The organism is Neisseria subflava, assembly GCF_003044645.1.
GTDB classification, from domain to species: Bacteria; Pseudomonadota; Gammaproteobacteria; order Burkholderiales; family Neisseriaceae; genus Neisseria; species Neisseria subflava_B.
On record NZ_POXL01000004.1, the window covers coordinates 56,083 to 217,621 of the forward strand.

The following is a 161,539-nucleotide window of genomic DNA, read 5'->3' on the forward strand; positions in this document are numbered from 1 at the left end:
GCCTTCAGAGATGGTTCCGATGTTGGTCCAACTACCGCTGCCGCTTGAAGTGGTGGTTGTTTCACAGGCACTCAACATCAAAGCCGCAAATACGGTTGCAGCTAGGGAAAAACGTTTGATATTCATAAAACCTCATTATTTACAGAAAGTCAGCCGATATTATCCGTGAAGATGGCATATATCGTAAATCGATTTTGCAAAGTTGAACCTCTGAAAAGAATTTTATGAAAAATACGCTGAAAAGGCCGTCTGAAACCTGTCTTTCAGGCGGCCTCGAAGTGTAAAATCATGTATAATTGCAAACAATTTGGTTTTCATCCCATAGGAAGATCCGACATGATTAACCCTATCGCTGCACTTTCCCCATTAGATGGCCGCTACGCCAAATCCGTTGAAGCATTGCGTCCGATTTTCTCCGAATACGGCCTGATGCGTGCGCGTGTCAAAGTTGAATTAAACTGGCTCAAAGCCCTTGCCGCCGAACCTAAGATTGTAGAAGTTCCTGCTTTCAGCGATTTTACGCTTGCCGAAATCGACAAAGTGATCGAAAACTTCTCGCTTGAAGATGCTGCCGCCGTCAAAGCTATTGAGGCGACCACCAATCATGATGTCAAAGCCATCGAATATTGGCTTAAAGAACGCTTCTCCGGCGTGCCTGAAGTGGCTGCTGCCAGCGAGTTCATCCACTTTGCCTGCACCAGCGAAGACATCAATAACCTGTCCCACGCTTTAATGCTGCAAGAAGCGCGTGAGACTGTTTTGCTGCCGAAACTGGCCGAAATCATCGAAAAACTGACCGGCATGGCGCATGAGTTGGCTGCCGTCCCTATGATGAGCCGCACGCATGGCCAGCCTGCGACACCAAGCACATTGGGTAAAGAAATCGCCAATGTCGTGTACCGCCTGCAACGCCAGTTCAAAAACCTGCAAGCGCAAGAGTTCCTCGGCAAAATCAACGGCGCAGTCGGCAACTACAATGCCCATATGGTCGCTTATCCCGATGTGGATTGGGAAACCCATTGCCGCAACTTCGTTGAAATCAGCCTCGGCCTGACCTTCAACCCCTACACCATTCAAATCGAGCCGCATGACTATATGGCGGAATTCTTCCAAGCCATCAGCCGTGTCAACACGATTCTGATCGACTTCAACCGCGATGTTTGGGGCTATATTTCTTTGGGTTACTTCAAACAAAAAGTTAAAGCAGGCGAAGTCGGTTCTTCCACCATGCCGCACAAAGTCAATCCGATTGACTTTGAAAACTCCGAAGGCAACCTCGGTATGGCCAATGCCGTATTGGGCTTTTTGTCTGAAAAACTGCCGATTTCCCGTTGGCAGCGCGACCTGACCGACAGCACCGTATTGCGCAATATGGGCGTAGGCGTGGGCTATACCGTATTGGGCTTTGCCGCCCATCTGCGGGGTCTGAACAAGCTTGAGCCGAATCCTGCCGCCCTTGCTGCCGATTTGGACGCTACTTGGGAGCTGCTGGCCGAGCCGATCCAAACCGTAATGCGGCGTTACGGCGTGGCCAATCCTTATGAGAAGCTAAAAGATCTGACACGCGGTAAAGACGGTATTACGCCTGAAGTGTTGAAACTCTTTATCGAGTCGTTGGAAATTCCGGCAGAAGCCAAAGCCAAATTGCTTGAGTTGACCCCTGCATTGTATGTGGGCAAAGCCGAAGAGTTGGCAAAACGAATTTAAAAGGATTTTGTAGGGCGCACCTTCTTAGTTATTGAGATTTTTTGATAGATAAGAACCAACTCTCTACATCCGACAAATTAAAAAGGCCGTCTGAAATCTTTTTCAGACGGCCTTTTTTCGATTCAAACCGTTATTTCACTTTGTCTTTCAATGCACCATAGCCGGCTGCATCCATTTCTTCCAAAGGAATGAATTTCAAACTTGCGCCGTTGATGCAATAGCGCAGGCCGCCTTTGTTTTTCGGACCGTCGGCGAAGACGTGTCCCAAGTGTGAGTCGGCGGCATGGCTGCGTACTTCGGTGCGGCGCATGTTGTAGCTGAAATCGTCGTGTTCGGTAACGGCGGCGGCATTAATCGGGTGGGTAAAGCTTGGCCAGCCACAGCCGGAATCGAATTTGTCGGCAGAGCTGAACAGGGGTTCGCCGCTGACAACGTCCACGTAAATGCCGGGTTTGAACAAGTGGTCGTATTCGTGGCTGAAGGCGTATTCGGTCGCGCTTTTTTGGGTAACTTGGTATTGCTCTTCGGTCAGGATGCGTTTGAGTTCGGCATCGCTAGGTTTTTTATACGTTGCCGCGTCAAAGCCTTTGCCTTGCGGGGCGGCTTTGGTTTTGCCCGGCAGCGGTTCGTCGGCTTTGCGGATGTCGATGTGGCAATAGCCGTTGGGGTTTTTAATCAGGTAGTCCTGATGGTATTCCTCGGCGTCGTAGAAGTTTTTCAGCGGCTCGTTTTCGACGACGAGGGGAAGTTTGTATTTTTGCTGCTCGCGTTTGAGGGCGGCGGCAATGACGGCTTTTTCGGCGGGGTCGGTGTAGTACACGCCGCTGCGGTATTGCGTGCCGGTGTCGTTGCCTTGTTTGTTGAGGCTGGTCGGGTCAACGACGCGGAAATAGTATTGCAGGATATCATCGAGGCTGAGTTTGTCGGCATCGTAGGTGACTTTGACGGTCTCGGCATGGCCCGTGTTGCGGTAGGACACGTCTTCGTAGCTCGGGTTTTCCGTTTTGCCGTTGGCGTAGCCGGATACTGCGTCAACCACGCCGTCTATGCGTTGGAAATAGGCTTCCAGGCCCCAGAAGCAGCCGCCGGCGAGGTAGATGGTGCGCGTATTCATGATTGCTGAATCCTTTTTCTGTGTGTCGGGTTTGTAGAACGAATTTTTCAGACGGCCTATATTGGCATTCGGGTCGCGGATTAACGCTAATGCCTGCGCTTCATTGATACTGCCTTTGACGATGCGCTGCACGTCGCCGTCTTTGCCGATTAATGCCCACGAAGGGTAAACGCCGATATTCAGGCTTTGGGCGATGGTGCCACCGTTGTCGGTAACGACGGGTAGCTTGGGATAGTTCAAACCGGCATACCATTTTTGAAAATCGCCGTCTTTTTTCTCGTGTAGAAAACCGGGCGACGCGACGGTAATCAGGTTGGCGGAGCTGAACCGCTTATCTTGCGCCCATTTTTCGGTCTGCCCCAATTCGGACAAACACAAAGGACACCAACTTGCCCAAAATTTAATCAGGGTCGGTTTGTCTTTTTTCAAGAAAACACCGGCAGGGCGGTTGTCAGGGGTTTTCAATGAGGACAATGTCTGCGGTACGGTTGCGGCTTCGGTATCCATTATTTTGGATGAGCAAGCGCCAAGCGCAAGCAGGCAGCTGAACTTGGTGCAAAGTGAAAATAATGTGCGGGGATTCATCTCTATGTTTCCTGTATGGATGGTTTGTTTCATTAGACGTTGGAAATGCCAAAACCTGACAACCTTGATTTTCAGACGACCTTGCCACGTAAAATACGCTACAATACTCCCTATTTCAAGTTTCTAAAATTAAAAGGAAAATTTAATGTTCAGCTTCTTCCGTCGCAAGAAAAAACAGGAAACTCCGGCTTCTGAGGAGGCTCAAGTTCAGGAAACCGCAGCAAAAGTAGAATCTGAAGTTGCTCAAGTAGTTGAAAATATTAAAGAAGATGCCGAATCTTTAGCAGAAAGCGTCAAAGGGCAGGTCGAATCGGTTGTCGAATCGGCTGTTGAAACTGTCAGCGAAACCGTCGAGCAGGTTCGGGAAGCTTTGACCGAAACGCCGTCTGAAACAGTTGAAAAAGTAGAAGAACACCTTGAAGCGGCAAAAGAAGCAGCCGTTGAAACCGTCAGCGAGACTGTTGAACAGGTAAAGGAAACCGTTGCCGAGATGCCGTCTGAAGTGGCCGAGGCTGCTGAAGAAGCAGCAGAACAGGCTGAAGCGGTAAAAGAAACGGCCGTTGAAACCGTCAGCGAGGCTGTTGAGCAGGTAAAGGAAACTGTTGCCGAAATGCCGTCTGAAGTGGCCGAGGTTGCTGAGGAAGCAGCAGAACAAGCCGAAGCGGTTAAAGAAGAAGCTGTTGAGGCAGTTAGCGAAGTTGTCGAGCAAGCTCAAGAAGCCGTTGCGGAAAGGCCGTCTGAAGCCCCTGCTCCGGCAGAAGAACACAGGCTTAGTTGGGCTGCGCGTTTGAAACAAGGCTTGACCAAATCACGCGACAAAATGGCAAAATCGTTGGCTGGCGTGTTCGGCGGCGGACAAATCGACGAGGATTTGTACGAAGAGCTGGAAACCGTGCTGATTACCAGCGATATGGGCATGGAAGCCACCGAATACTTGATGAAAGACGTGCGCGACCGTGTCAGCCTCAAAGGCCTCAAAGACGGCAACGAATTGCGCGGCGCGCTGAAAGATGCGCTGTACGATTTGATTAAGCCTTTGGAGAAACCTTTGGTCTTGCCGGAAACCAAGGAGCCTTTCGTGATTATGCTTGCCGGTATCAACGGCGCAGGCAAAACCACATCTATCGGCAAACTGGCCAAATACTTCCAATCTCAGGGTAAATCTGTATTGCTGGCGGCAGGCGATACTTTCCGTGCCGCCGCGCGTGAGCAGCTTCAAGCTTGGGGCGAGCGCAACAATGTAACCGTGATTTCGCAAACCACAGGCGATTCCGCAGCCGTTTGCTTCGATGCCGTCCAAGCCGCCAAAGCACGTGGCATAGACATTGTGCTTGCCGACACCGCCGGACGCCTGCCGACGCAGCTTCATTTGATGGAAGAAATCAAAAAAGTGAAACGCGTGTTGCAAAAAGCCATGCCTGATGCGCCACATGAAATCATCGTCGTGCTTGATGCCAATATCGGCCAAAACGCCGTCAACCAAGTGAAAGCCTTTGACGAAGCGCTGGGTCTGACCGGCCTGATCGTCACCAAGCTCGACGGTACGGCCAAAGGCGGTATCCTTGCCGCCCTTGCCTCTGACCGCCCTGTTCCCGTCCGCTATATCGGCGTGGGCGAAGGCATCGATGATTTGCGTCCGTTTAATGCCAAAGCGTTTGTAGACGCCCTATTGGATTAAACAGACAGGCTGAGGCTTGCAAACGCAGTTTGCGGGGGATTTCTGAGCCGTATTTTGAAAGACTCCGTATTCGGGTGATACCAGCCAAACAGGCTGTTAAAAAGGCCGTCTGAAACCCAAAATCAGGTTTCAGACGGCCTTTATTTATTTACAGATTTAGTTTTTCCTTGCGGTAACAAACTCGGCCAGTTGGCGCAGGCGCAGGGCTTTGTCGCCGAATGGCTCGATCAGGGAAACGGCTTCTGCAATCAGCGTTTCTGCGTAAGTACGCGCGGCCTGCAGGCCCATCAGTTTGACGTAGGTCGGTTTGTCGTTGTCCGAGTCTTTGCCGGCGGTTTTACCCAAGGTGGCGGTATCGGCTTCGCAGTCCAATACATCGTCGATCACTTGGAAAGCCAGGCCCAATTTGGCGGCGTAGTGGTCTAAGGTTTGGATTTGCTCCGGTGTTAAGTCTGGGCAGGAAAGTGCGCCTAAGGCCACGGCAGCGCGGATGAGTGCGCCGGTTTTAAGGCTGTGCATCTGTTCCAATTCGGCCTGATTCATGGCTTTGCCGACATTGGCAAGGTCGATGGCTTGTCCGCCCGCCATGCCGAGGCTGCCGGATGCTTGAGCCAGTGTGGACAACATGGTAAGCTGGCGTTCGGCAGGCAGGTCTGTCGGACGGCTCAGTACATCAAAGGCTTGGGTTTGCAGCGCATCGCCGACCAAAAGGGCGGTTGCTTCATCGTATTGCACATGGCAGGTCGGTTTGCCGCGCCGCAGGCTGTCATTGTCCATCGCCGGCATATCGTCGTGAACTAGAGAATAGACGTGCACCATTTCGATGGCCACCATCGCCTGCTCGACGGCATTTTGGTTTGCTTCGCCCAATTCGGACGCGGCAAGCACCAAGAGCGGGCGCAGCCGTTTGCCGCCGCCGAGGGTAACGTAACGCATGGCTGCATGCAGCGTGTGCGGCACTTGGCTTTCAGACGGCAAGAAATGCGCCAGCAGCAATTCGGTTTGCGCTTGGGCTTTTTGCTGCCATGTTTTGAGTTCATTCGCCGGGTTCAAGGTTCAACTCCTTCAGTTCGCCGGCATCCAAGACTTGCAGTTTCTGCTCGACTTCCGCCAATTTGGTTTGGCAGTATCGGACCAATTCGTTGCCTTCCTGATAGGCGGCTAAAGCATCTTCCAGCGGCATTTCGCTGCTTTGCATGGCTTGGGTCAGGGTTTCGAGGCGGGATAAGGCTTCTTCAAAGGATTGGGGGGCGTTTTTTTTCATGGTTTGAAATGATGGGCAGAAAAGGGGAATTGTAGCATTTTTAGATGATTAAGGCCGTCTGAACGGGGATGAAAACGAAATCAAAGATTTCTGTTTCTTTGTTCAGACGGCCTTTTTTCAAACGAAATAACGTTATCAACTCGGTAAAACGGCTTTTTGATAGTTGAGCGCGATAAACTGCTTCTCGGCATCTAATTCGGTGATTTTGAACAATGCCTGCGATTTGGGCAGCGCATCAAACGGAATACCGGTCGCGCGCGTTACCAGCGGCAGGCCTTCAATGCGGACGAGGTCTTCTTTGAGGATGGTGGCCGTCAGCTCGCTCGTGCCTTGCTGTTGCAGGTACACGAGGCTCCAGTAGGCTTCCATTTGGCGTTGGAAGTCGGCGTAGGCTGTATAGGCGGCATCAAAGTCGCGCAGCGCGGCGAAAAGCTCGGCATCGCTGTTTTGATACAGCGGCTCGGCAGTATCATCTATCAGGCTGATCAGCTGCTTTTGGTTGATGTAGTCGGCAGCGCGGCGCAGCGGCGAGGTAAACCAGCCATAATGCTGCACGCCCATGCCGATGTGCGGCTCGGATTTGGTGCTCATGCGCACTTTGCCTGCCGGTTGGACGCGGAAAAGGCCGGGCAGCTCGTTTTCGTCCAGCATTTGCGCCCAAGTGCTGTTGGCAAGAATCATCATCTCGCTGACCAGCGTATCGATGGGTGAACCGCGTTCGCGGCGGACGACGGATACGTTACCTTCCTCATCCAATTCGATGCTGTAATCGTATTGCGGCGCACGGTCTGGCTCGTATTTGCCGCGCGCTTTTTGTAAGGCGATGGCAAATTGATAGAACCAAATCAGGTCTTGATGGTGGGCGAACATCATTTCGCCTGCTTCGCCCAAGCCGGTTTCGGCGTTGAAATGCGGCTCGATGGCTTGGATGCGCAGGTTTTCGGCGATATTGACGGCTTCGATTTTGCAGGTTGGCGCGCCGACGTTGAATTCGCTGTCCACATCGAAATAAATGCTGATGGAAGGGCGGTATGCACCTGCATCAAGGCTGAACGCGGTAATCCAGTTTTCGGGCAACATGGTGATTTTGCCGCCGGGGAAATAAACCGTGCTCAAGCGTTCCATGATGTTTTTTTCCATTTTATCGCCTTGTTTGATGGCAAGCGACGGCGCGGCGATGTGGATACCGACGCGTTTCATGCCATTGCCCAAGTCAGTCAGGCTCAAGGCATCATCGACTTCGGTGGTCGATTCGTCGTCAATGGAAAAAGCGGTAACGTCGGCTTTGGGCAAGTCGGGCATTTCAGGAAGCGGAAGGTCGGGGAAGCCTGTTCCTTTGGGGAAGTATTTGATTTCAAACCCGTCTTGCAGGTATTGGGGAATGGACGTAATGCCGCCCGTTTTTTTCGCCAGTTCGTAGGCCGAGGTTTTCAGCGCGTCGGCGGCTTTGGTAAAGGCTTTGTAGGTCAGCGACTGTTTGTCGGGCGCGTGCAGGATGGTTTTCAAATCCGCTGCAATTTCAGACGGCATCTCGCCGCGTTTCAAGGCTTCTGCCCAAGCATCGATTTGCGCGTCTTGCTGTTTTTTGCGTTCGATGGCGGCAAGCGCTTGTTTCAAAGTTTCTTCGGGCGCGGCTTTGAACACGCCTTTGGCTTTTTTGTAGAAATACATCGGCGCGGCGTAAAGCGCAATCAAAGTCGCTGCCAGCTCGGTCTTGGTCGGCGCATGGCCGTAATATTCTTCGGCGATGGCTTCGGCGGTAAACTCCTCTTCGCCGCATACTTCCCACAATAAATCGGTGTCGATGTCCGCCGCCTGTGCCTGCGCGTTCTCCAAAAACGCCGCCATATCGCCGTCAAACTCGGCAAAGACATTGTTTGCCTTCACTTTGGTGCGCTTGCCGTGTTGGGTATCGACTTGGTAGGTGGCGTCGTTTTTTTGGACGATGGAGGCAACTTTGAATTGGCCGGACTCTTCGTAAAAGATATTCATTTTTTTAGGATTTTATGATTTGTAGGAAACGCGTGATTTTAGCAGATTTGCACAAGAAAGGCCGTCTGAAAAATATACTTTCAGACGGCCTGTTCAAACGGCGGATGATTAATACTGATATGCCGCCAGTTTGCGTTTGATTTCAGGCAGGGCAGCGCGTGCGGCCTGTTCGCCCAATTGGATGGCACGTTGTTTTTGGTCGAAACCGCCAACCGAACCCAGCTCTAAAACCTGCGGTTTGATGACCACATTGGCTTGTCCCAATTCTTGGCGCAACGCGGTTTGACTCATTACGTTGAAGGTTTGGTCAAGATAGGAGAACATGCCTTGGCTGACATTTTTGGCCGGACGGGCGGAAATATCGACGGCAATGATGAAGTTTGCGCCCATTTTTTTCGCCGCGCTGACCGGTATGGGCTGTGACAGGCCGCCGTCTACATATTTGCGGCTGCCGATAACGACAGGCTGGAACACGTTCGGAATCGAAGCAGAAGCGCGGACGGCTTGTCCGGCATTGCCTACGTTGAACACCACCGGTTTGCCGCTTTCAAAATCGGTCGCGACGGCGGCAAATTTGATGGGGAACTGCTGCATCGGGCGGTTGCCGACTTTGCGGTTGATGTAGTTTTGCAGTTTTTCGCCTTTGATGAAGCCGCTGGTGGACAAGGTCAAATCCACCAAATCGGTTTTACCCAAAATTTCCGCTTCCAATTCGAGGCGGTCGGGCGACATTCCCGAAGCGTACATACTGCCGACAATCGAGCCGGCGGATGTGCCGGTAACAATTTTGACCGGAATATTGTTTTCTTTCAAAACCTTAATAATTCCGATATGGGCAAAGCCTTTGGACGCGCCGCCGCCCAAAGCCAGCGCAACCGTGGCTTTCGGTTTGGGTGCAGGACGCGAAACCGTATTTTGACCCTGCGTAGAAGGTTTGGATTGCGGCGCGTTGCTGCTCGGACAGGCGGCAAATACCAAGACGGACGAAGCGGCTAAAAACGTTTTGAATGTGGAAAAAAGTTTATTCATGTTCAGACAGCCTTTAATATGTCGAAAGGGTTATTTTACTCTGAAATTAAGTCGAAAGGCCGTCTGAAATCAGGTTTCAGACGGCCTTTTAAATCAAGCTCAAGCCAATTCGAGCTGTTTTTCCAAGTTTTCGACCAGTTGGTCGTCCAAATTCAAAGCTTGGGACAAACGGCTCAGGAACACGATTTCCTTGCGTGACAAGTCCGCGCAGACCAATCTGGCCGCCAGATACGTTTCAGCTGCCAAAGCCTTGTCGCTGCCGACAGAAGCGGCAATTTGCTCGATAGAGGCCGGTTGCGCATATTCCGCCTGCAGCCATGCCGCCGTTTCCGCATCGCTGCCGCTTTCACGCTCAATCGCCGCGCGTTCCGCATCGTCAATCAGGCCGTCTGAAGCCGCCGCCGCAATCATCGTTTGCAAAATCACACGGCTGTGGTTTTCACCAATCAGGCCGGCAGGTTGGAACGCACTTTGCGGCAATTCTTCCTGCTGGCGGTTTTGTTTCCAGTTTTGATAGCCTTTATAAGCCAGAAAACCCAAAGCAGCGACCGAGCCGGCCTTGACCAGCTTCTTCGTGTTTTTCTTTTTCAACAGCATCGATGCCAAAGCACCCGTCAACGCGCCGCCGCCGAAAGAATTGAGCGGGCTGTCCGCCACCGCTTTGCCGCCTTTTTGAGCTGCACCCAAAACCTGATTGAGCAACTGACTGAAATCCATAAAAAATCTCCTGAAAACAAATACATTGCAAATATAGGGCAGAAATACTAAAAAACCAAGCCAAAGAAAGTTAAAAGGTGCAAACAAGTTTTCAGACGGCCATAGCCGACTTTCGGTACAATCACACCATTCCAAACAATAAACCCCATCATGACCGATACTGCCCAAATCATTACCAGCTATGGCCGCCGCTATATTGTCCGCACCCTCGACGGCCAAACATATGACGCCACCACCCGTAAAAAACGCGTCGATTTCGCCTGCGGCGACCAAGTCCGCATCAGCCCCATCAACGGCGAACAAGTCGTGATTGAAGACTACCTCCCGCGCGAAAGCCTGCTCTACCGCCAAGACGCGTGGAAAACCAAACTGATTGCCGCCAACGTTACCCAACTCCTCATCGTAACCGCCGCCAGCCCCTCACCCAGCGAAGCCCTGTTGCAACGCGCCCTCCTCGCGGCCGAAGCGGCCGGCATTAACGCCGTTATCGTCCTCAATAAAGCCGACCTCCCCGAAACCGCCCAATGGCGCGAGAAACTCAAATTCTACGAAACCCTCGGCTATTTAGTGGTCGAAACCAATGCATTGGAAAACGCCGACATCCTGCGTCCTATTTTAGAAGGGCAAACCAACATCCTGCTCGGACAAAGTGGCATGGGCAAGTCCACCCTGACCAACGTCCTACTCGGCAACCAAGCCGCCCGAACCGGCGACATTTCCACCGCACTCGACTCCGGCAAACACACCACCACCCACGCCCAACTATACGATTTAAACGCAGAAACCCGACTCATCGATTCCCCCGGCCTGCAAGAATTCGGCCTGCACCATCTCCAAGCCGCCGATTTATTACAATACTTCCCCGACCTGCGCCACCTTATCGGCCAGTGCCGTTTCCATAACTGCACCCACCGCGCCGAACCCGGCTGCGCCGTCAAAGCCGCTGCCGAATTAGGCGAAGCCAAACCCGAGCGCATCGAATTTCTGCAACGTGTTACCGATGAATTGTTGAGATAAAGTTTTAACGGAAATAAGTGTTTGGATAAATAAAAAGGCCGTCTGAAAGTTTCAGACGGCCTTTGCTTGGGCTATCACTTGTTTTGAATATCGATAGAAGATGGCTCTAGAGGCAAATAATACAGCTTATTACGTTTTCCCTCCGCATGGATGGTAAATTGTTTGCCGTATTCCCCCATAACCTTGCGGAATTTCTTCGCAATGTTTGAGCGGTCTTCCCCGAATCGAGCCCAAAAGAACGAGCCTGATTTCACACCATCGTCTTCCAACCATTTTTCCAATGTAATCTCATCAGATTTTTTGCGACGATTTTTATAGTTTGCCCAAACCAAGCGTGCCAATTCCTCCTCTTCTTCCTGCTTGATTTTCCGGCCGTCTATACACAGTTGCGCCATTGTCAGATAGATGGAAAATTCTCGAGGAGTCAGATTGTCCACGCAAACCGTACCAAAGTGGATGTGCCCTTTTTCCACATCAATAACAACCTGCGTATCATCCAACATTTCTTGTATACACATCACAGCTTGAGAAAAAGTTTGTCCTTCCGTCAGCGTCCAATCCACTTTTCCGCCACCCATGCGGACAAACGGAATTTCTGCCAACATGACTTGTGCCTTAGAGGCATCCATCATCCCATGCTTGCTAGTATTCAAAAACAGCTCATTTTTAGGCGGATAGAAAAATTCCGGATGCGTTTCAAAAGCCTCTTCTACCAAAACATGGGACATCTTGTCCTGTTTTCTGCCAAAAAGCGACAAAGCATAGCCGATATAAAAACCCATAGATTTTCGTCCGCCTGCAATCGAAATATGCAACTCCGTATTCTTATCGGCACACAAATCCCGAATCCATCGCACAATCATATCTGCTGCCGCATTATTTTGTTCCGGCGTACGAATATCTTCCAAAGAGCCATTCTCATCGTGGATAATCTCAATTGAATGCTCATCAAAGTGAATATCCGGCAAATCATATTCCTGACGCAGCCGTCTGAAATATCCGTTTTCGCCCAGCAGCCGGCTTTTGATTTTTTCCGCACCGGCCAAAGTCGTCAGCGCCACAATACGGTTAGGAATCCATTGCTTTTGAGCAAGGGCAAACACAGTTTCCGTAATAATTTGCGGCGTCATTCCCGACACCACGACCAAAATCTTTTCTTTCATTTTCATTTTCCCTGTCAATATGCCGCCTTAATCCTCGCAGCTCGATACATCAAACCGGCGTAAACGCGCACCCATACACACCATCTCATCGGCCGTATATTCAGACCCACGTCCCGACAGCTCCTGCGGCAGCTGTAAAAAATAAAATACCGCACCTTTGGCACATACATCCGCGGCCAAATGCAGCGGCAACGTACCCAATACCACATCGCCATCAGCGACTTCATCCGTATTCAAATGCGGCTCAAAACGATCAATCGCAAAGCCTGATTCACGCACCGCCCAATCAATGGCACCTTGGTAGCGGGAAACAAACCAAACAGTCATCCGAACCTTACCCCGTTAATTTAAAAACCGCATCATATCTGCTATTTCAGACCCCATCATCAAACACAAATTTGTCATCAATGCATACAACATACAACCTGCCGATATTCTCTAAAACATAAGCATACACCGCTTTTACCAAGCCTATGAACAACAAGCAAAAGAATGGCGCAAAGACATCCGTCAAAGCTGCATCCGCCTGCTCAAGTATCTGGCGGCAGTCAGCCGTCAGCCCGATATCGCCCTTGACGGTGGCTGGATGGTGATAGAAAACGAAACCGATGAAGAAAGCGAGGCATCATGAAACAAAACTGGCTGATAGCCTACGATATTACCGACCGTAAACGATTGGGCAGGGCTTACCGTTTTTTAAGCGGACAAGCGCTACATTTGCAAAACAGCGTCTTCATTTTTAAAGGTACACAAGAAGAAGCGCAACATTTGTTTCAAAAACTGACCGGAATGTTGGATAAGGCAGACGATTTGCGTATCTATCCGCTCAGCCCGCACAGCCCCATCTACGAACTCAAAGGCAGCCTCTTGGCAGAAGGTATCGTACTGTGCGGCCATATTCCGGTCATTTCAGGCTGATAGACCGACCGTCTTATAGATGGCTGTTCCTTATAAAAATGCCGTCTGAAACCCTAAATTACAGGTTTCAGACGGCATTTGTTTACCGTTGAATTATCCCCATGTGGTGGGGAGGTTTTTCAGAGAGCGGAGGGGAGTTTTTTCTATTAAATTCAGCAGGTTAAAATGGTCAATATCTAAATTACAAATATTCACAAAGATAAACGGGGACTAACATAAAAAACAAGGCTTCCGCCTGAAAAATAAGGGCAATCCAAGTCTGACTTACCCTGAAAAACCTATTGTTCCCTATTGGGAACAATATTGTCATTTTAACATTCAAGCTATTGCTTGAGAAGCATATTTTAGTAAAAGGCCGTCTGAAAGTTTCAGACGGCCTTTGTGCTATGGTAAAAGATATCAGCCCACTTTATCCCCGGGCTGTGCACCCGCGTCAACGTCAAGGAGCTTCAGTTTGCCCTCTGCCGTGGCGGCGGAGAGGATCATGCCTTCGGATACGCCGAATTTTGCCATTTTGCGCGGGGCGAAGTTGGCGACGGCGATGACCATGCGGCCGTTCAACTCAGCGGGGTTGGGATAAGACGCGGCGATGCCGGAGAAGATGATGCGTTTTTCAAAACCGAAATCGAGGTCGAATTTCAAAAGTTTGGTGCTGCCTTCGACGGCTTCGCAGTTCAATACTTTGGCGACGCGCATATCGATTTTCATGAAGTCGTCAAAGCTGGCCTGTTCGGCGACTTTTTCGTATTTGCTCTCTTCGGCGGCAGGCGCAGCTGCTGCGGCGATGCTTTGTTTGTTGGCTTCGATTAAATCGTCCACTTGTTTTTGCTCCACTCGTTGCATTAAATGTTCGTATTTGTTGATGGCATGTTCGCCCAAGGTTTCGCATGTATTTGCCCAAGTGATGGCTTCCAAATTCAGGAATTTGGCGGCGTTTTCGGCCACTTTCGGCAATACGGGGGCGAGGTAGGCGGTCAACATGGTAAAGGCGTTGATGAGCTCGCTGCATACTTCGTGCAGGCGTGCGTCTTGGCCTTCTTGTTTGGCGAGTTCCCAAGGTTTGTTGGCATCAACGTATTCGTTGACAATGTCTGCCAAGGCCATGATGTCGCGCAGGGCTTTGGCGTATTCGCGGCTTTCGTAGCATTCGGCAATGGCTTCGCTTTGTGCGGTCAGTTTTACCAGCAATTCGCTGTCGGCAACATCTTTCAGACGGCCTTCAAAGCGTTTGGCGATGAAACCTGAGGCGCGGGCGGCGATGTTGACGTATTTGCCGACGAGGTCGCTGTTGACGCGGCTGATAAAGTCTTGCAGGTTCAAATCGATGTCTTCGATTTTGCTGTTGAGTTTGGCGGCGATGTAGTAGCGCATCCACTCGGGGTTCAGGCCTTGTTCCAGATAGGATTTGGCGGTGATGAAGGTGCCGCGCGATTTGGACATTTTTTGTCCGTCTACAGTTAAAAAGCCGTGTGCGTACACGCCGGTCGGGGCGCGGTGGCCGGAGAAATGCAGCATGGCGGGCCAGAACAGGGCGTGGAAATAGAGGATGTCTTTGCCGATGAAGTGGTACATCTCGGTTTGGCTGTCGGCTTTGAAGTATTCGTCAAAATCGATGCCGATGCGGTCGCACAGGTTTTTAAACGACGCCATGTAACCGACGGGCGCGTCCAGCCAGACGTAGAAGTATTTGCCCGGCGCGTCGGGGATTTCGAAACCGAAATACGGCGCGTCGCGGGAAATGTCCCAGTCGGACAGCGTGGTTTCTTCGCCTTCGCCCAGCCATTCTTTCATTTTGTTGAGGGCTTCGGGTTGCAGATGGGGCTTGCCGTCGTGCGGATTGTTGCCGGAAGTCCATGCTTTGAGGAAGTCGGCGCATTCGCCCAGTTTGAAGAAGAAGTGTTCGGATTCGCGCAATTCGGGTTTGGCACCGGAAACGGCGGAATACGGGTTGATCAGTTCGGTCGGGGAATAGGTCGTGCCGCAAACTTCGCAGTTGTCGCCGTATTGGTCTTGGGCGTGGCATTTGGGGCATTCGCCTTTGACGAAGCGGTCGGGCAGGAACATTTGTTTTTCAGGGTCGAAAAGCTGCTCGATGACGCGGCTCTCAATCTTGCCGTTGGCTTTCAGTGCACGGTAAATGTCTTGGGAAAACTGTTTGTTTTCAGGGGAATGGGTGCTGTAATAATTGTCGTAGCCGATGCCGAAACCGGTAAAGTCGGCGAGGTGCTCTTCGCGCACTTTGGCAATCATGTCTTCGGGCGCAATGCCTTGTTTTTGTGCGGCAAGCATCACGGGCGTGCCGTGGGTGTCGTCGGCGCAGCAGTAGTAGCATTCGTGGCCGCGCAGTTTTTGGAAACGTACCCAAACGTCGGTTTGGATGTGTTCGACCATGTGGCCGAGGTGGATGCTGCCGTTGGCATACGGCAGCGCGGAAGTGACAAGGATTTTGCGTGTCATGGTTTGTGCTTTTAAAAACAATGGATAAAGATGTCGGGAATTATACCGCAAAACAATACGCAAAGGCCGTCTGAAACCCGATTGCCGGTGTTTCAGACGGCCTTTTATTTATCGGCTGCGTATGGGATTAACCGCGTACGCGTTCGATTTTTGCGCCTACGCCGCCGAGTTTTTTCTCGATGTATTCATAGCCGCGGTCGAGGTGGTAGATGCGTTCGACGATGGTTTCGCCATCAGCGACCAAACCGGCCATGACGAGGCTGGCGGAGGCGCGCAGGTCGGTTGCCATCACGACGGCGCCGGAGAGTTTTTCTACGCCTTTAATGTAGGCGGTGTTGCCTTCGGTGGTGATGTCTGCGCCCATGCGGTTGAGTTCGGGAACGTGCATGAAGCGGTTTTCAAAAATGGTTTCCACCACGCGACTGCTGCCTTCGGCAATGGCGTTCATGGCCATAAACTGCGCCTGCATGTCGGTTGGGAAGCCTGGATGGACGACGGTGCGGATATCCACGGCTTTGGGACGTTGTTGCATGTCGATGGAAATCCAGTTGTCGCCGGCTTCGATGATGGCACCGGCTTCGGTCAGTTTGTCCAATACGACTTCCATGGTTTTGGGGGCGGCATTGCGCAGGACGACTTTGCCGCCGGTCATGGCGACGGCGCAGAGGAAGGTACCGGCTTCGATACGGTCGGGAACGACGCTGTGTTCGCAGCCGTGCAGCTCTTTTACGCCTTCGATGGTCATGGTTGCTGTACCGATGCCGCTGATTTTTGCGCCCATTTTGACGAGGCATTCGGCCAAATCGACGACTTCGGGTTCAATGGCGCAGTTTTCGAGGATGGTGGTGCCTTCTGCAAGCGTGGCCGCCATCAGCAGGTTTTCAGTGCCGCCTACGGTTACGACATCCATGGTGACGCGCGTGCCTTTCAGACGGCCTTTGGCTTTGACGTAACCGTGTTCGATGGTGATTTCTGCCCCCATGGTTTCGAGGCCTTTGAGGTGTTGGTCAACCGGGCGCGAACCGATGGCGCAACCGCCGGGCAGGCTGACTTGGGCTTCGCCGAAGCGGGCGAGGGTCGGGCCCAAAACCAAGATGGATGCGCGCATGGTTTTTACCAGCTCGTAAGGTGCGCAGGTGTTGTTGACAGTGCCACCGTTGATTTCAAATTCGGAGATGTTGTCGGTCAAAACGCGTGCGCCCATACCTTGCAGCAGTTTTTGGGTGGTTTTGACATCGGCGAGCATGGGTACGTTTTTCAAGCGTAAAGTGCCGGAAGTTAGCAGACCGGCACACATCAGCGGCAGGGCGGCGTTTTTCGCGCCGGATACGATGATTTCGCCGTTGAGGGGGCCGTTGGCAGAGATTTTGAGTTTGTCCACAGGATGTCTTTCGTTATTTGTCTGCACGGCTTATGCCGCACAAATGAAATGAGATGATAATAAACCATCAATTATAAGGGATTATGCCCTTGCTGTTAGATTTGGCAGTATTAAATTTTCACAAGGTTTGTTTAAGTTGCGAAAGGATAAGATTTCAGGCCGTCTGAATGGTTCAGACGGCCTGTTTGCCAGGGCTTATTTTTTGGCTTTGAAGCCCAAAAGGTGTTGCGTGGTGGCCAGCCATGCGCCGAATACGCCCAGCGTGATGACGAAGCCGAATACCAGCGACACTTCGCTAAATTTGAAGAAACGCCAGCCGATGTTCAGGCCGTAGGGTTTGAAAATCGCGTCCACCAGCGGCCGTACTTCGGCCAGCAGCCAGGCCGACAAGCCCAGGCTGACGGCGGCGGAGAAAATACTCTGCCACATTGCCTGATAAAGGAAAGGGCGGCGGATGAAGGAAGCGGGTGCCCCCAACAGCTTGGTGATTTCCAACTCTTCCTTGCGGCTGAGGATTTGCAGGCGGATGGTGTTGTGTGCCACCAAGACAAAGGCCATGCCCAAAGTCAGCGAGAGGAACCACAAAATCTTACGGATAAATTCGTTAATACGATAAAGGGTTTGTACCCATTCCGTATCCATGGTTGCAGATTCGACGCGTGGCAGTTTGGTAATGTCTTTATAGATGGCCTGCATCTGATCCGGAGAAGTGGCAGGGTCGGGCGTAACGATAAAGACATCGGGCAACGGGTTGCCATCGAGCATGGAAACGAGGTTTTGGTCGAGATTGGTTTGCAATTCTTCCAAACCTTCCTGCTTGCTGATAAAGCGGACTTTATCGATACGGCTGTCGCGTTGGAGAAGGTTTTTTACCGTATCGGCATCAGAACTTGCCGCATCGGTATCCATATAAACCGTAATTTGCGGCGACTCGTTGAGTTTGCCCAACACGCTTTGTCCGCTTTGGATGCCCAAATACATAAACAGCGGCAAGGTCATGGCAACGGCAAGCATGAGCAGGGTCAGCAGCGTGCCGATGGGTTGGCGCAGAAGCTCTTTGAGCGCGGCGCGCGCCGATTCGACGTGTAACGAGATGTAGTGAATCATACTCATGCGAGGCGTCCTTTCTGCAGGCGCAAGACGCGGTGGCCGTAATCCGCCATCAGCGTTTCATCGTGCGCCGCAACAATCACAGTCGTGCCTGCTTCATGAAAGGTTTTGAACAATTCCATAATATCCAGCGCATAGGCGCGGTCGAGGCTGGCGGACGGCTCGTCGGCAATCAGCAGGCTGGGTTGGTGAACCACTGCACGCGCGATGCACAAACGCTGTTGTTCGCCGCCGGACAAAGTGATGGGCATATCGTTTTCGCGGCCTTTCAAGCCGACTTTCTCAATCGCAATACGTGCGCGCTCTTCCGCTTTGCGCGGCTGGTAGCCGCTAATCCGCAAAGGCAGGATAACGTTTTGCAAGACATTGCGGTCGTAGAGGATTTTGTGGTCTTGGAAGACAATGCCGATATGTTGGCGCATAAAGCCGATCTGATTGTCGCTCAAGGTGCCGAGGTCTTGATTGTTGAACCAAACCTTGCCTTTGGTAGGCTTGGTAATGCCTGAAATCAGCTTCAAAATGGTGGATTTGCCTGAGCCCGAATGGCCGGCGATAAAAATCATCTCACCTTTGTTAATCTGGAAACTGACATTTTTCAGGGCTTCGAAACCGCCGGGATAGGTTTTGGAAACTTGTTCGAAACGGATCATGGGTTTTCCTGAAAATAGGGATTCAGACGGCCGGCGTCATCGATAGGGCAACATGCCGTCTGAAAAAATGGGGATATTCACAGATTATAAATATTTCGGCTGCTTTTTGATAGTGAAACCCCGGTTCTGCCGGCGGAGACACTGCCGGTTTGCAACACAAAACAACATGGTTTGAAAAAGGCCGTCTGAACGATTGGGTTTCAGACGGCCTCGGTATCAGCAGCGTAGGTTAAGCACCCTATCCGCTGTTTTATTTACATTTGGTTTTGGCCAAATTCACGGCGGCGGTCAGGCTTTTTTCGTTGATTTCGCCGGTGATGGTTTGTTTGTAGCCGCATTTCGGCGCTTCGACGACTGTGAAGGGCAATACGCCGACGTTGTTGCCGTGGGCTTTCATGAAGTTGCGGCTGTTGGCGCCGGTATAACGCCAAATCGGGTAGCTGACCGGCGTTTGTTTTAGGAATTTGCCGATGTTGTCGGTCGTATCCAGCGCGATGCCGACCATATCGACGCTGCCTTTTTTCTGCGCTTTGTACCATGCGGACATGGCGGGCATTTCTTTACGGCAGGGGCCGCACCAGGTTGCCCAAAGGTTGACCACGCGCACGGGGGCTTTGAGCGATTCCAGACTTTGCGGTTTGTTGTCCTGCCAACCTGCCGTTTCGTCGGCGGCAAAGGCCGGTGCAGCGGTAAAAACGGTGGCGGACAAGAGAAGGGCGGTTAAGGCTTTCATGGTTGTATCCTTGAGGTTGCCAATCGAAATTGTGTTTATTGTAAAACGGTTTGGTGGGCATGCCTACCGATTCGTATCAAGATATCAAGTAAAAAGTTTGAGTAAAAATCAGTTGCAGACGATAATAACCGCCATCATTGAATGATTTTGCAATAATACGGAGACTTTCATGCCGTCTGAATTCATACTTTATCACAACCCGCGTTGCAGCAAATCGCGTGCCGCGCTGGCTTTGCTCGAAGAAAAAGGCGTTGCCGCCGACGTAGTCAAATATCTGGATACCGCGCCCGATTTGGCGACTTTGCAGGATATGTTTGCCAAACTCGGCATCGAATCGGTGCGCGGCATGATGCGCACGAAAGACGATTTGTACAAAGAATTGGGTTTGGACAATCCCGATTTGGACAATGCCGCCCTGCTTCAGGCAATCGCCGAACACCCCGCCCTGCTTGAGCGTCCCGTTTTGGTAACGCCTACGCGCGCAGCCATCGGCCGTCCGTTGGAAAACATAGCCGCCCTACTCGGCTGATGGGGTTGGATAAGGCCGTCTGAAGATGATTTCCCTGCTTAAAAGCCGCACTGGCCTGCGATATTACCTGTTTCGCGGCCTTGCTTTGAGCGTTTTGCTGGTGTGCGGTATTTTTTTGAGCGGCACATGGCAGATTTACCGGACAGGTTTGCAAACCTTGCCGAAGGACGCTCATGCCGATGCGGCGGTGGTGTTGGGTGCGGCGGCGTGGGACAAACGCCCGTCGCCGGTATTCCGTGAGCGCATCAACCATGCCATCACGCTCTACCAAAGCCATCGGGTCGGCAAAATCATTTTCACCGGCGGTACGCCCAAAAAAGGATTTATGACCGAAGCCGAAGTGGGGCGCCGATACGCACTCAAGCAGGGCATACCGGCGCACAATATCCTGTTTGAAAACACGTCGCGCAACACTTACGAAAACCTGCGCAATGTCGTCCCCATCATGCACGCCAACGGAGTCGGCAGCATTATCGTTGTCAGCGACCCGTATCATTTGGCTCGCGCCGAAGAAATGGCCGCCGATTTGGGCTTGTCAGACGCGCAGTTCTCTGCCACACCGACCACGCGCTTTGACGAGCGCAGCAAGAAAGCCAAGTTTCTGATGCAGGAGAGCTATTCTTTGTTTCTCTACCGTATCGGCAAATGGAGCGATGCGGTTTGGAATTGGATAGGTGGTTGAGCCTTCGGTAATCCATGTAAAAGGCCATCTGAATCCTTTTAGGTTTCAGACGGCCTAAATGTATGCTTACTTATTGATATTGATTTGCAGCTGCACTGCCAAAAATGACTACAGCTACAGCCAGTACCAGATAGATGACAAACAGAATCAAGGCAGCCTTGAAATAATTGGCTTTATTCGGATTGGTGTTTGAGCCGAATGCCCATACAAGCGTCATAACTATATTGACTAGCGGAATCATCAAAATCAAGTTTGTTAGCAACCATTCTTTGATGCTGACGACCGGAGCCTGAGGCTGGTCGATTTGGTTTTGTCCGTTCATACGTACCCAGTAATTTTGTTGAAAGAACAGTAATTATACTCATTAAATCTTTATCGGCATAGCATGTTCAGGCCGTCTGAATCTTCAGGCGGCCTGAGCCTATGATTTTTGCAGCCACTATTTCAATCGGATGTAAAACGTACCGTCCGGCACGACGGGCAGGTATTTGCGGTAGAAGTCCAGATAGGTCTTGTTTGGGTCTATGTCGGCAAACTGCTGCGGATACAGGGTTTTGGCGATAAATTGCGCGCTGGCCAAATCGGTGAGCGAGCGGGAGGCGGTGTGGTAGATGCCGTAAACGCGTTTGTTTTTGACGGCAGGAATGTCTGCCCAGCCTTTGCGTTTGACAAATCCGGCCAGGCGGCGTTGCGCATCGGCCTGGCTGATGCCTATGCCCATCGCCATAATGCCAGGCTTGTCTTTATGGCCGTTTTCCGTCCCCGAAATGACGATGACGTCGGGTTTGGACGTCAGGAATTTTTCAGGGTTTATCGGTCCCCAGTTTTTAACGTAAGGCGCGGCGATATTGTTGCCGCCTGCTGTGTCGGCAATCGCGCCCCACATATCTTTGCCGAAGGTGTAGCTGTATTCGGACGGGCCTTTGTCGCCGAACTCGATATAGATTTTCGGTTTGGACTGCTTGGCGCGCGCGACGCGTTTTTGGATGTCGGCAATGCCTCGGGCGTATTCGGCGGCAATTTTTTGGGCGCGCGCCTGCGTACCGTTGAGTTCGCCGAAAATTTCCGCACTGCGCGTGTGCCGCGCGACGGTTTCGGCGTTGAAATCGACCACGACGACGGGTATGCCTGCCGCTTTAATGCGCGGCAGGTGGGTGGCGACGGCCTTATACTGCCAGTCGGCCAGAATCAATACGTCCGGCTTGAGCGCGAGCGTTTTCTCCAGTGAAAACGTGCCAGTGCTGATGTTGCCGATGTCCGCAATGTTTTGCAGCGTAGGCAGCTTCTGTTTGAACATCGCCCAGCTGCCGGGATTGAATTTCTCCCAAAACTCACGCGAAATGCCGATGACGTTTTTAAATTTGTCCGCACCCGTTACCGCGATATAGTCGGGATAGTAAAACGCCAAAACCGCGCGTTTGACAGGGACATCGACTTTGACTTCGCGTCCCAATACGTCTTTGATAGTTTTGATTTCAGCTTGGGCAAAAAGGGGCAGGAGGGCGAGGGCGGTAAATAAAGCGCGTTTGTTCATGAGCGGATACTTTCAAAGAAATAATTATCATTTGTCTTGTTTTCAGGAGAAAAGTTCCCAGACGGTCCTTCTGCGCCGACATTATTTTCAGACGGCCTTACATTGTTTAAACCACGCCGAAAAAGTAAAATAACTGTTTTAAAAGATTTTGGAGCCATCATGACCGTCAAAACCCGTTTCGCCCCCAGCCCAACCGGCTACCTGCACATCGGCGGCGTACGCACCGCCCTGTTCTCATGGGCGTTTGCCCGCCATCATAAAGGCGAGTTCCTATTGCGTATCGAAGACACCGACTTGGCGCGCTCTACTGCCGAATCCGTCAACATCATCCTCGACGGCATGAAATGGGTCGGCCTGAACTACGACAACGCCGACAACGTCGTGTACCAAACCCGCCGTTTCGACCGCTATAAAGAAGTCATCGCCGAACTTTTAGAAAAAGGCCATGCCTACTACTGCTATTGCAGCAAAGAAGAGCTGGAAGCCATGCGCGAGAAAGCAGAAAAAGAAGGCACGGCGACGTACGATCGCCGTTGGCGTCCGGAAGAAGGCAAAACTCTGTCCGAAATCCCTGCCGACGTGCAACCTGTTGTCCGTTTCAAAACGCCTTTGGACGGCGTGACCAAATGGACAGACTTGGTCAAAGGCGAAATCTCCATCCCCAACGAAGCGCTCGACGACCTGATTATCGCCCGCGCCGACGGCACACCGACCTACAACTTCTGCGTCGTGGTGGACGACTACGACATGGGCATTACCCACGTTATCCGCGGCGACGACCATGTGAACAACACGCCGAAACAAATCAACATCTTAAAAGCCATTGGCGCCACCCTACCCGAATACGGCCACCTGCCCATGATTCTCAACGAACAAGGCAAAAAAATCTCCAAACGCAGCGGCGATACCGTTGCCATCACCGATTTTGGCGCAATGGGCATCCTGCCCGAAGCCATGCTCAACTATCTGGCACGCTTGGGCTGGGCACACGGTGACGACGAATTCTTCACAATGGAACAATTCATCGAATGGTTTGATTTGAAAGATGTTTCCCCGTCTCCAAGCCGCATGGACTTGAAGAAACTCTACTGGATTAACGGCGAACACATCAAAATCACCGCCAACGAGAAACTGGTCGAAATGGTGAAACCGCGCCTCGCCCTGCGCGATATCCACGAAACAAGCAAGCCTGCTTTGGAAGACGTGTTGGCATTGGTCAAAGACCGCGCCCAAGACCTGAACACGCTTGCCGACGAGTGCCTCTACTTCTACGTCAAACAAACCCCTGCCGAAGCTGACGTGCAGAAACACTGGGACGACGAAGCCGCCGCCCGTATGCTGCGCTTTGCCGAACGCCTCGAAGGGCTGGAAGACTGGAACGCCGAAGCCATCCACGACCTCTTCAAACCTTTCTGCGACGAAGAAGGCATTAAAATGGGCAAACTCGGTATGCCTTTGCGCCTCGCTGTCTGCGGTACGGCGAAAACCCCAAGCGTCGATGCCGTATTGGCATTAATCGGCAAAGAAGAAGTATTGAAACGGATACGTTCGTAAGGCATGAATGATAAAAGGCCGTCTGAAATGTTTCAGACGGCCTTTTTATTTTGAACAGGATTTATTTATTCTTCTTCGTTCGGTTTATTTTTATCTTTTTTGCGCCACAGGCCTTTAAACAATGCGCCTGCTGCAACAGCACCGAAAATAATCAGTTTGCCGAATTTAGCCAGTAATGCGCCGGCCAAAGCTAATAATCCCAGTTTTTTTGCAGCGATACCGCCAACCAAGGCAGCCAGTCCGTATTCGGCTACTTTGTCGGTTGCCGCATTGAAATCGCTATAACGCTTGCCTTCGTTGAATTCGATATTGCCCAACAATTCTTGCACAATAGGTTTGTATTGATCTATGCTTTTCAAATCGGCGATCATAGTCAATTCAATATAGCCTTCGCGTCCAAGCTGGAAAGTATTGTAGTTGATGGTAGGATTGGGGTCGGGTTCGTTTTTATTCAGAATGTCAATCGACCAAATCAGACGATGGGTCTTTGCATCATATTGAGGTTTTTCTACCCAGCCGCGTGTTTCTATTTCCGGTATGTTGCGGGAGGCTCGTTCTTTGTTTTGTTCCTCGGTGCCTTCTTTCAGCTGCTCGAGCATGGCTTCAACATCCCATTCTTTGGCATCATCGTCTTTGATGTAGCCGGAATCGGTAAAGGTCAGGTCTACTATCCAATTAGTGTCACTGTCCTCGTTCTCCGATTCGGGGAGAATCAGGCCGTAGCGGTTGGGATCTGTGGCATTACCTGCTTCCCTCATCATGGCGTTGGCGCGATTTTTTTTCACAAAGACCATTTTTGCAGGCAGTTTCAGTTTGGCCTGATTGCCCAAATCAACGGTTGCTGGGCCTTGGACGATCTGGTCGTCAACGTAGTTCGCGATAGAGTCTGAGGCTTGTTGCGCTTCTTGCCCGGATGCTTCGACGGCAGAAGCGGTATCAGCGTTGGCTGCAGAAGCTGGCAGGGTTTGGATAGATAGTAGGGCTGCCAAAACGGCATAGGCGAGACGGTTGCTTTTCATCATAGGGTTCTCATGAAAGAAGAATTAAAAAGATGCAGACAGCCGCAACACCATATGCTCCGGCATGACTAAAGGGTAAATTTTACAATAAATAAATCATATTTACATATTTAAATATGACTGTAATTTAAAAAATACAGGAAAGCTTTTTGACGAGAGGCAGAGCCATCATTGTGAAACTCAAAAAGGCCGTCTGAAAATTTTTCAGACGGCCTTTTCTAATAAAACCAGAAAATAATGGAATAAGGCGGAGAATATGAGAAAATAATAGCCACCTGCCTGTTACAACTGCCGATTGAATTAACTTTTATTGGTAGCCTGAATGTCCGAATTGGATAAAATAAGCCATTAAGAACAAAGACCAACAAGCCTATTATGTATAAACTTGGCGGCTGAAAAATCAGCTCTGCGCTTTACTTTACAAATCAAACAACTTTAAAGGAAAACCCATGAAAAAAACCTTACTTGCCCTGATGATGTTATCCGCCGCCGCGGCGTATGCCGGTGAGGCGGAAGACCGTTTGCTGTCTGTCCAATCGGTTTACCGTGCCGCTTTGCATGAGCAAAACAGTAACGACAGCAAAATCATTTCCCTGCAAAGCGATTTGGAAAGTGCGCAGCGCCGTTTGCAGGCTGCGCAATCCGATATTGACCGTTTGAAAGGCGAAATTCAGACGGCCTTGGCTCAGAAAGAGCAGCAAAATGCCAAGCTGCAACAAGCCGGTCAGATGTTGGACGCGGCTTGGAATGCTGTTTACGGTGTAGGCGGCAGCAAGGCGAATCAATAATTTAGACATTGTATTATTTGCGTTTTACGCTTCTTTTATCATATTTATAAGGAAACCCCCATGTCCCTACCTCCCTGCCCGAAATGCCACTCCGAATATACTTATGAAGACGGCGCTCAATACGTTTGCCCTGAGTGCGCCTACGAGTGGAACGAGGTCGATGCTGCGGCTGCAAGCGATGATGCCTTGGAAGTCAAAGATGCCAACGGCGCGGTCTTGCAAGATGGCGATACGGTTGTCTTGATTAAAGATCTGAAAGTCAAAGGCAGCTCTATGGTCATCAAACAAGGCACCAAAGTCAAAGGCATCCGCCTGCAAGATGGCGACCACAATATCGGTTGTAAAATCGATGGCAGCGCGATGAACTTGAAATCTGAGTTCGTCAAAAAAGCCTAAAGATTTTATTTTTGAAAGGCCGTCTGAAATCCGAAGATTAGGATTCAGACGGCCTTTGTGCATTTCACTCAAAATAAAATAAATCTTTATTTAAAATTAAATAACTTTAATAGAGTTGAGTTTCAGGCCGTCTGAAAAAGCGGCGGCAAAATGTTCCGCACATACGCGGGTGTAAAACCGTTAAAATAACGCTTTCCCCTATTCTACGGAACCATTATGCCTCAGCCGACCGCCAAACAGATTTTGCACGAAGTATTCGGTTATCCCGAATTTCGTGGCAAGCAGGAGGCTATCGTCAATGCTTTGGCCGGCGGCGAGAGTTTGATGGTGCTGATGCCGACGGGCGGGGGCAAGTCTTTGTGTTACCAGATTCCGGCGCTGATGCGCGAAGGCGTAGCGGTTGTCGTATCGCCGCTGATTGCGCTGATGAACGACCAAGTAGCCAGCCTGCATGTGGCCGGGATTGAAGCGGCGGCAGTCAACAGCGGCACATCGGCAGATGAGGCGCGCGAGATTGCCGACAAGCTTGCCCAAGGCCGTCTGAAACTGCTTTATGTCGCGCCGGAACGCTTGGTTACCGACCGTTTTTTGCGTTTTCTCGACCAACAAACCGTCAGTCTGTTTGCCATTGATGAGGCGCATTGCGTCAGCCAATGGGGACACGATTTCCGCCCCGAATATCAACAGCTCGGCATGCTTGCCGAACGCTATCCGAACGTCCCGCGCATCGCCCTGACCGCTACTGCCGATGCGGCCACGCGCGCCGACATCAAGCATTATCTGCACTTGGACAATGCGCCCGAATTTATCTCCAGCTTTGACCGCCCGAATATTTATTATCAGGTTATCGAAAAAAATAATGGCAAAAAACAATTGCTGGATTTTATCCGCAAGCAGATGCATGGGCAAAGCGGCATTGTGTATTGCTTAAGCCGTAAAAAAGTCGAGGATGTGGCGCAGTTTTTGTGTGAAAACGGCTTGGAGGCGATTCCGTATCATGCCGGTTTGAGCATGGACGTGCGCGAGGAAAACCAACGCCGTTTTACGCATGAAGACAATATTATTGTGGTGGCGACCGTGGCGTTCGGCATGGGCATAGACAAACCCGACGTGCGCTTTGTCGCCCATCTCGATATGCCCCAGAGTGTCGAACATTTCTATCAGGAATCTGGGCGCGCCGGCCGGGACGGGCTGCCTGCCGTGAGCTGGCTGTGTTACGGCTTGAACGATTGGGTGTTGCTGCGCGAACGGATTGCCGAAGGCAACAGCGACGAGGTGCAAAAGCAAATCGAAATGCAAAAACTCGATGCCATGCTTTCCGTCTGCGAAACCGCCGCCTGCCGCCGCGTACTGTTGCTCAAACATTTCGGCGAAGAATCCGAACCCTGCGGCCATTGCGACAACTGCCTGCATCCGCCCGTGCGGTTTGACGGCACGGTGTTGGTGCAAAAATTACTCAGCTGCGTGTACCGCGCCGGACAACGTTTTGCCGCCGGTTACATCACCAACCTTTTGCGCGGCAAAAGCGACGATTGGATACTGCGCAACGGCCATGACAAGTTATCCACATTCGGCATCGGCAGCGAACAGACCGATAAGGAATGGCGCAGCGTCATCCGCCAGTGCATCAGTCTGGGCTATCTCACCGTCAATGTCGAGCAACATCAAGCCCTGCAGCTGACCGAAGCGGCAAAAAAAGTCCTCAAGGGCGAAACCGAAGTCATGCTGCGTCCCCTGCGCCGCGAAAAAACGGCCACTCAAAAGCCAAAAGACGATTGGTTGCGTACGGAACGCGAAGAGCGTTTGTGGCAGGCATTGCGCCAATGGCGGCAACAACGCGCCCGGGCGGAGGAAGTACCGGCCTATGTGGTTTGCGGCGACAAAACCCTGCGCGATATTGTCGAAAAAATGCCCCGAAGTTTGGAAGATTTACATCAAATCTACGGCTTGGGCGAGGCGAAAATCAATAAATTCGGTTTGGAGATACTCGACGTTTGCGAAATGGCTGAAGCCGGTACGGTTTCCACAGAAAATATACAAGTTATCCACAGCCTAGACGAGCGCGAACAAGCCTTAAAACAGGCTTTGGAAACTTGGCGCGAGCAGCAGGCAAGTGCCGATCAAGTAACGCTGGGAACGGTGTTCTCCAACGAAAGCATGGACGATTTGCTGACCAATACGCCTGCAGAACCCATCGACCTTTTAGGCGTGTATAAACTCGGAGAAAAACGCATCGAACAATACGGCGAGGGTATTTTAAACATCTGCCGCCCATTTTCAGACGGCCTGAGCGAAGAGGACAAACGCAAACGCCGATTGATGCGCCGCCTGCTTCAGTGGAACATCGATACTGCCCGCCATGAAGGCCTCGAAGCCTATCAGATATGCAGCAAAGTTACCCTGCGCGCGATTGCCGCCCGACGGCCGCAAGATTTGGTGGAGTTGGCGGAAATCCACGGCATGAATGAGGAGAAGACCGACAAATACGGTGCGGAAATTGTCGAATTGTGCAAACAAGCGGATTAATTGACCGCGTTTTATCGTTAAAGGCCGTCTGAAACCCAATCAAGTATGGTGTTTCAGACGGCCTTTTTGAATTTTTAATCTTTATAAAACAATGAATAAGAAAATATATTCATTTATTTTGTCAGCTTTTTAAAGCTGCCGCGTCTAAACAGGCATGAAAGATGGGATGGTGCCGATTGATTTTTCGTCCCAGCCCATTTGACACACATCGATAAGGAAAACCAATGAACACCTCATCCAACCCTTCTTGGCAGGCTGCTTTCGGTTTGTTGACGCTCAGGCTTTTTGCCGCGTATGAATTTCTTGAATCCGGCCTGGAAAAATGGAACGGGGAAAACTGGTTTGCAGAAATAAACAGTCAATTTCCCTTTCCGTTCAATTTGTTTCCGGATACGGTCAACTGGAATTTGGCCATGTGGGCGGAACTGGTTTTGCCTGCGCTGCTCATCGTCGGCTTGGCAACGCGGCTGTCTGCGTTGGGATTGATGGTTGTGACGGCTGTCGCATGGTCTGCGGTACATGCCGGCTTGGGTTACAATGTGTGCGACAACGGTTATAAAATGGCACTGATTTATTTGGTGGTTTTATTTCCTGTCCTATTGCAGGGCGCAGGCCGTCTGTCTTTGGATGCACTGCTGAAGAAACGCTGTTGCCGCATCAAGTATTTTCTTTAAGGATTATCTTTAAGGATTAATGGTCGCGGGCCGACTTTAAATGCCCGATATTATCCCTTGATTTGTTTTAAAACCCATATTTTAAAAAGGAAGTTGAAATGAAAAAAAATGTAGCTGCTGCTCTGGCCGGTGCACTGTCTCTGTCTTTGGCTGCCGGTGTTGTTGCCGCTGATAAAGCTGCCAGCGACGTGGCCGTTGAGAAAACTGTTAAAGCTGCCGAAGGTACTTGCGGCGCGGCTGCCAAAGCCGGTGAAGGTTCTTGCGGCGCAGCCATGAAAAAAGCACACGCCAAAAAAGGCAAAGCATCTAAAGCCAAAGCGGCCAAAGTAGTAGAAGGCAAATGCGGCGAAGGTAAATGCGGTTCTAAATAATCCTGCAATATACCTTTAACAAAGTCGCATTTTATAAACGAAAATGCGACTTTGTCGTTCATACGGCACCATAACAGGACATCACCATGATTCAACACGCAGGCTTGGGCTACCGCCGTGACTTGGCGGAAGACTTCCTCTCGCTTTCAGACGACAGCCCGATACGCTTTATCGAAGCCGCCCCCGAAAACTGGCTGAAAATGGGCGGCAGGGCGCGCAAACAGTTTGACCGCGTGGCGGAACGGCTGCCGCTGGCGTTGCACGGATTATCCATGTCGTTGGGCGGACAAGCCCCGCTGGATACCGCCTTGATAGACGGCATCAAAGAAATGATGCGCCGTTATGACTGCACGTTTTTCTCCGACCATTTGAGCTACTGCCACGACGGCGGTCATCTCTACGATTTGTTGCCGCTGCCTTTCACTGAAGAAATGGTGCAACATACCGCGCGCCGTATCCGCGAAGTGCAAGATCGGTTGGGCTGCCGCATTGCCGTAGAAAACACGTCCTACTACCTGCATTCTCCGCTTGCCGAGATGAACGAGGTTGAGTTCCTCAACGCCGTTGCCCGTGAAGCCGACTGTGGCATTCATTTGGACGTGAACAATATTTACGTCAACGCCGTCAACCACGGACTGTTGTCGCCTGAAGCCTTTTTAGAAAATGTGGATGCAGAGCGCGTGTGCTATATCCATATTGCCGGACATGATGTGGAAACGCCCGAGCTTTTGATTGATACGCATGGCGCGGCGGTTTTGCCGACCGTTTGGGATTTACTCGAACTCGCCTATGCCAAACTGCCGACGATTCCGCCCACCCTGTTGGAACGCGATTTCAATTTCCCGCCTTTTGCCGAACTCGAAGCCGAAGTCGCCCAAATCGCCGACTATCAAACGCGTGCCGGAAAGGAATACCGCCGTGCAGCCTGAAACCTCCGCCCAATACCAACACCGCTTTGCCCAAGCCATACGCGAAGGCAAAGCCGCAGACGGATTGCCGCAAGAGCGCCTGAATGTCTATATCCGCCTGATACGCAACAATATTCACAGCTTTATCGACCGCTGCTATACCGAAACGCTGCAATACTTTGACAGCGAAGAATGGGGCCGTCTGAAAGAAGGTTTCGTCCGCGACGCGCACGCCCAAACGCCCTATTTTCAAGAAATCCCCGGCGAGTTCCTCCGATATTGCCAAAGCCTGCCGCTTTCAGACGACCTCTTGGCATTGATGGACTTTGAACACACCCAGCTGCTTGCCGAAACCGCTCAAACCGACAGCGAAGCCTCGCCTGCCGATTCAGACGATTTGGCTTACACCCTTTCTCCCGCCGCCTTTGTGCGCCGTTATCAGTATGACGTGACCGACGAATTGCAGGAGGCGGAAACTGCCGTTTTGGTGTGGCGCGATAAGGAAGACGACGTGATGTATCAAACGCTCGACGATTTCGACGCCTTATTGCTGGAAACGCTGGCAGAAACGCCCACTTCCCTAAACGGCCTGCAAACCATGCTGGTAGAGTTCATGCCGTCTGAAAACGTTTGGCAGGACGCATTAAGGCAGAAATGGGCGGAATGGCTGGAACAGGGCATTTTGGTTGCGGCATAAACCAAGGCCGTCTGAAACGGGCGCAGTCGGTTTCGGCGAAACAAAAATACTACTGAAATCGTTTATAGATTCAATCGCATGCTCTTTCCGTATCAGCGTAAAATCAGAAGCATATTGATCATTCCTTTCATACTGATACATTATGGCCCTACCCGAACTGACCGATGCCGAGCTTGCCGAATCCCGTAAACTGCTGCTGCGCTTTGCCCATATCCAGCTGCCCGACCGCCCCGATTTGGCGGAGGACCTCGTACAGGAAACCATGCTTTCCGCCTACCGCGCGGCCGAGGGTTTCAAAGGCGGCGCCCAAGTGAGCAGCTGGCTGTTTGCCATTTTAAAAAACAAAATTACCGACTGCCTGCGCCAAATCGGGCGGCAACGCCAAGTTTTCGTCACGCGCGACGAAGAAGCTTTGGATGAAGCTTTTGAAGGACATTTTGCCGCCGACGGGCATTGGACAGACGAAGGACAACCTCAGGGTTGGGACTCGCCCGAAGCCAGTTTGAACAATAAAGAGTTCTACCAAGTTTTACAGACCTGCCTCTACCATCTGCCGGAAAACACCGCCCGCGTGTTTACCATGAAAGAGATTCTCGGTTTTTCAAGCGATGAAATCCGCGAACAATGCGGCATCAGCCATGCCAACTATCACACCATCATGCACCGCGCGCGCGAAACCTTGCGCCAGTGCCTGCAAATCAAATGGTTCTCCCATGCCTGACAGGAAAATGCCATGAAAAAATGCCGCAAAATAACCGATCTGATTTCCAAACAGCAAGACCAAGTGCACCTCGGTCTTTTTAACCGCATTGCCCTCGCTGTGCACTTGTCTCTCTGCCCCTGTTGCCGCGAATATAAGAAACAGCTCGAATTAATCAGCCATGCCATGCACAAGATGTTTCGATGATTCAAAAAAAGCCGTCTGAAACCTACCCCTGTCAGTTTCAGACGGCCTTTTTGTATCTGCTTTATTTATCGCTAACCTTGAATAAGCCATGGTTTGCCACTCACTTTTTTAGCAGTATCTGTTTTCAAACTTGCGCCGTTTGCCTTTGCCTTTTGAGGCATGGCTGAAGATTCTGATACGGTAGAATAAGATAAAGGCCGTCTGAAAGATAGATTTCAGACGGCCTTTTTAACGGCTTTTAGTGTTGTTCTTCCGGCTCGGGTTCGTCTTTGCCGAACCAGTTGTCAAAGCGGATGGTATATTTCAACTCGCCGCCGGAGGAGCGCGTGCCGATGCGGGCAACGGCTTGGATGGCGCGGGTCAGTTGGTACACGAGTTTGACGGATTGTTCGGCGCTGGAGATGCCGTATTCGTAACCTGCGTAGAGGTTGTTGGTGAGCTGTTTGCCGACGGTCAGGACTTGTTCGGCAGGGTTGAGCTCGCCTGTTTGGGCGTTGCGGCTGCGTTTGCTGGTAAAGCCTAAATCATCGACAAGACCGATGCGGTCGTTGACTTGGCCGGCAAGCAGTGCGCTGGCGGCAGCGGAGAGTGTGGCGTTGTCGCCGTCGCTGCCGCTGCTGGCACGGTTGAGGATGAGCCAGGAGAGTTTGTCTTTTTCACTCATGGCTTCTTTGGCAACCAGGGTTACGCGCGGATTGTTGAGGCTGCCGAGGACTTCGACGCCAGCGCCGACCGGGGAGAGGCGGCGTTCGGCACGGATGTTGAGGTTTGGATTGGTCAGCGGGCCGACAAAGGAAACCGATCCTTTGGTGATGTCGAGGTCTTGGCCGTAGGCTTTGTAGCGGCCTTTGACAACACGCACGGTACCAACGCCTTGGACGGCTTCGCCCGGACGGGACGTGATGGCCAGTTTGCCGCCGATGGTAACGTCTGCGCCGTAGCCGACAAAACGGACATTGTCGTTGATATTCAAGACAAGGTTCATATTAATCGGCGTGGTGGCCGTTGCTTCTTTTGGGGTTTCGCCCAGTACAACCACATCATCGTCGAGGGTCGGCATGGAGGATTTTTGCGAACCGAACATACCGTAGTCGGTATTGAGCGTGCCGTTGAGCGATACGCCTTTTCCCGGATTGTAGAGGACTTTGGCCGCGCCGGAGAGCTGCAGTCGGCGGTTTGGACGCGAGAGGGTGCGGTATTTGTCGAAGACGATGTCCACGTCAACATCGGGGTTGGCATTGGCAAGGTTAACCGCGCCTTTGAGCTCAATCGTGCCGCCACGGTGGAATTTGAGGCTGTCGATGACCCATTTTTGACCTTGCAGGCGTGAACGCAATACGCCGTTATCGAGAATCAGGCCTTGGGTTTGATGGCGGTAATAGAGGTTGTCGCCATTAATCAGGCCGCTCAGTTGCGGATCGTTCAGACGGCCTGCCAAGTTGACGGCGGCGTTCAGACGGCCTTTGAGGGTTTGGCCGACGGGCAGGAAGTTGCGGAAGACTTCGAGGTTGGCAACGTTCAGGTTAAGCTTGCCGCTCAGAGGGGCGGTATCGAAGCTGGTGCCCTGACCGATGTTGACGGTACCGTCGGCCCGGCCGTAATTGGTTTGGAGGTCGAGGTTGCTGTTGACGGTGGGCGAACCGAGTCGGCCGCCGATGGTGGCGGTCGCGTTCAGACGGCCTGTAATGCCTTGGGCTGTGGCCGGCATAAAGGATTTGAGCGAGCCCAAATCGGGAACGCTGATATTGACTTTGCCACTGACGGGGGCGTTGTTGATGTTGTTGCCGAACTGTTGGGCGATGCCGAGCATGCCGTCAACTTTGCCGAAGCGGGTGTTGCCTTCCAGCGTGCTGTCGATGCGGCCGTTTTGGAAACGGGTGCGCAGGGCGAGCGCAGAAAGTCCCAAAGGTTGTTTGTTTTTCGGGTCTTTGCCCGGCAGAATGATGTCGCCGCTTTGACGGTTGATGTTGAGGAAGCCGCGCGCGTTTTGACTGTACGCCAAATCCCAGTCGCCACCCAAGACGAGGTTGTGTTCGATAGGTGGAGTGTAGAAGTTGTGCAATTCGGTAATGTGCAGATTTTGTGCACTGCCTTTACTGGTAATGCCGGCTTTCTTGTCCCAAACGAAATTTTGCAGATTGAGGCTGCCGCCCATAGCCGCCCATCGTGCGCTGCTGAGGGAAACGCGTTCGCTGCCGGCTTCGAGGTTGAGGCGGTTTTGCAGTTTGAGGTTGAACGCGCCGTTGATGTCGAGCGTGTCGACCGTGCCTTTCCATTGGGTTTGGTCTTTGTTGAGGCCGCCGGTGGCGTCGAGGTCGAGCTTGTAGCGTTTTCTGTCCACAGCCATGTTGCTGTTGCCGCGGATGTGGTGGTGCGAACCTGTGCCGCTGATGAGCAGGTTGACGTTGTCGATCATGGCTGCGCCGCCGGAGACGGCGATGTGTTCGCCTTTAATATCGGCACTCAACGGACGGTTGGTGTCGGGCGAACCTTTAAGCTTGAAGTCAAGGGTGCGGATATTGACGGTATCGGCGACTTTGAAGTTGCGCGCTTCGCCGTTCAAATCGGCTTCAAGGGTTTTGAGGCCGTCTGAAAAGCTGCCGGAGATGTAGCCGCGCGCATTGAGCAGGCCGCCCAAGCCGAAGCCGAAACGCGACAAATCGGGGGCGGTAATGTTGAGGTTGAGGCGGTCGCCTTTTTTGCCGAAGCTGCCGTTGGTTTTGACGATGTTGCTGCCGAGGGTCAGGTCGGTCAGGGCGCGAGAGAGGTGTTTGTTTTCATAGGCGACGTCGGCTTTGCCGCTGAGCGGAACGCCGTTGAGCGTACTCGGTGCAAACTGCATGTTGCCGGCGAATTTTTCTTGCGCCAGTATGCCGGTTAAGTTGATGTTGCCGTTGACGCTGCCTTGCGGAAGCTGCGGATCGATGCGCGCAGGGTTGAAGGCTTTGCTGACGATGTCCAATTGCAGTTTGCGGTCTTTGAAGAGTTCGAGCGAGCCTTTGGCGTTGAGCTCGCCGCCGTTTTGCGGAACCAGGCGGACTTTGTCGAGCTTGAGTGTACGCTGGCCGAGCTGTTTGTCGGTTTGGAAAAACAGCATGCCGTCTGTACGCGCAAATCCGCTGTCGAGATTCCAGTTGACGACGGGGGAGGAGGTTTCACCTTTGACGTCGATACTGCCGTTCAGACGGCCTGCGATGTTTTGACGGACGAAGTCGTCTGCGCCGGTATTGTTGATGCCCAGTGCGAGTTTGAGCTGGTCTTGGGCGGTGTCGATAGTGCCGGATACGTCGATGCTGCCGTCTTTGAGCAGGCCGACGCCGATGTCTTCGATTTTGACCGTGCCTTTGTCATCGACAATGAATTCGCCGAGGATGCGTTTGACGGGGATATAGTTTTCATCGGCAAAACCGGCTTGGTCGTTTTCCAAGTCTATCGAGCCTTCCAGCGCAACGCCGTCTGTAAAGGACGGAATGGTGGTGGCGTCGAAATTCAGACGTGCTTTGGGCAGGCTGGGCAGGAAGGCCTGCGGATTGATGTTGGAACCTTTAACCAGGATTTCGCCGACGGTTTCGTTGAGGCTGTCGGCGAATGGGTGGATGGTGGATTTGGCAGACAAATGAACGTTGTCGCCGTCGAGCAGCAGGTCGGTGTACACGTCTTGCAGGCTGCCCCACAGGCGCACCGTGCCGTGTATGGTTTCGCCCTCAAGCTGGCCTTTGGTGTAGATGGCGGTATTGAGGACGTAAGGTTTGTTCAAACCGAGCACCACCGCGCCTGTCGAGCTGCTCCAGGGCGTGTCGGCGGTTTTGATGTGGAGGCGATGTTCTTTTTTGTCGTAATGATAGGCTGCGTGTAGGTGGTCGAGATAGACGGTTTGCTTGTCAAAACGCTTGCCTACGCTGATTTTGCCGGTTTCCAAACGGTCGAGATAGGCGGTAACGGGCAGGTCTATGCTGTCGGGCAGGCCTTTTGATGGCTCTTCTTCTTTAGGCGGCGTGCGTTTGGTCATGATGGCAATGTCGCCGGCCACGACTTCGGTAATGTGCAAGGACGGACGGGTCAGCTCGGACGGTTTCCAATCAAAGCGGAAGCTGCTGATTTTGACATCCGCACCTTCTGTTTCAATCAACCATTTGTCGCCTTCAAAACCTTCAATCAGCGTGCCTTTCAGTGTGTCCGAGGAGATTTTGACGTCGAACCATGACGGGATTTTGTACAAACCGAAACGCAACCCCGATTCCGTACCGACCAGCCAGCCGATTGCGCCGGCGGAAACGGTCAATACGCCCAAGGCGGACAGGACAAAGCCGCGCAACAGGCGTTTTTTGCGCTTTGGCGGGGCAGGCTGTTGTTCAGGCGGCGTGGAAGTGTTTGCAGTATCGGTCATGATATTTTTCTGTTTGTCTGTTTTTCAGACGGCCTGGAATGGCTGAGGCCGTCTAAAGGAATGGATGGTGAGTATGTTTTTTAAAACCTTGTGCCCAAGCTGATGTGCCAGCGGATTTTCTTGTCGTGATGGCCGTAGGCAATATCGAAGGAGAACGGCGCAACCGGGCTGAACCAGCGCACACCCAAGCCGGTACCGTGTTTTAAGGTCATGTGTTTGAAGTTGCTTGCCGCATCGCCGACATCGTGGAAGATGGCGCCGGAGAAGCTTTTGGTGACCGGGAATTGATATTCGAGGCTGCCGACCACCAAGGCGCGTTGCGGCAGGACGGATCCGTTGGGGCCTGCCAAGCCGATGCTGTCGAGTTCGTAACCGCGTACGGAAGTCGCGCCGCCGGTGCGGAACATCAGGCTGGAAGGCACTTCTTCGCCTTCGCGGGCGTAAACGTAGCCGGCCTGTCCGCGTACGATGAATGTACCGATTTTTTTGTTTTCAGGCGTGAAGAAATAGCCTGCGCGTGCCGTAGCGCGCGCCATTTGGGTGGAGGAGAGGAATTTGCCCAAGGTCGAGCCGATTTTGCCGTCGAGGTAGTAGCCGTTTTGAGGATGCAGCTCGGTTTCGATGCTTTGCCGTTTCCATGAGGCGGTCAGCATGGTGGCATGGCTTCGGCCCAAATCGTAGCTGGTGTCGGGGACTTTGCGGTCTTCGGTAATGAATTCAAGGCCGAAGCGGGCATCGATATTGTTGCGGTCGCGGACATACCAAATGCCGCTGGACAGGGCGCGTTTTTCAAGGTTTTGCGTGGTCGAGCGGTTGTAGGAAACGTTGCTTGTCCAGTAGTTGCCGCGGTTGTTGCGCGGCTGGCTGATACCGGCGGCCAGCGTGGTTTCGTATTTGTCCATGTCCCAAACGACCGAACCGATGTAACCTTTGTTGAAGAGGTTGTAATAGTCGTAGGCGATGCGGCCGCCGATTCCGTATTCGGAGTCGTAGCGGATACCGGTTTCCAGTTTGTGGCGTTTGACTTCGGTTACGTTGATTTTGACGGGAACGCGGTCGCCTTGCAGTTGGTCGAAGTCGGCCTGTACGGACGCGCCGGAATAGTGGCCGTTTTGTTCGAGTGCCTGTTGCAGGTCGAGGATTTTGTCTAAGTCGTAAGGCGAACCGGGTTGGAAGCGCGCCATGCCGGAAACCACGCTTTCAGGGTAGCGGCGCGTACCGGTGATTTGGAAATCGCCAAAGTAAATCGGGCGATTGCTTTCCACGATGACGTTTAAGTCGGCTTTTTGGGTATTGGGATTGATGGTGGCTTGGGTGGTGGTGAGTTTCGCCAAAGGATATTTTTTGCGTGTTACCGCGCTGAGGACGGAGGTTTTACTCGCACTCCAGCCGTCTTGGTCGAAGTTTTCGCCAACGGGCTGTTGCCAGTTTTCCATTGCATTTTGGTAGTATTCGGCCAAGTTGTCGTCATTCAATACGTCGCCGAGGATGGCCACGCTGACGTTGTCGACTTTGGTGCGCGGGCCGGGGGTGACGTTGACGGTGTAGCTCTCGCCGTGGTCTTGAATATTGACGTTGCTGTTAAAGTAGCCTTTGGTCTGGAGCATGGTTTTGACGTTGTCGGGCGCCTCTTCGGCGAGGAAGCCGACCTGCTCTTTGTCCAGCTCTTCGTCCTGCTGCTGGGTAATCAGCGGCAGGTATTCCTCAAGCATTTCTTTGACTTCGCTGTCTTGGGTGTCGATTTTGACGGGGAATTTGGGCTTGAGTTTGCCTGTTTGGTCGTCTTTGGGCTGCTTGGGCATTTCGGATTCGGGAACAGCCTCGTAGTCTTCCGCTTTGGGAACGGAAGTATCTACTGCCAACGCGTGTCCGTAGGCGAGCGCCAATGATGCAAATAAAACAGGGTAGGTCAGTTTGGTCATGATGTGTGTTCGACAGCGACAATTCTTCAGTTTGGGGATTTTAACATTATTTCTGCAAGGTTTCAGGCTGGTTATAAACGGAAATTTAGCGTAATAACATTGCAAAATGCGACTTAAGGGCGGATTTTGGTTTGTTTCTATCTGATTGTAATATTTATGTTTTGTGTTTTGACTGATGAAGTTGCCTTTAATATTCGGCTCTATGGCGTAGATTTCAGGCCGTCTGAAATCAAGATATAGAGGGATAAGGCAACGGTATGGGCATACTTTAAAGTAGGGTTTGAGCGGTTTTGACCGTATTTTTGGCATAAAGTGCCAACTGTGTCATAAATGCTAAACTTTAATGCTGTTTTTGTGAGGTGTGCATGAAAACCTCGCCGACAAATGATTTTTTATTTTAGAATGTAAGACTTTTTTAACATATCTTTAAATTGAAGGAACGGATATGGCAAGTGGCAATCCGCTTTTGAACGCGATCAACAGCGTCAGCCTGGTGGTGCAAATCGCCATCGGCTTGGTTTTAGGTATTCTTGTGGGTGCAGTTGCGCCGCAAGTCGGTACCAGCGCAGGACTGCTGGGCAGCCTGTTTGTCGGTGCGCTTAAGGCTATCGCGCCGATTTTGGTATTTGTTTTGGTGACTGCCGCCATTGCGCAACACCAAAAAGGCAATCAGGCCCACATCAAACCGATTTTGATTTTGTATATTTTCGGTACGTTTGCCGCGGCTGTGGTGGCGGTTGTCGCCAGCATGGCATTCCCGACCACGCTGATTCTGCGTGCGGCCGGCGATGTATCCGTTGCGCCGCCTTCCGGCATTATCGAAGTGTTGAAAACGCTGCTGATGAATTTGGTGGCCAACCCGATTAACGCGCTGGCTAATGCCAACTATATCGGTATTTTGGCTTGGGCTTTGGTATTGGGCGCGGCTTTGCGCCATCACGGTTCGGATACGACCCGTCAAGTGGCGGCCGACTTGGCCGATACCGTTTCGACCGTCGTGAAATGGATTATCCGTTTTGCGCCGTTGGGTATTTTCGGCTTGGTGTCTTCTACTATTGCGGAAACCGGTTTTGAAGCGCTTGCCGGCTATATGCAGCTGTTGGCCGTATTGCTCGGCTGTATGCTGTTTATTGCGTTGGTGGTCAACCCGATTATTGTGTGGACGCAAATCCGCAGCAACCCTTTCCCGCTGGTGTTTACCTGCCTGCGCGAAAGCGGCGTGTATGCCTTCTTCACCCGTTCTTCCGCCGCCAATATCCCTGTGAACATGGCATTGGCGAAAAAACTGGGCCTGCACGAAGACACTTACTCTATCTCCATTCCATTGGGTGCAACCATCAATATGGCCGGTGCGGCAATCACCATTACCGTTTTGGCGATGGCTGCGGCGCACACGCAAGGCATTACGGTTGACTTCGCCACTGCCCTGCTGTTGAGCCTGGTGGCCACCGTCAGCGCGTGCGGTGCATCCGGTGTGGCCGGTGGTTCGTTGCTGCTGATTCCTTTGGCGTGCAGCCTGTTCGGTATCGATAACGATGTAGCCATGCAGGTTGTTGCCGTCGGCTTCATTATCGGTGTGATTCAAGACTCTGCAGAAACTGCGTTGAACTCTTCCACCGACGTTTTGTTCACTGCCGCTGCCGATTTGGGTCGTCAACGTAAAGAGTGATTTTTAGGATTAACCTAAATCCAGCAAAGGCCGTCTGAACAGTTTCAGATGGCCTTTGTTTTGGGCAAAGCAAAGGGATTCTTAGATGGCCAAGCCGATAGGTTGGTTTGGTCGGACTGACGGTATCCGCTGTCATCAGTCGGATTTTTCCCGTAAAATACAGTCTTGAATGTATTTGAGTTATCCTTTTCAGACGGCCTGACCGTCTTATCACATTTGCAAAAAAAAAACAATGATTAAAAAAATATTCTCATGGTTCGAGTCACGCATCGACCCTTATCCAGAAGCTGCTCCGAAAACGCCAGAAAAAGGGTTGTGGCGGTTTATTTGGAGTAATATTGAAGGCGTGCGTAAATGGATTGCCGTGTTGGCCGTGTTTACAGTCGGCGTCGGCATCATGGAAGCCTTGATGTTCCAATTTATGGGCAAAGTGGTCGACTGGCTTGGCGCTTATACGCCGCAAACGCTTTTTGCTGAAAAAGGCCATGCATTAATCGGCATGATGGCCATGGTGGCATTTTTTGCCGTTTGGACCTTTTTCGCGTCCAGTGTACGCCTGCAAACCCTGCAAGGCGTGTTCCCCATGCGCCTGCGCTGGAATTTCCACCGCCTGATGCTGGGTCAAAGCCTGGGCTTTTATCAGGACGAATTTGCAGGACGCGTGTCCGCCAAAGTCATGCAAACCGCGCTGGCGCTGCGCGATGTCGTGATGACCGTCGCCGATATGGTTGTGTATGTGCTGGTGTACTTCATCACTTCCGGCGTGATTCTGTCCTCATTCGATGCCTGGCTTATCGTGCCGTTTATCTGCTGGATGATTGGATTCGCGATGATTATGCGCTTCCTGATTCCCAAACTCGGCAAAACCGCTGCACGCCAAGCTGATGCGCGCTCGCTGATGACCGGCCGCATTACCGACGCCTATTCCAATATCGCCACCGTCAAACTCTTCTCCCACGGCGCACGCGAGGCCGCTTATGCCAAGCAGTCGATGGAAGAGTTTATGGTAACCGTCCATGCCCAAATGCGTTTGGCAACGCTGCTGCACACCTGCAGCTTTATCGTCAACAGCTCGCTGACCGTCGGCACGACCGCCTTGGGTATTTGGCTTTGGTATCACGGCCAAGTCGGCGTAGGCGCGGTAGCTACGGCCACGGCCATGGCATTGCGTGTGAACGGTTTGTCGCAATACATCATGTGGGAGTCTGCCCGATTGTTTGAAAACATCGGTACCGTCAATGACGGCATGGCCACTCTGTCCAAACCCCACACCATCCTCGACAAACCGCAAGCCCTGCCGCTGAAAGTCACCCGAGGCGAAATCAAGTTTGATCACGTCGATTTTTCTTATGAAACAGGCAAACCGCTCCTTAACGGCTTTAATCTGAACATCAAGCCCGGCGAAAAAGTCGGCTTGATCGGCCGCAGCGGCGCGGGCAAATCCACCATCGTCAACCTGCTCCTGCGTTTTTACGAACCGCAAAGCGGCACGATTTCGATCGACGGCCAAAACGTGGACAGCGTTACCCAAGAAAGTCTGCGCGCCCAAATCGGTTTGGTGACGCAAGATACCTCCCTGCTGCACCGCTCCGTCCGCGACAACATTATCTACGGCCGTCCCGATGCGACCGAAGCCGAAATGATTTCTGCCGCCGAACGCGCCGAGGCCGCCGGTTTTATTCCTAACTTGAGCGATGCCAAAGGCCGACGCGGCTATGATGCACACGTTGGCGAACGCGGCGTGAAACTTTCCGGCGGCCAGCGCCAACGCATCGCCATCGCCCGCGTCATGCTCAAAGACGCGCCGATTCTGTTGCTTGACGAAGCCACCAGCGCGCTCGACTCCGAAGTCGAAGCCGCCATCCAAGAAAGCCTCGACAAAATGATGGAAGGCAAAACCGTGATTGCCATCGCCCACCGCCTCTCCACCATCGCCGCAATGGACCGCCTTATCGTCTTGGACAAAGGCCGCATCATCGAAGAAGGCAGCCACACCGAGTTGCTCGAGAAACAAGGCCTGTACGCCAAACTTTGGGCGCATCAAAGCGGCGGCTTCTTGAGTGAGCATGTCGAGTGGGAAAACAATTAAGCGCTTTGAAAGAAGATAAGAGGCCGTCTGAAAAAACAATAATTTAGATCGTGCTTAATTTGATGTCATGAATTAAAATGGTTGGGTAGTTCAACGATAATCTACGCTAACTTTAGAAAGACAATATGAAACGATCTATCAAATATTTGAGTATGGCTGTACTTGCACTTACAACCAATGCATGGGCAGGAAGTGCAGAAGAAGAGTTGCTGAACGCATTTGTAAAATGTGATGCATCTATGTTTGATATCTTGAAAAACAAGCAGGAACCATTGAGTAAATATGCTCCAATTGAGAAAGTAGGAAAGACTGCACGTTTTCAGTTAGGTAGTGCCGATGAAGATGGGAAAAGACAGGTCATCTTCAATAAACCGATAATATTAAACGGCATACATTTTAGTAGTTTTTCGGCAGAATATTCGGAACTGCCAGTTAATGAGACTGGTAAAAATCCTGTCTTTTATTTCTGGGGGTTCGAGCTTAAAAAAGCTCGGGCTGCCGATGTGGTAGCAAAGTTCCCGCAATGGGGATTGAAACCGATGGGAGAGGATTTTGTGGCTTCTCCGCAAATTATTATTAATAGTCATAAGTCTTTGCGTTGGCTGCCAAATATGCAAGCAACGTCTGGTTCGATGCCTGCAAAAAATACAGTAGAAAAATCGCTAATATTGGAAGAGAGTGACGGTAAAACTTCTCTCATCTGTACTATTCAGGGTTATCCGAATGATAAACTGGTTCGTCGTGAACGACTTGATCTGATCGGAGGAAAGTAAAATGAAAAAGTTAGCTGTTTTTTTGATGACGATTTGTTTGCCAATCTCAGTATTTGCCGATAAGCCAAGATTTTTGCCAATGCTGGATGGTGCTCAGAGTCGTGTTTATGCAGATATGGAAAGTATCAAGAATCATCCTCACAACCCAAATTTGTTAGTATATGATGTGATAACTAATTTTGATGATACGAATAAAAATTTGGCAGGTACTTCCATGATAGAGAAGCACTATCTGGATTGTCTGAACAGGATTGATATTATGAATCCGGAGCCGGTAAAACTATACAGTCGTCATTTCGGGAAAGGGAAATTATTGCATGAGATCCCAAGGGAATCTGAACGGTTTGAAATGAAAGAGATTTCGACGATGAGTATGCTATCTGCTACTGTGTGTAGTGTCGGCGGCCATAACTTTGGTGGTAATCCGAATGCTTTAGAAGATATGGGAAAAGCGTTGGATAAAATGGATAAGAAGAAAGGTCGAAAAAGATAAATCTCAAGGCCGTCTGAAAACATTTTCAGACGGCCTTTATTAATGAAGCAAAGGGCAGGTGGGATAACCGCCCTTTTTCAGTTGAAACCTTAGTTTTTTACAGCCCCAGCGACCAAGCATTTTGGTGTTCGGACAAGTCTTCCAAGCGGTTTTCGTAATGGGCGAAGATTTCTTCGATGATTTCGTCTTCGTCGTCGATGACGCGGATCAGGTTTAAATCCTCTTCCAAAATCAGGTTTCTGCCCAATAACTGCTCGCGTATCCAGTCCAACAGTCCCGCCCAAAATGCTTTGCCCACTAAGATAATCGGGCGGTCGGGCGTTTTGCCGGTTTGCACCAAAGTCAGGCTTTCAAACAATTCGTCCAATGTGCCGAAACCGCCGGGCATGACGACATAGGCCACGGCGTGTTTGACGAACATGACTTTGCGCGGGAAGAAGTGTTGGAATTTAATTGACAAATCCTGATACGGATTGGCTTTTTGCTCGTGCGGCAACACGATATTCAACCCCACCGCCGGACTTGCGCCTGCAAACGCGCCTTTGTTGGCTGCTTCCATAATGCCCGGCCCACCGCCGGAAATGACGGAAAATCCGACATCCGACAGTTTGCGCGCCAAGCGTAATGTGAACGCGTAGTCGGGATGGTTTTCAGGCGTGCGCGCGCTGCCGTAAATGCTGACGGCCGGCTGAATGGCGCGCAATTCTTCGCCGGCTTCGACAAATTCGGAAATAATCTTCAATACATGATACGACTCGCGCGCCTGAATATCGCGGCGTGTTTCGTCGGGAAGCATGGGTTTGGGCAGTTTTTTGAGCAGGCTCACGGCTTTTCCTTCGTGTTTTTATGTGCCGTATTGTAACCTGAAAGGGGCAGGCCGTCTGAAAGTTGGGTTTCGGCGGCAAGTGTACCTGCCACATTTTCAAAAGCCCGTTACAATATCTGCTTTTATTCAACTGCTCCGCCATGCTCGATATTATCCACCGCGACAGCTGCACCATTGCCGTCAACAAACCTGCCGGAATGCTGGTGCACCGAAGCTGGTTAGACAAACACGAAACCCGTTTTGCCGTGCAGACCCTGCGCGACCAAATCGGGCAGCACGTCTATCCCGTCCACCGCCTCGACCGCCCGACTTCCGGCGTCTTGCTGTTTGCCCTCGATACGGAAGCCGCACGGTTATTGACGCAGCAGTTTGAAAACAAGACCATCGAAAAAACGTATTGGGCGATTGTTCGCGGTCATCTGCCTTCAGACGGCCTGATTGATTACGCCCTCAAATATATGCCCGACAAAATCGCCGAAGCGCAGACCGAAGCCACATTGCAGGAAGCGCAAACCGCCTACCGTTGTCTGGCGCAAACCGAGTTGCCGTTCCAATCCGCCCTGCGTTATCCGACCTCGCGTTATTCGTGGGCCGAACTTATGCCGCACACCGGACGCAAACACCAACTCCGCCGCCATATGAAACACATTTTCCACCCCATCGTCGGCGACACCAACTACGGTGATTTGCGCCAAAACCATGCCGTTGCCGAACATATCGGCACGCAACGCTTAATGTTGCACGCGCGAAGCCTCAGTTTTCAAAGTATAGAAGATGGCAGCCGGATGACCGTACAAGCGCCGATAGACAATGACTGGCGGCTTTGGTTGGAAAAATTTAAAACCGAGGCCGTCTGAAAAGCCAAGCCGCACATTTTCAGACGGCCCGGTCATGGAAAAAAACAGGCAAATCCCTTACAATACGCCCCTAAAATTTTGAAAGAACACAAGAATCATGGAAGCCGAAGTAATCAACCAGCTTAACAACACCCTAAACGACTTGGAGAAGCGCAGCGAAGACATCCGCGTCTATATGGACTATCAAGGCAAAAAAGACCGCCTTGAAGAAGTCGTCGGCCTCTCCGAAGACCCGGAACTCTGGAACGACCCCAAACGCGCCCAAGAAATCGGCAAAGAGCGCAAAATCCTCGAGGGCATCGTGGTGACCCTCGACAACATCGCCACAGGTATCGAAGACAACCGCATGCTGATTGAAATGGCCGTCGAAGAAAACGACGAAGAAGGTTTCGCCGCCGTGCAGGAAGATGTGGCCGGTTTGGAAAAACAAATGGCCGACCTCGAATTCAAACGAATGTTCAACCAGCCTGCCGACCCGAACAACTGCTTTATCGACATCACCGCAGGCGCGGGCGGTACAGAAGCCGAAGACTGGGCAGGTATGCTGTTCCGTATGTACAGCCGCTACGCCGAGCGCAAAGGCTTCAAAATCGAAATCCTTGAAGAAGACGACGGCGAAATCGCAGGCATCAACCGCGCCACCATCCGCGTGGAAGGCGAATACGCTTACGGCCTGCTGCGTACCGAAACCGGCGTTCACCGCCTGGTGCGCTACTCGCCGTTTGACTCAAACAACAAACGCCATACGTCTTTTTCGTCCGTGTTTGTTTACCCCGAAATCGACGATTCCATCGAAATCGAAATCAACCCGGCCGATTTGCGTATCGACACTTACCGCGCATCCGGTGCCGGCGGTCAGCACATTAACAAAACCGACTCCGCCGTGCGTATTACCCACGAGCCGACGGGAATTGTGGTGCAGTGTCAAAACGACCGCTCGCAACACGCCAACAAAGCTGCCGCGATGGAAATGTTGAAATCCAAACTGTACGAATTGGAAATGCGCAAACGCAACGAAGAGAAACAGGCATTGGAAGACGGCAAGTCCGATGTGGGTTGGGGCAGCCAAATCCGTTCGTACGTTTTGGACTCCTCGCGCATTAAAGACTTGCGCACAGGCTACGAAGTTGGCAACACCAAAGCCATTTTGGACGGCGACTTGGACGGCTTCATCGAAGCCAGCCTGAAACAAGGCGTATAAACCGTAAAACATAAAATGCCGTCTGAAAGATTTCAGACGGCATTTTTCAGTTTGAAAGAAACAATATTTTGCAAATATTAAAACATGTTTTGCAAATGCAAAGATTGGCGGTAATATATAGTTTCTATAAAAATGATTGGTAGGTGCAATAGGCCGTCTGAAGCCTGATCCTGTCCGATATATTAGGAGAACTTATTAAATGTCCGGTCAAAAGCTGTCTTCTGCCGAGAAAACTTTCTTCGGCCATCCTTTGCAATTATCCACCCTATTCCATATTGAGCTGTGGGAACGTTTTTCTTTCTACGGTATGCAGGGCATCCTGCTGATTTATCTGTATTACGCCGCGAATCAAGGCGGTTTGGGTATGGATAAGGCTTTGGCCGGCGGTATCGTTGGCGCATACGGCGGCAGCGTTTACCTGTCCACCATTCTCGGCGCATGGTTGGCCGACCGCATTTGGGGCGCGGAACGTACCCTGTTTATCGCCGGTATCGTCGTGATGACCGGCCATATTTTATTGGCGATTGTGCCGGGCTTGATGGGATTGCTGTTGGGCTTGGTGTTTATCGCGCTGGGCAGCGGCGGCGTGAAATCGTCTGCCGGTTCGATGGTCGGCTCTTTGTATGAACGGGACGACCTGCGCGAATTGCGCGATGCCGGTTTCTCTATTTTCTATATTTCCATCAATATCGGCGGTTTCTTAGGCCCTTTGTTGACCGGTATTTTGCAAGACGGAATGGGATTCCATTACGGTTTCGGTGCGGCGGCCGTCGGTATGGCATTCGGCCTGCTGTGGTATTCGCGCGGCCGTAAAAACCTGCCGCATACGCCGGCTCCCAATCCGTTGCGCCCTGAAAAGGTACAGACTGCAATAGCTGTCGGCGTGTTGCTGGTTTTGGTGTTGGGCAGCGTGATTGCTTCCGGCGCGCTTAATCTTGAGAACTTTTCACGCTGGCTCTTGGGCGTGGTCATTATTACCGTTATCGCTTATTTTGCACGCCTGCTGGGCAGCAGCCAGGTTGAGGCAGCCAATAAACGTTACATCATGGCCTATATTCCGCTGTTTTTGACTATTTGTATGTTCTGGGCGGTTTGGTTTCAGGTGTACACCGTTGCAACGGTTTATTTCGACGAAACGGTTGACCGTACTTTCTTCGGCTTTACCGTGCCTGTTTCATGGAAAGACTCGATACAGGCCATGTGGGTGGTTCTCTTTTCCGGCGTGATGGCGGCGGTGTGGACGAAAATGGGCAAACGCCAACCTAAAACGCCGTTGAAGTTTGCGCTGGCCATGTTGGTAACCGGCGTCTCTTATTTGTGTTTCATCCCGTATATTTCATCCGGAACCCCGATGCCGATTATCGTATTTATGCTGGTGTTGCTGGCGATTACGATAGGCGAGTTGATGCTGTCGCCGATTTCGTTGTCGTTTTCCACCAAAATCGCACCGAGCATGTTTAAAACACAAATGGTTGCGTTGAATTTCTTAGCATTGTCCATTGGCTTTACTTTGGGCGGAGTGTTGTTTAAAGACTACTACAATGCTCAGTCGCCATTGGATTTCTACTGGATGCTAGCCACCATCGGCGCAGTAACCTTCGGTATCCTGCTGGTACTTACCCCGGTATTGAACCGTATGCTCAAAGGTGTCGATTGATTTTTCTATTTCAAATAATGTGATGTAAATACAGGCCGTCTGAAAAGAATCAGTTTTCAGACGGCCTAATGTTTTTATTGAGGTTTGGAAAAGGGTGGTTTTCCATATTTTTGAAGTAAATCGGACAGGCGGAAAATCCGAATTAAATGATACATGATTAAAACGAAATTAAAATTTGGAAATATTAAATAAGAATAAGAATTGTTCTCATAACTTTATTGAATTTATTAGGGTTTTTTTGCTGATTTGCTGATATTTACCTTTAAATGGCTTTTGAAATTCGATAAAATGGTAATCTATTTTTAAGATTTGTCTGTCAACCAGTTAGGTACGACCATGTTGGCCAGTTATTTTCCCGTCCTCGTATTCATCCTCGTCGGCCTTGCGGCCGGCGTGCTGTTTATTCTGCTCGGCACAATTTTAGGCCCGAAACATCACTATGCCGAAAAAGACGCGGCTTACGAATGCGGTTTTGAAGCCTTTGAAAACGCAAGGATGAAGTTCGACGTGCGCTATTACCTCGTCGCCATCCTCTTTATCCTGTTTGATTTGGAGGTTGCGTTCATGTTGCCGTGGGCAGTCGTGTTCAAAGATTTGGGCGCGTACGGCTTCTGGTCTATGCTGGTGTTTATCGTCGTTCTGACGGTAGGCTTTATTTACGAATGGAAAAAAGGTGCGCTGGAATGGGAATAGAAGGCGTTTTGAAAAAAGGTTTCATCACCACCAGCGCGGATACGGTGTTGAACTATATGCGTACCGGTTCATTGTGGCCGGTTACTTTCGGCTTGGCCTGCTGCGCCGTGGAAATGATGCATGCGGGTATGGCGCGTTATGACCTTGACCGTTTCGGCATCATTTTCCGTCCGTCCCCACGTCAGGCCGACCTGATGATTGTGGCGGGTACGCTCACCAACAAAATGGCACCTGCACTGCGCCGCGTGTATGACCAGCTCGCCGAGCCGCGCTGGGTATTGTCTATGGGCTCGTGTGCCAACGGTGGCGGCTATTACCACTACTCTTATTCCGTTGTGCGCGGTGCCGACCGCGTCGTGCCGGTAGACGTTTATGTGCCGGGTTGTCCGCCGACTGCGGAAGCCCTGATTTACGGCCTGATTCAGCTCCAACAAAAAATCAAGCGCACTTCCACCATCGCGCGTGACGAGTAAGGAGAGGACGATATGGCAAGCATTCAAAACTTATACGAGACCGTCATCGGCGTGCTTGGCGATCAGGCAAGCAAAGTCATTTCGGCTTTGGGCGAGATTACCGTCGAGTGTCTGCCCGAACACTATATTTCAGTCATGACCGCATTGCGCGACCATGAAGAGTTGCATTTCGAGCTTCTGGTTGACTTGTGCGGTGTCGATTACAGCACTTACAAAAACGAAGTATGGCAGGGCAAGCGCTTTGCCGTCGTTAGTCAGCTGCTTTCCGTTAAAAACAATCAACGCATCCGCGTACGCGTCTGGGTTTCAGACGACGACTTCCCCGTAGTCGAATCCGTAGTCGATATTTACAACAGCGCGGATTGGTACGAACGCGAAGCCTTCGATATGTACGGCATCATGTTCAACAACCATCCGGACTTGCGTCGCATCCTGACCGATTACGGCTTTGTCGGATATCCGTTCCGCAAAGACTTCCCGATTTCCGGCTATGTGGAAATGCGTTACGACGAAGAGCAAAAACGCGTGATTTACCAACCTGTTACCATTGAGCCGCGCGAGATCACGCCGCGTATCGTCCGTGAGGAGAACTACGGTGGCCAATAAATTAAGAAACTACACCATCAACTTCGGCCCGCAACACCCTGCGGCGCACGGCGTATTGCGTATGATTTTGGAGTTGGAGGGCGAAACCATCGTCCGTGCCGACCCGCATATTGGCCTCCTGCACCGCGGTACTGAAAAACTGGCTGAAACCAAAACCTATCTGCAAGCTCTGCCCTATATGGACCGCTTGGACTATGTTTCCATGATGGTCAACGAGCAGGCGTATTGTTTGGCAGTAGAAAAACTTGCCGGTATCGATGTGCCTATCCGCGCCCAGTATATTCGCGTGATGTTTGCCGAAGTAACACGCATCCTCAATCACTTGATGGGCATCGGTTCGCACGCCTTCGATATTGGCGCGATGACCGCCATCCTTTACGCCTTCCGCGACCGCGAAGAGCTGATGGACTTATACGAAGCCGTGTCCGGCGCGCGTATGCACGCAGCCTACTTCCGTCCCGGCGGCGTTTACCGCGACCTGCCCGACTTTATGCCCAAATACGAGAGCAGCAAATTCCGCAATGCCAAAGTATTGAAGCAGCTCAACGAATCCCGCGAAGGCACCATGCTCGACTTTATCGACGCCTTCTGCGAACGTTTCCCGAAAAACATCGATACACTCGAAACCCTTCTGACCGACAACCGCATTTGGAAACAGCGTACCGTCGGCATCGGCGTCGTCTCTCCTGAGCGCGCCATGCAGAAAGGCTTTACCGGCGTTATGTTGCGCGGTTCTGGCGTGGAATGGGATGTGCGTAAGACACAGCCTTACGAAGTGTACGACAAAATGGATTTCGACATCCCCGTTGGCGTCAATGGCGACTGCTACGACCGCTACCTCTGCCGTATGGAAGAAATGCGTCAATCCGTACGCATCATCAAACAATGTTCCGAGTGGTTGCGTGTCAATCCGGGTCCGGTCATTACCACAAACCACAAATTCGCTCCGCCCAAACGTACTGAAATGAAAACAGGTATGGAAGACCTGATTCACCATTTCAAACTCTTTACCGAGGGTATGCACGTTCCCGAGGGTGAGACCTACACCGCTGTCGAACATCCGAAAGGCGAGTTCGGCGTTTACATCATTTCAGACGGCGCAAACAAACCCTACCGCCTGAAAATCCGCGCACCCGGCTTCGCCCACCTGCAAGGCATGGACGAAATGGCAAAAGGCCACATGCTGGCCGACGTCGTTGCCATCATCGGTACGCAGGACATCGTATTCGGGGAGGTTGACCGATAATGTTATCCGCAGAATCTTTAAAACAAATCGACATCGAGTTGGCAAAATATCCTGCCGACCAACGCCGCTCCGCCATTATGGGCGCATTGCGTATTGCCCAGACCGAAAAAGGCTGGCTTGCTCCCGAGACCATCACCTTTGTCGCAGACTATATCGGCATCTCGCCTGCACAAGCCTACGAAGTCGCTACTTTCTACAATATGTACGACCTTGAGCCTGTCGGCAAATACAAACTGACCGTTTGTACCAACCTGCCCTGCGCCCTGCGCGGCGGTATGGCTACCGGCGAATACCTCAAACAAAAACTCGGTATCGGCTACGGCGAAACCACGCCCGACGGCAAATTTACCCTTGTCGAAGGCGAATGCATGGGCGCATGCGGCGACGCTCCGGTCATGCTGGTCAACAACCACAGCATGTGCAGCTTTATGACTGAAGAGGCGATTGAGAAAAAATTAGCAGAATTAGAATAGATCGTCTGAACATATTCGGTTTGTAATCAAACTTACTAGTTATTCCAAAATTTTAAATTGTGATTTAAAAGTAACAATAAAAAGGGAAGCGGTTAATGAAAGGGATAATTGTTAAGTGGGATGATGAAAAAGGTTATGGTTTTATACGGATAGATGGTAGTAAACAAGAAATTTTCTGCCATATTTCTGACTTTTCCCAAAGAAGCCCTCGTCCTGAACTTAATGAGGCGGTTGGCTTTGAAGTATCTTCTAACGGAAAAGGAAAAAATGTTGCTAAACAGATTCGTTACTTGAATCGTGAGGCAAGAGATTTTAAGCGGAATCATAACCATCGTTCGAGGGCAAAGAAAAAATCATTTTTTGCCTTAGATACGTCGTCTTCCATATTGACGCAATTGGTAGGGTTGGCACTTTTCGGGTTAATTGGTTATCAGATATATCAATTCGCCGCAGCAAAATTAGTCCCTAAACAAACTAATGCACCAGTAGAGCTTAATGATCCAGCTACGATACAAGCTAAAAAAAGCAATAGTAATAAATATCGTTGTGATGGCAGGCAATATTGTTCTCAGATGGTGTCATGCGAAGAGGCCAAATGGTTTTTACAGAATTGTTCTGATACCAAAATGGATGGTGATGGTGATGGGATCCCATGTGAAGATAAATGCGGTGGATTGTGATAACTTCAGCAAAGTAGACTAGGTCTATAACCATGAAAACGAAATACAAGGTCGTCTGAAATATCAACTTTAGTGAATCAACATATTTTAGACGGCATAGAGTCGATATACAAAGGTATATTAGGCCGTCTGAAAACAACGGCTGCAACCTATACGAAAACAAACAGGCACACCAAAAATGGCTATTTACCAATCAGGCGTGATTTTTGACCAAGTGGATACCGCCAATCCCGATTGCTGGACATTGGACGAATACGTCAAACGTGGCGGCTATACCGCCCTGCGTAAAATCCTGTCCGAAAACATCTCGCAAAGCGATGTGATTGACGAAGTCAAAGCCTCCGGCTTGCGCGGTCGTGGCGGTGCGGGCTTCCCGACCGGTTTGAAATGGAGCTTTATGCCCCGTTCCTTCCCTGGCGAAAAATATGTCGTCTGCAATACCGATGAAGGCGAGCCGGGTACATTTAAAGACCGCGACATCATCATGTTCAATCCTCATGCCCTGATTGAAGGCATGATTATTGCCGGTTACGCGATGGGTGCGAAAGCCGGCTACAACTACATCCACGGCGAAATTTTCGAAGGCTACCAACGCTTTGAGGCCGCTTTGGAGCAGGCTCGTGCCGCAGGCTTTTTGGGTAAAAATATTTTGGGTTCGGATTTTGAATTTGAACTCTTCGCCCACCACGGCTACGGCGCATATATTTGCGGTGAAGAAACCGCATTGCTCGAGTCGTTGGAAGGCAAAAAAGGCCAGCCTCGCTTTAAACCGCCATTCCCTGCTTCGTTCGGCCTGTACGGCAAACCGACTACCATCAACAATACCGAAACGTTCTCCTCCGTCCCCTTCATTATCCGTGACGGTGGACAGGCGTTTGCCGATAAAGGTATTCCGAATGCAGGCGGTACCAAATTGTTCTGTATTTCCGGCCACGTCGAACGTCCGGGCAACTATGAAGTGCCATTGGGTACTCCGTTTGCCGAAGTTCTGAAAATGGCGGGCGGTATGCGCGGCGGTAAAAAACTTAAAGCCGTTATTCCCGGCGGTTCGTCCGCGCCCGTGTTGCCTGCCGATATCATGATGCAGACCAATATGGACTATGACTCGATTTCCAAAGCAGGCTCGATGTTGGGTTCCGGCGCGATTATCGTCATGGACGAAGACGTGTGCATGGTCAAAGCCCTTGAGCGCCTGAGCTACTTCTACTACGACGAGTCTTGCGGCCAATGTACGCCTTGCCGAGAAGGTACGGGCTGGCTTTACCGCATCGTCCACCGCATCGTAGAAGGCAAAGGCCGTATGGAAGACTTGGATCTGCTGGATTCTGTCGGCAACCAAATGGCAGGCCGCACCATCTGCGCCCTCGCCGACGCCGCCGTTTTCCCTGTTCGCAGCTTTACCAAGCATTTCCGTGATGAGTTTGTGCATTACATCGAACACGGCGGACCGATGAAACCGAATAAGTGGTGCTAAGTTTTCAGACGGCCTCTAAAAGAATTATTTATTAAATACCCGTAACTAGGAACGAACCATGTTACAAATCGAAATCGACGGCAAACAGGTATCTGTGGAGCAGGGCGCGACGGTGATTGAAGCCGCGCACAAGCTCGGTACTTATATCCCGCATTTCTGTTACCACAAAAAACTTTCCATCGCCGCCAACTGCCGTATGTGTCTGGTGGACGTGGAAAAAGCCCCCAAACCTCTGCCCGCCTGTGCCACGCCGGTTACAGACGGCATGATTGTGCGTACGCATTCGGCAAAAGCCCGAGAGGCACAAGAAGGCGTGATGGAGTTCCTGCTCATCAACCATCCGCTTGATTGTCCGACCTGCGACCAAGGCGGCGAATGCCAGTTGCAGGATTTGGCGATGGGCTACGGCAAAACCACCAGCCGTTATACCGAAGAAAAACGTTCCGTCGTCGGCAAAGACATGGGTCCTTTGGTTTCCGCCGAGGAAATGAGCCGTTGTATCCACTGTACCCGTTGCGTTCGTTTCACTGAAGAAATCGCCGGCGTGCAAGAAATCGCCATGGCCAACCGCGGCGAACATTCCGAGATCATGCCTTTTATCGGCAAAGCAGTGGAAACCGAATTGTCAGGCAACGTCATCGATTTGTGTCCTGTCGGTGCATTGACCAGCAAACCGTTCCGCTTTAACGCGCGTACTTGGGAATTGAACCGCCGCAAATCCGTTTCCGCCCATGACGCTTTGGGCAGCAACCTGATTGTACAAACCAAAGATCATACTGTCCGCCGCGTGTTGCCGTTGGAAAACGAAGCCATCAACGAATGCTGGCTGTCCGACCGCGACCGTTTCGCCTACGAAGGCCTGTATCACGAAAGCCGTCTGAAAAACCCGAAAATCAAACAGGGCGGTGAGTGGATGGATGTGGATTGGAAAACCGCGTTGGAATATGTCCGCAGCGCGATTGAATGTATCGCCAAAGAAGGCAACCAAAACCAAGTCGGCATTTGGGCCAATCCGATGAATACGGTTGAAGAGTTGTATCTGGCCAAAAAACTTGCCGACGGCTTGGGCGTTAAAAACTTTGCCACCCGTTTGCGCCAACAAGACAAACGTCTTTCAGACGGCCTTAAAGGTGCGCAATGGTTGGGACAAAGCATCGAATCTTTGGCTGACAACGATGCCGTATTGATCGTCGGTGCGAACTTGCGCAAAGAACAGCCGCTCCTGACCGCCCGTTTGCGCCGCGCCGCCAAAGACCGCATGGCCTTGAGCGTATTGGCCAGCAGTAAAGAAGAATTGTTTATGCCGCTTCTGTCTCAAGAAGCCGCACATCCCGACGAGTGGGCAGGCCGTCTGAAAAACCTGTATGCCAATGCGGAACACGCCGTTACCGCCAGCCTGAAAAACGCTGAAAAAGCAGCGGTGATTTTGGGCACGGAAGTGCAAAACCATCCTGATTACGCCGCCATTTATGCCGCCGCGCAAGAGCTGGCAGACGTGACCGGCGCAGTGCTGGGTATTTTGCCGCAAGCCGCCAACAGCGTTGGTGCGGATGTCTTGAATGTAAACTCCGGCGAGAGCGTTGCCGAAATGGCAAATGCGCCGAAACAGGCAGTCTTGCTGCTCAACGTTGAGCCTGAAATCGATACGGTTGACGGCGCAAAAGCCGTGGCCGCGTTGAAACAGGCGAAAAGCGTGATGGCGTTTACACCGTTTGTCAGCGAAACGCTGCTGGACGTGTGCGACGTATTGTTGCCGATTGCGCCGTTTACCGAAACCTCGGGCAGCTTCATCAATATGGAAGGCCGTCTGCAATCTTTCCACGGCGTGGTACAAGGCTTCGGCGATTCGCGTCCGATGTGGAAAGTGTTGCGCGTATTGGGCAACCTGTTTGACCTGAAAGGTTTTGAATACCACGATACCGCTTCGATTCTGAAAGATGCGCTGGATGCAGAAAGCCTGCCGTCCAAACTGGACAACCGCAGCACATGGACAGGGGAGGGCGTTCAGACGGCCTCAGACCGCCTCGTCCGTGTCGGCGGCGTCGGTATTTATCACACTGATTCTATCGTGCGCCGTTCCGCACCGTTGCAAGAAACCAGCCATGCCGCCGTGCCTGCCGCGCGTGTAAATCCGAACACATTGGCACGCTTGGGCCTGCAAGACGGACAAACCGCTGTCGCCAAACAAAACGGCGCAAGCGTATCGGTTGCCGTCAAAGCCGATGCCGGACTGCCTGAAAACGTGGTGCATCTGCCGCTGCATACCGAAAATGCCGCGCTGGGTGCGTTGATGGACACTATTGAACTGGCGGGAGCTTGATCATGCAAGAATGGTTCCAAAACCTCTTTGCCGCAACGCTCGGTCTGGGCGATTTGGGCATCACCTTAGGCTTGGTGGTATCCGTCATCGTCAAAATCGTGATTATCTTGATTCCGCTGATTCTGACCGTTGCCTATCTGACGTATTTCGAACGTAAAGTCATCGGCTTTATGCAGCTTCGCGTCGGCCCGAACGTAACCGGCCCGTGGGGGCTGATTCAGCCGTTTGCCGACGTGTTCAAACTCTTGTTTAAAGAGGTAACCCGTCCGAAGCTGTCAAACAAAGCCTTGTTCTACATCGGCCCGATTATGTCGCTCGCCCCGTCTTTCGCGGCATGGGCGGTGATTCCGTTCAACGAAGAATGGGTGCTGACCAATATCAATATCGGCCTTTTGTACATCCTGATGATTACCTCGCTGTCGGTTTACGGCGTGATCATCGCGGGCTGGGCTTCCAACTCCAAATATTCGTTCCTGGGTGCAATGCGTGCTTCCGCGCAAAGCATTTCCTACGAAATTGCCATGAGTGCCGCGCTGGTGTGCGTCGTGATGGTATCGGGCAGCATGAACTTCTCCGACATCGTTGCCGCGCAAGCCAAAGGTATTGCCGGCGGTTCAGTATTCTCGTGGAACTGGCTGCCGCTGTTCCCAATCTTCATCGTCTATCTGATTTCCGCCGTTGCTGAAACCAACCGCGCACCGTTTGACGTGGCAGAGGGTGAATCTGAAATCGTTGCCGGCCACCACGTTGAATACTCCGGCTTTGCATTCGCGCTGTTCTTCCTCGCCGAATACATTTTCATGATCCTGATTGCCGCGCTGACATCGCTGATGTTCCTCGGCGGCTGGTTGTCTCCGTTCCCGCAAAGTTGGGGCTTTATCGGTACGCCTTCCGCATTCTGGATGTTCGTGAAAATGGCGGCGGTTCTGTACTGGTACCTGTGGATCCGTGCAACTTTCCCGCGCTACCGTTACGACCAAATCATGCGTTTGGGCTGGAAAGTGCTGATTCCGATCGGCTTCGCCTACATCGTGATTTTGGGCGTGTGGATGATTTCACCGCTGAATTTGTGGAAATAGGGCAGGGAGGCCGTCTGAAAGTTTTCAGGTAGCCTGAACCCCAAATTTTTAACCGTTTCAAACCGAGAGAAACCGATGAAAGCTCAATGCCTGTGCGGCGCAGTATCACTGGAAACCGCCGAAAACCGCGAACTCCACGCCTGCCATTGCGGGAAATGCCGCACATGGGGCAGCGGCGCGTCTTTTACTTTGGCCGCCCGGTCGCCCGAAATCACAGGCAGCGAGCACATCGCGCATTATCAGTCGTCCGAATGGGCGCAACGCTGTTTTTGCAAACACTGCGGCACACACCTGTTTGTGCAGGTTGGCAACGATTATTACATCAACGCCGGGCTGTTTGCCGACAACGCGGGCTTTGAAACTACCTCACAAATCTTTATTGATTGCAAAGCTCCGTATTATGACTTGGCCAACGATACCCCGAAGCTGACCGAAGCCGAGTTTTTAGAAATGGTGGGCGCGGCAGGTTAAAAAAACCGCTTTCAGACGGCCTGTAAACAGAACAATCCGAAAAGAGCATCCGAAAATGGCTAATTTAGTAAAAACCTTCCTGCTGGGCGAATTGGTGAAAGGCATGGGCGTAACGCTCAAAAACTTCTTCGCCCGCAAAGACACGATTTACTTCCCCGAAGAAAAAACGCCGCAATCCGTGCGTTTCCGCGGCCTGCACGCGCAACGCCGTTATCCGAACGGCGAAGAGCGCTGTATTGCGTGTAAATTGTGCGAGGCAGTTTGTCCGGCAATGGCGATTAACATTGAATCGGAAGAACGCGAAGACGGCACCCGCCGCACCAAGCGTTACGACATCGACCTGACCAAGTGCATCTTCTGCGGTTTCTGCGAAGAGGCCTGCCCGACCGATGCGATTGTGGAAACCCATATTTTTGAATACCACGGCGAGAAAAAAGGCGACTTGCACATGACCAAGCCGATTCTTTTGGCCATTGGCGACAAATACGAACCCGAAATCGCCAAACGCAAAGCCGCTGACGCGCCGTATCGTTAAGGAGCAGACGAATGACTTTTTCCGCGATTCTGTTCTATATCCTTGCCGCCATCGTTTTGTACGGTGCGGTTCGTACCGTTACCGCTAAAAACCCTGTGCACGCCGCTTTGCATTTGGTGCTGACATTCTGCGTGAGCGCGATGATTTGGATGCTGATGCAGGCTGAGTTTTTGGGTGTGACGCTGGTGGTGGTTTATGTCGGCGCCGTGATGGTGTTGTTCCTGTTCGTCGTGATGATGCTGAATATCGACATCGAAGCCATGCGCGCCGGTTTCTGGCGTCATGCGCCTGTTGCCGGCGTGGTCGGCACATTGTTGGCGGTTGCCTTGATCCTGATTTTGGTCAACCCGAAAACCGACCTGGCCGCATTTGGTCTGATGAAAGACATTCCGGCCGATTACAACAATATCCGCGATTTGGGTAGCCGTATTTATACTGACTACTTGTTGCCGTTTGAGTTGGCGGCGGTATTGCTGCTGTTGGGTATGGTAGCCGCGATTGCACTGGTTCACCGTAAAACGGTTAATCCGAAACGTATGGATCCTGCAGACCAAGTTAAAGTACGCGCCGATCAAGGCCGTATGCGTCTGGTGAAAATGGAAGCGGTCAAACCGCAAGTCGAATCTGCCGAAGAAAGCGAAGTTTCAGACGGCCTCAAGCCGGAAGGGGAGGGCAAAGCATGATTACCTTGACGCATTATCTGGTATTGGGTGCGCTCCTGTTCGGTATCAGCGCAATGGGTATCTTCATGAACCGTAAAAACGTGCTGGTATTGTTGATGTCCATTGAGCTGATGCTTTTGGCGGTGAACTTCAACTTTATCGCCTTCTCACAATATTTGGGCGATACCGCCGGACAAATTTTCGTATTCTTCGTACTGACCGTTGCCGCTGCCGAATCTGCCATCGGTTTGGCGATTATGGTATTGGTGTACCGCAACCGACAAACAATCAACGTTGCCGATTTGGATGAGTTGAAAGGGTAATCATGAACGATATGACTTTATATTTGATAATTGCCCTTGTTCCGTTGGCAGGCTCGCTGATTGCGGGTTTGTTTGGCAACAAAATCGGACGTGCCGGTGCGCATACCGTAACAATACTCGGTGTGGCGGTGTCTGCCGTGCTGTCGGCTTATGTGCTGTGGGGATTCCTCAATGGCAGCCGTGCCAAGTTTGACGAGAACGTCTATACCTGGCTGACAATGGGCGGTTTGGATTTCTCCGTCGGCTTCTTGGTCGATACGATGACGGCGATGATGATGGTTGTGGTAACGAGCGTGTCGTTGATGGTGCATATCTACACCATCGGCTATATGCACGATGAAAAAGTCGGCTACCAACGCTTCTTCAGCTATATTTCTTTGTTTACTTTCAGCATGTTGATGCTGATTATGAGCAACAACTTCATCCAGCTCTTCTTCGGCTGGGAGGCTGTGGGCTTGGTGTCGTATCTCTTGATCGGTTTCTATTTCAAACGTCCAAGCGCAACATTTGCCAACCTAAAAGCCTTTTTGATCAACCGTGTCGGCGACTTCGGCTTTTTGCTCGGTATCGGCTTGGTGCTTGCCTATTTCGGCGGCAGCCTGCGCTATCAAGATGTATTCGCTTATCTGCCTAATGTTCAGACGGCCACTATCCAATTGTTCCCCGGTGTGGAATGGTCTTTGATTACTGTAACCTGTTTACTCCTGTTTGTCGGTGCGATGGGTAAATCTGCACAATTCCCGCTGCATGTCTGGTTGCCTGATTCGATGGAAGGCCCGACACCGATTTCTGCATTGATTCACGCCGCAACCATGGTTACCGCCGGTCTGTTCATGGTATCGCGTATGTCGCCTATTTATGAGATGAGCAGCACTGCGCTGTCTGTCATCATGGTAATCGGTGCGATTACTGCTCTGTTTATGGGTTTCTTGGGCGTGATTCAAAATGACATCAAACGTGTGGTTGCGTATTCCACCCTGTCGCAACTGGGCTACATGACCGTGGCTCTGGGCGCGTCTGCCTATTCCGTGGCGATGTTCCATGTGATGACCCACGCTTTCTTTAAAGCCTTGTTGTTCTTGGCCGCAGGTAGCGCGATTATCGGTATGCACCATGACCAAGATATGCGCCATATGGGCAACCTGAAAAAATACATGCCGATTACTTGGCTGACCATGCTGATTGGTAACTTGTCGCTGATCGGTACGCCGTTCTTCTCCGGCTTCTATTCCAAAGATTCGATTATTGAAGCAGCGAAATACAGCACCCTGCCAGGTAGCGGCTTTGCTTATTTTGCCGTCCTCGCCAGCGTGTTTGTTACTGCGTTCTATGCGTTCCGCCAATACTTTATGGTGTTCCACGGTGAAGAGAAATGGCGCAGCCTGCCTGAGCATCATGGTGATCATCATGGCGAAGAGCATCACGGCTTGGGCAAAAACGACAATCCGCACGAAAGCCCGCTGGTCGTTACCCTGCCGCTGATTCTGCTTGCCATTCCGTCCGTCATCATCGGCTACATCGCCATCGAACCAATGCTCTACGGCGATTTCTTCAAAGACGTGATTTTCGTCAACGCCGACGCGCATCCGACCATGCACATCATGAAGGAAGAGTTCCACGGCGCATTGGCAATGGTGTCACACAGCCTGCATTCACCTGTACTCTACCTCGCTATCGCAGGTGTCTTGAGCGCATGGCTTCTGTACGTCAAACTGCCGCACCTGCCTGCGAAAATTGCACAGACATTCCGTCCGATTTACGTTTTGTTTGAAAACAAATACTACCTCGACGCCCTGTATTTCAACGTCTTTGCCAAAGGCACGCGCGCGTTGGGCAACTTCTTCTGGAAAGTCGGCGATACCGCCATTATCGACAACGGTATCGTCAACGGCTCCGCCAAACTGGTCGGCGCGATTGCCGCGCAAGTGCGTAAAGCCCAAACCGGCTTTATCTACACCTACGCCGCCGCTATGGTATTCGGCGTATTGGTACTGCTCGGCATGACCTTCTGGGGATTGTTCCGATAAGAATAAGGTTTCAGACGGCCTTAAACCTTAAGGCCGTCTGAAACGAAGAAATATCCACATAAACACATTTTTATTTTAACCACAGGTTAACCACTATGTTTTCCAACTACCTACTCAGCTTGGCAATATGGATACCCATCGCCGCAGGTGTGCTGGTTTTGGCGACCGGTAAAGACAGCCGTGCGCCGCTGGCGCGTGTGCTTGCCTTCATGGGTGCGCTTGCCGGTTTCTTGGTAACGCTGCCCCTGTTTACCGGTTTCGACCGTTTGAGCGGCGGCTATCAGTTTACCGAGTTCCACGAGTGGATTCCGCTTCTGAAAATCAACTATGCATTGGGCGTGGACGGTATTTCAGTGCTCTTTATCATCTTGAATGCGTTTATTACGCTGTTGGTGGTATTGGCCGGTTGGGAAGTCATTCAGAAACGTCCGGCGCAGTATATGGCGGCATTCCTGATGATGTCAGGTTTGATTAATGGCGCGTTTGCCGCTCAGGATGCGATTCTGTTTTATGTGTTCTTCGAGGGTATGCTGATTCCGCTGTACCTGATTATCGGTGTATGGGGCGGCCCACGCCGCGTCTATGCGTCGGTCAAGCTGTTCCTCTATACGCTGATGGGTTCGCTTTTGATGCTGATTGCTATGGTTTACCTGTACTATCAAACAGGCAGCTTCTCTATTGTCGATTTCCAAAACATCAAACAGATTCCGTTGGGCGTACAACAGCTTTTGTTTGTGGCATTCTTCCTGTCATTTGCTGTAAAAGTGCCGATGTTCCCTGTGCACACTTGGTTGCCGGATGCCCACGTTGAAGCGCCGACCGGTGGTTCGATGGTGTTGGCGGCGATTACGCTGAAACTGGGTGCGTATGGTTTCTTGCGCTTTATCCTGCCGATTATGCCGGATGCGGCACGCTATTTTGCCCCCGTGATCATCGTATTGAGCCTGATTGCCGTGATTTACATCGGTATGGTGGCTTTGGTGCAAACCGATATGAAAAAACTGGTGGCGTACTCTTCTATCAGCCATATGGGTTTTGTCACTTTGGGTATGTTCCTGTTTGTGAACGGCCAACTGAATGATTGGGCATTGAAAGGCGCAATCATTCAAATGATTTCCCACGGTTTTGTGTCTGCCGCGATGTTTATGTGTATCGGCGTAATGTACGACCGCCTGCATACCCGCAATATTGCCGATTATGGCGGCGTGGTCAATGTAATGCCTAAGTTTGCGGCGTTTATGATGTTGTTCGGTATGGCCAATGCCGGTCTGCCTGCGACTTCCGGCTTCGTGGGCGAGTTTATGGTGATTATGGGCGCGGTTAAAGTGAATTTCTGGGTAGGCGCGTTGGCTGCCATGACCTTGATTTACGGTGCGTCTTATACCCTGTGGATGTACAAACGCGTTATTTTTGGTGCGATCCACAATCCGCACGTTGCCGAAATGAAAGACATCAATTGCCGCGAATTTGCGATTTTGGCGATTTTGGCGGTTGCTGTATTGGGCATGGGTCTGTATCCGCAAGCGTTTATCGAAGTGGTGCATCAAGCGGCAAACGATTTGATTGCCCATGTGGCACAAAGCAAGATTTGAGGTGTGTAAATGAACTGGTCTGATTTGAATTTAATGCCCGCCATGCCCGAAATCGTGCTGCTTGCGCTATTGGGTGTCGTATTGCTGGCAGACTTGTGGATTTGCGATAAAAACCGCTATCTGACCCATCTGATGAGTTTGGGAACGGTCATTATTGTGGCCGTCACCCAATTGGCAGTATGGGAGCAGGGCAGTCTGCTTACGTTTAATGGAATGTATATTGCAGACGGCATGTCCCGTTTGGCGAAGCTAGTGTTGTATGCACTGACATTCAGTCTGTTTATTTACAGTAAACCGTACAACCAAGACCGCCAAATTTTTAAAGGTGAGTTTTACACTTTGTCGCTGTTTGCCCTGTTGGGTATGAGCGTCATGGTCAGCTCGGCACATTTCCTGACTGCGTATATCGGTTTGGAATTGTTGTCTTTATCGCTGTACGCCATGATTGCCCTGCGCCGCGATTCCGGTCGTTCTGCTGAGGCCGCGCTGAAATACTTTGTATTGGGCGCATTGGCTTCCGGCTTGCTGCTCTATGGTATTTCCATGGTTTACGGTGCCACCGGTTCCCTTGATTTTGCTTCAGTCTTGGCTTCTGCGGCTAATAAGCAGGCCAATGAATGGCTGCTGAAATTAGGCGTGGTATTTATTGTGGTTGCCATTGCATTTAAATTGGGTGCGGTTCCATTCCATATGTGGGTACCCGATGTGTACGATGGCGCGCCGACCTCTGTTACCGCCTTTGTGGGTACGGCTCCGAAAATTGCCGCCGTTGTCTTCGCATTCCGTATCCTGATTACAGGTATGGATACCATACATTCAGACTGGGCGCCGATGTTGGCCATCCTTGCCGTTGCTTCTTTGGTGGTCGGTAACCTTGCCGCCATCATGCAAACCAATATCAAACGTATGCTTGCCTACTCCACCGTATCGCACATGGGCTTTATCCTGTTGGCGTTTATGGCAGGCGCAGTCGGCTTTACCGCAGGTTTGTATTACGCCATTACCTATGCTGTGATGGCGGCAGTCAGCTTCGGTGTTTTGATGGTATTGTCTACCAAAGACATTGAATGTGAAAACATCAAAGACCTCGCAGGCCTTAACCAACGCCATGCATGGTTTGCCTTCCTGATGTTGCTGTCTATGTTCTCCATGGCGGGTATTCCGCCGCTGATGGGTTTTTACGCCAAATTCGGCGTGATTATGGCACTCTTGAAACAAGGCTATGTTTGGTTGTCCGTATTTGCCGTCATCATGTCTCTGATTGGCGCGTTCTACTACCTGCGCGTGGTCAAAGTCATCTACTTCGATGCGCCTGACCATGACCAGCCGGTCGGCAGCAACTATGCCGCCAAATTTGTCCTGACGGTCAATGCCTTCCTGCTGCTCCTGTGGGGTATCATGCCGCAAACCGTTATCGACTGGTGTGCCAAAGCATTGGAAAATACCCTGTAAGCTTTAAACAAAACCAACGGCGGCTGTTCCAAAGTCGCCGTTTTTGTTAGGATTCGCATTCGGATGAAATATACCCAAGTTCAGACGGCCTCAAGCCTTTGAACAATCATCAAGCAGGTATCATCAAGATATTGAATATTCCACGGATAATGATGGGCAAGAATGCCCATTTAACATGTTAAAATCACACATAGGCCGTCTGAAAACAGAAAGACCATCATGACCGCATCCATGTACATCCTTTTGCTGTTGGCACTTATCTTTGCCAACGCACCATTTATTACCACCAAATTCTTCGGCATCATCGCCCTGAAACGCAAACATATCGGCCATCACTTGATCGAATTGCTGGCAGGCTTCCTGCTTACCGCGATCCTCGCCTATATCCTCGAATCGCGCGCCGGTGCCGTACATGCTCAAGATTGGGAGTTTTACGCGACCGTTGTCTGCCTCTACCTGATTTTTGCTTTCCCATGCTTTGTATGGCGTTACTTTTGGAATGAACGGAATAGAGAGTAGGATTTGAATAAGGAAAAGGCCGTCTGAAAGATTTTCAGACGGCCTTTATTTTGTTTGATGTTAAATATCGGTTAGAAAACAAGGCTGTTGGGGCGTAAAGCCTTGTCGTGAGGGCGGTTTAACGGTACTATTCTCGGTTAATCCTGTTTTATTCCTATGAAATTGAAAGTATAAGATGATTAATGATATTCAAAAGACAGCTGAAGGCAAAATGCAGCGTTCTCTGGAAGTATTGAAAGACAATTTGGCTAAAGTACGTACCGGCCGTGCGCATACCGGCCTGCTTGACCAAGTGGAAGTGGAATACTGGGGCAGCATGGTGCCTGTGAGCCAAGTAGCAAACGTAACGCTTTTGGATGCGCGTACGATTGGTGTGAAACCGTTCGAGAGCAATATGGCTTCAAAAGTTGAGAAAGCGATCCGTGATTCCAACTTGGGCCTGAACCCTGCTTCTGTTGGCGATTTGATCCGTGTCCCTATGCCTATGTTGACTGAGGAACGCCGTAAAGATTTGATCAAAGTGGTACGCGGTGAGGCGGAAGAGGGTCGTGTGTCTATCCGTAATGTGCGTCGTGATGCAAACGACCACATCAAAAAATTGTTGAAAGACAAAGAGATTTCTGAAGATGAAGCACGCCGTGGCGAGGAAGCGGTTCAGAAGTTGACCGACAAATATATTGCTGAGGCAGACAAGCTCTTGGCTGCCAAAGAAGAAGATTTGATGGCGATTTAATCCTGTGTGCAAACCGTTCAGACGGCCTTTGGACGGTTTGTTCCCTGAAAGGCAGACATGAAAAGCAGTACGCAGACGATTTTGGAACACTCTGCCATCCCCCGACATATTGCTGTGATTATGGACGGCAACGGACGTTGGGCAAAGAAGCGTTTTCTTCCCCGTGTGATGGGGCATAAACGCGGCTTGGATGCGCTGGAGAACATGGTGAAGCATTGTGCTGAACTGGGTGTGCAGTATTTGACCGTGTTTGCTTTTTCGACTGAAAACTGGCGACGCCCCGAGGAAGAGGTTTCTTTTCTGATGGGGCTGTTTTTGCAGGCTTTGCAAAAGCAGGTACGCCGTTTGCACGACAACAATATGCGCTTGAGAGTCATCGGCAGCCGTGAGCGGTTTAACGCTGAAATTCTGAAGGGGATTGAGGCGGCAGAGGCGTTGACGGCAAACAATACCGGTTTGACTTTGAGCATTGCTGCCGATTATGGCGGCCGCTGGGATATTTTGCAGGCGGCAAATCAGTTGATTGCCGAGGGTGTCACTGAGATTACGGAAGAGGCGTTGTCGCGTTATTTGATGTTGGGCGATGCACCCGAGCCGGATTTGTTTATCCGAACCGGTGGCGAGACGCGCATCAGTAATTTCCTGCTGTGGCAGATGGCGTATGCGGAATTGTATTTTACGGATACGCTGTGGCCTGATTTTAATGAGAAATCGTTGAACGAGGCGATTGTTTCGTTCCAAAAACGGGAGCGTCGCTTCGGGCGGACTTCCGAACAGCTGCCGGTTGAGCAGCAACGGGGTTGAGAACTATGTTGAAACAACGAATTTTAACGGCACTGTGGCTTTTGCCGCTGATGCTGGGTATGCTGTTTTATGCGCCTATGTGGCTGTGGGCGGCGTTTTGCGGCCTGATTGCCATGCTGACTTTGTGGGAATATGCCCGCATGAGCGGCTTGGACAAGCTGAAAATCAATCATTATTTGGCTTCAACGCTGGTGTTTGGTGTGATTGCCTATGCCGGCGGTTGGCAGTTGCCTGATTTGGTTTGGTATGTTGTATTGGCGTTTTGGCTGATTGTCATGCCTTGGTGGCTGAAAGCGAAATGGAAGCTAAACGGCGGCTGGCAGGCTTACACGGTCGGTTGGTTGTTGGTGATGCCGTTTTGGTTTGCATTGGTTTACCTGCGTCCTCAGCCTGAAGACGCGCTGTCTTTATTGGCAATTATGGGTTTGGTGTGGGTGGCCGATATTGGTGCGTATTTCTGCGGCAAATCGTTTGGCAAGCGCAAAATTGCGCCGACCATCAGCCCGGGTAAAAGCTGGGAAGGTGCGATCGGTGGCGCATTATGCGTTGCCGTGTACATGACTATTGTATGGAAAGCCGGTTGGCTGGCCTTTGAAGCCGGTTGGTTAAAAACGATTTTGATCGGCTTGATTCTGACCGTTGTCAGCGTGTGCGGCGATTTGCTGGAAAGCTGGCTCAAACGTGCGGCCGGTATCAAAGACAGTAGCAATCTGTTGCCGGGACACGGCGGCGTGTTCGACCGTGTGGACAGCCTGATTGCCGTTATCAGCATTTATGCCGCCTTTGTATATTTGTTTTAAACCGCCTGTCTTATATGATTGGGGGAGCTGATTATGTCCGAACAAAAACAGATTTCATCTTTATCGATATTGGGCGTATTGTTGGCACTGGGATTGATGGCTGCGGCGTTTATTTTAGGAGTGCAGTTTAAGAATCTGCGCCAACCGGGGACAATCACCGTAAAAGGTTTGGCAGAGAAAAACTTTCAATCCGACAGCGCAACGTGGAATACGGGCGTAAATGCACACGGTGAGAGCTATCAGGAAGTTTTGGATCTGTTGACGGCAAGACGCAAGAAGCTGTCTAAGTTTTTGGGTGAGCAAGGCTTTACGGCGGCTGAAATGAAAGTGGGCCTGCCTGAAGTGTCGCGCGTTTTCAATGAAACCCGAGACGAACTGGGCAACGTAACCCGCACGCCCAACGGCTACGATGGCGACCTCAATATTGTGGTCAACACCAAAAAATTGGACAAAATCCAAGCCGCCCAGCGTGCCATTTTGAATTTCCGTGCGCAAAACGAATTTATCCGCTTCGACAATCCGCAATATTTGTTGGGCAATTTGGAAACCATCAAACGCGATTTGATTACGCAGGCGACTGAGGATGCGCAGAAACGCGCGGCCGAATTTGCCAAAACCGGCGGAGGCAAAGTGGGCGCCATGCGTTCTGCTTCGCAAGGCTCGTTCAACATCTATGCCGACACCGGCAGCAGCGAGGATGACGAATACGGCGGTTCTTACGATAAAAGCACCGTCGGTAAACAAGTCCGACTGGTTGTTACCATCGAATACGGCATTGAGTAATTCTTTCAGACGGCCTTTTCAGCTGGGAGGCAAAAGGCCGTCTGAAAATTGGAAACGGCAAAGAAATTTATTTCAAACACAATGAATACCGTTTGCACAGCACACTAAAGAACACACCATGACACAACAAGTTCTGACCATATTAGGCAGTACCGGCAGCATAGGCGAAAGCACTTTAGACGTTGTCTCCCGCCATCCCGAGAAATTCCGCGTGTTCGCGCTGGCAGGGCATAGGCAGGTGGACAAGCTGGCGGCACAATGCAAACAGTTTCGTCCGGAATATGCCGTTGTCGGCGATGCCTGCCATGCCGCCGAGCTGGAAAAGAAACTCAAACAAGAAGGCATCAGTACGCAGGTTTTATATGGCGCTCAAGCCCTGATTGATGTGGCTTCGGCCGATGAAGTTAGCGGCGTGATGTGTGCCATTGTCGGCGCGGCCGGTTTGCCGTCGGCTTTGGCCGCCGCTCAAAAAGGCAAAACCATTTATCTGGCAAACAAAGAAACGCTGGTGGTTTCCGGTGCATTGTTTATGGAAACCGCCCTTCAAAACGGCGCCACCGTCTTGCCGATTGACAGCGAACATAACGCCATCTTCCAAGTATTGCCAAGGGATTACACAGGCCGTCTGAATGAGCACGGTATCAATTCGATTATCCTGACCGCATCGGGCGGACCCTTCCTTAACACCGATTTAAGTACATTTGACAGCATTACGCCCGAGCAGGCGGTCAAACATCCGAATTGGAGCATGGGTCGCAAAATTTCCGTCGATTCCGCGTCAATGATGAATAAGGGCTTGGAGTTGATTGAGGCGCATTGGCTGTTTAACTGTCCGCCGGAGAAGCTGGAAGTCGTCATCCATCCGCAATCCGTGATTCACAGCATGGTGCGTTATCGCGATGGTTCGGTATTGGCGCAATTGGGCAATCCCGATATGCGTACGCCGATTGCTTATTGTTTGGGTCTGCCCGAACGTATCGATTCCGGCGTGGGCGAGCTGGATTTCGGCGCATTGTCCGCATTGACCTTCCAAAAGCCTGACTTTGATCGTTTTCCATGTCTGAAACTTGCCTATCAGGCCATGAATGCAGGCGGGGCCGCACCTTGCGTGTTGAACGCTGCCAACGAGGTTGCCGTGGCCGCTTTTTTAGATAAACGCATCAAGTTTACCGATATTGCCCAAGTCGTGGCCCACTGCCTTGCCCAAGATTTTTCAGACAGCCATCATGATATCGAAGGCCTGCTGGCGCAAGACGCGGAGACCCGAAGGCAGGCAGAAGCCTTTATCGGCAAACAATAAAGCTTCAATGACAGGCCGTCTGAAACGCCAACCGCTTGGCATTTAGGCAGACAAAATGGAACAACTGCCTTTATAATCGGTTTTCAGACGGCCTTATCCGTTGATTATCACATTCCACACAGGGGATTTTTTTGCAAACCTTTTTAGCCTTTATCGTCGCCATTCTGATTTTGGTCAGCCTGCATGAGTTCGGACACTATATTGTTGCCCGCTGGTGCGGCGTTAAAGTCGTGCGCTTTTCCGTCGGCTTCGGTAAGCCCTTTTTCACCCGAAAACGCGGCGATACCGAGTGGTGTCTTGCCCCGATTCCGCTGGGCGGTTACGTTAAAATGGTCGATACGCGCGAAGGCGAGGTGGCGGAAGCAGATTTGCCGTACGCCTTTGACAAGCAGCATCCGGCCAAGCGCATCGCCATTGTTGCTGCCGGTCCTTTGATCAATTTGATTTTGGCCGTTTTGCTTTACGGTTTGAGCTTTTCCTTCGGCGTAACCGAGTTGCGCCCCTATGTCGGCATGGTCGAGCCTGCCAGTATTGCCGCCAAAGCAGGTTTTCAGGCGGGTGATAAGATTGTATCGGTCAACGGAATTGCCGTTAAAGACTGGAGCGATGCGCAAACCGAGATGGTGTTGAACCTTGAAGCCGGTCCTGTAAAAGTCGCTGTTCAGACGGCCTTAAATACCCAAGCCATCCGCATAATTGATGCCGCCGGCACGCCTGAAGCAGGTAAAGTTGCGAAAAACCAAGGCAACATCGGCCTTTTGCCTTTTAGAATTACTAACCGCATCGGTAAAGTCTTGGCCAATAGTCCCGCCGAAAAAGCAGGTTTGAAGGAAAACGACAAACTGCTGACCGCCGATGGAAAACCCATCGAAAGCTGGCAGGCATGGACGGAACTCTTCCGCGCCAGCCCCGGCAAACGAATTGAGCTGACTTACGAGCGCGACGGTAAAATACTGGCGACCGCTATCCGGCCGGACAGCGTCGAGCAGTCGGCTGGCGTGTTGGTCGGTAGGGCAGGGCTTGCTGCCCAGGCGGATAAAGAGTGGGATAAAACCATCCGCTACCGTTATACGCCTTCCGTTGCCCAAGCCTTTGAATTGGGTTGGAACAAAACCGTCAACTATTCGTGGACGACCCTCAAATTTTTCGGAAAACTGGTTACGGGCAATGCCTCTTTGAACCATATTTCCGGCCCCCTGACCATTGCCGATGTCGCCGGACAATCCGCAAAACATGGATTGCAGAGCTATCTTGAATTTCTGGCCTTGGTCAGCATCAGCTTAGGCGTGTTGAACCTTTTGCCCATACCCGTTTTAGACGGCGGACATTTGGTTTTTTATACCGCCGAATGGATACGCGGAAAGCCTTTGAGCGAGCGCATACAGGCAGTCGGCCTGCGCTTTGGACTGGCAGCCATGCTTTTGATGATGGCTGTGGCTTTCTTTAATGACATCAACCGTTTGTTTGGATAATTTATGAAACTGAACCAGATTGCTTCCGCTTTAATGGTATTGAGCCTGTCGCCAATGGCATTGGCTGACTTTACCATTCAGGACATCCGTGTCGAAGGCCTGCAACGCACCGAGCCGAGTACCGTCTTCAACTACCTGCCCGTTAAAGTCGGTGATAATTTCAATGATGCGCGCAGTGAAGAAATCATCAAAAAACTCTACGCAACCGGTTTCTTTGACGATGTACGCGTCGAGACCATGGACAATCAAGTCCTGCTGACCGTGATTGAGCGTCCGACCATCAGCTCGCTCAATATTACCGGCGCGAAAATGCTGCAAAACGATGCCATCAAGAAAAACCTTGAAGCATTTGGTTTGGCGCAATCCCAATACTTCAACCAAGCAACGCTGAACCAAGCCGTTGCCGGTTTGAAAGAAGAGTATTTGAGCCGTGGCAAACAGTCTATCCAAATCACTCCGACCGTAACCAAACTCGCCCGCAACCGCGTGTCTATCGATATTGCCATCGAAGAGGGCAAATCTACCAAGATTACCGATATTTCATTTGAGGGCAACGAAGTTTATTCCGACCGCCGTCTGATGAAACAAATGTCCCTAAGTGAAGGCGGCATGTGGACTTGGATCACCAAGAGCAACCAGTTCAATGAGCAAAAATTTGCTCAGGACATGGAAAAAATCACCAATTACTACCAAAACAACGGCTACTTCAACTTCCGCATTTTGGATACCGATATCCAAACCAACGAAGACAAAACTAAGCAAACCATTAAAGTAACCGTCAGCGAAGGCGACCGCTTCCGTTGGGGCAATGTACGCATCGAAGGCGATACGCTGGAAGTGCCGAAAGAAGATTTGGAAAAACTGCTGACCATGAAGCCGGGCAAATGGTACGAGCGCGCGCAAATGTCCAATTCGCTCGAAGCCATCCAAAACCGCATGGGTCAGGCAGGTTACGCATTCAGCGAAATCAATGTCCAACCGATTCCCAATGCCGAAACGCATACCGTTGATTTTGTGCTGACCGTTCAGCCGGGCCGCAAAATCTATGTGAACGAAATCAACATTACCGGCAACAACAAAACCCGTGACGAAGTCATTCGCCGCGAGTTGCGCCAAATGGAATCGGCGCCTTACGACTCTGCCAAACTGCAACGTTCTAAAGAGCGCGTTGAGTTGTTGGGCTACTTCGACAACGTTCAATTTGATGCGGTTCCTGTGGCCAATACGCCTGACCAAGTTGACCTGAACATGAGCCTGACCGAACGTTCTACCGGCTCGCTCGACTTGAGCGCAGGTTGGGTTCAGGATACCGGTTTGGTGATGTCTGCCGGCGTGGCTCAAGACAACCTGTTCGGTACGGGTAAATCCGTTGCCCTGCGCGCTTCCCGCAGTAAAACCACAGTAAACGGCTCGTTGTCGTTTACCGACCCATACTTCACACCTGACGGCGTAAGCTTGGGCTACGACCTTTACGGCAAGTCTTACGACCCGCGTAAAGCTTCTTCCAGTGCGAAACAATATAAAACCACGACTTTCGGCGGCGGTTTGCGTATTGGTATTCCGGTTACCGAATATGACCGTGTGAACTTCGGTTTGGCCGCAGAGCGTTTGACCGTGAACACCTACAAAGGCGCGCCTAAACGCTATGCCGACTTTATCAACCAATACGGTAAAGGCAACGGCAACGGCGTGGGTAACTTTAAAGGCTGGTTGTACAAAGGCACCATCGGCTGGGGACGCAACAAAACCGACAATGCCTTGTGGCCGACCCGCGGTTACCTGACCGGCGTAAACGGTGAAATCGCACTGCCGGGCAGCGACCTGCAATACTATACCCTGACCCACAACCAAACTTGGTTCTTCCCGTTGAGCAAAGATTTCACATTGATGCTGGGTGGCGAAGTCGGTTATGGCAACGGCTACGGCAAAACCAAAACCATGCCGTTCTTTGAAAACTTCTACGGCGGTGGCTTAGGCTCCGTCCGCGGCTTTGAAAGCGGTACGCTGGGCCCGAAAGTCTATGACGAATACGGCGAGAAAATCAGCTACGGCGGTAACAAAAAAGCCAACGTTTCCGCAGAGTTGCTCTTCCCGATGCCGGGCATTAAAGACTCGCGTACCGTTCGTCTGAGCCTGTTTGCCGATGCGGGCAGCGTGTGGGACGACAAAACCTATACCGCGGCAGAGAGCGGTAATAACAAATCGGTTTACCTTGAAAGTGCGCACAAATCGACATTCAAAAACGAATTGCGTTACTCTGCCGGTGCTGCCGTGACCTGGCTCTCTCCGCTGGGTCCGATGAAGTTCAGTTATGCTTATCCGATTAAGAAAAAAGAAGGCGACGAAATCCAACGCTTCCAATTCCAACTCGGTACGACATTCTGATGATGTTTAGGCCGTCTGAAACCGGGTTTGTCCGTTTCAGACGGCCTCATGGCAGATTGGCGGCAGGCTTATTGCCAACCGCCCGTCTGTTTTCAAGCAAGGATTTTTATCATGAGTAAAATAGCCGACACCCTCCGTGTCCTCGCCGTAGCCCTGCCGGGTTTCGTGCTGTTGCCGCAAGCGGCGGCGGATGGCGTGCAGAAAATCGGTTTTATCAATACCGAGCGCGTTTATCAGGAATCCAAGCAGGCGCAAAGTATTCAGACGACTTTGGAAAAAGAGTTCAAAAGCCGTCAAACCGCCTTGCAAAAGCTGCAGCAGGAAGGCGAGGCTTTGGAGCGAAAACTGAGCAGCGACAAGCTCAGCGACAGCCAAAGGGAAGCGGAAACCCAAAAATGGCACAATCTGGTACAAAAATTCCGCAAGCAGCAGGCCGAGTTGGCAGAAGACTACAACCTGCGCCGCAATGAAGAATTCGCCGCGCTCCAGCAAAATGCCAACCGCGTCATCGTCGATTTGGCCAAACGCGAAGGTTACGACTTTATCTTGCAGGACGTGATTTACGTCAACGGCCGCTACGACATTACCGACAGCGTTATCAAAGCCCTAAATGCACACTGACCCTGCTCGGCAGCGAATGCAACCATACAGACAAACCTAAGGCCGTCTGAAACCCAAACCGGCAGCTTTCAGACGGCCTGACATCTTGACGGCAGATTATCATGACTTCACAAGCATACACCCTGTCCCAAATCGTTTCCCAACTCGGCGGCGAATGGAAAGGCGAAGACATCGCCATTACCGCCGTCCGTCCGTTGGATCAGGCGCAGGCGGAACACATCAGCTTTTTGGCCAATCCGAAATACAAAGCCGAAGTACACGACAGCCGGGCAGGCGCAGTGATTGTGTCGCCGAAAGCCGCAGACGAATTTGCAGGCCGCAACCTGATTGTGGCTGCCGACCCTTATCTTTATTTTGCCAAAGTGGCACGATTGTTCTCGCCGATTGTCAAAGCGCAGGGCGGCGTACATCCGACCGCCGTTGTCGAGGCAAGCGCCAAAGTGCCGGCAAGCTGCGAAATCGGCGCAAATGCCTATATCGGCGCGAATGCCGTATTGGGCGAAGGCTGTCGTATTTTGGCCAATGCCGTTGTCCAACATGATTGCACGTTGGGCGATGAAGTCGTGCTGCATCCCAACTCCGTCATCTATTACGGCTGCACTTTGGGCAACCGTGTCGAAATCCACAGCGGCGCCGTCATCGGCGCGGACGGTTTCGGCTTGGCCTTTGCCGGCGATTCATGGTTTAAAATTCCGCAAACCGGCGCAGTCACGCTGGGCGATGATGTGGAAATCGGTTCGAACACCAATATCGACCGCGGCGCAATGAGCGATACGACCGTCGGCAACGGCACCAAAATCGACAACCAAGTCCAAATCGGCCACAACTGCAAAATCGGTTCGCACACCGTTATCGCCGCCAAGACTGGTATTTCCGGCAGCGTCACCATCGGCAATTATTGTATTATCGGCGGCGGCGTCGGCACGGTCGGACACATCGAAATCGCCGATAAAACCACCATCGGCGGCGGTACATCCGTTACCCACAGCATTACCGAAAGCGGCCAGCATCTGGCCGGTATTTTCCCGATGTCGGGCTACAAAGACTGGGCGCGCAATGCCGTTTATATCCACCGTTTGAGCGAAATGAACAAACGCCTCAAAACGCTGGAGAAACAGCTTGCCGACAGCGACGAAGCCTAAAGGCGGCGCAAACAGTCCGCGCCCCCGCATCCGAATACGTTTAAACCCAATACAAACAAGGAAAGACGAACATCATGGACGTACAACTCCCGATTGAAGCCAAAGACATTCAAAAACTTATCCCACACCGTTATCCGTTTTTGCAACTCGACCGCATTACTGCGTTCGAACCGATGAAAACCCTGACTGCGATTAAAAACGTCACCATGAACGAGCCGCAGTTCCAAGGCCACTTTCCCGACCTGCCCGTGATGCCCGGCGTGCTGATTATCGAAGCCATGGCGCAAGCGTGCGGCACACTCGCCATCCTCAGCGAAGGCGGCCGCAAAGAAAACGAATTCTTCTTCTTCGCCGGTATTGACGACGCCCGTTTCAAACGCCAAGTCATCCCCGGCGACCAACTGGTTTTTGAAGTCGAGCTGCTGACCAACAAACGCGGTATCGGCAAATTTAACGCCGTTGCCAAAGTCGACGGCCAAGTTGCCGTTGAAGCCGTGATTATGTGCGCCAAACGCGTGGTGTAAGAATGGGACAGGCCGCCTGAAAGTTCAGACGGCATCTTGCAGGCAATACCTGTATCAGACAGCAAGGAGACAGCATGACCCTTATCCATCCGACCGCCGTCATCGACCCTAAAGCCGAACTTGACTCCAGCGTCAAAGTCGGCCCATACAGCATCATCGGCCCCAATGTGCAAATCGGCGCGAATACCGAAATCGGCCCGCACGTCGTCATTAACGGTCATACGACCATCGGTGAAAACAACCGCATTTTCCAATTTGCCAGCCTCGGCGAAATTCCGCAGGACAAAAAATACCGCGACGAGCCGACCAAGCTGATTATCGGCAACGGCAACACCATTCGCGAATTTACGACGTTCAACCTCGGTACGGTTACCGGCATCGGCGAAACCCGTATCGGCGACGACAACTGGATTATGGCCTACTGCCACCTCGCCCATGACTGCGTGGTCGGCAACCATACCATCTTCGCCAACAACGCCTCACTTGCAGGTCACGTTACCATCGGCGACTACGTCGTCTTGGGCGGCTACACGCTGGTGTTCCAATTCTGCCAAATCGGTGACTACGCCATGACCGCGTTTGCCGCCGGCGTACACAAAGACGTACCGCCGTACTTTATGGCTGCAGGCTACCGCGCCGAACCGGCCGGCCTCAACAGCGAAGGTATGCGCCGCAACGGTTTCACTGCCGAACAGATTGCCTCCGTCAAAGATGCGTATAAAACCATTTACCATCGCGGCATTCCGTTTGAAGAAGCTAAGACAGAGATTCTGAAACGCGCCGAAACCCAAAGCGAATTGGCGGTATTTAAAGACTTTTTTGCACAATCCACACGCGGTATTATCCGTTGATTGATGGATTGAAGGCCGTCTGAAACTTTTTCAGACGGCCTTTGGATTGCAAAAATCCGCGTAGTAGGGCAGGTTTCTGCCCGTTTGCTGTCGATGCCGTCTGAAAACGGTTGGGCAAATGACCGCCCCAAAATCTTTTAGCTTTCGAACCTCAACAATATGAACTCCAATCCTTCCCCCCTTATCGCCATCAGTGTCGGCGAAGCTTCCGGCGACTTGCTCGGCGCACATTTAATCCGTGCCATTAAGGCGCGTTGCCCGAATGCGCGGTTTACCGGCATCGGCGGCGAGCGCATGAAGGCGGAGGGTTTTGAGAGTTTGTACGATCAGGAAAAGCTGGCGGTGCGCGGTTTTGTTGAGGTCATCAAACGCCTGCCGCAGATTTTGAAAATCCGCAAAGGGCTGGTGAACGATTTGCTCCGCCTCAAGCCGGATGTGTTTATCGGCATCGATGCGCCGGACTTTAATCTCGGCGTGGCCGAAAAACTCAAGCAGGCAGGCATTCATACCATTCATTATGTCAGCCCGTCGGTTTGGGCGTGGCGGCGCGAACGGGTCAATAAAATCGTACATCAGGTCAACCGCGTGTTGTGCCTGTTTCCGATGGAACCGCAGCTATATATCGATGCCGGCGGCAAGGCTGAGTTTGTCGGCCATCCGATGGCGCAAACCATGCCGGTGGAAGCGGATAGGGCGGCGGCACGGCAGAAGCTGGGCGTACCTGCGGACGTGCCCGTGTTTGCCATCTTGCCCGGCAGCCGCGTGAGCGAAATCGATTACATGGCGGCGGTGTTTTTTCAGACGGCCTTATTGCTGCTGAAACGTTATCCGAAGGCACAGTTTTTGCTGCCTGTGGCGACGGCCGCAACGCGCAAACGCATTAGTGAAATTTTGGCGCAGCCTGAGTTCGCAGCCCTTCCCATCACGCTGACCGACAAGCAGTCGGATACGGTTTGCGCCGCTGCCGACGTGGTATTGGTCACCAGCGGTACGGCGACTTTGGAAGTGGCCTTGTGTAAACGGCCTATGGTCATCAGCTACAAAATTTCGCCGCTGACTTATGCGTATGTGAAACGCAAAATCAAAGTGCCGCATGTCGGTTTGCCTAATATTCTGTTGGGTAAAGCCGCCGTTCCCGAGCTGCTGCAACACGATGCCGTCCCTGAAAAACTGGCGCAGGCCGTGGCAGACTGGTATGACCGCCCTGAAGCCGTGGCCGCGTTGGAACAGGATTTTCACGCCTTGCATCTGCTGTTGAAAAAAGATACGGCGGCATTGGCTGCGGCGGCAGTATTGGAAGAAGCCGGATTTTCAGACGGTCTGAAAGACAAGTAAGGAAAATACATGAATTTATTGGGAGCCTTGGCCAAGGTTGGCAGCCTGACGATGGTGTCGCGCATTTTGGGCTTTGTACGCGATACGATTATCGCCCGTGCGTTTGGTGCAGGCATGGCGACGGATGCGTTTTTTGTCGCGTTCAAACTGCCCAACCTGTTGCGGCGCGTGTTCGCAGAGGGCGCATTTGCCCAAGCCTTCGTACCGATTTTGGCAGAATACAAAGAAACCCGCTCGCCAGAAGCCACGCAGGCATTTGTGCGCCATGTGGCCGGCATGTTGTCGTTTGTGTTGGTCATCGTTACCGCGCTGGGCATACTTGCCGCGCCATGGGTAATTTATGTTTCTGCACCCGGTTTTGCCAAAGAAGCCGATAAGTTTCAGCTCTCCATCGACTTGCTGCGGGTGACGTTTCCTTATATCTTTTTGATTTCTTTGTCGTCTTTTGTCGGCTCAATACTCAATTCCTATCATAAATTCAGCATTCCCGCCTTTACGCCGACTTTTTTGAACATCTCCTTTATCGTCTTTTCCCTGTTTTTCATACCGTATTTTGATCCGCCTGTTATGGCTTTGGCGTGGGCGGTATTTGTCGGCGGCGTGTTGCAGCTGGTGTTCCAACTGCCTTGGTTGGCGAAACTGGGCTTCTTGAAAATGCCCAAACTCAGCTTTAAAGATGCGGCGGTCAACCGCGTAATGAAACAGATGGGGCCGGCTATTTTGGGCGTGAGCGTGGCGCAGATTTCCTTGGTTATCAACACCATTTTCGCCTCGTTTTTGCAGTCCGGCAGCGTGTCGTGGATGTATTACGCCGACCGGTTGATGGAATTGCCGACCGGCGTTTTGGGCGTAGCACTCGGTACAATCTTATTGCCCACCTTGTCCAAACATGCCGCCAGTCAGGATACCGAGCAGTTTTCCGGCCTGCTCGACTGGGGTTTGCGCCTGTGTATGCTGCTGACCCTGCCTGCCGCCGTCGGCCTTGCCGTGTTGTCTTTCCCTCTGGTTACGACCTTGTTCATGTACCGTGAGTTTACGCTGCATGATGCGCAAATGACCCAACACGCGCTGATTGCCTATTCCTTTGGCTTGATCGGGCTGATTATGATTAAAGTATTGGCTCCCGGTTTCTACGCCCGCCAAAACATCAAAACCCCCGTTAAGGTCGCTATTTTCACGCTGATTTGCACGCAGTTGATGAACCTTGCCTTCATTTCGCCGCTCAAGCACGTCGGCCTGTCCCTCGCTATCGGTTTGGGCGCGTGTCTGAATGCAGGTTTGCTGTTTTTCCTTTTGCGCAAACACGGCATCTACCGCCCCGGTAAAGGTTGGGCAGCGTTTTTAGTTAAAATGGCCATCTCTTTGGTCGTTATGGGCGGCGGTTTGTGGCTGGCGCAATATTATCTGCCGTTTGAATGGGTGCACGTCGGCGGCTTTAAAAAAGCAGGCCAGCTCTGTGTCCTGATTGCCTTGGGCGGCGGCCTCTACTTCGTTTCCCTCGCCGCGCTCGGCTTCCGTCCGCACCATTTCCGCAGGGTGGAAAAATAGGTAGCCGCAGGGCGTATGTGCTTGGTTAAAGACTATTCACTAAAAAGGCCGTCTGAAACATTTTCAGACGGCCTTTTCTTGCTTTACGTTTTAACTGTAAAGCTTTGCTCCTTTTTTGACGAACTCAATCGCTTTTTCTTCCATGCCCTGCCGTTGGGCTTTTTGCTTGTCGGCGTAGTCGCGCACTTCCTGCGTGATTTTCATCGAGCAGAATTTGGGGCCGCACATCGAGCAGAAGTGGGCGATTTTCGCGCCTTCGGCAGGCAGGGTTTCGTCGTGGAAGCTCTCGGCGCGTTCGGGGTCGAGGCTGAGGCGGAATTGGTCGCGCCAGCGGAACTCGAAACGCGCCTTGCTCAGGGCGTTGTCGCGCAACTGTGCGCCCGGCCAGCCTTTGGCGAGGTCGGCGGCGTGGGCGGCGAGTTTGTAGGTGATGATGCCGGTGCGCACGTCTTCTTTATCAGGCAGGCCGAGATGCTCTTTCGGGGTAACGTAGCAGAGCATGGCTGTGCCGTACCAGCCGATATTGGTTGCGCCTATGCCCGAAGTGATGTGGTCGTAGCCGGGGGCGATGTCGGTAACGAGCGGGCCGAGGGTGTAGAAAGGCGCTTCAAAGCAGTGTTGCAGCTCTTCGGTCATGTTTTCTTTCACGCGTTGCAACGGTACATGGCCGGGGCCTTCAATCATGACTTGTACGTCGTGTTCCCACGCTTTGGCAGTCAATTCGCCCAAAGTGTGCAGCTCGGCGAATTGGGATTCGTCGTTGGCATCGGCAATACAGCCGGGGCGCAGGCCGTCGCCGAGGCTGAACGACACGTCGTAGGCTTTCATGATTTCGCAGATTTCGTCGAAATGTGTGTAGAGGAAGTTTTCCTGATGATGGGCAAGACACCATTTCGCCATGATGGAGCCGCCGCGCGATACGATGCCGGTGAGGCGGTCGGCCGTCATTGGTACATAACGCAGCAATACGCCTGCGTGCAGGGTGAAATAGTCCACGCCTTGTTCTGCCTGCTCGATTAAGGTATCGCGCACCAAATCCCAAGTCAGGTCTTCGGCGATGCCGCCGGTTTTTTCCAAAGCCTGGTAAATAGGCACGGTGCCGATGGGGACGGGCGCATTACGGATAATCCATTCGCGCGTTTCGTGGATGTGCGCACCGGTGGATAAGTCCATAATCGTGTCCGCCCCCCAACGCAGCGACCACACCATTTTTTCGACTTCTTCGGTCAGGCTGGAAGTGACGGCGGAGTTGCCCAAGTTGCCGTTGATTTTGACGCGGAAGTTGCGGCCGATAATCATTGGTTCGAGTTCGGGATGGTTGATGTTGGCAGGGATGATCGCGCGTCCGGCGGCGATTTCTTGACGCACGAATTCAGGCGTGATTTGGTCGGGATGGGTCGGGATATTCGCGCCGAAACTTTGCCCTGCATGTTGTTTCAAGAGCTTGGCGTATTCAGGCCGTCTGAAAAGCTCGTCCAGCTTCATGCGTTCGCGTATGGCGACAAACTCCATTTCCGGCGTGATGATGCCTTGGCGGGCGTAGTGGAGCTGGGTTACGTTGCGGCCTGCTTTGGCGCGGCGTGGACGGGTGATTTGGTTGAAGCGCAGATGGGCGGTTTTCGGATCGTGTGCGCGTTCGGTGCCGTATTCGCTGGAAAGCTTGGGCAGGATTTCGGTATCGCCGCGTTCGTCCAGCCATGCGGTGCGGACGTGCGGCAGCCCTTGTTTCAAGTCGATGTGTGCCGCCGGATCGCCGTATGCGCCGCTGGTGTCGTACACTGGAATCGGCGGATTGGCTTCCGTACCTTGCGCCGAGTAGGTGTCGTCCTGACGGATTTCGCGCAAAGGCACGCGGATGTCGGCGCGGCTGCCTGGGATATAGACGCGGTCGGAATTGGGATATTGGAAGCGGATGCCGATGTCTTCGCTCAAGTCGGAAAGACGGCGCGCCTCATCGCCGGTTTTTTTAGCGGTAGTCATAAAAAATTGCTCCTGTTTCTCGGTTATGAAATGGAAACAGGAGCATTGCTTTTTTTCAGACGGCCTTTGGATATCTTCAATCAATCGTCTAAAATCACATTTGCCGAAACTCCCCACGCAGGTATTATCCTGTTCGGGTGTAAAGGGTATTTCTCAGCCGCTCGGTTTGAAAGCAGCACCCCTGTTTCTTTATTAACGAAAAATTAAACCATGCGGATGGTTTTTTGTAAAGCGGCGTTTTTCGCATTTTCTGTCAAAAACGCTTGACAGCGACTCTGTCTTTCCGTATAGTTACAACTTCTGACGCGGGATGGAGCAGCATGGTAGCTCGTCGGGCTCATAACCCGAAGGTCGTAGGTTCGAATCCTGCTCCCGCAACCAAATATAAAAATCCCCTGCAATCGCAGGGGATTTTGCTTTATGCGGCATTTATTGTTGCTTGGATTGATTGAAAGGTCGTCTGAACCATTGGGTTTCAGACGGCCTTTTGCTGTCTTGCGGTGGGGTTTGGGTAAAAATACGACAGGCCTTTTTTCAGACGGCCTCTTCCGATTTGGGCTTGTTGTCGTTGCGCAGGTGTTCTTTCAGGCGTTGCAACTCTTTTTTGTCCAACCATTTATTGCGCGAACGTTGCAACAGAATCACCAAAGCGGCGATTTCGTTGCGCATATTGGTGCTGAGCCAGAGGAAGCCTTGCCAGTCGTAATGCAGGCGGGCGGCCGGTTTGCTTAGTTCGGTATTGAGCGAAGTATCGATGCGGATGCGGCGGGCGTAATGGCCTTTGATGAGGCGGACGGTCAGCCGAAGCTCGCGTTGGAGTTGGTTGAAATGGCGGTCGAGCAGGCGGATTTCGCTTTCGTTGAGCGTGGGCGCGCGCAGTTTGGCGGCGGTGGTCAGGAGCAGCTCGGTGGTATTGACGATTTTGCGGTGGGCATGCTGCATGGCTTCCATCATATTGTTGCTGATGTGGCTTTCGCCGGATGTGGCGGCCAGATGGCTACGGCTTTTGACCATGCGGGCGTTGATTTTGCGCATTTTAATCATGTTTTGCTCCAAGCGCTCGCGCGTCATGCGCTTGCCGTTGCTGATTTCGGCAATCATTTTGGCGCAGTCGGTGAGGTTGTCGGCAAGCATGAAGCGCCACATGAGTGTGGAGCGCAGGGGCAGGAGTTTGGCGGCGGCAATGGCGATGGCGGCACCAATCAAAACGTTCATGGCGCGCATCAGGCCGCTGTCGAGCCAGTGGTGGCTGCTGTCGCCGATGAGCATGCACATGGTCAAACCGGCAAGCATGGCGACATAGCCGTTTTTGCCGACCGCAGACCAACCGGCCACTGCGCTGGCGGCACCGATAATCAGATAGAAGAAAACGCCGTCTTGCAAATAATGTTGGTTCAACCATAAAACGGCCAAACCAACGCCCAAACCGATGGCCGTGCCGAGCATGCGTTCGACTGCTTTGGAGTAAATTGCGCCTTGGAATTGCAGCATGCCGAGGACGACAAAGACGGTCATGCCGATCCACTCGCCGTGTTGCAGGTGGAAGACTTTGGCCAACAGGGTGGAAAACACGATTGCCAAGCCGAGGCGGAAGGCGTGGATATGGCGGCGATAGCGGTAGCGTTCGTAGGCATTGAGCCAGCGTTCGGAAAAATGGAGGCGTTCGGATTGGGCAGGCATGTTGTAAGACGTATGGGTATGTGGGGACGTAAATTATAACTGATTGGTAAAGTAGATGAAATTTGAACCGCTCCCCAACGGTTTGTCCTATTGCAGAATTTCTCTGCCGCAAGCGGATATAATGGCGGCTTTGAATCAGACAGGCGGTGAAGAAATGGCGACGGTTTTAAGCGCAGGCGTGGATGAAGCGGGACGCGGCCCTTTGGTCGGCAGCGTATTTGCGGCGGCAGTGATTTTGCCGGAACATTTTGACCTGCCGGGTTTGACCGACTCAAAAAAACTGAGCGAAAAAAAGCGCGATATGTTGGCGCAGATGATTAAGGAACAGGCGGTTGCGTGGAGCATTGCCTTTGCCGATCCCGACGAAATCCTGCAACTGAATATCCTGCACGCAACCATGGCCGCGATGAAGCGCGCAGTCGAGGGGCTGTTGGTTACTCCCGACAAAGTGTGGATAGACGGCAACCGCGTGCCGAAAGATTTGAATGTCCCTGCCGAAGCCGTGGTCAAAGGCGACAGCAAAATTATTGAAATCTCTGCCGCTTCGGTTTTGGCCAAAACCGCGCGTGATGCGGAAATGTATGAATTGGCAAAACGCTATCCGCAATACGGGTTTGACCGTCACAAAGGCTACGGCACGGCGCAACATTTGGCCGCCTTGAAACAATACGGTGTATTGCCGGAACACCGCCGCGATTTCGCACCGGTCAAAACCTTATTGGCACAAGGCAATCTGTTTGAAGAATAAAAGCATATCAAAAGGCCGTCTGAAAGATTTCAGACGGCCTTATTTTTGGAAAAGTATTATTTCAACGCAGCCAAACACTCTTTAATCAATTCGGGGCCGCGATAAATCAAACCGCTGTACACCTGAACCGCACTGGCTCCCAAGCGGATCTTTTCTGCCGCGTCCGCGCCGTTCATAATGCCGCCGACGCCGATAATCGGCAGTTTGCCGTCAATGCGTTCCGCCAAAAGTTTCAACACCTGATTGCTTTTCTCGCGTACGGGCAAGCCGCTCAAGCCGCCTTGTTCACCTGCGAGCGGATGGCTGCCCAAGCTTGATTTGTTGATGGTTGTGTTGGTGGCGATGATACCGTCCATTTCCACAGATTTGACCGCATGGGCGATGTCGTCGATTTGCGCTTCGTCCAAATCCGGCGCGATTTTAACCGCCAGTGGCACATATTTGCCATGCGCGGCCGCCAGTTGCGCCTGTTTGTTTTTCAAGGCTTCCAACAATGCGCTCAACTCGTCGCCGCCTTGCAAGGCACGCAGGTTTTTCGTATTGGGGGAGGAAATATTGACCGTGATGTAGCTCGCGTGGGCGTAGGCTTTTTCCAAACAAATCAGATAATCGTCGGCCGCGTTTTCAATCGGCGTAACGGCATTTTTACCGATGTTGATGCCCAAAATGCCTTTAAAGCGGCTGTTTTCAATGTTGCGGATCATCGCGTCGATGCCGTGGTTGTTGAAACCCATACGGTTGATGATGCCTTGGTATTCGGGAACGCGGAAAAGGCGCGGCTGAGGATTGCCCGGCTGCGGCTTGGGCGTTACCGTGCCGATTTCGACAAAGCCGAAACCCAAAGCGGCAAACGCATCGATACACTCGCCGTTTTTGTCCAAACCTGCCGCCAAGCCGACCGGATTGGGCAGCTGCAAACCCATCAGCTCGGTTGGTCGGGTGTGGCTGTCCACTTTGGGCAGCAGGCCGAGTTTCTCGATGGAACGCAAACTGTTGAGCGTGAAATGATGGGCCTTTTCTGCATCGAAACGGAACAGGATGGGGCGGACGAGTGAATACATGGCGGCGGCTTTCTGAACGGTTGATGAATTTGGCGTTATTTTACCTGAAACCGTCAAACTGCCCCAAACGTCTGTATCGATATGATTTTATGGTTTGGCGTCAAATGAAAATAAATAGGGCTTTTGCGTGTAGTCGGATAGTTCATTAAAATGGTAAAAGAGAGGCTTTTCAGACGGCCTGATGGATGTATCAAAAGGCCGTCTGAAAAGTTTTGATTTGATTGTTTACCTGATACAGGAAGATTTTTATGAAACAGGCGGTTGATCCTTATGCGAGTTTCCGTGAACTGACGCTGCGGGGGATGATACTCGGCGCGTTGATTACGGTGATTTTTACGGCATCCAATGTGTATTTGGGCTTGAAGGTGGGCTTGACTTTTGCGTCTTCGATTCCGGCTGCGGTGATTTCGATGGCGGTTTTGAAGTTTTTTAAAGGCAGCAATATTCTGGAAAATAATATGGTGCAGACTCAGGCTTCGGCCGCGGGTACGCTCTCCAGTATTATTTTTATCTTGCCGGGTTTGCTGATGGCCGGTTATTGGGCGGGCTTTCCGTTTTGGCAGACTACGCTGCTGTGTATGTCCGGCGGTATTTTGGGCGTGATTTTCACTGTGCCTTTGCGTTATGCGATGGTGGTGAAGAGTGATTTGCCTTATCCGGAAGGCGTGGCGGCGGCTGAGATTTTGAAGGTCGGCGACCATGATGCGGACCAACAGGAAGGCGGCAGTGGTATCAAGGAATTGGTGTCGGGCGGTGCTCTGGCCGGTTTGATGAGCTTCTGCGCAAGCGGTTTGCGCGTGGTGGCGGACAGCGCGAGCTTTTGGTTTAAAGGCGGCGCGTCGGTGTTCCAAGTGCCGATGGGCTTTTCTTTGGCCTTGCTGGGCGCGGGCTATCTGGTCGGACTGACCGGCGGTATCGCGATTTTGCTGGGTATTTCGATTGCCTGGGGTGTGGCCGTGCCTTATCTGTCGGCACATATTCCGCAACCTGCCGATATGGAGATGATCCCTTTTGCGATGTCTTTGTGGAAGGAAAAAGTCCGTTTTATCGGCGCGGGTACGATCGGTATCGCGGCTATTTGGACGCTGTTGACCTTGATGAAACCGATGGTCGAGGGCATGCGCCTGTCTTTCCGCAATTTCGGCGGTGCGCAGATGACCGAACGCACGGAACAGGATTTGTCGCCTAAGGCGATGATTGCCTGGGTGTTGGCGATGATGCTGGTGTTGGGCGTGTCCTTCTTCCACTTTATCGGCGACTCGCATATTTCCGGCGGTTTGGCTTGGTTGTTGGTGGTTGTATGTACGCTGCTGGCTTCGATTATCGGCTTTTTGGTGGCCGCAGCTTGCGGTTATATGGCCGGTTTGGTCGGTTCGTCTTCCAGCCCGATTTCGGGTGTGGGCATCGTCTCTATCGTTATCATTTCGCTGGTGTTGCTGTTGGTCGGCGAATCCGGCGGCCTGATGGCGGATGAGGCAAACCGCAAATTCCTGCTGGCGTTGACGCTGTTTTGCGGCGCGTCTGTGATTTGTGTGGCTTCGATTTCCAATGACAACCTGCAGGATTTGAAAACGGGTTATCTGGTAAAAGCGACGCCTTGGAAACAGCAGGTTGCGCTGATTATCGGCTGCGTTGTCGGTGCCGTGGTGATTTCGCCTGTGTTGGAGCTTTTGTATGAAGCCTACGGCTTTACCGGCGCGATGCCGCGTGAAGGCATGGATGCGGCCCAAGCCCTTGCCGCGCCTCAGGCAACTTTGATGACCACCATCGCTCAAGGTATTTTCTCGCACAATCTGCAATGGGATTATATTTTCACCGGCGTGGGCATCGGCGTGGCGTTGATTGCGGTCGATTTCACATTACGCAAATCCTCCGGCGGCAAGCGCGCTTTGCCGGTATTGGCCGTGGGCATGGGCATTTACCTGCCGCCGTCTGTGAATATGCCGATTGTGATCGGTGCGGTATTGGCGGCTGTGTTGAAATCCGTCATCGCCCGCCGTCAAGAAAACCGTGAAGGCCGTCTGAAAAATGCGGAACGTATCGGTACGCTGTTTTCCGCCGGTTTGATTGTCGGCGAGAGCCTGATCGGTGTGATTATGGCGTTTATCATCGCTTTCTCCGTAACCAACGGCGGTTCGGATGCGCCTTTGGCCCTGAACTTGGAAAACTGGGATACGGCCGCCAAATTGCTGGGCTTGGCGTTTTTTGTTTTCGGTATGTTCGTGTTTGCACGCCGCGTGTTGAAAGCAGGACGCTAAGTTTGTAGGTTGAGAAAAGGCCGTCTGAAACCCAAAAAATTGGGGTTTCAGACGGCCTTTTTAGTAGAAATTTGTTTGGAATGATTTTAGGAAGTTTGGGTATAATTATTGCGGGGCTGGTAGCAAAAAAGCCCCATTGCAGTGGGGCTTTGTGCTGAAACCGCCCTAGAAAGGATGGTTTCAATCATGAAACATACCACTCGCACGGGTCGTTCATGGCTGAGACTGCGAACAGTCGTTAGGATTATCTTAACCCTGTTCCTGCTCTTAGTCAATTAAACGGCTGAAAACAAAAAACTGTTTTTCAGTTTCCGTCTGTTTGTCATGAACAGGCGGTTTTTTATTGTTTAACGCTGATTCAAACAATCTGCAATCGCTTTGGCAATTTTGGCACTGGCGCCTTGGTGTTGCGAAATGAATTGCTCGGTGTGGCTGATCAGCTGTTGGCGCAGCGTTTCGTCGTCGAGATATTGGCGCGTGGTTCTGTACCAGGCTTCGGCGGTTTCGACGCGGACGGCGGCTTTGGCTTCGACTGCGCCTTTGCAGGCTTGGGCGAAGTTGTAGTTGGAGTAGCCGAAGAGGGTGGGGACGCGGCAGGCGATGGGTTCGATGATGTTTTGGCAGCCTGCATCGACGAGGCTGCCGCCGACGAAGGCAATGTCTGCGCTGAGGTAGTAGGCAGCAAGCTCGCCCATGCTGTCGCCTATCCAAACCTGTGTATCGGGGGAGACGGGTTGTCCGTCACTGCGTTTTTGGACGGCATAACCAAGCGATTTGGCGGTATCGTAGGCCGTCTGAAAATTTTCAGGGTGGCGCGGGACGATGACCAGTAAGGCATTGCCGCGGTAGCCCTGCCATGCTTTGAGGAGCAGCTCGGCTTCGTCTGTGCCTTTGTATACGCGCGTGCTGGCGCAGACGACGACGGCTCGTGCGCCGATGCGTTCTTTAAAGGCAGCGGCAAGCGGGCGCGAGTCGTCGGGGGGCGCGATGTCGTATTTGGTGTTGCCGCAGACGTGGACGTTGGACGCGCCGATAAGGTGCAGGCGTTCGGCATCGGCGGCGGTTTGGGCAAAGCAGCCGGAGAGGCTCTGCATGGCAGGCTCGACCAGCTTACGGATTTTGAGGTAGCCGCGTTGGGATTTTTCGGAGAGGCGCGCATTGGCCAAAAAGAGGGGAATGCCTGCTTCTTGGCAGCCGTGCATCAGGTTGGGCCAGATTTCGGTTTCCATCAAAATGCCGCAGATGGGGCGGTGTTCGGCTAAAAATCGGGCGACCCATTCGGCTTTGTCGTAGGGCAGGTAACGGCATTGCGCATCGGGGAACAGGGATTGCGCGGTGGTGCGGCCGGTCGGCGTCATTTGGGTAATCAGAAACGGCGAGTCGGGAAAATGGCGGCGTAATGCCTGCACCAAAGGTTCGGCTGCACGCGTTTCGCCGACGGATACGGCGTGTATCCAAATCGGGCGTTGTACGGGATTGGGATACGCCTGCCCGAAACGCTCGCCCCAATGCTCGAGATAGGCTGGGGATTTGAGGGCGCGGCGGCGCAGGTGGCGGCGGATCAGGAAGGGGGCGAGGTGCCACAGCGTGGCGTAAAGGCGGCGTATCATGCTTACGGGTCTTGTGTCGGAATAGGCCTATTTTATCGGAAACTGAAAAGGAAGATATAGCTTTGATGCGTGTTTTACGCAAAGGAAACAGGCCGTCTGAAAGGTTTCAGACGGCCTTTAATGCGGGCATAAACGCGTTTATTTCACTTGCGCCATGTATTTTTTCAGACGGCCTTTGCTTTGCATGGCGCGATTTTCCATTTCATCGACAACGGCTTGCGCTTTGGCTTTGTTCATCGGTTTGCCAACCTGAATCACGCCGCTCATGTTCATCATGCGGTGCGGCGGGCAGGTGTAGACGTACACGCCTTCTTTGTCGAGCTTGAGCGTGAAGTCTTTACCGTCTTCGGAGAGGAAGTCGGCAACGCCGTCGGGCAGGGCTTTGCTTTGCACCCAGTGGCCGCTGTTGGCGGCTTTGAAGGTAACAGTGTCGCCGACTTTGGCGTTGACGTAGCCGGGCTCGAACACCATGCTGCCGTCTTTGCCGTTGTCGAGCATTTTGACTTCGTGGTTGGCGGCGTATGCGCTAAGGGACGCGGTCAGCATCAGGAGGAAGAGGGATTTTTTCATGGAGAAAGTCCTTTCTAAGGATAAAAAAATATGGGGCGGGCTGATGAGTCGGAGAGGCAAGCCTTGGGCTTACCGCCCTCTCCCTAACCCTCTCCCGCAGGAGAGGGGATAAGTTGCAGGGAGTTTGCAGGCCGGATGCTCAAATCCGACATTTGCAGGAGCGGTTAAGTTACGCACTCTTCCGCATCGGGCGGATAACGGGCAGGCCTTTGCTGTCGTACAAAAGCTCGATGTCCACTTTATACAGCCTGCCTATCATGTCCGCCTGCAACACGTCCTGCGGCGCGCCCTGCGCCTGTACTTTGCCTTCGCCGAGCAGAATCACGCCGTCTGAAAACTGCGCGGCGAGGCTCAAATCGTGCAAGACCATCAGCGTAACCAGATTGTGTTCGTGCGTGTATTGCACCACGCGTTCTAAAAGATTGAGTTGATGGTGCATATCCAGCGCGCTGACCGGTTCGTCCAGCATCAGGATTTCGGGACGGCGCAGCATGACTTGGGCAAACATGACGAGCTGCCGCTGTCCGCCGGAAAGGCGCATGACGTCGCGGTGCGCCAGATGGCCGATACCCAGCTCCGCCATGATACTTGCGGCTTCGTGCAGCAGCTCGTCGCCGACGTGCATGTGCAGCGCGTCCATGCGGCCGAGCAACACGACTTCCAGCGCGGTCAGCGAGGCTTCGGCGGCGGTGTCCTGCGGCATATAACCTATGCGTTTGCGCCAGCTTTGCAGGTGGATTTTGCTCAACACTTCGTCGCCGTAGCGGATGGTGCCTTTGTGCGCCACTTCGCCGAAAATCGTTTTCATCAGCGAGGATTTGCCCGTGCCGTTGGGGCCGAGCACGGAATAGACTTTGCCTTGTTCCAGCGTCAAATCGATATTGTCGGCGACCACATAATCGCCGCGCCGGATGTGTACGTTTTCAAGTTTCAACATTTCAGACGGCCTATCGTTTCGTTAATACAATCCAGAAGAAGAACGGCACGCCGACAAACGACGTAACAATCCCCACAGGAAACAGCGCGCCCGGGATAATCACCTTGGACAACACGCTGGCTACCGACAAAAACGCCGCCCCCGTCAGCATCGCGCCGGGCAGGAAGAAACGTTGGTCTTCGCCCAAAAGAATCCGCGCCACATGCGGCGCAACCAAGCCGATAAAGCCGATCACGCCGACAAAACTGATGGCCGTCGCCGTCATTACCGCCACCAACACCAGCGTTTTCAGGCGCAAAAATTGCAGATTGATGCCCAGCCCGACGGCGCGTTCTTCGCCCAAGCGCAGCGCAGTCAGCTTCCACACGTCGCGCGAAAGCAGAAACACGCATACCGCCGTAACCGCCGCCGTAACGATGACTGTTTCCCAAGTCGCCTTGGTCAGGCTGCCGAACAGCCAAAACAGAATCTGCTGCGAAATCTCAGGCGCGGCGATAAATTGAATCAGCGACAAAATCGACTGAAACAGGAACAACAGCGCAATCCCCACCAACACCAACATCGCCGAATTGAAGCGGCGCGCTGAGGCAAACAGAAACAAGATGCCCGAAGCCAGCATGGTCATCACAAACGCGCCGATGGGAACGGCGACCGTTTCAGGCAGCCCGAAACCGCCGAACGCAATCACCGCCGACGCGCCCAAACCCGCCGCCGCCGCCAAGCCCAGCGTATAAGGGCTGGCCATCGGGTTGTTCAGGAGCGTTTGAATTTCCGCACCGCCGACACCTAAAGCCGCGCCGACCACCAAGGCCATCACCGCAATCGGCAGGCGCAAATCCATCACAATCAGGCGGTTCATTTCATCGACTTCGGGTTTGCCCAGCAAAACATTGACCACTTCGCCGACGGGCAGCGTGTCCGTCATCGCAGGGCCGGTGGCGATGTCGAATAGGAAACTGACCGCTGCGATGACTAAAAACATCAACACAATCAACCAACGCTTGCCTTCCAACTTGCGCTGGTTTTTCACAATCTCGGCGACAACCGAATCATTCATGTTTCAAACCTTTAAAAAAGAGTGTTGTGAAAGGGGAGAAACAGGTTTGCCTTTTTCTTCCACAAAAATTTCAGACGGCCTTCCGATTTAAAAGGCCGTCTGAAAATCTAAATTACCTTATTGTCCTTTCGGATAGAGGTAGAACGTACCATTTGGTACGACGGGCAGGTTTTGGCGGTAGAAGTCCAAATAGGTTTTTTCAGGGTTGAAATCCTTAAACAACTGCGGATAAATCGCTTTGGCCATAAACTGAATCGATGCGCTGTCGGACAGCGTGCGCGAGTTAGCGTGGTAGGCGGCGTAGAGGCGGTTGTTTTTAATCGCAGGCAGGTTTGCCCAGCCGGCGCGTTTGGCAAAGCCTACCAAGCGTTTTTCTGCTTCCGCTTTCGGAATGCCCCAGCCCATGACCATGGCGGCAGGATTTTTCTTCAATTCGGTTTCGCGGCCGGTAATCACGATCACGTCGGGTTTGGCGGCGAGGACTTTTTCAGGATTGATCGGGCCGTAGAATTCGACCGAAGAAGCGGCGATATTGTTGCCGCCGACTAGTGTCGCCATCGAACCCCACATGCTCTTGCCGAAGGTAACGCTGTGTTCGGCAGGGCCTTTGTTGCCGAACTCGATATAGACTTTAGGCTTGGGCAGGTTGGCTTTTTGCACGCGCGCTTGGATGGTGTCGGCAACGCGTTTGTAGTCTGCCGCCAGTTTGTCGGCTTTTTGCTGCTGGCCGGTCAATGTACCGATGAGTTTGGTCGATTGAACGTGTTTGGCCACTGTTTGCGCGTTGTAGTCCAACACGACGATGGGGATGCCGGCCTTGTTGATGCGGTCGAGATCGGAACCCAAAGCCTTGTATTGCCATTCGGCCAAAACCAGCAAATCGGGTTTCAGCGCCAATACTTTCTCAATCGAGAAAGTGCCGACTTCCACTTCGCCCACGTCGGTCAGCTGATTCAGTTTAGGCACGGCTTTGCTGAATGCCGCCCAGCTTGGCGGCGCCCAGTCGGCCCAAACTGCTTTGGAGAAACCGACGACGTTGTCCAGCGCGGTTTTACCGCCGATGGCCATGTAGTCTTGGTAGTAGAAGCCCAACACCACGCGCTTGGCAGGCAGGTCGACAGTTACCTTACGGCCGAGGATATCGGTCAGCTGAACGGGTTTGGCAAAAGCGGATACGGAGCCGACTGATAAAGCGGCGGCGGCAATCAAAGCAGAAAGTTGCGTAAATCTCATGAATCATTCCTTTAAAATATGATGATAATTACTATCTTTTTATAAATTTACAAGGTATTGAATCTTTTTTCAAGTGAATGTAGGGATAGACATATTTCGGAATAAAAAGTTTCATCATTAAAACGAAGGGATAGTGTTTATATAGGGCTTGGGTGTACTGAAGACCTAGTAAAAAGGAATGATATGGGGTACCTAAAGCCATGGTGGGCAGTAGCTGGAATGGATAGGTAAAGGGTTTTTTATTACAAAAAATAAAAGGTATTCGGTTGAAAACAAGGCCGTCTGAACCTTGCAATCAGGGTTCAGACGGCCTTTGGTGTGGGCATAAAAACTTTTATTTTACTTGCGCCCTATATTTTTCAGGCGGCCTGTAAGCAGTGTTTGGGAAAAGTGAAAAAGGTTGGTTTTTGGAATGATGAAATAGGAAAGATCTGAGGGAAATCGGGTGTCAACCCAAAATGGGGAAAAATAAAAAGGGCGTGTTCAATACGCCCTTGTGTCGGTTTCGGATATTTTGTGAATTTCAGACGGCCTGTGATTCCGCCTGTTCGCTTTGGTTGAGGATTTTAATCAGTTTCTCAGCTTTTTCCGGGTCTTCGCAGCGCAGGATTTTGGCGGCATCGTTTTCGAGATGGCCGGTGTGGCTGTGCAGGATGATGTTTTTAACCGAAAGCAGGTTGTTTGGGTTCATGGAAAAGCGGCGCAGGCCCATGCCGAGCAACAGTCGGGTAAAGACGGTATCGCCGGCCATTTCGCCGCAGATGGACACGCCTTTTTCCATGCGGTTTGCCGTGCGGATAATGTGTTGCAGCGTTTTGAGGACGGCAGGGTGGCCGGGTTGGTAGAGGTGGCTGACGCTGTCGTCGCCGCGATCGACCGACAGGAGGTATTGAATCAGGTCGTTGGTGCCGATGGAAACGAAGTCGACGAGCTTGAGGATGCTGCCGACGGTCATGGCAGCGGACGGGATTTCGATCATGCAGCCGATGCTGACCGGGCCGAAGGTTTCGCCGCGTTCGGTCAGTTGGCGTTGGGCCGTGTCCAGATGGATAAGGCATTGGCGCACTTCGGAAATGGATGTAATCATCGGCCACATCATGCGCACGGGGCCGTGGGTGGCGGCACGGAGGATGGCGCGCATTTGGGTGCGGAACATGACCGGCTCGGCGAGGCACAGGCGGATGCCGGTCAGGCCGAGCGCGGGGTTGAGGCTGCCGTTGGGCGTGCTGTTTTGGCCGAACCAGCGCGGATTTTTATCGACGCCCAAATCGACAGTGCGGATGGTGATGTTTTTGCCTTTGAGTTTTTTGACGATACCGGCATAGACTTCGTATTGTTCGTCTTCGGTCGGCATGTTGTCACGGTTGAGGTAGAGGAATTCGCTGCGGAACAGGCCGACGCCGTCTGCGCCGAAGTTGTGCAGGGCTTTGATGTCTTCGGCGGATTCGATGTTGGCGAGCAACTCAATGTTGATGCCGTCGGCCGTGGTGGCGGCGGTTTTTTTGATTTTGTTGAGTTCGCGCTTGTGGCTGCGGTATTCGCGGGCGAGGCGGCGGTATTCGTTGAGGACGACTTCGTCGGGATCGATGATGAGGACGCCGTTGATGCCGTCGACGATGACGATTTCGTTTTCGGTGATGAGTTTGCGGGCGTTGTGCAGGCCGATGACGGACGGGATGTCGAGGCTGCGGCCTAAGATGGCGGTGTGGCTGGTCGGGCCGCCGGCATCGGTTACGAAGGCGGTAATGTGCTGCTCTTTGAATAGTACGGTATCGGCAGGCGAGAGGTCGTGCGCGATGAGGACGGTATCGTCAAACAGGTTGCCGGCGAGGTTGATTTCGTTACTTTGGCCGACAAGGTTGTTGTGGATGCGGCGGACGACTTGGAGCATGTCCTGTTTGCGTTCGCGCAGGTAATCGTCGTCGATGCTGTCGAACTGGGCGGCGAGCTTGTCGCTTTGCTGTTTCAATGCCCATTCGGCGTTGATTTTCTGTTCGCGCAAAATGTCGATGGGTTCGCGCGAGAGGGTGACGTCGGTCAACAGCATCAGGTGCAGGGAGATGAACGCGCCCAATTCGGTCGGGGCGTTTTCGGGAATTGCGCCGCGCAGCTGTTCCAGTTCTTTGCGCGTGGCTTTGATGGCGTTGTCGAAACGGGCAACTTCGGCATCAAGTTTGTCGGGATCGATGTCGTATTGGGGGACTTCCGTTGTGCCGCGCGTGATGAGGTGGGCGTGGCCGATGGCAATGCCTTTGCCCGCGGCTACACCGTGTAGGACGATGCTCATTATTCGCCCTCGCCGAAGTAATCGTTGATGAGGTCGGTCAACGCCTGCATGGCGGCGGCTTCATCTGCGCCTTCTGTTTCCAGCTCAATCACGGTGCCTTTGGCGGCGGCCAGCATCATCAGGCCCATGATGCTTTTGCCGTTGACGCGGTTGCCGTTTTTGGTGACCCAGACTTCGCTTTGGAATTGGGAGGCGGTTTGGGTGAATTTGCTGGAGGCGCGCGCGTGCAGGCCGAGTTTGTTGATGATTTCGATTTCTTGTTTGAGCATGGATGTCCCCTAAATGTTTGTAAAGTGAATGTTTTCAGACGGCCTTAGCCGTTTTCTTTGCACACCAGGTCTTCAGGTGCGGATGTAATGGCGAAAATGCCCCGGATGGCGGCTTCTTTGACGGTTTCGGTGAAGTCGGAGAGGTTTTCGGCTTGTGATGAGTATTGGATGGCTTTAATCATCATCGGGGCGTTGAGGCCGGTTAGGATGGCGGATTTGTTTTCGCGCACCAGCCGGCGTGCGGCGTTGCACGGTGTGGCGCCGAAGATGTCGGTCATGATCAGCACGCCGCGGTTGTTGGGAAATTCCTGCAATGCGGCGATGGCGTTGTTGATGATGTCGTTTTGATCTTCGTTAGGCTGTACACCGAGGATGTGGAGATTTTCGGGAAAGCCGTTAGGAAAGAAATGGTCGGCCAAACCGCGATAGGCTTCACCTATGGTTTCATGTGTAATGATTAACAAACCTATCATGATGTGTTCCTAGCATGGGGGTTGAGGCCGTCTGAAGATTTTTCAGACGGCCTTTGTTTTATTTATTGTTTAAGGCGTAGATTTCGCCGAGGTTGCGCCAGCAGCCGGCGGCATCCATGCCGTAGCCGAAGACGTAGCGGTTGGGCACGTCCAAACCGACATAATCGGCTTTGGTTGGTTTTTCTTTATCGATCAGCTTGTTGGCAAATACGGCCGCACGGCAGCTTGCTGCGCCCATTTCCAACAGTTTTTCCTGAATGGCGGCCATGGTGTGGCCTTCGTCCAGAATGTCGTCCAAAACGACTACATCACGGCCTTTGATTTGCTCGGGGTCGGGCATGCGTTTCCAGTTGAACGCGCCACCTGCGAGCTTGTCACCGTAGCGGGAAACGTGGACGTAGTCAAAGTCCAAAGGGAAGCGCAACAGCGGCAGCAGCTGCCCTGTAAACACCACCGCGCCACCCATTACAGGCAGGAGCAGGGGGTATTTGTCGCCCAAGTCGCGGGTAATGTCGTCGGCAACTTTTTGCAAGGCCGCGCGGCATTGTTCTTGGTCAAACAGCAAGTCGGCATTGTCCAGCATGGCTTGGGTTTCAAGGCGTTTGGTTTCTAAGTCGGTCATGATAGGTCGTGTTGAGTGCGGTTAAAAACAAATTATATAGCGGATTCAATCAATTTTCGATACAAGGCGCGGCAATAGTGTAGTGAAAGCGAAGGGGATTTGAGCCGACCACGTTCAGACGGCCTTTTGTCCTTCCGCTTCGTCCACCAGCAAAAATGCCGTTAAAGCCAAAGCGGTCAATACTGCCGTCAACACCATCGCCCGTCCGTAATTGTCCGCACCGGCGCGCCCGAGATAATCGTAAATCAAAGTGGTCAGCGTCTGCCATTCGGGGCGTGACAGGAATAATGTGGCTGCAAATTCGCCGATACACGTTGCCGAAGCCAAAGTCAGACCGCGCCGTAAGGCTGGTTTCAATAAAGGCGCGGTTACATAACAGGCCGTCTGAAAACCGTTTGCGCCCATAGTGCGCGCCGCTGCCGTGTAATCTTTGGGCAAACCGTCCCATGCGGCCAGTACGTCTTTGGCCACAAACGGATACGCCAACAGCGCGTAAGTCGCCGTCAGCAGCCATAGCGAAGCCGTCCACTGCGGATAAAGTAACAATACGCCAAACGCGATGCACACGGGCGACACCATAAACGGCAAAAACATCAGCGCGCGCAACCACGCCATTTGCCGTGCCGCCGCCGCATACAGCACGCCCAAAACCGTCGCCGCCGCCACCGCTGCCGCAGAGAAACGGATCGTGTTCCACACCGCTGCCCACGTTTGCGCTTCCAGCAAGACTGCCCACGAAGAGCCTGCCGCTGCCGCCTTGAGCCATACCGCCGCCAAAGGCAGCAGACAGCACACTGCCAACATCGCCAATACCGTTGCCGTCAGCCATTTTTCCCAAGCCCATATCGGCGCACGCGGAGGCAAAGGCGAGACCGACTTATCCACAGCCACGCGTTTGCTCCAATACGCATACAAACCGCCTGCCGCCGCCGTAACCGCCAGTACCAGCCACACCAACACCGACGCACGCGCCATGTCCAACTCATACGCCACCAGCCGGTAGATTTCCACTTCCACCGTTGCAAAACGTTCGCCGCCGAGCAACAAGGCCAGCCCGAAGCCTGAAAAACAATATAAAAACACCAGGCACGCGCCGCCGGCAACCCACGCGCGCACCACCGGCCATTCGACCCAGACAAACCGCCGCCACGCGTCCGCGCCCAAAGATTGCGCCGACAGCAACCGCGCCTGCGGCACACGCACAAATCCCTGATACGCCGAGCGCACCAAAACCGGCAGGTTGAAAAACACGTTGCCGTAAATCAGCAGCCACGGCGTGTCCTGCCAACCTGCCGCCAGCATACCGTGTGCGCCAAATAAAGCCAGTACGCCCATGCCTGCCACCAAGGTCGGCATCACAAAAGGCAGCATCAGCAGGCGCAAAACCGTGCGTCGTCCGGCAAAGTCCATCCGTGCCAGCACCCATGCCGCAGGTACTCCTAAAACCGTGACCAAGACGCAGGTCAATACCGCCTGCGCCACCGTCCAGCCCAAGCGCAGGCGCATATAGTCATCAGCCACCACTTCCGCCCAAGCGCCTTCGCCGTCGTAAAACGCCAGCGACATCAAAGGCGCGGCCACCATGACCGCCAAGAAGCCCAAAGGCAGAAGCAACAGCGCAAACCGCCGAATCCAAACCTGCATCGATGCGTACCCGAGAATAAAAACGCCTATTTTAGCCCGAGTTCGGCATAGAAGGTGGTATTCCTGCCCTTGTTTTCAGACGGCCCGGGCATCCTGACGGATAAAACCGCCGTTTCTTCAAATTTTCCAAATATTTACGAAATATCTTCAAAAAGGCAACATAATTGGTTGGGCATTTTTGTTACAATGCCGCCGATTCAAAAAACCAAACAAATCAAAAACAAGGAAACATTATGACCACTACACGCCCACAAACCTACGATGCCGTCGCGCGCGCGTTGCACTGGCTGACCGTACTCGGTTTCATCGGCATCCTCTCCACCATTACCGTTTGGACCATCTACGATGGCGAAGAATGGGTCAAATCGCTCTTCGGCGTGCATAAATCCATCGGTTTCATCACGCTGTTGGTGATTATCGTGCGCATTGTTTGGGCCTTGCTCAATGCGTCCAAACGTCCTGCCGCCGACAGCTTTGCCGCAAAAGTAGGCCACCTTGCCCTTTACGTCCTCATGCTCGCCGTTCCCGTTATCGGCATGATCCGCCAATACGGCGGCGGTCGCGGCCCGTTGAAAGTCTTCGGTGTCGAAGTGATGCAGGGTTCGCCTGAAAAAATCGAATGGATGTCCAACCTCGGCAATATGGCGCACGGCAAACTCGGCTGGCTGCTCTTCGCGCTTGTCGCCGGCCACATCGCCATGGTTGTCGTCCACCGCATTCAAGGCCACGACGTTTTATACCGCATGATCGGCCGCCGTTCTTAAGTGTAAAACGGTAAACAGCCAAGGCCGTCTGAAAACAGTTTGACTAAGCAGAAACTGTTTTCAGACGGCCTTTTTGTATTTGTGTTAATCTGCAAAAGTAGGTCAGGCATTTTGCCTGACGTTGTCTAAATACTGCAAACCGTACCGAGAAACACCATGATTGCTCCCATTCTCGCCATCACCTCCGGCGAACCGGCCGGCATCGGCCCCGACATCTGCCTTGATTTGGCTTTCGCCGACCTTCCTTGCCGTCCCGTTGTTTTGTGTGACAAAAACCTGTTGGCGCAAAGGGCCAAACAGCTCGGCAAATCCGTCATCCTGCGCGACTTCCAAGCCCAAGCGGCTGATCCGTTGCCCAAGGGCGAACTTGAAGTTCTGCATATTCCTTTAGATGCCGAGTGTCGGGCGGGCGAGCTCAATCCTGCCAATGCCGCGTATGTCCTCCGGCTGCTGGATACGGCGTATCAAGGCATTTCAGACGGCCTGTTTGCCGGTATGGTGACCGCGCCGCTGCACAAAGGCATCATCAACGATGCCCACGCAGGCAACGGCTTTTTCAGCGGTCATACCGAATACCTCGCCGAAAAAAGCCATACCGAACAAGTCGTCATGATGTTGACCGGTGGCGGCCTGCGTGTGGCATTGGTTACCACCCATCTGCCGCTGAAAGACATTTCCGCCGCCATCACGAAGCCTTTAATCGAGTCGGTTGTCCTCATTCTTGAACACGACCTGCGCCATAAGTTTGGCATAGCCAAACCGGTCATCCTCGTTACCGGCCTCAATCCCCACGCGGGCGAAGGCGGCCATTTGGGACACGAAGAAATCGACACCATTATTCCGGCGCTTCATGCCCTGCAGGCCGAAGGCATAGACGCGCGCGGCCCTTATCCGGCCGATACTGTGTTCCAACCCTTCCTGCTCAAAGATGCCGACGCCGTCCTTGCCATGTATCACGATCAAGGACTGCCGGTGCTCAAATACGCCGGTTTCGGCGAAGGTGTGAATATCACCCTCGGCTTGCCCTTTATCCGCACCTCCGTTGACCATGGTACTGCCTTGAACTTGGCCGGTACGGGCAAAGCCGATTCCGGCAGTTTGATTACCGCTGTCCGCGCCGCGCTTGATATGGCGCACAATATGCAGCAGGCCGTCTGAAGCCCCATGTTTTGGGTTTCAGACGGCCTTTTGGTTTTTTGGTTTACCAAATTTCAGACAAAGTTTCTTTGACTTTGGCCTTCACTTCCGCACCAAAGCGGCGGCTGAGCATTTTGCTGAAATCGTCTTGCGGCGTGTAGTTGACTAGATCGGGAGCTTTGACGACATCGCGGGCGACGCTGTAAATGCTGCCGAAGTCGTCAATCAGGCCGACCTGTTTGGCTTCTTTGCCGGTGTAGATGCGGCCGCTGAAAACATCGGGATACTGTTTGTCTTTCAACCTTGCGCCGCGGCCGAGTTTAACGGCTTTGATAAATTCTTGGTGGATATCGCCCAACATGGTTTCCCAAATTTGGGTTTGCGCCGGGGTTTCAGGTGTGAAAGGGTCGCCCATGCCTTTGTTGCTGCCGGCGGTTTTCAGACGGCGTTTGACACCGGCTTTGTCCATCAGGCCGGTAAAGTCAAAACCGCCGCCGATCACGCCGATGCTGCCGACAATACTGGAAGGGTCGGCGTAAATTTTGTCGGCTGCGGCGGCAATGTAGTAGCAGCCGGAAGCGCACATGTCTTCGGCAACGAGGTAGACAGGGATGTCTTTGTGTTCGGCTTTGAGGCGGCGGACTTCGTTAAAGGCCGTGTTGGACACGACAGGCGAACCGCCGGGGCTGTTGGCGCGGATGATGATGGCTTTGGCGTTGCCGTTGTTGTAGGCGGCTTCCATGCTGTCGCGCAGGATTTGGACTTGGTCGTCGATGTCGTTGCCGATTTCGCCGGTCAGGTCGATAACGGCGGTGTGTTCGCCGCGGGCGTGGATGCTCGTGGTTTTTCCTTCTTCTTCTGCAAAGCCGAAGATCAGGCTGAGGAAGATGAGGACGGCGACGCCGCGCCAGATATTGCGCCAAATGCGAGCGCGGCGCTGTTCTTGGTAGGCGGCGAGGAGGACTTCGCGCAGGGTGTTGCGCTCCCAGTTGTCAACGGGTGTGGAGGCTGAAGATGGCGTGTTTGGGGCATCGCCTTCACGGTGGATTCGGTATTGCATGATGTGATGTGCTTTCTTGTGGGCCGTCTGAATGTTCAGACGGCCTTATCGATTTAGTTGATGGAATAGCCGCGCAGGTATTGCGTACGTTCGCGTGTCATGCGTGTTTCACACTGCAGGCGCAGGTATTCTGCTTGTGCGGCGCTGTCTGCGGACGCGGCGGCTTGTTGGCAGTTGAGTTTTTTGCTTTGAATCCAGGCGCGTTGTTCGCCGAGGATTTGTTGTTTGACATCGCTGTCCATGCCGCCCCAGAGGTCGTTGATCTCGCCGTCTGCCTGACGGTTTTGCGCGCGCGCGTTGTCGAGTTCGCTTTGACTGAGGCCGGGCGGCTCGTTGCGCGGAGTTTGATGGTCAGGACGCAGGACTTCGTAGTCTGAATTATCGTCATCATCGGTCAAGCCGACGGCTTGGCTGGCGGCGTTGTTTTCGAGGATGTCTTGCGGATTAACAGTCGGCGGCTCTTCCGTATTTTGGTTTTGCAGCAGCTTGATGGCCTGCTCTTTGGATACAGGTTTGCCGTCTATCATGACGATGCTTTTCACGCCGTAGGGCAGCAGGGTGGCGGAAAGGGTTTGGGCCGTGGTGCTCAGGGCGTTGTCTTCGAGAACCAGTTTGCCGTCTTTGTCGGGGGTATAGAGCAGGGTGGTGCTGAACGTGTTGTTTTCAAAAGTCAGGTTGCTGCCCATCAGTTTTTGTTCGAGCATGTCGGACAACGGGGTGTTGCCGTAAATCAGCGGGCTGTTGTCTATGGCCGTTTTGAGGATGGTGTCGGGAATGCGGATTTTGAGGTTGGCGCGACAGATGGCTTTGCCGTTGTCTTCGGTTTCTTTGGGGTCTTCAAGCAGGGTTTCTAATTCGAGGCCGGCGGCGATGATTTTGTCGGCATCGACGAATTGGCGGTTGTCATTGCGGGCAAAGGAGCGCGCTTGTTGTTTGAGGGTGTCTTCGATGGTGGTACGGATGTTTTGCAGTGTGGCCGGTTGGGCGCAATCAAGCGCGGCTTTCGGCTCTTCTTTGCTGCATGCGGCAAGAAGAATCGTGCTTAAAATCAATACGGAAGCGGTTTTTTTGTACATGGGTACTCCTGAAGATGACGGCCTTTCAGACGGCCTGACGTGCCTATCATAACAAAAGCACTTGCAGCAAGTAAATGCGGCAAGTGCTTTTCTATGTCAGACGTATCAGCCTTTGATGACGCTGATGAAGCCGGAGAGGATGGCGGCGTTGAGCAAGTCAACGAAGAAGGCACCGACCATAGGCACAATCAAGAAGGCTTTGTGAGACGGACCGAAAGTTTGGGTAATGGACTGCATGTTGGCAACGGCGGTCGGGGTGGCACCCAAACCGAAGCCGCAGTGACCTGCCGCCAATACGGCAGAGTCGTAGTCGCGACCCATGAAGACGTAGGTAACGAAGGTTGCGTACAGAATCATCACGACGGTTTGTACAGCCAAGATGATAGTTACCGGGCCTGCCAGACCGGTCAATTCCCACAGTTTCAGGTTCAGAAGAGCCATAGACAGAAAGAGGGACAGGGAGGCGTTACCGAATACGTCGATGGCACGGTCAAACATATTGACTTTGAAGGCGGCAGTCAGGACGTTGCGGATGACCACGCCTGCAAACAGACACCATACGAATTTAGGCAAGTCGAAGAAGGCTTTGTCGTAGCCGTCGACAATTTCGGCAAAAGCCAAACATGCGGCAAACATCGCGAGCGTTTCGACAGCGGAGTCAGCCGTAATCAGGCGGGTGCGCTGTGCTTGTTCGAAGATGTCGTCAGTAGCATCGTTGTCGTCAGATTTGGCAGTTTTGACGATAGGTTTACGGCCCATTTTGTTGATCAGACGGCGTGCAACAGGACCACCGATCAAACCGCCGAATACTAGGCCGAATGTTGCAGAAGCCATACCTAAGCCGGTTGCGCCGGTCAGGCCGAATTTGCTTTCAAAGTCAGGACCCCATGCACCGGCGGTACCGTGACCACCGGTCAGGGTAATCGAACCAGTAATCAGGCCAATCAGCGGATCCAAGCCCAATGCGCTCGCCAAGCCGACACCGACGAAGTTTTGGACGATGATGAATGCACCCACTACGGCGGTAAAGATAACCAAAGGCAGGCCGCCCGCTTTCAAACGGGAGAAGTCGGCGCTCAAACCGATGGATGTAAAGAAGATGAGCATGAACGCATCTTGCAGCGGTTTTTCAAATTTAAAGCTGACGCCGTAGGCTTCGTGCAGGGCGAACAGGACGATAGCGGCAATCAAACCGCCGGCGACCGGCTCGGGAATATTGAAGTCTCTTAAGAATTTGATTTTTTGAACCAGAAATTTACCAACCAGCAACACGAGCGTGGCGGCAATCAGTGTGTAATAACTGTTGAATTCCCATTCCATGTTGTTTCACCTCCTAGAAATGTTTTTCCGAGCATCCGTTTTTGTTCCGGATGCAGTGTGTTTCAACGCTTGGCGTTATCCGCCGGGCGCCATGGTATTGATGCGCGGACAAGGTGTTTTCAGAAAGAAATGAAAACAATGACGTGTCCGTGAAAAATAACTGGCAAATATTAGGGGAATAGTTAAAGATTGTCAAAAAATGCGAGTGTAAATATTTTCAGACGGCCTTTTGACCGATGGCATGGTGCGCTTCGCGGCGCCATTGTTCTAATAGGGATGTTAATGATTCGGCCGAAGTGTGGCCGTTGCTGATGGCGGCCTGCAGCCAGTAGCAGGCGGTCGGAACATGGCAGCTTACACCTTGCCCGTGATAGTAAAAACAGGCGAGGTGGTATTGGGCGGAAGGGTGGTTTTGTTCGGCAGCGATGGCGTACCAGTGGGCGGCCGCCCGAGGGTCTTGCGCCGTACCGAGGCTGTAATGGTAGATGCGGCCTAAGGCTGCCGCCGCATTTTTATGATGGAACTCGGCCGCTTCCATGTAATTTTTGCGCGCGGCATTGTAGTCGGCGGGACGGCCGATGGCGTGGGCTTGTGCTTCTGCCAAACGGTAGATGGTTTCGGTTTGTTGCTGTTGCAGGGCGGCTGTTTTGATTTGTTCGTATTGTTGCGGATGGTACAGTGCGGCGTCGCTGATGAGTTTTTGTGCCGCGGAGGCAGAACCTAACGTGGCGGCACGGTGGTAGTAATCGTGCGCGATATGGTTGTCGGCTTTGATGCCGAGGCCGTAGCGGTAGAGGTCGCCCATGATTTTCAGGGCTTCGGGATGGTCTTTCTCGGCAGCAGCTTTGGCATAGCGCGCCGCTTGGAACGGATCGCGTTCGGAAAGTTCGCCGGTTAGGGCGTATTGGGCCAGCTTGGCCTGTGCTTCCGCTTGCTCCTTATCGGCGGCACGACGATACCATTCTAAGGCTTCGGGTTTGCGTTGGGCGGCAAGAAGGTCGGCCAGCAGGGTTTGTGCGGCGATGTGGCCGGCTTGCGCGGCTTGTTCGAGGTATTGTTCGGCTTGTGCGTGGTTTGGGCTGACACCTGTACCGTAGAAGTAGATTTGACCGAGTTGCCAGCAGGCGGCAGTCACGCCGAGCGCGGCCGCTTTTTCGTATTGTTCGATGGCTGTCGCAACGTCGCCTTGGCGTTGATGATGGCGTGCCAGATGGTAATACGCAGGCGCGGCATATCGGGCGGCGGCAAGCTCCGCCCAGTAGAGGGATTGTGGATCGTTGCGTTGCGCGTGGTAACGCATGAGGATTAATTGGGCTTCGGGGTGACCTTGCTCACCCAGCCAGGCGTATTCGTTAAGAAGCTGTCCGGTCGGGGTGCCGTTGTGTTCGCGTTGTTGCAGCAGGGTGAAGAGTGCCTTGGGGTGGCGTTGGGCTGCGGCGGCGTCCAGCCATGGAAGTGCCTGCTCCGGATGACCGTTTTGCAGCAGATGATTGCCCAATACAAAAGCAGCTTCCGTATAACCCTGCTCTGCGGCCTGTTGCAGCAGGGGCAGGGCTTGGGCGGTATGGGATTGTTCCAAAAGGGCGGCGGCTTGCCGGTAGAGGATTTCAGGAGCGGCGGTCATGGTTTGCGGGCGGATATAAAGTGGAAGACGGATGCTGCGGCATATGGGCGGCAATACCGGTTGAGGGCTTTGTAAAAATATTGCTCGGCATAGTTTTGCAGAGTGTATTGCCTTGCTGGCTTATCTTTAGGATGTTTGGCTTGTTATATTGTTTTGCCTAGTGGTACATCCATATTTTGTGCGTTACAAAGGGCTCAGGTTGAGTCGGTATGCGCTCATGGCAGCTCGGTCATTATACTGTTTTTGTAATTTATTGTTAATGATAAATGCAGGTTTTTGTGTTTTATTTACATGGCAGTAGCTAAGGTATTGATTGCTTCAGGCCGTCTGAAATGTTTTCAGACGGCCTGAACTTTTCTTCGCTAAGTCAGGTTGTCGGTATGGAAGAGTCGGATGTGTCTTTGTTGGGGAAAAACACCTGACTATAGAAATTGCCGTTAATTTGGGTTACGTTGAGGTGGTACATACGGTAGGCATGGAACAGGTCGCTGTCAGGCGGTGTCGGATGATTCCAAAATTCTGCCAAGGTATTTTGGTCGGTTATGCCGGGAATGTCGTAATGGGCGCGGCCGAGGACTTTGACAGGCATGTTGTGGATCAATCCGGACAGGCCGCTGGTGCTGTTGATGGTAACCATACCAAGGCCGTGACGCAGGAAAACGGGCAGGGGGACATCATGGACGTAAGTGATACGGCCTTTGAGTTTGGGGTGTTTTTTGATAAAGCGTTTGATGTCGCGCCAGTAGTCGATAAAGCCGCGGTCCATCGGATGATGCTTGATGATGAGGTTGGTATCGGCAGGCGCGTGCGCGGCAAAGGAGGCCAAAACATGGAGCAGGAAGCTGCGGACGCTGGAAAAGTCGCAATGGATGCGGACTTGGCTGTCGTTGAATACCTGTAAGGGAACAATAAAAAACTTGCCGTATTTGCCCGCCTCCACGCGTTTGGCGATTTGGATGTCTTCAATATAGTAGTTCAAACGCTTGAGGATGGAGAGCGACCATAGTTTGAGGTAATGGCCGGCATTGGGTGCGCGGTGGTGGATGTAGTCGGGATATTTGCGTGGATTGCAGAACAATTCGATATAGTAACGGATGGCGTTTTTTGCCATGGGCGTAAACCCACCGCGTACCGGTGTTGGCGCTTCATATTCTTGTTGGGCCAGTTTGGGGAATTGTTCAAGAAAAAAGTCGGCACGGCGCGGCAGAGGGGAAAATGCGTTGACGCCGTCTTTTTCTAAGGTGATGTAGTAGGGGCGGAAATAGCCTTCTTCAAACGCCCAGAAACTGGCTTGGTTTTCGTTTGCAATGCGTTTTGCGATGACATGATAAGGGCGTGTGTCGCCAAAGCAGACAACCGCCTGGATGTGATGTTGAGCGATGTATTCTTGCAAAAATTCAGGAAAGGCATCGTAGCTGTCGTTAAAAACAACGATATGCGCTTGAGTGGGCGGATAAAAATAGTCGTCGCCTGCATTAAAGTTGAATTTATGTACGGTTTTGCCGTTTTCAGTCAGCCAATTGGCAAGGCGCAGAAAAAAATCGCCGACAGGACCTTGAAGCAGCAGGATATTTTCTGCGCTTTCGAGCAGGTTTTGCAGGTTGTTTTTGAGGACGGTCTGTTTCATGTCGCAATGTGGTTTTGTTTTTTATGTAATAGTTTTAGGTTGAACTTTCAAGCATACGCCAAGAGAATTAACGATGCAAAGGCAATGATGCCGCAATAGAATCAAGTTTATGACGTATCATTAATTTAGATGGTATTTATTTGAAAGATCGATATAGTTGTTTGATTTTACCTAATTTTTTAGCAAAGTACCCGCGATGTAATCCGTTGTTGTTTTTTTGCATATTTTTTTGTCGTATCAGGATTTGGGCTGCAGTTTCCGCATTGATGGCCTGATGGGTTTCGGGGTGGATATAGTCGGGGTAGTGGATGAGCGTGCCTGCAATCAGCTGCCAAAGCTCAAGCCTGCGGCTGCGGCGCGGAATGGGGAGCAGATCTTGGGTAAGCCCCCAACCTGCATAGAAAGGCAGGCCGTAGCAGCTGACTTTTTTGCCGCGCAACAAGGCTTCAAAACCGGTCAGCGAAGTCATGGTGTGAACTTCGTCTGCGTATTGGAGACAAGTCAGGATGTCGGCTTGTTCGGCGGTTTGGTCGGCATATCGTGCCGTATCTTCAGGGGAAATATGGCCGATACGGTTACCGCTGACTACATCGGGATGCGGTTTGTAGATAATATAGGCATCGGGATTGCGTTCGCGTACGGTACGGAGCAGATCCAGATTGCGATAGATTTGGGGCGAACCGTAGCGGATAGACGCGTCATCTTCAACCTGGCCGGGAATGAGGATTACGGTTTTGTCGGTTGACGGGGCGGTGAAGTCTGAGCTGCCGACGTTGTATTTGCTGATGTGGTTTTCGGTCAGCATTTTTTGCAGCTTCAAGGCCGTCTGAAAGTCTTGATCGTCGAAGTTTTGGTTTTGTAGGATGTGTTCAAGACGGGACGGGATTTCAGCATTGAAATAAATGCCCATATCGTCGGTAACGAGCGACAGCGGCGGCACTAAATTAGAACCAAGCCCGACCGAGCGGATAAAGCCGTCTTCCATGCGCAGCAGGGGGATATTATGTTGTTCGGCAAAACGGACGATGGCCTCTTCGCCGTTACCCCAGGCAAGGATGCGTGCATCATCGGACAGTTTGACTCCGGCCAGTTTTTGGGTGGAAGAGATAAATTTCAGACGGCATGAGGGTACATTAAAGAACGGTTTGGCAACCGCGCGTTTCCACAAAGACATGCCGACGCAATATAACTCACCACGTAATTTGTCGTTTTTGCGTTTGACTGTCGCCAGATAGTCGATAACATCAAAGAGGCTGCCTGCTTCGCCGGTATTGGGGTTGAGGTAGCGGCTGTATTGCAGATAGGCTGCGGCGAAGAGTTGCAGTAAGTTGCGGGGGGCGCGGCGTTGGGTTTGAACAAGGCTGTCGATTTTAGGATGGCGGTCGTCACTCACGCCCCATCCGGCGTACCACGGCAGGCCGAAGGTGGTCAGTGGTTTGCCGCACAAAAGCGCCTCAAAACCCATTTGCGAGGTAACGCAATAAACCTTATCGACGTTTTGCAACAAAGAAATCGGATTGATGTCTTCTGCCAAAAGATGGACGCGATATTGCTGCGCCAGTTGGGTCAGATAGCCTTGTTTTTTGCCGCACAAAACATCGGGATGGGTTTTGACCCAGATATCGGCTTGCGGGTTTTCATTCAAGGCCGTCTGAAACATCAGTTCAAACGTAGAGGCATCTGCACTGCCATATTGGATAGCCATATCGCCGAAGGTTTGGTCAATGATGAGGATGGTTTCGGGTTTGGATGGGGAGCGTAAAGGATGATCGTCTGAAAGTTCGGGCGCGTGGTTGTATTTGGACAGGTGGTGTTGCAGGATGAAATCCATCGCCTGCCGCGCTTGAGCCAAGGTTTCAGACGGCATGGTATCGGCGGCGAGAATCAGTTGTTCCAAACGTGAAGGACGCGTGGTGTCGTAGTAGATACCGATGTCGTCATAGACGATGGAGTAGGGCGGATAACCGACGACGCCCAGTCCGAGCGAGCGTAAAAAGCCGTCCTCAAGATTGAGCAGGGGCAATCTTAAGATATGTGCTAATTTTCTGCGTTTGGGATGTTTCTTGCCCCAAAATACTGCGGTCTTATCCGTTGAAATTTTGTCTAAAAATTTGGTTAGCAAGAGACGTTGTTTAAATAGGCCGAATGTTGAAAAAATCATTTTAAATTATTATGTTATCTATCAAATATCATTAATGTAAGAATTTATTCTGCCTCTATTTCAAAGTAAGTGTCCATAAAATTACGGAAATGTAGGGCATAGTTTTTATCCGCATTATTACTGTTTGGATCATTAATACAGAAGGAATGGGGCATGTGAAGATGTTCTTTTTTAAATAATAATTTTTTATATTGAGTCTGGGCATGTGAACTGCGTATGTTGAAATAGTAGCAAATTTCACGTTTTGGTGTAGCGTATCCGTCAAGGTACATCAACCAGGGTACTAAGAAACTGGCCATATTAAGTTCAGAATTATGGCGAACCTTGTTATTTAGGAAAGAATTTATTTCATCTTCAAATAATAACCATGCCTTTTCAAAGGATGTCTTTCTTAGTGGAATATAGGTATGTACTAAAGGTGTATCAATATTAATTTTTGGATAATATTTTTTTAAGAGTATAAGAGCATGTTCTGATGCAGTTAACGTTGGCGTAATTAATCCTCGTTGATACATTTTTTGCAGACTTTTATTGGCAACAAATAGGGAAGCCAAGCCATTATTTTCAAAAAAGTGGTTAGGCATCAGTGGTCTTGCAACAAAAACATCATCATTAAAATAAATAAAATGTTCACTTAAATCTGGAATTTTATATAAGTTTGCTTCAATGACGTGGGAATTGAACGTTGGTAAGTATTTGGCGTCAATAATTTGCGAATGATTGATTAATTTAATTTTAGAATGGGTGTTTTCATCTAACCATTTAGGTTTTTGATCCGCCGTTACAATAAAAATATTGCGGACCCACGGCATAAACTTCTGTACGGCCTGTACTGAATAAAAAAGTTCATTATGGTTGGAAAAGCGGGCAGGGTCGGTCGCATACAGGCCGATATCTTCCTGATCAATGGGCTGCAGGGTACGGTAATACTGCTCTTGCCATGCTTTATCGGTATTGTCGACCCAAGTAAAAACAACATCGATGGGGAAGTTTGGCAAAACGTTTTCTGTGAGTGATGCAAGATTGGCATCAGCATTGATCAGGGTGAATTCTTCAGTTTCAGGAATAGGCTGTTCTACATTATAAGGAGGAAAGCGTTTATTTAGAAAATCCCTAAAGAAAATATGGGGTTCTCTAAAAAATTTTCTAATTTTATTTAAATTCATTTGAAACTTTCTAATACTACAAAATAGAAACAGTTGATTCTGTTATGTTTTGAAGTCATTCAAACGTGACTGCTTCGGTCAATACTTTGCCTGCCAAGTCTTTAGGCGACAGGTTCGGCTCACCTTGCAACGGCCAGTCGATACCGACGGTCGGATCATTCCAAATCAGCGAGTGTTCGGCTTTGGGGTTGTAATAGTCTGTGCATTTATAGACGAACTCGGCTTCATCGCTCAGTACATAGAAGCCGTGAGCGAAACCTTCGGGTACCCACAGTTGGCGTTTGTTTTCTGCGGACAAGATCTCGCCTACCCATTTGCCGAAAGTAGGGGAGTCTTTACGCATATCGACGGCCACATCAAATACTTCGCCGACAACCACGCGTACGAGTTTGCCTTGTGTGTTTTCAGTTTGATAGTGCAGGCCGCGCAATACGCCTTTGCTGGATTTGGAGTGGTTTTCCTGCACAAAGGTGCGGTCGCAGACTTGGGTCTTGAACCACTCGTCGCGGAAAGTTTCCATAAAAAAGCCGCGCGAGTCGCCAAAGACTTGCGGCTCAAGCAGTTTTACGTCAGGAATGGCAGTATCAATGATGTTCATCTTTTTATCTTTCATCTAAAGGCCGTCTGAAAAGTTTCAGACGGCCTCAAACATTATTTTTTCAACAGGCGCAGCAAATATTGGCCGTATTGGTTTTTTGCCATCGGGCGCGCCAGCTCTTCCAGTTTTTCATCGGAAAGCCAACCGTTGCGCCAAGCGATTTCTTCCAGGCAGGCGATTTGCAGGTCTTGGATGTTTTGCACGGTTTGGACGAATGAAGCGGCTTCGTGCAGGCTCTCATGGGTGCCGGTGTCCAACCATGCGAAACCGCGTCCCAAAAGTTGTACCGACAATGAACCGTCTTCCAAATACATTTGGTTGAGGTCGGAGATTTCCAATTCGCCGCGGGCGGACGGTTTGATTTGTTTGGCGAATTCGACGACGCGTTGGTCGTAGAAGTACAAGCCGGTTACAGCCCAATCGGATTTGGGCTGTTGCGGTTTCTCTTCGATAGACAGGGCGTTGAAGTTTTCGTCAAATTCAACCACGCCGAAACGCTCGGGATCTTTGACCTGATAACCGAATACGGTTGCGCCGTGGGTCTTGGCGGCGGCCTGTTTCAATGTTTGCGTAAACGATTGGCCGTAGAAAATATTGTCGCCCAAAACCAAGCAAACATTGTCGTTGCCGATAAATTCTTCGCCGATGATAAATGCCTGTGCCAAGCCGTCCGGGCTGGGTTGCACTGCATAACTGATGGAAATGCCGAAATCGCTGCCGTCGCCAAGCAGGCGTTTGAAAGAGGCGTTGTCTTCGGGCGTCGTAATCACCAAAATATCGCGGATTCCTGCCAGCATCAATACGGACAGGGGATAGTAAATCATGGGCTTGTCGTATACGGGCAGCAGCTGTTTGGATACGCCGCGCGTGATGGGGTAGAGGCGAGTGCCGCTGCCGCCGGCGAGGATAATGCCTTTCATGGGTTTTCTCCTGAGTAGTGTGTGTTTGCGTGATTTTCAGACGGCCTAATATGGGAACAGGCCGTCTGAAAACTTATTTTCCGGTGCCTAAACGCTCTAAACGGTAGCTGCCGTTCAATACGTTTTGCCACCAGGTTTTGTTGTCCAAATACCATTGCACTGTTTTGCGGATGCCGGATTCGAATGTTTCCTGAGGTTTCCAGCCCAGCTCCCTGCCGATTTTGGCAGCATCGATGGCGTAGCGTACGTCATGGCCGGGGCGGTCTTGTACGAAAGTAATCAAATCTTCATAACGTGCCACACCGGCCGGTTTTTCAGGAACAAGCTCTTCCAGCAGGGCGCAGATGGTTTTGACGACTTCAATATTGGCTTTTTCATTGTGGCCGCCGATATTGTAGGTTTCGCCGACAATACCTTCGGTAACAACCTGATATAGCGCGCGTGCATGATCTTCGACAAACAGCCAGTCGCGGATTTGCATCCCGTCACCGTACACAGGCAACGGTTTGCCGTCAAGCGCGTTCAGAATCATCAAAGGAATGAGTTTTTCCGGGAAGTGGTACGGGCCGTAGTTGTTGGAGCAGTTGGTTACGATGGTCGGCAAACCGTATGTACGCAACCATGCGCGGACGAGGTGGTCGCTGGACGCTTTAGAAGCAGAGTAGGGGCTGGACGGCGCGTATGGCGTGGTCTCGGTAAACAAATCGTCTGTGCCGTGCAAATCGCCATAGACTTCATCGGTAGAAATATGGTGGAAGCGGAAGGCTTCGCGTTTTTCAGACGGCATTTGTTGCCAGTAGGCGCGGGCTGCTTCAAGCAGATTGAATGTGCCGACGATATTGGTTTGGATAAATTCGCCTGCCGAATCGATAGAGCGGTCGACATGGCTTTCCGCAGCCAAGTGCATCACGGCATCAGGCTGGTGTTGTGCGAAGACGCGGTCGAGTTCGGCGCGGTCGCAAATATCCACTTGCTCAAAAGCATAGCGAGGATTGCCTGCTACCTCAGTCAAAGATTCCAAATTGCCGGCATAAGTCAGCTTATCGACATTGACGACAGAGTCTTGGGTGTTTTGGATAATGTGACGGACAACGGCAGAACCGATAAAGCCCGCGCCGCCGGTAACAAGGATTTTTTTCATAAGTTTCAGAGGATAGTTAAAATAATATAAACGGATTATAGCAGACAGAATGTGTGTTTTTCAGATAAAGAGGCCGTCTGAAAACATCTCTTTCAGACGGCCTGTATTAAGTCAACTTAATCGTTGTAGCCATTTGGGTTGTTGCTGACCCAACGCCATGAGTCTTCCATCATCTGCGCCAAATTGCGTTTGGTTTCCCAACCGGTCTGCGCTTTGGTATAGGCGGGATCAGCGTAGAAACAGGCCAAATCGCCATCACGACGCGGTTTGATTTGGAACGGAATGGTCAAGCCGGAGGCCGCTTCAAAAGCACGGATGATTTCCAATACCGAGTAAGCACGTCCCGAACCCAAATTAAACAGGTGTACGCCCGAAACATCGCTTTTCGCCTGCATCGCCGCCACATGACCTTCCGCCAAATCCATCACATGGATATAGTCGCGCATACCCGTACCGTCTGGGGTAGGGTAGTCATCGCCGAAAACCGACAATTGCGACAGCTTGCCTGAAGCCACTTGGCAGATATAAGGCAGCAGATTGTTTGGGATACCGTTTGGCTGCTCGCCGATCAAACCGCTTTCATGCGCACCGATAGGGTTGAAATAGCGCAACAAAATCACGCTCCAACGCGGATCGGCCTTTTGGATATCCGTCAAAATGCGCTCCACCATAGACTTAGACGTGCCGTAAGGGCTGGTCGTATCCCCCAGTTGCATATCTTCCGTATAAGGTACTTTACCCGGATCGCCGTAAACCGTAGCAGATGAGCTGAACACAATCTTAAATACGCCGGCACGCGCCATTTCTTCAGCCAAAACCAAACTGCCCGACACATTGTTGTCATAGTATTTCATTGGTTCGGCCACGCTTTCACCGACTGCCTTTAAGCCGGCAAAATGAATGACGGCATCAATATCGTGTTCTGCAAAGATTTGACGCAACACTTCACGATCACGGATATCCCCTTGGTAAAAAGGCACAGACTTGCCGGTAATCTTTTCCAAGCGCGGGAGGATGTTGGCAGACGAATTGCATAAATTGTCCAAAATCACAGCATTAAAGCCTGATTTCAGCAGGGAAACAACGGTATGAGAACCGATAAAACCGATACCGCCAGTGATAAGAATAGTCATTGGTTTCCCTTAATTAAAATTGTGTTTGGAAGTCGTGAAACCGGTTGGCTGAAAATACAAACGCTTTCAGCTGACCTGATGTAAATGTTGTCAAAGAGGGACTGCTTTATTTGGATATTGTATATTTAGTTACCTGAAAAGTAAAAAAATATGGGATAATCACAGTGTTATGCACAGGGTGCAAAGCGTTATCATTTCAATTTTAATAAAAGGATCTTACCATGTCAGTATCTAACGAAGTTTTGGCGTTGATTTCACAAGTTGCACAAAAACAAGTGTCAGCAAATGAAGAATTGTTGTCTACAGGACTTATTGATTCTGTAAGCGCAATGGATTTGGTTATGGCCATCAAACAAAAATTTGATGTTGATTTGCCGTTTGAGCAACTGGTTGATATTTTGGCAAACTCAGCCAATATCATTCAATATGTTGAAAATAATTACAAAGGCTAAATCATGAAACAATTAAATGAATTCCAAAATCTTGATGATTTTTTGGAATACCGTTTCAGCCAAACTTCGGGAAAAGCGTTAGTTAATGATACTCAGGAATGTTCTTGGGAAGAATTGCGCGTAAAAATAGCCACATTTATCGAGGCTTACAAAAGCATAGCAGATATTACCAAAAACATTCCTCTGGTGTTGCACGGCCATAAAGAAATTGATTTTGCAGTGGCAATTTATGCCTGCTTATTAAACAAAATCCCTTTTATTCCGGTGGATAGTATTTATCCTGAAAGCCGTCTGAACAATATCTGCCAACTGTCGAAAGCACGCTTTGTGTACCGTTCGGCAACGCAAACTTTTGAAAAGCAGACTGATGAAGAAGTAGAGCTGGCTGAAAAAGATTTGGCTTACATCATGTTTACTTCAGGAACAACCGGCGCACCTAAGGGTGTGCAAATCGGTCGTGAAGCTGTATTCAACCTGATGAAATGGATGAAAGAGCAGCTTAATTTAGCCGCACCTAATGTGTTTATGAATCAGGCTCCGTTTGCGTTTGATTTGTCAATGTACGAAATCTTCGGCAACTTGGCTTACGGTGGTTGTATTGTCATGAACAGTCGTGATGCTATTTCTAATCCTGCCACCTGGATTGATTTTTTGGCCAAACAACAAATTACTACTTGGGTTTCCACGCCTTCTTTTGCCATGCAGCAGCTGCTTAACCCTAAATGTAGTCAGGCTACTTTACCGAGTTTGAAAGAATTTTTGTTCTGTGGCGAAAAACTTGGCAAACCAGTAGTAAATATGATTTTTCAAAAATTTCTCGGTGTCCGTGTTATCAATACCTATGGTCCGACTGAGGCTACTGTAGCAACACCTTACGTTGATATTACACCTGATATGCTGGCGGCAGAAGAAGAGTTGCCTGTAGGCGTTGCTGTGCTTAATTCCCAATTAGAGATTGTTGACGAAGAGATTTGGATTAGCGGTAACCATGTGATGCGTGGCTATCTGAACAACGAAACTGAAAATGCTAAACGCTTGGTAGTACACAGTGCAGATAACCGTACTTATAAAACAGGTGACTACGGTTTTGAAAAAAATGGATTGTTCTATGTACAAGGCCGTAAAGACGAGCAGATTAAGCTCAATGGCTACCGTATCGAACTTTCAGAAATTGAAGAAAAAATCCTTAACCTTAAGGAATTTGCCTTTGATAATGTGGCAGTAGTGGCTTTGAAGCGCAACACAGGCGCAGTATTGCGTTTGGTGTGTTTCTATACAGCCAAGCAAAGTGCAGATACTCAGGCGATTAAAGACGCATTAGTACAAAATTTACCGTCTTATATGATGCCGTCTGAATTTATTCACATTGATGAAATTCCGGTCAGCACCAACCACAAAACCGACAAAAAAGCATTGTTGGAAAAATATCAGCAGGGTTTATAAAATGGATTTATATCAAATTCAGCAAAACATCTTACGAAAAGCCAAGATTGATCCTCAAAAGGTTAACGCTTGGATTTATAACAATCAAAGTATAGTGTTCGATTTTCTGTTGAACGACTATTTTGTCAGCATCAGCTATTCAACATTAGGTCAAACTTTTAACTTTATTGAGCGTAATAAGAGCAAGGTTTCTAAGATTTCTGGTTTCCATAAATTTCTAAAATATATTTCAGAAATTTATGGAAGTTACCCACAATCGGTTAATCAAGAAAAGACAGTATTGTCTTTTAAATTTGCTGAAGCCGATTGGATAAAAATTGAGGATAAATTTAGTGAGATTTTAGAGGTTACTTCCATTTATCTTGGCAGCGAACTATGCTACATCCTAAATGTAGAAAGAGATAAAGACATTAATTTAGCCGAGTACTTGGATAAACCAGAAATTGAATACATTGGTATTAAAGGCGACAGTAATGAGTTTTTCCTAAGTTATGCTCGGAATCATGGTTTAAGTGATTATGTTTATGAGCTAAACAATAAAGGTTTTTTAGCTGTTGAATACAAAATGGGTGTAAGTGTGTTCCGTCGTGTGAACAAGCACAGTTATAAAGATCTTTTGGCTTATTTCCCAGACTCTTTTCATGAGTTGGAAAATGTTATTTATACTGTTGAAGCACCGAAAGTATTGAGTGCCAACAAGAAAAACCTATTAGTGTTGTTCTCTTATACCAATAAGAGCAATGAGAATATGGTTGACCGTTATTATAGCCATCCATTTCCATTTATCAGCAACAGCATTATGCCAAATACTTATATCATCCGTATGGCTGATGTATCAGACGCGTTTGGTAGTCACGGTTTGAATACAAAGTTTGATGAAAATATCGAAGACAATATCCAGCGTTTCATTAAGAGCCTGATGAGTATTTATGGCGTAGATAAGAAAAACGTAGTCATTTGTGGTGCATCATCAGGCGGTACAGGGGCGGTATATCACGGCTTAATTGGTGGGTACAAAACCTTTGCAATCGACCCATTTTTGGGCAACCATAAATACTATGGTGGCAAAGATCCATTGTATCTGCACTCTATCCGTACGCCGATTTTGGAGACTTTCAAAAAGCTACCAGATGTAATTGATCATAACCTTGAAAATCAAGTGGTCATTTCATCGGCTAAAGTATCAGAGTTTTATCCGGATATTAAAGAGCTGAAAGAAGCCTTGCCTACAGTTGTATTATGTGAGTTTGACTTTGAAAAAATTCAAAAGCACATAGATTTTTCAGGCAACACAGTATTCTTGTCCAATACCATTATCAATAATTTGCTGTTGGACATCCATATTACTGATTCGGATATTAATCTGAATTAAAATATGAAGTAGATATATGGTAGCTTGATTAGTGTATTAACAGTAAAGGCCGTCTGAAAACATAAAAGTTTTCAGACGGCCTTTTTTAAGATAAAACAGAGACTACTCTAAACAAGCCAATTGTTTTTTCAGACACTCAGCCTGTAATGCCTTGTCACCTTTCGCTTCGGCTATTTCAGCTGCCAGTTTCCAATATGCTGCTGTGTCTTGTAGAGAGAGACTGTCAAAATAACGTTGTGCTGCCTGATGGTTTTTCAGACATAAAGCAGTTGTATAAAGATACATCGTTTCCAGTGAGGTTCATGCGAAATCAGCCAAATATTTGGGTTACAGACTCCTAATCTTGGTTTTGGGCAAGTTTTTCAGCTTCATACAAGGCTAAAGACGGATTTTCAGGATATTTTTGTCGCAGTTTGGCTAATAGATATGCTTCGCCGTCAGTATTGCCAGTATCGTGCATTTTTTTCAGATAATCGACTACCAAATCTTCAGGAATTAAGAGTAGATTTTCCTTAAAGGCACGATTAAGCTGGGTAAATAGTTTGTCAGAATCACCTCGTAATTTTGCAAGTCTTGCAATGGCAATACGGCAACTTGGATCATTTTTAGTGTGCTTTTCAAAAGCAACCAAATACTGATGAGCACCTTGTATATTGCCAAGTTTCATGCAGAGGTAAGAAGCCAACAGCTCAGGTTTTTGATGGCTTTTTTCATGATTATCCAAGCGATCAATGTATATTTTCAGTAAAGCTAATGCTATAAAATAATTCTGCTCCGATAGCTTTTGTGCTACGGCTAACAAAGGTTGATATGAGTCAGGTAAGTCTGTGCCTATGCGGGCAAACAGTTTTTCAAACGGCCTCTCCGCTTGGTAAAACGAGGCTGCAAGTAATGCTGCAAGTAAATCGTTTTGTGTTCCTATATGCTCGTTTTCAGCAAAAAATTCTGCTCCTTTAATGGCATTACCGATATATAAGTCCATTTTCGCATGCCAGTAACCTGCGATATCGGGATAATCAGGTAACAGATTTTGCAATGTATTAAACTGTTTGCTTTTAAATAAAGCATTCAGATAACGATAACGATAATTAGCTGTTTCTTCCGCATTCAGACGGCCTGTATCTAGCAAAGTTTGGATACGTCTTGCTGCTAAGTCCCAGGCATGGATATTTTCCGATCTGTTAATTATATTTTTTAATAAAGATAAACGATCTTCATCAATTACGGGAGTTGGTTCCTGTAAAGACATAACTACATCATAAATACGCTTACAATTTTTTCCATCACGATTAGGGTATAAGTTCTTAAGACGGGTTTTATATGGCTCATAGATTCTTCTATGATTCATAACAAATTTTTGTAAGTTATCTAATAATTCTTGGAGACTATATGCGATAGGACCAAAACCATCTCTTTTATAATCAAAATACCCTTGATTAGAGGTATGATTACCTGAAAAAAATGTATCTGCATCGAATTGGTAATATAAAGTACCACGTTCTAAAAAAGCCATATCAAATGTAATAGAAGAGTAATCAGTTATTAAAAGACAAGATCGAGCTAAATAATCCTGAATAGAAAAATCTTCCGCATTAATTGGGCTTTCTATATAGTCAGGTAAGTTAAACAAAGGCAGATAGTCAGTAATATTAGGATGAGGAATAAATGTTAATGTATATCCATACTCATCTAAAATTCTTTTAACCTCATGGCTATGTAGGAACTCATACCAGTGTTTAAAATAATCTGTATTTTTAAAATCGGGATTTAATTCACGGGTTACTTTTCCCGACTTTAGTGGGCCAACTACATGATTTCTCCATGTAGGCATAATTACAATATTTTTTGAAGATCTATATTTTTTAGCTTTACGCATTAACATATCATGTCTTGCTAACCCAGTTAGTTTGACTTCATATGAGTATTTATAAGGACTTTTTTCTCCTCCGATAAAATTATATTCAGGGATTGTAGACGTACAAAATATATCTATTTTAGGAACATTATTCAGCCATTCTGATAGATCATGCATAATCACCCCATGTTGAAGAAATACAAATTTCTTATCTTTCAATGTATCACGACCAAAATATTCTGTAAAATATTTATCGCAATGTGAGCTGAAAATTACAGATGCCTCTTTATATATTCTCTTGAATAAAGGTGAGTTAAATTCTAAGAGATTAAAATTACTCTTTTTTAGTCTAGTACAATCTATTGAATCTTTATTCAATACAAAATATATTGGTTGGTTTGGATGTTTTTTAGCTATATACCTATATAAATGTTCCGCATTATCATCAGCCTTGGTTTCCTTATCAATAAAAATCCAAGGTTTTTCAGTAATAGAAATAGGATTGTTCTTGGTAGTTGTATTTAATAAAAAATTACCAGTATATTCTTGTTTATTATATACTATTTTAACTGTAGATTTTGATTTTATTTCTAAAGTAGTACTGAATTCATCAATAGGAAGCCATATACGATATTTATTTATAAAAGTTTTATCTAGAAAAGAATAGCCTTTTTCTTTTCTAAATGCAGGAATAGAATATTTTCCATTTATGTAATATTCCATACTCACATCATCTTTTGCATAAAAATATATTTCTATCAAGTTATTCGAATAGTCAATTTTATTAACATATACCATTTCAAAATTAACTTCTTCATTTTTGAAAAGATTTATCATGCCTGATTTATAAAAAAAGCTACATCCATGCAGATGAAACTGCATAATTGTCTGCTTATCTATATAGTTAAAGCATTTGTAGAATAATCTTAGGAATTCCTCTTTTTCATAATTAGTCAAGAAACTAATGACTTGTTCATTTTTTATAAGTAATTTAATGTACTGAATGGCAAAATATAAAAAAGTAAATTGGATGTTTAATGGTACATTATTATACTTTTTCATATAATTTTCAAACATAACAAGATAGCCATATTTAAAAACATCTATGTATTTTTCTTTCTTTTGCCATTGAGTATTAGTTGTTGAGCTTCCATCTTCACGTGTTCTATAAAAATAATATACTGTATCCAAGAAATATATATATTCATTTGTTTGTATTAAGAAATAATCAGCTACAAATTTTCCATCTTCAAAAGAAGGTTTAATCTTTTCATCAAAATATAATCCATTATTTTGGATTACTTTGGTTTTAAAGAGAGCGGTACAGACGGATAATTGTATTTTATTTTTTAGATCACTAATTCTAATTTTTTTGATATTATCTTTGAAGCAGTATGATAGGGGAGCTGTGTCATAAGAATAGCTACCTGTATTTTCTTTATAAACAGCTATAGGGACAGAAATTAATGTAACTTCTTTTTCTAGATGCAAGACCTTATCTATTTCCCAAAAATAATTAGGAGAAACAAAATCATCTGGATCTATAAAGGTTACCCATTCAGTTTCAACATATTGCAAGCCTAAATTACGTGCAGAGGACTGCCCGCCATTTTCTTTATGGAAATAGCGGATATTTTGAGGAAACTTCTGCTGCCACTTTTGGATAATCTTAGCTGATTTATCACTTGAGCCATCATCAACTAGAATAACTTGAATATGTTTTTTGAAGTTTAGTCTTTGTTTTGTCAGACTGGAAAAAAAGTCATCTAGATATTTTTCAACATTATATACTGCAGAAACAATTGTATATTGGTTTTTACCGGTACGTTTAATTGGTATATATTTTTTTATTTGTGTAGTACGTTTTTTGTACATATCTACAAAAAAAAGTTTTGGGTCACGAAGAAGTTTTCTAAGTTTTCTATTCATTGTACGTTATCCAAATTTATAAATTAGTGAATAATATTGTTTAAATATGCGTATTAATGTCTTAATAGTTATTTAGATCAAGAGATCTTGTTTGGGAGATTGTTGGTGTCTAAAAAGTAGAGTATTTAACCAAATCCTTCCAGAAATTTAATATGTTATACAGAGAATTTACTATAATGATAACATATTTTACAATGTGGTATAGGTGGAATAGCTGGCTTCTTAGCGTTATTTGGTATGGAATTTGTGGGGAAGGAGTGTTTCGCTATTTTTAACGAAGCTACATACCGTTTTGAAACTGCTGGTTTTAATAATGGTATGGCGAATCAAGGAAGCGCATCGACAATTGTAATGAGGTATGCTTTGCGAGGAGGTTGCGGCCAGCAAAGAGGATGCTGGGTTCTAGAGCTGTTTTTTTAAGTCGTTTCATTTTTTGCAATGTGGTAAAAATCGGACGTTGTTTTTCAGACGGCCTAAATTGATTTTCAGATGTTATAATGATGGAATTGAATTCCAAGTATATTAGGATTTTATCTGTGTTTAAAGCTAAATTTTTTGCTCAGCGCGGGATGTTGCTGATGTTCAGTACAGTGTTGTCAGCATGTAGTCTACTCCCTGCTTCCGGCCCAAGTACTGGTAAAGTTGTTGCTTTGGGGCAACAGAGTGAGGCAAATATTCCCGATGTGGAATTAGTAGATGTTAATGCTGATGTGGCTGCTTCTCTTTATCAAGCTCAAGTGGGTCAATCCTTGGCCCAGCTGGGAGAGGGCTATGCTTCTGTCGGTGCCATTGACGTCGGTGATATGTTGGACATTACGATTTGGGAAGCTCCTCCGGCTGTGTTGTTCGGCGGGGCTTTGTCGTCTACCGGTTCGGGTAATGCGCAGCAAACGAAGCTGCCTGAACAGATGGTCAGCTCTTCAGGCACGATTTCTGTGCCGTTTATCGGCGATGTATCTGTCCTTGGTAAAACACCGGTTCAGGTGCAAAACATCATTAAAGGCCGTCTGAAAAAAATGGCGAACCAGCCGCAGGTAATGGTGCGCATGGTGCAAAACAATGCGGCGAATGTATCGGTTATCCGCGCGGGTAACAGTGTGCGTATGCCTTTGACGGCTGCAGGCGAGCGTGTGTTGGATGCGGTGGCTGCTGTGGGCGGTTCGACTGCGAATGTACAAGATACGAACGTACAGCTGACACGTGGTAATGTTGTGAGAACGATTGCTCTGGAAGATTTGGTGGCGCATCCGCGTCAAAATATTTTGTTACGCCGCGGTGATGTAGTCACAATGATTACAAACCCAAGCACATTTACTTCTATGGGTGCTGTCGGTCGCGCACAGCAGATTGGTTTTTCTGTGAAGGGCTTGTCTTTGGCCGAGGCTGTGGGACGTATGGGCGGGCTGCAGGATTATAGTGCAGATGCACGCGGCGTATTTGTATTCCGTTATGCGCCTTTGTCTGAGTTGCCGCCGGAAAAACAATCTAAATGGGCCGAAAAAGGTTATGGCGATCGCGCGGAAATTCCTGTGGTCTACCGTTTGAATCTGACAGATGCGAATTCTATGTTTTGGATGCAGCGTTTCCCTGTGAAGGATAAGGACGTGGTGTACGTATCGAATGCGCCGTTGGCTGAAGTACGTAAGTTCTTGTCATTTGTGTTCTCACCGGTGGTTAGCGGTGCGAGCAGTATTAATAATTTAACGAACTGATGGGGAAAATAATGTCTGAACAAGTTTCTGCAAATGTGGATGTGAAACCGGAACAACCGGCTCCCGAAAAGAAAAAGGCCAAGAAGTCTTGGTTGCGTAAGATTAATCCGTTGCTTTGGGTAACGGTTATCGTGCCGACTTTGTGTTCCGGTGTGTATTACGGGCTATTTGCTTCTGATCAGTTTACATCCCAGTCCAGCTTTGTGGTGCGTTCTCCTAAGAGCCAATCGTCTTTGAACGGCTTGGGCGCCATTTTGCAGGGGTCTGGTTTTTCTCGTGCTCAAGACGATATTTATACCGTGCAGGAATATATGCAGTCGCGTTCGGCTTTGGATGCGTTGCGTAAGAAAATGCCCGTGCGTGATTTTTATGAAAAAGAAGGCGATATTTTCAGCCGTTTTAATGGTTTTGGCCTGCGTGGCGAGGATGAGGCGTTTTATCAATACTACCGAGATAAGGTATCCATCCATTTTGACTCTGTCTCAGGCATTTCCAATTTGAGCGTTACATCGTTCAATGCCGGTGAATCTCAAAAGATCAATGATGCTTTGCTCAAACAAGGTGAGGTATTGATCAACCAGCTGAACGAACGTGCGCGTCAGGATACGATTCGTTATGCTCAAGAAGTGGTCAATTCGGCTGAAGAACAAGTTAAAGAGGCTTCTGCCCAATTGACAAAATTCCGTGTGTCCAACGGTATTTTTGACTTGAAGGCGCAATCCGATGTGCAAATGGGTTTGGTGTCTAAATTGCAGGACGAGTTGATTGTCATTCAAACCCAGCTTGACCAGGTAAAAGCCGTTACGCCTGAAAACCCGCAAATTCCAGGTTTGATTGCGCGCGAGAAGAGCTTGCGTAAAGAAATCTCGCAACAAATGAAAGCGATTTCCGGCGGTGGCGAGGGTTCGTTGTCCAATCAGGCGGCGGAATATCAACGCGTGTATTTGGAAAACGAATTGGCCGAAAAACAATTGGCTGCGGCGATGACTTCTTTGGAAAGTGCAAAAGCGGAAGCAGATCGCCAGCAATTGTATTTGGAAGTGATTTCCCAGCCGAACAAACCTGACTTGGCACATGAGCCAAACCGTTTGTACAACATCGTGGCAACGTTTGTCATCGGTTTGATTGTCTATGGCATTGCCGTGTTGCTGTCTGCAAGTATCCGTGAGCATAAAAACTGATGAAAGAGCTACATAAAACATCGTTTTTGGAGTCGTTGCTTATCCAAAAAAGGGTAATCGGCGCACTCTTAATGCGTGAAATTATTACTCGCTACGGTCGTAATAACATTGGTTTTTTGTGGTTGTTTGTCGAACCTTTGCTGCTGACTTTGGTTATGGTGTTGATGTGGAAATTCTTCCGTATGAACAACGTGTCGGCTTTGAATATCGTGGCATTCACGCTGACAGGCTATCCGATGATGATGATGTGGCGTAATGCCTCTAATCGCGCTATCGGTTCGATTGCGGCCAACACAAGCCTGCTGTATCACCGAAATGTACGCGTTTTAGATACCATTTTTGCGCGTATGTTGTTAGAGATTGCCGGTGCTACTATTGCTCAGGTTGTGATTATGTTTGCATTGGTCCTCATCGGCTGGATTGATGTACCGGCAGATATTTTCTATATGTTGTTGGCTTGGCTTTTGATGGCAATGTTTGCCGTTGGATTGGGGCTGGTCATCTGTTCGGTGGCGTTTCACTTTGAGCCGTTTGGCAAGGTTTGGAGTACCATTAGTTTTGTGATGATGCCTTTGTCCGGCGTGTTTTTCTTCGTACACAACCTGCCTCAGCAGTTGCAACACTATGTACTGATGATTCCGATGGTGCATGGTACAGAAATGTTCCGTGCCGGATATTTTGGTAACAGCGTTACGACTTACGGAAATCCTTGGTATATTTTGTTGTGTAACTTGGTTTTGCTGCTGCTTGGTTTGGCGATGGTGGCGAGATTCAGCAAAGGGGTTGAGCCGCAATGATTTCAGTTGAACACGTTTCCAAGCGCTATCTGACCCGCCAAGGTTGGCGGACAGTCTTGCACGATATCAACTTCAAAATGGAGAAGGGCGAGAAAATCGGTATTCTCGGCCGCAACGGTGCAGGTAAATCGACGCTTATCCGTTTGATCAGCGGCGTTGAGCCGCCGACCACGGGTGAAATCAAGCGGACGATGAGTATTTCTTGGCCTTTGGCATTCTCCGGTGCGTTTCAAGGCAGTCTGACCGGTATGGACAATTTGCGTTTCATCTGTCGGATTTACAATGTCGATATCGATTATGTGAAGAACTTTACCGAAGAGTTTTCCGAGCTGGGTCAGTATCTTTACGAGCCGGTTAAGCGTTATTCTTCAGGTATGAAGGCGCGTTTGGCATTTGCTTTGTCGTTGGCGGTAGAGTTTGACTGCTATCTGATTGACGAAGTGATTGCAGTTGGTGACTCGCGCTTTGCCGATAAATGTAAGTACGAGTTGTTTGAAAAGCGCAAAGACCGTTCCATCATCTTGGTGTCACACAGCCACAGCGCCATGAAGCAATATTGCGATAATGCGATGGTGCTGGAAAAAGGACATATGCACCAGTTTGAAGACATGGACAAAGCCTACGAATATTATAATTCGCTGCCTTAAAGCGATTGTTTTTTAAATCAGGCCGTCTGAAATTTCAGACGGCCTGTCCGTTGGAATTCTATTGATGAACATTACTCAAATTCTTTCCCAAGAACTTTCGGCTACGGCCGCGCAAATTAATGCCGCTATTGAGCTTTTAGACGACGGCGCGACCGTGCCGTTTATCGCGCGTTACCGTAAAGAAGCCACAGGCGGGCTGGATGATACGCAGCTGCGTCAGCTTGCCGAGCGGTTGCAATATCTGCGCGAGTTGGAGGAGCGCAAAGCCGTTGTTTTAAAAAGCATTGAAGAGCAAGGTAAGCTTTCAGACGACCTCAAAGCGCAAATCGAAGCCGCCGACAACAAAACCGCGCTGGAAGACCTGTATCTGCCCTACAAGCCCAAACGCCGCACCAAAGCGCAAATCGCGCGTGAACACGGTTTGCAGCCGCTGGCGGACGTGTTGCTTGCCGAGCAGCCGCAGGACGTGGAAGCCGCCGCGCAAGGCTACCTGAACGAAAATGTTCCAGATACCAAAGCCGCGCTGGACGGCGCGCATGCGATTCTGATGGAGCAGTTTGCCGAAGATGCGGAACTCATTGGCACGCTGCGCGACAAGTTGTGGAATGAAGCTGAAATCCACGCGCAAGTCGTTGAAGGCAAAGAAACCGAAGGCGAAAAATTCAGCGATTATTTCGACCATCGTGAACCTATTCGTGCGATGCCCAGCCATCGTGCGCTAGCGGTTTTGCGTGGCCGCAACGAAGGCGTGTTGAACATCGCGCTCAAATACCAGCCCGACGATACGCCTATTACGCAGCAAAGCAAATACGAGCAACTCATCGCCCGCCGCTTCAAGGTTTCAGACGGCCACAAATGGCTGCGCGACACCGTGCGCCTGACTTGGCGCGCGAAAATCTTTTTGTCGTTGGAACTTGAAGCCTTAGGCCGTCTGAAAGAAGCCGCCGACACCGACGCGATTACCGTGTTCGCCCGCAATCTCAAAGACTTGCTGCTCGCCGCGCCTGCCGGACGGCTGACCACTTTGGGTCTCGACCCTGGCTACCGCAACGGCGTGAAATGCGCCGTAGTGGACGACACGGGCAAGCTGCTGGATACGGTCATCGTCTATTTGCATCAAGAAAACAATATGTTGGCAACGCTGTCGCGCCTGATTAAACAACACGGCGTGAAGCTCATCGCCATCGGCAACGGCACCGCCAGCCGCGAAACCGACAAAATCGCGGGCGAACTGGTGCGCGGAATGCCCGAAAACAGCCTGCACAAAATCGTCGTTTCCGAAGCCGGCGCATCGATTTATTCCGCGTCCGAACTGGCGGCACGCGAGTTCCCCGACTTGGACGTTTCCCTGCGCGGCGCGGTGTCCATTGCCCGCAGGCTGCAAGACCCGCTCGCCGAGTTGGTCAAAATCGACCCCAAATCCATCGGCGTGGGCCAGTATCAGCACGACGTAAACCAAAGCCAGCTCGCCAAATCGCTGGACGCAGTGGTTGAAGATTGCGTGAACGCCGTCGGCGTGGATGTGAACACCGCCTCCGCCCCGCTCTTGGCGCGGATTTCCGGTTTGAATCAAACCCTTGCCCAAAACATCGTCGCTTACCGCGATGAAAACGGCGCGTTTGACAGCCGCAAAAAATTGCTGAAAGTGCCGCGTTTGGGCGAAAAAACCTTCGAGCAGGCGGCGGGCTTTTTGCGGATTAACGGCGGCAAAGAGCCGCTGGATGCGAGCGCCGTCCACCCCGAAGCCTATCCCATCGTCGCCAAAATGCTGGCGCAACAAGGCATTACCGCCGCCGAACTCATCAGCAACCGCGAGCGCGTGAAGCAAATCAAAGCGTCCGACTTCACCGACGAACGCTTCGGCCTGCCGACCATTTTGGACATCCTGTCCGAACTGGAAAAACCCGGCCGCGACCCGCGCGGCGAGTTTCAGACGGCCTCATTCGCCGAAGGCATCCACGAAATCAGCGACTTGCAAGTCGGCATGATACTCGAAGGCGTGGTTTCCAACGTCGCCAACTTCGGCGCGTTCGTGGACATCGGCGTCCATCAGGACGGTTTGGTACACATCTCTGCCTTATCCAATAAATTCGTCCAAGACCCGCGCGAAGTGGTGAAAGCCGGCGACGTAGTGAAAGTGAAAGTGCTGGAAGTCGATGCTGCCAGAAAACGCATTGCGTTAACCATGCGTTTGGATGACGAACCGGGCAGTGCCGCCAAAAGCAACAGGCCGTCTGAAACCCGACATCAAGAACGCCGCGACCGCAGACCACAACGTAACGACCGCGCCCCGACCAATTCGGCAATGGCAGATGCGTTTGCGAAGCTGAAGCGGTAAGGTAGAAAATCAATTAAAGGCCGTCTGAAAAATGATGTTCAGACGGCCTTTATCGTATGGGGCGAATGAGATAATTGGTGGAGTGGATAGTGATGCGCCCGTTGAATGTTACCGATACATTTTGTAGTAGGTATCTGCAAATAAGCGTATAGTTCCAAATATCACAAACCCATCATCACAACCTTAGGAGTTCAAACCATGAAACCTATTTTGTTTGCTGCGCTGATTTCCTGTTTCTCCGTTGCTGCGTATGCGGCCTGTACCGACAGCCAGCAGCAGTGCGTGATTTATAAAAACGGCAACGTCGCGACAGAAGGCGGTTGTACAGTCAGCAAGTGCCAAAGTGCCGATGCGCAAGTGTTGAAATGGAAGTTGAAAAACGGCAAAGGCGTGACCGTTGAAATCGGAAAAAACGGTAAGGTTTTGGTGAACAAGAAACCGGGTGCGAAAGCGAACAACAGCAATGCGTCAGGCATGGGTTTGACATGCTATGCCGCCGATGCGGACAAACGCGAACAGTTCTGCTCGACCAATTATTGATTGGGTTGTTGCTTTGATTAAAGGCCGTCTGAAAAGTGTTTCAGACGGCCTTGATGTTTATCCTTCCGATATTTTTTCATTGAGAAAGTCGATAAAGCTGCGCACTTTCGCACTGAGAAATGCCCTGTCGACATAAGTGGCGTTCAGTTGGTCTGTCCAGATGGTGTAATCGGGCAGGAGTTGGATCAATGTACCATCCTTCAATTCCTGCTGAACCGCCCAAAGGGGCTGATAGCCTATGCCTGCACCTGCTTTAATCAGCTCGCGGATCATCAGCGTGTTGTCGCTGCGGATAACCGGGGAGAGATGGAGAATGGCTTTTTCTCCGGTGTGGCGGTGGGCAATTTCCCAGTTTTGTTGGCTGGTATAGGAAGGCAGGATGGTTTGATGCTGCATGACGGCTTCGGGCGTATCGGGTGTGCCGTGTCGGGCCAGATAGTCGGGAGCGGCAAGCAGGACGAATTCGATTTTGGCCAGCGGTTTGACGATCAGCGAAGGGGAGGGGGTTTTGGAAACGCGCAAGGCGAGGTCGAAACCTTCGGCGATAAGGTCGATATGGCGGTTGTCGAGGACAAGGTCAAGCGTGACTTTGGGATAACGCTGGCGGTATTCTGCTAGCCATGCGCTCATATTGCCGCCTGCAAACCATAGGGGCATGGTAACGCGCAACATACCTTGCGGCGTGTCGGTACCGCCTGCCGCTTTTTGGGCGGCGGTGTCCAAGGTATCCAGCGCGTAGCTGCATTGACGGTAGTATTCTTCGCCTGCTTCGGTCAGGTGGAGGTTGCGGCTGTTGCGGTGTAAGAGCTTGGCTTGAATGGTGTTTTCCAGATGGCTGACGTGTTTGCTGGCCATGGCGGTGGAGATGTCGAGCTGATCGGCGGCACGGGTAAAACTGCCGCTTTGAACAACTTGGCGGAAAACTTTCAGGCTGAACAGGGTGTCCATGATTTCTTATTAGGAAACGTTGTATCAATAATTTGAGTATATATCTCTTACTGGGAATTATCTATACTGCACTTATTGAAATTGCTCCCTACCTCTTTCAGGTAGCCATTAAAATAAGGATTATGAAGATGTCAACCCTCAAATCATTCCAACCTGTTGTATTGTCTGTCTTGCGTATTGTTGCGGCGTATTTGTTTTTGCTGCATGGTACGGCCAAGTTTTTCAGTTTTCCGATGTCCATGGGCGGCGCGCCTGAAGGTTTGATGCTGGTGGCCGGTATTTTGGAAATTGTCGGCGGTATCTTATTGATATTGGGCCTGTTCACCCGTCCGGCCGCGTTTGTTTTGTCTGGTCAGATGGCAGCCGCCTACTTTATGGCGCACGCGTCTTCTGGTGATGTTTTGTTCCCATTGGCCAACCATGGCGAATCTGCCGTTTTGTTCTGCTTCGTGTTTTTGTACCTGGCAGTAGCCGGTGGCGGAGCGTGGGCTTTGGATAACGTTTTTGGTAAAGATAAAGATTAATTTAAGGAAAAGATCATGACTTATTCTGTTTTGCAACAAGCTGCTGAAACCCGTCGTTCTATCTATGCATTGAACAACACCCTACCACTGTCCAATGAGGAAGTAACCAAAATCATCGAACACGCCGTTTTGCATACGCCGTCTTCTTTCAATTCGCAATCTGCCCGAGTGGTTGTATTGTTTGGCGAAGAACATGCTAAAGTGTGGCATTTTGTCGAAGAAGCTTTGCGTGCAATTGTTCCTGCCGAGCAGTTTGAAGCCACTGCGCAAAAACTGAACTTGTTTAAAGCAGGCGCGGCGACAGTTTTGTTCTTTGAAGATCAAGATGTTGTCAAAGGCTTGCAAGAGCAGTTCCCATCTTATGCGGCCAACTTCCCGATCTGGGCGGATCAGGCAAATGCCATGGTTCAATATGCTGTATGGACAACATTGGCGGCTGCCGGTATCGGCGCCAATCTGCAACACTACAATCCGCTGCCTGATGCGGCCATTGCCAAAGAATGGAACTTGCCGGAAAGCTGGTTGTTGCGTGCGCAAATGGTGATTGGCGGTATCGCGGCTTCAGCCGGTGAAAAAGCCTTCCAACCAATCGAAGGCCGTCTGAAAGTATTCGGCGCATAAATGAAATGATTTTTTAAACCAAGGGCGTAATGTTTGCGCCCTTTTTGAAATACCAAAATTAAAAAGGCCGTCTGAAAACAGTTTCAGACGGCCTTTTATCTATGCCATGAAATCAACCGCGACGCCAAGTCGTACCGCCAGCGTTGTCTTCCAGAATGATTTTGTGTTCGTTCAGAAGGTCGCGGATGCGGTCGGATTCCGCCCAGTTTTTATCCGCGCGTGCCTGTTTGCGGCGGGCGATCAAATCGTCGATTTCCTCGTTGGACAGGCCGTCTGAAACCGCGCCGCCTTGCAGAAACTCAATCGGATCGCGTTGCAGCAGGCCGATGATGCCGCCCAAGGCTTTCAGGCAGCCGGCAAGGTGCGCATCATTGGTTTTGTTCACTTCGCCTGCCAGCTCAAACAACACGGCAACTGCTTCGACCGTACCGAAATCGTCGTTCATGGCGGTGTAGAAGCGGCGGGTGTAGTCATTGGCGTTTTCAGATAAATCAAACTCAGCCGCTGGTGTGTTTTTCAATGTAGTGTACAGACGGGTCAGCGCACCTTTTGCGTCGTCCAAATGCGCGTCGGAGTAGTTCAACGGGCTGCGGTAGTGGGCGCGCAGAATGAAGAAACGCACGACTTCAGGGTCGTATTGTTTCAACACTTCGCGGATGGTAAAGAAGTTGCCCAACGATTTGGACATTTTTTCGCCGTCCACACGGATGAAGCCGTTGTGCAGCCAGTATTTGACGTGGCTGGCGATGCTTTGACCGTGGTGGGTTTGCGCGTGGTCATGTCCGCAGGTATGGCCTGTCGCGCCGACACTTTGGGCGATTTCGTTTTCGTGGTGCGGGAATTGCAAATCCGCGCCGCCGCCGTGAATATCGAAAGTATCGCCGAACAGGTTTTCACTCATGGCCGAGCATTCAATATGCCAACCCGGACGGCCGTTACCCCACGGGCTTTCCCATGCCGGCTCGCCTGCTTTGGCCGCTTTCCACAATACAAAATCAAGCGGATCGCGTTTGAAACCGTCCACTTCTACACGCTCACCTGCGCGCAGGTCGTCCAACGATTTGCCCGACAATTGACCGTAAGCAGAAAACTCGCGCACGGCGTAGTAAACGTCGCCGTTTGCGGCAGGGTATGCTTTGCCGTTTTGAATCAGGGTCTCAATCATGGCAATCATTTGCGGGATGTTTTCCGTCGCCTTCGGCTCAATATCCGGACGCAACACACCCAAAGCATCGGCATCTTCGTGCATAGCCTGAATGAAACGCGCGGTCAGTTCGCTGATGGTTTCGCCGTTTTCAGCCGCACGGGCGATGATTTTGTCGTCGATATCAGTGATATTGCGCACATAAGTAAGCGGATAGCCGCACTCGCGCAACCAGCGGGCAATCATGTCGAACACGACCATCACGCGGGCGTGACCCAAGTGGCAATAGTCGTAAACAGTCATGCCGCAAACGTACATACGCACGTTTTTAGGATCGATGGGGGTGAAGGGTTCTTTTTGGCGGGTAAGGGTGTTGTAGATGGTGGTCATAGGCTCTATTCAATAGATAATTTATGAAATTTAGAGACGAGATTAAAATAATGTAACCATATATTCTGTATCAGGAATCTCATGTATCCAAAGACAGTTTTCAAGATAATTAAGTTCATAGTCGATTAGATAATCTCGAATAGTTTTTTCAGTTACTTTGTTATGAATGCCCAAACACCATGGTTCTCTTCCTGTTCTTAGACTTGAACGTCTTATGCTTCTAAATTTCTCGATGTCATTAATCATGTTTCTAATGCATGTTCGAGCAACTTCATTTTGTTTAATTTCTAAGGGGATTGATTCTTGTGCATATTTTTGCCTGATATAAAAATCAATTGATATATTATTTCGGTAGTCTTTTTTTCTTTTATCTAGAGAATGCCGTGATTCACGCTCCCATTCAGCAACATTTTCATGTTGTTGTAAAAATATCGCTAGTTCAATTTGAAACCAAGTTTCCCAACCAGAAATTTTTGTTTGTTTCATGATTTGGAAGCGCTCAATTAAGTCAGGCTGAGATAAAAATTCAGTTAGTAAATTTTTTAGAAAATTAAAATCTTTATGAATCTTATACATAGGAAATATCCGCAATATTGTATCAATATTATATTCAGACGACCTCTTTATCAAACAAAGGTCGTCTGAAATTTTTTATTCCGGCTTAAACACGCCTGTATCGGTTTTAGGCTGTTGCTCGGCAATCTCAACATTTGCGGTTGCTTGCTCCGCTTCGCCTTTTTCAGCTTCAATGCGTTTTTTCTCGGTCAGGTATTGGTTGATTTGGTGTACCAATTCCTGTGTGCCTTGGTGGGTCAGGGCGCTGATTTGGAAGAGGCGCGGAGTTTCCATATCGAATTGGAAGCGGTCGTCTGGTTTCGGATAGTCCCAGCCGATGGCTTCGAGGAAGGCGGCGCTACGCGCTTGGGCTTCTTCTTCGTCGAGCATGTCGAGTTTGTTCAGCACGAGCCAGCGTGGTTTGCCGTAAAGTTCTTCATCGTATTTGCGCAATTCGTTGATGATGGCAAGGGCTTCTTCTGCTGGATTGACGGTTTCGTCGAAGGGCGCCAAATCGACGACGTGCAGCAGCAGACCGGTGCGTGATAAGTGTTTGAGGAAACGATGGCCGAGGCCTGCGCCTTCTGCCGCGCCTTCAATCAGGCCGGGGATGTCGGCCATGACGAAGCTGTGGTTTTCGTCGATGCGCACGACGCCTAAATTCGGATGCAGGGTGGTGAAGGGGTAGTTGGCGATTTTGGGACGTGCGGCGGATACGGCGGTAATCAGGGTGGATTTACCGGCGTTGGGCATGCCTAACAAGCCGACATCGGCGAGGACTTTAAGCTCGAGTTGCAGGGAGCGGGTCTCGCCTTCTTCGCCGGGGGTGGATTGTTTGGGCGCGCGGTTGACGGACGATTTGAAGTGGATGTTGCCCAAGCCGCCTTTGCCGCCTTTGGCAAGGCAGACGCGCTGGCCGTGGTAGGTAAGGTCGGCGATGATTTCGTCGGTGTCGAGGTCGCGGATAAGGGTGCCGACGGGCATTTTGAGGACGATGTCGTCCGCACCTGCGCCGTAGCGGTCGGAGCCGTGGCCTTTTTCGCCGTTTTTGGCTTGGTAGCGTTTGACGAAGCGGTATTCGACGAGGGTGTTGGTGTTTTCGTCGGCTTCTGCCCAAACGCTGCCGCCTTTGCCACCGTCGCCGCCGTCAGGGCCGCCGCGGGGCACGAATTTTTCGCGGCGGAAACTGGTTGCGCCATTACCGCCTTTGCCTGCGGCGACTTCGATTTTTGCTTCGTCGATAAATTTCATGATGTTCTCTTATGGGTATTCGGTTGTTTCAGACGACCTTTGTTGATAGAGGAGTTTGGTGTCTGAACGGATAAAATGTTGCTTATTATAAAGGATATTTCGGTTTTAGGCCGTCTGAAATATGGTTTCAGACGGCCTTGGATTTATTGGGCGAGGGCTTGGTCGATTTCTTGATAGAGTTGGGTGAAATTGGGTTCGCCAACGTAGGTTTTGAGGATGTTACCGTTTTTGTCAATCAGGACAGAAGTCGGGTAAACCTGTGTGCCAAAGGCTTTTGCGGCAGTTTTGTCGGCATCGTACATGACGGTGAAGGGAAGGCCGTATTCTTTGACGTACTGATGGACGCTCTCAATAGGGTCGATGGGCTGGGCAATGCCGAGGACTTGGAAATTTTTGCCTTGATAATCTTGGGCGGTTTTGATGATTTTAGGCATCTCGCTCACGCAGCCGGGGCAGGAGGGAAACCAGAAGTTAATGAGGGTAACTTTGTCTTTCAAATCGGCGTTGGTAATGGTTTTGCCTTGCAGGTCGGGCAGGGCGAAATCAGGGGCGGCTTTGTTGCTGGGGATAAGGACAAAGGCAAGAAGCGCGCCAATTGTGGCAACGACAAGGAGTGTGAGTATTTTTTTCATAATTCGAGGTTTTGAATGGCGTGTGCTAAGGTTGGGGGAACGCTGATGCTGCGGCCGCTTTCGCTGCTGACGGGCATAAGGGTAACTTCAGCTTCGATGGCGGCTTTGCCGTTGGGCAGAGTCGCGGTTTGGCTGAGGATGATGTGGCGTGTGCCGATGTCTTTCAGACGGCCTGTAAAGGTCAAGACATCGCCTTCAAGCGACGGGCGGCGATAGCGGATATCAACGCGTGCAACAACGAGCATGATGCCTTTGAGTTCGGACAGAAGCTCATGCTCTTGAAAAAACGTCCAGCGCGCTTCTTCGAGAAATTCGAGATAGCGCGCATTGTTGACGTGGCCGTAGCCGTCGAGGTGGTAGTTGCGGACGGTCAGTTTCATCAGTTGAGATTGATGGGTTGGAACTCTTCGCGTGCGATTGGTTCGTGTTCAAGGTCGGTAATCACGGTGGAGAGTTGGATGTCGAACCATTCGTTGAAAATGTCAGCATCCAAATCCGGCCATTCGCTTTCGTCTTCGCACCAGTCAGCCAATTCTGCAGCAAAAATATCTTCAAAACGCGCTTCGATTTCGTCCCATACTTCGTCGGCGGTTTCGCACGGGCGAACGAGGTAGGAATTGGCATCGGCTTGGATATCTTCAAGTGTCAGGCCGTCTAGGTGATTGCCGGGCAGGGATTTCAGCCAGTTCCAAAAAGGATCGAGGGGGATAAGCAGGAAGACGCTGCGGTTGACTTCGTACATGGTGTTTTCCTTGGTTTCTGTATAGTTGAATGATATAGCAAAGGTGGTGGACTGGCTATCTTTTGGGGGATAAAGGCCGTCTGAAAAAATACGGTATAAGGTATAGCCAGATAGGGTTTGTTTCCTAAATCTGTTGTGTAAACAACACGGTTATTTTCTGTATCTATATGGTATGAGGAGAAAATATCAAGTTTTGAATATAACTTTGATAGTTTCGGAAGGAGTGTAGGTTTGGTTGATTGTATGTGCGACTAGCGAATAGTTTTTATGAGTCAGAGGTTGAAGCAACATTGAAAGGTGGAGATAAATATTGGGTTAAATGAATATTTATTCAAATAAGATTTATATGTAATAATGACGGAGAGGAAATATCCTATTATAATCCATCCCTTATCTTTTTCGAGAAAACTCTACTATGAAGCCTATTACAACAGGGGTAATCATCTTTATTGGAAGTGCCATCAGCGCAATCCTATTATACTTTTTTGGCCAAAATCTTGGCATTACGTCGACTATTGCAAAAATTGTGGTCTGGGCATGTGTATCAATGGTGATCTCATTGATACTCCTTACTCCTTTGATTACGAGATTTTTTTGGGCTAGGAGCTCCGATAAATACTCCGGTTTGAAACATTTAAATCCTGAAGATTTAAGTGGGGATAATGGAGAGTCTTCAACTCTGATTGGTATAGCGGAACGTTGGGAGCAGCTACGCCATATTTACTTATTGACTAGACAATATAAAAAACATCGTAAGCCTTGGATTTTCGTTGTAACCCAAGAACCAATGCTCTTGGATAGAGTTTTGCCTAATATTCGCCCGCAACTTTGGGTAGAAACGGCTTCTGCGATTTGGATAGATGCTCAGGCAATGGAACCTGCGAATGGTTGGCAGTATCTGAGGGGTGTGGGAAAACGTCCTGCAGAAGGTATTGTTGAGCTTCAAGGAGAGTTTTCAGTTCAGGAAAATACCGCTCAACTGCTTGAGTTAATGAAAAAACTTGGCTGGAAACTTCCAATTAATCAAGTTCATTTTGTAAATGATGCCAATGAAATGCCATCAGCAGTCAGTCATGCTTTGAAATATGGTTCAACAGTATCTTCAGCAGAGTTGATGAAAGAGTTGGATCAATTTGCTAATCGGTTGGCAGCTGTGGGTACACGATTGATTGAAGCAGATTTAGAACAAACACCCATTGCGAAATTGTCCGCCAAACTGCCGTCACAAACTCAGGCGTTGGCTGATTATATTGCTGCAGAAAAGCGGGGATTAGGAAAACTGGATACTGTTGCAGGTATTTCTTTTATCCAATCAAATCAACCTGAACAATCAGGAGATTTGATTTTCCGTGCATTCAACGATTTATCTGTTTTGGGTTCCGGAAAGAAACTGCGTTTTTCTAAAACGGAAAAAATTTATTTGGGCTTAAGTGCAGTTGCCTTGTTTGTCGGTGGTGCGTTTGCAGTCAGTGCATATAGTAGCTATCAAGAACTCAGCCGTTTGAAGACCGATTTTGAAAGCGTACAGAAAGTAAGATCTCGTGCAGAGAAAGTAGCTACACTTATTCGATTGCAACAAGATATTACAGATTTGGAGTCTCGTCGAAGCTTCTCACAATATGCAGTTAAGTTTTTGGGGTATGAGCATCGACAAGAGCTCTTGGCTGTTGCTTACCGTAAATATAATAATTTGGCAAAAGATGTTATCAGCCGTCCTGCTACTGCCTTTTTTGAGAACAAGTTAGATGAATTGGTAATGTTGGAAGGCAGAATTCCTGATGATTTTGAACTTCAGGATAGTGCTTATCAAGATTTGAAAGCATATTTGATGCTGACGTCTCATGTTGAGAAAACAAAAGGCACAAAAGATGCGGAATTCTTAGTAACCAAATTGACGCAGATGTTGACGACGCAAAATGTGGCGGCAAAAGATGCGCAAACGTTGGCACAATTTTTTGTGTCGCGTATGTCACAGAAAAATAATTTGGCAGAGCCTGAACAAACTGAATTGGTATCAAGAAGCCGTCAGGTCTTGGTGGACTGGATCAATCGCGACCAAGGCAGTGAGCAATTGTATAAACGCATTATTCAGGGTACGAATGCCAAATTGCAAACCATTACCTTAGACAAATTGCTTAATAAGGATTTGAAAGGTATTTGGAATGTTGGAAAACCTTTGCCGCGTATATATACGGTTGAGGGTTGGGAAAAATATATTAAGCCGGGATTAGAGCAGGCAATTAAAGACAGCAAGAGCAATGATTGGGTATTGGGCGGTAATGTGTACCAAGCTTCGGTAACAGAAGCAGCAATCAATAGCCTGAAAGAACGTTACTTTAAGGAATATGCTACCGCTTGGTATAACATGATGAACAGCATTACATGGCAACCGAGAACAACCAGCTTGGATGCAGTCAATCAGCTTCACGTCTATGCGGATCCTCAACGTTCGCCATTGGTGGCATTATTTAATGCAGTGAAAGAAAGCAGTCAGCTGGATAGCAAGAAGGTTGATGTCAATCCTGCTGTTGCAGATGCAGCAAAACGTGTAGCCGCAAGACAACTGTCTACTCGTTCGCGTAAGGTTGCAGATGCGGTATTGAATTCTCAATCTGAAAATATTAATGCTTTGGAAGATAAGGTAAATGATTATCTGGCAGGGCCGTTGGAAGCAGAATTTGAAACTCTGTTGCAATTGATTGATGCACAAATTAATCCAAAGAGTGATTTGAGCCTGCAGCGTTACCTTGAACGTGTAACTACTGTGAAGCAGCGTTTGATTCAAATGACAGCATCCTCTGATACTGGAGGTGCGGCAAGAACAGCTGTGCAAGGTGTTTTAAACGGTGGTGATAATGAGTTCCTCGACGGCATACAGTACGCACGTTTAATTGAGGCCGGTGTGGGTGACAGATTGTTGCCGTTTGCACGAAATGTTTTTGTATTACCGTTTAATTCCGTATGGGATTCAATTGCCGGTGTTGCTCAAAAAGACATCAATAATTTGTGGGCAAGCAATTTTGTCAATCCTATGCAGTCTGAACTGGGTGGCAGATATCCATTTGCTCGATCAGAAATCGAAGTTTCGATTCCGGTATTGGCAAAATATTTGGATGTTAACAAAGGTGCACTTAATCAGTTTGTCACAACCCAATTGGCAGGTGTTTTAACCAAACAAGGTAACCAATGGATTGTTGCGCCCGGAAGTGAATTGAAAGTTAATCCGGGATTGCTGCAACAATTGAATAAATTGAGTGCTATTTCTGAAGATTTCTTTGTTAACGGAGAGGGTGGTTATAGCTTTGAGCTGAAGCCGACATCTACTCAAGGTATTGTTCAGTATAATTTAATTATCGACGGCCAGTCTTTAGATTATTTCAACCAACAAACAGAGTGGAAGACATTTAAATGGCCTGGTGATGTCAGCAATGCCGGTCTTCGCATTTCTTGGGAAACTGAGGCAGAAGGTATGCGTAAGACTCAAGAAATTAGTGGTCGCTTCGGTTTTATCCGTATGCTTGAAAAATCTAGGGTTACACCGATTGACAGTGGCACTTATTTAGTCGAATTCCCATTGGAAAAAGACAAATTGATGAGGTTCTATATGAGAACTAATTCCGGTAAAGGACCTTTGGGATTGTTGGAACTGAAGAATATCCATCTGCCGAATAAGATTTTTGAGGTTAAATAATCATGACATTACCCCAATGGGTAAAGCCGATACTTGGTGATGAGGGTACATCAATCACCGATAACAATATTCATCGCTGGCAAGAGTGGCTAGAACCTGTTTCAGACGGCCACCCTTGTGGCGAGGATGTTGCATATGCCGATGATTTTGAGGCTATTAAAATTGAATTGGCCAAACTTTCAGGTATTGATTGCCGATTGATTTTGGATGCTTCTGAACGCTTGTTAAAACGTCAATCTAAAGACTTGAGAGTAGCAACTTATTATATTTTTGCCGCTTTGCGAGATAGGGGGTTGGCAGGTTTTTCAGATGGTTTGGAAATTTTATGTGGATTGCTGCAAAAATTTGATCAATCACTATGGCCGAAAAAGCCGGTACAAAAACGCAATGCATTAAATTGGCTGTCTGGGGAAAGAGTGTTGGATACTCTCAAAGGGACTGAATTATCTAATTCGGTAGACCTTAAGCGGACATTATCGGCGTTAATGTCGTTGCAGCATTATCTTGAGGGATGGGAAGAATCAGTACGTCCCAGCCTGTTTCCGTTATTGCAATATTTTGAAGAGTCATCTGTTCGTTTTTCATCACCTCAGACAAGTACAAGTCAAAGTCAGGAAGTTAGTACACCTATTGACCAGGAAGTTGTACCACAGATTCGTCAAGAGAGTCAGAGGCCGTCTGAAAGTTTAGCTGTCACTCAAGTTAACTCTTCTAAAGCCTTACTCGATCAAGTTAGGATTAATGCCGCCTATTTAAGAGAGCAGGATGATGGATATTGGCCTGCATATAAGATGATTCGCGCTGTACGTTGGGGTGGGCTAAATGGTATCCCGCCTCATCAAAATGGTCAGACTCGTTTGAAAGCTCCAAGGACAGATTTATTGGCAACTTTAAATCGTTTGGTTAATGAGCAGCAATGGCGGGATTTGCTTGATAGAGTAGAAGCGGCTTTTTTAGAAGGCGCTAATCAGTATTGGCTCGATTTGCAATATTACGCGTGGCAAGGACAGCAGGCTTTGGGTGGTTTATATCTTTCCCAGGTTGACTCATCATTATTTGAGCTAAAATCATTACTGACCAGATGTGATGGCTTGACTGGATTAAGTTTTGATAACGGATTTCCGTTTGTTTCAGCCGATACGCTTACGTGGTTGGAGCAAAAGGTTATGCCATCGATGCGCAAGCAGACTAGTAGCCGAACAGTTCAAAAAGCAGTAATAGAATCATCATCTCAGGTAGAAAACCAAGAAAGTCAATGGCAACAGGCTTTGTTAAAAACACAAGAACAAGGTTTGGATGCTGCTTTTGCTTGGTTGGAAACATTACCAGAGTTGCAGTCAGGTGCAGGGCAGGTTAAAAAGTGGCTGATGATGGCCCGTTTGGCTGCAAACAATCAAAAAGCAGATTGGGCATTGAAACTGTTGGAACAGGCTTCACGGCAGATGCAGGTTTTGACAGTAAAAGAGTGGGATAAACATTTTGCATTTGATGTATATGCTTTGTGGTATCAGCTGTTAAATGAAAATTTTGATAAGAAAGATACGGAAGCTACTGGGCAACTTGAATTTTTACGAACTGAATTAATGCAGATTGATATTGTCCGTGCATTAGAATTAATCGATTAAACATATATTATGTCAGATCCCACATTACGTTATTATGAAGAAGAGATGCGGTATCTCAAGGAAGCAGGGTTAGAGTTTTCAAAAGCTCACCCTGATCGTGCCGCAATGCTGAATTTAGACAGAGTAGGTACACGCGATCCTTATGTGGAGCGATTGTTTGAAGGCTTTGCTTTCTTAACAGGAAGAATCAGACAAAAACTTGATGATGACTTTCCAGAATTGACTGAGGGTTTGGTCAATATGCTGTGGCCTCATTATCTGAGGATGATTCCTTCTTTGACTGTTTTAGAGTTAATTCCAGATGATAAAAAGTTGCAGGGTGGGCAGCTTGTTAAAAAAGGACTATCCGTACAATCTGAGCCCATTAATATTAATGACAGGTTGACGAGATGCCTGTACCGAACTACAGGTGATGTTAAACTCCAGCCCCTGAGTATTTTGCATACGTTATTGGATTATGATGCAAATGGTCAAAGTGTCATCAAATTGACTTTTGGTATTCACAGGCAGACACAGAAAGACAATTTGGATTTTTCTAAAATCAGAATTTATATTTCTGCTGATGAACCAGTTGCTTTTGCATTACGTCATGCCTTGTTAAATCAGGCTGCTCAAATTAGTATCCATCATGCCGAACTACCATCTGGAGGTAATATACGGTTTAAGGCCGTCGGATTTGCCGAAGATGAGAGATTGTGGGAAAAAGTAAATAACAGTTTCAGTGGATATCAATTACTATTGGAATATTTTTGTTTTAAACAGAAGTTTTTCTTTATTGATTTGATTGGTATTGATGCCGAAGAATGGTCGGAACGCATTAATGAGTTTAGTATTAATGTAGTTCTATCCAAACAATATCCTTCAGAGCTTAGATTTCCTCCAGATTGCCTGAAATTAAACTGTGTTCCTGCCATTAACCTCTTTGACATGGAGGCTGAGCCTATTCGGGTGGATCACAAGGCATTTGAATATCCTGTTAAGCCCTTGTTGCATGAGGGTATGGCAGTCGAGGTGTATTCAGTAAATGAAGTGGAAGCTGTAAATCATGAGACAGGCAAGCGCTACTCATATATTCCTTTCTCGTCATTCCAACATCGTGGTGGGTTGATGAAATATGATGCTCCTGAACGGTATTACCATACGAAGGTAAAACGAGGAGTATCTGGAAAGCATGAAACATTTATTATGCTTGGAGGATTGTTGTGGGATAGAAAAGATATTCTGCCTACTGAAACACTTTCTCTAAAAGTAGTAGGGACCAATGGTGCTTTGCCACGTAAGAGTTTGAGGGAAACCCAGATTCAAGACACGGATATAGCCGAGCCCAATATTAAAATGGTAAGAAACCTTACGACTCCGACGTTGTCATGCTATCCTCCAACAGAAGACAGATTTCAATGGCGTATCTTGTCCCATTTGTCACCAAATTATCTATCATTACTAAACGTTGATAGTTTAAAAGGTGCATTGTCGATTTACGATTGGACCGAAGATGAATTGAATAAGCGCAGATTGAACGGGATTGTTGACGTTAAGCATGAAACGGTACAAAGAATCGAGCGTGGTGCAGTTCATCGTGGAGTTCATATTACAGTAACATTTGATTCAACTGCATTTAATGGGGAAGCAGAAATTTATTTGTTCGGAGAATTATTGAACGAATTTTTTGCAATGTATGCTGATTTGAACCTATTTACCCGGTTCAGCATAGTTTCTCTGCCATCCGGGAAAACATATACATGGAAAGACAGCAAAACAACTATCACACGGTTTTAGAAACAGCGCATAAAAGTGCTAAAGAAAATAACGGCAGACAGACACTTCCTCTATGGGAGATTCCCAGAAATAAATCTTATCGCGAAGGTATAGCATCTGAAATTTTTCAAGAGAAATTGGGAGAGTTTATTGTACGCAATGCAGCAACAATGAATTTTTTCCAATTTTGTCGGGTTTTGGAAACGCTTGCCGATGGTGCTGAAGAAAAAGCTGTAGAGTCAATGGTAAGATTCAGAAGGGTGAAGTCTCTATCTTTCCCTTCTGGGGAAATTGCATCGGTTGAATATGATGCGGAAGCCGAGTTACCAACTGTAAGGACAACATTTTTAGGTTTGTATGGCGTAGATGCTGTCTTGCCGGATTATTTCCTGAACGATATTGCAACGCATAAAGACGGTAGTGAAAGCTTAGCCGCATTTTTGGATATTTTTAACCATAGAATTACAACCCTGTTTTTTCAGGCATGGAAAAAATACCGCTATCCGTTTTTGTTTCAAAATGAAGGGCAGGATGATTTATCTCGCTCTCTTTTGCACCTTATTGGGCAGGGGATGGTAGACGGCAAATTTATACATCCTTTGCTAGATAGCAGAATCTTGGGATTGTTCAGTGTTTTTTATCAGCGCACCCGAACAAAAGAAGGTATTATCAGTATAGTTAGATATTTGTTACCTTTTGCAGATGTAACAGTAAAAGAATTTCAGCCTCAGTGGGTAATATTGGAAAAAAATCGTGAGTTGGGGAAAGCCGGTTTGAGATTGGATGGAGGAAGTGCATCTTTAGGCAGTAGAATAAAAGATCATAGTCATCTGATACGTATTGAGATTACACCAGATACATTTGAGAATGCACAACTTCTATTACCAAAACAAACATTACACCAAAAATTACTTGAATTATTGAAGCTCTATTTGGGTTGCCGTTTTGATGCAAGCATTTACCTAAACATCAAGAAGCAATGGATACCTCAAAGTCGTTTAGCAAAAAAACAAATGTTGGGGATTAATACCGGTTTAGGTACGATGCATCAAGACAAGCAAATAAAGATAGCGAACTATACATATTCAAACTAATTTAAGAAAACGGAAAATCATGAATAAGAAAACTAGAATTCAGTCAGTCTGCGCATTAGCCTTGTTGTGCGCGGTATTATCAGGTTGCGGGGTTTTGCAAGGTGTGAAAGATGGTACGACCAATGTAACTAAAAGTATCTTTTATACTAAGTTAAAGATATTAAAGATTGACTTGGTTGCTCGTAATGGGTTGAATCAAAATGAACGGGGTCAATCGTTATCGACAGTTGTTCGCATTTATCAGCTTCGAGATAAGCAGAATTATGAAGTTGCATCTTATCGTGACTTGCTTAATCAAGATAAAACCATTTTGGGCAATGATTTGGTAGAAGGGTATAAGCAATATACCATTCGACCTGGTGAAACTATCAGCTTGGATGAAACCTTGGATAAAGAGACCAAGTATGTTGGTATCGTGGCTTTTTATAATCGGGTAGGAGAGGATCAACCGTGGAAAATGCTTCTATCCAAAAAACAGCTGAAAAATAAAAAGCCTTTAGTTGTTGAGTTGGTAGATAATAAAGTTGTAATTCAAGAGACCGAAAAGAAAGTCAAATAATGGATGCAGCCCTCTATGAGAAATTAACGGGGTTTTATTCTGATGGCTTGCCGCTAGATGGGCTTCCAGATGGTTTCCAGTTAGTTAGGAGTGTTTTAGATAATATCCAACGCATTCTCAATAGTCGGAGTGGTTCCTTGAAGCATTTGCCTGATTATGGAATCCCTGACCTTAGTATGGTTTATAAGAATTTACCGTCTAGTGCACATGATTTACGATATTTCATGAGGAAGACCTTATTGAAATATGAGCCTAGATTGAGAAATTTAGACATTCGACTGACTGAGTCTAAAGACAATATTATGGTTTTATGCTATCAGCTTGAATGTGAAATTGAAAATGCTGGTGCTGTAGTCATAGACACTTATTTTATGCCTGAAGGAACGGTTTCTGTTAAACGCAGCCGAGCGTAACTTTTTAGGTATCAACAGATTACTTTAAACTTAAGAACTAAATATATGGTTAAACACTTTTTTCTTACTTGCAGTGTATTGCTTTCAGCAGCTGCCCAGACAGCCTTAGCTAAAGAGTATGATTTAGAAGGTACATTAGTTACTCAAAATAACTATGTACGAATTCAGAGTTGTAATCTGAAAAATACTTATGCTTTATTACCTGGTAGTGGAAATGGCTATGAAGCGACAGCAGAGATTGTCAGTACTAGAAAAAATATGCCTGAAAGCACGCCAATCTATGTTGCTTTAAAAGGAAAATTAGAAAGCTCCAATTTTTTAGTTTCTGGAATTGAACTCATCAAAATAGGGGAAAACTGCCATACAGCCAAAACTAAATCCTCATCTCCTGAAAAAGCTGTTCAGAAATACCCAAGTGAAAACCAGCAGCCAGATTTAGAAGACAAAAATTCTAAGGCTGAGCCATACAATCCTACATTGAAGCCGGTAGAAGCAGAACCAGCGGTGACAGAACCAGAAAATCTGAAACAAACAGCAGAAGAACCAGGAACAACGATATCAGTTGAGCCGGCTCATCATTCAAAAACTACACAAGCTGAAGACGGTAAAAAGTCTAAAGATGATCAATATTCTTCTGATAATCTTCTTGATAAGCAGGTTAAAACAGAAGATGCTAAACAGGCAGATATTGAAAAATTGGATAGAGGAAATGCTACTCCAGTTGATCCTGTAACGTTAAATACATCTAAGCCAAATGTTCAATCTGTAGAGACTCCTGAAAAGGTAGAGCAACCTGCAGTAGATGAATCTAAGGCTGTGGAACAATCAGTGGTTGAAGAAACTAAGTCCGTAGAGCAGTCATCTATAGTAGAAACACCTGAGGCAGTAGAACAACCAATAGCAAGTGAATCTAAAGCTGCAGAACAGCCAGTGATTGTAGAAACTAAGACTGTAGAACAGTCATCGGCAGTAGAAGCATCTGCGGTAGTGCAACCACCGGTAGTAGAAGAGCCTAAAGTTGTGGAACAACTGGAGGAAGTCAAAGCATTTGAACCGACTGTAGCTTCTGAAACGGTACACAATCCTATAATAGAAGAGACTTCTATAGAGGCCGAAGAGAAACCGTCTGTACCAGAGGTTGTTACTCCAGCATCGTCCTCTGTGGAAGATCGTGTAACGGTATTTGAAACTCAGCCTAAAGCCGATAATCAAGAATCTACACAATTAGAGGTTCCGTTTTTAGGGACGCAAGCCGACCAGTTAACAGAAGCAACTCATTCTACACACGAAACTTTCTCGGGAACCGAAGCATCCGCACCAATAACTGATTCATTATCGAATGAAGTTTCTGCACAGCCAGTTTATGTGAATCACATTATTGTGCATGAAGATGATGTGGCTGAGTAAAAGGTAACCAATATAGTCGAGTTAGTCTTCAGTTATGAGAAAAGGCCGTCTGAAGAATCTTAGTTTTAAGTTAAATGGATTTCGATTCTTCAGGTAATTGTAAAAGGTTTTAAGAAATTTGTTCTCGCGAATAAAAAAGCTTACTTAAATCATTAAGTAAGCTTTTTTTGTATTTAATGGGCAGTAAGCATATGAATTATTCGTAGCTCTTATACACAGAAAATCAGAGATTTTCTGATGGTGTTTGATACAGGGTTTGGGGATTGTCTGTATCGGGGATCTCTGCCGGGGAGGTTTGAGGGGCTGCTACCGGTTCGGAAGTTGCGTTGCTGTCCACCAAGTCATCGATGTCGATGTTGTCGTCTTCGCTTTGAGGAAGCGTGCCGCCGGTTTGTTGGGAGCGGACTTTCATGTAAAGGTCGCGTGTGTAGCTGTATTTGTCGATGGCTGCGCCTTCGAGGCTGTCGGTCAGGTCGAGCAGTTCTTTACGGGTGTTGATGGCTTGCAGGCCGATTGTGCCCCAGCGTCCTGCTCTGGTGTGGAAGACGGCGTTTTTAACCGGATAGACGGTGGTAACGGCGTTGCCGACGGTATCGCGTACGGTAGACGGGCCGAGTAGGGGGACAACGAAGTAGTTGCTGTTTTTCCAGCCCCATGAGGCGAAGGTGTCGCCGAGGGTGTTTTTATTGCTGGGTACGCCGCCTGCACCGGCTACGTCGATTAAACCGCCAAGGCCGAAGGTGGTGTTGATGCCGACGCGGACGAGGTCTTCGCTGGCGCGTTTGACGTCAAGGCGCAGCACGTTGCTGCCGAAGCTGACGACATCGCGCAGGTTGTTGAAGAAGTTGCTCACGCCGGTACGCACCGGTTTGGGCGTTACTTTGCGATAACCGCGTGCGACGGGGGAAAGGACGTATTTGTCTGCTTTGTCGTTGAACTTGGAAACGGTACGGTTGTAGCCTTCGTAAGGGTCGGCCGGATTGCGTTCGGCAAGTGCGGGAGCGGAGGCTATGCTGATGAGGAGGCAGAGGGAAGCGGTGGTTTTTTTCATGATTGCAACCAGTCTTTGATTTCGTAAAGTTCGGCCAGTGCGCGGACGGAATCGGGAATGTTTTGAATGGTCGGTTTTTTGTCTGTCCGGCGCAGAGCGTTGAGCAGCAGGGAAACGCAGGCTGAATCTGCTTTGCCTACTTGGCTGAAGTCTATGCTGTCTGTTTCTTTCAGACGGCATTGTTGTTCGTAGCGCGCAAAGGCGGAGGCAGTCAGGGTTTTGACGGTAACGTCGCCGCTGATGTAGAGCGTGCCGTTGCGTATTTCTGTTTGCATGGTGTCTTTATGATGTAAGGCACCATGCCGTCTGAACATCAGGCAGCATGGTGCGGGGTGGATTATTTACCGCCGTTTTTGGCTTTCAAGTCGGCAATCAGGCCGTCGATGCCTTTGGCTTTGATGGTTTCGCCGAATTGGTTGCGGTATACGGTAACCAAGCTTGCGCCTTCGACTGCGACATTGTATGCGCGGTATTTGTTGCCGCTTTGGTAGGTGGTGAAGTCCATGTTGACCGGTTTTTGGCCGGAAACATTGATTTCAGCGCGGACAACGACTTCTTTACCGCCTTTGTTTACGACAGGGTTGTCTTTGATGTTGACCTTGGCATTTTTGAATTTCAGCATGGTGCCGGAGTAGGTGCGGATCAGCAGGGTTTGGAACTCTTTGGTCAACGCTTGTTTTTGTGCGTCAGTCGCAGTACGCCATGGGTTGCCGACGGCCAAAGCGGTCATGCGTTGGAAGTCGAAGTAAGGGATGGCGTAGGCTTCGGCTTTTTGGCGTGCAGTGTTGGCGTCGCCGCTGTTGAGGATTTTCAGCACTTGAACGGAGTTTTCACGGACTTGGTTGACTGCGTCGGCAGGAGAGGCAAATGCCATGCTGATGCTCAATACGCCGATGCTCAATGCGCTGATGAAGGAAGTTTTTTTCATGGGAGTGTCCTGAATATTGGGTTGATATGTGTTTATTGTTCGTTTTGACCGGCAGATTCACTGTCTGCGTTTTTCTCGGCAAAGCTGGTCATGAATTTGCCGATAAGGTTTTCCAAAACCATGGCGGAGCTGGTGACGGTAATGGTGTCGCCTGCCGCCAAAGAATCAGTATCGCCGCCTTGTTGCAGGCCGATGTATTGTTCGCCCAACAATCCTGAAGTCAGGATTTGTGCGGAAACGTCGCTGCTGAAGTGATATTGGCTGTCCAGATTGAGGGCGACTTTGGCCTGATAGGATTTAGGGTCGAGCTGAATGGAGGCAACACGGCCCACCAGTACGCCTGCGGATTTGACCGGAGCGTTGGTTTTCAAACCGCCGATGTCGCTGAAATCGGCATAGACGGTGTAGGTTTGAGAGGATTTGCCGAACGATTGTCCGCCGGCGGCACGGAAGGCGAGAAAGCCGATAGCGGCTGCGCCCAGCAAGACAAACAGTCCTACCCAAAATTCCAAAGCATTTTTTTTCATGTGCTATTGTCCTTGTTTCATTCTTTTTAAGTGTCGTTTCAGACGGCCTTTAGTCGGTAAACATCCATGCGGTCAACATGAAGTCGACAGCGAGGATGGTCAGGGCGGAAGACACTACTGTGCGTGTACTGGCGCGCAAAATACCTTCGGAAGTCGGTACGCAGTGGAAACCCTGATGTACGGCGATTAACGTAACGGCTACGCCGAAAGCGGCGGATTTGATTAAGCCGTTGAGGACGTCGTAATGGAAGGTAATGTTGTTTTGCATTTGCGACCAGAAAATACCGCCGTCCAGACCCAGCCATTCGACGCCGACCAAATACGCGCCGTAAATGCCGGCAACGTTGAAAATCGATGCCAGCAAAGGCATGGAAAACACGCCCGCCCAAAAGCGCGGCGCAACCACGCGCGCCACGGGGTCAACCGCCATCACGTTCATCGCTTCAAGCTGCTCGGTGGTTTTCATCAAGCCGATTTCGCTGGTCATGGCACCGCCCGCGCTGCTGGCAAACAGAATGGCCGCTAATACGGGACCCAATTCGCGCAACAGGGAAGCGGCAACCATATAGCCCAAAATATCGGCGGATTTGAATTTTGCCAGCTGCGTATAGCCTTGCAAGCCCAATACCATGCCGACAAACAGGCCGGAGACGGCAACAATCAGGACAGACAACACGCCTGCAAAGTAAACCTGGCGGATGCTCAGGCGCGGGCGGGCAAACGCCGTACCTGATTTGGCCAGGATCTGCAGGAAAAACAGCGTAATGCTGCCCAGCGATTGGATGAAGCCGAGGGTTTTTGCCCCGACGGAACGGATAAAATTCATAGGTTTCAGTTGATTGGTTAAATGGTTTTCAGACGGCCTGGTTTAAGTTTCAGGCCGTCTGAACATCAGCCCAGCAAGTCTTGTTTTAAAGTCGTTTGCGCCGGATAGCGGTATGCGACAGGACCATCTGCCAAGCCGCCGACAAACTGGCGCACCCAAGGCGAGTCGAGTTTGCGCATTTCTTCGGGCGAGCCGGAGAACATGATTTCGCCGTGTGCCAAGAAAATCACTTGATCGACAATTTCCAATGATTTTTCAATATCATGCGTTACCATAACGCTGGTTGAGCGCAGGGCTTTGTTGGCGCGGCTGATGAGGTGGGCGATGACGCCCAGCGAAATCGGGTCGAGGCCGGTAAAAGGCTCGTCGTACAACATGATTTCAGGGTCGAGCGCAATCGTACGCGCGAGGGCGACGCGGCGCGACATACCGCCGGAAAGCTCGGAAGGCATCAGGTTTTCAATGCCGCGCAAACCGACTGCATTCAGTTTCAGCAATACTAAATCGCGGATGACCGCTTCGGGCAAATCCGTCAGTTCGCGCATGGGGAAGGCGATGTTGTCGAAGACGGATAAGTCGGTGAACAATGCGCCGTGTTGGAACAAAACGCCCATGCGGCGGCGGTGTTCGTACAGCTCCTGCGCCGAAAAGGCGGCCAAATCTCGCCCTTCAATCAGCACTTTGCCCGATTGCGGGCGGATTTGACCCGTAATCAGGCGCATCAGCGTGGTTTTACCGCTGCCCGAACCACCCATTACGGCGGCGAAATTGCCTTGTGGAATGCTGAAGTTGATGTTGTTCAGAATAGGACGGTCGCCATATGCAAAGGCAACGTCTTTCATTTCGATGAAGGGTGTGGAACTCATGCAGGAGGGGAGTGTCGAAAAATGTATTTTAATTACGGGTATTGTAAAGGGTATTGGATATTCGGGCAATTTTCAGACGGCATGAGCTTAAGAATAACGGGTAAAAACATGTGAAAGAATGCAGAAGCGTTGGTGCTACGGTCGTTTTGTCGTATGTTGTGTCAAACATACAGACAGCTGTGTAGGTATATAAAGAGGCGGGCAAACATGCCCGCCTTGTTTTTAATATTTCTGCAAACCTTCCACCTTGATTTCTTTGGCATTGGCATGGATGAAGGCTTGAGTCGCTTTCATCGTGGCTTGGATGCGCGGATCGTTCCAGCGCACGATTTGGTTGTTTTCATCGCGCTTGTCCGACCAGATAATTACGCCGTCGGTGTATTTTTTGCTGATTTCAAGCATTTTGCGCCAGCGGACGGGGTCGATGAACTGTTTGAAATAAGGACTGTTGGTGGCCGAATAATATTGCGGCCAAATGTAGCCGATGATTTTTTTGTTGGGAAAGCGTTGATGGATGTCGTCAACGGCGGTTTTCACGTCTTTTTCCCATTGCACCAAATCGGGGGAAGTGATGTAGAACACAGGATTGGCATAGTCGCTGATGGCGGCGGTGGGCGCGCGGCGTTTGCTGACTTGCCGCCATTTGGCCAAGATGGCTTCGTTGTCAACGTTGGGGCGGTAGTGGCGGATGCCGTGCAGGTGTTCGGAAGGCATGCCGTAGTTGCTGATGAAGGCGCGCGGGTTTTCTTCCCTGAAGATTTGGTACATACGCGCGAAGTCGGTTCTCAATTCTTCGGGTGTCAGCAGCTGGCCGTCTTTTTCGGCAAACCAGCTTTCGATGTCGGTGGAAATAGTGCGGTAGCCTTCGCGGCGCGATTGCTTGGCCAATTCGCGGATACGTGCTTCATTGAGTACGCCGTGTTTGCGTTTGCCTGTCGGATCGGGTTTGACCAGCTCGCTTTCGTAAACCAAGAACACTTTGGAGAGTTTGTCGGCAGTCAGGTCGGGTTTGCCGACGTAGTCCATGCGGTCGTAGATGATGAAATCTTTGGCATGGGCGGAGAGGGCGGTCAATAAGAGGGCGAGGGGCAAAAGGCGGTTGGGTTTCATATTTTTTGTGGCTGAAAGGAAAAAAAGCCATTGTACGGGAAGCGGTGTTAAAGTGAGTCAAAGGCCGTCTGAAAGGATAAAAGTTCTTTCAGACGGCCTTTGTTGAACTGGGATATTCAGTTTTGAGGCTGGAGTGATTTATTGCGCCGCAGTTTTTTCCAGCAATAGGAAAGTCTCGGCTTTGTTGCGCGGTCTTGCGCCTTGCCACAAGGTTTGCCAGCCCGAAGGTACGCCGATGTTGGCGGCTTGGCGGATGAGGCGGTAGCGGCAGGTCGGGTTGTCGGTTGTGGTTTTAATATGGCTGTATTGTGTCCACGCGATGCGTGTGCGCTGGTCTTGGCTGTCGATGCTGATACATTCGAGGCCGTCTGAAAGTTTCTGTTTCAATTCGGAAGAAAGCGCGGCTTCCATTTGGTGTACTACCGGCGCATGGCTTTTGGCGGCGTTGAGCCACGGTAAAAACAGGGTCATCAGCAAAGCCCAAGCCAAGGTAACGCCGGCCGCCCAGTTGGTCACGGCTTGGCGGCCGCGGATGTTTTTACGCGTAATCGCCCAGAGCCACAACGGGGTAAACAGCAGGGCAACGGCCATCGGAATCGGGTCGATGTCGGGGATGTAATACGGGCTGAAATAGGCGGCACGTTCGGCCAGTTTGGCAGGCCAGCCGTAGTTCATGGCGAAGAAGCCCAGCCATAGGAATACGGCAATCAGACCGAATGCCATGATGCCGAACCAGTTGATAAATGCCGCTGCGCCGCGACGCAGGCCGTCCAGTTGTGCCGCGCCGAGCAGGGCAAGCGGCGGCAACAGCCAAACGAGGTTGTCTTGCAGGCGTTGCGGATTGATGGCGAGCAGTGCTGTCATGATAACCAGCCACGACAGGCTCAGAATGTCCCAGTTTTTATCGTGGATACGCGTGCGGCTGAGCGTCCATGCCGCCAGCGGCCAAGCAGGCAGGGCAAACCACAGCAGGTTTTTCAGATAATAAGGCAGGTTGAAGGCCGTCTGAATCTGATGGAAGCCGCCGAATACGCCTAAAGAATAATGGTTGAACCAAATATCAAACCATTCGGGATGGGTTCTGGATAAAACCAGCGGATACAGAATCAGCAGGGGCAGGGAAACGACAATGGCGCCAATCAGGGTCAGCAGATAGCGTTTGCTCTGCCAAGTGGAATGGAACGACAGGGCAAGTGCCAAAAACATCATGGCCGCGGTCAGCAGATAGCCTGAGGAAAGGGAGAGTAAAACCCAGCCGCCGCACAACAGCAAAATGGCAATAATGACGCGGCGGCGTGCCAGTGAAAAGCCGCACAGAATCAATCCAAACGCGGCAAAAGCGGCCGACATGGGATTGAGGAAGTGGGCGATGGGCAGCAAACCGATGCTGCCGATGAGGATTAAGACAACGCTGCGGCCGTGGTGTCTGCCGAGAAAGTTGAAACCGGCAAAACCGCAGGCAGTCAGTCCGACGGCGGTAAATACCACGCCGGCAAAACGCGCGGCATCATAGGCATCGGCCGCCCAAGGCGAAAACAGGGTTTGGAATGCGGTGGCCGCCCACAAAAAAGCCGGGGAGATGGTGAAATCGGGTTGGCCGAAGATTTGCGCAACCAGCAGGCTGCCGCCGTTTTTCATGGATTCGGAGGCGGTAAAGAGGGAGGGTTCGGCAGGGTTCCACAAGTCATGCGAGAACACGCCCGGCCACAGCCAGGCAAAGGCCATCAGCAGCAGGAGCCACGGTTTTTCATGGGTTTTTTGGGGGCGGCGCGGATCGGGCGGTGTGTAAGTCAGCATGGAAGGTCAAAAAACGGTTGGTTTGAATGGCAATGGTACAGGGTTTGACGGGTTTGCGCGATATGCCGGACCGGGGCACTTTGTAAAAATCATGTTTACCGCTGGTTTTTTCAGGTATTTGAAAGGATGTTTATCCGATATGGCGAAGCCGTCTGAAAGAAAGGTTTCAGACGGCCTGAATGCAAAAAAGACTGCACGAAGCAGTCTTTTTGACAAAGCGGCAATTAGCGTTTGAACAGGTTGCCGAATTTGTTGTTGAATTTGTCCACGCGACCGGTAGTGTCGACGATTTTTTGAGTACCGGTGTAGAAAGGGTGGCACAGAGAGCAAACCTCAACGTTGAAGCTGTCTTTTTCCATTGCGGATTTGGTTACGAATTTGTTGCCGCAAGAGCAGGTAACGTTGATTTCGTGGTAGTTCGGGTGAATACCTTGTTTCATTTGATTTCCTTTCGATTAAGCGGGCACAGGGGTTTTGCCTGTACTTCAGTTAAGCGTGGGATTTTCGCTATTTTTGGCTGTTTCGTCAAGCGGATATTTTGCATAGCGGGCAGTTTCGCAACAGGCGAGAACAGTTTAGAATAGAGTTTCAAACCAAATATTGTGTAATCGGGCTGTAATTCAACTGAAAAGAGGATGTAAAACCTCTTCTAGATGTGAAACTTTAAGAAAAATAATAGTCTGATTAATATTTACGCTTTTACGAACAGGAGACGGAATCCATGCAAAAAAGGATATTGACGCGTATTTTGCGTGTCTGGGGAGGAATGTTGCCTCCGTCTTATTGCAAACCCTTCGGCCGGATTGCGCAAAAATTCCGCGCCGCCTTGGCTGCGTGCATTTCCCCAAACATCGGCAAAAACGTCAATATTGAAAAAGGCGGATATGTTTTTCCGGATACGGTAATCGGCGACAATTCGGGTATCGGCGTCAATTGCGAAATCTGCCACGGCCTGACCCTCGGCAAGAACGTGATGATGGGGCCGGAATGCCTGTTTTATTCGACTAACCACAAATTCAACCCTGAAACCCGCCGCTTTGAAGGCTATACGGACATCCGTCCGATTGTGATTGAAGACGATGTCTGGATTGGTCGACGTGCGATTATCATGGGCGGCGTTACCATCGGCAAGGGCGCGGTAATCGGCGCAGGTTCGGTGGTTACCAAAGATGTGCCGCCTTATTGCGTGGCCGCGGGTAATCCTGCGGTTGTGAAGAAAAAGCTGTTGGATGAGCAAGAACTCACAGCAGAATAGCGTGAACGAAACCATAAACAAAAGGCCGTCTGAATTTCAGACGGCCTTTTTTAATATTGATTAAGCGGCAATTTTTTCGCATTCTTTAATGCAGGCCAAGCAAGATTCGTAGCAGGCTTTGCACTCGGCGTGGTGGCCGGCGTGTTCTTTGCAGGCGGCGGAACATTGTTTGCAGGCTTCGATGCATACTTTCGCCAAAGATGGGGTCAGGCGTGAATTTTGGGCGGCAAGGTTTTGCAATGTGCCGCACAGTGCCAACATTTGGTTAACGCCGGTTGCGCAGTCTTTCATGGAGGTATCGCCTGCGCTCAACAGGGCAATGCAGTGTGCCAAACAGATTTGACCGGCTTCAACGCAATGTGCGGCGGCTTTGCGCGCAGCTTCGTAGGCGCGCGGTGCAGAATGCGCGTGACCGGCATGGTGTGCATGACCGGCATGGTCGTGAGCGCGGGCGAAAGAAGCGGCGGCGGTGAGGGAAACAGCAGCAGCGCTGCCGATAAATTGACGACGGTTCATAAGATAGAGTCCTTTTTGCTTTGTAGAAATATCGGACGAATTATTTCATCCATTATTAAAAGGTTATCATGTTATTCGTTTTTAAACAACAGGCCGTCTGAAGGTATCGATAGCACGTTCAGACGGCCTGTTGTTAGGTATGATATTTGTTTAAATCAATCACAAATCGGATAGCTAAAATACGGCCAAGTGACTTTTTGCCGAGAAAATAGTCGGTTTATTCCGCCAACAATTCTTCCGGTTTGACTTTCTCGCCATACACGGGCAAGAGGGTTTTTTCATAGGCGGCTTTCAGACGGCCGTCTTTTTTCATGGCGGCGATTTCGCCGTTGACCCAGTTCAGGAGGTCGGTGTTGCCTTTTTGAACAGCCGGGGCGATGAATTCGGCAGGGCCGAGGTTGCCGATGGCGACTTCAAAATTCGGGTTTTCTTTTGCCCATGCCCACAGCAGGGCGTTGTCGTGGGCGAGTGCTACGCCGCGGCCGTCTTTCAGTGCGTCGAAGGTTTCGGTATTTTGGTCGAATTTCAGCAGTTTGACTTCAGGATGGTTTTTGGTGAAGAAGGCGTCGGCGGTAGTGCCTTTGTTGACCAGAAGGGTTTGGTCTTTCAATTGCGCAACGTCGGTAATCGGTTTGTCTTTGGGGGAAACTACGCCCAAGGCCACTTTCATGTAAGGATCGGCGAAATCGACGGCTTCGGCGCGTTCGGGTGTTTTGGTGAAGTTGGCGAGGATGAGGTCGACTTTGCCGGAACGGACGTATTCGACGCGGTTTGCGGCCTCGGTCAGGACGAATTCGACTTTGTCGGGGCTGCCAAGCAGGTCTTTGGCCAGGTCTTTGGCGATTTCAACGTCAAAGCCTTGGTTTTTGCCGTTGGCGTCAACATAGCCGAACGGAGGCTTGTCGCCGAATACACCGATACGGATGACGCCTTTTTCTTTGATGGAGGCAACGGTCGCCGCTCCGCTGCTTTGTGAAGATTGGGCATCGCCGGAGCCGCCTCCGCAAGCAGTCAGGCCGACGGCGATGGCGGCAGAGGCGAGGAGGGCTTTGAATTTGGCATTCAATTGCATGAGTGTTTCCTTTTCAAATGTTTGGTTGAAAGTGGAGGTCGTCTGAAAAAGGGTTCGGACGGCCTGAAAATAAAATCAGTAGTCCATGCCTGCCAAGAATTGGCGGGCGCGTTCGCTTTTTGGGGCGGAGAAGAAGGTTTCGGGGTCGGACGATTCGACGATGCCGCCTTTGTCCATGAAGACGATGCGGTCGGCAACTTTGCGGGCAAACCCCATTTCATGGGTTACGATGAGCATGCTCATGCCTTCATGGGCGAGTTCTAAAACCACTTCCAAGACTTCGCGCACCATTTCGGGGTCGAGTGCGGCGGTGATTTCGTCCAGCAGGATGACTTCCGGATTCAGACACAGGGCGCGGACAATGGCGATGCGTTGTTTCTGGCCGCCGGAGAGTTCGCGCGGATAGGCGTTTTTGCGGTCGAGCAGGCCGACGCGTTCCAGCAGTTTGTCGGCTTGTGCCTCTGCTTCGGCACGGTTGCGGTTTTGTACTTTCACCGGACCTAAGAGGATGTTTTCGATGACGGTCATGTGGGCAAACAGTTCATAGCTTTGAAAGACCATGCCGACTTTTTGCCGGGCGGTTTGCCAGGAAACGTCTTTGCCGAATTCGCCGACTCCGTCCATCACGATGCTGCCGCCTTGGTGCGGCTCCAAACCGTTTACGCAGCGCAGGAGGGTGGATTTGCCGCAGCCGGACGGACCCAGCAGTACGATGACTTCGCCTTTTTCCAAGTCCAAGTCTAAGGATTGAATGGCGGTTACGTTGCCGTATTGTTTGTGCAGGTTGCGGATGCTCAGTAAAGCCATGTCAGTGTTCCCATTTTTGTTCAAGTTTTGCCGCCAGCAGCGACAGCGGCCAGCAACAGAAGAAATACAGCATAAAAATCAGGCCGTAAACCCAAAATGAAGCATTGGGTTGCGTCAGCAGCGAGTTTTCGATGATTTGCTGACCAACTTTGACGACTTCGATGACGCCGATAAGGGAGGCGAGCGAGCTGGTTTTGATCATGCGCGTAAACAGATTGACAGCACCAGGCAATACGCGGCGGATGCTTTGCGGCAGCTCGATGTAGCGGAATACCTGCCCGCGGCTCAAGCCGAGTGCCAGGCCTGATTCGACCTGGTGTTTTTCAATCGATTCCAATGCGCCGCGGACCAAATCGCCCATTTCGGCGATGCCCCACATGGTAAATACCCAGACGCAGACCCAAAATCCGTCGATGTGGATGCCTGTCCAGACGGATAGGCCGAAATACAGGCCGAACAGCCACACCAAAATCGGCACGATTCGGATGGTTTCGAGATAAAACCGTCCGATAAAGCGGATGAGCCGGTTGCGCGAACGTAAAACCAAGCCGAACAGCGTACCCAATACGCAGGAGGCGGCAACGGAGGCCAGGGAAATCTGCGCCGTCAGCAACAAGCCTTCGCCCAAGCGTGCTGCGTTTTGTCCTTCAAACAGCCAGTCAAACACCATATTTTGCACTCCGTACGCGGTTTTCTGCCCAGCGCGCCAGAAGCGAAACGGGCAGAAGGATGATCAGGTAGCTGGCAAACAGCAGGAACAAGGCTTCGTTGGTTTTATAGTCCATGCCGATGATGTCTTTGGTAACGAACAACAATTCTGCAATGCCGACCGCGCTGACGATAGATGTTTCTTTCATCAAAAACAATACGTTTGCGCCGATGGCGGGAACAGCGACCGCCCATGCCTGAGGCAATTCGACATAGCGGAACACTTGAAAGCGGCTCAAACCGATGGCCTTGCCCGCTTCGATCTGCCCTTTGGGGACGGCCAAAATACCGGCGCGGATGGCTTCCGCCATATAGCTTGCGCCCAAGAAAACCAGTGCGATCACGCCGCAGGTGAAACCGTCCCATTTAATGCCCATTTTCGGCAGGCCGTAATACAGGAAAAACAATTGGATCAGCAGGGGCGTATTGCGCGACAGCTCGATATAGGCGCGTGCCAATGCGTAGAAGGGGCGGATGCGGTATGCCGTAACCACGGCAACGGGCAGGCCGAACAGCAACGACAAAACGACGCCATATACCGACAATTCCAGCGTCAGCTTTGCCGCATCGACAAATTTAGGGATGGCATCGATCAGATAAGACCAGTTCATCAGAGTCAGACAATCAGCATGATAAAGGCAGTATTTTAACGGGTTTGTAAGAGAGTGTTAAATAATGGATAGGAATATCGATTGTGGATAAAACACAAAAAATGGAATAAGGCAAAGGCCGTCTGAAACGTTTCAGACGGCCTTAAAATGTCAAGGTTTCCGCGTCAGGCGGCAGCCGCTTTCCGTTCATGAATCAGTAAATTCAACAGGGCGGCTGCGCCTGCCAAGACTGCGTCGGCGTACCACATCCAGCCGTAATCGTTGAAGCGCGTGATGACGATGCCACCGATGTATGAACCCAAAAAGCCGCCGATTTGGTGGCTCAACATGGTCAACCCGAAGAGGGTGGCCAAGTAGCGCGTACCGAAAAGTTTGCCGGTAATGGCGGCGGTGGGGGCGACGGTTGCCAACCAAGTAAAACCGAGTCCGGCGGCGAAAAGATAGAAGTTCAAATCGGTTTTAGGTGCGGCCAGATAAATCAATATCATGGCGACACGCGAAGCATATAAACCGAAGAGGACGTATTTGCCAAAAAATCTGCCGGTACACCAGCCTGAAAAAATACAGCCGGCGATGTTTGCCAAACCAATAATGGCAATGGAGGTCGAAGCGACCGTAGCGGGGAGGCCGCAAAGTGAAATTTCGGTCGGTAGGTGGGTAACCAAAAAGGCGATGTGGAAACCGCAGGTAAAGAAACCCAAATGCAGCAAGATATAGCTGCGGTTGGCGAAAGCCTTGCAGACGGCCTGCTTCAGGGTTTGGCCGCCGTCGTCGGTATGGACGGTATGAGAAGCATGTTTGCCGCCGGCCAGCCACCAAGAAATCGGCAAAATCAAGATGGCAATGACTGCCCAAACATAAAATGTCCCCGTCCAGCCGACGTGGGGGAGGGCAATTAAACCTTGAACCAGCGGCGCGAACAAAAATTGCCCTGCGGACCCGCCTGCATTGACCAGGCCGGAAGCCAAACCGCGCCGATGAGGCGGCGTTTTGGCGGCGACCTGTCCCATAATGATGGAAAATCCGCCCGAACCCGTACCGAATGCCAACAATAAACCGATACCCAGCATCAGCCCCCAATAAGTCGGCATTTGCGGCACCATCAGACAGGCGGCAATCAATAGAACCGTACCGCCGGCTAAAACCTTAAACGCGCCGAAACGGTCGGCCAACGCGCCGGACAAGGGTTGCGATATGCCCCACATCAATTGGAAAACGGCAATAATCAGGCTGAACTGGGTCATGCTCAATTCGGTAGAGTTAACGACGGGCAGGACAAAAAGCCCTAAAGTCATCCTCATGCCGATGGTAATCAGCAGGATGGAGGCGGCAGCGGCAATCAGCAGCCACAAATTGGGTAATTTGGCAGAAGAATCGGTCATGATGTTTGTGTGTAAGGGGGCAGGGAATAAAAGCTACTCCTGCCACTATATTATTTATTTGATTTCTCGGCGAGCCGATATATAAACGCGCGATTCTAGCATTGGGCGAGAAACGGCATAAATAACCATTGGTTCTTTGGATATGGTAAAAAGTGATATGGTTTTGAGGATGAAGCGGTCGAATATTCTTCGTTTGGTACTGACGGAGCAAGCAAATTGCCGTTGAATTTTCGTTTGAGAAGAAAGGCCGTCTGAAAAGTTTCAGACGGCCTTTGTTTGACTGACTTACATCAGATGATTTCCAGAATGAAATACTGACGCAGTTTTTCGTACACATTATTTTGTACGTTGATACAACCATTGGTTATGATGCGGTCGGCCACGTGAGGGGAGGCGATGCGTTCCATGCGTCTTTCCTGTGGCTTGAGCGTCCATACCCTGTGTAATGCAAACAGAAAGTCATTTTCTTCTTTAAAGCCGATAACTTCGCCACCGTAACCCGGTTTGCTGGTCATCATCGGCGTCATATTGAATTTGCCTTTCGGAGTGGTCTTGCCAATCAGTACCGGATGGCACTGACCGTCATCGGCAAAGCAAAGCTCTGCCTTAGCTGTATTGACCACAACTTTTTTGCGTTGGATATAGTCGCTGACAGCATCAGCAGCGGCCAAAGAGTTCAGGCCTGCTGCCAAGGCTATACCTAATAGGATCCGTTTCAAATTTGTCCTTATTGACGGATGCGTTGAGGAGCTTCTTTAATGATCTCGCGGATGATCACTTGAGGCTCTTGTTTAGGTGTAGGTGCTGGAGGAGGACATACGGCATCTTTAGGGAATACTGGATTCCAGAAGAAGCTGCGTGCAAATTTGTCTTTGTCGAAGATCACTTTGTATTGGCAAGTAGTGATGCCTTCAACGCCGGAAGTGTTTTCAGGGTCAACGCCTACGCCTGGGGTGTAGAAGTGGAACAGGTAGTCCCATTCACGCACGCCAACCATGCCTTCGTCGTAGTGAGGACGGCCGAGGATTTTGTAGATGTCGTCTTTGGTCAGGCCAGGACGCATTTGATCCAGCTCGTCAAAAGTCGGGAATGTACCGCGGTCTTTGTTGAAGGTCAGGGAGTAAGGTTTAGGGAAGCGTGGCTCGTCGGTAGTGCCTTCAGGAGTGATTTTGCTCTTAGTAGCACAGGCGGCCAGCAGGCCGGTAGCCAGCAGGACGAAGCCCACTTTTGCGATTTTTTTCATTTGATAATCCTTTTATTGATTTTACCAGCCGAACTTTTCAGACGGCCTGTTAGTGCCGGCAGCGAGTTTGCCGGTTTACCCAAATAATGTTGTGCTTCTTAAAGATGTACCCGACGGTTTGACAAACAGAACATCGGCACATTCCGGCAGGGCATTGCGCCTCATCTCCGTTGTATCCGCCTGAATCGGCAGAACCGTTCAGACGGCCTGACTGACATTTATTGTCACTTTGTAACAATTTCACTGCGAGTAAGGCTTGGGGTTTAGAGATGTCCAGTTTTCGATAAATCAGGTTGTATTGCGTAATACCTTGTTATCTTTGTGCTTTAGTTCATTTTGGCATTTGCCGGAGATTAGGTACTTAATCTTTCGGGTGTTATCCCTGCAAATTGTATGCCAGTTTTCCTTTATACGCATAATCTGTGTATGCCAGAATGTTGGCTTTATACAACATTCATATTAACGAACCAGAAACGGATTGTACCTTTTCTCATGCCCGATACTGGTCATGCGGCCGTGTCCGGCTATCACTTGCGTGGTTTCAGGCAGGGTTAATAGTTTAGCGCAGATATTGTTTATGAGGTCATCATGATTGCCGCGCGGAAAATCTGTGCGACCAACGGTCTCATAAAATAAAACATCGCCTGCGACTAAAAGACCATTTTCGGCGTTGTAAAAAACGACTTGGCCGGGAGTGTGGCCGGGAATGTGGAGGACTTGGAAGCTATGGTTGCCGACTTTGAGCGTTTCCCCTTCTTCCAGCCAGCGTGTCGGCGTGAATGACGGAGAAACGGGGAAGCCGTATTGCGCCGTCGTTTGCGGAAGGGCTTGGAGCAGGAATTCGTCGTCTTTGTGCGGGCCGAGAACGGGTACGTCGCAGGTTTTCAAAAGCTCAACCACGCCGCCTGCGTGGTCAAGATGGCCGTGGGTCAGCCAAATGGCGGTCAGCTTGAGGCCTTTGTTTTGGACTTGTTGCAATAAGTAGGGTACGTCGCCGCCGACATCGGTCAAAACGGCTTCTTTGGTTTCGTCATCCCAAATCAGCGTGCAGTTTTGACGGAAGGGGGTAACGGCATTGATTTCAAATTGGAGTGCCATGGGTGTTCCTGGGAAAGGCTTATTTAATGTTGTTTACGTTTCAGACGGTCTTTTGTTATTATGCACATATAATAAAAAGTAAGTCTGGAAAAGTGTCTTATGAATAATGTAATGCGAACCATGATACCGATTTTTGCGGCTTCTTTCATCTCTGCGGCGTTTGGTGCAGATTTGTTATTGGCGCAGGAATATAAAAATCAAGATATTGCCGGTTGGGCCATGAGTGAAAAGTTGGATGGCGTACGCGCGTATTGGGACGGCAGGCAGCTGGTCAGTCGTCAGGGCTATGCGTTTACACCGCCCAAAGGTTTTACAGCAGGTTTTCCGCCGTTTCCGATGGATGGCGAGTTGTACAGCGGACGAGGGCGGTTTGAGCAAATTTCCGCGACGGTGCGTTCTGCCTCGGGAAATTGGGACGGCATCCGTTTGCATGTTTTTGATGTGCCGCAGGCGCAGGGCAATCTGTATCAGCGGCTGGAAACGGCTTCGAAATGGCTGAAATCACACCCGTCTGCACGGTTTACGGTTATTCCGCAAATCAAGGTACGCGACAAACAGCATGCTTTGGATTTTTTGAAACAAGTCGAAGCGCTGGGTGGGGAAGGTGTGATGCTGCGTCAACCTGAAGCCCGTTATGCAAGCGGTAGAAATGGGCAGCTGTTGAAGCTGAAAAGTGAATATGATGATGAATGTACGGTGACGCGGCATTATGAGGGCAAAGGGCGCAATGTCGGGCGTTTGGGTGCGGTCGGGTGTAAAAACCAATATGGCGAGTTTCGTATCGGCAGCGGTTTTAAGGATAAAGACCGCAACCATCCGCCGAAAATCGGTGCGCTGATTACTTACCGTTATCGTGGTTTTACGCAAAAAGGAACGCCGAAATTTGCAACATTTGTCAGGGTGCGCTCGGATCGATAAAACAAATTAAAGGCCGTCTGAACATAGGTTTCAGACGGCCTGAGACCTTTGCAAAATTCCCCAAAATCCCCTAAATCCCATCAAGACATTTAGGGGATTTTCCATGAGCACCTTCTTCCAGCAAACTGCACAAGCCATGATCGCCAAACACATC

Annotated in this window: 147 protein-coding genes, 1 tRNA gene and 1 riboswitch (1 of these 149 cut by a window edge); of the genes, 78 read left to right on the forward strand and 70 right to left on the reverse strand. The window is 50.1% G+C overall.

The window, feature by feature from the left end:
* A protein-coding gene (locus DBY97_RS05580; protein ID WP_107857739.1) for a surface-adhesin E family protein crosses the window boundary here: on the reverse strand, nucleotides 1–126 show its 5' end (the start). It extends 315 nt beyond the left edge of the window; the window shows 126 of its 441 coding nt (coding positions 1–126); the start codon lies at nucleotides 124–126; its stop codon lies beyond the left edge, outside the window.
* 210 nt (nucleotides 127–336) lie between these two features.
* Between DBY97_RS05580 and purB the strand changes: the two genes are divergently transcribed.
* Complete coding sequence (purB, locus tag DBY97_RS05585; RefSeq protein WP_107857740.1) at nucleotides 337–1,707, forward strand: adenylosuccinate lyase; 1,371 nt, start codon at nucleotides 337–339, stop codon at nucleotides 1,705–1,707.
* Nucleotides 1,708–1,837: 130 nt separating this feature from the next.
* Here the strand turns inward: purB and msrAB are convergent, their stop codons facing one another.
* Nucleotides 1,838–3,406: a bifunctional peptide-methionine (S)-S-oxide reductase MsrA/peptide-methionine (R)-S-oxide reductase MsrB gene (msrAB, locus tag DBY97_RS05590; protein ID WP_107857741.1), complete on the reverse strand. Its 1,569-nt coding sequence runs from the start codon at nucleotides 3,404–3,406 to the stop codon at nucleotides 1,838–1,840.
* A gap of 145 nt (nucleotides 3,407–3,551) precedes the next feature.
* Here msrAB and ftsY point away from each other — a divergent pair, with 145 nt between their 5' ends.
* The gene (ftsY, locus tag DBY97_RS05595; protein ID WP_199900739.1) at nucleotides 3,552–5,084 is read left to right on the forward strand and encodes a signal recognition particle-docking protein FtsY; all 1,533 of its coding nucleotides are present in this window, start codon (nucleotides 3,552–3,554) and stop codon (nucleotides 5,082–5,084) included.
* A gap of 156 nt (nucleotides 5,085–5,240) precedes the next feature.
* Here the strand turns inward: ftsY and DBY97_RS05600 are convergent, their stop codons facing one another.
* From DBY97_RS05600 to DBY97_RS05620, 5 genes are all read right to left on the reverse strand, one after another.
* Nucleotides 5,241–6,137: a polyprenyl synthetase family protein gene (locus DBY97_RS05600; RefSeq protein ID WP_107857742.1), complete on the reverse strand. Its 897-nt coding sequence runs from the start codon at nucleotides 6,135–6,137 to the stop codon at nucleotides 5,241–5,243.
* Nucleotides 6,121–6,348: an exodeoxyribonuclease VII small subunit gene (locus DBY97_RS05605; RefSeq protein ID WP_003681131.1), complete on the reverse strand. Its 228-nt coding sequence runs from the start codon at nucleotides 6,346–6,348 to the stop codon at nucleotides 6,121–6,123. Before DBY97_RS05605 ends, DBY97_RS05600 begins: the two co-directional genes overlap by 17 nt.
* Nucleotides 6,349–6,483: 135 nt before the next feature.
* The gene (locus DBY97_RS05610) at nucleotides 6,484–8,340 is read right to left on the reverse strand and encodes a ribonuclease catalytic domain-containing protein (protein WP_107857743.1); all 1,857 of its coding nucleotides are present in this window, start codon (nucleotides 8,338–8,340) and stop codon (nucleotides 6,484–6,486) included.
* A 108-nt stretch (nucleotides 8,341–8,448) separates the two neighbouring features.
* On the reverse strand, nucleotides 8,449–9,369 hold the full coding sequence (locus DBY97_RS05615; protein ID WP_107857744.1) for a patatin-like phospholipase family protein: 921 nt from the start codon (nucleotides 9,367–9,369) through the stop codon (nucleotides 8,449–8,451).
* A 99-nt stretch (nucleotides 9,370–9,468) separates the two neighbouring features.
* Nucleotides 9,469–10,086: a tellurite resistance TerB family protein gene (locus tag DBY97_RS05620; RefSeq protein WP_107857745.1), complete on the reverse strand. Its 618-nt coding sequence runs from the start codon at nucleotides 10,084–10,086 to the stop codon at nucleotides 9,469–9,471.
* A 150-nt stretch (nucleotides 10,087–10,236) separates the two neighbouring features.
* On the opposite strand from DBY97_RS05620, the gene rsgA reads away from it, so the two are divergent.
* On the forward strand, nucleotides 10,237–11,103 hold the full coding sequence (gene rsgA / locus DBY97_RS05625) for a ribosome small subunit-dependent GTPase A (protein WP_107857746.1): 867 nt from the start codon (nucleotides 10,237–10,239) through the stop codon (nucleotides 11,101–11,103).
* Between the two features lie 74 nt (nucleotides 11,104–11,177).
* Here the strand turns inward: rsgA and csm6 are convergent, their stop codons facing one another.
* Nucleotides 11,178–12,266 carry a CRISPR-associated ring nuclease Csm6 gene (csm6, locus tag DBY97_RS05630; RefSeq protein ID WP_159069478.1) on the reverse strand — a complete coding sequence of 363 codons (1,089 nt, stop codon included), beginning with the start codon at nucleotides 12,264–12,266 and terminating at the stop codon, nucleotides 11,178–11,180.
* A 27-nt stretch (nucleotides 12,267–12,293) separates the two neighbouring features.
* The gene (csx16, locus tag DBY97_RS05635) at nucleotides 12,294–12,593 is read right to left on the reverse strand and encodes a CRISPR-associated protein Csx16 (RefSeq protein ID WP_107857748.1); all 300 of its coding nucleotides are present in this window, start codon (nucleotides 12,591–12,593) and stop codon (nucleotides 12,294–12,296) included.
* Between the two features lie 300 nt (nucleotides 12,594–12,893).
* Here csx16 and cas2 point away from each other — a divergent pair, with 300 nt between their 5' ends.
* The gene (gene cas2, locus DBY97_RS05640) at nucleotides 12,894–13,184 is read left to right on the forward strand and encodes a CRISPR-associated endonuclease Cas2 (protein ID WP_101755680.1); all 291 of its coding nucleotides are present in this window, start codon (nucleotides 12,894–12,896) and stop codon (nucleotides 13,182–13,184) included.
* A gap of 399 nt (nucleotides 13,185–13,583) precedes the next feature.
* Here cas2 and metG read toward each other — a convergent pair whose 3' ends face one another.
* The 5 genes from metG to DBY97_RS05665 form a co-directional block, all read right to left on the reverse strand.
* Nucleotides 13,584–15,641, reverse strand: a complete 2,058-nt coding sequence (gene metG / locus DBY97_RS05645) for a methionine--tRNA ligase (protein WP_107857749.1) — start codon at nucleotides 15,639–15,641, stop codon at nucleotides 13,584–13,586.
* Between the two features lie 127 nt (nucleotides 15,642–15,768).
* Nucleotides 15,769–17,022 carry a UDP-N-acetylglucosamine 1-carboxyvinyltransferase gene (murA, locus tag DBY97_RS05650; protein ID WP_049333045.1) on the reverse strand — a complete coding sequence of 418 codons (1,254 nt, stop codon included), beginning with the start codon at nucleotides 17,020–17,022 and terminating at the stop codon, nucleotides 15,769–15,771.
* 195 nt (nucleotides 17,023–17,217) lie between these two features.
* On the reverse strand, nucleotides 17,218–18,135 hold the full coding sequence (ftsX, locus tag DBY97_RS05655; protein WP_107857750.1) for a permease-like cell division protein FtsX: 918 nt from the start codon (nucleotides 18,133–18,135) through the stop codon (nucleotides 17,218–17,220).
* Nucleotides 18,132–18,782, reverse strand: a complete 651-nt coding sequence (gene ftsE / locus DBY97_RS05660) for a cell division ATP-binding protein FtsE (RefSeq protein ID WP_003681151.1) — start codon at nucleotides 18,780–18,782, stop codon at nucleotides 18,132–18,134. Before ftsE ends, ftsX begins: the two co-directional genes overlap by 4 nt.
* A gap of 250 nt (nucleotides 18,783–19,032) precedes the next feature.
* Nucleotides 19,033–19,515 carry a TlpA disulfide reductase family protein gene (locus tag DBY97_RS05665; RefSeq protein ID WP_107857751.1) on the reverse strand — a complete coding sequence of 161 codons (483 nt, stop codon included), beginning with the start codon at nucleotides 19,513–19,515 and terminating at the stop codon, nucleotides 19,033–19,035.
* Between the two features lie 169 nt (nucleotides 19,516–19,684).
* On the opposite strand from DBY97_RS05665, the gene arsC reads away from it, so the two are divergent.
* Both arsC and DBY97_RS05675 read left to right on the forward strand, forming a co-directional pair.
* Nucleotides 19,685–20,044, forward strand: coding sequence for an arsenate reductase (glutaredoxin) (gene arsC / locus DBY97_RS05670; RefSeq protein ID WP_107857752.1), 360 nt, complete (start codon nucleotides 19,685–19,687; stop codon nucleotides 20,042–20,044).
* 25 nt (nucleotides 20,045–20,069) lie between these two features.
* Nucleotides 20,070–20,726, forward strand: a complete 657-nt coding sequence (locus DBY97_RS05675; protein WP_107857753.1) for a YdcF family protein — start codon at nucleotides 20,070–20,072, stop codon at nucleotides 20,724–20,726.
* A 70-nt stretch (nucleotides 20,727–20,796) separates the two neighbouring features.
* Here the strand turns inward: DBY97_RS05675 and DBY97_RS05680 are convergent, their stop codons facing one another.
* Together DBY97_RS05680 and DBY97_RS05685 are read right to left on the reverse strand one after the other, a co-directional pair.
* Nucleotides 20,797–21,048, reverse strand: a complete 252-nt coding sequence (locus tag DBY97_RS05680) for a hypothetical protein (RefSeq protein ID WP_070826712.1) — start codon at nucleotides 21,046–21,048, stop codon at nucleotides 20,797–20,799.
* Nucleotides 21,049–21,165: 117 nt separating this feature from the next.
* Entirely contained in the window at nucleotides 21,166–22,260 is a 1,095-nt protein-coding gene (locus tag DBY97_RS05685) for an ABC transporter substrate-binding protein (protein ID WP_107792280.1), read from the reverse strand.
* A 159-nt stretch (nucleotides 22,261–22,419) separates the two neighbouring features.
* On the opposite strand from DBY97_RS05685, the gene gltX reads away from it, so the two are divergent.
* The gene (gltX, locus tag DBY97_RS05690) at nucleotides 22,420–23,814 is read left to right on the forward strand and encodes a glutamate--tRNA ligase (protein ID WP_107857754.1); all 1,395 of its coding nucleotides are present in this window, start codon (nucleotides 22,420–22,422) and stop codon (nucleotides 23,812–23,814) included.
* Between the two features lie 65 nt (nucleotides 23,815–23,879).
* Here gltX and DBY97_RS05695 read toward each other — a convergent pair whose 3' ends face one another.
* Nucleotides 23,880–24,836 (reverse strand): DUF2167 domain-containing protein, encoded by a 957-nt coding sequence (locus DBY97_RS05695; RefSeq protein ID WP_107857755.1) that lies wholly within the window; start codon nucleotides 24,834–24,836, stop codon nucleotides 23,880–23,882.
* Nucleotides 24,837–25,282: 446 nt separating this feature from the next.
* On the opposite strand from DBY97_RS05695, the gene DBY97_RS05700 reads away from it, so the two are divergent.
* The 8 genes from DBY97_RS05700 to DBY97_RS05735 all read left to right on the forward strand — a co-directional run bounded on the left by DBY97_RS05700 (nucleotide 25,283) and on the right by DBY97_RS05735 (nucleotide 31,914).
* Complete coding sequence (locus tag DBY97_RS05700; protein ID WP_004519158.1) at nucleotides 25,283–25,621, forward strand: hypothetical protein; 339 nt, start codon at nucleotides 25,283–25,285, stop codon at nucleotides 25,619–25,621.
* A gap of 60 nt (nucleotides 25,622–25,681) precedes the next feature.
* Nucleotides 25,682–26,017 carry a zinc ribbon domain-containing protein YjdM gene (locus DBY97_RS05705; protein WP_107857756.1) on the forward strand — a complete coding sequence of 112 codons (336 nt, stop codon included), beginning with the start codon at nucleotides 25,682–25,684 and terminating at the stop codon, nucleotides 26,015–26,017.
* 216 nt (nucleotides 26,018–26,233) lie between these two features.
* Nucleotides 26,234–28,543 carry a DNA helicase RecQ gene (gene recQ / locus DBY97_RS05710; protein WP_107857757.1) on the forward strand — a complete coding sequence of 770 codons (2,310 nt, stop codon included), beginning with the start codon at nucleotides 26,234–26,236 and terminating at the stop codon, nucleotides 28,541–28,543.
* A gap of 224 nt (nucleotides 28,544–28,767) precedes the next feature.
* A complete protein-coding gene (locus DBY97_RS05715; RefSeq protein WP_107857758.1) occupies nucleotides 28,768–29,217 on the forward strand; it encodes an HvfX family Cu-binding RiPP maturation protein in 450 nt (149 codons plus the stop codon).
* 98 nt (nucleotides 29,218–29,315) lie between these two features.
* The gene (locus DBY97_RS05720; protein WP_049333024.1) at nucleotides 29,316–29,588 is read left to right on the forward strand and encodes a hypothetical protein; all 273 of its coding nucleotides are present in this window, start codon (nucleotides 29,316–29,318) and stop codon (nucleotides 29,586–29,588) included.
* An 86-nt stretch (nucleotides 29,589–29,674) separates the two neighbouring features.
* Nucleotides 29,675–30,517 (forward strand): HvfB family MNIO-type RiPP peptide maturase, encoded by an 843-nt coding sequence (locus DBY97_RS05725; RefSeq protein WP_107857759.1) that lies wholly within the window; start codon nucleotides 29,675–29,677, stop codon nucleotides 30,515–30,517.
* Nucleotides 30,507–31,193, forward strand: coding sequence for an HvfC family RiPP maturation protein (locus DBY97_RS05730; RefSeq protein WP_107857760.1), 687 nt, complete (start codon nucleotides 30,507–30,509; stop codon nucleotides 31,191–31,193). The genes DBY97_RS05725 and DBY97_RS05730 overlap by 11 nt, the downstream gene beginning before the upstream one ends.
* Before the next feature lie 142 nt (nucleotides 31,194–31,335).
* Complete coding sequence (locus DBY97_RS05735; RefSeq protein WP_107857761.1) at nucleotides 31,336–31,914, forward strand: sigma-70 family RNA polymerase sigma factor; 579 nt, start codon at nucleotides 31,336–31,338, stop codon at nucleotides 31,912–31,914.
* A gap of 424 nt (nucleotides 31,915–32,338) precedes the next feature.
* On the opposite strand, the gene DBY97_RS05745 is transcribed toward DBY97_RS05735, so the two are convergent.
* Nucleotides 32,339–36,487 (reverse strand): translocation/assembly module TamB domain-containing protein, encoded by a 4,149-nt coding sequence (locus DBY97_RS05745; protein ID WP_107857762.1) that lies wholly within the window; start codon nucleotides 36,485–36,487, stop codon nucleotides 32,339–32,341.
* A gap of 80 nt (nucleotides 36,488–36,567) precedes the next feature.
* The gene (locus DBY97_RS05750; protein ID WP_107857763.1) at nucleotides 36,568–38,409 is read right to left on the reverse strand and encodes an autotransporter assembly complex protein TamA; all 1,842 of its coding nucleotides are present in this window, start codon (nucleotides 38,407–38,409) and stop codon (nucleotides 36,568–36,570) included.
* A gap of 445 nt (nucleotides 38,410–38,854) precedes the next feature.
* Here DBY97_RS05750 and sstT point away from each other — a divergent pair, with 445 nt between their 5' ends.
* From sstT to DBY97_RS05770, 4 genes are all read left to right on the forward strand, one after another.
* The gene (gene sstT / locus DBY97_RS05755) at nucleotides 38,855–40,078 is read left to right on the forward strand and encodes a serine/threonine transporter SstT (RefSeq protein ID WP_107857764.1); all 1,224 of its coding nucleotides are present in this window, start codon (nucleotides 38,855–38,857) and stop codon (nucleotides 40,076–40,078) included.
* Nucleotides 40,079–40,310: 232 nt separating this feature from the next.
* Nucleotides 40,311–42,167, forward strand: a complete 1,857-nt coding sequence (locus tag DBY97_RS05760; RefSeq protein WP_107857765.1) for an ABC transporter ATP-binding protein — start codon at nucleotides 40,311–40,313, stop codon at nucleotides 42,165–42,167.
* A gap of 125 nt (nucleotides 42,168–42,292) precedes the next feature.
* Nucleotides 42,293–42,940: a hypothetical protein gene (locus tag DBY97_RS05765; RefSeq protein WP_107857766.1), complete on the forward strand. Its 648-nt coding sequence runs from the start codon at nucleotides 42,293–42,295 to the stop codon at nucleotides 42,938–42,940.
* Between the two features lies 1 nt (nucleotide 42,941).
* On the forward strand, nucleotides 42,942–43,433 hold the full coding sequence (locus DBY97_RS05770) for a surface-adhesin E family protein (RefSeq protein ID WP_107857767.1): 492 nt from the start codon (nucleotides 42,942–42,944) through the stop codon (nucleotides 43,431–43,433).
* 97 nt (nucleotides 43,434–43,530) lie between these two features.
* On the opposite strand, the gene DBY97_RS05775 is transcribed toward DBY97_RS05770, so the two are convergent.
* The gene (locus DBY97_RS05775) at nucleotides 43,531–44,259 is read right to left on the reverse strand and encodes a TIGR00730 family Rossman fold protein (RefSeq protein ID WP_107857768.1); all 729 of its coding nucleotides are present in this window, start codon (nucleotides 44,257–44,259) and stop codon (nucleotides 43,531–43,533) included.
* 140 nt (nucleotides 44,260–44,399) lie between these two features.
* Between DBY97_RS05775 and truC the strand changes: the two genes are divergently transcribed.
* The 33 genes from truC (at nucleotide 44,400) to murJ (ending at nucleotide 78,897) form a co-directional block, all read left to right on the forward strand.
* Nucleotides 44,400–45,116 carry a tRNA pseudouridine(65) synthase TruC gene (gene truC, locus DBY97_RS05780; protein ID WP_107857834.1) on the forward strand — a complete coding sequence of 239 codons (717 nt, stop codon included), beginning with the start codon at nucleotides 44,400–44,402 and terminating at the stop codon, nucleotides 45,114–45,116.
* Nucleotides 45,117–45,213: 97 nt separating this feature from the next.
* A complete protein-coding gene (gene prfB / locus DBY97_RS05785) occupies nucleotides 45,214–46,317 on the forward strand; it encodes a peptide chain release factor 2 (RefSeq protein WP_107857769.1) in 1,104 nt (367 codons plus the stop codon).
* A gap of 199 nt (nucleotides 46,318–46,516) precedes the next feature.
* Complete coding sequence (locus DBY97_RS05790; RefSeq protein ID WP_107857770.1) at nucleotides 46,517–47,974, forward strand: oligopeptide:H+ symporter; 1,458 nt, start codon at nucleotides 46,517–46,519, stop codon at nucleotides 47,972–47,974.
* A 336-nt stretch (nucleotides 47,975–48,310) separates the two neighbouring features.
* The gene (locus DBY97_RS05795; RefSeq protein WP_070606431.1) at nucleotides 48,311–48,667 is read left to right on the forward strand and encodes an NADH-quinone oxidoreductase subunit A; all 357 of its coding nucleotides are present in this window, start codon (nucleotides 48,311–48,313) and stop codon (nucleotides 48,665–48,667) included.
* The gene (locus DBY97_RS05800; protein WP_002215610.1) at nucleotides 48,658–49,140 is read left to right on the forward strand and encodes a NuoB/complex I 20 kDa subunit family protein; all 483 of its coding nucleotides are present in this window, start codon (nucleotides 48,658–48,660) and stop codon (nucleotides 49,138–49,140) included. Before DBY97_RS05795 ends, DBY97_RS05800 begins: the two co-directional genes overlap by 10 nt.
* Before the next feature lie 12 nt (nucleotides 49,141–49,152).
* Nucleotides 49,153–49,746 carry an NADH-quinone oxidoreductase subunit C gene (locus DBY97_RS05805; RefSeq protein WP_107857771.1) on the forward strand — a complete coding sequence of 198 codons (594 nt, stop codon included), beginning with the start codon at nucleotides 49,153–49,155 and terminating at the stop codon, nucleotides 49,744–49,746.
* On the forward strand, nucleotides 49,736–50,992 hold the full coding sequence (nuoD, locus tag DBY97_RS05810) for an NADH dehydrogenase (quinone) subunit D (protein ID WP_002221612.1): 1,257 nt from the start codon (nucleotides 49,736–49,738) through the stop codon (nucleotides 50,990–50,992). The genes DBY97_RS05805 and nuoD overlap by 11 nt, the downstream gene beginning before the upstream one ends.
* The gene (gene nuoE / locus DBY97_RS05815) at nucleotides 50,992–51,465 is read left to right on the forward strand and encodes an NADH-quinone oxidoreductase subunit NuoE (protein ID WP_107857772.1); all 474 of its coding nucleotides are present in this window, start codon (nucleotides 50,992–50,994) and stop codon (nucleotides 51,463–51,465) included. Before nuoD ends, nuoE begins: the two co-directional genes overlap by 1 nt.
* 95 nt (nucleotides 51,466–51,560) lie before the next feature.
* Nucleotides 51,561–52,145 (forward strand): cold shock domain-containing protein, encoded by a 585-nt coding sequence (locus DBY97_RS05820; protein ID WP_107857773.1) that lies wholly within the window; start codon nucleotides 51,561–51,563, stop codon nucleotides 52,143–52,145.
* A 178-nt stretch (nucleotides 52,146–52,323) separates the two neighbouring features.
* Entirely contained in the window at nucleotides 52,324–53,619 is a 1,296-nt protein-coding gene (gene nuoF, locus DBY97_RS05825; RefSeq protein ID WP_049323666.1) for an NADH-quinone oxidoreductase subunit NuoF, read from the forward strand.
* Nucleotides 53,620–53,677: 58 nt separating this feature from the next.
* Complete coding sequence (nuoG, locus tag DBY97_RS05830) at nucleotides 53,678–55,939, forward strand: NADH-quinone oxidoreductase subunit NuoG (RefSeq protein ID WP_107857774.1); 2,262 nt, start codon at nucleotides 53,678–53,680, stop codon at nucleotides 55,937–55,939.
* Between the two features lie 2 nt (nucleotides 55,940–55,941).
* Nucleotides 55,942–57,018: an NADH-quinone oxidoreductase subunit NuoH gene (gene nuoH, locus DBY97_RS05835; RefSeq protein WP_107857775.1), complete on the forward strand. Its 1,077-nt coding sequence runs from the start codon at nucleotides 55,942–55,944 to the stop codon at nucleotides 57,016–57,018.
* 75 nt (nucleotides 57,019–57,093) lie between these two features.
* On the forward strand, nucleotides 57,094–57,489 hold the full coding sequence (locus DBY97_RS05840; protein WP_003676990.1) for a GFA family protein: 396 nt from the start codon (nucleotides 57,094–57,096) through the stop codon (nucleotides 57,487–57,489).
* 55 nt (nucleotides 57,490–57,544) lie between these two features.
* The gene (nuoI, locus tag DBY97_RS05845) at nucleotides 57,545–58,024 is read left to right on the forward strand and encodes an NADH-quinone oxidoreductase subunit NuoI (RefSeq protein WP_003747878.1); all 480 of its coding nucleotides are present in this window, start codon (nucleotides 57,545–57,547) and stop codon (nucleotides 58,022–58,024) included.
* A gap of 11 nt (nucleotides 58,025–58,035) precedes the next feature.
* Entirely contained in the window at nucleotides 58,036–58,707 is a 672-nt protein-coding gene (locus DBY97_RS05850) for an NADH-quinone oxidoreductase subunit J (protein WP_107857776.1), read from the forward strand.
* Nucleotides 58,704–59,009 carry an NADH-quinone oxidoreductase subunit NuoK gene (nuoK, locus tag DBY97_RS05855; protein WP_004519135.1) on the forward strand — a complete coding sequence of 102 codons (306 nt, stop codon included), beginning with the start codon at nucleotides 58,704–58,706 and terminating at the stop codon, nucleotides 59,007–59,009. The genes DBY97_RS05850 and nuoK overlap by 4 nt, the downstream gene beginning before the upstream one ends.
* A 2-nt stretch (nucleotides 59,010–59,011) precedes the next feature.
* Nucleotides 59,012–61,036: an NADH-quinone oxidoreductase subunit L gene (nuoL, locus tag DBY97_RS05860; protein WP_107857777.1), complete on the forward strand. Its 2,025-nt coding sequence runs from the start codon at nucleotides 59,012–59,014 to the stop codon at nucleotides 61,034–61,036.
* Between the two features lie 95 nt (nucleotides 61,037–61,131).
* Entirely contained in the window at nucleotides 61,132–62,628 is a 1,497-nt protein-coding gene (locus tag DBY97_RS05865; protein ID WP_107857778.1) for an NADH-quinone oxidoreductase subunit M, read from the forward strand.
* 9 nt (nucleotides 62,629–62,637) lie between these two features.
* Nucleotides 62,638–64,080: an NADH-quinone oxidoreductase subunit NuoN gene (gene nuoN / locus DBY97_RS05870; protein ID WP_107857779.1), complete on the forward strand. Its 1,443-nt coding sequence runs from the start codon at nucleotides 62,638–62,640 to the stop codon at nucleotides 64,078–64,080.
* 219 nt (nucleotides 64,081–64,299) lie between these two features.
* The gene (locus tag DBY97_RS05875; protein WP_003686671.1) at nucleotides 64,300–64,599 is read left to right on the forward strand and encodes a DUF2818 family protein; all 300 of its coding nucleotides are present in this window, start codon (nucleotides 64,300–64,302) and stop codon (nucleotides 64,597–64,599) included.
* 175 nt (nucleotides 64,600–64,774) lie between these two features.
* Complete coding sequence (gene frr / locus DBY97_RS05880) at nucleotides 64,775–65,332, forward strand: ribosome recycling factor (protein WP_049332978.1); 558 nt, start codon at nucleotides 64,775–64,777, stop codon at nucleotides 65,330–65,332.
* 57 nt (nucleotides 65,333–65,389) lie between these two features.
* Nucleotides 65,390–66,136, forward strand: a complete 747-nt coding sequence (locus DBY97_RS05885; RefSeq protein WP_070584408.1) for an isoprenyl transferase — start codon at nucleotides 65,390–65,392, stop codon at nucleotides 66,134–66,136.
* A gap of 5 nt (nucleotides 66,137–66,141) precedes the next feature.
* Complete coding sequence (locus DBY97_RS05890; protein ID WP_049332974.1) at nucleotides 66,142–66,936, forward strand: phosphatidate cytidylyltransferase; 795 nt, start codon at nucleotides 66,142–66,144, stop codon at nucleotides 66,934–66,936.
* Between the two features lie 33 nt (nucleotides 66,937–66,969).
* Nucleotides 66,970–67,719, forward strand: a complete 750-nt coding sequence (locus DBY97_RS05895) for an SIMPL domain-containing protein (protein WP_003747899.1) — start codon at nucleotides 66,970–66,972, stop codon at nucleotides 67,717–67,719.
* A 118-nt stretch (nucleotides 67,720–67,837) separates the two neighbouring features.
* Nucleotides 67,838–69,019 (forward strand): 1-deoxy-D-xylulose-5-phosphate reductoisomerase, encoded by a 1,182-nt coding sequence (ispC, locus tag DBY97_RS05900; RefSeq protein WP_107857780.1) that lies wholly within the window; start codon nucleotides 67,838–67,840, stop codon nucleotides 69,017–69,019.
* Nucleotides 69,020–69,150: 131 nt separating this feature from the next.
* The gene (gene rseP, locus DBY97_RS05905) at nucleotides 69,151–70,491 is read left to right on the forward strand and encodes an RIP metalloprotease RseP (protein ID WP_107857781.1); all 1,341 of its coding nucleotides are present in this window, start codon (nucleotides 69,151–69,153) and stop codon (nucleotides 70,489–70,491) included.
* A gap of 3 nt (nucleotides 70,492–70,494) precedes the next feature.
* Complete coding sequence (gene bamA / locus DBY97_RS05910; RefSeq protein WP_107857782.1) at nucleotides 70,495–72,876, forward strand: outer membrane protein assembly factor BamA; 2,382 nt, start codon at nucleotides 70,495–70,497, stop codon at nucleotides 72,874–72,876.
* 111 nt (nucleotides 72,877–72,987) lie between these two features.
* Nucleotides 72,988–73,497: an OmpH family outer membrane protein gene (locus tag DBY97_RS05915; RefSeq protein ID WP_107857783.1), complete on the forward strand. Its 510-nt coding sequence runs from the start codon at nucleotides 72,988–72,990 to the stop codon at nucleotides 73,495–73,497.
* A gap of 101 nt (nucleotides 73,498–73,598) precedes the next feature.
* A complete protein-coding gene (gene lpxD, locus DBY97_RS05920; protein ID WP_049323648.1) occupies nucleotides 73,599–74,639 on the forward strand; it encodes a UDP-3-O-(3-hydroxymyristoyl)glucosamine N-acyltransferase in 1,041 nt (346 codons plus the stop codon).
* A gap of 74 nt (nucleotides 74,640–74,713) precedes the next feature.
* Entirely contained in the window at nucleotides 74,714–75,163 is a 450-nt protein-coding gene (gene fabZ / locus DBY97_RS05925) for a 3-hydroxyacyl-ACP dehydratase FabZ (protein ID WP_003681704.1), read from the forward strand.
* A gap of 74 nt (nucleotides 75,164–75,237) precedes the next feature.
* Nucleotides 75,238–76,014, forward strand: a complete 777-nt coding sequence (lpxA, locus tag DBY97_RS05930) for an acyl-ACP--UDP-N-acetylglucosamine O-acyltransferase (protein WP_049332967.1) — start codon at nucleotides 75,238–75,240, stop codon at nucleotides 76,012–76,014.
* Nucleotides 76,015–76,173: 159 nt separating this feature from the next.
* A complete protein-coding gene (gene lpxB, locus DBY97_RS05935; protein WP_107857784.1) occupies nucleotides 76,174–77,349 on the forward strand; it encodes a lipid-A-disaccharide synthase in 1,176 nt (391 codons plus the stop codon).
* A gap of 9 nt (nucleotides 77,350–77,358) precedes the next feature.
* Nucleotides 77,359–78,897, forward strand: a complete 1,539-nt coding sequence (murJ, locus tag DBY97_RS05940) for a murein biosynthesis integral membrane protein MurJ (protein WP_107857785.1) — start codon at nucleotides 77,359–77,361, stop codon at nucleotides 78,895–78,897.
* A gap of 90 nt (nucleotides 78,898–78,987) precedes the next feature.
* On the opposite strand, the gene thiC is transcribed toward murJ, so the two are convergent.
* Entirely contained in the window at nucleotides 78,988–80,877 is a 1,890-nt protein-coding gene (gene thiC, locus DBY97_RS05945; RefSeq protein WP_107857786.1) for a phosphomethylpyrimidine synthase ThiC, read from the reverse strand.
* A 93-nt stretch (nucleotides 80,878–80,970) separates the two neighbouring features.
* A riboswitch (TPP riboswitch) is annotated at nucleotides 80,971–81,070 on the reverse strand.
* Nucleotides 81,071–81,181: 111 nt separating this feature from the next.
* On the opposite strand from thiC, the gene DBY97_RS05950 reads away from it, so the two are divergent.
* A tRNA-Met gene (locus DBY97_RS05950) sits at nucleotides 81,182–81,258 on the forward strand.
* A gap of 153 nt (nucleotides 81,259–81,411) precedes the next feature.
* Here the strand turns inward: DBY97_RS05950 and DBY97_RS05955 are convergent.
* Complete coding sequence (locus DBY97_RS05955; RefSeq protein WP_107857787.1) at nucleotides 81,412–82,557, reverse strand: FUSC family protein; 1,146 nt, start codon at nucleotides 82,555–82,557, stop codon at nucleotides 81,412–81,414.
* Nucleotides 82,558–82,711: 154 nt separating this feature from the next.
* On the opposite strand from DBY97_RS05955, the gene rnhB reads away from it, so the two are divergent.
* Nucleotides 82,712–83,305 carry a ribonuclease HII gene (rnhB, locus tag DBY97_RS05960; RefSeq protein WP_199900742.1) on the forward strand — a complete coding sequence of 198 codons (594 nt, stop codon included), beginning with the start codon at nucleotides 82,712–82,714 and terminating at the stop codon, nucleotides 83,303–83,305.
* 56 nt (nucleotides 83,306–83,361) lie between these two features.
* Here the strand turns inward: rnhB and DBY97_RS05965 are convergent, their stop codons facing one another.
* A complete protein-coding gene (locus DBY97_RS05965; protein ID WP_107857789.1) occupies nucleotides 83,362–84,366 on the reverse strand; it encodes a quinone-dependent dihydroorotate dehydrogenase in 1,005 nt (334 codons plus the stop codon).
* A gap of 248 nt (nucleotides 84,367–84,614) precedes the next feature.
* Here DBY97_RS05965 and DBY97_RS05970 point away from each other — a divergent pair, with 248 nt between their 5' ends.
* On the forward strand, nucleotides 84,615–86,624 hold the full coding sequence (locus tag DBY97_RS05970) for an OPT family oligopeptide transporter (protein ID WP_107857790.1): 2,010 nt from the start codon (nucleotides 84,615–84,617) through the stop codon (nucleotides 86,622–86,624).
* A 347-nt stretch (nucleotides 86,625–86,971) separates the two neighbouring features.
* On the opposite strand, the gene waaA is transcribed toward DBY97_RS05970, so the two are convergent.
* The 10 genes from waaA to DBY97_RS06020 form a co-directional block, all read right to left on the reverse strand.
* Nucleotides 86,972–88,234: a lipid IV(A) 3-deoxy-D-manno-octulosonic acid transferase gene (gene waaA, locus DBY97_RS05975; RefSeq protein ID WP_070587927.1), complete on the reverse strand. Its 1,263-nt coding sequence runs from the start codon at nucleotides 88,232–88,234 to the stop codon at nucleotides 86,972–86,974.
* A 138-nt stretch (nucleotides 88,235–88,372) separates the two neighbouring features.
* The gene (locus tag DBY97_RS05980) at nucleotides 88,373–88,804 is read right to left on the reverse strand and encodes a plastocyanin/azurin family copper-binding protein (RefSeq protein ID WP_070587929.1); all 432 of its coding nucleotides are present in this window, start codon (nucleotides 88,802–88,804) and stop codon (nucleotides 88,373–88,375) included.
* A gap of 169 nt (nucleotides 88,805–88,973) precedes the next feature.
* Nucleotides 88,974–89,741, reverse strand: coding sequence for an ABC transporter ATP-binding protein (locus DBY97_RS05985; RefSeq protein WP_063068539.1), 768 nt, complete (start codon nucleotides 89,739–89,741; stop codon nucleotides 88,974–88,976).
* A gap of 10 nt (nucleotides 89,742–89,751) precedes the next feature.
* Entirely contained in the window at nucleotides 89,752–90,798 is a 1,047-nt protein-coding gene (locus tag DBY97_RS05990; protein WP_107857791.1) for a FecCD family ABC transporter permease, read from the reverse strand.
* A gap of 117 nt (nucleotides 90,799–90,915) precedes the next feature.
* Nucleotides 90,916–92,031: an ABC transporter substrate-binding protein gene (locus tag DBY97_RS05995; RefSeq protein ID WP_107857792.1), complete on the reverse strand. Its 1,116-nt coding sequence runs from the start codon at nucleotides 92,029–92,031 to the stop codon at nucleotides 90,916–90,918.
* Between the two features lie 523 nt (nucleotides 92,032–92,554).
* Entirely contained in the window at nucleotides 92,555–94,318 is a 1,764-nt protein-coding gene (gene ptsP / locus DBY97_RS06000; RefSeq protein ID WP_107857793.1) for a phosphoenolpyruvate--protein phosphotransferase, read from the reverse strand.
* Nucleotides 94,318–94,587: an HPr family phosphocarrier protein gene (locus DBY97_RS06005; protein ID WP_003683718.1), complete on the reverse strand. Its 270-nt coding sequence runs from the start codon at nucleotides 94,585–94,587 to the stop codon at nucleotides 94,318–94,320. Before DBY97_RS06005 ends, ptsP begins: the two co-directional genes overlap by 1 nt.
* 44 nt (nucleotides 94,588–94,631) lie before the next feature.
* Nucleotides 94,632–95,060: a PTS sugar transporter subunit IIA gene (locus tag DBY97_RS06010; protein ID WP_107857794.1), complete on the reverse strand. Its 429-nt coding sequence runs from the start codon at nucleotides 95,058–95,060 to the stop codon at nucleotides 94,632–94,634.
* A gap of 58 nt (nucleotides 95,061–95,118) precedes the next feature.
* Nucleotides 95,119–95,682, reverse strand: coding sequence for a hypoxanthine-guanine phosphoribosyltransferase (locus DBY97_RS06015; protein WP_107857795.1), 564 nt, complete (start codon nucleotides 95,680–95,682; stop codon nucleotides 95,119–95,121).
* Nucleotides 95,683–95,796: 114 nt separating this feature from the next.
* The gene (locus DBY97_RS06020; RefSeq protein WP_107857796.1) at nucleotides 95,797–97,326 is read right to left on the reverse strand and encodes an ABC transporter permease; all 1,530 of its coding nucleotides are present in this window, start codon (nucleotides 97,324–97,326) and stop codon (nucleotides 95,797–95,799) included.
* Between the two features lie 233 nt (nucleotides 97,327–97,559).
* On the opposite strand from DBY97_RS06020, the gene DBY97_RS06030 reads away from it, so the two are divergent.
* Both DBY97_RS06030 and pdxA read left to right on the forward strand, forming a co-directional pair.
* Nucleotides 97,560–98,090 (forward strand): cytochrome b, encoded by a 531-nt coding sequence (locus DBY97_RS06030; RefSeq protein ID WP_107857798.1) that lies wholly within the window; start codon nucleotides 97,560–97,562, stop codon nucleotides 98,088–98,090.
* 156 nt (nucleotides 98,091–98,246) lie between these two features.
* Entirely contained in the window at nucleotides 98,247–99,248 is a 1,002-nt protein-coding gene (pdxA, locus tag DBY97_RS06035) for a 4-hydroxythreonine-4-phosphate dehydrogenase PdxA (protein WP_107857799.1), read from the forward strand.
* A gap of 43 nt (nucleotides 99,249–99,291) precedes the next feature.
* On the opposite strand, the gene DBY97_RS06040 is transcribed toward pdxA, so the two are convergent.
* From DBY97_RS06040 to galE, 11 genes are all read right to left on the reverse strand, one after another.
* Nucleotides 99,292–100,287: a S49 family peptidase gene (locus DBY97_RS06040; protein WP_107857800.1), complete on the reverse strand. Its 996-nt coding sequence runs from the start codon at nucleotides 100,285–100,287 to the stop codon at nucleotides 99,292–99,294.
* A 53-nt stretch (nucleotides 100,288–100,340) separates the two neighbouring features.
* Nucleotides 100,341–101,363, reverse strand: a complete 1,023-nt coding sequence (locus DBY97_RS06045; protein WP_107857801.1) for a lysozyme inhibitor LprI family protein — start codon at nucleotides 101,361–101,363, stop codon at nucleotides 100,341–100,343.
* Between the two features lie 105 nt (nucleotides 101,364–101,468).
* Nucleotides 101,469–102,683 carry a sodium/glutamate symporter gene (gltS, locus tag DBY97_RS06050; RefSeq protein ID WP_063068530.1) on the reverse strand — a complete coding sequence of 405 codons (1,215 nt, stop codon included), beginning with the start codon at nucleotides 102,681–102,683 and terminating at the stop codon, nucleotides 101,469–101,471.
* 217 nt (nucleotides 102,684–102,900) lie between these two features.
* The gene (locus DBY97_RS06055; RefSeq protein ID WP_107857802.1) at nucleotides 102,901–104,307 is read right to left on the reverse strand and encodes an SEL1-like repeat protein; all 1,407 of its coding nucleotides are present in this window, start codon (nucleotides 104,305–104,307) and stop codon (nucleotides 102,901–102,903) included.
* Nucleotides 104,308–104,674: 367 nt separating this feature from the next.
* Nucleotides 104,675–105,934: a capsule biosynthesis protein gene (locus DBY97_RS06060; RefSeq protein WP_107857803.1), complete on the reverse strand. Its 1,260-nt coding sequence runs from the start codon at nucleotides 105,932–105,934 to the stop codon at nucleotides 104,675–104,677.
* Between the two features lie 136 nt (nucleotides 105,935–106,070).
* On the reverse strand, nucleotides 106,071–108,095 hold the full coding sequence (locus DBY97_RS06065; RefSeq protein WP_107857804.1) for a capsular polysaccharide biosynthesis protein: 2,025 nt from the start codon (nucleotides 108,093–108,095) through the stop codon (nucleotides 106,071–106,073).
* Nucleotides 108,096–108,139: 44 nt separating this feature from the next.
* A complete protein-coding gene (locus DBY97_RS06070) occupies nucleotides 108,140–109,261 on the reverse strand; it encodes a stealth family protein (RefSeq protein WP_107857805.1) in 1,122 nt (373 codons plus the stop codon).
* Between the two features lie 55 nt (nucleotides 109,262–109,316).
* Entirely contained in the window at nucleotides 109,317–109,859 is a 543-nt protein-coding gene (gene rfbC, locus DBY97_RS06075; RefSeq protein WP_199900740.1) for a dTDP-4-dehydrorhamnose 3,5-epimerase, read from the reverse strand.
* A gap of 53 nt (nucleotides 109,860–109,912) precedes the next feature.
* A complete protein-coding gene (gene rfbA, locus DBY97_RS06080; RefSeq protein WP_049332928.1) occupies nucleotides 109,913–110,779 on the reverse strand; it encodes a glucose-1-phosphate thymidylyltransferase RfbA in 867 nt (288 codons plus the stop codon).
* A gap of 73 nt (nucleotides 110,780–110,852) precedes the next feature.
* Complete coding sequence (rffG, locus tag DBY97_RS06085) at nucleotides 110,853–111,920, reverse strand: dTDP-glucose 4,6-dehydratase (protein ID WP_107857807.1); 1,068 nt, start codon at nucleotides 111,918–111,920, stop codon at nucleotides 110,853–110,855.
* Nucleotides 111,921–112,036: 116 nt separating this feature from the next.
* Nucleotides 112,037–113,053: a UDP-glucose 4-epimerase GalE gene (gene galE / locus DBY97_RS06090; protein WP_107857808.1), complete on the reverse strand. Its 1,017-nt coding sequence runs from the start codon at nucleotides 113,051–113,053 to the stop codon at nucleotides 112,037–112,039.
* Nucleotides 113,054–113,274: 221 nt separating this feature from the next.
* Between galE and DBY97_RS06095 the strand changes: the two genes are divergently transcribed.
* Genes DBY97_RS06095 through DBY97_RS06105 form a run of 3 tightly spaced genes read left to right on the forward strand, consistent with a single transcriptional unit; the run spans nucleotide 113,275 to nucleotide 116,320 of the window.
* Nucleotides 113,275–113,505 (forward strand): acyl carrier protein, encoded by a 231-nt coding sequence (locus DBY97_RS06095; protein ID WP_003747973.1) that lies wholly within the window; start codon nucleotides 113,275–113,277, stop codon nucleotides 113,503–113,505.
* 3 nt (nucleotides 113,506–113,508) lie between these two features.
* On the forward strand, nucleotides 113,509–114,948 hold the full coding sequence (locus DBY97_RS06100) for an AMP-binding protein (RefSeq protein ID WP_107857809.1): 1,440 nt from the start codon (nucleotides 113,509–113,511) through the stop codon (nucleotides 114,946–114,948).
* A gap of 1 nt (nucleotide 114,949) precedes the next feature.
* On the forward strand, nucleotides 114,950–116,320 hold the full coding sequence (locus DBY97_RS06105; protein WP_107857810.1) for an XcbB/CpsF family capsular polysaccharide biosynthesis protein: 1,371 nt from the start codon (nucleotides 114,950–114,952) through the stop codon (nucleotides 116,318–116,320).
* A gap of 337 nt (nucleotides 116,321–116,657) precedes the next feature.
* Here DBY97_RS06105 and DBY97_RS06110 read toward each other — a convergent pair whose 3' ends face one another.
* Complete coding sequence (locus DBY97_RS06110; RefSeq protein WP_234394526.1) at nucleotides 116,658–120,104, reverse strand: CDP-glycerol glycerophosphotransferase family protein; 3,447 nt, start codon at nucleotides 120,102–120,104, stop codon at nucleotides 116,658–116,660.
* Between the two features lie 536 nt (nucleotides 120,105–120,640).
* On the opposite strand from DBY97_RS06110, the gene DBY97_RS06115 reads away from it, so the two are divergent.
* The 6 genes from DBY97_RS06115 to DBY97_RS06140 all read left to right on the forward strand — a co-directional run bounded on the left by DBY97_RS06115 (nucleotide 120,641) and on the right by DBY97_RS06140 (nucleotide 127,319).
* Complete coding sequence (locus DBY97_RS06115; RefSeq protein ID WP_107857835.1) at nucleotides 120,641–121,816, forward strand: polysaccharide biosynthesis/export family protein; 1,176 nt, start codon at nucleotides 120,641–120,643, stop codon at nucleotides 121,814–121,816.
* Nucleotides 121,817–121,827: 11 nt separating this feature from the next.
* Nucleotides 121,828–122,997, forward strand: coding sequence for a capsule biosynthesis protein (locus tag DBY97_RS06120; protein ID WP_107857811.1), 1,170 nt, complete (start codon nucleotides 121,828–121,830; stop codon nucleotides 122,995–122,997).
* On the forward strand, nucleotides 122,997–123,794 hold the full coding sequence (locus tag DBY97_RS06125) for an ABC transporter permease (RefSeq protein WP_107857812.1): 798 nt from the start codon (nucleotides 122,997–122,999) through the stop codon (nucleotides 123,792–123,794). The genes DBY97_RS06120 and DBY97_RS06125 overlap by 1 nt, the downstream gene beginning before the upstream one ends.
* Nucleotides 123,791–124,441 (forward strand): ABC transporter ATP-binding protein, encoded by a 651-nt coding sequence (locus DBY97_RS06130; protein WP_036492188.1) that lies wholly within the window; start codon nucleotides 123,791–123,793, stop codon nucleotides 124,439–124,441. The genes DBY97_RS06125 and DBY97_RS06130 overlap by 4 nt, the downstream gene beginning before the upstream one ends.
* A gap of 64 nt (nucleotides 124,442–124,505) precedes the next feature.
* A complete protein-coding gene (locus DBY97_RS06135; RefSeq protein ID WP_107857813.1) occupies nucleotides 124,506–126,779 on the forward strand; it encodes a Tex family protein in 2,274 nt (757 codons plus the stop codon).
* 198 nt (nucleotides 126,780–126,977) lie between these two features.
* Nucleotides 126,978–127,319: a hypothetical protein gene (locus DBY97_RS06140; protein WP_107857814.1), complete on the forward strand. Its 342-nt coding sequence runs from the start codon at nucleotides 126,978–126,980 to the stop codon at nucleotides 127,317–127,319.
* A gap of 57 nt (nucleotides 127,320–127,376) precedes the next feature.
* Here the strand turns inward: DBY97_RS06140 and DBY97_RS06145 are convergent, their stop codons facing one another.
* Nucleotides 127,377–128,267, reverse strand: a complete 891-nt coding sequence (locus tag DBY97_RS06145) for a LysR family transcriptional regulator (RefSeq protein ID WP_107857815.1) — start codon at nucleotides 128,265–128,267, stop codon at nucleotides 127,377–127,379.
* Between the two features lie 128 nt (nucleotides 128,268–128,395).
* Here DBY97_RS06145 and DBY97_RS06150 point away from each other — a divergent pair, with 128 nt between their 5' ends.
* Both DBY97_RS06150 and DBY97_RS06155 read left to right on the forward strand, forming a co-directional pair.
* Nucleotides 128,396–128,791 carry a DoxX family protein gene (locus DBY97_RS06150; protein WP_107857816.1) on the forward strand — a complete coding sequence of 132 codons (396 nt, stop codon included), beginning with the start codon at nucleotides 128,396–128,398 and terminating at the stop codon, nucleotides 128,789–128,791.
* A gap of 15 nt (nucleotides 128,792–128,806) precedes the next feature.
* A complete protein-coding gene (locus DBY97_RS06155; protein ID WP_107857817.1) occupies nucleotides 128,807–129,412 on the forward strand; it encodes a nitroreductase family protein in 606 nt (201 codons plus the stop codon).
* Between the two features lie 112 nt (nucleotides 129,413–129,524).
* On the opposite strand, the gene cysS is transcribed toward DBY97_RS06155, so the two are convergent.
* The 6 genes from cysS to DBY97_RS06185 all read right to left on the reverse strand — a co-directional run bounded on the left by cysS (nucleotide 129,525) and on the right by DBY97_RS06185 (nucleotide 134,126).
* Complete coding sequence (gene cysS / locus DBY97_RS06160) at nucleotides 129,525–130,946, reverse strand: cysteine--tRNA ligase (RefSeq protein ID WP_107857818.1); 1,422 nt, start codon at nucleotides 130,944–130,946, stop codon at nucleotides 129,525–129,527.
* A 42-nt stretch (nucleotides 130,947–130,988) separates the two neighbouring features.
* On the reverse strand, nucleotides 130,989–131,522 hold the full coding sequence (locus DBY97_RS06165; RefSeq protein WP_070873693.1) for a hypothetical protein: 534 nt from the start codon (nucleotides 131,520–131,522) through the stop codon (nucleotides 130,989–130,991).
* Nucleotides 131,523–131,597: 75 nt separating this feature from the next.
* Complete coding sequence (gene obgE, locus DBY97_RS06170; protein WP_107857819.1) at nucleotides 131,598–132,752, reverse strand: GTPase ObgE; 1,155 nt, start codon at nucleotides 132,750–132,752, stop codon at nucleotides 131,598–131,600.
* 143 nt (nucleotides 132,753–132,895) lie between these two features.
* Entirely contained in the window at nucleotides 132,896–133,384 is a 489-nt protein-coding gene (locus DBY97_RS06175) for a peroxiredoxin family protein (RefSeq protein WP_004519060.1), read from the reverse strand.
* Nucleotides 133,381–133,764: an acyl-CoA thioesterase gene (locus DBY97_RS06180; protein WP_107857820.1), complete on the reverse strand. Its 384-nt coding sequence runs from the start codon at nucleotides 133,762–133,764 to the stop codon at nucleotides 133,381–133,383. The genes DBY97_RS06175 and DBY97_RS06180 overlap by 4 nt, the downstream gene beginning before the upstream one ends.
* Nucleotides 133,764–134,126 carry a hypothetical protein gene (locus DBY97_RS06185; RefSeq protein ID WP_003681812.1) on the reverse strand — a complete coding sequence of 121 codons (363 nt, stop codon included), beginning with the start codon at nucleotides 134,124–134,126 and terminating at the stop codon, nucleotides 133,764–133,766. The genes DBY97_RS06180 and DBY97_RS06185 overlap by 1 nt, the downstream gene beginning before the upstream one ends.
* A 415-nt stretch (nucleotides 134,127–134,541) precedes the next feature.
* Between DBY97_RS06185 and DBY97_RS06190 the strand changes: the two genes are divergently transcribed.
* From DBY97_RS06190 to DBY97_RS06220, 7 genes are read left to right on the forward strand one after another with little or no spacing between them, the layout of a single operon-like run.
* Nucleotides 134,542–137,817 (forward strand): ImcF-related family protein, encoded by a 3,276-nt coding sequence (locus DBY97_RS06190; RefSeq protein ID WP_107857821.1) that lies wholly within the window; start codon nucleotides 134,542–134,544, stop codon nucleotides 137,815–137,817.
* A 2-nt stretch (nucleotides 137,818–137,819) separates the two neighbouring features.
* Entirely contained in the window at nucleotides 137,820–139,442 is a 1,623-nt protein-coding gene (gene tssA, locus DBY97_RS06195; RefSeq protein WP_234394527.1) for a type VI secretion system protein TssA, read from the forward strand.
* A 9-nt stretch (nucleotides 139,443–139,451) separates the two neighbouring features.
* Nucleotides 139,452–141,218, forward strand: coding sequence for a type VI secretion system baseplate subunit TssF (gene tssF / locus DBY97_RS06200; RefSeq protein WP_049332885.1), 1,767 nt, complete (start codon nucleotides 139,452–139,454; stop codon nucleotides 141,216–141,218).
* Complete coding sequence (gene tssG / locus DBY97_RS06205; RefSeq protein WP_107857822.1) at nucleotides 141,182–142,291, forward strand: type VI secretion system baseplate subunit TssG; 1,110 nt, start codon at nucleotides 141,182–141,184, stop codon at nucleotides 142,289–142,291. Before tssF ends, tssG begins: the two co-directional genes overlap by 37 nt.
* 19 nt (nucleotides 142,292–142,310) lie before the next feature.
* Complete coding sequence (gene tssJ, locus DBY97_RS06210; RefSeq protein ID WP_049332881.1) at nucleotides 142,311–142,850, forward strand: type VI secretion system lipoprotein TssJ; 540 nt, start codon at nucleotides 142,311–142,313, stop codon at nucleotides 142,848–142,850.
* Nucleotides 142,850–143,263: a type VI secretion system baseplate subunit TssE gene (gene tssE, locus DBY97_RS06215; protein ID WP_049332879.1), complete on the forward strand. Its 414-nt coding sequence runs from the start codon at nucleotides 142,850–142,852 to the stop codon at nucleotides 143,261–143,263. The genes tssJ and tssE overlap by 1 nt, the downstream gene beginning before the upstream one ends.
* A 45-nt stretch (nucleotides 143,264–143,308) precedes the next feature.
* Entirely contained in the window at nucleotides 143,309–144,670 is a 1,362-nt protein-coding gene (locus DBY97_RS06220) for a hypothetical protein (RefSeq protein ID WP_107857823.1), read from the forward strand.
* A 223-nt stretch (nucleotides 144,671–144,893) separates the two neighbouring features.
* Here the strand turns inward: DBY97_RS06220 and DBY97_RS06225 are convergent, their stop codons facing one another.
* From DBY97_RS06225 to DBY97_RS06260, 8 genes are all read right to left on the reverse strand, one after another.
* Complete coding sequence (locus tag DBY97_RS06225; RefSeq protein ID WP_107857824.1) at nucleotides 144,894–145,721, reverse strand: MlaA family lipoprotein; 828 nt, start codon at nucleotides 145,719–145,721, stop codon at nucleotides 144,894–144,896.
* On the reverse strand, nucleotides 145,718–145,996 hold the full coding sequence (locus DBY97_RS06230) for an STAS domain-containing protein (RefSeq protein ID WP_036493932.1): 279 nt from the start codon (nucleotides 145,994–145,996) through the stop codon (nucleotides 145,718–145,720). Before DBY97_RS06230 ends, DBY97_RS06225 begins: the two co-directional genes overlap by 4 nt.
* Before the next feature lie 62 nt (nucleotides 145,997–146,058).
* The gene (locus DBY97_RS06235) at nucleotides 146,059–146,649 is read right to left on the reverse strand and encodes an MlaC/ttg2D family ABC transporter substrate-binding protein (protein ID WP_070695254.1); all 591 of its coding nucleotides are present in this window, start codon (nucleotides 146,647–146,649) and stop codon (nucleotides 146,059–146,061) included.
* A gap of 32 nt (nucleotides 146,650–146,681) precedes the next feature.
* Nucleotides 146,682–147,176: an outer membrane lipid asymmetry maintenance protein MlaD gene (gene mlaD, locus DBY97_RS06240; RefSeq protein ID WP_070583999.1), complete on the reverse strand. Its 495-nt coding sequence runs from the start codon at nucleotides 147,174–147,176 to the stop codon at nucleotides 146,682–146,684.
* Between the two features lie 49 nt (nucleotides 147,177–147,225).
* A complete protein-coding gene (gene mlaE, locus DBY97_RS06245) occupies nucleotides 147,226–148,002 on the reverse strand; it encodes a lipid asymmetry maintenance ABC transporter permease subunit MlaE (RefSeq protein WP_003683792.1) in 777 nt (258 codons plus the stop codon).
* 65 nt (nucleotides 148,003–148,067) lie between these two features.
* Nucleotides 148,068–148,868 carry an ABC transporter ATP-binding protein gene (locus DBY97_RS06250; RefSeq protein ID WP_107857825.1) on the reverse strand — a complete coding sequence of 267 codons (801 nt, stop codon included), beginning with the start codon at nucleotides 148,866–148,868 and terminating at the stop codon, nucleotides 148,068–148,070.
* A gap of 222 nt (nucleotides 148,869–149,090) precedes the next feature.
* Nucleotides 149,091–149,978 (reverse strand): hypothetical protein, encoded by an 888-nt coding sequence (locus DBY97_RS06255; protein ID WP_107857826.1) that lies wholly within the window; start codon nucleotides 149,976–149,978, stop codon nucleotides 149,091–149,093.
* Nucleotides 149,979–150,116: 138 nt separating this feature from the next.
* Nucleotides 150,117–151,775: an ArnT family glycosyltransferase gene (locus tag DBY97_RS06260; protein WP_107857827.1), complete on the reverse strand. Its 1,659-nt coding sequence runs from the start codon at nucleotides 151,773–151,775 to the stop codon at nucleotides 150,117–150,119.
* Between DBY97_RS06260 and DBY97_RS06265 the strand changes: the two genes are divergently transcribed.
* Entirely contained in the window at nucleotides 151,774–152,010 is a 237-nt protein-coding gene (locus DBY97_RS06265; RefSeq protein ID WP_107857828.1) for a hypothetical protein, read from the forward strand. The genes DBY97_RS06260 and DBY97_RS06265 overlap by 2 nt on opposite strands.
* On the opposite strand, the gene rpmE is transcribed toward DBY97_RS06265, so the two are convergent.
* Nucleotides 152,000–152,215: a 50S ribosomal protein L31 gene (gene rpmE, locus DBY97_RS06270; RefSeq protein WP_003681847.1), complete on the reverse strand. Its 216-nt coding sequence runs from the start codon at nucleotides 152,213–152,215 to the stop codon at nucleotides 152,000–152,002. The genes DBY97_RS06265 and rpmE overlap by 11 nt on opposite strands.
* A 281-nt stretch (nucleotides 152,216–152,496) precedes the next feature.
* Between rpmE and DBY97_RS06275 the strand changes: the two genes are divergently transcribed.
* Nucleotides 152,497–153,030 (forward strand): acyltransferase, encoded by a 534-nt coding sequence (locus DBY97_RS06275; protein ID WP_003748026.1) that lies wholly within the window; start codon nucleotides 152,497–152,499, stop codon nucleotides 153,028–153,030.
* A gap of 60 nt (nucleotides 153,031–153,090) precedes the next feature.
* Here DBY97_RS06275 and DBY97_RS06280 read toward each other — a convergent pair whose 3' ends face one another.
* From DBY97_RS06280 to DBY97_RS06320, 9 genes are all read right to left on the reverse strand, one after another.
* Nucleotides 153,091–153,546 carry a four-helix bundle copper-binding protein gene (locus DBY97_RS06280; protein ID WP_107857829.1) on the reverse strand — a complete coding sequence of 152 codons (456 nt, stop codon included), beginning with the start codon at nucleotides 153,544–153,546 and terminating at the stop codon, nucleotides 153,091–153,093.
* Nucleotides 153,547–153,763: 217 nt separating this feature from the next.
* The gene (locus DBY97_RS06285) at nucleotides 153,764–154,618 is read right to left on the reverse strand and encodes an amino acid ABC transporter substrate-binding protein (protein WP_070837101.1); all 855 of its coding nucleotides are present in this window, start codon (nucleotides 154,616–154,618) and stop codon (nucleotides 153,764–153,766) included.
* Nucleotides 154,619–154,693: 75 nt separating this feature from the next.
* On the reverse strand, nucleotides 154,694–155,425 hold the full coding sequence (locus DBY97_RS06290) for an amino acid ABC transporter ATP-binding protein (protein WP_070606252.1): 732 nt from the start codon (nucleotides 155,423–155,425) through the stop codon (nucleotides 154,694–154,696).
* 1 nt (nucleotide 155,426) lies between these two features.
* Nucleotides 155,427–156,095: an amino acid ABC transporter permease gene (locus DBY97_RS06295; protein ID WP_049344971.1), complete on the reverse strand. Its 669-nt coding sequence runs from the start codon at nucleotides 156,093–156,095 to the stop codon at nucleotides 155,427–155,429.
* Nucleotides 156,085–156,744 (reverse strand): amino acid ABC transporter permease, encoded by a 660-nt coding sequence (locus tag DBY97_RS06300; RefSeq protein ID WP_003748035.1) that lies wholly within the window; start codon nucleotides 156,742–156,744, stop codon nucleotides 156,085–156,087. Before DBY97_RS06300 ends, DBY97_RS06295 begins: the two co-directional genes overlap by 11 nt.
* Nucleotides 156,745–156,908: 164 nt before the next feature.
* Complete coding sequence (locus DBY97_RS06305; protein ID WP_107857830.1) at nucleotides 156,909–158,126, reverse strand: MFS transporter; 1,218 nt, start codon at nucleotides 158,124–158,126, stop codon at nucleotides 156,909–156,911.
* 290 nt (nucleotides 158,127–158,416) lie between these two features.
* Entirely contained in the window at nucleotides 158,417–158,845 is a 429-nt protein-coding gene (locus DBY97_RS06310) for a hypothetical protein (protein ID WP_049332858.1), read from the reverse strand.
* A gap of 8 nt (nucleotides 158,846–158,853) precedes the next feature.
* Nucleotides 158,854–159,369 (reverse strand): outer membrane protein assembly factor BamE, encoded by a 516-nt coding sequence (locus tag DBY97_RS06315; protein ID WP_070587953.1) that lies wholly within the window; start codon nucleotides 159,367–159,369, stop codon nucleotides 158,854–158,856.
* Between the two features lie 459 nt (nucleotides 159,370–159,828).
* Nucleotides 159,829–160,467: an MBL fold metallo-hydrolase gene (locus tag DBY97_RS06320; RefSeq protein WP_004519037.1), complete on the reverse strand. Its 639-nt coding sequence runs from the start codon at nucleotides 160,465–160,467 to the stop codon at nucleotides 159,829–159,831.
* 111 nt (nucleotides 160,468–160,578) lie between these two features.
* On the opposite strand from DBY97_RS06320, the gene DBY97_RS06325 reads away from it, so the two are divergent.
* The gene (locus tag DBY97_RS06325; RefSeq protein WP_107857836.1) at nucleotides 160,579–161,385 is read left to right on the forward strand and encodes a DNA ligase; all 807 of its coding nucleotides are present in this window, start codon (nucleotides 160,579–160,581) and stop codon (nucleotides 161,383–161,385) included.
* Nucleotides 161,386–161,539 lie beyond the last annotated feature (154 nt).

Bases quoted from the DNA above. Each gene is read 5' to 3' on its own strand.
- purB (WP_107857740.1), top strand. From the start codon at position 337: ATGATTAACCCTATCGCTGCACTTTCCCCATTAGATGGCCGCTACGCC.
- msrAB (WP_107857741.1), bottom strand. From the start codon at position 3,406: ATGAATCCCCGCACATTATTTTCACTTTGCACCAAGTTCAGCTGCCTG.
- ftsY (WP_199900739.1), top strand. From the start codon at position 3,552: ATGTTCAGCTTCTTCCGTCGCAAGAAAAAACAGGAAACTCCGGCTTCT.
- DBY97_RS05605 (WP_003681131.1), bottom strand. From the start codon at position 6,348: ATGAAAAAAAACGCCCCCCAATCCTTTGAAGAAGCCTTATCCCGCCTC.
- DBY97_RS05610 (WP_107857743.1), bottom strand. From the start codon at position 8,340: ATGAATATCTTTTACGAAGAGTCCGGCCAATTCAAAGTTGCCTCCATC.
- DBY97_RS05615 (WP_107857744.1), bottom strand. From the start codon at position 9,369: ATGAATAAACTTTTTTCCACATTCAAAACGTTTTTAGCCGCTTCGTCC.
- DBY97_RS05620 (WP_107857745.1), bottom strand. From the start codon at position 10,086: ATGGATTTCAGTCAGTTGCTCAATCAGGTTTTGGGTGCAGCTCAAAAA.
- rsgA (WP_107857746.1), top strand. From the start codon at position 10,237: ATGACCGATACTGCCCAAATCATTACCAGCTATGGCCGCCGCTATATT.
- csm6 (WP_159069478.1), bottom strand. From the start codon at position 12,266: ATGAAAGAAAAGATTTTGGTCGTGGTGTCGGGAATGACGCCGCAAATT.
- csx16 (WP_107857748.1), bottom strand. From the start codon at position 12,593: ATGACTGTTTGGTTTGTTTCCCGCTACCAAGGTGCCATTGATTGGGCG.
- cas2 (WP_101755680.1), top strand. From the start codon at position 12,894: ATGAAACAAAACTGGCTGATAGCCTACGATATTACCGACCGTAAACGA.
- metG (WP_107857749.1), bottom strand. From the start codon at position 15,641: ATGACACGCAAAATCCTTGTCACTTCCGCGCTGCCGTATGCCAACGGC.
- ftsX (WP_107857750.1), bottom strand. From the start codon at position 18,135: ATGAGTATGATTCACTACATCTCGTTACACGTCGAATCGGCGCGCGCC.
- ftsE (WP_003681151.1), bottom strand. From the start codon at position 18,782: ATGATCCGTTTCGAACAAGTTTCCAAAACCTATCCCGGCGGTTTCGAA.
- DBY97_RS05665 (WP_107857751.1), bottom strand. From the start codon at position 19,515: ATGAAAGCCTTAACCGCCCTTCTCTTGTCCGCCACCGTTTTTACCGCT.
- arsC (WP_107857752.1), top strand. From the start codon at position 19,685: ATGCCGTCTGAATTCATACTTTATCACAACCCGCGTTGCAGCAAATCG.
- DBY97_RS05675 (WP_107857753.1), top strand. From the start codon at position 20,070: ATGATTTCCCTGCTTAAAAGCCGCACTGGCCTGCGATATTACCTGTTT.
- DBY97_RS05680 (WP_070826712.1), bottom strand. From the start codon at position 21,048: ATGAACGGACAAAACCAAATCGACCAGCCTCAGGCTCCGGTCGTCAGC.
- DBY97_RS05685 (WP_107792280.1), bottom strand. From the start codon at position 22,260: ATGAACAAACGCGCTTTATTTACCGCCCTCGCCCTCCTGCCCCTTTTT.
- gltX (WP_107857754.1), top strand. From the start codon at position 22,420: ATGACCGTCAAAACCCGTTTCGCCCCCAGCCCAACCGGCTACCTGCAC.
- DBY97_RS05695 (WP_107857755.1), bottom strand. From the start codon at position 24,836: ATGATGAAAAGCAACCGTCTCGCCTATGCCGTTTTGGCAGCCCTACTA.
- DBY97_RS05700 (WP_004519158.1), top strand. From the start codon at position 25,283: ATGAAAAAAACCTTACTTGCCCTGATGATGTTATCCGCCGCCGCGGCG.
- DBY97_RS05705 (WP_107857756.1), top strand. From the start codon at position 25,682: ATGTCCCTACCTCCCTGCCCGAAATGCCACTCCGAATATACTTATGAA.
- recQ (WP_107857757.1), top strand. From the start codon at position 26,234: ATGCCTCAGCCGACCGCCAAACAGATTTTGCACGAAGTATTCGGTTAT.
- DBY97_RS05715 (WP_107857758.1), top strand. From the start codon at position 28,768: ATGAACACCTCATCCAACCCTTCTTGGCAGGCTGCTTTCGGTTTGTTG.
- DBY97_RS05720 (WP_049333024.1), top strand. From the start codon at position 29,316: ATGAAAAAAAATGTAGCTGCTGCTCTGGCCGGTGCACTGTCTCTGTCT.
- DBY97_RS05725 (WP_107857759.1), top strand. From the start codon at position 29,675: ATGATTCAACACGCAGGCTTGGGCTACCGCCGTGACTTGGCGGAAGAC.
- DBY97_RS05735 (WP_107857761.1), top strand. From the start codon at position 31,336: ATGGCCCTACCCGAACTGACCGATGCCGAGCTTGCCGAATCCCGTAAA.
- DBY97_RS05745 (WP_107857762.1), bottom strand. From the start codon at position 36,487: ATGACCGATACTGCAAACACTTCCACGCCGCCTGAACAACAGCCTGCC.
- DBY97_RS05750 (WP_107857763.1), bottom strand. From the start codon at position 38,409: ATGACCAAACTGACCTACCCTGTTTTATTTGCATCATTGGCGCTCGCC.
- sstT (WP_107857764.1), top strand. From the start codon at position 38,855: ATGGCAAGTGGCAATCCGCTTTTGAACGCGATCAACAGCGTCAGCCTG.
- DBY97_RS05760 (WP_107857765.1), top strand. From the start codon at position 40,311: ATGATTAAAAAAATATTCTCATGGTTCGAGTCACGCATCGACCCTTAT.
- DBY97_RS05765 (WP_107857766.1), top strand. From the start codon at position 42,293: ATGAAACGATCTATCAAATATTTGAGTATGGCTGTACTTGCACTTACA.
- DBY97_RS05770 (WP_107857767.1), top strand. From the start codon at position 42,942: ATGAAAAAGTTAGCTGTTTTTTTGATGACGATTTGTTTGCCAATCTCA.
- truC (WP_107857834.1), top strand. From the start codon at position 44,400: ATGCTCGATATTATCCACCGCGACAGCTGCACCATTGCCGTCAACAAA.
- prfB (WP_107857769.1), top strand. From the start codon at position 45,214: ATGGAAGCCGAAGTAATCAACCAGCTTAACAACACCCTAAACGACTTG.
- DBY97_RS05790 (WP_107857770.1), top strand. From the start codon at position 46,517: ATGTCCGGTCAAAAGCTGTCTTCTGCCGAGAAAACTTTCTTCGGCCAT.
- DBY97_RS05795 (WP_070606431.1), top strand. From the start codon at position 48,311: ATGTTGGCCAGTTATTTTCCCGTCCTCGTATTCATCCTCGTCGGCCTT.
- DBY97_RS05800 (WP_002215610.1), top strand. From the start codon at position 48,658: ATGGGAATAGAAGGCGTTTTGAAAAAAGGTTTCATCACCACCAGCGCG.
- DBY97_RS05805 (WP_107857771.1), top strand. From the start codon at position 49,153: ATGGCAAGCATTCAAAACTTATACGAGACCGTCATCGGCGTGCTTGGC.
- nuoE (WP_107857772.1), top strand. From the start codon at position 50,992: ATGTTATCCGCAGAATCTTTAAAACAAATCGACATCGAGTTGGCAAAA.
- DBY97_RS05820 (WP_107857773.1), top strand. From the start codon at position 51,561: ATGAAAGGGATAATTGTTAAGTGGGATGATGAAAAAGGTTATGGTTTT.
- nuoF (WP_049323666.1), top strand. From the start codon at position 52,324: ATGGCTATTTACCAATCAGGCGTGATTTTTGACCAAGTGGATACCGCC.
- nuoG (WP_107857774.1), top strand. From the start codon at position 53,678: ATGTTACAAATCGAAATCGACGGCAAACAGGTATCTGTGGAGCAGGGC.
- nuoH (WP_107857775.1), top strand. From the start codon at position 55,942: ATGCAAGAATGGTTCCAAAACCTCTTTGCCGCAACGCTCGGTCTGGGC.
- DBY97_RS05840 (WP_003676990.1), top strand. From the start codon at position 57,094: ATGAAAGCTCAATGCCTGTGCGGCGCAGTATCACTGGAAACCGCCGAA.
- nuoI (WP_003747878.1), top strand. From the start codon at position 57,545: ATGGCTAATTTAGTAAAAACCTTCCTGCTGGGCGAATTGGTGAAAGGC.
- DBY97_RS05850 (WP_107857776.1), top strand. From the start codon at position 58,036: ATGACTTTTTCCGCGATTCTGTTCTATATCCTTGCCGCCATCGTTTTG.
- nuoK (WP_004519135.1), top strand. From the start codon at position 58,704: ATGATTACCTTGACGCATTATCTGGTATTGGGTGCGCTCCTGTTCGGT.
- nuoL (WP_107857777.1), top strand. From the start codon at position 59,012: ATGAACGATATGACTTTATATTTGATAATTGCCCTTGTTCCGTTGGCA.
- DBY97_RS05865 (WP_107857778.1), top strand. From the start codon at position 61,132: ATGTTTTCCAACTACCTACTCAGCTTGGCAATATGGATACCCATCGCC.
- nuoN (WP_107857779.1), top strand. From the start codon at position 62,638: ATGAACTGGTCTGATTTGAATTTAATGCCCGCCATGCCCGAAATCGTG.
- DBY97_RS05875 (WP_003686671.1), top strand. From the start codon at position 64,300: ATGACCGCATCCATGTACATCCTTTTGCTGTTGGCACTTATCTTTGCC.
- frr (WP_049332978.1), top strand. From the start codon at position 64,775: ATGATTAATGATATTCAAAAGACAGCTGAAGGCAAAATGCAGCGTTCT.
- DBY97_RS05885 (WP_070584408.1), top strand. From the start codon at position 65,390: ATGAAAAGCAGTACGCAGACGATTTTGGAACACTCTGCCATCCCCCGA.
- DBY97_RS05890 (WP_049332974.1), top strand. From the start codon at position 66,142: ATGTTGAAACAACGAATTTTAACGGCACTGTGGCTTTTGCCGCTGATG.
- DBY97_RS05895 (WP_003747899.1), top strand. From the start codon at position 66,970: ATGTCCGAACAAAAACAGATTTCATCTTTATCGATATTGGGCGTATTG.
- ispC (WP_107857780.1), top strand. From the start codon at position 67,838: ATGACACAACAAGTTCTGACCATATTAGGCAGTACCGGCAGCATAGGC.
- bamA (WP_107857782.1), top strand. From the start codon at position 70,495: ATGAAACTGAACCAGATTGCTTCCGCTTTAATGGTATTGAGCCTGTCG.
- DBY97_RS05915 (WP_107857783.1), top strand. From the start codon at position 72,988: ATGAGTAAAATAGCCGACACCCTCCGTGTCCTCGCCGTAGCCCTGCCG.
- lpxD (WP_049323648.1), top strand. From the start codon at position 73,599: ATGACTTCACAAGCATACACCCTGTCCCAAATCGTTTCCCAACTCGGC.
- fabZ (WP_003681704.1), top strand. From the start codon at position 74,714: ATGGACGTACAACTCCCGATTGAAGCCAAAGACATTCAAAAACTTATC.
- lpxA (WP_049332967.1), top strand. From the start codon at position 75,238: ATGACCCTTATCCATCCGACCGCCGTCATCGACCCTAAAGCCGAACTT.
- lpxB (WP_107857784.1), top strand. From the start codon at position 76,174: ATGAACTCCAATCCTTCCCCCCTTATCGCCATCAGTGTCGGCGAAGCT.
- murJ (WP_107857785.1), top strand. From the start codon at position 77,359: ATGAATTTATTGGGAGCCTTGGCCAAGGTTGGCAGCCTGACGATGGTG.
- thiC (WP_107857786.1), bottom strand. From the start codon at position 80,877: ATGACTACCGCTAAAAAAACCGGCGATGAGGCGCGCCGTCTTTCCGAC.
- DBY97_RS05955 (WP_107857787.1), bottom strand. From the start codon at position 82,557: ATGCCTGCCCAATCCGAACGCCTCCATTTTTCCGAACGCTGGCTCAAT.
- rnhB (WP_199900742.1), top strand. From the start codon at position 82,712: ATGGCGACGGTTTTAAGCGCAGGCGTGGATGAAGCGGGACGCGGCCCT.
- DBY97_RS05965 (WP_107857789.1), bottom strand. From the start codon at position 84,366: ATGTATTCACTCGTCCGCCCCATCCTGTTCCGTTTCGATGCAGAAAAG.
- DBY97_RS05970 (WP_107857790.1), top strand. From the start codon at position 84,615: ATGAAACAGGCGGTTGATCCTTATGCGAGTTTCCGTGAACTGACGCTG.
- waaA (WP_070587927.1), bottom strand. From the start codon at position 88,234: ATGATACGCCGCCTTTACGCCACGCTGTGGCACCTCGCCCCCTTCCTG.
- DBY97_RS05980 (WP_070587929.1), bottom strand. From the start codon at position 88,804: ATGAAAAAATCCCTCTTCCTCCTGATGCTGACCGCGTCCCTTAGCGCA.
- DBY97_RS05985 (WP_063068539.1), bottom strand. From the start codon at position 89,741: ATGTTGAAACTTGAAAACGTACACATCCGGCGCGGCGATTATGTGGTC.
- DBY97_RS05990 (WP_107857791.1), bottom strand. From the start codon at position 90,798: ATGAATGATTCGGTTGTCGCCGAGATTGTGAAAAACCAGCGCAAGTTG.
- DBY97_RS05995 (WP_107857792.1), bottom strand. From the start codon at position 92,031: ATGAGATTTACGCAACTTTCTGCTTTGATTGCCGCCGCCGCTTTATCA.
- ptsP (WP_107857793.1), bottom strand. From the start codon at position 94,318: ATGAGCATCGTCCTACACGGTGTAGCCGCGGGCAAAGGCATTGCCATC.
- DBY97_RS06005 (WP_003683718.1), bottom strand. From the start codon at position 94,587: ATGCTCAAACAAGAAATCGAAATCATCAACAAACTCGGCCTGCACGCG.
- DBY97_RS06010 (WP_107857794.1), bottom strand. From the start codon at position 95,060: ATGATAGGTTTGTTAATCATTACACATGAAACCATAGGTGAAGCCTAT.
- DBY97_RS06015 (WP_107857795.1), bottom strand. From the start codon at position 95,682: ATGACCGACTTAGAAACCAAACGCCTTGAAACCCAAGCCATGCTGGAC.
- DBY97_RS06020 (WP_107857796.1), bottom strand. From the start codon at position 97,326: ATGCAGGTTTGGATTCGGCGGTTTGCGCTGTTGCTTCTGCCTTTGGGC.
- DBY97_RS06030 (WP_107857798.1), top strand. From the start codon at position 97,560: ATGACCACTACACGCCCACAAACCTACGATGCCGTCGCGCGCGCGTTG.
- pdxA (WP_107857799.1), top strand. From the start codon at position 98,247: ATGATTGCTCCCATTCTCGCCATCACCTCCGGCGAACCGGCCGGCATC.
- DBY97_RS06040 (WP_107857800.1), bottom strand. From the start codon at position 100,287: ATGCAATACCGAATCCACCGTGAAGGCGATGCCCCAAACACGCCATCT.
- DBY97_RS06045 (WP_107857801.1), bottom strand. From the start codon at position 101,363: ATGTACAAAAAAACCGCTTCCGTATTGATTTTAAGCACGATTCTTCTT.
- gltS (WP_063068530.1), bottom strand. From the start codon at position 102,683: ATGGAATGGGAATTCAACAGTTATTACACACTGATTGCCGCCACGCTC.
- DBY97_RS06055 (WP_107857802.1), bottom strand. From the start codon at position 104,307: ATGACCGCCGCTCCTGAAATCCTCTACCGGCAAGCCGCCGCCCTTTTG.
- DBY97_RS06060 (WP_107857803.1), bottom strand. From the start codon at position 105,934: ATGAAACAGACCGTCCTCAAAAACAACCTGCAAAACCTGCTCGAAAGC.
- DBY97_RS06065 (WP_107857804.1), bottom strand. From the start codon at position 108,095: ATGATTTTTTCAACATTCGGCCTATTTAAACAACGTCTCTTGCTAACC.
- DBY97_RS06070 (WP_107857805.1), bottom strand. From the start codon at position 109,261: ATGAATTTAAATAAAATTAGAAAATTTTTTAGAGAACCCCATATTTTC.
- rfbC (WP_199900740.1), bottom strand. From the start codon at position 109,859: ATGAACATCATTGATACTGCCATTCCTGACGTAAAACTGCTTGAGCCG.
- rfbA (WP_049332928.1), bottom strand. From the start codon at position 110,779: ATGAAAGGCATTATCCTCGCCGGCGGCAGCGGCACTCGCCTCTACCCC.
- rffG (WP_107857807.1), bottom strand. From the start codon at position 111,920: ATGAAAAAAATCCTTGTTACCGGCGGCGCGGGCTTTATCGGTTCTGCC.
- galE (WP_107857808.1), bottom strand. From the start codon at position 113,053: ATGACTATTCTTATCACTGGCGGTATCGGTTTTATCGGTTCTCATACC.
- DBY97_RS06095 (WP_003747973.1), top strand. From the start codon at position 113,275: ATGTCAGTATCTAACGAAGTTTTGGCGTTGATTTCACAAGTTGCACAA.
- DBY97_RS06100 (WP_107857809.1), top strand. From the start codon at position 113,509: ATGAAACAATTAAATGAATTCCAAAATCTTGATGATTTTTTGGAATAC.
- DBY97_RS06105 (WP_107857810.1), top strand. From the start codon at position 114,950: ATGGATTTATATCAAATTCAGCAAAACATCTTACGAAAAGCCAAGATT.
- DBY97_RS06110 (WP_234394526.1), bottom strand. From the start codon at position 120,104: ATGAATAGAAAACTTAGAAAACTTCTTCGTGACCCAAAACTTTTTTTT.
- DBY97_RS06120 (WP_107857811.1), top strand. From the start codon at position 121,828: ATGTCTGAACAAGTTTCTGCAAATGTGGATGTGAAACCGGAACAACCG.
- DBY97_RS06125 (WP_107857812.1), top strand. From the start codon at position 122,997: ATGAAAGAGCTACATAAAACATCGTTTTTGGAGTCGTTGCTTATCCAA.
- DBY97_RS06130 (WP_036492188.1), top strand. From the start codon at position 123,791: ATGATTTCAGTTGAACACGTTTCCAAGCGCTATCTGACCCGCCAAGGT.
- DBY97_RS06135 (WP_107857813.1), top strand. From the start codon at position 124,506: ATGAACATTACTCAAATTCTTTCCCAAGAACTTTCGGCTACGGCCGCG.
- DBY97_RS06140 (WP_107857814.1), top strand. From the start codon at position 126,978: ATGAAACCTATTTTGTTTGCTGCGCTGATTTCCTGTTTCTCCGTTGCT.
- DBY97_RS06145 (WP_107857815.1), bottom strand. From the start codon at position 128,267: ATGGACACCCTGTTCAGCCTGAAAGTTTTCCGCCAAGTTGTTCAAAGC.
- DBY97_RS06150 (WP_107857816.1), top strand. From the start codon at position 128,396: ATGTCAACCCTCAAATCATTCCAACCTGTTGTATTGTCTGTCTTGCGT.
- DBY97_RS06155 (WP_107857817.1), top strand. From the start codon at position 128,807: ATGACTTATTCTGTTTTGCAACAAGCTGCTGAAACCCGTCGTTCTATC.
- cysS (WP_107857818.1), bottom strand. From the start codon at position 130,946: ATGACCACCATCTACAACACCCTTACCCGCCAAAAAGAACCCTTCACC.
- DBY97_RS06165 (WP_070873693.1), bottom strand. From the start codon at position 131,522: ATGTATAAGATTCATAAAGATTTTAATTTTCTAAAAAATTTACTAACT.
- obgE (WP_107857819.1), bottom strand. From the start codon at position 132,752: ATGAAATTTATCGACGAAGCAAAAATCGAAGTCGCCGCAGGCAAAGGC.
- DBY97_RS06175 (WP_004519060.1), bottom strand. From the start codon at position 133,384: ATGAAAAAAATACTCACACTCCTTGTCGTTGCCACAATTGGCGCGCTT.
- DBY97_RS06180 (WP_107857820.1), bottom strand. From the start codon at position 133,764: ATGAAACTGACCGTCCGCAACTACCACCTCGACGGCTACGGCCACGTC.
- DBY97_RS06185 (WP_003681812.1), bottom strand. From the start codon at position 134,126: ATGTACGAAGTCAACCGCAGCGTCTTCCTGCTTATCCCCCTCGATCCT.
- DBY97_RS06190 (WP_107857821.1), top strand. From the start codon at position 134,542: ATGAAGCCTATTACAACAGGGGTAATCATCTTTATTGGAAGTGCCATC.
- tssA (WP_234394527.1), top strand. From the start codon at position 137,820: ATGACATTACCCCAATGGGTAAAGCCGATACTTGGTGATGAGGGTACA.
- tssF (WP_049332885.1), top strand. From the start codon at position 139,452: ATGTCAGATCCCACATTACGTTATTATGAAGAAGAGATGCGGTATCTC.
- tssG (WP_107857822.1), top strand. From the start codon at position 141,182: ATGGAAAGACAGCAAAACAACTATCACACGGTTTTAGAAACAGCGCAT.
- tssJ (WP_049332881.1), top strand. From the start codon at position 142,311: ATGAATAAGAAAACTAGAATTCAGTCAGTCTGCGCATTAGCCTTGTTG.
- tssE (WP_049332879.1), top strand. From the start codon at position 142,850: ATGGATGCAGCCCTCTATGAGAAATTAACGGGGTTTTATTCTGATGGC.
- DBY97_RS06220 (WP_107857823.1), top strand. From the start codon at position 143,309: ATGGTTAAACACTTTTTTCTTACTTGCAGTGTATTGCTTTCAGCAGCT.
- DBY97_RS06225 (WP_107857824.1), bottom strand. From the start codon at position 145,721: ATGAAAAAAACCACCGCTTCCCTCTGCCTCCTCATCAGCATAGCCTCC.
- DBY97_RS06230 (WP_036493932.1), bottom strand. From the start codon at position 145,996: ATGCAAACAGAAATACGCAACGGCACGCTCTACATCAGCGGCGACGTT.
- DBY97_RS06235 (WP_070695254.1), bottom strand. From the start codon at position 146,649: ATGAAAAAAACTTCCTTCATCAGCGCATTGAGCATCGGCGTATTGAGC.
- mlaD (WP_070583999.1), bottom strand. From the start codon at position 147,176: ATGAAAAAAAATGCTTTGGAATTTTGGGTAGGACTGTTTGTCTTGCTG.
- mlaE (WP_003683792.1), bottom strand. From the start codon at position 148,002: ATGAATTTTATCCGTTCCGTCGGGGCAAAAACCCTCGGCTTCATCCAA.
- DBY97_RS06250 (WP_107857825.1), bottom strand. From the start codon at position 148,868: ATGAGTTCCACACCCTTCATCGAAATGAAAGACGTTGCCTTTGCATAT.
- DBY97_RS06255 (WP_107857826.1), bottom strand. From the start codon at position 149,978: ATGAAACCCAACCGCCTTTTGCCCCTCGCCCTCTTATTGACCGCCCTC.
- DBY97_RS06265 (WP_107857828.1), top strand. From the start codon at position 151,774: ATGGAAGGTCAAAAAACGGTTGGTTTGAATGGCAATGGTACAGGGTTT.
- DBY97_RS06260 (WP_107857827.1), bottom strand. From the start codon at position 151,775: ATGCTGACTTACACACCGCCCGATCCGCGCCGCCCCCAAAAAACCCAT.
- rpmE (WP_003681847.1), bottom strand. From the start codon at position 152,215: ATGAAACAAGGTATTCACCCGAACTACCACGAAATCAACGTTACCTGC.
- DBY97_RS06275 (WP_003748026.1), top strand. From the start codon at position 152,497: ATGCAAAAAAGGATATTGACGCGTATTTTGCGTGTCTGGGGAGGAATG.
- DBY97_RS06280 (WP_107857829.1), bottom strand. From the start codon at position 153,546: ATGAACCGTCGTCAATTTATCGGCAGCGCTGCTGCTGTTTCCCTCACC.
- DBY97_RS06285 (WP_070837101.1), bottom strand. From the start codon at position 154,618: ATGCAATTGAATGCCAAATTCAAAGCCCTCCTCGCCTCTGCCGCCATC.
- DBY97_RS06290 (WP_070606252.1), bottom strand. From the start codon at position 155,425: ATGGCTTTACTGAGCATCCGCAACCTGCACAAACAATACGGCAACGTA.
- DBY97_RS06295 (WP_049344971.1), bottom strand. From the start codon at position 156,095: ATGGTGTTTGACTGGCTGTTTGAAGGACAAAACGCAGCACGCTTGGGC.
- DBY97_RS06300 (WP_003748035.1), bottom strand. From the start codon at position 156,744: ATGAACTGGTCTTATCTGATCGATGCCATCCCTAAATTTGTCGATGCG.
- DBY97_RS06305 (WP_107857830.1), bottom strand. From the start codon at position 158,126: ATGACCGATTCTTCTGCCAAATTACCCAATTTGTGGCTGCTGATTGCC.
- DBY97_RS06315 (WP_070587953.1), bottom strand. From the start codon at position 159,369: ATGAAAAAAATCGCAAAAGTGGGCTTCGTCCTGCTGGCTACCGGCCTG.
- DBY97_RS06320 (WP_004519037.1), bottom strand. From the start codon at position 160,467: ATGGCACTCCAATTTGAAATCAATGCCGTTACCCCCTTCCGTCAAAAC.
- DBY97_RS06325 (WP_107857836.1), top strand. From the start codon at position 160,579: ATGCGAACCATGATACCGATTTTTGCGGCTTCTTTCATCTCTGCGGCG.